Source organism: Bradyrhizobium daqingense, from assembly GCF_021044685.1.
Lineage (GTDB): Bacteria > Pseudomonadota > Alphaproteobacteria > Rhizobiales > Xanthobacteraceae > Bradyrhizobium > Bradyrhizobium daqingense.
This window is the reverse complement of sequence record NZ_CP088014.1, coordinates 1,079,176-1,307,929: the sequence shown is the minus strand read 5'-3', so window position 1 is coordinate 1,307,929 and position 228,754 is coordinate 1,079,176. Positions and strand designations below refer to the sequence as shown.

Genomic DNA, 228,754 nt, shown 5'->3' with positions numbered 1-228,754 from the left:
GCGACGGAGGCTCAGTATTGAGTTTGTAAAATCGAATAGCGACAGGATTTGGTGCGCCAAGAGCGGCGAGATACACTTTCAGAGCGAAGACCCCTTCGTAGGAACGGGCACCATAGGCTTCCACCACGATCGGTCGGTGTGCGTTTGCCTGTCCAGCGCGGACGACATCTTGCAAAGTGCTCCAGAAGCCGTTGGTTACCTTGATGTTGCGGTCGATCGCAGCGAGGAGCAGTGCCGGCGTCTGGATCGCAGATGTAGCCACCGCAAACCCAATAAATATTGCTGCTATCAACTGCGCGCGGTTGGTCACGGCTTTGGGATATCGAGATTGAACCCGGCGCGATACCTCACAACATAGGATACAGAAGGTGAGAGGTACCAGCAGCATCGCAGGGAAATCATACCGCATGTGGCGTGGGAAAACGCTTCTGTATAGGCCGCATTGCGCGGCATACATCGCGATGATGAAGACATAGCTTGCTATCGCCACTTGCGAGCCGGCTATCCACTCCCGGAAGCTTCGCCGAGATGTTAGCTGCAACAACTGCGCGAAAGCGATCGGCAAGAGCCACAACCACCAAGTGCGAACGAAGCCGTCAAGAATACCGATCGCCGCGAACTCTAGGATGAAGCTCAGCCCGACAGATTTTCCATAGTAGTCCGTTCCGGTGACTCTTGCGTTCGTCCATATCAATAATCCGAACATCGCCACGAAGAGGAGGCTGATGGCGATCAATCCGATCGCAAGCCAGGGTATGATGCGCTTCCTAGCTACGCCAAGGACGAGGACAAAGATCGTTCCGCCCAAGGCTAGCGGCAGAAACGTTTCTTTTAGTCCGGCGAGCACGACCGCCGAGATTGCAAGTAGAACGGCGCCAATGTTGCGCGCTAGCCGGCTCTCTGAGAACATCACGGCGTCAGCGCATAAGATCATGGCCCCTGTCATGGCCGAGCCTTCGATCTCAGAGGGGCCGAGCCGCGACCAGATGCCCGCCCATAACGGTAGCAGGGCGATCATGGCTGTTAGGGCACCGCCTAGCCAGCCTCCGACGAAGCGTGCAGCTACCCACCAGATTGAGAATAGGAAGAGAGCAAAACAGATCGTGTTGCGAAGATACCAAAGCCTGACATCGGACCCGAATAGCGACGTCTGTATAGCCTTCAGCAAATAGTACGCAGGACGATTCCGTGGAAGTATCTGCTGGGGGTCGAACAGCGCTGTCCAGACATGACCGATAGGGCTGCCCTGCGAGATCAATTGCTCGAACGTCTCGTGGTCGTCGATCAGACCCCACTTCGCGGCGAATATCTGCCTTCCGGTAAGAAGGAATGAAAAAATCACCGATATCACCGCGATAAGCATGAGATTAGTCACGCGGCTTTGTGGGAATAGAAGCCGCTCGATCCATGCTCTTACCGGCGTATGAAATGGCTCAGCCGGCGCCCGTGCAATCTGATCCAACGCGAAAATCCGCCCCATCCACTCTACACCGGGTTGAGACGTTTCAAAAAACCCGCGCAGATAGGCGATTGCTGCCACATCTGATTAGCAACAACAAGAAACAAAATGCACGCATGCCTAGAAACTTTAGGCTAACTCGCGGACGCCTGTCTCGCAGGCTCTCTCAGAACTGGCCGCTCTGAGCAGCATCAAGCCGGCTTTCTCCCGATTGGTGAAAATGACCAACACGGCGTGGGCTCGGGCCGAGGAGGCAGTGTCCGACTATGCGTCGGACCGAGCCCGTCACCTCAGCAAGGGGTCAAGGAAATGAATATTCCGCCTCACAAAATCGGGACGCAAATGCATGCGGTCGGAAAACTTTGGCTCCCCCTCTCCAAAGAAGGGCGAGCAACCGTCGCCGAGACCGCAGATGTCACGGATCGGATCAAGGAGCGCCGCGCCGGTACGATCGCTCACGGCCCGTAGCCTCCCGTCGGCGACGTCGAGAGTCGAACGCAGCTCGGTCAGCGGGACAGGCTTATCAACATCGGCTCCAATTCGAAAACCCGTGAGGCTTCTAGTGATCATCGCGCCGGGATCAAAGCGAGGGTGGACGGTCATGCCGAGCACTAGATTGACTTTAGCTCCAAGGCCTTGGAGCTGCCGAATGTAATCTTCGAGGTTCGCATAGAACGCGTCGGCACCTTCCTTTGTGCCGAGCGAGATACGCTGTCCATTTCGGACGATTGCCATATCGTCGACGCCGTAGCCAGACCAGGCAGCGCCCAAGACCACCGTTTGAATCTTTTCTTGCCTCACGAGATCGAGCAACTGCTCCGGCAACCGCCGGCACCGAGCTTGTTTGTCTTGCTGGATGACCTCGGGTACAGGCGGGCATCGGGGACCGACCACGAAATACGTACTTGCGGTCAGCACGCCGTCGTCAGCTAATTGCTGCACGCGGGCACCAAAGTGGAACAGCAAACTGTCGCCGCTCAAGGCCACCTTCCGCTCACCGCGCCCGATATGGGTCACCAAAGTCCAATCCCGATCCAGCACCTTCATTCCGGCGGTCGGTTTGAAATCGCTGTCAAGCTTCGCCTTGCTAATCTTTCGTGCATCGACGCCGGGAAGGTGGGCGAACCGTTCAGGAAAACCGGCCTTGGCCCACACTATCAACCCGCAGGCGCCCGCCGCGGCCATCGAAGCGGCGACGATCTGCGTTCGGCGCTGGCGATCCGTCCCGAAGCGAATAGGGTACTCAACGAAACGGTACGTGGCCCAAGCTAGTATAAAGGCAACCGCCAGTAGCAGCGTCGCGAGTAGCGGAGTTGGCGGCTTACCCAGACGGATGATGTATGAATAGGAGAGCAATGGCCAGTGCCAGATATAGAGCGGATAACTTATGAGGCCGATAGAAATGGCGATTCGGTTGGAGAAGACCACGCGGTTCACCATCGCTTCGGGACCTGCCGAGATGATTGCGACAGTACCTGCGACAGGGAGCAACGCGAGCCAACCGGGAAACTGCATTGCCGGGCTGAACAGCAGCGCCGACACCAACAACGCGGCAAGCCCAGCGAACGAAATCCACGATCTTGTGTCAGGACGAAAGTTAATCTGATGCCAAGCCAAAGCCGCTCCTGCCGCCAATTCCCAGAAACGAGAGATCGGCAAGTAAAAGGCGGCGGAGATATTCGTAGCAGAGAGGAAGACGTTCGCCGCGAATGAGGCCAGGAGCAAAGCTCCGAGCAAGGCGGCGGTTTTTGCTTTCGCCTTGAAGGCGAACCAGAGGAGCACTGGCCAAAAAATGTAGAATTGCTCTTCGATGCCCAGGGACCAAAGATGCAAAAGCGGCTTCTGGGTTGCGGCCGTATCGAAATAGCCGCTCTCACTCCACAGCACGATGTTTGACAAAAAACCTGCGCCGAAGAAGACATGCTCGCCCAGCTGCGCGAGTTCGTCCGGTGTCAAAACAACAAGCCCATAAGTCAGCACCGCGGCAAGGCATACTGCGAGCGCCGGGAATATCCGTCGTATGCGCCTCCCGTAGAAAGCGCTGAATGAAAAACGATGCTCGCCTATCTCCCTGAACAGAATAGAAGAAATGAGAAAGCCCGAAATAACGAAGAAAACATCCACACCCACGAATCCGCCGCGGACCACGCTGGGGAACGCGTGATAAAGAATCACCGATAAGACGGCAAATGCGCGAAGGCCGTCAATGTCTGGCCGATATTTCATGGTGCGGAGAGAGAGAGAGAGAGAGGCTACAGGGACGGCCTCAACTCAACCTGTAGAGTTTGCTTACGTCAAGACGTGAGGGATCATCGTTAGCTGTCCAATGTTTCGTAGGCTTCCTCAAATCCAGGAATGTCCGGCCCTCTGCAATCCTGTAGCCTGTGGACCAGAGAGGGCGGTGGCGCCGAAAGTCCCAGTCGAACTTTTGATATGCCGAAGTTTCCATTTGGGTCGTCAGGCCAAACAGCGATCCATAAGGCGCTGGTACTTCAAGAATGATCAGCGCCATGGCGAACGCAATCGGAGCATTTTTCGGCTTGTGGATCGGGAGCTTATAGACACTTCAGGAAGAACTACGGCACGATGCACGGTGTATTTTCTGTTCAGCGGTCCATGACCGCCGCGCGCGGCCGCCCCGTTGTTGGCTCCATTGTTTACTGGTCGCTGCCGCGTGGGTGCACCTAGTTGTTTGCTTCCCGTTCGCGATCACTCAAGAACACTCTTGAACTAGCATCGTTACCAGCGTCTGATGCCTGATCGGTCATGCCGTCCCAGGAATGTCGATGGGCACCGAGCTCGTTGTTCGCAAATCATCTTTACCAGCGGCTCGAAGGATGTCTCGAGCTGCCCAATACGTTCGCATGTCCACTGAACGGCAACAATACTCAATTCAAAACCAAGCTGCGGCAATCGCAGCCTATGCCCACGCTCACAATCTGACGATCGTTCGAACATATCGAGACGAGGGAGAGAGTGGTCTTCTTATCAAGAATCGGGCTGGCCTCATTCAACTCCTCGACGACGTAAAGGCCGGCAATGCCGACTTTGGCCACGTGCTCGTCTATGATGTGAGCCGCTGGGGCCGTTTCCAGGATGCCGACGAAAGCGCGCATTACGAATTCGTCTGCAAGCAAGGTGGCATCAGGGTGACGTACTGTGCCGAGCAGTTTGACAACGACGGCAGTATGCTTGCCAGCATCGTCAAGAACATAAAACGCGTCATGGCCGCCGAGTACAGTCGAGAGCTATCTACGAAGGTCTACGCCGGCCAATGCCGCTTTGCTCGCCTCGGCTACAAGCCCTGTGGCAAGGTTGGTTATGGCTTAGTCCGAGAGCTCGTCGACGAGAAGGAAAATTCAAAGGGGATCCTGAAGAAGGGAGACCGCAAATATCTCAGCTCCGATCATGTCCGGGTGCGCCCTGGCGATCCGAAAGAAGTGGCTGTCGTCAGGTGGATATTCAGGCGTTTTCTGGAGGTAAAGAGCGAAACAGTTGTCGCGTGGGAGCTCAACAAGAAGGAAGCGCCAAGCCAATCCGGAAAGCAATGGACGCGGGTAATGGTCGGCGCGATCCTGCGAGACGAGACCTACATCGGGAACCTGATTTTCAACCGGCGTTCATACAAGCTGCGGCAAACCCACACGTACAATCCTCCCGAACAATGGATCAGGGCCGAGGGATGTCTTGAATCGATAGTCGACCGCGAAGTCTTCACGAGGGTCGCCAAGTTCATCAGTGAGCGCCGCGTTGATTTGACGGAGGAGGAGATGCTCGTTCGCCTCCAAAAAGTGTTGCTCAAAGAGGGAAAGCTGAGCATTGGCATCATAGATCGGACACCTGGCCTGCCAAGTGTGGCTACGTGTCAAACGCACTTCGGCAGCATGCGCAACCTTTACAGGCTCGTCGGCTACACCCCGAAGCGAAATTATGAGTTCTTGGATTCGCGTCCGCTTTGGTCAGAGCAAAAAACCGAGCTTGCTTCTCGCATCGCAGCCGCCATTCGCAGGTCTGGCGGGCGGACGAGCAGCGGCGGTTGGACGGATTCACTGCTGGTGAACGGCAACATCTGCGTTTCCGTCAGGGCGGCGCGATGGACTCCTAGAAAAGATCCTTCTCACTCTCCACATTGGACCATCCAGTGCGATGCGCATGTGCCTGCTGGATGGATCGCCGCGATCAGACTGTCTGAGCACAACAAGGATGTGCTCGACTACGTCTTGCTGGCGACCGACGGCAGCGTTAAGCGAACCATTCGCTTTTCTGAGAAAGCCCGGGAGAAGCGCGACATCAGCTGCTTCAAAACAGCCGATGGGCTGGTTCGAGCGATTACTCGGCGATTAGCCAAGCGAAACCGTGCTTCCCAAGCCATGCCGTCAGGGCCGAGCAGGCGATCGAAAACAATCCAGCCCAAAAGAAGGAGCGGCCTCGAACGGCGCTGATCGATCGGAGATACAGGAAAGCGCCCAGCAGCCTGCCGTAGTTCCTCCTGAAGTCTCCATTAAGCTTCGCAATCTTTGACAGCTCACCCGCATCTTCCGTTCGATCCGTCATTGGCACTGGTCCTCGTGGTTTGAGCCAGCGTCTTATGAACCACTGTTTTGCCCGACGGAGCAAGCAAAATTTCGGTAAAACAAAATTTTTTCGACTTAGTTTCCATTGACCTATCTGTTGTGATCTAGCTTAGACGGGGCCCAACCCCCAGCGGCTAGCCCTAAGGCCAGAGCTACCTCTAAGCTGCCGCGATGATCATGGAAGCGAATCGCCAAACCGGGGAATTCTCGCGTATGCGGGACGGGACAACCCACGGGGTGAAGAGTTAGAAGCGTCCAATGTCCGCAGCCCGCATTATCAGGCCGCCGTCAATGTCCGGCGGCGATCGCAAGCACTTCGCTCGCGAGATCCACAAGGCGGAGGTCAGCTTTGCCAACCTTTTGGAGCAAGCGGCTGCGGCTCACGCGGTCGCGGACGCCGCCCGCGCCAAGGCCTATGCCCTCGACTGCGCAGCGTGGAACACGGCCCTGTTCATCGGCGAACTCGATCACGCTTCCCCTACGATTGCCGCAGCGATCGCCGGCGGATTTTCTCTCCTCGAGGTACGCTGCGAACACTGCAAGCACACCGAGATGATCGACCTCGCACTAGTCGTGCAGCCGCGCGATCGGCAGGTCGCATTGATGCGGAACTTTCTCTATTGCAGCCCCTGCCAGCGCACCCTCGGCAGGAAGCGCCGCCCCAACCTTGTCTGCCTACGACCGACCGACGGTTTAAAACCCGTCGGCCCCTCGCGCCGCGCAAAGAGAGCTTCCTGATGTGCAATCTCTACAGCATCACCACGAGTCAGGCGGCGATTAGCGAGCTGTTCCGGATGGTCAATCGCTACGTCGGTAATCTTGCGCCGATGCCCGGCGTTTTCCCGGACTACGAAGCTCCCATTGTCCGCACTGGCGCCGGCGGTCGAGAGCTCGCTACCGCGCGCTGGGGCATGCCTTCGTCGTCGAAAGCCCTAATGGACGCTACCAAGAAGCGCGCCGAGAAGCTGCAAGCCAAGGGCAAAACGGTCGACTTCAAGGAGCTGCTCCGGATGGAGCCGGATTCTGGAACGACCAACATCCGCAATGTGACGTCAAAGCATTGGACGCGGTGGCTCGGTCCGGAGCACCGATGCGTGGTCCCGTTCAATAGCTTTAGCGAGTTCAACAAGGCTGAAGGTGGGGACATCTGGTTTGCGCTAAATGAGAGTCGGCCCCTTGTGTGCTTTGCTGGGCTTTGGACCAACTGGACGTCGGTCCGGAAGGTCAAGGAAGGTGAGACCACCAACGATTTGTTTGCGTTCCTAACGACGGAAGCCAACGCCGAAGTAGGTGCCATCCATCCGAAAGCGATGCCCGTGATTCTCACCGCACCAGAAGAGGTCGAAACCTGGATGACGGCACCTACCGCAGAGGCGCTGAAGTTACAGCGCCCACTTCCGGACGGAGCGCTGCGGATCGTCGCGCGCGGTGTGAAGGAAGATCCTGCGCCGATGGCGTGAACCTTCAGCGACCAGGCCGAGCGAGCGACCATGGGGCAAAGGGGGATCTTGCATCGCTTGTCCATCGGTCCGCTTGACATCGATGCGACGTTCGAACAAAACTAGAACAGAATCCACGCCGCGAAGGTCCGCTTGGCTAAACTGCCGCAATTGCCTGTCTACTATTATCTCGACCACTTCGCCGAAATGCTCGGTTTCGTGCAGCGGATGTACAAGCCCGTTCTCGGCCCCGATCATCACACGTTCATAGCGTGTTTCGAGCACCTCTCGAGAGATGCCCGATGTCTGTTGGTCCGGATGATCAACCGGCGTGGTGCAATATTCAATTGCTCCCTATTCAACTACCCTGAGATCGATGACGTCGAGCGAGCAATATTCGATCTGACAGCGGCCGGTCACGCCCGCGCGCTCTGTGAGGCCGACTATGCGGCCTTCGTATCCTGCCTGCCGAAGGACGTCCTCATCACCGGAGCGCAAGGTGCCGGTCGAGGAGACCTCCGCAAGTCATGGTCGAAGCCGAAGTTCATCGACTATTATCTAGAGAGCATCCCCTTTTCGATTGCCGCGCAGCACTGTGGCGCCCGTAATTTCATCGCGTTGGATGGGACGCGGCCGATCGAGTTCCTGCTCTACCTGTATTTCGGTAAGACCGAGGTCAACCTCAAGAATTTCGCGCTGCGCGACTTGGGAATCCTCCGTACAAACCGCGAGACCTCGTTCAGCGCACGCTTTACCGATGCCGAGGAAGCGCTTGCCTCGTTCCACTACAGCCAAGTTCTCGACAGCTTGGAAGAGGGATCAGAACTCGCCCATAGGCGGGCTGCCATCGACGTGCTCTCCGGGCCCGCCTGCACGACCCAGTACGCCGGCGATCTACGCAATCGAGCTGCGTATCAGACGGGACTTTTCTTTGAAAAGGCGGGCGAGAGCGATCTTGCCCGTCAGCTCTACCGGGCGGGGTCATCGCCCGACTGCAACGAGCGCCTGGCTCGCCTACTTTACAATACCGGGGATCGGATCGAAGCCGAGGAACTGCTGCAGCGGATGATCGATGATCCCGCCAGCGATGGAGAGCATCTATTCGCCACGGACTTCTACGCCCGCAAGTTCGGCGGGCGGCGAACAGGCCTCTATACCGAATTGCTGCGGTCCGGCCGCACGATCACCGTCGACGACACCCATCGCGGCAATCCTGAAGCCGGCGTCGCCGGCGTTCTGCGGCGCGAGGGCACCCAGGTTTTCTTCGCTGAGAATGTGCTGTGGCACACTCTGTTCGGCCTGCTTTTTTGGGACGAGCTCTTCGAGAACACCCGGATGCCTAGCGGGTTCGATTGGCTACCCCACTGCCTCAAGGATCGCAGTTTCCATCGACTTTTCGCCGCGACAATCGATGGGAAGCTGGCGTCCATCGCGTCCGGAACTTGCCTTCCGCTAATTCTCCGCACCGTCGCTGCCAAGTGGGGGCGTCCGAACGGAATCTTCAGCTGGGATCATGTGCAAGTTGAGGCGCTCCGCGCGCTGCTCGAAGGATCCAATCCGGCCGGCATGGCCAGCATCATCGGCAGCATGTGCGACGATTTCCGGGGGATGCGGGACGGGTTCCCCGACCTGATGTTGGTGCAGGGTGGGAAAGTATCGTTCATGGAGGTTAAGGCCGAGGGTGATGTGATCCGTCGTAATCAGCTGACCCGCCTCCGCCAGCTAGATTCGGCCGGTATCATGGCTGAGATCGGTCGGGTGGATTATCGTTTCGACCCCGAGCAGGATTACGTGGTGGTCGACATCGAGACGACCGGTTCCTGGTCGAATGGCGATCGCATCACCGAGATCGGTGCGGTGAAGGTACGCAATCACAGCGTCGTCGACGAATGGCATTCTCTCATCAATCCGCAGCGCTCCATACCGGCAAAGATCGTTCAGCTGACCGGCATCACGAACGAAATGGTTCGCGAGGCGCCTTTGTTCTCGGAAGTTGCGGATGCATTCATGGAGTTCATGGCAGACGGCATTTTCGTCGCTCACAACGTTAGCTTCGACTACGGTTTCATAGCCTACGAGTTCGAGCGGATTGGCCGGCGGTTCAGATTCCCGAAGCTCTGCACGTGCGCCGGAATGCGGCGGCGCTATCCGGGCCACAAGTCCTACGGACTTGGGAAACTTTGCGAGACCTACGGCATAGAACTCAAGAACCACCATCGAGCTCTATGCGATGCGCGAGCTTCGGCGCACCTGCTGAACTTAATAAACGAAAAGCGCGTTGGTGAAGCGCTGCCGAGTGCGGCCGCTGCTTAGGATCTTCAAGACCCCCTAAGAACTCTGGTGCTCAGCAGCTTTTCAGTTTCGGCGCCACGGCGGCGCTGTCCACGACCTCACCGTCCCGGCGAAGCGGCACGTAGGCCGCCTTTCGCCCTTCGGCATCTGTTACTTCAATGACTTGAGGCATCGTGTCGGGATATTCGCCGACATGCTCTCTCGTGTCGACATGGTTCCTTCAAAGCTCATGTCACTGCCGTTAATGCCGGGATCTTGAGGCCGTCGCTCTGGCGGCATTGGGGGCAGGTCCGGCTCTACTGAATTCCTAAGGCGGAGAACCCCAGCGGGGGATACCTTGATCGAGATGGCGGCGGAGATCGGCGACGGCCTCGCCGCGCCGCTTAAGTTCCTCGACGGCAACGACAACCTGATCTCGATCGAGAACGTCCAGAAGTGCGTTGATCGTGCTCACGCAGTCACGCTCTCCTGGTTCTACATAGTCCGCCAGAATGGTTTGGGCTCGCGCGACTGCTTCCAGTACCTGCTGCTCGGCGGTCATCGTCAACTACTCCACGCTACTCAATTCGCCGATTTAATTAGAACCTGAGCGCCTTGTTCCTAGCAAGCGGCGCGGGGAACAATGGTGATAGACGACAGCGGGCCCCCGAAGGGCCTTCATATTGATTGTGGGGTGTTTCATAAAAAGTGCGATTGTTCGCGAGTAAGTTGAACCCGCGGCCTTCCCGAAACTCCGCCAGCGAGGATCGAACATGCGCGCTAACCTGCCGAAAGTGGCTTTGGCTCTTGTGATGACATGCTGTGCTACGAGCGCATTTGCCTGGTGGGACGGCGGCCATATGCAGATTGCTTATGTGGCTTACAAGAAATTGGACGCGCCGGTGAAAGAAAAAGTCGATGCCCTCCTAAAATTGAACAAGGACTACGCCAAGTGGACCGCTAGCGCTCCCGACGAGCGTACCGCGAAACGCAACGCCTTTGTGCATGCGGCCACTTGGGCGGATGATATCAAGACGAAAGAATACAATTACACACGAGACAAGGTCGACGGCCCGGCCGCAGGGCAGAATATCGGCTACAGCGACCGCAATCAGCATGCGTATTGGCACTACAAGGACATAAACTACTCGCCGGATGGAACGCCGCTTCCAGCGCCTGACGCCATCGACCTCGTTACCCAGCTCAAGTTGATGATCGCTGCACTACCGCCAAGCTCCGGCGCGACAGACGACGTTCGCTCTTATGACTTGGTCTGGATCCTCCACCTCGTCGGGGACGCCCATCAACCACTCCATGGAATCGCGCGCTATACACGGCAGATCCCCAACGGTGATGCCGGCGGCAACACCGAACAGGTGATCCCCGCGAACGGAGACGTAATGGCGCTGCACGCATACTGGGATAGCCTGTTCTGCGGATATATCTCGGTAGCCGGAGCAGTGTTCGATGCGGACGAACGAGATGGCCTCGCAGGGGCCGCCGTGAGTGAAGCCATGGCGCAAATTTCAGACCCTCAGGCATGGATCGAAGAAAGCGCAGAATTGGCTAAGCAGTATGCCTACGCTGCTCCAGTAAGCCTGGGCGCCAATCCCGTACTACTCACCCGAGATTATGAAACCAACGCTCGCAACATTGCACGCAGCCAGGCGGCGCTCGCGGCCGCTCGATTGGCTCGTCTCTTGAACGATGCGCTGAAGTAATTGTGTTACTCGTGGGAATTGCTGCTTGAATTTCAGCGGATCACCGAATTCGCGCAATGCGACCTGAGCCTCGGACCTCATTGAATCGATTTGGCCGCATTCGCGTATGCGTTGTTATGGAAGAAGTCGGTCGTTGGCCGATACGTCTCCAGGGCTCGAACAGCTTCCCGTCTATGGCTCTAAACCGGGCGAACCAACTCAAGATAGCGGCAGAAAGCTTTGGCCAATTGCATCTGGCGAGGCGTTCGGCACTCAACCTCGAACAGCCGCGGACAAGCACCAAAATACAGATACACTTCGCCCGCGAAGTGGCCACGTTTATTCGGGTTTAACGACAACTTGCCCCAGCGACCGTTCGGTCTTCGCGCGCGCGGTCGACCACGCGCGCAACGCCACATAGAAGACTGGCGTGAGGAAGAGACCGAACACTGTAACGCCCAGCATGCCAGCCAGAACCGTGACACCGATCGCCTCCCGGACCTCGCTTCCGGCGCCGTGACCCAGCAGCAGTGGCACGCAACCTGCGATAAAGGCAACCGACGTCATCACGATTGGACGTAGCCGCAAGTGGCAGGCTTCGAGCGCAGCTTCGATGATGCCCTTGCCCTGGAGCTCCAGTTCGCGAGCGAACTCGACGATGAGGATGGCATTCTTGCAAGCCAACCCCATGAGCACGACCAGTCCCACCTGCACGAAGATGTTGTTGTCGCCCCCCGTGAGCCAGACGCCAAACATTGCCGAGAAAATACACATCGGCACGATGAGAATGACCGCCAAGGGCAGCGTCCAGCTTTCATAAAGCGAGGCGAGGACCAGGAAGACGAGGATTACGGCAAGGAGAAAGACAATGGGCGCCGCGCTGCTCTGGCTCACCTGCTGGTAGCTGAGATCCGTCCACTCCAGCTCGATGCCACGAGGCAAGACCCGCCTTGCGATCTCCGTTATCTTGGCAATGACCTCTGCCGACGAAAGCACTCTGGGATCGGAATCACCGATGACGTCTGCCGCCGGGAAGCCGTTGTAGCGGACCACCGGATCGGGGCCGTACGTTGGCACAACGGTCACCATCGAACTGATCGGCACCATCTCGCCGCGCGCGTTGCGCGTGCGCAGGTTGCCGATGTCGTCCGCTTGCTGGCGAAACGATGCGTCGGCCTGGGCCATGACCCTGTAGACCCGGCCGAACTTGTTGAAGTCGTTGATGTAGCTAGAGCCAAGATACACCTGCAACGTTTCGAACAGGTCGGATAACGCCACTCCTTGGGCCTTGGCTTTCACTCGGTCGACCTTGACCTCGAGTTGAGGAATGTTGGCTTGATAGGAGCTGACGGGATGGGTCATGCCCGGGGTGCGCGCGATCTCGGCCATGAACACGTTGAGGGCGTCTTGCAGGGCGCCATGGCCAAGGCCCCCTCGATCCTTGAGGTACAGGGAATAGCCCGATCCGTTGCCGAGCCCCTGGATGGGCGGCGGGAGCAGCGCGTACGAGAACCCGCCCTTGATGCCTGCGAACTTGGCGTTGAGCTCGGCGGTAATCTCCGCCGCGCTGCGCTTGCGTTCGCCGTACGGCTTCAGCAGGATATAGGCGGTCGTGATGTTCGGCGTATTCACGAACTGCAACGCATTGAAGCCAGCATAGGCGTTGACGAAGTCCACACCCTCGACGGTCCGGGCGATTTCGTCCATCTTTCGCGTAACCGCCTCCGTTCGGGCAAGAGACGCCCCCTCGGGCAGCTTTGCACCCGAGAACAGGTAGAGCTTGTCCTGGGCAGGTATAAAGCCGCCCGGCACCGACTGGAACAGCACGGCCGTGATCGCCAAGAGACCTGCATAGACTGCGAGCGCAACACCACGCCGGCCGAGTGACTTGCGCACCAGCCCTTGATAACCTCCAGCACTTATTTGAAAGAGGCGATTGAACGGGCGGAACAGCCAGCCGAATGCCGCCTCGATAACCCGCGCCAGCCGGTCCTTTGGAGCCCCATGCCGCTGCAGCAGCTTCGCCGCCAGGGCCGGCGACAGGGTCAGCGAGTTGACCGCAGAGATCACCGTAGAGATTGCAATCGTTACTGCGAACTGCTTGTAGAATTGACCGGTGACGCCCGAGAGGAACGCCATCGGCACGAACGCAGCGCAGAGCACCAGCGCAATGGCGATGATGGGACCTGAGACCTCACGCATGGCCTGGTGGGCGGCTTCATGCGGGCTAAGCCCCCGCGCGATATGGTGTTCGACGTTCTCGACCACGACGATTGCATCGTCAACGACAATGCCGATGGCCAGCACTAGACCGAACAAGGTCAGGGTGTTGATGGAGAATCCGAGCAGATACAGGAAGGCAAAGGTGCCGACAACGGACACCGGCACGGCAATCAGCGGTATAACCGACGCTCGCCAGGTCTGCAGGAAGAGGATGACAACGAGAATGACGAGGAATACCGCCTCCAGAAGCGTGTTCAGCACCGCACGAATTGACTCGCGCACGAAGACGGTCGGATCCCAGACCACCTTGTAGGTGATGCCCGGAGGGAAGCTTTCCGACAGCTTGCTCAACCTGCCGTAAACCGCATCGGCTACGCCGAGCGCGTTGGCGCCGGGCGACAGAAAGACGCCGGCGGTTGCTGCGGTCTTGTTGCCCTCAAAAACCCGCATCGTGTAGTCACCGGCTCCAAGTTCGAGCCGGGCGACGTCAGCAAGACGAACCACCTGGCCGTCTTCGCCGCTCTTGAGCACGATAGCGCCGAACTCTTCCTCAGTGGCAAGGCGGCCACGAACGTTTATAGAGACCAGGAAGTCCGTCGTCTTGGGAGATGGTTCGGCACCCAGCTGTCCAGCGGACACCTGCACATTCTGCTCGCGTATCGCCTTGAGCACGTCCGAGGCAGTCAGATTGCGTGACGACAGCTTGTTCGGATCGAGCCAGATGCGCATGGCATAGTCACCGGCGCCGTACAGCCCGACATGGCCTATGCCGTTCAGGCGCGATAGCTCGTCCTTGACGTTCAGGGTCAGGTAATTTCGCAGATAAAGTGTGTCATAACGGCCGTCGGACGAATACAGGCTCACGTACAGCAGCGGCGTGGGAGACTGCTTTTGCGTCGTCACACCATACTGACGCACTTGGTCCGGCAGCCGGCTGAGCGCTTGGCTCACCCGGTTTTGCACGCGAACGGCAGCGGTGTCGGGATCGACGCTGGGCAGGAACGTCACGACGATCTGCAGGCTGCCGTCGGAACCAGCGACCGACTTCATGTACATGATGCCTTCGACGCCGTTGATCGCTTCTTCGAGCGGCGTCGCAACGGACTCCGCCGTCTCCTTGGGATTGGCGCCCGGATAGGTTGCACGCACCACCACGCTGGGCGGAACGACTTCAGGATACTCACCGACTGGCAGCAGAGGAATCGAGATGACGCCTGCCAGGAAAATGACAATCGACAGGACAATTGCGAAGATCGGGCGTTCAATAAAGAACTTCGAGATGTTCATCGTCGCCTCCTTCAGTTTGCTGCGGCCAGCATTGGGACTTCGGCTGGCTTTACCGGAGTGCCGGAACTGTAGATTCTCTGCAATCCGCCGATGATGACCTTGTCGCCTGCCATCAAGCCCGACTCGATCAAGCGGAGCCCATCGCTCTTGCGGCCGGGTTGAACATCCCTTCGTTGTGCCGTGTTGTCCGAAGCAAGGACATAAACATACTTGCGATCCTGATCAGTGAGCACGGCCTTGTCGTCGATTAGGACTGCGTCACTTTCGTAACCTGAGGACACTTTCACGCGCGCGTACAAGCCGGGCGTGAATATGCGATCGGGGTTGCGCAGCTTCGCCCTCATGCGAATGCTTCCGGTCGCGGAATCGACTTGGTTGTCCTGAAAATCGACCATTCCGACGTGCGCAAATCCTTCATCGCCCGCCAGCGCCACACGTACGGCAAGCATATTGGCAGGGCTCCGGCGCAATTCCGCGCTGTAGCGAAGATAGCTCTGCTCGTCCGGATCGAAATCGACGTAGACCGGATCCTGTGAGACCATTGAGGTCAGCAAGCTCTGATCCGCTACTGCAAGATTGCCGACGGTCAGCATCGCGCGGCCGGCCCGACCGTCGATCGGCGCGCGTACCTGCGTGAAGTTGAGATTGAGCTCCGCAAGCTCGACTGCGGCTTCTGCATTGAGCACGTCAGCCTCACTCTGCGCGTAGGCTGCGTGGCGAGCGTCGGCCTCGTCCTGGGACACTGCACTCGACGGCAGGAGCCTCCGCGCACGTTCGTCGCGGCTCTTTGCCAGCAGCGCCGTTGCTCTGGCGCGCTGAAGCTGAGCCGTGGCGCTGTTCAGCGCCGCTTCGTACGGTCGCGGGTCGATGGTGAAGAGAACGTCGCCGCGGCGGACTTCATCTCCCTCCTTATAGGCGACATGCGTCACATATCCGCTGACTCGGGACCGAATCTCGACCGATCCGACAGCGCTGATGCGTCCGTTGAACTCGTCCCAGCGCTGCACGCGCTTGAGCAGCACCGTAGCAACGTCGACCTGAGCAGGAGGACTAAGGCTCATAGCCGCTGCCTCTCCATTGCCGGTCAGTTCTCCGGTTGCCGCTAGAAGCCCCAGCGGTGCACCAACCGTTGTGAGGATTGCTGCCGCTATCAGTAGTGTTCTGGTCTTCATCGGTGAATCCTCCTGGTTATCGCGCTTGTCACGGTCCTCGTGTGGGCAATTCGGCGTAGCTGGGATATCGCCATCACGACACGAATGCTCGTTAAGCGTCGTGAGAAGTTGTTGGGCGCTGTTGGCCGCTACTGGACGCTGAAAACTGTGTCCGCTTCTGGTTGCTGAAGGTGCGGTCGCCGGCCACCGGCGGTCCGCAACTGATGATGGCTACTTCGGCAGCGGCTTGCCCGCCTGCTCGTTGACGATGTACTCCGCGTACCAATCCGGCCAGTTCACGTCGTGCTCGCCGATCAGCTTCTCATGCTCGCCGTGGGCTGCTGCCGCCCGGCGAAGCGTCGCCGCGAGGTCGGATATCGACGCGAAAGTCGTGTCACCCTCGACCCGGCCGGGGAGACGGTTGGTGACTTCCTGCAGAACCCAGCCATTGCCATCCGGATCGCTGAATGACGCGAACGATTGATAGGTGCGGCGCTGCGGATCCGGGCCACTGATCCGGACGCTCCCGAACAGGTAGGGCTCATCGGTACCGGTGTGGACGTTGTCGCCGCCGTGGAAGACCTCGCTGACCTTAACTCCGCGCGCAAGCAGCTCCTTCCGGGCAGCCTCGATGTCAGACACGATCAGGTACAGGCCTTGGCTGGAACCCGGCTTCGCCGGCGTGACGTTCTTGCCGAAGATCACCGAGGCACCGGAGCCGGGCGGGGTGAACTGGATCACGTGGAAGTCGCTGCCGTTGGTGAACTCGGCGTCCAAACGCCAGCCAAGGCGGGCGTAGAATCCCTTGGCGCGCGCGACGTCCGAGACCGGGATAACGGCGAGTTCGAACTTCATGTCCGTCAAACGGACCTTGGCGGGATCAACTGCTACTGTCATGGTTCTCTCCTGGTGTGTCTGGTGAATACGGACGCCGCGATCACACCTGCGCGGCGACGTCGAGAATGGCCTGTGCGAAAGCGTTCGGCGCTTCCTGGGGAAGATTGTGGCCGATGCCGCCCGTGATGTGCCGGTGCTCGTACTTGCCGGTGAACTTCTTCGCGTAGACAGCGGGATCGGGATGCGGCGCGCCATTGGCGTCGCCCTCCATGGTGATGGTCGGCACTCCGATGGTCGGCGCCAGCGCGAGCTGCGCCTCGAGTTCGTCATAAGCCTCTTCGCCGTCGACCAATCCAAGCCGCCAGCGATAGTTGTGGATCACAATCGCGACGTGATCGGGATTGTCGAAGGCTTTCGCGCTTCGCTCGAAGGTGGCGTCGTCGAAATTCCATTTCGGCGATGCGAGCTTCCAAATCAGCTTCGCGAACTCAAGGCGATGCTTGTCGTAGCCGATGCGGCCGCGCTCGGTGGCGAAATAGAACTGATACCACCATTCCAACTCGGCTTTCGGCGGCAGCGGCAGTTTGCCGGCCTGCTGGTTGCCGATCAGATAGCCGCTGACGGACACCATCGCGCTAACACGCTCCGGCCAGAGCACAGCCATGATGTTGGCGGTGCGCGCGCCCCAGTCGAAGCCGGCCACGACTGCCTTCTCGATTTTCAGCGCATCCATCAGCGCAAGCATGTCCGCTGCGATTGCCGAAGGCTGGGCGTTGCGTACGCTCGCAGCGGAAAGAAAGCGGGTCGTTCCATAGCCGCGCAGATACGGTACGATGACGCGATACCCCTGGGTGGTCAGGAGCGGCACGACGTCGGCGAAGCTGTCGATGCCGTAAGGCCAACCGTGCAGCAGCAGGACCGCTGGCGCGCTTGCGGGTCCGCTCTCTGCGTATCCGACGTTCAGAAGGCCGGCATTGATCTGCTTCAGATTTCCCTGAGAGGCACTTATCGCCGGCGCAGGCATCGTCGCATCCGCAAGTGCGGCAAGGCTAAGATGCGCGGCCGCAGGACCGTTCAATCCAATGCCGGTCACGAGCGCAGCAGCGGCTCCGATGAACCCGCGGCGAGTTTGGTTGGCATCCTTGTGCATGGTGTTGCTCCCGTTGAGGCGTCGTCTCTCGAACGGCTCGGCCTCGTGGAAGCGATATGCATCGGATCGGGTTTGTTGGCTCGTTAAGCGTTGTTAGACGTTGTCTGCGGGGCTTCGCCGCAACGGACACTGCACGCCGGTCCAAGCACCCCGGGGGTTCGCCCGGCGGCCCGCACGCTCCGGTGTGCGCACCCAGTCAAGGCTGTGAAACGGAAGACTTTTTCGTCTCTTCCGCCTCCCGAACAGCGATTAACAACATCTAACGGGCCATCCGGCGGCATCTGCGCGATGGTCTGCGGACCACCCAGCAACGACGAAAGGAGCAATCCGAAATGATTCCGCTGCTCGCCGATGCGATCGAGGCCCATGGGGGCTTGGACCGCTGGAATTCTCACCAGACGCTCACCGCTACCATCGTCAGCGGGGGTGATCTTTGGGCCGTCAAGGGCGTCCCGCAGGATCCGGTCGCGCGGACGATGCAGGTCGAGCTGCATCGGCAATGGGCCTCCGTTGCGCCATTCGGAAAAGACCGGCATACCGAGTTCACATCCGATCGCATTGCCATTCTTGCAGCCGACGGCAGCGTGGTCGCCGAGCGGTCCAATCCCCGTGCCTCGTTTGCGCGGCACGACCTCCGGACGAGTTGGGATCCGCTGCACCGCGCATATTTCAATGGATATGCGCTCTGGACTTACCTCACCACACCGTTTCTGCTCGCCATGGATGGATTCAGTGTCGAGGAAATCGAGCCCTGGCGAGAGGGAGCGGAGACTTGGCGCGGCTTGAGGGCCACTTTTCCCGCGGCGATCGCCAGCCACAGCTCGGAGCAAGACTTCTATTTCGGCGAGGACATGATCATCCGCCGGCACGATTACCAGGTCGATATCGCCGGCAGCTTCCCGGCGGCGCAGTACGTATCCCACCACGTTAATGTGGACGGCATCTCGATTCCGGCCCAGCGCAGAGCTTATCTGCGCGCCGATGACCTGAAGCCGATGCTCGATACGCTGATGGTGTCGATCGATCTCTCCGACTTCCGCTTCGGCTGACGCTAGCGGCTACTTCGTGGCCTCGTCCAGCAGTTGGCGTGCAGCCTTCAGATCGGCCGTCTCGAACCCTTCCGTGAAGCGGGCGTAGGTCTCGGCCAGTCCGTCCAGCGGCTTCGCCCTGCGTTGCTTGCGTCGAAAGCGGGCCAGCGATATCTCCGTTCGCAGCCGCCACGATAGCGCGCCCTGCTCCTCGGCCAGCGCGATCGAGGCCATGAAGCTTGCTTCTGCCGCCTTCGCGTCACCGCCGCGCGCCTCCAGTTCACCGCGCAGGCGCAGAAGCTCCGGCGCGTCGAAAGCGTCGCCGGCCGGCTCGATGCGGGCGATCGCCTCGTGCAGGACGCGCAGCCCCTCCGCCAGGTGGCCCAGCTCTGCCAACCCCTGTGAAAGCTCGGAGATGAAGGCAGATGCATACAGTTCGTACCGATCCGCATGCAAACGCACCAGCACGTTCTGCAGCAATTCGATTCCTGCTTTGCGCTCACCGCGCGCAATCATCGCCTGGGCGCGGAAACCGGCGGATACGGCCTGATAAGGCGCCAGTGCGTGGCTCGCGGCATGAGTCGAAATACGCCCGGCCATCTGTTCGACTGAGGACCAATCCCCGATCCAACCATAGAGTGATGCAGACCAGCACAGAGCGATGCAATGCATCACCGCGTCCTGTGGTGCCGCCTTGATGATAGAGTGAACGCATTCGACGGCCCGATCGGGAAACCCAAGCAGCCATAACACGCGCGCGAGCGGCACCTGTGGCATTCTCGCGTAGGCAAAATGACCGGGTTGGGCACCGCGAAGCGCAGCTGCATCCAAGAGCCCTTCGTCGAGATGCAGTTGCGCAGTTCGCTGATCGCCGATCAGGTGATAGGAAACGCCGACCAGTGCTTTGGCCCCGACAAGACCGGCCTTGTCACCGATCTCGCGCGCAACACGTTCCGCCTCAAAAGCGGTGGGAAGCAGTTCGCAAAAATTGCCAGTGCGCCGATAGAACATATTCAAGCGCGCCAGCAGACGAAATTTGTTGGGACGGTCGCCCAGCGCCTCTGCAATTTCGAGGCCGCGGCGTAGCGCCAGTTCAGCCTGATCGCTGTTGCGCTCGGTAAACATGAAGGCGTGTCCGAGGGTTGCCTGAAGCTCCAGTTCCCACGCACTGCCGCGGGTCGACTCATCGAGCATCGAAAGCGCGCGGCTTGACCATAGGCGCCCTTCGTCCAGCAGGTTGAGCTCGACGAACAACCTGGCGCAGGCACCGGCCAGCGGGACGCGCAGTCCAGCACCGTCATCATTGGCGAACGCCCATTTCAGCGCCGCACGCGCGTCGGAAAACAGCACCGTCCGAGCGCGCGAACGCGATGCCTGGTCGCCCTGGCCTGCATCTGCGGCCGTCGTTTCCAGCGCGTGCTGGACGTAGCGGGCGTGCCGGCCGGCGATACTCGTCGCTTCACCGTTGTCGGCGAGCTTCTGCGTCGCATAAGCCCTGGTAGTGTCAAGAAGCCGATAGCGCGTCACGGCGCCGTCAGGACGCACCGAAATCAGCGACTTGGCAACGAGCTGCTCCAACGACTCCACAATGCGCTCGGCCGGATCGCCCGCCTCGCCCGCGACCATGGTCGCGCCTTGCAACGTGAAGGGAGCGGCGAAGATAGCAAGGCGACGCAGGACGATCCGCTCGCTCTCGCTGATCAGACCATAGCTCCAGTCGAGCGTGGCGCCGAGTGTTTGATGGCGCGGAGGCGCCGTCCGTCGGCCGCGCCACTCCAGCTTCAACCGGCCGTCGAGCAGGGTCACCAACTCGCGCAATCCATGCGTGCCGACCCGCACGGCGGCGAGTTCGATCGCCAGCGCTATGCCATCGAGCTTGCTGCATATTTCGGCGAGAACTTCAGCGTCTTCGTCAACAATTTCCGCGCGATGGCCCGCCGCGGCAGCCCGCTCCATGAACAAGCGCGCAGCCGGATAAGCCAGCATCTCGCTTGCGTTCAGCCCCGCACCCTGCGGGGGCCCCTCGAGCGGACCGAGCTCGAAAATCTGCTCGCCTTCCACAAGCAGCGACTCGCGGCTGGTAACGAGGATGCTGACCCCGGGCGCCTGCTGGTGGATACGCTCTGCCACCCCGGCAATGGCCTCGACGACATGCTCGCAACTGTCGAGCACCAGCAGTTGGCGGCGGTTGCGCAAGTAGCTGACGATGCTGTCCGTCGGGTCAGAATGCTGCACCACGAGTCCAAGAGCCCATGCGATCGTGCCGGCGACAAGCCCGGCATCCTTCACCATGCTGAAGTCGAGAAAGCGAACTTGGCCGTCGAATTGCGCCGAGAGCTCGTGGGCCAGCGCGATCGCAACGGTGGTCTTTCCGATTCCACCAGGGCCCCTGAGCGTGATGAAGCGTTCGGTCAGTAAACGCTCCGCCACTTCCCGCACAACATCGTCCCGTCCGACCATCCGCTCTAGGCGGTGAGGCAGGATTGGCGCAAGCGTTGTCTCCGGGGCGCTCAGCGCCTGCGCAGCAAGCGAAACCGCCGGGGGCGCGTCTGCGATGCGATGCACCGGTGCGACGAAGCAATAACCACGGCTCGGTATATTCGTGATATAGCGCGCGCCCTCCTTGCCGTCACCGAGCGCCTTGCGAAGCTCGGCGATATGCACTCGCAAACTGATCTCTTCGACGGCAAGGCCCGGCCACGCGTGGGCCAACAGCTCGTTCTTCGATACGACGTCGCCAGCGCGGCTGACCAACAGCCGCAGGATATCCAGTGCCCGACTGCCCAGCTTGACTGGCTGCCCATCCCTTTCAAGCAGCCGGGTCTTGTCGTGAAGGGAGAACGGTCCGAAAGAGACCGTGTCTGCCTGCTGCGGTGCCCACAAGGGACTTGCGCCAGAACCGCTCGTTGTTTCAAGCCCGGTCACATGCGCTCACCTTGTCGATGGCTCCAGCAGCGTAATCAGCTCGCCGAATATCTTCGAGATGTTGCCGCGATTGATCTCGTCGATGATCAACACGCGTCGCTGGAGGGCGGGAACTTGGTGGCCTTTCTGGCTGACTGCCTCAAGGATCGGCGGCAGGATGTTGGTGTAGCCGTTGACCAGGTACTTCTCGATGCGGCTCTCGGGAACCTTATCGAACACCTCGCCTTTACGCACATCCTCCAATGTGATCCGCCCCGCAGCCAGTAGGCCCGAAAGCTCGTCAATGACTTCCCATGGGAAGGGCAGGCTTGCGCCGTTTGGTTTCACCAGCCACAGGATCTCGTCCGTACACCGTGAAACAACATAGCCGGTGCCGAACCGCATTCCAGGCGTCAGCCGCGATCTGGGAGCAAGCATCGATCTGCACAACGTCTTCAGCACGCCGTCGGCGACGTGGTATTTGATTGACCCTCCCTCCCCAGCCTCCGCCCGGAGCCCCTCAACAAAGTCTTCATAGCTGAAACTTTGATGGAAGGTGACGAACTGAATGCTTCCCGCCTGCACAAGATCATCGAATCGCGCCTTGAGCGCCTCACGATCTCCCCTGTTCTCGTGAGCAAAGCTCGCGTCGAGCACCTGCAGCGCACGGTCAACCGTCTTGTAGGTCTTTCCCGTTCCGGGCGGGCCATACAAGATGAGGTTTAGCGGTAGCGTAGAGGTGGCGGGAAGGCCAACCGGCGCTTCGGCGGCGGTCTCAAAGGTGGCCTGCTCATCCGCCTCTGGCTCGGTCGGAGCCCAGGCCTGCTTGAGGTCGTGTTGATAAAAGTCGATCTCTTCCGTGCGACCTTCCTGAAGCTGATGCCGGAGGCGCAGTAATGCCTCGTCCTGTTCGACCTTTGACATGCGCTTGAGCTGGTCGCGCCCAATGTTTCCGACCGTCGATAGAATACGACGGATGTCGCCCGCGCCTGAGATCCGCTCGAAATGGTCGGGGAACAGCAGAAATGGTAGAATGTGCTTGAGCTGGCGGTATCCTTCATCCGGCACCTCATCTAGCCATGTCGCATATCCGATGGGATCGGAGACAAGGGCACGGCGCGCATCCGTATCCCGCGCCTTGAACGCCCGCGTCGAGTTGATGAAGAAGCGCAGCTCGCGCCAGCGATGAGCCAGGAAGCCGGGGCCGCCCGATCCCAGTCCGCTTAGAAGGAAACGGTCAAGCATCGGATGATCTTGGGGCAACTCGTCGCCCGACCAGCTCCAGGCCTCCCTGACTGCAGCCTGCTTAGCAGCCGGCCCTATGTTGCTGGGGAATAGGTTCATTACCCAAAGCATCTCGGCCGCAAGCTTTGAGACGAGCGGCGAAGCCTTGGCGAGCTGGCGCTTCAGCTTCTCCTGAAACTTCCCCGCCCCCATGTCCGGCTGGTTGTTGAAGCGCTCGTCGAGCTCTGCGACCAACGAGGCGGTCCAGACAGGCGCCGTAGCGAGAATGGACCCATCATCGACCAGGCACCGGTCGCGCCACTCGGCAGCTGCGGCCAGCGTTCGGTCGGAATTTTGATGACGCGGATTGTATCGTGACAAAACAGCCCCTCCAAGCGGCAACCTCACCGACTCTTGTGCGGCCCCGGCATAACATTATCCTCTCACCGGGAGCGCGGCCATGGGTCAGGATTCTTCGATCGATCATCTCCAGATAGCCGAGGGGGCTTGAAGAGGGCTTGCATTTGCGGAGTACGCGGGCGCGCTTCGGTGAATTTGAGCTGGATCGCGGTCCCACCTAAAGCTTATCAGTGCGGGAGCCTCGTTCGCTCGTTGCGGATCAGCCTCAGCTCAGAAAACCGGAGCCGGTAAACCTCACAACTGAAGGTCTAGTTGCGCGGGAATCGCGTAAACCACGCTCATGTACGACTTGCCTAACTTCCGAGGAAAGTGCGCCCGGAAGAGAGCCCAGGATTTAGGGTGCTCGGTTTCGATCGGTTGAGCGAGAGGGATTCAAACCAACCGCGCGGCCAAGCCTTTGATTTTCTGAGAAATGCCGTACTAGACCGATTTTGCCGGTTCAAAGATTCGGAGAAAATTCGGTTCTCCGGATGCATTCAGACCCTTTTCGGAGGACCATCGGGAGTTCTCTGTGCGCGGGAATGCAGGAAAACGGCCGAGTTTCTGCCCTCTCTGCGGCTCCGAGTACGAGATCATTCTTGCCGGGTGGCGGAGAGAGTGGGATTCGAACCCACGGTACGGTTTCCCGCACACACGCTTTCCAAGCGTGCGCCTTAAGCCACTCGGCCATCTCTCCGGAGCGCCCTCTCTTGAAGGGGCGCCGATGATTTTGCAAGAGACCGCGGGGAAATCGGGTGAATTTTCCGCAAACTATTGTATTTACGAGGAAAAATCTGGTGACGGACGAGCCTCTGAGGGCCGGTCGGCTGAACCTGCGGCCGGTTTGGGGCGACGATTCACGTGAGACTGCCAAAGATGCCAGGCGAGGCCGAGAGGATACGATGATCATCCGTCAGACGATCACTGCGCTGAGCCTGATCCCGGCCCTTTGTGTTGCGTTCGCGACGCCAGCCCCGGCCCAGGTCTGCACGCGGCAGGGCGTCGACGTCAGCTGCGACGACGGCCGGCGGGGAGTGCTGTCGGGCAATGCCATCCTCTGGCCGGACGGCACGCACTCGAGCTCGGCGCCGCATCAGAGCGTGATCATCGGCAACAAGAGCTCGGTGCATATCGGGCCCGGCGTGTTCGTCGGCCAGGGCAAGGGCGTGGTGCCGCTGGATGATCCCAACGCGCCGAACAAGCGGCAGTGCGCGATTTTGGACGGCGTGTCGTATTGCTATTGAGCTACCGCGCTTCGCGGTCACCGATCATCGTCATGCCCGGGCTTGTCCCGGGCATCCACGCACTTGAGGTCCGAGGATTGAGCCGTGGGTGGGCGGGACAAGCCCGGCCATGACGCAGGACCTCAGATCAACCGCACGCCTGATATCGCGGACCTCAGCCAGCGCAGGGCCTGCGGCGGCTGGGTTGCGAGCGGAGCGACCGCGGCCTTCTCGGTGCGGCACTTCTCCAGCTCGGCGACGAAGTCGGCCGACCATTGCTGGATGGTGTGGCCGCGCAGCTTCTTCATCATGGCGTCCCAGCGCATCTTGCGCTCGGTGAGCGGCATCGCTGCCGCGACCGCGATCGCGCGCGTCATGCCGTCGATGTCGTGCGGATTGACCAGCAAGGCGGTGTCGAGCTCGTTGGCCGCGCCCGCGAACTTCGACAGCACCAGCACGCCGGGATCGGCCGGGTTTTGGGCCGCGACATATTCCTTGGCGACGAGGTTCATGCCGTCGTGCAGCGGCGTCACCACGCCGATCTGCGCGGTGCGATAGAGGCCCGCGAGCACGGCCTGGCTGAAGCCCTTGTTGAGATAGCGGATCGGCGTCCAGTCCACCTCGCCGTGACGACCGTTGACGTCGGTGACGAGGCGCGCGACCTCGTTCTGGAGATTGCCATAGGCTTCGATGGCGCCGCGCGAGGGGTTCGCGATCTGAAGCAGCGAGATGCTGCGCGCGAATTGCGGCTGCTCGGTCCACAGCCGGTCGAACGCGCTGATGCGGTTGACGAGTCCCTTGGAATAGTCGAGGCGGTCGACGCCAATCGCGAGGCGCTCGCCATTGAGGCTGCGCCGCAGCCGCGACACGTCGGGATGCGATGCTGATTTCGCGGCATAGGCTGCGAATTTTTCCGCGTCGATGCCGATGGGGAAGACTTCGCAGCGGGTGCGGCCGTGCTGCGACAGCACGACGCCGTCCTCGACCGCAAGGCCGAGCTCGCCGCCGGCATAGCCGAGGAAGTTCTGGCAGTCCTCATGGGTCTGGAAGCCGAGCAGATCATAGGCCAGCATCGCCGTGATCAGCTCGCGATGATTGGGCACGCCTTGCATCACCGCGGCGACGGGCCACGGCGTGTGCAGGAAGAAACCGATGGGATCATCGACACCGAGCTCGCGCAGCTCCGCGCCGAGCGCGAGGAAATGATAATCCTGCACCCAGAACGCGGTCTTGGTTTTTCGAAAGCGCATCAAGGCGCGCGCCATGAAGGCGTTGACCTCGCGATAGCTGACATAATCTTCGCGCGAGACGCGGATCAGATCGCTGCGCGAATGCAGCGCCGGCCACAGCGCCGAATTGGCGAAGCCTTCGTAATAGCCGCCGTAATGCGCCGCCGGCAGGTCCAGCGTCGCGATTGCGCCGGTCCCCAACGCTTCGATTTCGGCGAACGGTTCCTTCTGATGACCATCACGCACGCGGCCCGAGGAACCCACCCAGATTGCTCCTGAATGTTCCACCACCGGCAACAAGGCTGCCGCAAGGCCGCCCGTCATGGGTTCATTTGGCTTGCCGCGGGCAACGCGATTTGAAACGACGACTAAGTTCACAGGTCGTCCCCTCCTGTTTCATTCCACCCGTTTAACTGCCGTTCATCAATATGGTTCCGGTCATCGTTTCAACCAATTGAAACCAAAATCAGGCACGCGCGTTGGAACTGGTTTCCCTCGCGGAACCCGCTCATTTCACTGCAAAGTCAGTTGTTCGGCGCCGTGATGCGCGATGGGGCGCCGCAATGCGCGATGACATCGCGCGGGCTATTATGTCTGAGACGTGGCGCCGCCTTCGTTTCAACTCGGATCGAGCAGCCGCGCAAGGAACGCACGCACATCGCTCGGCGCGTCGAAATGGCCGTTCACGCCCATCGCGCGGCGGCCGACCGAGAAGGCGAGCCCGTTCATGTCGGGCATGATCGCGAACACGGTCTCATCCGTGACGTCGTCGCCAATGAAGATCGGACGGCGCCCTTTGAATGGCTCGTGCGTCATCAGCTCACGTACCCCGGTCGCCTTGGTGAAGCCGGAATTCTTGATCTCGCAAACGAACTTCCCGGGCAGGACCTCGATCGGCGCATTGGGCAGCTCTGCCCGGATGAACGACACGGCTTCATAGATCGCCTTCTCCGCATGCGGCGCGAGGCGGTAGTGCAGCGCCAGCGAATAGCCCTTGTCCTCCAGCAGAATGCCGGGGCTGAGCTTGGCGATCGCGGCGAGCCGCCGCTTCAGCTCCTTGTCCAGCGGCGGCGCGTGCACGGCATCGGCCTCATTGTCCACCGACAGCCGCATCTCGGCGCCGTGGCCGGCGACCGCGCGGAACACGTCGGGCGCGAAGATCAGATCGATGTCGTTGAGCGAGCGGCCGCTGACCAGCGCCAGCGCGCCGGAGGTGCGCTCGGTCAGATGCCTCAGTGTTTCCGACAGCCCCGGCGGTACCCACACCTCGCGCGGCGTCGGCATCAGGTCGAGCAGCGTGCCGTCGATGTCGAGCAGGATGGCGGTCTCATCGAGATGCGGCACCAGCGCATGCGGCACCGGCACCGCGTCAGGAGCCTCGTCGTCCAGCATCGTGCGCTTCTCGTCCAGGGCCATTTCCGCAAGTTCCGATTTCATCAGTCTACTCCATGAAGGCAAGCGGCCGCGCGATTTCTTCGAGCGATTTGCGCTCGGCCGCGACGGCGTAGCGCCACGCCACGATCGCCGCCGCGATCATCAAGATCGACCCCAGCAGATAGCCTGCGAATACGCTGGTGCGCGATCCCGTGTCGATCAGTGCGCCGAACAGCGCCGGCCCGATCACGCCGCCGATGCCGGTGCCGACTGCATAGAACACCGCGATCGCCAGCGCGCGCACCTCCAGGGGAAAGGTCTCGCTCACGGTGAGATAGGCCGCGCTCGCGGCGGGCGAGGCGAAGAAGAAGATCACCATCCAGGCGATGGTCTGCCCCTGCGCGCTGAGCGCGCCGATCGAGAACAGATAGCCGGACAGCGCCAGCAGCAAGCCCGACACGCCATAGGTGAACATGATCATGGTGCGGCGGCCGAGCGTATCGAACAGGCGGCCGAGCAGCAGCGGCCCGAGGAAATTGCCGGCGGCGAAGGGCAGCAGATACCAGCCGACGTGATCGGAGCGGATGCCGTAGAAATCGGTCAAGACCAGCGCGAAGGTGAAGAAGATGGCATTGTAGAAGAACGCCTGGGCGCTCATCAGCACGAGGCCGACCAGCGCGCGCTGGCGATAGGCCGAGAACAATGTGTGGACGACCTCGGGGATCGGCGTGTGATCGCGCATCCTGAGGCGAATCTTCGGAAAGCGCCCCTCGCCCGGGTCCTGGCCATGTCCGACCACTGAGCGCTCGATCTCGTCGACGATGGCGTGGGCCTCGTCGGGACGACCATGGATCATCAGCCAGCGTGGACTTTCCGGTATCCACATCCGCATCAGGAGCACGAAGAGGCCGAGCATCGCGCCGATCAGATAGGCGAGGCGCCAGCCGAGATCGGGACCGATCGTTGCAGGATCGAGCAGCACGATGGCCGCCACTGCGCCCATCGCGGCGCCGATCCAGAAGCTGCCGTTGATGACGAGATCGGTCCAGCCGCGATAGCGCGCGGGCACCAGCTCCTGGATGGTGGAGTTGATCGCGGTGTATTCGCCGCCGATGCCGGCGCCGGTGAGGAAACGAAACAGCGCGTAGCTGGCGACGTCCCATGACAGCGCCGTCGCAGCCGTCGCCGACAAATAAAGTGCAAGCGTGATGAAGAACAGTTTTTTGCGACCGATGCGGTCGGTGAGCCAGCCGAAGCCGAGCGCACCCAGCACCGCGCCGGCAAGATAAGCGGAATTGGCGATGCCGAGATCGAGATTGGAGAAATGCAGCGACGTGCTCTGCTTCAATGCGCCCGAGAGCGCGCCGGCCAGCGTCACCTCGAGCCCGTCCAGGATCCAGGTGATGCCGAGCGCGAGCACGACACGGGTATGAAAGCCGCTCCATGGCAGGGCGTCGAGGCGCGAGGGAATGCTGGTCTCGACGATGCGATCAGCCGCCACGGCCGCAATCGCAGATCCATGATTCAGCGCTCGGCTTTGCTGCAATTCCATCGCGTTGTTGCGTCTGATCAATGGAAGCGGCCCCGCTGCACATGACGTGGACGGGGTCGATCCGATCAAGGGGGTGCGGCATTCCGCCTGCCACCTGCGACAACGTTTGCGATGTGCCGCGGTTCCCAAGGGAACAGCCGTCGTGAACGTCCGTTTCCGACGGAGCTGCAAGGAGTTGACGCATGGCTCAGGTCAGAAAGAGGACACAATCGCGAAAGAGGCACGCGTGAAGCGATGCGCCGTGAGACGAGCACGTTCGCAAGCGAGCCAATGAAACCTTGGACACCTCCGAACTCCGCTGTCGTCCGGACGAGCGCAGCGAAGATCTGGGATCCATAATCACAAGGCGTGGTTTGGCGAAGACTTGGAGGTACCGCCGTCTGTCCCAACTCCGCCCTGGGAGTATGGGTCCCGGATCGGCGCGCGCTTATGGCGCGCTTGTCCGGGACGACAGCGGAGTGTGAGGTGACGGCGCCGCGCTTAATGCGTAGCGCTTTACGCCGCCCTGATATTCGCCATGAAGCGGTCGAGCTCGGCGCGCAGGCGGGTGCTTTCGCTCGACAGCGTCTTGGCCGAATGCAGCACCTCCTCCGAGGCCGAGCCGGTCTCGGCGGCGCCGCGGTTGACCTCGCCGATGTCGGTGGCGGCCGTCTGGGTGCCCTGCGCGACCGTCTGGACACTGCGCGCGATCTCCTGCGTCGCCGCGCCCTGCTGCTCCACGGCGCTGGCGATCGAGGTCGAGATCGACGAGATCTGGCCGATGGTCGCGCCGATCTCCTTGATCGCGGCGACCGATTCGGCCGTGGCGCCCTGCATGCCCGTGATGTGCGAGGAGATTTCGTCCGTCGCCTTCGCGGTCTGGCTCGCCAGCGACTTCACCTCGCTTGCGACCACGGCGAAGCCACGGCCGGCTTCACCGGCGCGAGCCGCCTCGATGGTGGCGTTGAGCGCCAGGAGATTGGTCTGCTCGGCGATCGCCGTGATCAGCTTGACCACCTCGCCGATCTGCTGGGCGGCATGCGACAGCTTGCCGATACGGCCGTCGGTCTCCCTCGCCTGCACCACGGCATTTTCGGCAATGCGGCTGGAATCACGGACCTGGCGGCCGATCTCCTCGACCGAAGCCGAGAGCTCCTCGGTCGCGGTTGCGACCGACTGCATGTTGGAGGAGGCCTGCTCGGAGACGCCGGCGACCTGGCTCGACAGGCTCTGCGTGGTCTCGGCGGTGCGGGTCAGCGTGGATGCCGCCGATTCCAGCTGCACGGCGGAGGCCGAGACGTTGGAGACGATGGCGCCGACCGCGCTCTCGAAATCGTCGGCAAAGCGAATCAGCTCGGCGCGGCGGCTGGCCGCCTGCTCCCGGTTCTGGACTTCGCTGGCGGCGGCATCGCGCTCGGCCTTGGCGACGGCCTGAACCTTGAACTCCTCGACCGCACCGGCCATCTCGCCGATCTCGTCCTTGCGGCCCAAACCGGGCAGCACGACGTCGAAATTGCCCGAGGCCAGCTCCCGCATCGCCTTGCACATCGCGATCATCGGACGCGAGATGCCGTTGCCGAGCATCCAGGCCAGCACGGCACCGATGGCAAGGCCACCCAGCGCGAGCATCAGCATCAATTGCTCGGTCTCCACGATCGTCGCATTGGCGCCCGCCTCAATGCGCTGCTGGTCAGCAGTCAGGTCCGAGCGCAGCTCGGCCGAGAGCTTGAGGATGGTCGCCGCCGTCTTGGTCATCTCGCCGTTCGACTTGACGATGACCTTCACGTTCTCGGTCAGCTTGGCGAAGGAGGTGCGGTACTGCTTCAGCAGATTGCCGATCTCGGTGACGCGGTCGGTGATCTTCTGGTCGTTGGCATAGATCGAGACCAGCAAGGTCTCCAGGAATTTGATGCGGGCGATGACGCCGTCGGCGGTCTTCGGCTCCGGCTTGGCGACGAAGGCGCTGACCGAGGTGGAGACCGCGAGATATTGCGAGGTGACGTCCTTGGCCGTGGTCTGGACCGATGCGAGCCCGGCCAGCGCGGCACTATCTGCGAGATCGTCGAACTTGAAGCGGATCTTGTTGCCGACGCTGTTGAGCTCGTCGGCCGCGATCTTGTTGTTCTCGCGCGTCAGGGTGATGATCTCGCCGAATACTTTCGTGAAGCGCTGGAATTCGGCCTCGAGCTTGCCGACCTGCTCGCGGCGGGCGGCACCGGTCGTGGCGGCCATCGACTTGCCGATCGCGCTCCTCAGATTCTCTTCCGCTGCCTTGGCCGCGGTCTCGTCGTCGGCCGCGCCCGTCAACGTATAGGCCCGTGCCAATCCTTGATAGGCAACCAGTTCGCGATCGACCGTCCGCGCGAGGTCCGCTTCGGAAACGCTGGTCCGATAGGATGCCACGGCGCCTGCGATCCGCTCGAAGCCGAAAAAGGCAAACGCCATGCTGACGGCGAGGATGGCGAGCACCGCCACGAAGCCGAGGATGATTTTTGCGCGAAAGCGCAGATTGAGCAGACTGGACTTGCTCGACTTCGACTTGACCGACATTCCCCCACCCCATTCCATTCGCGGAAAACCAGGCGCAGCCCGGAAGCAGCCCGCTTCCCGGCTCTGCGGCACGTTACGGGGCAAAGGATAAGCTGTGGTAAATTTGTGGCACCGCGACTGGCGCTAGAGCGAGACGATGAAATCGTTAAGGCGCGTTTACTCGCAATGTTGCAAATGAGGTGGCGCCCCTCGCTCCGCCGTCGTCCCGAACAAGCGGAGTGTGGAGCGATAGCCGCACGCTTAACGCGCAGCGCCTTACGCCGCCCTGATATTCGCCATGAAGCGGTCGAGCTCGGCGCGCAGGCGGGTGCTTTCGCTCGACAGCGTCTTGGCCGAATGCAGCACCTCCTCCGAGGCCGAGCCGGTCTCGGCGGCGCCGCGGTTGACCTCGCCGATGTCGGTGGCGGCCGTCTGGGTGCCCTGCGCGACCGTCTGGACGCTGCGCGCGATCTCCTGCGTCGCCGCGCCCTGCTGCTCCACCGCGCTCGCGATCGAGGTCGAGATCGACGAGATTTGGCCGATGGTCGCGCCGATCTCCTTGATCGCGGCGACCGATTCGGCCGTGGCGCCCTGCATGCCCGTGATGTGCGAGGAGATCTCGTCCGTCGCCTTCGCGGTCTGGCTCGCCAGCGACTTCACCTCGCTTGCGACCACGGCGAAACCGCGGCCGGCCTCACCGGCGCGAGCCGCCTCGATGGTGGCGTTGAGCGCCAGGAGATTGGTCTGCTCGGCGATCGCCGTGATCAGCTTGACCACCTCGCCGATCTGCTGGGCGGCATGCGACAGCTTGCCGATACGGCCGTCGGTCTCCCTCGCCTGCACCACGGCATTTTCGGCAATGCGGCTGGAATCACGGACCTGGCGGCCGATCTCCTCGACCGAAGCCGAGAGCTCCTCGGTCGCGGTTGCGACCGACTGCATGTTGGAGGAGGCCTGCTCGGAGACGCCGGCGACCTGGCTCGACAGGCTCTGCGTGGTCTCGGCGGTGCGGGTCAGCGTGGATGCCGCCGATTCCAGCTGCACGGCGGAGGCCGAGACGTTGGAGACGATGGCGCCGACCGCGCTCTCGAAATCGTCGGCAAAGCGAATCAGCTCGGCGCGGCGGCTGGCCGCCTGCTCCCGGTTCTGGACTTCGCTGGCGGCGGCATCGCGCTCGGCCTTGGCCACGGCCTGAACCTTGAACTCCTCGACCGCGCCGGCCATCTCACCGATCTCGTCCTTGCGTCCCAAACCCGGCAGCACCACGTCGAAATTGCCCGAGGCCAACTCCCGCATCGCCTTGCACATCGCGATCATCGGACGCGACATACCGGTCCCGAGCAGGAAGGCGAGAACCGCACCAAGCAACGTGCCGCCGACGGCGAGGATCAGCACCAGTTGCTCGGTCTGCCCGATGGTCGTCTCCGATTCCGCATCCAGCCGCTGCTGTTCGGCGACGAGGTCCGCCTTCATGGCGCTGGCGCCCTGCAGGATCGCGCCGGCCGAGCCGCTCATTTCGGTCACGAGGTCATCGATCATCTTGGCGTTGGCGATCAGCTTCTCCAGCGCTTCGCGATAGGCGCCAAGCAGCGCTTTGGCGTCCTTCAGCCCGGCGACGATCTTGTCGTCCATGGAATAGACCGAGCCCAGCGAGTTCTCGACGAATTTCAGCCGGGCGACCGCGCTGCTGGCTGTCGCCTGATCGGAATTGAGGATGAAATTGCTCGCCGCGGAGCTTGCGGTCTGGAACTGGGCATTGACCTGCTTGGTCCCGAACTCGATCGCCTGCGCTTCGGAGTCGGACGCGTTGTTGCCGATGTCGTCGAGCTTGTATTTCAGGAGATTGGCGTTGCGCTGGAGCTGGTTCTGGACCAGCAGCGCGCTGTCGCGCTTGGCTTGCAGGATCTTGGCGAAGGTCGCGGAGAACTTGGAAAACTCCTTGCCGAGCTTGTCGAGGGCCTCCCGCCGGGCCGGCTTGTTGGCGCTCTTGACAGCCTGATCGATCGCATTCTTCAGGCTGGCCTCTGCCTCCAGCGCCGCCTTGGCGTCGTCCTCCTTGCCGGTCACGACGAAATAGCGGGCCGCGGCGCGATAGGCGATCAGCTCGCGGTCGATGGTGCGGGCAAGGTCGGCCTCGGACACACTGCTGCGGTAGGATTCGACCCCGGCCGCCACCCGCTCGAAGCCCAGATAAGAGAAGGCCATGCTGCCGGCGGAGATCACCAGCACGGCGGCGAAGCCCAGAATGACCTTGGCCCGGAACCTGAGAGTCGGAAACAGTGTACGCTTCGACGGCGACCCGATACGCCCGGACATTCCAACCCCCATTTTCATTCAGCCGAGATCCGGAGGCGCCCCGCCTCCCGATCCGGATGCGCAAAACTAAGGCAGAATCGATAAGGGGCGGTAAATTTGGCAGCTCATCTGCCGGATGCCCTCGGCCAAAGGCCGATCGGGATGGCGCTTTGGCATCCCCGGTGCTCTGATCGCACAGACCCAGTCGGACCGCCCGCAAATCAAGCGGGGGCCGGTCTGGATCGATGACTTTTCCATGACCCCGGCGACCAAAATCCCAGTTGCAAAGTTCCGGGTCGGTGGTCTCTAATTAGAAGCAATCAAAATCAATCCGGGAGGACTTCACGTGTCTACAGTCAAACTGACGGTCAACGGCAAGGCCGTTGCTGTCGACGTCGAGGATCGCACGCTGCTGGTCCAGCTGCTGCGCGATCACCTCAACCTCACCGGGACCCATGTCGGCTGCGACACCAGCCAGTGCGGAGCCTGCGTCGTCCACATGGACGGCCGTGCCGTGAAATCCTGCACCATGCTGGCGGGTGAGGCCGACGGCACCAGCGTCACCACGATCGAAGGCATCGCCAAGGGCGACGAGCTGCACCCGATGCAGGCCGCCTTCCGCGACAATCACGGCCTGCAATGCGGCTATTGCACGCCGGGCATGATCATGTCGGCGATCGACATCGTGCAGCGTCATGGCGGCCAGCTTGACGAGACCACCGTCCGCCACGAGCTCGAAGGCAATATCTGCCGCTGCACCGGCTACCACAACATCGTCAAGGCGGTGCTGGATGCGGCCGGTCGCATGAAGGTCGCGCAGGCGGCCGAGTAAAGCGGCCGTCGCAAACAAAAAACCACCGCGGCTTTCGATGGAAAGCGCGGATCAACGAAATTCCGGTCGGGAGGACCAGACATGGGTGTTGAAGGCATCGGCGCACGCGTCGTGCGCAAGGAAGACAAGCGTTTCATTACCGGCAAGGGCCGCTACGTCGACGACATCAAATTGCAGGGCATGACCCATGCCTATTTCATCCGCAGCCCGCACGCGCACGCGAAGGTGAGGAAGATCGACTCGTCCGCCGCGCTGAACATGCCGGGCGTGGTCGCGGTGCTCACCGGCCAGCAACTCGTCGACGACAAGGTCGGCAACCTCATCTGCGGCTGGGCCATCACCTCCAAGGACGGCAGCCCAATGAAGATGGGCGCATGGCCGGCGATGGCGCCGGAGACGGTGCGCTTCGTCGGTCAGGCCGTCGCGGTGGTGATCGCCGACAGCAAGAATCTGGCGCGCGACGCGGCAGAGGCCGTCGTCATCGACTACGAGGAGCTGCCGGCCGTGGCCGACATGCAGGCCGCCATCAAACCAGGCGCGCCGCAGCTGCACCCGGAAGCCCCCGGCAATCAGGTCTATGACTGGGTGATCGGCGACGAGGCCGCGACCGATGCAGCCTTCGCCAAGGCCGCCAATGTCGTCAAGCTCGACGTCACCAACAACCGCCTTGCCCCCAACGCGATGGAGCCGCGCGCGGCGATCGCCGATTACGATGCGGCGGAAGAGCATTTCACGCTCTACACGACCTCGCAGAACCCGCACGTCGCCCGCCTCGTGCTGTCGGCGTTCTACAACATCGCCCCCGAGCACAAGCTGCGCGTGATCGCGCCCGATGTCGGCGGCGGCTTCGGCTCCAAGATCTTCATCTATCCCGAAGAGATGGTGGCGTTGTGGGCTTCGAAGAAGGTCGGCCGCCCCGTGAAATGGACCAGCGACCGCACTGAGGCCTTCCTCACCGACGCGCATGGCCGCGACCATGTGACTCACGCGGAGATGGCGTTCGACGCCAACAACAAGATCACCGGTTTCAAGGTGAAGACCTACGCCAATTTCGGCGCCTACATGTCGCTGTTCTCGTCCTCGGTGCCGACTTATCTCTACGCGACGCTGCTGTCGGGCCAGTACAACATCCCGGCGATCCATGCCGAGGTGATCGGGGTCTACACCAACACCACGCCGGTGGACGCCTATCGCGGCGCCGGCCGCCCGGAGGCGAGCTACCTGATCGAACGTCTGATGGAGACGGCGGCGCGGCAGTTGAAGGTCGATCCGGCCGAGCTGCGCCGGACCAACTTCATCACCCAGTTCCCGCACCAGACGCCGGTGATCATGGCCTATGACACCGGCGACTTCAACGCCTCGCTCGATGCCGCGATGAAGGCGATCGACTATGCCGGCTTTGCCGCGCGCAAGGCCCAGGCGAAGTCGCAAGGCAAGCTGCGCGGCATCGGCGTGTCCTGCTACATCGAGGCCTGCGGCATCGCGCCGTCCAAGGCGGTCGGCAGCTTGGGTGCCGGCGTCGGCCTGTGGGAATCGGCGGAGGTGCGCGTCAACCCGGTCGGCACCATCGAGATTCTGACGGGATCGCATAGCCACGGTCAGGGCCACGAGACCACCTTCTGTCAGCTCGTTGCCGACCGCCTCGGCGTTCCCATCAGCCAGGTCTCGATCGTCCATGGCGACACCGACAAGGTGCAGTTCGGCATGGGCACTTACGGTTCGCGCTCGGCCGCCGTCGGTCTCACTGCGATCCTGAAGGCCATGGAGAAGATGGAATCCAAGGCCAAGAAGATCGCGGCGCATGCGCTCGAGGCGTCGGAGGCCGACATCGTCATCGAGAACGGCGAGTTCAAGGTGACGGGCACCGACAAGGCGATCGCCTTCCCGATGGTCGCGCTCGCAGCCTACACCGCGCACAACCTGCCTGACGGGATGGAGCCGGGCCTGAAGGAAAGCGCCTTCTACGACCCGACCAACTTCACCTTCCCGGCCGGCGCCTATATCTGCGAGCTCGAGGTCGATCCCGGCACGGGCAAGACCAGCTTCGTCAACTTCGTCGCGGCCGACGATTTCGGCCGGCTGATCAACCCGATGATCGTCGAGGGCCAGGTCCATGGCGGCCTTGTCCAAGGCATCGGGCAGGCGCTGCTCGAACACGCGATCTACGATGCCAATGGCCAGCCGATCACGGCTTCGTTCATGGATTACGCCATGCCGCGCGCCGACGACGTGCCGTCGTTCAATCTCTCCCACACCACCACGCTGTGCCCAGGCAATCCGCTGGGCATCAAGGGGTGCGGCGAGGCCGGCGCGATCGGCGCGTCGGCAGCCGTGATCAACGCGATCACAGATGCGATCGGCAAGAACAATCTGGAAATGCCCGCAACCCCCGACAGGGTGTGGCGCACCATCCACGCGGCTTGAGAGGGAGCACCAAGATGTACCAGACCACTTATCATCGCGCCTCCTCGGTCGACGAAGCCGTCAGCCTGTTCGGCAAGAGCAGCGAAGCCAAGTTCCTTGCCGGCGGCCAGACGCTGCTGCCGGTGATGAAGCAGCGCCTCGCAAGTCCCTCCGACGTCATCGATCTCGGCAAGATCAAGGAGCTGCAGGGCGTCGAACTCTCGGGCGACACGCTGACCATCAAGGCCGCGACGACCTATTACGACATCATGACGAATGCCGACGTGAAGAAGGCGATCCCCGCGATCGCCTATCTCACCTCGGTGCTCGGCGATCCCGCGGTGCGCTATCGCGGCACGATCGGCGGTTCGATCGCCAACAACGATCCCGCGGCGGATTTCCCCGCCGCGCTGCTCGCGCTCGGCGCCACCGTGAAGACCAACAAGCGGTCGATTGCGGCTGAGGACTTCTTCCAGGGCCTGTTCACGACAGCGCTCGAAGACGGCGAGATCATCACCGCCGTGTCGTTCCCCGTGCCGGCGAAGGCGGGCTATGAGAAGATGCGGCACCCGGCCTCGCGCTTCGCGCTGACCGGCGTGTTCGTCGCGCAGACCAAGTCGGGCGAGGTTCGGGTGGCCGCCACCGGCGCCTCGCAGAGCGGCGTGATGCGCGTCCCCGCAATCGAAGCCGCGCTGAAGGCGAACTGGTCGCCGTCCGCGATCGACAGCGTCAGTGTTTCGGCGAACGGATTGCTGGCCGATATCCACGGCACGGCGGAATATCGTGCCAACCTCGTCAAGGTCATGGCGCAGCGCGCGGTAGCTGCCGCGAGCTGATAGCGCCTCGACACAAATTTTCCGCGGCGCGCACTTCGGTGCGCGCCGTTTTATTTTGCCCGTGCGGCATGAAAACCGCTTGCCTCGCCGGCGTGAAGGCGAGAAAAGTTAATCAGCCAATTAACTCGCCCGAAGAGGCGTGTCCGAGGCACTCGCCGACCCATCGACGATCCGCCCGCGACCCGAGGAAACAACAACGTGCTCGATAAATCAGCCCCCACCTCCTCCGTCCGTACCTCCGGCCCGCTGTCGGGCTTTCGCATCGTCGAATTCGCCGGCATCGGACCCGGTCCGTTCGCCTGCATGATGCTGGCCGACATGGGCGCCGACGTCGTCACGCTCGATCGCGTCGGCGCGAAGAAGAGCATGAAGTCGGTGGCGGGACGTGGCCGCAAGGTGATCGAGCTCGACCTCAAGGACAAGGCAGCGATTGCAGAGGTACTCGACCTGCTCGCCAGCGCCGATGCACTGGTCGAAGGCTTCCGTCCCGGCGTGATGGAGCGCCTCGGGCTAGGACCCGACGTCGTGCTCGCGCGCAACCCAAAACTGGTCTATGGCCGCATGACCGGCTGGGGCCAGGAAGGCCCGCTCGCCAACGCCGCCGGGCACGACATCAACTACATCTCCATCACCGGCGCGCTGGCCGCGATCGGCACCGAGGAGACGCCGGTGCCGCCGCTCAACCTGGTCGGCGATTTCGGCGGTGGTGCACTCTATCTCGTCGTCGGCGTGCTCGCCGCGCTTCTGGAAGCGCAAAAGTCCGGCAAGGGCCAGGTGGTCGACGCCGCGATGTGCGACGGCGCGGCCTCGCTGATGTCGTTCTTCTTCGACATGACGACGCTCGGCCGCTGGATCGAAGGCCGCAACCAGAACTTCCTCGACGGCGGCGCGCATTTCTACGGCGTCTATGAATGCGCCTGCGGGCACTTCGTGTCGATCGGCTCGATCGAGCCGCAATTCTACGCGCTGCTGCGCGAGCATGCGGGCCTGACCGACGCCGATTTCGACGCGCAGATGAATCCCAGAGCCTGGCCCGCGCTGAAGGAGAAGCTCAAGACCGTGTTCAAGAGCAAGACCCGCGAGGACTGGTGCAAGATCATGGAAGGCACCGACATCTGCTTCGCGCCTGTCCTGACCATGTCGGAGGCAACGCAGCATCCGCACATGGTCGCCCGCAACGTCTTCATCGAGCGTCACGGCGTGAAGCAGCCTGCGCCTGCGCCGCGCTTCTCACGCACGCCCTCGGCGGCGCGCGAGCCGGAAGCGGCGAAGATCGGGGCGGTGACGAAGGCCTGGGCGGGGCGTTAATATCACCCTTCCGCGTCAACGCCGTCGTCGCCTACGTGCTTTCCTCGGCTGGCGCTCAAGGAAATCAAGCCGGCTGAAATCGAGGGAACTACGCCATTCGCGCGGCGGGCGCGATCTGCGATGATTGAAGCCGGCTTGCGGAGATTCGACCATGGCCCTCCAGCTTCGACCGAACTGCGAATATTGCGACCGTGACCTGCCGCCGCATGCGACGGAGGCGCGGATCTGCTCCTATGAATGCACGTTCTGCAGCGACTGCGTCGAGACGAAGCTCTTCAACGTCTGTCCGAACTGCGGCGGCGGTTTTGCGCCGCGCCCGATCCGCCCCGCGCAGGAATGGCGGCCGGGCGTCTGCACGGCCAGGCAGGCGCCGTCGGACAAGCGGGTGCATCTAAAGTACGGCCTGGACGACGTCGCGGCGCATTGCGCGAGGGTCAAGGACGTGCCGCCGGAGCAGCGGTAGATCGCTGGCTGCGCTCGCGCAGCGACATGCCCCCACCCCGGCGCGACGCTCCAGCCTAACTGAAGAAATGCCCGCCTGAAGCCAGCGAATAGGCCTGCCATTGATGATCGAGCACGATCGTCTCGTGGCTGCCATTGCTCTGGCTGATGTCGATCACGAGGTCGTTGCCGCCGCCGCGATGGGCGGTGACGTCGTCCGAAGCCTTGACGAGGTCGACCAGCGCCACCATCGACTTCACCACCGCACCGGAGCCGGCGCCTTCGCCAGTATCCAGCACGGTCGCGGGGCGCGACCCCGATGAGGCAAAGGTGCCGGCCTCGTAGTCGTAGAACACCAGCGCATCGCCCTTGCCGAAATTGAGGTCGAACACCGTGTCGGTGCCGCGCTGGCCGGCCGTCTGGTCGGTGCCGTTGAAGCGGAACTGATCCGCGCCGGTGCCGGCGTAGAGCAGATCATTGCCGCCGCCGCCATTGAGCACGTCGGAATGCAGGCCACCAATTAGGATGTCGTTGCCGCCCTTGCCGTCGAGGAAGCTGCCGACCGGGCTGAACAGCTTAGCGACCAGCAGGTTGTTGCCGTCATTGCCTTCGACCAGATTGTCGGCGACGGCCGTGATCTTGGTGCCGCCATTGCCGTCGGAGGACAGCTGGAAGTTCAGCCCCGAGGCATAGGCATGCGAGTCGAGCTGCAGCGTGATCGGGCCGGACTTGCCGCCGGTGATGGTGAGGACGTTATCGGCCGACAGCGTCGCCTGCTTGGCCTTGCCGATGCCGGCGAGATCGATGGTGTCACCGACGTCGAAGCCTTCGATGGTGTTGTCGAGATGGCCATGGTCCAGCGCCGCCTTGTCGATCTTCAGCGTCTGCGCGCCGTCCTCGAAGGTAATCGCCCCGGTGCCGGCGGCACCGCGTGCCGCGAGCTCCAGCGTGCCGGCATGCAGCGTCGTGCCGCCGGTGTAACCGTTGGTCTGGCTGAGCACCGTCGTGCCGGTGCCGGCCTGGTCGAATGCGCCGCTGCCGGCGATGGTGGCATCGAACACGAAGACGTCGGAGTGGGCGGAGGCGAAGATGCCGTTGTTGGTGATGGCGCCCGTGAGCGAGCCACCGTCGGCGATCGCGAGCCGGGCTCCTGCATCGATGGTGACGCCAGCGGCGAAGCTTTCGGCATGTGTGACGCTCCAATGGCCACCCTGCACGTTGAGCCGCTCGAAATTCACCATGTCCGCCAGCGTGCCGACGCCGCTTCCGAGCAGGTTGAACGTGTCGGTGCCGTCACCGCCGTCGATGACGGCAGTGAAGATCGCGCCGGTGTAGTCGTTCACCGTGTCTTCGCCGCCGCCGAGCGCGACGCTGCCGTCGATGATGCCCTTGTTGGTGAGCGTGTCGGCATAGGTGTCGGTGATCGAGATCGCCTCGCCGTTGCCACCGCGGATCGTGCCTTCGTTATGGATCATCGTCGGCGCAAAGGCGTTGCCAAGATTGGAATCGTCGACCGTGATCGCCCGCTCGACGCTCTCGATCGTGCCGTAATTGATGATGCTGCCGCCGCCGATCGTGAGCGCCTCGGCGAGGATGCCGTCGCTGTGGCCCGTCGTGGTGATTGCGCCGTAATTGGTCAGCGCGATCAAGCCGTCGACGTCGATGCCGTCGCCGTCGCTGATGCCGTCGGCATGTCCGGTGATGAGACCGGAATTGAGGATCGTCGTGCTGGTCGTGCTCGCGGTGTCCATGTTGATGCCGGAGCCGGCACCGCCGATGACGCTGCCGCCGGCATCGTTGCTGATCGTGATCGGCTGATCGCCGGTAATGCCGTGGCGCGTGCCCTCGATGGTGCCGCCGGCATGATTGTGGACGACGCCGCCGGCATTGCCCTGGAAATCGATGCCGTCATTGCTGTCGCCGGCCACGCCGCCGCCGAAGATCGTCCCGAAATTGTCGATCACCATGTTGACGCCGCCGCGGATCGCATCCGCGTCGGCCGTCTTGATCAGGCCTGTCGCCTGGTTGGTGAGGTGGATGGTGCCGCTGGCCGAGACCAGGTCGGTGAAATCGATCGCCTGACCGTTGCTGGCGCCCGTTCCCGTCGACTGGATGGTGCCGGCGTTGTCGACGGTGACCGAATAGGTCGCGGACGCGGTCAGCGTCGAGGCCGTGATGCGGACCGCATCGCCCTGCGACTGGATGACGCCGTGCTGACCGTTGGTCAGCGTGAACGAATTGATGTTCGTGAGATTGGAGGTGTTGAGGTTGATCGCGCGGCTCGCCGAGGCGGTGGCGTCGATCAGCCCGTCATTGCTGATGGTGATGGTGCCGGCGCCCGGACGGATCGCGTCGTTGCCGGAGGCGCCGATCACCGCGCCGATGTGGTTGGTGATGGTGATCACGGCGTTCGCGGAGACGATCGCGGCGAAATCGAGCGCCTGCCCGCTGGTACCGGCGACGATCTTGCCGTTCGCGTCCACAGTGCCGGACACGATCATTCCGGAATTGTCGACCGTGATAGTGCCGCCGGAGAGCGCCGTGTTGATGCGGAAGGCGTCGTCGCCCGTGATCAGCCTAGCCCCGGCCGTGTTGGTGAGGACGAGATTGCCCGTCGTGAACGAGCCCTTGGTGTCAATGCCGCGGCTTGTCGCCGTGATGGTCCCCGCATTGAGGAGCGTCACGGTCTCTCCGGCCAAGCCCCCGGTCCAGCTGATGTCGGTGGTGGAGGACAGCGTGCCGCCCGCCTCGATGAACCCGATATCGCTGTTGCCGACGGTTTTTGCGGTCGTGACTGTGGAGCCGCCTGCCACGGTGAACGAAGCCATGATCCCTCCCTGACGTGCCCTAATCGTCGACGCCGGCCGGCGCCCCGAAATGCTTGTGGGACGAGAGCGGTATCGGGAGGAGATGACGGTGGGATGACGCGCTGGATCGCACCGGGTGCACCGGCGCTGATGGAAGGCAAGCGGCATCCGAGGGTCTCGCCTCCCGCATCCCGCTTCGCTTGGCGGAGGTTACAGGCGGAAGGGCGGAAGTCGGCCTAGCTGCACGCCCAGTCGAACTTCATGTCCCTGAAGTCGAGCTGCGCGTTCCCGCCGCCGAAATTGTAGCCGCCGAAATATTCCTCGAACTCGATATAGAACGGGCTCATCTCCGGCTCGACCTGCATCGGCCGCATGGTGCCACCGAGATGGTTGGGAGCATGGTCCTTGGCCCAGTCGTGCAGGCGGTAATTGTCGCCGTTCACCACCCCGCCGACGAAATAATAGTACGACTGATAGCCGGTCGGCGGGTTCTTGCGGGTGTGCTCGTCCTGCGGGCCCTTGCCGGCATTGGGATCATTCGCGCGGGGCGTCATGCCGATCGCGCGGGTCTCGCTGAGATCGGCGCGCGGCGGCCCGGCGAACATCTTCCTGGCATAAGGCGCGGCGGCCTCGTAGAACGCGCTGGCGCCGCCGACGTCGAGCCAGCGCGGCCGCTCGGCCGTCGCAAGCGCCAGCGGCGCCGGCGGCATCGCGAATGGGCCCTTATATTCGGCCTTGGTCAGCAGCAGCGCCGCATATTCGTAGTCGAGAATATCGGTCATCCGCGACAGCCGCGGATGCGCGGGCCTCGCCATCACGGCCTCGCGGACCTCAGGGTCGTCGGGCGCGCCGCCGTCATTGTGATCGGGCGCGGTGGCAAAGAACGACACCGCGACGATGTCAGGGCCATGCACGCGGTAATCCTCCGGCAGAAGAAGCGTGAAGCCATGCATCAGCGGATAGCCGCTGACCGGATCGAGCGGCCACTCTTCGCTCTTAATGCCCGGCGGCAGCCCATAGACCCAGCCCTGGTCGCGCGCCCGGTCGACCGGACGATCCAGCATCTGCAGATCATAAGCACGCGAAGGCAAGGCAAACGCCACGGGGGGTCTCCATCGGGACTGGCCTCGCCGGTGAGGCGAGGATTGGTCGCGGGGAGACGGGATGTGGTTCGGATAGGGACGCGGGAGATGATGCCCTTCGCCCGGTGTTTTGCCCGACGTGTCAAACGACACGAGTGCTCACGCGGCGCCTGCGTAAGTCATTGATCCCACAGCACCCGTCTACTGTGCATGGGGTTGTTTTCGCACCTTTTGTTTTGACTACCCTCGCCGCCTCGCCGCAGCGGCGTCCACGACATTGTCCACCTCCTCGCGCCAGCTCAAGATCTCCATCGCGAGCACGGGGTGATTGAAGCCCTTGAGCTGGAGATCGTCGAGGGAGCGCGCTTCCACCCATGGCTCGACCATGCCGTAGACGCGGCGGCTGACCACAACCTGGCCGGCCTTGGCTTCGCCGCAGAGGCGCGAGGCGAGGTTGGTGACGCTGCCGATCGCGGCATATTCCAGCCGCTGCTCGAAGCCGACCTGGCCGAGCGTGGCATAGCCGAGCGCGATGCCGATGCCGAACCCCAAGCTATGCCCGCGATTGCGCCAGCGCTCGGTCAGGGGGCCGATGGTGTCGCGCATCTCCATTGCCATCTTCACGGCGCGCTTGGTGTGGTCCTCGAACTGGATCGGCGCGTTGAACAGGATCATCACGCCGTCGCCGGCATATTTGTCGAGCGTGCCCTCGTATTTGAAGATCAGCTTGCCGAGCGCGGCGTGATACTCGCGCAGCACGTTCATCGCCTCTTCGGGCTCGGTCGCTTCCGTGAAGGCGGTGAAGCCGCGCAGATCGCAGAACACCACGGTGACCTCGCGGCGCTGACTGGTGAGCAGCCCCTCGGGACTGTCGGAGGAGGCGATCAGCTGCGCCACCTGCGGCGCCAGGAAGCGCTCGAGCTTGCGGATGCGCTCGATCTCGCCGAGCTGGGTCCTGACCCGCTCCTCCAGCGACTTGTTCCAGTCCTTGAGCTGCTCGGTCTGCTGCTTGAGCTTGTCGGCCTGGGCGCGCACCGTCTCGTTCGCCGCCGCCAGTTCGCGGCCCTTGTGGTCGACCTCGGTGAACAGGCGCGCATTGCGCATCGCCAGCACCGCCTGGTTGGCGAAGGTGCGCATCAGGCCGATGATGCTGGGCGCAAACGCGCCGCTGGCCTGTCGCAGCACCACCAGCGAGCCGAGCGTGCCCTGCTGGTCGATCAGCGGCACCACCAGCACCGAATGGAAGCCGGCATTGATCGCGACGTCGCGCAGCGGCTGCTCGGCGGCCTTGTCGAGATCGGCCAGCGCGATCGGCGCGCCGCTCGCCGCGGCATCGCTCAGGATGTTCGCGCCTTCGGCGATGGTGACGTGCGCCCCCTCGGCCGATTTGTCGATGCCATTGGCCTCGACCAGATTGAAGCAGTGCCGCTGCGCGTCATGATCGTAGATCAGCACCGCATCGGCATGGGTGATCTCGATGGCGCGGGAAGCGATCGTCGGCAGCACGGCGTTGAGATCGAGCGAGGAGGCGACCGCGCGGCCGACCTCTTCCAGCACCTTGAGCTCGTGGATCGACTGCGCGAGATCGCGGGTGCGCTCCTCGACCTTGGTCTCCAGGTTCGAATAGGTCTCCTGGATCTGGTCGGCCATGCGGTTGAACTGGCCGGCGAGGTCTTCCAGCTCGTCCGAGGTGTGCACGTCGATGCGGTGGCTGAAATCGCCCTCGCCGAGCTTGTGCGCGCCGTCGCGCAGCGCCGTAATCGGGATGATCATGCGGCGGGCGAGCAGCGTGCCGGCGAGGATCGCGACCATCAGGCCCATGCCGATGAGTAGCGCGATGCGCACCAGCTGGTCGCGGATCGGCATCAGGGCCTGCGTGGTCGGCTGCTCGAACAGCACGCTCCAGCCGAGCTTCGGCACCGTGCTCGCCGCGCTCATCACCGAATGGCCGTTGAAGTCGGTGCCCGAGGTGTCGGGCTCGCCGCCGGGGGCGATCAAGGCCGCGACCTGCGGCAGCTTCGACAGGTCCTTGCCGACCTCGGGCCCTCTCGAGGACGTCGCCAGCACGCGGCCGCGCGGATCGACGACATAGGCAAAGGCCGCCTTGCCGACCTGGGCGTCGGACAGGAGCTCGGAGAGAAAGCCGAGATCGATCTCGGCGACGGTGACGCCGGCGTTGAAACCGGAATGCGCCACCGAGATCGACATGTACGGGGTCTGGTCGGCGAACCAGGCCGGCGCATAGCTGACGCCGCGCGCGACCGCGTCGGTGAAGCGCATGTCGCGGGAGAGGTCGGAATTGCTGCCGGTCGTGGTCGACTGGCGCGAGACGCGCAGCACTTCACGGCCGTCGCCGTTGAGCTGGAACAGCTGGTTGACGACCGAGACCTGGTGCAGCAGCGAGGCGTAGTCGGCGCGGCGCTTCTCGAGCGTGTCCTGGCTTGCCCGCGTCACCCAGCTGATCTGGCGCTCGAGCTCCGAGATCGACTGCTCGATGCGACGGGCGGCGCCTTGCGCCCTGTCCTCGAGCCCATCGGTCAGCTGCGTCCGGGTGGCGCGGTAGGAGATCCAGGTCTCCATCGCGCCGTTGACAGCGAGCACGAACACGACGAGGCCGACTAGGGAGACGACGTATTTGGCGAACAGGCCCCCGCGCAGAGATCGTGTCTTGTCGTTCGCTCCGGCCATCCCGATCCTCTCGCGCCGACACTGCCGCCGCGCGCTACGGGCCGTACGGCCCTTCCGAGCCCTTCTACCACAGTTTGGGCCCGGGGATTGTCAAGGACCGGCCGGGCCCGCCGTCGTGGTTACCCGCCGCGGGCACCGGGGCGGTCAAAAAAGCAGCAGGTGGGAAAGAGGCTGAAGCACGCAGCCTCGTCCGTTCGGACGATGTCACAATAGACATGGAGTCCACCGCGTTGCCTCGCCGATCACCGATTGAAAAGCTGCCGCAGCACGTCGTTCATTGGCTGACTGTCCTGCTGCGCCACCGATGCGTCGTCCTGAGCCGGGGGCGCCGGAGAGGCCTGCGGGGCCGGCGTGGATGGCGTTGCCGGCAGGCTGCGGCTGCGGCCCGTACCAGTGCCAGGGTTGGCGCCTGCCCCCGTGCCGCTGGAAAGGCCCTGCTGGATCAGATTGCCGAGGGCCTCGCCCAGGGGGCCACCGAGCAAATTGTTCTGTCCCGGCTGAGGGCCTTGCGGATTGGCGTTGCCCGTGCCGGGTGCGGTGGCGCCGCCGAGACCGAGGTTGCCCAGGATATTGCCGAGGCCAGCACCGTCAGGGCCGAACAGGCCCTTGCCCATCTCGCGGAGCTTGGCATAGGCGGCGTCCGGATTGTCCAGCATGCCGGCCATATCAGGATAGATGCGCGGCTGCGACCAGGTGCCCTGGATCATTACTGGAATGCCGAAGCCGACCGGATCGGAGGTGCGGCCCTGGCCTTCGGTCGTCATCACGAGCTTCGGCTCGACGCGAAAGCCCATCATCTTGGTGTCGAGCGCGATGGTGCCGGCGCCGGTGACCCGCACTAGCGGCCCGATCAGGTTGAGATCGGTCGTCACCGCCTGGCCCTTGTCGATACGGAAGGACGCCGAGAGCTGCGACAGGTCCGTGCTCTGCTCCTGGCTCGGGTTCTGGTTTTCCTGCCAGCCGGACAGCGTGCTCGTGGTCAGCGAGCGGATCATCTGCGCGACGTTGATGCCGCGGATTGCGCCGTCCTGGAAATTGACGAAGGCCGTGCCCTGCATGTTCGCCATCAACGCGCGCTGGCTGGCGCCGGCGCTGCGCAGAGCGAGCTTGGCCTGCAGCCTGCCGTCGATGCGATCGAATTCGGCAAGGCCTTGAAGCAGCGGCAGCGCGCGCACGCCGACGAGGTCGGAATGCATGGCAAAGCTCGGTGCGCCGGTGGTCGCGTCGAGGATCACCTCGCCAGAGACCTGGCCGCCATAGGCGCCGAGATTGGCGGTGCCCGCCTTCAGCACGCCGCCGGCGAGCTTGGCGTCGAGCGCGAGCGGCGCGATGCGCGCATCGCCGATCACGGCCTCGTTCGCGGAGATCCGCACCTGCGCATCGACATAATTGAGCCCGGAGACGTCGATCGGCGCATTGCTCCAGGGCTGCCCGGGGGCGTTCTGTGGCGATTTCGCCAGCGGAATCGCGAGCCGCTGGAAGTCGAGATCGACCTTGACCAGAGGCTTGCTCGCGATGTCGACCGACGCCCAGCCGTTGAACGTCCCGTCGCCGAGCCTGCCGTTCACGCCGTTGATCATCACGACGTCGCCGTTCATCCGCATCTCGGCATGACCCGCCAGCTGGGACTTCAGCACGCTGGGCATGTCGATGCCGAAATCGACCGGGATCGTCGGCCGATCCCCCGACGCTGGCGTGGTCGCCTTGATGTCGAACTTGGTCGGGTGCTCACCGACGCGCGCGGTGCCGGTGATGTTCACCTTGCGGTCGCGGCTGACGACGGCATCGGCATTGATGGCGCTGATGCGGCCCTCGATGCGGTCGCGCACGCGCGCAAATGCGACCTCGCCGTCGATGATCTTGATCTGGTCGATGATCGCACCACCCGTGTCGATCGCGCGCGGCCTCGCTGCGGTGCCGGCATTCGGCAGGCGCTCACGCAGCAACGGCTGGTAGAGGACGGGATGGGTGACGACGAGCTCGCTGATCTCAGGACGGCCCGACCATACGCTGGAGAGCGACATGTCGGCCTGCACGCTGTCGACCGTCAGGCGCGTGATGCCGCTGCGATCCTTCGGGTCTTGCAGCGTGAGGTCGTTCAGGGTGACGTTCAGCGTCGGCCACAGGCCGATCTTCGTGGTGCCATCAATCGACAGGCGATAGCCCGTCGCGCTCTCGACCCGCGCGGCAATGGTCGAGGTCAGGAAGCCGGAGGGGATCCCGATCACCAGCAGGATTGCGATCACGACGATGACGACGGCCAGTGCCGCGCCGACGAACCTCAGTGCTCTCATCTCGACTTCCCAGCGGCGGACAATGGGCTGCAACCCGGCAGATTGCCCGTCCTTTACTCGTGAGTTTATCCCGGGACGGGAAGCGGCTCCAAGCGCGCAAAAATAGTCTTGGGGTGCTGCAAAGTTATGTGACTTATGACACACTTCCCCGACGCGGTTTTACGCGATCCTGATGTTGATGGTTCCAAGCGATTTGCCAAGGACGTTCACGACCAAATTGACGAGGACATTGAAATGAGCAAGCAGGCCGAATTTGCGGTCATCCTGAAGATGAACGCGATGTTCGCGGATCTCGGCGCGGACGAGCTCCAGCGATTGTCCAGCCTTTGTCACACCCAGCATCTGGCCAGTGGCGAGGTGCTATTCCAGAAGGGCGATCCCGGCAACGCGCTGTTCGGCGTGCGGCGGGGCCAGGTCCGCATCGAGACCGGCGCCTCCGACGGCAGCCGGCTGACGCTGAACTTCATGGGCTCGGGCGACCTGTTCGGCGAGGTCGCGGTGCTGGACGGCCAGAGCCGCACGGCGGATGCGACGGCGGGCGAGACCAGCGAGCTGTTCGTGCTGCGGCGCGAGGATTTCCTCGGCTTCCTCGAGCGCGAGCCGAAGGTCGCGATCAAGATCATTGCGCTGCTGTGCCAGCGCATCCGCTGGCAGAGCGAGCGCATGGAGGAGTCCATGCTGCAACCGCTGCCTGTACGTCTGGCCCGGCGGCTCTGCGCGCTCGCCGCCGATTTCGGCTCCGAGGTGCACATCTCGCAGGAGCAGCTCGGCGTTTTCGTCGGCGCCGCCCGCGAAAGCGTCAACCGCCAGCTTCAGGCCTGGCGCAAGGAGGCGATTTTGGATCTCCAGCGCGGCCGCATCCTGCTGCGCAACATGACCAAGCTGACGGCGATCGCACGGAACGAGTAGTACTGCAGCTAGGCCGCCGCTTCCGGCACATAGTGCAAAATAAGCAGCTCGGATCGCGGACAAGGAGCGACCGCATATGATCGTCCACCGTCGTCGCTGAATTCGACAAGCACCGTCTTGCCATCGAGTTCTTCGACAACCGTGCCTACGTTTCCGCGTGCCAGCCGGTGGTCTGGAACGTTCGCGAGCAATGCGACGACGTCCAGAGCCACTGGTGCTCGATCGTTGCTGTTTACGACGCTCATCATAGTACCCAACAGGTAACGAATGTCGGCCGGTCATCGCCGATCCGAATGATCCATGCGCCAGTGACTACCCCAGCTATCTGTCGCAATCTGGGACGCATCGCCCGAGACTGCCGCTTCGAGTAGGGCATCTCGAAACCATAGGGCGTCGCCACGCTCAAGATTGAGCGCGTCGCGAAAAACCTTGCTTTGTGCCGGCCGTGTGGGTGCGAGGCGATGGTGGCGTGCTCGCCATTCGGAATACGCATCGTCGTCGCAGCTTGATCTTGATCCTACTCCGCCGCGGGGCGTGAGACGCTCGCCGGTGCCGCTTCCGCCGGAGCCTGATGACCGTCAATCTCAGCGTCCTCGCTGTGCACGATCAGCCGCTTGGCGAAGCGCCAGATCAGGGCGCCGAAATCGTCCATCACCATGAACATCGCGGGCACGAACACCAGCGACAGGATGGTCGAGAAGATCAGGCCGCCGATCACCGCGAGCGCCATCGGCGAGCGGAACTCGCCGCCGGCGCCCACTGCGAGCGCGCTCGGGATCATGCCCGCGGCCATCGCGATCGTGGTCATCACGATCGGGCGGGCGCGTTTCATGCCGGCATCGATCATGGCCTCCTCGCGAGGCTTGCCGGCCTTGATGGCCTCGATGGCGAACTCCACCAGCATGATCGCATTCTTGGTGACGATGCCCATCAGCATCAGGATGCCGATCCACACCGGCGTCGTGAGCTGTTTGCCGGTGAGGAGGAGGGCCGCGATCGCGCCGCCGATCGAGAGCGGCAGCGAGAACAGGATGGTGATCGGCTGCAGGAAGGTGCCGAACAGCAGCACCAGCACGGCATAGACCATCATCAGGCCGGCGGTGATCGCGGTCGCAAAGCCGTCGGACAGCTCGTTGAGGCTTTCGGCGTCGCCCGAGGGTGAGACCTTTACGCCCTTCGGCCGGCTCTTCATCACCGGCAGGTCGTTGATTTTCTTGGTGGCGTCGCCGAGCGCGGCAGAGCCGACGAGATCGGCGGCGACGGTCGCTTGCCGTTCACGATCGTAGCGGTTGATGCTGGTCGGGCCCTGATCGAGCTTGACGTCGGCGATGACCGAGAGCGGCACGCCGCCCTTCTCGCCGCGCTCGCCCAGCGGCACGCGGAGCTGCTCGAGCGTCTTGAGATTGCCGCGCGCGGCATCCTCGAGCTGCACGCGGATCGGCACCAGGCGATCGCCGACGTCGAACTTGGCGAGCGCGGGGCCGACGTCGCCGATGGTGGCGACGCGGATGGTCTGCGACAGGCTTTCGGTCGAGACCCCGAGCCGTGCGGCGAGATCGGCGCGCGGTTCGACGCGCAGCTCGGGCCGCTCCAGCGTGGTTTCCGAGATCACGTTCGAGATGGTCGGAATCCGCTTCATCTGCGTCGCGAGCTCGCTCGCGAAATTGTTGACGATGTTGGCATCGACGCCGGTCACGACCAGCGAGATGGCGCGCAGGCCGTTCTCGTCGAGGAACCAGAAGCGGATGTCGGGAACGTTCTCCAATTCCTGGCTGATCGAGGATTCGAGCTCGCGCTGGGTGATGTCGCGATCGTCCTTGGGCGTGTAGTTGATGATCAGAGACGCGCGCCGGACTTCCTGGGTGCCCGGCGGCACGCGCCCACCGTCGACGAAGATGCTCTTCACCTCGGGCCGCTTGCGCAGGCGCGCGACGATGTCCTCGGTGACCTTTTCGGTGTAGGCGAGCTGAGTGCCCGGCGGCAGCTCGAGAGCGAGCAGCGAGCGGGCACTGTCCTGCGCCGGTAGGAAGCCCTGCGGCAGCAGCGTGATGCTCCAGATCGAGGCGGCGAAGACGCCGAGGCCGACCAGCACCGTGATGAAGTAGTGTTTCACCGACCAGGCCACGATCCCGTGGTAGGCTCGCAGCACGCGGCCTGGTGGCGGCTCTTCGTGTTGGCCGTGTTTGAGGAAGTACGCCGCCAGCACCGGCGTGACGAATCGCGCCGCGAGCAGCGAGAAGAACACCTGCACCGAAACGGTGATGCCGAACTGCTTGAAGAATTGCCCGGCGATGCCCGACATGAAGCTCGCGGGCGCGAAGATCGCGATGATGGTCAGCGAAATCGCGATCACGGCGAGGCCGATCTCATCAGCGGCTTCGAGTGCGGCGCGATAGGGCGATTTGCCCATGTTCATGTGCCGTACGATGTTCTCGATCTCGACGATGGCGTCGTCGACCAGAATGCCGGTCGACAGCGTGATGGCGAGGAAGCTGACGAGGTTCAGCGAGAAGCCGAGCAGGTCCATCGCCCAGAATGCCGGGAAGATCGACAGCGGCAGCGAGACCGCGGCGATGATCGTGGCGCGCAGGTCGCGCAGGAACAATAGCACGATGACGACGGCGAGGATGGCGCCCTCGAACAGGGTCGAGATCGCCGCGTGGTAATTGCCGTTGGTGTATTCGACCGAGGTGTCGATCACCTTCAGGTCGACGTCGGGATAGGCGGCCTTGAGCGCGTCGATGCGCTTCTGCACGGCCTCAGCCACCTTCACGTCGCTGGCGCCCTTGGAGCGCTTGATGCCGAGCGCGACGATGGGCTCGCCGTTGAAGCGGGCGAAGGTGCGGCGGTCGGCGATGGTGTCGGTGACGGTGCCGAGGTCGTCAAGCCGGACCTCGCCGCCGCCGAACAGCGGGATCATCGTGCCGGCGAGGTCGCCGAGCGTCTTGGCACCCGCGAGCGTGCGGATCGCCTGGTCGTTCTTGCCGATCTCGGCCCGGCCACCGGCGACGTCGACATTGGTGCCGCGCAGGCTCTGGCTGACATTGACCGCGGTCAGGCCCATTGCCTGCAACCGGTCCGGGTCGAGCGAGACCAGGATCTCGCGCTCGACACCGCCGATACGCTCGACCTGTGCGACGCCGCGGACGCCTTGCAGCGCGCGCTTGACCACGTCGTCGACGAAATAAGAGAGCTGCTCCGGCGTCTTGCCGGGCGAGATCGCGGCGTAGGTGACGATCGGCAGGCCGATCACGTCGACGCGCTGGATCAGCGGCTCGGTGACGTTCTGCGGCAAATTGGAGCGCACGCGCGTTACCGCGTCCTTGACGTCGTTGAGCGCGCGGTCGGTGTTGGTCTCGAGCGCGAACTGGATCGTGGTGACCGACACGCCGTCGGTGATCGAGGAGGTGATGTGGCGCACGCCCTCGACGCCGGAGACGGCGTCTTCGACCGTCTTGGTGACCTGCGATTCAAGTTCGGCAGGCGCCGCACCGAATTGCGAGACCACGACCGAGATGACGGGAATGTCGGCCGACGGCAGCCGCGTCACCGCGAGCTTGGTGAAGGAGACCCAGCCGAGAATCAGGAGGATGATCGAGAAGACGACCGACGGCAGCGGATTGCGAATCGACCATGCCGAGATATTGAGAGCCATCAGCGTACCCGCGTGCGATCGAGTTCATCGGCGAACATGGTTTTGATATGGTCGCCGTCATGGAGCGAAGAGCCCGCGTCGGCGACGACGATTTCGCCGACCTCGAGCCCTTCCAGGATTTCCGTGGCCGTGTCGGACGACAGCCCGACCCGCACCTTGCGCGTCTCGACGACGTTGCCCTTGACGACCTGCACGGTGAGATGGTCGATCGCGGTCTTGGGAATCGAGACGCCGCAGCTGCGCTTGGCGTCGATCGAGGCCCGGGCAAATACGCCGACCTTCAGCGAGGGATTGTTGGTGACGCTGATGCGAACGCGCCCGAGCTGGGTCGTGCGATCGATTTCGGGAGCAACCAGCCGGACCCGTCCGATCAAATCGGGTGCATCGTCGCGGCTGATGCGTACGGTCGCGCCGGGATTGAGCTTGGTCATGTGCACCGCCGGGACCTGGGCATCGAGCTCGATCTCGTTGTTGACGGCGATGCGAAACATCGGGCCGGCCTGAGGCGAAGCCGGAGCTCCGACGATGGTGCGGACCTCCGTGATGAGGCCCGGCGCGGGCGCCTTCAACGAAATCGGGCCTTGCGGGCCGGGTCGCTGCGGCTGGCCCGGAATCTGCGGCGGCGGGGTCAGACGCGCCAGCTCCTGGTTGTCGGTCACGACCGTGCCCTCGGTGACGAGGAGATCCGTAACTCTGGATCCTTCCTGGTCGGCAACCACGACCGCCTCGCGACGCGGCACGAAGAATCCGGTCACGCGCACGAGGTCGGAGAAGCAGGCATTGGTCGACTTCGTCACGATGACGAGCGCCTCGCCCGGCGTCTCCTTCGGTTCGGGGCGACGCCGATGCTCGAACAGATAATAGCCGATGCCGACCGCAACGACGAACACCACGGTTCCGGCAGGCTTGAGATATTCGGTGAGTTTCATCGCCGGATCATCCTGGCCTGGCTCACGGCCATCCGCGCGAGGCCCATCGAGAGCGTTTCCCTGAAATAAAGCGGCGCCCCGCACGGCTGCGGGACGCGCGTTTGAAGCGAGATTTTACACCACATCACGACTCGTCACTGCAAAGGATCGCGTCGTGCTCACTTCGATGCGGTGGTCTTGTTTTCCATGTTGACGACCTGCACGCGGCGATTGACCTCCGCCAGCGGCTGGCTGGGGTTCTTCAGCTTGCTCTTGCCATAGCCGACGGTGACGAGATCGGTGGCCGAGATGCTGTACTTCTCGACGAGGTAGCGCTTGATCGAATCCGCGCGACGCTCCGACAGGTCTTGGTTGTAGGCTTCGCCGCCGGCGGCGTCGGTGTGACCCGCGACCACGAAGGTCGAACCCTTCAGGTCGGGGCTGGTCAACGCGCGGCCGAGCGCCTGCACGGAGGGCATCGACTTCGCGCTGATATTGGCGGAGTTGTAGTCGAACGTGATCTCGAGATCGATGTTCGGCTTGTCCTTGGCGGCCAAGGCGATCTCCTCGCGCTCGGTCGACGACAGCGAGCGCGTCGAGCGGCCACGGACGGACTGGATCAGCTTGGTCTCGGTCGCGCTCGGCGCGGGATCGGCCGGCGGCGCGATCGAAAGGCCGCGAGTCAGAGGCTTCTTCGCCGGCGGGGCGAGCGCGCGAAGGATCTCATCCTCGGTGACGTTCTTGCTATTGCTTTCGTCGCCCGCGAAGGCGGGCGAGGCCGGCAGCGACAGAGCGGCGCCGATGGTGATGATGGACAGGATCGCGGTCAGTCCCCTTGCAGCCAATCTCATAGCCAGTCCCCTCCTGCGTAGCCAGATCGCGTGTTTCCAAATTCCTGCAAGCGGCTCTCGAACCGCGCCGCCTGTAGCATCCGCCCATTAGTCTTCCGTGGGCAGCTTAAGGTTCGAAAGCTCCAATTGCCTCAGCCCGCAAAATATCAACGGACTCCGTAACTTGCGAATTCCTGAACGATGTTCGGGTCCATCGCCTTGGCATTGGCAATGTCCAGCGCCCCTTCCTGGGCGGAACCGTTGCGCTGCTTGGCGAGGCCGCGTCCGTAGAGCGAGGAGGTCAGGCGCGGATTGATCTTCAGGGCCGCGTCGAAATCAGCGATGGCGTTCTTGACCGCGCCCGATTTCAGATTGACCAGCCCCCGGCTGTCCAGCGCGTCGACGAAGTTCGGCCGCAGCCGCAGCGCCTCGTTGCAATCTTTCAGCGCAGCCTGGAGATCGCCGACCACGGTGCGGGTCCAGCACCGGTTGTTCAGCGCCTCGACGTCCTTCGAGTTGATCCGGAGCGTATCGTCGAAATCCTTGATCGCGAGGTTGTAGGCGCCCTTGCTGGCATAGACCTGTCCACGCCGGTATAGCGCGTTCACGTCGTCAGGATTGGCGGCGATCTTGGCCGTCAGGCCCTTGATCGTGGGGTCGTCGGCCAGCACGGCCGCGCTCGGCCCGCTGTCCGCGCTCGGCGCCGGAGCGGGATCAACCGGCTTCACGGGCGGCGGCGGAGGCGGCAGGGCAGCCTCGACCTGCGGCTTCGGCGAAGGGGCTGGCACGGGCGCCGGCGGAGGTGCAGGCGCCGCAACCGTGTCGGCCGGCTTCGGCGGCGGAGGCGGTGTCGGCGGCGCGGGGGGAGCCGGCGACGGATTGTTGGCGACAACGGCCGGCGGCGCGGGCGGCGGCGGATTTGACGGGCGCGATCCGCCGACCCCCGGAATGAACGAGAAATCTTCGGCCAATGAGGAGGATATCCACGGCACCTGCTCGCCGCGCGAGGCACGGGTCACGCCCATCTTGGTACGGTTCAGCGTCTCCTCGGCCATCAGGTCGGGGACGCGGATTTCCTTCAAGAGCTCCTGGACGAACAGGCTGCGATCTCCGCCAGCGTCCGAGACCACCGAGGCAAGCGCCGCCGAATACATCACCAGCGTGCCGTTCGGCGCGATGACCGGCGTCAGGCCGGCCGAGAAGCTGCGGAACCGGCGCTCGAACGGGTTGCGCCTGGAGGCATCGATCAACGCGATCTTGACGCCGGCACCGCGGGTGTTGAGCTCGCCGAGCACGGTCTCCAGGCTGAAACCGTCGCGGCGCACGTCGGATTCGGTCCAGATCTGCGCATCGACCGGCAGCATGTAGCTTTGACGGGCCGACTGGATGCCGAAACCGCTGAAGAATACCAGCGCCACCGAGCCCGGCTTGATCTTGCTGTAGAGCTTGTCGAAGGCCCGGCGCATGGCGTCGCCGGTCAGATTTTCGCCGATCTCAACCGAAAAGCCGTCGCGCTTGAGCTCGTCGGCGACGGCGCGCGCATCGTTGATCGGTTCCTTCAGCGGGGCGTCCGCATCCGGATATTTGGCGTTGCCGATGACCAATGCAAAGCGCTCGCCGGCCGCACGCGATGGGGCAGTCGGGACGAGCGAGATGAGCAAGAGCAGCAGAAAAAGGAAGCGAATTTTCATAATCAGCGCGGTCCAGCCAAAAAGGCGCCGTTCCAGCTTGCGCCGCGGCGACCTTAACTTACGCTCCAGTCATTATCAAACCGGGGATGGGGGGCGTCAACCGCTTGGAGATTCGACTTTATTGCGACGATCGACCGCAAGGCAGGGGCACGTTGCGAAGGGAATGAAGAAGCTGTCATGGTCGCACTCAATGGATCCGGCTCGATCCTGTCGGCGGGATGTTGGGGCAGCCAGGGCGCGGAAGATGTGATTGGTCTCACATTGCAGGAGCGCGGTCTTCGCAACCTCAAGTGTTTGATCTTTGCGGCGGACAATGGCTTGGTGCGACGGTTCATCCCCGAAGGTCCATTCAAAAGAAGAAACAAAGAGCAGAATCATGGGAAACGCCTACGAGATCTACGCACTGCGCTATGCGACGATGTCGCCCCGCACACCCCACATGAACTTCCTCGTGCCCGATCCGCATGACAGCGCGGCGCAGGATCTCGATTATTTCGTCTGGCTGATCCGAGGGCACGGCCGCGACATCCTGGTCGATACCGGCTTCAACGCCGAGGAGGCGAGCGCGCGAGCCCGCAAGCTGACGCTCAATCCGGTCGATGCGCTGGAGCGTTTCGGCGTCGCCGCGTCCGCGATCCGCGACGTCATCGTGACGCATCTGCATTACGACCATGCCGGCAATCTCGACCGCTTCCCGCAGGCGCGCTTCCATCTTCAGGAGCGGGAAATGGCTTATGCGACGGGGCGCTGCATGTGCAACGGCCTGCTCCGCCATCCGTTCTCGGTCGAGCACGTCACGCTGATGGTGCGCCATGTCTATGGCGAGCGCGTCACCTTCTATTCCGGCGACGGCGAGGTCGCCCCCGGCGTGACCGTGCATCGCGTCGGCGGCCATTCCGACGGCTTGCAGGTGGTCAGGGTGGAGACTGCGCGGGGGCCGGTCGTGCTGGCCTCCGATGCCGCGCATTACTACGCCAATCTCCAGCGCAAGAGCCCCTTCCCGATCGTCTACAATGTCGGCGACATGGCGCAGGGCTGGGAGACGATCGAGCGCCTCGCCGGTCACCCCGATAGATTCATTCCCGGGCATGATCCGATGGTGACGGAGATCTATCCGCGCGCCAGCGACAAGGTCGATGCCTGGGCGCTGCATTTGCCGCCGTCGCGGTCGTTTGCGGAATGATGCGATAGGGTCATTCCGGGTTCGCGCTACGCGCGCCCCGGAATGACCAAAGCGTTAATACGCCTGCTTGGCGTCGGCCTCTTCGCTGGTCTGGATCAGGTCGAGGCTCTGCTCGATCTTGCCGAGCAGAGCTGCGAGCTGCTTGCGCTCCTGCGCCGAAAGGCAGGCGAGAATCTCGTCTTCCCGCCGCAGCAATTGCGGAAACAGCTCCTCGTAGAGCGCGCGACCCTTCTTCGTCAGCTGCAGGCGGAATTCGCGGCGATCGGTTTCGTTCTCGACCCGCTCGATCAGCTCCCCGTTGAGCAGCGCGGTCACTGCGCGGCTGATGGTCGATTTGTGCGTGCGGGTGCATTGCGAGATGAATTGCGCGCTGCAGGCATCGTTGCGGAAGCCGAGCGTAGCAATCACGCGCCATGCGGGAATGTCGAGGCCGTGGCGCTCCTGATACTCGACCGACAGCGCGGCGCTGACTTCCGCCGCCAGCCGGTTGAGACGGAATGGAACAAATTTGAAAAGGTCGAGCCGCGCCTTCGGCCGTGGCGAAGCCTCGTCAGCATTCCGTGTCTTCAGCGCGATGTCGCTGGATGTCCTTGCCAAGGCTTACGCTCCGAATTCCAGTTGACGGCCGGCCGGCTCCGGTCCAAAATAGTTGCACGTGAGACTATCTAGCAGATCGGTCCGTTCCTGACCAGAGCCGAGGTTCGTATATGGCCCAGGCCAAATCCCAGTTCGGCTATCGCCGCCACCCCGATCAGGATCGTCCGGGCCAGAACCCGGCCGCGCATCCGGTCGTGGTCGTCGGCGCAGGCCCGGTTGGGCTGTCGCTGGCGATCGACCTTGCCCAGCGCGGCCAGCGCGTCGTGCTTCTGGACGATGCCGACCGCATCGGCGAAGGCTCGCGCGCGATCTGCTTCTCGAAGCGGTCGCTGGAATATTGGGACCGGCTCGGCGTCGGCGACCGCATGGTCGAGAAAGGCGTGGTGTGGAGCATCGGCCGCATCTTCCACGGCGAACAGCAGCTCTACCAGTTCAACCTGTTGCCGGAAGACGGCCACAAGCGACCGGCCTTCATCAACCTCCAGCAATATTACGCCGAAGCCTATCTGGTCGATCGCATCCAGGATCTGCCTGCGATCGATCTGCGCTGGCGCAACAAGGTGACGGCGCTGGAGCAGCGCAATGATGCCGTTGCGCTGACGATCGAAACACCCGAGGGCGCCTATCGCTTGCACGCGCAATATGTCATCGCCTGCGACGGCGCGCGGTCCTCGCTGCGGCAGATGGTGGGCGCGGAATTTGCCGGGCAGGTGTTCGAGGACCAGTTCCTGATCGCCGACGTCAAGATGACCGCGGAATTCCCGACCGAGCGCTGGTTCTGGTTCGATCCGCCGTTCCATGCGGGTCGCTCGGCGCTTTTGCACCGACAGCCCGACGATGTCTGGCGCATCGATCTCCAGCTCAACCGCTATGCCGACCCCGTCGTCGAGAAGAAGCCGGAGAACGTGCGGCCGCGGATCGCGCGCATGCTCGGCCACGACAAGTTCGAGTTCGAGTGGATCTCGCTTTACAAATTCCAGTGCCGGCGGATGGATCGCTTCATCCATGGCCGCGTCGTCTTCGCAGGCGATTCCGCGCATCAGGTCTCGCCCTTCGGCGCGCGCGGGGCCAATTCCGGGCTCGAGGACGCCGAAAACCTGTCCTGGAAGCTCGACCGCGTGCTGCGCGGCACCTCGCCTGCGAGCCTGCTCGATAGCTATCACATTGAGCGCAGTGCAGCTGCCGACGAGAACATCCGCGAATCCACTCGCTCGACCGACTTCATGGCGCCGAACTCGCATCAGGAGGCGCGGCTGCGCAAGGCGGTGCTGTCGCTTGCCAAGGAGACCGAGTTCGGCAAGCGCATGGTCAATGGCGGCCGGCTGTCGGTGCCGTGCAGCTATGACTCGCCGCTGTCGTCGCTCGATGCGGAGACGTGGCGCGGCGGACCGTCGCCCGGCTGTTCGATGCTCGACGCGCCCGTGGCAACGCGCGCCGGCGAGCAGATCTATCTGACGGATGCGTTCCGCAAGGGCGGAACGGACTTCACCCTGCTGTCGTTCAGTCATGGCGCGCCGATCGATGCGCCCGATGGCGTCCAGGGCATCCGCATTGGTGGCGAGGGCGAACTTGCCGATCCCTCGGGCCTGGTCGCAAAGCGCTACGGCGCCGAGCCGGGTGCCGCCTATCTGCTGAGGCCCGACGGTTATGTCGCGGCGCGCTTCCGCCATCCGACGCGTTCGACGATCGCGGCGGCGCTGGCGCGGGCCGAAGGCTTGTATTGAGGTCTGGCATGCCGCTCTCCACCAGCTCGAACTTCTCGCGCCCTGACGACGCCTTCCGCGCCATCGTCGAGGCCCATCGCGGCCTCACCGAGGAGCAGAGTGCCGATTTCGACGCAGCGCTGGTGCTGATCCTCGCCAATCATATCGGCGACATCGACGTGCTGCGCGAGGCGATCGGGCTCGCCAAGCGCCGCATGGTCGACGGCCAGCAGCAGCAACAGCAACAACAATAGCCCTGTGACTCAAAGGACGAATTGATGGCGAAGAACTTCGCATCCACCGGCGATCTCTCCGAGAAGAAGATCACCTTCTCCGAGATCGGCACCGATCTCTATGCCTTCACCGCCGAGGGCGATCCGAACACGGCCGTGATCGTCGGCGACGATGGCTGCCTCGTGTTCGACGCGCAGGCGACGCCCGCGATGGCGACCAAGGTGATCGAGCGCGTGCGCACCGTCACCGACAAGCCGATCAAATATGTCGTGTTGTCGCATTATCACGCCGTGCGCGTGCTTGGCGCCTCCGCCTACAGGGCGCAGGGCATCGTCGCCTCGCAGGAAACCTATCGCTTGATCGAGGAGCGCGGCAAACAGGATTGGGATTCCGAATACGGCCGCTTCCCGCGCCTGTTCCAGGACGCGCAGAGCATCCCCGGCCTGACCTGGCCGACGCTGACCTTTGAAGGCGAGATGTCGATCTATCTGGGAAAACGCGAGGTGCGGTTGATGCAGCTCGGCGCCGGCCACACCTCCGGTGACATCGTCGCCTGGGTCCCGGACGCGGAGGTGATGTTCTCCGGTGATCTCATCGAATATCACTCGGCCTGCTATTGCGGCGATGCGCATTTGCGCGAATGGCCGATGACGCTGAACGAGATCCGCAACTTCAATCCGAAGGCGATCGCACCGGGCCGCGGCGATGCGCTCAAGGGCACCGCGACGGTGCGCGAAGCCATCGCGATGACGCGTGATTTCGTTACCTCGCTCTATGGCGCCGCGGAAATCTCGGTCGCCAAGGGGCGCACGCTGAAGGAATCCATGGCCGCGACCCGCGAGGTCATGGACCCGAAATTCCACAGCTTCGCCATCTACGAGCACTGCCTGCCGTTCAACGTGTCGCGCGCCTATGACGAAGCGTCGGGGATCGACGATCCCGTGATCTGGACCGACAAGCGCGACCAGGAAATGTGGGCCGCCTTGCAAGGAGGAGGATAGTCATGAACATCAACACCTCGCCTGATCAGATCGTTCGCAGTTCCGCGCAGGTGACACCGGGCTACATGTCCGGCTTCGGCAACAGTTTCGAGACCGAGGCGCTGCCCGGCGCGCTGCCGATCGGGCGCAATTCGCCGCAGCGTTGTGCCTACGGCCTCTATGCCGAGCAGCTCTCCGGCTCGCCCTTCACAGCGCCGCGCGGCACCAACGAACGCTCCTGGCTTTACCGCATCCGCCCCTCGGTGAAGCATTCCGGCCGCTTCGAGAAGGTCGATGCCGGCCTGTGGCGCTCGGCACCGTGTCATGAATATGACCTGCCGATCGCGCAGCTGCGCTGGGATCCGACGCCGCTCCCGAAGGACGAGGTCACCTTCGTCCAGGGCGTGCAGACCATGACGACCGCCGGCGACGTCAACACGCAGGCCGGCATGGCCGCGCATGTCTACCTCATCACCAAGTCGATGGTGGACCAGCATTTCTACAATGCCGACGGCGAGCTGATGTTCGTGCTGCAGCAGGGAAGCTTGCGCCTCGCCACCGAGTTCGGCCGCATCGATGCCGAGCCCGGCGAGATCGTGGTGATCCCGCGCGGCGTCAAGTTCCGCGTCGAGATCCCGAACGGGCCGGCGCGCGGCTATCTCTGCGAGAATTACGGCGGCGCCTTCACCCTGCCGGAGCGCGGGCCGATCGGCGCCAATTGCCTCGCCAATGCGCGCGACTTCCTGACGCCGGTCGCGAACTACGAGGACAAGGACACGCCGACCGAGCTCTACGTGAAGTGGGGTGGCTCGCTGTTCAAGACGCAGCTCGCCCATTCGCCGATCGACGTCGTCGCATGGCACGGCAATTACGCGCCGTACAAATACGATCTGCGCACCTTCTCTCCCGTCGGGGCGATCGGCTTCGACCACCCCGATCCCTCGATCTTCACGGTGCTGACCTCGCCGTCCGAGACCGCGGGCACAGCGAATATCGACTTCGTCATTTTCCCCGAGCGCTGGATGGTCGCCGACAACACCTTCCGTCCGCCCTGGTATCACATGAACATCATGAGCGAGTTCATGGGCCTGATCTACGGAGTCTATGACGCCAAGCCGCAAGGCTTCGTCCCCGGCGGCATCTCCTTGCACAATTGCATGCTGCCGCACGGACCCGATCGCGACGCGTTCGAGCATGCGAGCCATGGCGAATTGAAGCCGGTGAAGCTGACCGGCACCATGGCCTTCATGTTCGAGACGCGCTACCCGCAACGCGTCACCGCGCATGCGGCGAATGCCGCGACGCTGCAGGACGATTACGCCGATTGCTGGAAGGGGCTGGAGAAGCGGTTCGATCCGAGCCGGCCGTAAGTCACTATTGCTCGTCATCGCCGGGCTTGACCCGCGATCCATCCTTCTCGAGATGATGGATGCCCGGGTCGAGCCCGGGCATGACGAATTTTTGATTGGAGAATCCGCGTGCCCCACCCCAACGACCCCAGCCTCCGCTCCTTCATCGAGGTCGATCCCGCCTCCGATTTCCCGATCCAGAACCTGCCTTATGGCGTGTTCTCGACCGCGGATGGGCGCGCTCCGCGTCTCGGCGTCGCGATTGGCGACTACGTGCTCGACCTTTGGGAGATCGAGCAAGATGGCCTGATCAGTGCCGGCGATCCCGGCACCTTTGCTGGAGGGCTGAACGCCCTGATGCATCTGGGTCCAAAGGTCTGGTCCAAAACCCGCGCGCGCATCAGCGAACTCTTGCGACACGACAATCCGGAGCTTCGCGACAATCAACAGTTGCGTTCGCGCGCGCTCGTCCCGATGCGCGATGCCAGATTGCACCTGCCGTTCACTGTCTCCGGCTATACCGACTTCTATTCGTCGAAGGAGCACGCCACCAATGTCGGCGTGATGTTCCGCGGCAAGGACAACGCGCTGCAGCCGAATTGGCTGCACATGCCGATCGCCTATAACGGCCGCGCCTCCACCGTCGTGGTCTCCGGCACCAAGGTGAAACGGCCGCGCGGCCAGCTGAAGCCGCCGAACGTGGAGCTGCCGAGCTTTGCACCGTGCAAGCGGCTCGACTTCGAGCTGGAGATGGGTGTCGTGATCGGCCAGCCTTCGCCGATGGGCGGCATGCTGAGCGAGCAACAGGCCGAGGAGATGATCTTCGGCTTCGTGCTGCTCAACGACTGGAGCGCGCGCGACATCCAGCAATGGGAATATGTGCCGCTCGGGCCGTTCCTTGCGAAAGCGTTCGCGACCTCGATCAGCCCCTGGGTGGTGACGCGCGAGGCGCTGGAGCCGTTCCGGCTGAAAGGGCCTGAGCAGGAGCCGGCGCCGCTCGATTATCTCAGGCAGACGAAGCCACAGAACTACGACATCGCGCTCGACGTCTCCTTGCGCGCCGCGGGCACAAATGCGCCGGCGAGCATCAGCCGCACCAATTTCAAATACATGTACTGGTCCTCGGTGCAGCAGCTGATGCACCACGCCTCCTCAGGCTGCGCCATGAATGTCGGCGACCTCCTGGGCAGCGGCACCATCTCGGGGCCCGAGAAGGAGCAGCGCGGCAGTCTTCTGGAGATCAGCTGGAACGGCACCGAGCCGGTCGAGCTGCCCGGTGGCGCCAAGCGCTCGTTCCTCGATGACGGCGACAGCCTCGTCATGCGCGGCTGGTGCCAGGGCAACGGCTATCGCGTGGGGTTTGGTGAGGTCGAGGGCACGATCTTGGCGGCGGAGTAGAGCTTGACACACGCAGACCGATCTTCACGATCGCGCGGCCGCTGACGCGCCGCGCTTCGGCCCGATCGCTTCGAAGCCGGCCTTCTGCTCGTCGCTCAGATCGGCCTGGAAATCGTCGAGCGCATCGCTGATGCCGCCGACTGCCTGCAGCATCGCCTCCAGCCGTGTCTTCACGGAAGCAAGGCGGGCCTGCGGTGTCTCCGCCGTCTTCGCGGGACAGGCGCTCAGCGTCTCCAAGGTACGCAGCGTGGTGTCCTGGAGCACGTCGAGACGGGCGCGGGCGACCTCGTCGAGCTTGAGCGTGGAGGCGATGTCGGCGGGCCATTGCTGCTGCACGAGCTGCTCGTATTGGCGCTGCGCCTTTTCGTCGTAACGAGGATCATAGTCCGGCGCGCAGGCAGCGGCGGCCGCCTGCATGTCCTTCTGCGCATCCTTGCGCTGGACCGCGGCAAGCGCGGCGCGACGCTCATTGGCGAGCGCATCGAGCCTGGCCTTCTGGTCATCGGTGAGGAGACCGACGAATTTCGCAAGCGGCGCCGCGACCGCGTCCGTTGCCTTGATCATGGCCTCGAGCCGCTCGCGCATCAGGCCGAGACGCTCGGAAGCGGTGGCCGGAGCCTGCTCCGGACAGGCTGCGCGGATGGTATCGCGCGCAGCACTCCAAGCCGATGCGAGCTCGTCGAGCGCGGTGCGCTGCAATTCGTTCGGCTGCACGGTGCCGGCGATGCGTTCGACGGGCAAGCCGCCGGTGTCGCTGGCGTCGCAGAGAGCCTCGGCAGACGGGATTTTCCGCGCGCGCCGGCCTTGCGGGGCGGTGTAAGCGGCAAGCTCGGTGGCGGCGTAAGGCGCGAAGATCGCGGCATAGATGTCGCCATAGCCATACAGCGAGAAGCTGGTGGTATCGCCCAAGATGACTGCGGTTGTGAGATCGTCATGCGCGAACGGCCAGAACACCGGGCCGACCCAGCCATAGCTGCCGTCGGGATGGCGCCACCAGCCCTGCGGACGCCTTCCGCCCTGCCAGCCCGATAGCGCAGCCTGCGCCGTGAGCGCGGCACGCATGACATAAGGGTTGGCCGGCTGGCCGCGCTCGGCACCGCGAGGATCCTGCGACCTCAGCGCTGCGGAGCGGTAGCGACTTCCGCGCACCGCCATGCGGGAATGACGCAAGCGCGCCATGCCGAGCACGTGACCAACGGCAAAACGCGCGACCCCGACGGGGCCGCCGCGGATTCCGAACTGAGCTTCGGCTTTATTCGGCAGCAGCATTGCCACAAACAGGAGGGCAGCGCCGGTCAGCGCCAGTCCCATGCGTCCCGACACCAAAGCTGACCTGAACACCTCGGCTCCTCCCAGCGCCAAGCGCGCACTGCGCCGCATCATGACGACGCGCTCAGGAACCGAATGTTCCATGGCGACACAGGGCAAAGCGTCGCGGGCGATGTTGCCTCGCTGCTTTCGGTCCTCACTGCGCCTTTTGCGGCACGACGAAGGTCTGGCCGGGATAGATCAAATTGGGGTTCTGGATCTTGCCGCGGTTGGCGTTGAAGATCACGGCGTAGCGGGCGCCGTCGCCATAGGCGAGCCGGCTGAGCGCCCACAGGCTGTCGCCGCGGGAGATCACACGGCTGCCACCGGCTTCCGCGGGTGCACCGCTGAGCGCCTCCGCCGGCGAGGCCGATGCAAGGGTCGTGTGGGCCGGTGTCCGCGCCATGGACCTCGGCTTTGGCGCGCCGGTCAATCTGGGCCGAGCCGCAGGGTTGTCGGGTACCGAGGCCAGGCGCGGCGACGCCGAGGGCAAGGACGCTACGACATCCGACTTGTCGCCGGGCGTCTCTGCCTGTTTCGCTTCCTGACGCACGGCCGGTGCCGGGCGTGCCGGCGGCGGTGCGACCTCGGCGATGGTCACAGGCATGGAGCGGCTGGATTGCGTGACCGTCCCGTCGGCCGACCTCGCCCGCAGGGTCAGCTCATAGGAGCCGGCCGGAAGCTGCGGCGGGGTCATCACGAACTGACCGGATGCATCGGCCACGACCGAGTCGAGCGGCTTGCCGTCGCGCAGCAACTCGACCTTCGAACCCGGGGCGGCCCGCCCGGCGATCACCGCCGCCTCGCCATGATCGTCGATGCGCGCGACGTCGAAACGGGGGCCGGCATCGGCCACAGGCGGCGCTGGCTTGACCGGCGCGATATCGGCCAGCGCCGCGACCTGCTTCTGCGTCTCGGCCAGCGCGTCGGCCTTCGGCTGGGGCGCAGGTGACGGCGACGCGGCTGGTGACGGCGGCGCGTTAGAAACAAGCTTCTGCTGTTCCGGTTTGGGTTCCGACCTGGTTTCGACCTTCGCTTCCGCTTTGGGCTCGGCCTTGGCTTCGGCCTTGGCCTCCGGCTTGGCCGCGATGGCGACCTCAGTCTTCGCCCCCGACGGCAGCAGGCGGCGCAGCTCGGTGGGGCCGATCACCAGCACGGTGCCGATCACCGCGAGCAGACAGAGTGCAATGAAGGCCTTGGACGCGGTCATCATCGGAAGAACCTTAATCAGAACCTTGGGTCGCAAATCAGCCGGATGCGCAAATTGCGCCGATTTGGCTGCGGCAGCAAGACGATCGTTGGACTGATACGGCCGGACAAGCCCCCCAAGAATATCGCCGTGAAAGGCCTCGCCGGACCGGCAGATCCGCCGGTGACGCCAGGGAACAACCCTCTGATTTCGCTCCGATTCATATTCTCCTAACCTTCGCTGGTAACGGCGTCTTGTCGGTTTTGCTGCATCTTGCGTCCAACGGGAGGGCTGGGATGGGCACATCGATACGATGGACCGCGCGGATGCGCGCGTTGCTACGCCGCTGGCGCGGTGCGCCGCTGACATGGCTGATCGTCGGCGGCTTTGTGCTGATGGCCGCGACCGCCATCGCCACCGCGCTCACCGTCGACCGCTTCCGGCAGAATGCGATCGAGAGCGGCCGCGACAGTCTGGAAAACTCCGTCCGGCTGCTGGCCCGGCATTTCGACCGCGAGTTCGAGGACTTTGCGGTGCTGCAGAAGAGCATCATCGCCGAGCTCGAAAGCCATGGCATCGAATCCGCCGAAATCTTCCGCAGCGAGATGGGCACGCTCGCCATGCACGAGGTGCTGCGCGCAAAGGCCAGCGGCTGGTCCGACGTCGCCGGCGCCAACGTGTTCGATTCGAACGGCATCCTGATCAATTCGTCACGGCGCTGGCCGGTCGCCGACGTTTCGATCGCCGACCGTGGCTATTTCAATCGCCTCAAGAACGATCCGGCCGCGCAGGAAGAGATCGAGGTGGTCCAGGGCCGGTTCGGCAACGGACCGGCCATCGTGTTCGCGCGGCGCGTCTCCGGCCCGCATGGTGAATTCCTTGGAATTGTCTCGCGCGCGATCGCACCGGGGCAGCTCGAATCCTTCTTCGCCTCGACCGGGCTCGGCGAGGAATCCTCGATCGCGATGCACCACCAGAACGGTCAGCTGCTCGCGCGCGTTCCGCATGTCGAGGCGATGATCGGGCAGAACTACCGCAAGGGCACGCCGGAGCAGAGGGCGGTGTTCGAGCGCACCTTCGTCACGACGCAGCTCGCAAGCCCGATCGACGGCAAGGACCGCATCGTCGCCTCGCGCCTCCTCACCGGCGAGCCGCTGGTGATCGTCGCGACCAAATCACTCGATGCGACGCTGGCCACATGGCGCACCCAGACCAAATTCTTCGTCACCGTTGCCGTGCTGTCGATCGGCCTGCTGGTGCTCACGCTCTATCTGATCTTCCGTCAGATGACGCATCGGCTGTCGCTGGAGAAGCAGCGGCTCGATACTGCGATGAACACCATGACGCAGGGCCTCCTGATGTTCGATCAGGACGAGCGGATGATCGTCTGCAACCGGCGCTACATCGAGATGTACGCCCTGTCGAGCGAAGTGGTGAAGCCCGGCGCCTATTTCCGCGACGTGATCCAGCACCGTCATGATACCGGCTCTTTCCACGGCGACGTCGAATCCTATTGCGACGGCATCCTGAGCAAAGTCGGGCGCACCCAGAGCACAATCGTCGAGACGACCGACGGCCGCCTGATCGAGATCAAGAGCCAGCCGAGCGCTGCCGGCGGCTGGCTCGCGACCCATGACGACGTCACCGAGCGCATTCGCGCCGACGAGCGCATCGCGCACATGGCGCATTACGACGCACTGACCGACCTGCCCAACCGCGTGCTGATGCGCGGCCATCTGGAGCGGCGCGTCGCCGAGCTCGGCCAGGGCAAGCCGTTCGCGATCCTCTATATCGACGTCGACGAGTTCAAGGGCGTCAACGATTCGCTCGGACACGAGGTCGGCGACGAGCTGTTGCGCCAGGTCGCGAATCGCCTGCGCGCCTGCGTCAGTGGCAACGACATGGTCGCGCGGCTCGGCGGCGACGAATTCGCCGTCATCAAGGCTGGCACCAACGATCCGGCCGAGCTGACGGCGCTGGCGGAAACCATTCTTGCGGCGCTGCGCATGCCCGTGAATTGCAAGGGCCAGGAAATCCCGACCGATGCCAGCATCGGCATCGCGATCGCGCCCGACCATGGCGACAATATCGACGATCTGCTTAAACGCGCCGATCTGGCGATGTATGCCGCGAAATCGGAAGGACGCCGCACCTTCCGCATCTTCTCACCCGAATACGACGCCAAGGCGCGGCAGCGGCGGCAGCTCGAGCTCGACTTGCGCCAAGCGCTTGCGCGCTGCGAGTTCGAGGTGCACTACCAGCCGCTGGTCGACCTCGCGGCCAACGTCGTGACCGGCTGCGAGGCACTGCTGCGCTGGCGCCACCCCGAGCGCGGCATGGTCTCGCCCGCGGATTTCATCCCTATCGCCGAAGACATCGGCCTGATCGGCGAGATCGGTGAGTGGGTGCTGAAGCAGGCCTGCCTGGAAGCCGCGAGCTGGCCCGGCCAGATCCACATCGCGGTAAATGTGTCGCCGGTGCAATTCCGCTCACGGACGCTGGCGCTCAAGGTCGCCGCCGCGCTCGCGGAGTCCGGCCTTGCGCCGGGGCGGCTCGAGCTCGAGATCACCGAGACCGTGCTGATCCGCGACGACGAGGAGGCGCTGACGATCCTCCAGCAGCTGCGCGAGCTCGGCGTGCGCATCGCGCTCGACGATTTCGGCACCGGCTATTCCTCGCTGAGCTATCTGCACCGCTTCCCGTTCGACAAGATCAAGATCGACCGCAGCTTCATCAACGACATCGGTCGGTCCGAAGATTCCTCGCCGATCGTGCAGGCCGTGGTGCACATGGCCGCCGCCCGCCGCATGGCGACGACCGCCGAAGGCGTCGAGACCGAGGCCCAGCGCGCGGTGCTGCGTCAGCTCGGATGCAGCCAGATGCAGGGCTGGTTGTTCAGCCCGGCCGTGCCGGCTGCGAAATTGAAGCAGCTCCTGTCGGCGCAAGCGGCGGCTTAGCGGGCCCGCCAACCCCTTTGTCATGGAACGTCTCCCCTCGCCCGCCGTGCGTTCGCGAAAACGCGCGCCGGCTTGGCGCAGGATCAGGCAAAACATGGCTGCTTCAGGCAATACGCCACGTCCTGCAACCCATAGAACGCACCCCGGTCCGTAGAAACACGGACCACTGATCTGAAGTTCGACACGATCAGGAGAGTCCCAATGACCGGGAACACCGCTTCCATGCGCGATCCCTCGCAGCAGGGCTTACCATCCGCACCTCACGCACAGCCGGAGGACAGCGCGCACTCCGACCGGCCCGTTGCCGGCGCGGAGATGGCGCGCGTGCTCAGGACCGAGCCGTTTCGCATGGCGCTGGACGCCACGGGTGCCGGCATCGCGCATTGGAAGCACGATCCGCTGCACGACGTGGTCGAGCCCATGAGCCACCACGTGATCATGGCCTATAACGGCGTGATGCAGCGCATGGAGCGGCGTTCGGGACGATCGGTTGCGATCGGCACGTTTCGTCCCGGCGTGCTGATCATCATTCCGGAAGGTTCGAGCTCCAGATGGGACATTCCGAAACCGGTCGACGTGGTTCAGCTCTATCTTCCCGATGCGACGCTCAAGCGCGTTGCCGACGAGGCCGGAACCGCACCGGCCGACCTGCTCGAACGAACGGCGCACCCCGACCCCATCACGTCGCGACTGCTGCTGAGCGCGGCGGACGCGATCGAAGGTCATGGCGCGCTGGACGATCTGTTCCGGCATCAGCTGACGGATCTTCTGGCCACGCGCATTCTGGCCGCCCATACGGGCACGCCGGCAGCGTTCATGCCGACAACGGGCGGGCTGGCACCGAAGATCCTGCTCCGCGCGATCGAACGCCTCCGCTCGGACAGCGATGCCGACGTCTCGCTCGACGCGCTGGCGTCAGACGCGGGTCTGTCGCGCTTTCACTTCTGCCGCGCCTTCAAGGAAAGCACCGGCCTGTCCCCGCATTCCTGGCTGCGCCAGCACCGGCTCGAACAGGCCATGAAGATGCTGCGCGACAGCGACGACACGGTCGTCTCGATTGCGGCAACTCTCGGCTATTCTTCGCAGACCGCCTTCGCTGCGGCATTCCGCAAATTGACTGGCGAGACGCCGAGCGACTGGCGCAGGCGCCACAGGCGATAACGACGATCGTTCGAAGCGCAAGCTAAGTCCTTCGTCGGCGGGACGCGTTCATGACGCGCGCCCCCGCACCATGACGATCATGCCGACCGGCTCGACGTCCGACGGGACATCGCCGATCATTGCCCCTCGTCAACATCATTTTCCGCAGCGAACGTCGGAGCGCAATGCACGCGGGGCCGGCGCTTCTGCGCGACCGGCGAGAGCCCGCGCGATTGGCGCAAGCGCCAGCGTTAACAGCAATCGCGCTGCAGTCACGGCAATCGCTCTGGCGCAGCGGCAGATGCGATCGACTAGACCATCATCATGCCCAGACCAATCGAGGGAGACCGAAGATGAGCTGGAAAGAGATGCGCCGGAAAGAGACGAATTGGAAGAACTTCATCGGCCGGCGGGTGATCGCGTCGCGTCGCCGGGGCCTTGCGACCGCAACCTTGTACGGACTCTCGCTGGCCGTTCGCTTCACGTCCGCAACGGGCGAGGAGGTGGAGATTCCGGCACATGCCATGCACCCGACCTACCCGCTGGTGTCGATCATGAATCGGAATGGCTCCGGCCTTCCCTATCCGGACTGGGGCTCGCGGACTCAATCGGTCGTCTTCCGTCAAGGCTGGCCATCGAGCTCGCCGCTGTCGCGCTGCATCGCGCCTTAGGGCCGACGACCGACTTCACTTCGTGCCGTCGCCGACGCTGCCCTGAGCGGGGCTGCGACGGCTCCCGTATGGATTTTCGAAACGCAGAGATCAAGGAGTAAACTCATGCGACTAGTCATCATCGGCGCCGGCTTCGCCGGCATGTATGCCGCCCTTTCCGCAGCGCGCCTGCGCGAGATTCAGGGCGTCACGCCAGACCAGCTCGAGATCGCGCTGGTTGCCCCCGAGCCGACGCTCGTGGTTCGCCCGCGGCTCTATGAACCGAAGCCAGAGACCTTGACGGCGCCCTTGCTCGACGTGCTCGAGGCCATCGACGTCACCTATGTGCAAGGCATCGCCGAGGCGGTCGACACCAAATCCAGCATGGTGAAGATCGCGACAGCGAAGGGCACGAAGAAGACGCTCTCTTACGACCGCCTCGTCGTGACCACCGGCAGCCGGCTGTTCCGTCCGAACATTCCGGGCCTTGCCGAGCACGGCTTCAGCGTCGATTCACTCGAGGACGCGATCACGCTCGACAAGCACCTGCATGGCCTCGCCAGGCGGCCGGCCACGAACGGGCGCGACACCGTCGTCGTCGCCGGCGGCGGCTTCACCGGCATCGAGGCGGCCACGGAAATGCCGGCGCGGCTTCGCGATATCCTCGGCGCAAGCGCCAGCACCCGCGTCATCATCGTTGATCGCAACAAGGAGATCGCGCCCGACATGGGCGCAGGCCCGCGCCCTGTCATCGAGGACGCTCTTCGCAAGCTCGGTGTGGAAACCCGCCTCGGCGCCGGCGTCGCCTCGCTCGACGAGGCCGGCGTCACCCTGTCCAGCGGCGAACACATCGAGACCGAAACCGTGATCTGGGCGGCGGGCATTCGTGCGGCGCCCTTGACGGCGCAAATTCCCGGCGAGCGCGACAATTTCGGTCGATTACTGGTCGACCGCTGTCTGCAGGTGTCCAGCGTTCAGGACGTCTTCGCGGCCGGCGATGCGGCACGGGCCGCCTGCGACGACGACGGCAATTACGCGCTGATGTCGTGCCAGCACGCCACGCGGATGGGCGCCTTCGCCGGCAACAATGCCGCGGCCGAGCTGCTTGGTCTTGCGACCAGGCCTTACCACCAGAAAGGCTACGTCACCTGCCTCGACCTCGGCGGTGCCGGCGCGCTGTTCACGCGCGGCTGGGAACGCGAGGTGACGATGGTCGGCGACGTCGCCAAGAGGACCAAGCAGGAGATCAACACCGTCTGGATCTATCCGCCGAAGGCGGAGCGCGCCGCCGCCCTCGCCTCGGCCGATCCGGAGCGCGCGACTGACGTGACCGGCTTCCTCTAGCCCCCACACGAACGGGCCGCGCTTCATCGCCGAGGCGAGGCCCGCGGCACGGTCGCTTTCCTGTGCTCGACCGCGGCGGACCAGATCACGGGGACCGCGATCTCGGTCGATGGCGGGTGGACCGCGCAATGACCGGGAGCGTGAACATGGACATCACTGAATCATAGCCATTGCAGGAGGGTGTCGTGGTGCATCTGAACAAGAAGGCGATCGGCCTGTCGCTGTGCCTCGCCTCCGTCGCGGTCGTGGCCGCGGGATTTACCTATGCCCGGTCCGGCGAGACGTCGACCGACAACGCCTATATCCGCGGCGACGTGACCTCGCTCGCACCGAAGGTCGCGGGCTACGTCACCGCCGTGGAGGTCCAGGACAACCAGACCGTCAACGCGGGTGACGTCCTGTTCCGGATCGACGATCGGGACCACCGCGCGCGGCTCGCGCAGGCCGCCGCCAATGTCGAAGCGGCACGAGCCCGGCTGACCAATGTCGATGCGGAGATCCAGCTCCAGCATGCTCTGATCCGCCAGGCCGAAGCTCAGGCGCTTGCGAGCGCGGCCGAGAAGAATCTGGCCCGCAAGGCGTCGGACCGGCGCCGCGAGCTGATCCGCACCAATGCCGTCAGCCAGGCCCAGGTCGATGAGAGCGACGCGGCGCTGTCGAAAGCCGAGGCAGCGGTCTCCGCGGCGGATGCAACGATCGAGGCGCAGCGGCAGCGCATCGCCGTCCTCGCCAGCCAGCGCGAAGCCGCCGTCGCTGCGGTGGCGCAGGCACGGGCCGCCCGCGAGCTCGCCCAGATCGATCTCGACGACACTGTCGGCCGCCTGGTTGCGCCGGGTGCTTCCCTGCTCGACATCGTTCCGGTCAGGGACGTCTGGGTCGTCGCGAATTTCAAGGAGACCCAGATCGAGCAAATCCGTCCGGGTCAGCGGGTACGCATCGTCGTCGACGGTTACAGGCACACGGCGCTCGACGGCGTCGTGGACAGCTTTGCGCCGGGCAGCGGATCCGCCTTCAGCATGCTCCCGTCGGACAATGCGACCGGCAACTTCGTCCGCGTCGTTCAACGCGTCCCGGTGAAGATCCGCTTCATCAACAATGAGCTGCCCGGCCGCCTGGTTCCCGGCCTGTCGGCGCGCGTCGACGTCGATCAGGGAAGCGGCTCATGACGGCGATCGTCACCGCGGCATCGCGCCCCGAACGGCCTGCAGCGGGAGCCCTGTTCGTCGCGGGCATCGTGCTGGCCACGCTGACGGAGGCGATCGCGAGCACGGTTCTGTCGCTCGGGCGCGGCTACATCATCGGCGACGTCCATGTCACGCCCGACGAGTTCGCCTGGCTCGACGTCGGATACATGGCCTTGAAGCTGATCGGATTCACGACGGCGCCCTCGGTTGTGCACCGTGTCGATCCTCGCCGCCTGATCATCGGCTCGACCCTGGTGATGGGCACCGCATGCGGATTGACGATCGTGACTGAGCGGCTGGATCTGCTGATCGCGCTCCGGATGATTCAGGGTCTCGCCGGCGGTATCCTGCTCGTCACGGGTCAGGCAACGATCTTCGATGCCTATCCGCGATCCCGGCAACCGATCCTTCAGGCCTTGTTCGCGATGGGATCGGTCGTCGCTCCCGCGACGATCGCACCGGCCCTGCAAGGCTGGCTGATCGACAGCCGGTCCTGGACCTGGATCTTCTTCAGCGTCGTTCCGCTGGCGCTCGCGGCTGCCGGCCTGCTGCTGATCGCCGACGGCCCGAAGCCGGTCGTGCGCCAGCGCCGTCCGCTCGACTGGATCGGCATCGGGCTGATCTCGGCCGCGCTCTTCTGCTTCGCGTACGTCCTCAACCAGGGCAGCCGATGGGACTGGTTCGAGGAGCGCTGCATCCTCTGGCTTACGGTGTTCGGGGCGACCGCGCTGCTGACGTTTCTCGGCAGGCAAGTTCTATCCGGCGGCAAAGGCTTGCTCGATTTCTCGTTGTTCCAGTGTGAGGATTTTTGCTTCGCCTTCGTCGTCAGCTTCGTTGCGGGCGCCGCATTGTTCGGCAGCGCGTTCCTGATCCCGTCCTTTGCCGTCTCGGTTCTGGCGTTCAGGCCGACCGACGCCGGCCTGCTCCTGCTGCCGAGCGGCGCGTTCTTCATCGCCACGCTGCTGGTGGCCGCCTTCCTGATGCAGGTCCGTCGCGTCCCTCCCGTCGCCACGGTCCCCTTCGGCATCCTGATGATCACGATCGCAATGTGGATGCTGTCGGGCTCGACCAGCGAAAGCGGTGCGCATGACATGATGGCAGCAATCCTGCTGCGCGGCCTCGGCCTCGGTTTCCTGTTCCTGTCGATCACCCTGATCGCCTTCGGCAACCTCAGCGAATGTAATCGCGCCTTCGGCATCGGCCTGTTCAACACGAGCAGGCAGCTCGGCGGCCTCATCGGCGTCGCCGGCCTCGAGACCCTGATCGAGCACCACACTGCCGGCAATCTGACGGTGCTCGGCGCCAACCTGACCGCCGGCGTTCCCGCGATCAGCGAACGGCTGACCTCGACGGCCGCGATGCTCAGCGCGAGGGGAATGGACGCACTGGCCGGCCGCGCCGCCACGAGCCTGCTGGACGGCGTCCTCATCCGCCAGTCAAGGGTGATCGCCTTCGACACCGCGTTCAATGCCGTTGCCCTGCTCTTCGTGTTCGCCGTGCCCGTGCTGGTCGCCGTCAAGCTCGGCCTGCACCGATACGCTCAAGCACGCGCTACGCAGTCACACCAGGTCGGCGCGCCAGAGATCGCCGATCTCGTCGCGTGCTCAGGCGCAGGCCTTGGCAGCAATCGCTCTACAGCGACGGCAATCGCTCTGGCGCAGCGGCAAACCCGATCCGGTAGATCATCACCATGCCCGAACAGCGAAGGTCGAGCACTCGTCTCGGCCGCCCCGGAGCCCGTCACCAGTCTCTGAACACCCCACCGGCACGACGAACAGAGGAGCATCGAAGATGAGTCAAGCGATCCGAAATACCCAGGAGAAGACGAACATGAATTTGCACAAACCCACACATGTGAGCAGGCCACGCCCCGAAGAGCTGGTCCCGTCGCGCTATGCGCTGAAGATCGGCGAGATCGACGTCATGGTGATCAGTGACGGCGTGCTGACGCTGCCGGGTGCGATGCTGGCCCACAACGCCGATCCGGCCGTCCGCGCGGCCTGGCTGAAGGACATGTTCCTGCCGCCGGATGCGTTCGACTGGGCGCTGAACGTGGTTGTGGTGCGGAGCGGCAGCCAGACCATCCTCGTCGATGCGGGATTGGGGTCCGATCCGGACCTGCATCTGCCGCGGGCCGGGCAGTTGAGCAAGCGACTTGAGGCCGCCGGCATTGATCTCGGGGCGGTGACCGATGTGGTGCTGACCCACATGCATATGGATCACATTGGCGGGCTGCTCGTCGACGAGGTGAAGGAAGGGCTGCGTCCCGATTTGCGGATCCACGTCGCTGCCGCTGAGGTCAAGTTCTGGGAGGACCCCGATTTTACCCACGTCTCGATGCCGCCGGGATTTCCGGACGCGCTGCGGGCGACCGCGAAGCGGTTCGCCAAAGAATACCACAATCAGCTGCGCACCTTCGAGGACGAGCACGAGGTGGCGCCGGGCGTGATGGTCACCCGCACCGGCGGCCATACCCCCGGGCACAGCATCGTCCGCCTGGCATCGGGCGGCGACCGGCTGACATTCGCCGGCGATGCCGTATTCACGGTCGGCTTCGATCACCCCGACTGGCACAACGGGTTCGAGCATGATCCCGAAGAGGCCGCGCGCGTTCGCGTCCGTCTGCTGCGCGAGCTGGCCGCGAACCGCGAATTGCTGGTGGCCACCCACATGCCATTCCCTTCGATTGGACATGTCGCGGTGGACGGCAATTCGTTCCGTTGGATCCCGGCGTTCTGGGACTACTGACGGCTGGGCGGGTCCGCCTCGCATGAGAGCGTGATCCGATCGCAACCTGAAGCGCGATGAGGTTCATCCCGATCTCATCGCGCTTTCCGGCGCCGCAACAATTCACATCAAACGTTTTGCGGCGCGCACTTCGGCGATCTCGGCGTCGGGATGGCTGACGATGGTGGCGAACATGATGCCGCTGATGATGAGCGACCAGGCGGTGTTCCAATAGATCCAAAACACGTGCCAGCCTCCGTTTCGATTCCATTCGCCGTGGGTTCGGATAACGGCACGGCGACGCTGCCGTTCCCGCCGCGAATACAGCGCTACTTTTGTTTGGTCGGTGGCGAGGCGTGATCGGTTTGACCGGTGTGGCGCTTTGCCACGACGTCCGCGTCGTTCTCACCCTCACGCGGGCGCGGCGGCGGCTTTGGCTGGCCTTTCTGACCGCCATGCTTGCCGCCCATGTCGGGCTTGCCTTCGAGGTCGTTTTCACGGGGCATGATGCTTCAATGCACTGGCGCGGCATTGGTTCGCATTTGCGCGTGAGACATCTTCGCCTGTGAACGAGGTCATAGGATCGCCGCGGTTTGCGGTGCACGATCACCGGCAGGGACATCTCGATTTCGGCCGGCGGACGGGGCCCGATGCGGAGACGACTGATCGCCTGGACCATCCTGACCTGCGGGCTGCTTGCAGTGGCGGTATGGACTGTGCTTGGCCCGCCCAACCATCCGACGGGCCCGCATCTGCCCTCCCGCAGCGTAACGGCGGCGCGCTAGCCATTCGCGCGCGACCGATACAATTTAGGCATCGATCAATTCCATCTGGAATTTGGTGCAGTGGCGCGCCTCCCGCTATCCTCGACGGCAAAACGATGATGCCGCACCGGCTTCGAGGAGGAGACCATGTCGACACCGATTCGACGTACCGCATCACGCGCTGCGATCGCCACCGCCCTCACACTTCTTGCCCTCATTCCTGGAGTCCGCGCCGGCATGGCCGAAACCTTCGCTTATGTCGGCAACGCCGACAGCAACGACATCAGCGTGTTCAAGATGGCCGAAAGCGGCGAGATGACACCGGTGCAGACCGCTGCCTTCACCGGCGTGGAAAAGCCCGGCTCCTCGACGCCGCTCGCGATCACCCCCGACAAGCGCGTGCTGATCGCCGGAATCCGCTCGCAGCCATACCTCGCCGTCAGTTTTGCGATCGATCCCAAAACCGGCCGGCTCGGCCATGTCGGCAACGGTCCGCTCGCCGACAGCATGGCCAATATCGCGGTCGATCGCAGCGGCAAGTTCCTGTTCAGCGCGTCCTATGGCGGCAACAAGGTCGCGCTGAATCCGCTTCAGGCGAATGGCGTCGCCGCCGAGCCGAAGCAGGTGATCCCGACCGGGCTGAACGCGCATGCGTTCCTGCCTGCGCCTGATAACCGCTTCGTGTTCGCGACCAATCTCGGCTCCGACCAGGTGCTGAGCTTTGCGTTCGATTCAACGGCGGGCACGCTGACGCCGAACGATCCGCCGGCGGTCAAGGTGCCGGAGAAATCGGGACCGCGGCACTTCGTGTTTCACCCGAGCGGCAAGTTCGTCTATCTCGTCCATGAGCTGAACGGCGATGTCGCGGCGTTCAGCTATGAGGCCAAGAGCGGCGCCTGGACCGAGATGCAGCGCACCAGCGCGCTGCCGGAGGGTTTTGGTGGCAAACCCTGGGCCGCCGACATCCACCTCACCCCAGACGGCCGCTTCCTCTATGCCTCGGAACGCACCACGAACACGCTCGCCGCCTACAGGATCGATGCAGGCAGCGGCAAGCTGACCACGATCGGCAGCGTGCCGACCGAGAAGCAGCCGCGCGGCTTCAACATCGATCCCTCGGGGCGCTACCTCGCCGCGGTCGGCGAGCTCTCCGACGGCATGACGGTCTACGCGATTGATCAGAGCAGCGGCGCGCTCACCAAGCTGAAATCCTATCCCACCGGCAAGAAGCCGAACTGGGTCGAATTCCTGAGCCTGCCGTGAAGGGCGTCGATCGGCCTACGTAGTGATCCGCAATTTCAAATGGCGGACCTTGGCGCCATATCATCCGCCATGGACCGTCAGATCGTCTTCAAGTGCCCACGGACCGGCATGAACGTGCAGCATCGGCTTGACGATGAGCCGGGCGAGCGCACGCATGTGTCCGTGCCCTGTCCGGCCTGTACCGGACTGCACCTGCTCGATCGTTCCACAGGCAAGCCGCTCGGCGATCGCCGGAACTGACCGCCGGCGAGTATCTGCCGTCGCTTTTTGGCAGCAGCGAACCTGATCTCTAATCCCGCGACTAATCAAGGACTTGCCGCGGCGGCCACGCCAACGCGGCATCCTACCATGAGGCAACAGCGCCGTGGTCCGGCACGTTGCCATCTGCTATCGATTGAAGGGCTTGAACCCCCTGTGGAATTTTCGATGCGTCATTTTCCCCGTGCCGTCGCCCGAAGCCTGTTTCCCGCAGTCATCGCCGGAGTGTTCGCGCTCGGCCCAAATCCGGCCGGCGCCGCCGAGGACGATGCTCCCAAGGGGCCGGCAGTCACGGTGCTGAAGGTCGCGAAATCCTGCTTCTCCGACATCGTCGAGGCGACCGGCTCGATCATCGCACGCGAGGAAAGCTCGGTGCGGCCCGAACGTCCCGGCCTGAAGGTGACGGAGGTGCTGGCAGAAGCCGGCCAGACCACCACCGCCGGCCAGGTGCTGGCCCGGCTGGCGCTGCCGGAAGGCGGCACGCTTCAGGTCACCGCGCCGGTGGCGGGCGTGATCGCCACCTCGACCGCGCAGATCGGCAATTTCGCATCGGCGAAGGGCGAGGCCCTGTTCACGATCGTGGCGCGCAGCGAATACGACCTGGTCGGCCTGGTCGCGACCACCGATATGCGCAAGCTCGCGGTCAACCAGCAGGCGACCGTGCGCATCGCCGGCTCCGGCGACATTGACGGCAAGATCCGCCGCATCGGACCGACCGTCGAGCAGAACATCCAGCAAGGCATGGTCTATATCGGCATCTCCTCGCAGAAGCGCCTGTTGCTCAACGCGAGCGGGCGCGCGCTGATCAAGTCCGGGCAGAGCTGCAACGTCGCGGTGCCGCTGACCGCTGTGCAATATTCCTCGGCCGGCACGGTGGTGCAGGTGATCCGCCGCAATCGCGTCGAGACCAAGCGCGTCGAGGTCGGACTGATGTCGGGCGGCAATATCGAGATTCGCGACGGCCTCAACGAGGGCGACGTCGTCGTGGCGCGCGCGGGCGCGCTGCTGCGCGAGGGCGATCCGGTACGCCCGGTGATGGCAAGCGCGGAAGCTGCGAAGTAGCAGTCACCATCGTCATTGCGAGCGAAGCGAAGCAATCCAGATTCTTTCCGCGGAGCGATTCTGGATTGCTTCGTCGCGAGAGCTCCTCGCAATGACGTTGCAGGCGCAGCGCGCCCCAAAAAATGGCCCCGGCTCAGCGTCGCATCATTGCATGATGCGACGCGTCCGGGGCACGAGACTTCGCAGTACGTCGCAAGACCTAAGAAAAACTAGCCGCCGGCTTCGCCGAAGCGGACGTCCTCGAGCAATGACGAGGAGATGGTCGGGACCTGATCGCCCTCGCTGGCACGGGAGATGGCGAGGCGGGTCTTGTTGAAGACGCTCTCGGCGCTGCCCTGCGCATTGAGGTTGTTGAGGAACTCGCTGACCAGCACGCTGTGCTCGCCCTTGCCGTCGTCGACGACCTTGCCGGGCGAGGCCGAGGAGAGGATCAGCGCATTGTCGGGCGCGCTGATCGGCGCGAGGCCGTGGCTGTAGGAGCGGAAGCGGCGTTCGAAGGGATTGCGGCGGGAGGCGTCAACCACGACGAGCTTGGCCTTGGCGCCCTGCTCCTTCATCATGTCGAGCACACCGTCGATGGAGACGCCCTGGCGGCGGACGTCGCTTTCCTTCCAGATCACGGCATCGACCGGCAGCATGTAGCTCTCGCGGCCGGCCTGCACGCCGTAGCCGCCAAAGAACAGCATGACGACGGTGTCGTGCTTGATGCGGGACTTTAGGCGGTTGACGGCGCGGACCATGTCGTCCTTGGTCGCGTCTTCCACCATGTCGACATCAAAGCCGTTCTTGCGCAGGGACGAGGACAGCGCGCGGGCGTCGTTGATCGACTGCGTCAGCGGCGCGTTGGCGTCGGGGTAATGTCCATTGCCGATGACCAGCGCCAGGCGCGAGGTCTGGCCGATCGAGCCGGTGATCTGGTCGGTCGAGACGGCCTTGGCCGCATCGATCGCGCGCATGTTGAGAGCAGCATGGGCGCCGATCACCAGCGAGACCGTGCCGATGAGGGCCGCGGCCAGCGCGATCGTGCGTCTGGAAAGGTCGAGCTGCCTTACATTCATCTCGGTTCGTTTCCTGTGCCAAAGACCAGCCAAGCGCGCGCACACTGTTTGAGTAGCGCGATAGCGTCTTTAGGTTTGAGGGATTGGCCGGGGAAGTGCCCCCGAATTGCGCGCAATTTGCGGCGCCGCACCAAACAAACCTTTAACCGCATATAGGTGCCCCGGCAATAGATTGCTCAAAATTTGAGCTAAGCCACTGAAGATATTAATTAATTCTCCGAGGCGGATTCCCCCATTTTTTCATTCCCCGTGGCCTTCCGGAGACCGATCATGCAGCCTCTTTGCCGCCTTTTTCCGTGACAGCGATCACATTTGTATTTCCTGCGAATCCGGGTAGCTTTTTCAAAGACTTGCAGGGGGTGGCGTGTGGCTGTCGGCGCGCTGGCCGGCCCTTGGCCAAGCCACCAGAGAAACGACCCGCCAAAGTCCCTGCGACCAGGTATTTCATGAGCTTTCAATATTTCGCCGGCGCCGCCTGCCGGGCGCTGACGGCGCGGAAGGACGGCCCCTCGCTTTACGACGTGTGCGATCCCGTCTTGTCGGGCCCTGTCGGCGGCGATCCGCATCTGGCCAAATTCTATAAGACCGCGCTCGGCAACCCCGCGCTGCGGGTGCTGCTGCGGCGGGCCGGGCTGCCCGAGCTCCGGGACGAAGCCAAGCTGATGGCGCTGCGCCAGGCGCTCGTCCGCGCGCGGGACGAGGCGGAGCCCGACTGGGCAGCCGTCGGCCAGCCCGTGGCCGACCTCGTTGACAGCATCGTGCTCGACCATCCGAGGCCGCCGCCGGCCATGTTCGTCGGCGCGGCGCCGGACCAATCGCGGATCGACCGCGTGATCCGCGACTGTGCTCAGCATCTGCTCGGCTCGTACCGCCGCAACGGTTTTCTGCCCACCTACGCCGCCTTCAACCTGATCGGCGATCCTGATTTCCGCGGACGCGAGCTGATCATGGCGCTCACGGGCCTGAACGCCCGCGGCTACAAGAACTCCTCGCTGCTGTTCAATCTCGCCCGCGTCTTCATCGCCCGCTCGAAGGCCGCCGCAGTGGTCAATCCGCCCTGGCGAGGGATCGCCGAGCCGATGTGGGAGCCGGTGCAGATCCGCCACCGCTCGGCCTATTACGACGCGTTCTTCATCGAGGCGTTGCTGAGTTATGTCGAGACCGGGCTCGCCTCGTCCGCCGACAAGACCGCGGCGGAGCGCGCGATCGCCGACATGGTGGATTTCTGCGTCAATATCAGCCGCGAGGAGGTGGAGGGCTTGGGTGGCGCGCGGTTCAATGTCGTCACCGCGCTGGCGCCGGCGCCACATCCGCGCTTCTCCCGCTTCTTCGCCCAGATCAAGCAGGATCTCGGCTTCGGCATCTACGTGCCCGATTGCGACACCACGGCCTGCTCGATCTCCGCGGCGACGCAGGCCGGCTGCACCGATGCGATCATCGACCAGCCGCTGTTGGATTTCTACGCCGGCTACCAGGTGCAGGCCGGCGTCAACGCGCCGCGCGTGACCGTGCCGCTCAACGACAATATCGACTACGAGGGCGGGGTCGCGACCTGGATCGACAATCTCGCGGGCGAGCGACCCTACGGCAACGATCTCGATCCGACGCTCAATCTGGACATTCTCGAGGTCAGCTTCCGCAATCTGGCGCGCTGGAAAGTTCTGGAGACACCGGCGCGGCTCGCCACCGTGCATCGCATCATCGGCTTCCAGAAGCGCCTGGCGGCCAGCGGCGCCTTCGCCAATCCGCGCTCGCACATCTACTATCTGCCGGAGCTCTACAGCGCCTATTTCGGCCGCTGCTATGCCGCCTTCCTGTCGTTGCCGCTGGCGGCGCAGGCCGCGATCGACCCCGCCGGCGATTTCGACTTCATCCGCCACCGCGTGCTGTCCTACGTCAAGGGCGAGCTGATGGCCGCCGAGATGAACGTGTTCGACGCGGCCCTGGCGCTGATCGCGCTCGGCCATCTCGGCGCCGACCCGCGCGCCTTCGCACCCGCGCTGAACGTGATCGTCGCGAGCCTCGGTGAAGGCGGCCGTCGCGGTCCGTTCCGTGCCTATGAATGGAACAAGATGAAGACGCCGACGCGGATCCTGGTGGGCGGGCCCGAGGTGACGTCGGCGTTCGTTCTGATGGGCCTCGCAATAGCGAGGCGGCGAATGGTGAATGGCGAGTAGCGAATGATCGCGTCCCTATTCGCCATTCAGCACTCGCTATTCGCCCCCGAGATGACGGGAAGTTGAAAGCCTAACCGTTAGGCATATGCTGGCCGGGCAGACAAAAGCCGACCACAATTGCGACGTCTATCGAGATTTTCTTCACACACGGACCGGCATGTTGCGAAAAATCCTGATTGCGCTGTCCCTGCTCGGCTTGTCGTTGCCCTCGCTAGCCGAGGCCGCCGAGATCACCGGCACGGCGAAGGTGCGCGCCGGCGACGCCGTGGTGATCGGGAACGCGCGGATCCGGCTCGGCGGCATCGACGCGCCCGCGGTCGACCAGCTCTGCCTCAACACCAAGTCCGAGCGCTGGACCTGCGGCGTCGCCGCGCGCGACGAGCTCGCCAAATATGCCGAAGGCAAGAACTGGGTCTGCCACACGAGGTCGATCGACCGGCGCGGCCGCACCGTGGCGCGGTGCGAGGTCGGCGGCGAGGACATCCAGAAATGGCTGGTGCGCAACGGCTGGGCGCTGGCCTATACCCGCATCTCCAAGGACTACGAGCCCGACGAGGCGGCCGCGCGCGAGGCAAAAGCCGGGATGTGGCAGGGTGCGTTCATCGCGCCCTGGGACTGGCGCGTGCGCAACAAGAAGACCACCATCCTGGGCGCCACCAAACCGCCGGACGGAGCTCATGCCGTGCTGCTCGCCTCGGCCTCCGGACCGGTCGCGCCCTCGCCCGACTGCACCATCAAGGGCAACGTCAACACGTCAGGCGAATGCATCTATCACCAGCCGACCAGCCGCTGGTACACTCAGATCAAGATGAAGATCAGCAAGGGCACCCGCTGGTTCTGCTCGGTCGAAGAAGCAGAAGCCGCCGGTTGCCGCGAGACGAAGCGATAGCCCACTCCAGACCTGCGTTTTGTGCGCTTTTCTTGCGTGCTCGCGGCGCGTAAAACGGGATGCAGCAACCCATCAGCCTGTCCACCAGCAACAAGGACCAACAGCAATGACCGTTCGCGCGGGCCGGGAATTTCTGGCCATCCCCGGGCCCACCACGATGCCCGACGAGGTGCTGCGGGCAATGCACCGTCCGGCAATCGACATCTACTCCAAGCAGATGACCGATTTGACCGAGAGCCTGCTCAGCGACATCTCGAAGCTGTTTGCGACCAAGGGCAAGTCCTACATCTACATCGCCAACGGGCACGGCGCCTGGGAAGCGGCGCTCAGCAACGTGCTGTCGCGCGGCGACAAGGTACTCGTGCTGGAGAGCGGGCGCTTTGCGATCGGCTGGGGCAACGCCGCAGCGCTGATGGGCGCCGAGGTCGAGGTGCTCAAGGGCGACTGGCGCCGCGCGGTGCGGCCGCACGAGGTCGAGGAGCGCCTGCGCCGCGACAAGGAGCACACGATCAAGGCGGTCGTCGTGGTCCAGGTCGACACCGCCTCCGGCGTGCAGAACGACATCGAGGCGATCGGCAAGGCGATCAAAGCGGCCGGCCATCCCGCGCTGTACATGGTCGACACCGTGGCATCGCTCGGCTGCATGCCGTTCGAGATGGACAAATGGGGCATCGACGTCGCGATGTCCGGCTCGCAAAAGGGTCTGATGACGCCGCCCGGTCTCGGCTTCGTCGCCGCCAATGCGCGTGCGCTCGAAGTGCACAAGACCGCCAACATGGCGACTCCCTATTGGAGCTGGAGCGAGCGCGAGGGCACCGAGCATTATCGCAAATATGCCGGCACCGCGCCGGTGCATCTGTTGTTCGCGCTGCGCCAGGCCATCGACCTCCTGCACGAGGAAGGGCTGGAGAATGCCTTCCGCCGCCACAGCCTGCTCGGCGAAGCTGCGCGCCGCGCGGTGTCAGCTTGGTCGGAAGGCCAGGTGCTGGGCTTCAACGTCGCCGAAGCCAGCGAGCGCTCCAATACCGTGACCACGGTCACCATGAGCAACGGCCACGACCCGGCCGTGCTGCAGCGCTATTGCAAGGAGAAGTGCGGCGTCGTGCTCGGCACCGGCATCGGCGACCTCTCGGGCCAAGCTTTCCGCATCGCCCATATGGGCCACGTCAATGCGCCGATGCTGCTCGGCACGCTCGGCGTGATCGAGATCGGTCTCAACGCGCTGAAGATCCCGCATGGCAAGGGCGGGCTGGAGGCAGCCGTCGCATATCTCGGTGAAGAGGTGGCGGTGTAAGGCGCAAGCCGCAAGCGACGCTGTCATCCCGGAAGAGCAGCTCTGGCAACGCAGCGTTGTCAGCGCGGAGCGTTGATCCGGCACCCGCGGCCACAAGACGTGTTCGGGGCGCGGCAGCGCTGGCATTTCGTGGAATCGGGACGATATAAGGTGGACGTGCCTTCTCTTCCCGTTCCTACGGGAGCGAGAGAAGGACCGCCGCGCGAACACGATACGACGAGGACCGCGAGTGACAAAAGCCAAGACGCCTTCCCAGCCCCCCGTCGCCCCGCGCCGGCCGCATTCCTTCACGCGGCACGGCATCACAGTGACCGACGATTATGCCTGGCTGAAGGACGACAAATGGCAGGAGGTGCTGCGCGATCCCGGAGTGCTCGATCCCGACATCCGCAAATATCTCGATGAGGAGAACGTCTACACCGAGAGCCTGCTCGGCCACACTGCCAGCCTGCAGAAGACGCTGGTGCGGGAGATGCGCGGGCGGATCAAGGAGGACGATTCCAGCGTGCCGTCGCCGGACGGTCCCTTCGCCTATTTCCGCAGGTTTCGCGATGGCGGGCAGCACGAGCTGTTCGGCCGCATGCCGCGCGACGGCGGCGAGGGCCAGATCGTGCTCGATGGCGACGCACTCGCCAAGAACCACAAATATTTCAAGTTCGGCGGCAGCCGGCACTCGCACGATCACAAGCTGCAGGCCTGGAGCGCCGACACCAAAGGCTCCGAATATTTCTCGATCCGCGTACGCGACTGGGCGAGCGGCAAGGATTTGGACGACGTCGTCGAGGAGACCGACGGCGGCATCGTCTGGGCCGCGGACTGCAAGAGCTTCTTCTATGTGAAGCTCGACGACAATCACCGCCCGATGCAGGTGTGGCGACACAAGCTCGGCACCAAGCAGGCGGACGACACGCTGGTCTACGAGGAGCAGGATGCCGGCTGGTTCACCCATCTGCACGAGAGCACCAGCGGCCGCTTCTGCGTGATCGCCGGCGGCGACCACGAAACCTCCGAGCAGCGGCTGATCGATCTCGCCAACCCCGAGGCGCCGCCGCGCCTGGTCGCGGCGCGCGAGGAAGGCGTGCAATATTCGCTGGCCGACCGCGGCGACGAGCTCTTCATCCTCACCAATGCCGACGACGCCATCGACTTCAAGATCGTCACCGCGCCGCTTGCCGCACCCGCGCGCAAGAACTGGCGCGATTTGATCCCGTATCGGCCGGGCATCTACATCATTGATCTTGATCTCTATGCCGGCCATCTGGTGCGGCTGGAGCGCGCCAATGCGCTGCCGTCGATCGTGATCCGCGATCTCGCCTCGAACGAGGAGCACGCCATCGCCTTCGACGAAGCCGCCTATTCGCTGGATACGATGGGCTCCTACGAATTCGAGACGACCACCCTGCGCTTTGCGTATTCCTCGATGACGACACCGTCGGAAGTCTACGACTACGACATGGTCAAGCGCACGCGCACCTTGCGCAAGCGCCAGGAAATTCCGTCGGGCCACGACGCGGCCGACTATGTCACGACGCGGATCATGGCGAAGGCCCATGACGGCGCCGAAGTGCCGGTGTCGATCCTTCATCGCCGCGGGCTGAAGCTCGACGGCTCTGCGCCGCTGCTGCTCTACGGCTACGGCTCCTACGGCATGGCGATGCCGGCCTCGTTCAACGCCAACCGCCTGTCGCTGGTCGATCGCGGCTTCGTCTATGCCATCGCCCATATCCGCGGCGGCGCCGACAAGGGCTGGGGCTGGTATCTCGACGGCAAGCGCGAGAAGAAGACGAACTCGTTCGACGATTTCTCAGCCAGCGCCCGCGCGTTGATCGCTGCAAAGTACACCAGCCCGAAGCGCATCATCGGCCATGGCGGCTCGGCCGGCGGCATGCTGATGGGCGCGGTCGCCAATCGCGCCGGCGAACTGTTCACCGGCATCGTCGCCGAGGTGCCGTTCGTCGACGTGCTCAACACCATGCTCGACGACACGCTGCCGCTGACGCCGCCGGAATGGCCGGAATGGGGCAACCCGATCGAAAGCGAGAAGGATTTCCGCACCATCCTGTCCTATTCGCCCTACGACAACGTCGCGGCAAAGGACTATCCGGCGATCCTTGCGATGGGCGGGCTTACTGATCCCCGGGTCACTTACTGGGAACCCGCCAAATGGATCGCGCGCCTCCGCGCCACCATGAGCGGGGGCGGCCCGGTTCTCCTGCGCACCAACATGGGCGCCGGCCATGGCGGCGCCTCGGGGCGGTTCGACCGGCTGGATGAAGTCGCGATCGTCTACGCGTTCGCGCTGTGGGCGGCGGGGATGGCGGAGGCGGGGGTGTAGCGACAGCAGCAAACGCGTAGGGTGGGCAAAGCAAAGCGTGCCCACGATCTCATGCCGTTTCGAACAGAGGGTGGGCACGGCGCAAATGCGCCTTTGCCCACCCTACGGCGTCCTGACTCGCGGCGACGACCTCACACCGCCCCATGCGCCTCGACGTAGAGCGCATAGACCGAGTGGCTGCTCGCCATAAACAGGCGATTGTTCTTCGGGCCGCCGAAGCAGAGATTGGCGCAACGCTCCGGCAGCTTGATGAAGGCGAGCGGCTTGCCGTCCGCGTTGAACACCATCACGCCATCGAGGTCTTCGGATTTGGCCTTGAGCTGAAACACCTTGCGGCCGCCGACATCGCTCGGCTCGGATTGCAGCGCGCCGTTGGAGCCCCAGCCGCACCAGAGATTGCCGTCGCGATCGACACGGAAACCGTCGAGCGAGCCCTGGTCGGCGGCGTCGATCAGCTTGGTCTTGCCACTGAGCGAACCGTCGTCGCCGACATTGTAGCTCCAGATGCTGCGGTTCGGCGTACCCTTCCATTCCACGACATAGAGCTTCTTCTCGTCCGGCGAGAAGGCGAGACCATTGGGATTGACGAGGTCGGTGAGGACGGCGGTGATCTTGCCGTCCTTGGCGATACGATAGACATTGGTGGTGGCCTGCTCGGCTTTCTCCTTCTTGCCCTCCCACTCGCCATTGATGCCGAACAACGGATCGGTGAACCAGATGCTGTCGTCGGACTTCACCACGATGTCGTTCGGCGCGTTCAGCCGCTTGCCCTCGAACTTGTCGGCGAGCACGGTGATCTTGCCGTCCTTCTCGGTACGGGTGATGCGGCGCGTCACCGAATGCTCGCAGGTAACGAGACGGCCCTGCCGGTCGCGCGCATTGCCGTTGGCGTAATTCGCGTTGGCGCGGAACACGCTGGTCTGCCCGGTCTTCTCGTCGAACTTCATGATCCGGTTGTTGGGAATGTCGGAGAAGAGCAGATAGCCGCCTTCCGGAAAATAGGCCGGGCCTTCGGCCCAGCGCATGCCGGTCGCAACCTGCTCGACCGTCGAGGAATACAGTCGGTACTTCGTGAAGCCGGGATCGAGGATCTGGACGGCGGGATCGGGATAGCGCTGGTTCGGCGTGAACGGGAACGACTGCGCGCCGACGGCGCGGGCGAGAAGCGTCGATGTCACTACGGTGCCAGCGCCGGCCATGAGGTTGCGTCGCGTGAGATTCATTGAAGTCCTCCCTGCTTGATAAAAGGCCGGCGCTTTGCTGCGCCGGCTCGTGTCTTGACGTGACTGGTCTCTGCTTAGCGGCCGTTCTTCTTCCGCCACTCCGCAAAATCGGTCAGCGTCTGCGGATCGGTGGCTGGATAGAGACCGAAAATGCCGCGGCCCTTGCCGACCTCTTCTGTCACGAAGTCCTCGAACGCGGTCATCTCGAACGTCTCGTTCGCGATCTCATCCGCCAGATGCGCGGGGATCACGATGACGCCGTCGGCATCGCCGAGAATGACGTCGCCGGGAAACACCGGCGCATCGCCGCAGCCGATCGGGACGTTGATCTCGATCGCCTGGTGCAACGTGAGATTCGTCGGAGCTGAAGGGCGGTGGTGGTAAGCGGGGATGCCGAGCTTGGCGATCTCGGCGGAATCGCGAAAGCCGCCGTCGGTGACGACGCCGGCAACGCCGCGCTTCATCAGCCGCGTCACCAGGATCGCACCGGCCGAGGCCGCGCGCGCGTCCTTGCGGCTGTCCATCACCAGCACCGCGCCCAGCGGGCAGTCCTCGACCGCCTTGCGCTGCGGATGGGAGCGGTCCTTGAAGACCTCGATGGTGTTGAGGTCCTCGCGCGCCGGCATGTAGCGCAGCGTAAAGGCCTCGCCGACCATGGTCGGCTGGTCCGGTCCGACGGGATGCACGTCCTGGATCATCTGGATGCGCAGGCCGCGCTTGAACAAGGCGGTGGCGACGGTGGCGGTGGAGACGGATTTGAGCTTGTTGCGGGTGGCTTCGGAAAGTTTGGTCATGCGTTTTCTCTCTCGTTCGTCATTCCGGGGCGGCGAAGCCGAACCCGGAATCTCGAGGTTCCGGGTTCGATGCTTCGCATCGCCCCGGAACGACAGTCAGTAAATCGAAGGCTCGCCGATCGGCGCGCCGAAATCGGTCTCGAGGAAGTCGAAGTCACATCCGTCATTGGCCTGCTTGATGTGCTTGGTGAACATCCAGCCATAGCCGCGCTCGAAGCGGCGCTCGGGCTGCTTCCAGGCGGCGCGGCGTTTTTCCAACTCTGCTTCGGGGACATCGAGATTGATGGTACGCGCAGCAACATCGAGCGTGATGCGGTCGCCGTTCTGCACCAGCGCCAGCGGACCGCCGATATAGGATTCGGGCGAGACGTGCAGGATGCAGGCGCCATAGCTGGTGCCGCTCATGCGCGCATCCGAGATGCGCACCATGTCGCGCACGCCCTGCTTCACGAGCTTGGTCGGGATCGGCAGCATGCCCCATTCCGGCATGCCCGGTCCTCCTTGCGGCCCTGCATTGCGCAGGATCAGGATGTGGTCCTCGGTGACGTCGAGGTTGGGATCGTCGACCGCCTTCTTCATCGACGGATAATCATCGAACACCAGCGCAGGACCGGTGTGCTTGAGGAAGCGCGGCGCGCAGGCGGAGGGCTTGATGACGCAGCCGTCGGGCGCGAGATTGCCCTTGAGCACGGCGAGCGCCCCTTCCTTGTAGATGGGATTGTCGACGGAACGGATCACATCGGCATTGTGCACCTCGGCGCCGTCGATGTTCTCAGCCACCGTCTTGCCGGTGACAGTGACGCAGTCGAGATGCAGATGTTGCTTGATTTGGCCCATCAGCGCCGGCAGGCCGCCGGCATAGAAGAAATCCTCCATCAGATAGGCATCGCCGCTGGGGCGGACGTTGGCGATCACGGGTACCTTGCGGCTCGCGATCTCGAAATCGTCGAGACCGATGTCCTGGCCGGCGCGGCGGGCCTGCGCGATCAAATGGATGATCGCGTTGGTCGAGCAGCCCATCGCCATCGCGACCGCAATGGCGTTCTCGAAAGCCTTCCGGGTCTGGATCATCTTCGGCGTCAGATCCTCCCACACCATCTCGACGATGCGGCGGCCGCATTCGGAAGCCATCCGGATGTGGTTGGCGTCTGCGGCCGGTATCGAGGACGCGCCCGGCAGCGTCATGCCGATCGCTTCGGCGATCGCTGTCATGGTGGAGGCGGTGCCCATGGTCATGCATGTGCCGTAGCTGCGGGCAATGCCGGCCTCGATGTCGAGCCAGTCCTTGTCGGAAATTTTCCCGGCGCGGCGTTCGTCCCAGTATTTCCAGCCGTCCGAGCCCGAGCCGAGCGTCTTGCCCTTCCAATTGCCGCGCAGCATCGGGCCGGCTGGCAAATAGATCGCCGGAATGTTCATCGAGGTCGCGCCGAGCAGCAGCGCGGGCGTGGTCTTGTCGCAGCCGCCCATCAGCACCACGCCGTCGACGGGGTGGCTGCGCAGGAGCTCCTCGGCGTCCATCGCCAGCAGGTTGCGGTAGAGCATGGTGGTCGGCTTGAGCAGGGATTCCGACAGCGACAGCGCCGGCAGCTCGATCGGCAGGCCGCCGGCCATCAGGATGCCGCGCTTGACGTCATCGACCCGCGACTTGAAGTGCATGTGGCAGGGCTGTGCATCCGACCAGGTGTTGAGGATCGCGATAACAGGGCGATCCTTCCACTCTTCCGGCGCGTAGCCCATCTGCATGGTGCGCGAGCGGTGGCCGAACGAGCGCAGATCGTCGGGCGCGAACCAGCGCGCGCTGCGGAGCTGGTCGGGCGTTTTCTTCTTATTGGTCATGATTGGGTGCCCCATTTCTGGACGGTGTTCCGCTCGATCGCGCGGAAGATCAGGTTCTCGACAAAGAGCCCGATGATGATCACGGTCAAGAGGCCTGCGAACACGGCGGGTATGTCGAGCAGATTGCGGTTCTCGAAGATGAACCAGCCGAGCCCACCCTGGCCCGAGGACACGCCGAACACGAGCTCGGCCGCAATCAGCGTGCGCCAGGCGAAGGCCCACCCGATCTTGAGACCGGTGAGGATCGAGCCGAAGGCCGCGGGGATCAGGATCTTTGCGACGTAGGGCAGCCCGCGCAGGCCGTAATTGCGGCCGACCATGCGCAGCGTGTTGGACACGCTCTTGAAGCCCGAATGGGTGTTGAGCGCGACCGGCCACAGAACCGAATGGATCAGCACGAAGACCAGGCTGCCATTGCCGAGGCCGAACCAGATCAAGGCAAGCGGCAGCAGCGCGATCGCCGGCAACGGGTTGAACATCGCCGTCACCGTCTCCAGGAAGTCCGTGCCGATGCGGGTGGAGATCGCGAGCACGGTGAAGATCGCGGCCAGGATGATGCCAGCCGAATAGCCCATGAACAATACTTTCAGCGACGTCCACGCGCGCATCGGGATCGTGCCGTCCTTGACGCGCTCGAACAGCGTCGCGAAGGTGTCGTGCAGTGTCGGAAACAGCAGGGGATTGTCGAGGACGACGCCGTAGACCTCCCAAACCGCCGCGAGGAACAGGATGATGACTGCCTTGCGGACGAAGCCGTCGTTCCACAGCAGCTCGGCAACGCTCAGCTTGCGCTCGACCTCGCCTGTGCCGGCAACAGCCAACGGCGCGTCACGCAGCAAGATTCTCGCTTCACCCATGGTGGCTCCTCAGTGCGCGGTCGCTTCGGAGGCGAACAGGAGATCGTGGATCTCCTTCTCGAGCCGTCCGGCGCTGCCGTCCTCGTTCGAGACTTTGTCGACGTCGATGACCTCGGCCTTGACCCGGCCGGGATGTGGCGACAGCAGCAGGATGCGGTTGCCGATGCGGATCGCTTCCGCGATCGAATGGGTCACGAACAGCACGGTGAATTTGGTCTCGCTCCAGAGCTGGAGCAGCTCGTCCTGGCAGGTCCGGCGCGTCAGCGCGTCGAGCGCCGCGAACGGCTCGTCCATCAGCAGGATGTCCGGCTCCATCGCCATGCCGCGCGCGATCGCGACGCGCTGCTTCATGCCGCCGGAGAGCGTGTGAGGATAGGCCTCGACCACGCGCGTGAGCCCGACCTTTTCGATATAGGCCCGCGCCTTGGCCTCGGCATCCTTGCGCGACAGCTTTCTCGCCGTGAGCAGCGGAAACATCACGTTGGCGAGCACACTCTTCCAGGGCAGGAGCTGATCGAACTCCTGGAAGATCATCATGCGGTCGGCGCCGGGACCGTGGATCTCGCGGCCGCCGATGCTCATGCGGCCTTCGCTCGGGCTCATGTAGCCGCCGACGGCCTTGAGCAGGGTCGACTTGCCGCAGCCGGATGGACCGAGCAGCACGAAGCGGTCCGACTTGTCGACGGTGAACGAGACCCTTTCCGTGGCGGTGACGACGGCGCTGGAGGTCTTGTAGCGCAGCGTCACCCCATTGACGTCGAGCAGCGCCATCAGTTGCCCTTAAGGTCATGCGCAACAGGGAGATAATAGTCCGTCCAGGCCTTGGGCTGATTCTTCAGCGTGCCGGTCTTGTAGAGATGGGCTGCGAATTTCATCGTGCCCTGCGGCTCGAGATTCCACTCCATCATGCCAGGCTCCTTGAGCAGGTCGAGCAGCTCTTCCACCGAGGACTTGTCGCCGGTGATCTCCTTGTAGATCTCGACCGCCTGCCTGGTGTCGCTGCGGATCAGGTCCTGCGCTTCCTTGGTGGCGTCGCGCACGGCCTGGATGATCTTTGGATTGGCGTCGGCGAACTTCGTCGTGGTGAAGAATTGCGCTTGGCTCAGCGGCCCGCCCATCACGTCCGGCGACGACAGCACGACATGCGCGCCGGGCACGTTCTTCAGCTCCAGGAAGGTGAAGGGCGGGATCGAGAAGTGGTTGTGCACCTCGTGCTTCGGGTTGGACAGCGCGGCATAGGCGTCGGGATGGCCGAGCTGCACCGTGTTGGCGTCGAGCTTCGACCATTGGTCGGCGCCAAAGGCCTCGGCGGCCGCGATCTGGAGCACGATCGCCTGGGTCGAGACCTTGACGGTCGGCACCGCGATCTTGTCGCTCGGGCCAAAATCCTTGATCGACTTGATGTTCGCGTCGCGGCTGATCAGCGTCATCGGCTGCGCCGAGGTGGCGACGATGCCCTTCACGCCGCCGCGGGTCCGATCCCACAGCAGGAGCAGGTTGCCGGTGCCGGTGTTGAGGATGTCGACGCCGCCGGCGAGCAGCGCGTCGGTCTGTGCCCCGCCGCCGGAGAAGGTGATCCATTTGGTGGTGACGCCGGCGACACCGAGGGAAGCGGCATACTTCTCGATCAGCTTCAGCTTCTCCATGATATGGCTCGGCATGTAGAAGATGCCGGGCTGGCGCGACAGCGCGATCTCGGATTTCTGCTGGGCGTGTGCGGCCGATGCCGCCAGAACGACGGCGGCAACCAGGGCGACGGCCGCAAGCCTGCTGCGAAGATGCGTGATCATTGTTGTGGGTTTCCTCCGGTCATCGTCGAGCTGCGTTGACGTTGCTGATGCACTAATATATTAGTGCATCAAAGGCAAGCCCGCGGGACCCGCCATGGAATCATCCCACCCCGCGCCGCGTGCGGCGCCACGACCAGCCACCCGGCTCGATCGCGGCCGCCAAGCCGCGCCTCAGGTGTTCGAGCGGCTGCGCAATGCGATCATCGCCCTGGAACTGCCGCCCGGAGCTCCGCTGTCACGCGCCGAGCTCGCCGGCCAATTCGGCGTCAGCTCCACGCCGGTGCGCGATGCGTTGATGCGGCTGGAGGAAGAAGGTCTGGTCGACGTGTTTCCGCAGCATGCGACCGTGGTCAGCCGGATCGACGTCGATCGGGCGCAACAGGCGCATTTCCTGCGCCAGGCGCTGGAGCTGGAGATCGTCCGCCTGCTCGCAACAGATCACGACGCGTTCCTGATCGTTCGCCTGGATCAGGTCATTGCCTTGCAACAGCAATTCGCCAAGGCCGGGAATTTCGAAGCCTTCATGGCCGGCGACAACGATTTTCACGCCCAGCTCTACACGGCCGCCGGCAAGCAGGACCTGTGGGCGCTGGTGCGCAGCCGCAGCGGACACAGCGATCGTTTGCGCCGGCTCCACCTGCCCTCGCCCGGTAAGGCCCAGAACATCGTCCGCCACCACAAGCTGATCACGCGCGCGATCGAGGCCAAAGATCCCGACGCTGCGCAGCAGCACCTGCGCGAGCATCTGTCAGGTACCCTCAGTGAGCTCGACAAGATCCGGAGCCTTCACCCCGAATATCTGACCGATTGAGCGGGAACCCAGGATGGTTCGCCCTATGCACGTGAGCATGCATAGGGTACCGACGACAGTCGGCTAGCTCGACGGAACGGGTGCTCGCGAGGTGCTTGCGACGCGGAGAGAATTCGCGCAACAATTTCACATTTGTTGCTTTGATTTGCGGTCGCTGGGACACTCCCATGCGAACCCGGAGATTTCAGACGTGGCCAACATCCTGATCGTGGATGACGACCCGGCCGTGCAGACCACGATCCGGCTGCTCCTTGAGAGGGCTGGTCATCACGTCATCGTCGCCGGCGATGGCCGCAAGGGACTTGCGCTGTTCGAGGCCGGCCAGTTCGACTTGCTGTTTCTCGACATCTTCATGCCCGGCATGGACGGGCTCGAGACGATGCGCCACATCCGGGTGCTGGCTCCGGCCATCCCCATCATCGTCATTTCCGGCCGCTCGATCACGCCGAACGCCTATGCGGAACCGGACTTCCTGAAGATGGCGACCAAGCTCGGCGCAGTGGCAAGCCTGCAAAAACCGTTTCGTCCCGGCGCTTTGCTCGCCGCGGTCGATGGCTGCCTGAAGGCGGCGTGGCCGGAGGCAGCCGATGTCAGCACCGGCAGCCGATGACAAGGATATCCCTTCCGTCTCGAGCCAGGGCAGGCGGGGTGTCCATTTGCGCGATGCGAATTTTCACATGACGCTCGCAACGCGGCTTGCCATCGCGATGATCCTGCTCGTGGCGGTGACGGTGGCCGCAGTCGGATGGTTGGGCTACCGCAACACTACCCAGGCCGTCATTCCGCGCGTCCTGGAACGGGTCGAGGCACAGACTCGCCTGCTGGCGACCAATCTCGAAGCCTATGTTGCCGGAGCACGCGGCGATCTGCTCGGCTATCGCTCGGCGGCAGCCATCAACGGGCTGATCCGCGCTCGTATCGGTGGCGGTATCGACCCCTCCGACGGCGTTTCCGAGCAAACCTGGCGCGAGCGAATCGCGGCGCGGCTCGCCGCGGAGATCGACGCCAAGCCGAGCTACGGGCAGTTTCGAATCATCGGTATCGACGACGACCAGCGTGAGCTGGTCCGCGTCGATCGCTCCGGCCCGAACGGAAAGGTGCGGATCGTCGCCAATGACGAATTGGAGCGCAAGAGCGAGCGAGCCTACTTTCAGGAGACGATCCGACTGCCGCCTGGCGAGGTCTATGTGTCCGCCATTGATCTCGCCACCCGCCAGGGCGGGACGGCGGAGCCTCACGTTCCGACGTTGCGTGTCGCCACGCCCCTGTTCACGCCGGATGGCAGGCCGTTCGGCATCATCATCGCCAATGTCGACATGCGGCCGGCCCTCGACCGCGTCCGCACCACCTCGGGCGCAGGAGGAGAAATCTATGTCGTGAATTCGCGCGGCGACTATCTGGTTCATCCCGATCGCACGCGCGAGTTCGGCTCATTGCGTGGTCACCGCACCGACTGGCGCCATGACTTTCCATTTTTCGCAGATCGGGCCGGCTCGCTGGACGGAGCCACGCATCTCACGACCGACCAATCCGGCCGGCCGAGCGGCACGGCGATCGCACCGGCGCTGCTGGTCGGCAAGGAATGGATCGCGATCATCGCGACGGTGCCTCCGCTGGTGTTCGGCCGCGTGCCGGCCGCGATCCAGACGACATCCTTGCTGGTCGGCGTACTGGCCGTGCTCGCGGCAGCCGCGCTTGCGGTGCTGCTGGCGCGCTCGTTGACACGACCGATCGGACGTCTGACCCGGGCGGTCGAGGCCATCGGCAGCGGGCGGGCGGCGGACATCCCCATCGATGCCAGCGGCGAGACGGGGGTGCTGGCGCGGGCCTTTGCCCAGATGGTCGAGGAGACCCGGGCGAAGACGGCCGCGCTCGAACGCGAAGTCGAGGAGCATCGCCGGACCGAGGTCGCGCGGAGCCACCACGCGGCGCGCGAGCGCTTGTTCAGCGCCGCGGTCGAATCGTCCGATGATGCGATCGTGATGCAAACGCTCGATGCCATCATCACGGGCTGGAATCCCGCAGCCGAACGCCTCTATGGCTATTCGGCCGACGAGGCGATCGGGAAGTCCACCGCGATCATTGTCCCGCCTGATCGCCGCGAGCAGGGCAAGGACTATCGGCCGCGGATCGCCCGCGGCGAGCCGATCGAGCGTTTCGAGACGGTGCGCCTGCGCAAGGACGGCACGGCGGTCGAGATCTCCCTGAGCCTGTCGCCGATCAAGGGGCCGTCGGGCGAGATCGTCGGTGCCTCTGGAACCGCGCGCAGCCTGACCGAGGCGCGGCGGGCGGAGCGGGCGCTCCAGCAGCAGCTCGAGGAGCGGCGGCAGATCTTCGAGACCTCACAGGACCTGATCATGGTGATGGATGCGCGAGGTCATGTCGCGCAGATCAGCCCGAGCAGCCAGACCATTCTCGGCTACAGCCCGGAAGAGATGATCGGCCGTAGCGGCGCCGATTTCATCCATCCCGACCATCTGGAGCAGTCCCGCGAGGACATGCGCTCGCTGCGGCGCGGCGACCGCCCCAAGCTCGCCGACACACGCTGCCTCCACAAGAACGGGCACGCGGTCTGGCTGTCCTGGCTCGGCAACTGGTCGGAGCCGGCCAAGCGCTTCTTCTTCGTCGGGCGCGACATGACGGAGGCGCGGCTCGCGCAGGAATCGCTGCGCGAAAGCGAGCGGCTCGCGCGCAACATCGTCGAGACCTCGCTCGACGCCTTCGTCCAGACCGACCAGACCGGCAGCATCCTGAACTGGAATTCGCAAGCCGAACAGCTCTTCGGCTGGCGCCGCGACGAGGTGCTCGGCAAGAGCACGATCGACCTGATCGTCGCCGAGAGCGAACGCGAGAGGGTGAGGGCCGGCCTGAAGCGTTTCCTCGAAAACGAGGATGACAGGACCCTGAATCGCCGCCGCGAGCTGATGTGCTGTCGCCGCGACGGCAAGGAGTTCAGGGCCGAGCTGAGCGTCACCGCGCTGAAGCGCCGCGAAGGCCTGCTGTTCAACGTCTTCTACCGCGATCTCACCGACAAGATGGCGGCCGAGGAGCGCATCCGCCATGCCGAGAAGATGGAGGCGGTCGGCCAGCTCACCGGCGGCGTGGCACACGATTTCAACAACATCCTCACCGTCATCACCGGAACGATCGAGATCCTTGCGGAGGCGGTCGAGAAGGAGCCGCAGCTTGCGGCCATCACCAAGATGATCGACGAGGCCGCCGGGCGCGGTGCCGAGCTGACCCAGCATTTGCTCGCCTTTGCGCGCAAGCAGCCGCTCCAGCCGCGCGAGATCGACATCAACTCGCTGATCGTCGACACCGCGAAACTGCTGCGACCGACGCTGGGCGAGCAGATCCAGATCGAATCCGTGTTCGAGGACGAGAACTGCGTCGCGATCGTCGATCCCAACCAGCTCACCACCGCGATGCTCAACCTCGCGCTCAACGCCCGCGACGCCATGCCCGGCGGCGGCAAGCTGATCGTGGAGACGGGCGGCGCCTATCTCGACGAGGTCTATGCCAGCGTCAACGACGTCCGGCCCGGGCATTACGTGCTGATCGCCGTGAGCGACACCGGCACCGGAATTCCGGCGACCATGCTGCCCAGGGTGTTCGACCCCTTCTTCACCTCGAAGGGACCCGGCAAGGGCACCGGCCTCGGGCTTTCGATGGTCTACGGCTTCATCAAGCAGTCCGCGGGGCACATCAAGATCTACAGCGAAGAGGGCCACGGCACCACGATCAAGATGTACCTGCCGCCGGGCAAGACGCCGACGGCGGTCGGCGAGGGCGTGACCGCGGCGACGATCGAGGGCGGACGCGAGACCATCCTGGTGGTCGAGGACGACCGGCTGGTGCGTGACTACGTGCTGGCTCAGTTGCATTCGCTGGGATACGTCACCTTGCAGGCTGCGAACGCCGCGGAGGCGCTCGCAATCGTCGCTGCCGACAAGCCGTTCGACCTCCTGTTCACCGACGTCATCATGCCCGGCAAGATGAACGGACGTCAGCTCGCCGACGAACTGATGAAGACGCGCCCCGATCTCAAGGTCGTCTACACGTCAGGCTATACCGAGAATGCGATCATCCATCACGGCCGGCTGGATTCGGGCGTTCTGCTGCTGGCCAAGCCCTATCGCAAATCGGATCTGGCGCGGATCATCCGGAGGGCGCTGCAAGCCTGAAACGCCGTAGCTCGGATGACCGCAGCGAGATCCGAGACTTTGCGCCGGCGTTCCCGGGTGTCGCTGCGCTCACCCGGGCTACAAGAAGCTTCTACGACGCGCGCTGGGCCGCGGTCATCACGATGCGGATCAGGTCGGCGGCATTGCGCGCGCCGAGCTTCTTCATGATGTTGGCGCGGTGGTCCTCGATGGTGCGCGGGCTGATGCCGAGCGTGCGGCCGGCTTCCTTGTTGGACGCACCGGAGGCAAACTGCTCGAGCACCTCGCGCTCCCTGCGCGTCAACGGCTCGCGACCCGGGAAGTGCAGCGAGCCGAACTTCGGCGACGCATTCTCCGCCTGCCTGCGTGCATAGGCACCGATCGCCTCGTCGAGCCGGCCGACGATCTCGCTGCCGCGGAACGGCTTCTCGATGAAGTCGAGCGCCCCGCTCTTGATGGCGCCCACCGCCATCGCGATATCGCCCTGCCCGGAGATCATGAAGATCGGCGCCGGATAGTCCTCGCCATGCAATTCCTTGAGAATGTCGAGACCGGACTTTCCGGGAATGTGAACGTCGAGCAGGATCGCGGCCGGCGTGCGGTTTCGCGCGACGGAGAGCAGCGCTGCACCGTCCGCAAAACAGATCACTTCATAGCCCGCCGCCTTCAACACCATCGACAGGGTGTCGCGAACGGCGGGGTCATCGTCGACGACGAAGATTTCACCACGAGAGGTTTGCTCGGCCATGTGCCACATCCAGTTGGCATTACGGACTCGCGTCCGCACCAATCGTTATGGCGCTCGGCGCGGATTCGGCCCACCCGTATTTGTACGGGACATGGACTTACCGCACAAGTAGCGGCAGCGCGCCTAATTGCGGGGGACGGAGAATATCCATGCTAAATTTCGCCGATACGCCGCCTCTGGTCGCAGTGCCCGCAGTCGAGAGCCGCGAGTTGATCGCGCCGACCTTCGCTTGCTGATCGCAGAGACCAGCATGCGCCGGATCGCCGCAGCCATGGACCAAGAACACGCCGGCGATCCCGAAAGTTCCTCGGACGTCGTCATACTCGACGACGTCACGCCCCGTTATGCCACCGCAAGCGCGGCGCTCGCGATCGACACGGCCGGCGGCCACCCTCGATCGCATGGCAGCTCCGCGCCTCAGGCGCGATGCCGCTCCACGATCGCATCGGTGGCGACCCCACCCCAGGTGTGAATCGCCGGCAAGCCCATCGCGGTCTTGCCGAGATTGGCGAGGCTGATGCGCAGGGCCGCGAGGTCCAGCGGCTTCGGCAGGCTCTGGAGCTCGATCCCGACCGAGCGGGCGAAGCTACGGGCGGCGCTGCGGCGCTTGCCGTCCATGCCGCTGATGACGATCACCGCGCCGGCGAATTTCACCTTCGCCATCTCGTGCAACACGTCGACGCCGTCGCCATCCTCCAGCACGAGATCGAGCGTCACGCAGTCGAAGCGCGCGGCACGAAGCTTCTCGATCGCCTCCGCCACCGACGGCGCGACGGTGACTTCGTGGCCGGCCTGCTTGGCGGCGACCGTGATCAGGCTGCGCTGCGTGGCGTCGTCATCGACCACCAGGAGCTGAAGCGCACGCCGCTCGGCGACGTCGGGCAGGTTTGACGGGATTGGAGAGAGCGAGCTTCTGGACATTGCTGTATCCTGAGATTGAGACCAGCAATGGTTGCACGGTTCGCGCTTAAGCGGCGTAAAGCCGCTACGGCAAATTCGTTCGGATGTTTCAGCAATATTAAAGCAACGTGGCCGCAACCATTTCGATCAGGCGGCCTCGTCGCGGCCGCCGGCAGCGCCGCGCTTCTTCCGGTTCTTGCCGCGCAGGAACTGGATGTCCATCTCGGCGCCGTTGACGCGCACCAGCTCGCAGCGCCGATAGGCAAGGCCCGTGGACGACAGCAGCAGGAAGAACTCCTTCAAGTTCAGTCCCTGGATCGAGCCTTCCACCGTGAGGATGGCGTCGGTGTCGGAGATCGCGTTGAGCTTGCAGTCACGACGCCAGGTACCGTCGATGGCCATGATGCAGACGTCATAGCCGCGACTGAACGTCACCCGTTCTGCGCCCTTGCCATCCTCGGCCATCGCTAGCGTCCTGCCATGACCGCCATGCGCGGCGCCGCGCCGGCGAGAGCCGGCTTGGCGGCCGCGGCGCGCGGGTCGTTCGGCTTGTAGAGACCGCGCCGCTCCGGAATCGGCCTGAATGTGTCGGTCAGTCCGACCACGGTTTCGGCCGCGCCGAGCACCAGGAAGCCATCGGGCTCGATCTGGCGCGCGAGACGGTTGAAGATGTTGATCTTGGTGTCCTGGTCGAAATAGATCAGCACGTTGCGGCAGAAGATGACGTCGAACGTGCCGAGCTGGGCGAAATCGTGCAGCAGGTTGAGCTGCCGGTGCTGAATCATCGCCCGCAATTCGGGATTGATCTGCCAGGTCTCGCCGGTCTGCTTGAAATATTTGACCAGCATCTGGATCGGCAGGCCGCGCTGCACTTCGAACTGGCTGTAGATACCGGCCTTGGCTTTTTCCAGCACCTCCTGCGACAGGTCGGTCGCGATGATCTCGATGCGCCAGCCGGTCAGAGCCGCGCCCATCTCCTTCAGGCACATCGCCAGCGAATAGGGCTCCTGCCCGGTCGAACCCGCCGCGCACCAGATGCGCACGCTGCGGCGAGCGGCGCGCGCCTTGATGATCTCGGGCATGATGGTGTCGCGGAAATGATCGAAGGGGACCTTGTCGCGGAAGAAGAAGGTCTCGTTGGTGGTCATGGCTTCGACCACGTCGGTGATCAGCGTGCGCGAACCGCCTTGCAGCTTCTGCACGAGCTCTCCGATGCCGGAGAGCCCGGTCTTGCGGGCGAGCGGCAGCAGGCGGCTTTCGATCAGATATTGCTTGTCTGCGGACAGGTCGAGCCCGGAATTGTCCTTCAGGAACTTACGCAGATAGTCATACTCGGTCGGCGTCACGGATGGCCTCTTCGAAGCTGTACTGGAACACTCTGGCCAAAGCACTTCGGCCAGACACACTCAGACCATGGCTTGTCCGACCGGGATCAAACCAACCTCAGCGAATTTGTCGGCGATGATGTCCTTGTCGAAGGGCTTCATGATGTACTCGTTGGCGCCGCCGCTGAGCGCCTGGGCGATATGAGCCACGTTGTTCTCGGTGGTGCAGAACACCACCTTGGGCTGGTCGCCGCCAGGCAGGCGGCGCATGTGGCCCATGAACTCGAAGCCGTCCATCACCGGCATGTTCCAGTCGAGCAGCACCGCATCGGGCAGCTTGCGCTGGCAGATTTCAAGTGCCTTCGAGCCGTCCTCGGCCTCGGTGACCTCGAATTCGAGGCCTTCCAGGATGCGGCGTGCGATCTTGCGCACGACGCTGGAATCATCGACCACCAAACAGGTCTTCATCTTGGTTCTCCGGCTTTAAATGTCTTTCGTGAAAGTTCAGGCAGCCATTTGCACTTCGGTCTTGAGCTCGAGGACGCGATCGACGTCGAGGACGACCATGAGCTGGCCGTCGAGGCGATGGACACCACCGGCGAGCTTGGCCATGCGGGGGTCGAGGTTGACGGGGTTCTCCTCCTTGCCGTCCTCGGACAGGCGCAGGACTTCACCGATCTGGTCGATCAAGAGGCCGTAGGATTCACCGCGCAGGTCGACGCCGACCGCCATCGGCACCTTGCCGTCCTCGGCCTTGGGCAGTCCGAGGCGTGCGCGCATGTCGACCACGGTGACGATGCGGCCGCGCAGATTGAGCACGCCCGCGATCTCGCGCGAGGACAGCGGCACGCGGGTGACGCGCTCGGGCATGAACACGTCCTGGACGCGGGAGATCGGCAGGCCGAACAGCTGGCCGCCGATCATCGCGGTGACGTATTCGACCATGGCGCCTTCGCCGGACTGGATCTTCTTGCTCATATGCGTATCTCCTGATCCCGCTCTTTCCGGATCATGCTTAGGCCGCCGCGCGGCTCAGCTCGGAGGCGCCGGCGGCGCCCGCGGTCTGCTCCTTCAGCGCCGCGATCAGACCGGGACGGTCGAACTTGGCGACGTAGTCGTGGAAGCCCGCCTGACGGCCGCGCTCGATCGCCGCCGGCGACACCAGGGCAGAGAGGCCGATGATCGGCATCGAGCCAAGATTGTTGTCGGAGCGGATCACCTCCGCGAACTCGAACCCGTTCATGTCGGGCATCTCGATGTCGGTCAGCACCACGTCGAAGCTCTGGGCGCGCAGCGCAGCCAGGCCCTCCTGCGCGGTCGGCGCGGTGCGGACGCGGTAGCCGGCGGCCTTGAGGACGGGGGCCAGCATGTTGCGGAAGAACGCGCTGTCGTCGACCAGGAGCACCGACTGCGAATGCAGCGACGGCTTCATCTCCTTGCGGGTGAACCAGTCCGAGAACGCCATCGGCAGGAAGTGGCCGACGTCGATCACCTCGGTGGCCTGGCCCTTGATCACGGCCGAGCCCAGAATGCCGGAGGACGAGCCGCCGACCTCGATGTTGAGCCGCTCCTCGACGATGTCGATGATCTCGTCGACGACGAGGCCCATGGAGCGGCCGTCATCGGCGAACACCAGGATCGGCTGGGCGCCTTGGCTCGCAATGGTGACGCCCTCCATGGCGACCAGCGGCATCAGCTGCTCGCGGTACTGCACCATGTAGCGGCCGTTGGAGAACTCGATCTTGTCGGCGGGCAGCTCCTCGAGGCGCGTGACCAGCCCGAGCGGGACCGCCTTGGGCTGCGACGAGCCGGCGCGGAACACCAAGAGCGAGGTGGTCTGCTCGCCCGCGCCGATGTGATGCGCCCCGTTCTCGTCGCCCATGTCATGGGCGGAGGAGCCGGCGGCGCCGAGCGCCTTGGCAATGCCGTTGGGATCGATGATCATGATGACCGCGCCATCGCCCAGGATGGTGTTGCCGGAGAACATGTCGATGTGGCGCAGCTTGGTCGACATCGGCTTGACCACGATCTCTTCGGTGTGGAACACGCCGTCGACGACGATGCCGAAGGTCTGGCTGCCGACCTGGGTCACCACGATGAAGCCGTTCTCGGGATCGGAGGCCGCGCCGTCGTCGATCTTGAGCAGCTTCTTCAGGTGGATCAGCGGCAGCAGCTTGTTGCGCAGGCGCAGCACCGCGGTGTCCTTGATGCGCTCGATGCGGTGCTCGGAGTTGGCGCGGGCCCGCACCAGCTCGACCACCGAGAGCTGCGGAATCGCGAAGCGATCGCCGGCAGCTTCGACGATCAGCACCGAGACGATGGCGAGCGTCAGCGGGATCTTGATGGTGACCGAAGAGCCCTCGCCGGCCACGGACTTGATGTCGATGGTGCCGCCGATCTGGTCGATATTGGTGCGGACCACGTCCATGCCGACGCCGCGCCCCGACACCGAGGTGATGGCGGCCGCCGTGGAGAAGCCGGGCGCGAAGATGAACTTGTGGATCTGGGCTTCGCTCATCTTCTCGAGCTCAGCCTCGGTGACGAGGCCTGACGAGAGCGCCTTGGCCTTGATCTTCTCGGTGTTGAGGCCGCGGCCGTTGTCGGCGATGCAGATGATGATGTGGCCGCCCTCGTGATAGGCGGACAGGCGGATGGTGCCCTGCTCGCCCTTGCCGCTGGCGAGGCGCTCGGCGGGGGTCTCCAGGCCATGATCGGCGGAGTTGCGCACCATGTGGGTGAGCGGGTCCTTGATCAAATCGAGCACCTGGCGGTCGAGCTCGGTGTCGGCGCCGTGCATCTCCAGCTCGATCTGCTTGCCGAGTTCGCTCGAGAGATCGCGGACGATGCGGGGCAGCTTCTGCCAGGCATTGCCGATCGGCTGCATGCGCGTCTTCATGACGCCCTCCTGCAGCTCGGCGGTGACGTTGGACAGGCGCTGCAAGGGCACCTTGAACTCGGTGTCCTCGTTGCGGCGGGAGATCTCCAGCAGCTGGTTGCGGGTCAGCACCAGCTCGGAGACCATGGTCATCAGGTGCTCCAGCGTGTCCACGTTGACGCGGATCGACTGGTTGGCAATGCTGGCACCTTCGTTCGCCATCTCGTCGGCCATCGACTTCTTCGGCGCGGCCTTCTCCCTGGCGGCAGGCTTTGCGGCGTCCTTGGCAGCGTCCTTGGCGGCCGGGGCCTCAGCGGCCGGCTCGGCCTTGACTTCGGCCTTGGCGACGGCGGCGGGGGCCGGCGCTTCGATCGCGGTCTCGCGGAAGGCGCGCTCGAGCTCGTCGAGCGAGACCTCGCCCGGACGCAAGGGCCGCTCCAGCGTCTGCTCGATCAGCGTGCCCGCCGTCATCTCTTTTGCGGGTGCGGATGCAGCGGCAGCTGGTGCTTCCGGCGCCAGCGGCGGAGCTTCAGTGACGGGAGCCGCGGCACTTCCAGCGGCCATTGCCGCCATGCCCTGCTCGACCATCGCTTCCAGCTTGTCGATGAGGTCGCGGTCGTTGCCCTCGGGCTCGGCTTCGGTGGCTTCGAGGCCGGCGAGGATCTCCTTGATGCGGTCGATCGAGGACAGGATCACCGTCACCGCCTGCCCGGTCACCGGCATGCCGTCACGGAATTTGCCCATCAGCGTCTCGCCGGCATGCGCCAGCGCTTCAAGCCTGGGCAGGCCGAGGAAGCCGCAGGTGCCCTTGATGGTGTGGACGAGGCGGAAGATGTTGTCCAGGATCTTGGCGTTGTTCGGCTCCTGCTCGAACTTCACCAGCTGATTGTCGACAGTGTCCAGGCTCTCGCTGGTCTCCGTCAAAAACTCCCGCAACAGATCATCCATGAGCTACGCCTTACTGAAATCGACTTCGACGCCCGAGCCTGGCTCGGAATCGACGGAAGCCCTCATCCTGGATCGTTAGACATCCCCTTTCACGGTCGCGTTAATTTCAGCCTCCGTGCTAATACGGATATTGAAGAGAAGTTTGCCATTCGGCTGCATGCAAGGGCGCTTTTCGGCAAGACCGGCGCTGCGACACGATGCGGGGGAGGCCTGAGGTGAACGCACCGACGAGAACGCAATGCCGCGCGAGAAAGTCCTTCATGTGAAGGACGATAGGCACGGCCTGCGCGAAGCAGACCAGAGCCGGCCGCAATCGCGAACGACACCGCGACTTTCATTTCGTGCGGCGCCGAGTTCGAGAAAGTTCGTGTTTTCGGTAAACGAACGGTTACCCGTGGTCCGCTGCGATCCGCGCCGCGCTAACCCAGCCGCGCGGGCAAGCTCATCCCGGCATTGGGACGATGCTCCGCCAAGCAATCGTTGATGGCGGCGAGCAGTGCATGCGGCGTGAAGGGCTTGCGCAGGCAGCGCGCGGCACCGAGCTCCAGCGCCATCCTTAGGAAATCAGGTGCGGGCGAATTCAGGTTCGCGAAGGCGTAACCGGACATCGCGATCAGCGGAATGGCGGGCGCCCGGTCGTGGAAGATCCGGATCGATTCGAACCCGCGCATATGCGGCATGAAGACATCGATGATCATCAGATCGAACGGCTCGTGTTTGAGAGCCCGCAATCCGGCTTCACCTCCCTGCGCGATCGTCACCCGAAAATTGTTGCGCTGGAGATAGATCTCGATGGCCATGCACACCATCGGGTCGTCGTCGACAACGAGAATATGGCGCACACCCTCCCCTTCCGTTTGAGCCTCCTGTTTCGGCAATTCAATCATCGATCCGTTGGGCACACCTTTCTCCTTTGGTTTCGATCGACAAATGGATGGTCGCCAATATCAGTGGGGCCGCCGGGAAAACGGAGCCGATGGACGCGGCACACGCGGCGCCATGGTTGAGCAATGCTCGACCGCTGAAAGCATTCGTCCAATGTACGAACATGCGCGGGTCGTCCGATAACACGGATGCAACGCTTCCGGCCCATGAAGCCCCCTACCGCTTTTTCCTGCGCGCCTTTGCAGGACCGGTTGCCCAGACCCAAGAGCGAAACAGCGGCGATTCTTATTTCCGCCGCAAGTGCCGCAGCCTGTCTGCCCTCTAACAGCTATATGGGCACGACACAACCTTTAAAGTATAATCCCATAACCGCGCAACTTAATGACGAGCGTGGATGGGACGCCCGACGGCGCCGGATCGATCGGGCATGGCGGCCACAGCCCGCTATTGCTGCAATTGCTCAATGTCTCATGTGGTCTGCGTTCCCCGCTAGAAGGGCCAGAAACGTCAGGAAGCCTGTCTTGAGCTCAGGCGGGCGCCGTACAGACTGTCTGCTTCGTAAGGTGGATCGATGTCGGTCGATCTCATCTGGTCGACGGAAGGTGATCGAGATCGCAAATGCTGGCCGCGGAGGACGTGAAGCATGCCGCCCCGCACGGCATGCGAACGTGCACATGTCGCAGCATGGAGAACATCCAACGCGCCGCGCTCGGACATATTGTCCCAATTGCCAATATATCCCGACGGGAACATGATGGAATTTGCTCGCAGGGAGCGCTTTCAACGCCGCGCCGTACAGGAGACGGGAGTCAGCTTTGGAAACGATGGTGCGTCCAGCCAACGGTTTCCTCTCCGCGCTGTCGCCAGACGACTATGACCTGATCCGCCCGTATCTGCGCACGGTCGATCTGCCCCACGACGCGGTGCTGGTCGAGGCCGGCGAGACGCTCAAACTCGCCTATTTTCTTCACCGCGGCGTCATCTCGCTGGTGGTGAAGCTCGCCAAGGGCGAGCATGTGCAGGTCGCGATGATCGGCCGCGACAGCCTGCTCGGGACGCTCTCGACCATGGGTGACGCCTGCGCGCTGAACACGGCCGTCGTGCTGGTTCCCGGAAAAGCCTCCGTGATGGAGCTCGATCGGCTGCGCAGTGCGGCCGACCAGAGCAGCAGCTTGCGGAGCTTGCTCACGCGCCATGGCCTGGCGGTCTACGCGCAAGTCCAGCAGACCGCGGGCTGCAATGCCGCCCATCCGGTCGAGTCCCGCCTGTCGCGCTGCCTGCTGCACACCCATGACCTGTCGGGCGAGTCCCGCCTGCTGCTGACCCAGGAGGCCATGGCGCAGATGATCGGGGCGCGGCGCAACAGCGTGTCGCTGGTCGCCAACACCTTGCAGCAGGCCAATTTCATCCATTACAGCCGCGGGCACATCCAGCTCATGAACCTGGACGGCCTGCGCCAGACCGCGTGCGAGTGCTACGCCACCGTGAAGGCGCAATACGACCGGCTGCTCGGCCCGCGCTGAGCCGCAGGCGTGGTAAACTTGCGGCTAACGCCCACCCGCAAACACGAACCGTCCTGCTTGCGGAACTGAAATTCGAATGACCTAGACACGACCTGCCTCGCGCCGATATCGGCCCGCGCGGCAACGAACCGTGATCGGGGCAGGCTAGCCATGTTTGAAGTGACCCTCGCGCCGGCGCAGAAGGTGCTCGATTGCGCCCCGCTGCGCGACCCGAACGCCTACGCGGCGCTGGTACGCGAGATCGGCGAGGACGGAGCCTGCGAGGTGCGCGCCGTGTTCTGGAGCGAGACCAGCGCGCGCCTGCAATTGTTCCGCACGCTTTCGCGCGAGCAGCACCACGCCAGGATCGCGCGCGAGGCGCATTCGCTGAAGAGCGCGGCCGGCACGTTCGGCTATACCAGGCTGGCGGGGCTGGCGCTGCGGCTGGAGAAGTCCGCGGAGACGCTTCACGACGCCGAACTCCGCGATCTCCTGGACCAGATGGATGCCGCCTACGCCACGGCGCGCGCGCAGGAGCCGGAAGGATAGATCCTTGCTCGGCGCGTTTTCGTCACGCGAACCGGCATCCTCGAAAGCGCTCCAACCACCCGCGCGGGTATACCCGCCGTACTTCTACGGCTTGGGATATTCACAGATGGCTAATCATAGGTGGCGATAGTCGCGGGAAACCAGGAGGGTTTTCATGTTCACCTATGAGACTGCGGACCAGAAGGAAGTCCGTCGCTTCCGCATCGCTCAGTTCAACGGCCGGATGGCGACGGTGAAGTCTGGCGAGTCGACGGTGACCGGCTTCGTGCGCTCGGTGCTGGAGCAGGAATCGTGCATCCCTCCCCGCTGGACCATCACGATCATCCCTAACGCGCCGAAGGACGAGCCCAAGCCGCTGCGCCCCGCATCACGCGCGCGTCCCTTCGCCGAGGACTATTTCTGAGTCCATCGGCTTTCGCCCGGGCCGGCCGGGCTCAATGCAATCATCCATCTCAGTCGATCGAATGCAGCAGCGCCGCGCGAACGAGATCCGCGGTGTTCCGCGCACCGAGCTTGCGCATCGCCTCGGCGCGGTGGCTTTCGAACGTGCGCGGACTGATCTGCATCCGCAGCGCGCCCTGCTTGTTCGAATAGCCTTCACTGATCAGCCTCAGCACCTCGCGCTCGCGCTTGGTGAGCCGCTTCTGACCGGACAGGCCAAGCAGTTCGGCGCTGGGCACGCGCTGCGGCACGCGGGCGGCACGCGCCTCAGTGTCGTCGGCCTCGGATGGGACCGGCAGGCTGCTGCCCTTGTGAGGCCCGGCAAGCTGCTTGACGAGGCCGCAGACGCGCTCGGTCTGCGCCAACGCATTCTCCACCACGCGCTGCAAATAAGCGCGATCGCCGGTGACGGGCGCGAACTGATCGCTGTGATGCTTGATCTCGCCCATGTAGAGCAGGAGCGCCGTCAGAGGACCGTTGAGCTCGCGGGCAATGGCGGCGGCCATTTCGTCGGCAGCCTTGGCGCGGGCGGCATTCAGGCGGACGAAATCGAGCTCTTCGACCGGAGCAGTGCTGCTTTCGTACCATTCCGACGGCCGCGAATCGGTGGCCGTATCATTCTGTGACGCCATGTCACTCGTTTACCGAGCCAGGCCCGGTCTGTAGTTAACTTTTTGCTCCGTAAGACTACGGTGATTTCGGCAGTTTTACGCTAAAAGGACGGCACGGGCACAATTTGTGCTTGCGCGAAGCTGGCGCCGGCCCCGCAAGAGTTGAGATGTCCGCGCAAATCCCGAATGGACGGACAGTAAATTCCTTAACGGCCGCCGGCGTCCACCGCCGCCCCCCGGATTTTACGGATTAATTAACGGCGACTTGCTTCTCTAAGGGAGTTGAGAGCGCGCAAATGCCTCCACGCATGGGCCTCCTTGGCCTGCGGGAAACGCTGCAGAAGATTGCGTGCCATGGACGAGATCGATCGGCTGTCGGAATTCCTGCAGAGGCTGACGCCGCTGTCGCGCAGCTGTCTGCTCAGTGAATTGGAGCGGCTCGAGCTGTGCGGCATCGACATGCCGGGCTCGGCCGACGTCCAGTCCCGCCTGCGCGCCGAATTTCGCAAGGACGGATCGAGCCAGGCCCGCGCCACCAGCCCGTCGCGCTATTTCTTCGCACCGCTCGAGCTGCTCCTGATCGACGGCGCGCCCGAGCATGCCAATATGGGACGGATCTCGCGCAACACCCTCACCCCGATCTGGGAGTGGATCTGCCGCGACCTGCTGCCGACTATGGCGCGCGACTACGTCAAGGCGATCAACGACCAGGTCGCCGCCAACAACCCGAAGGAAGTGCAGAAGATCGCGGCGGCCTTCCAGGTCAAGGTCATCAAGGTCCTCGAGAACACCCTCGCCTCGCCGGAGAGCGCCGAGATCGCGCGCGGCAAGCTCGCGCAATACACGGCATCGCGCAGCGCCTTCGACGACGTGAGGAAGATGCAGCAGGTGCTGCGCGCCGGCAACGCACTGCCCAAGTTCAACGAAAAACTGCCCGAGAAGATCGCCAAATTCGACGACGGCCAGGTCACCCAGATCACGACGCAACTCGATGCCTTCAAGAAAGCCCATCCCGAGGCGCTGCCTTTCGCGCTGGCTCTGGTGGCAAGGCGCCTGAAGACGCCTTGGCAACTGGTCCGCCTCGCCACCAAGGCCGCCGCGAGCAAGAGCGCCGCGGACGTCGCCGCCGCCCCCTATGCCTGCGTCGTTCCCATGGTGCTCGACCGGCTCGACGACAAGCGTCTGGCGCTCCGGGTCGCGCTCCGGCACAACCGCGTGCTGGTCGCGCGCGATCTGCTCGCCGAGATCTACGACACCGAATATGCGCTCAAGGTCCGCATCGACGGCATCGAGCAGTGCGAATGGGGCGCCCGCCTTCAGCAATTGATGGACGCGATCCAGGCGCTGGTGTCCGCCGAGGTCAGCCGCTTCCCCGCCAATGTCGGTCACATTCTCGGATCGCGCCGGCTGCGCAGCCACGATACGCTCGGCGGCAAGCTGACCCAGCTCGCCTGGAAGGGACGCGACGCGATGCAGGACGGCGCAGCGGCGTTTCGCAAATTGATCGGGCAGACCTGATGATCGCGCAGCCTCTCTTGCGCGACGCGTTTGGCTTCAATGCGCGCGCGGCAGACACAGGAAGCGATCGAGAAATCGCCCCGACAGCACGAATCTGAACCACCAATACATCACTCGCCGCGTCGTCATCGCTGCAATCCTCGACAGCCCCACCACCGGCTGTGTCGAGCCATAGCGCAGGCGCAGCAACGCACATGTGATGTGCTTCACATTCGTGTCGTCAGGCACGGACGCAGTGTCGCAGAACTGTCGCGAGCGAAAGAGACATATGCGCGCGCCCTGAATGAGCGCTTTTGCTCTCACATCGTGCGGCCAAGAGGCCGTCGGCACCGCGCAACACCAAAAAAGCCGCCGGAAATTAATCCTCAACCGGCCTTGTCATTGCAGCGAAGTGACATGCAATCGCATCGCTCGATGCATGATGCTGCAAGCCCGCGCACGCGTCGATCCCGCGCACGAAATTACGCATGCGCCGGCTGTCGTTGCGCGTGCGGTGTCCGAGTATGCAAATTCTTTTCGAAGAATCTTCCGAAAAATTAGCTCGAATTGCAGAGCTTAACGTTACTCAAATAATTCAACAACGATGTGAAGCTCTCCTTATTTGAACCCACGCTCCGCGTTTAAGAAACCGTCACGGAACGGGAGTGGTGTTGATGAACGATGGGATTGTTGAACTCGTCGGACGAAGGCCTGTGACCTTCGGACGACGAAAGGTGACGCCGCGCGCCTGCGTGGCGGACAGCAAGCGTCACTTGCGCGCTTTTCTCAGCGAGGTGCTCGAGGATCTTGGCTTCGTCACCAGCGAATGCGCCAGCGCGGACGAGCTGCAGAGCGTGCTCGCCACCGAATTGCCGGACCTGATCCTGCTCGGCGTCGCCACCGACGGCATCGAGCCGAGCAGATTCCTGGAGATATTGGTGCGCGAGGGCTTTGCCGGGAAAGTTCTCGCGGTCGGCGCCCGTGAATCGATCATCGTCAGGGCGGTGCGGCAGGTCGGCGAGGAATATGGCCTTGCGATGCTGCCGCCGCTGACCACGCCCTTTGCCGCGGAGACGCTGCGCGAGCGTGTCGCGATGCTGCTGCCGGAAGAGCCGGCGCCGAGCCCGGCGGTGCATGTCGGCGAGGCCCTGCATGCCGGCTGGCTGGAGCTCTGGTACCAGCCGAAGATCGACGCGCGCACGCTGGTCCGCAGCGGCGCCGAGGCGCTGGTGCGGATGCGCCATCCGACCTGGGGCGTGGTGCCGCCGGCCTATTTCATTCCCGAGGAGCACGATCCGCATCTGCGTGACCTCTCGGAATTCGTGATCGATCGCGCCATGCAGGACTGGCACTATCTGCTGGAGCAGCAGACCCCGGTCGATCTCTCCATCAACCTGCCGGCGTCCTATCTGAAGGAGCCGCAGGCGGTGCGCGATCTCTGCCGCCGCGTGCCGACGCATCCGGCCTTCGGTGGGCTGACGGTCGAGATCGACAGCGAGGAGGCGATCGGCGAGCTCGATCTCCTGACCGAGGTCGCGCGCGAAGTCGGCCTGCACAATATCGGCCTGTCGATCGACAATCTCGGCGCCAACTGGCCGTCGCTGATGGGTCTGGACAAGATTCCCTTCGTCAAGCTGAAGGCGGACCGGCAGTTCGTCACCGGCAGCGGCGGTGACCGGCTGAAACGCACGGTGTGCCGCCACATCGTCGAATTGGCGCAAGGATACGGCGCGCGCGCGGTCGCTCAGGGCGTCGAAAGCCGCGCCGACCTCGTCGCCGCAAACGAACTCGGCTTCGACCTCGTGCAAGGCTTCCTGTTCGGCAAGCCGATGCCGCTGAAGAAGTTCGCACGGAGCACGCTGACGCGGACCGTGATGGGGAGCGCGTGAGGGGCGGCCTCACGCGAACCGTCGCGCGACGACGACGAGCGTGGTCGCCGCGATCACCTTCGGGGGAAAGCTGGTGCTCCTAGCGACAGACCCAGGCGCCGTTCACCAGCACCCGGGCGCAGGTCGGCGCCGCTACGGCCGCTCCTGCGGCTGCTGCACCGACGGCCGCTCCACCGACGACGGCACGGCGCGTCGTCCGGCGCGCGACGCCAGCGACGCTCGCTGGGGTCGCCGGTCGCCCGACGCGAGCCTCTGCGCTCTGAATCGACCATGAAAGACCATCCTCTGGCGACCACTGCACCGAGCTCGTCGCTGCGCAGAGAATAACGGCGCCGGCCAACCAAAGATGAGTTCCGTGTCGCATGACGTCCTCCTTCGCTCCAGTTTGTGAACAAGCCATTTCGCGTTTCGGATCTTGCCCGCGCCCGTTAGAGGTGGCGAGAGCGGGTCGACGATTAATGTTCACGACGCCACTCCCCAGCTACACTGATGTCGAGAGTTCAATCGGCTATGGACACTCCGCATGATGGGCTGACTTCTGTCGGTCGAGCGACGATGTCGGTCACCGCCCCATCCGTAAAGAAAGCAGAAGCTACCGGCCAAGCCGGTATTGTACCGTCGCCGCGAAATAGGCGCGCGATGTGCAAAGGAGATAACTGTCTTCGTCTAATGGCACACGGCGCGCTGGAACAGACGTTGATCTAGATCAACACGGGTGGCCCGAAATGCCTGGTCAGGAATTGCGCTGCATCGAGCTCACGCAAATCGGCGCGCGAAGAAGACACAGGCGACCACGAGCGCGGTCGCCGCGATCATGCTCCAGGCGACGGGCTCGTGCAGCAGGAAGCCGGCGAGCGCCAGACCGAAGAACGGCTGGAGCTGCTGCAGCTGGCCGACACGCGCGATGCCGCCGATCGCAAGCCCGCGATACCAGAAGATGAATCCGACGAACATGCTGAAGACGGAGACGTAGGCGAGCCCGATCCAGGCGGGCGCGCCGATGCCGCTCCAGGTCGGCGGCCAGCTCCAGGCCGCGACCGGCACCATCAGCGGCAGCGCGAGCAGCAGCGCCCAGGAGATCACCTGCCAGCCGCCGAGCCGGCGCGACAGCGCGGCACCCTCGGCATAGCCCAGCCCGCACAGAACGATTGCGGCCACCATCAACAGGTCCCCGGCGAGCGAAGCCGCGCCGCCGTCCGACAGGGCGAAGCCCGCCACGGTGGCGCTGCCGAGCACGGCGAACAACCAGAACAAGGGCTTCGGCCGCTCGCCGCCGCGCAGCACGGCAAAGATCGCGGTCGACAGCGGCAACAGGCCGATGAAGACGATCGAACGGGCCGAGGTGATGTGCTGGAGCGCCAGCGCGGTCAGCAAGGGGAAGCCGACCACGACGCCGAGCGAGACGATGGTAAGCGAGGCGAGATCGCCGCGTTGCGGCCGCGCTTGCCGGAGCAGGCCCAGCACGGCGACGCCTATCAGCGCCGCGATCACCGCGCGCGCGGACGTCAGGAACAGCGCCGAGAAGCCGCCGACCGCCACACGCGTCGCCGGGAGCGAGCCGCTGAAGATGATGACGCCGAGGAGCCCGTTGCCCCAACCGCTGGCCGCAGATTGCATATCCGTCCTGTCCTTCGGGCGGCGATCCTCGTCCGTCAGCGATGGCGAGGCCAGCGACAATCCAGTACAATCCGACAAAACTGTACGGGTATGGAAGGCAATACAGCTTGGACGGCGGGACACCAACGAAGGGGCGGAGCGGAACGCGGACCCTTGATGTGATGAGCGCGATCCGCGCCAAGGTCGCCGAACGCGCGCTCAATGCCGGCGACCGCCTGCCGTCGATCCGCAGCCTTGCGGCGACGATGAAGGTTTCGCCGTCCACCATCGTCGAAGCCTATGACCGCCTCGCCGCGGAAGGGCTGATCCGCGCCCGCCGCGGCTCGGGCTTCTACGTTGCGCCGTCGATCATGCCGCCGCTTGCGCTGGCCGAGGTCGAGCCGCGCCGCGACCGGGCGGTCGATCCGTTCTGGGTCTCGCGTCAGTCGCTCGATGCGGATGCGGTCGTGCCGAAGCCCGGCTGCGGCTGGCTGCCTCCGGAATGGATGCCGGAAGCGGCGCTGCGACGCGCCGCCCGCGCGCTGTCCCGCACCGACGCCAGCGTGCTCACCAATTACGGCAGCACGCGCGGCGCCATGGCGCTCCGCCGGCTGCTGCTCGCGCGCCTCGCCGAAGATGCGATCGAGGCATCGACCGACCAGCTCATGCTGACGGGCTCCGGCACGCAGGCGACCGATCTGATCTGCCGCTTCCTGCTGCGTCCCGGCGACACCGTGCTGGTCGACGATCCCTGCTACTTCAACTTCCGTGCGCTGCTGCGGGCGCATCAAGCCAGAATCGTCAGCGTCCCCTACACCCCGACGGGACCGGACGTGACGCGCTTCGAGCAGATCCTCCGCAGCGAGCGGCCGCGGCTCTACATCACCAATTCGGCCCTGCACAACCCGAGCGGCGCGACGCTGTCGCTGCAGACTGCGCACCGGCTGCTGACCGCGGCCGCCGCGCACGACCTCACCATCATCGAGGACGACATTTTCGGCGACTTCGAGCCGGAGCGCTCACCGCGCCTTGCGGCGCTGGATGGGCTCAATCGCGTGATCCGCACCGGCAGCTTCTCCAAGACGCTGTCGGCCTCGGTGCGCTGCGGCTACATCGCCGGGCGTGCCGATTGGATCGAGCATCTCGTCGACCTCCAGGTCGCCTCCAATTTCGGCGGGCCGAGCCCGGTCGCGACCGAGATCATCGCCAAGGTGCTGGCCGGCGGCAGCTATCGCAAGCACATGGACGAGCTCCGCCAGAAGCTCACGCGCACGCGCCGCGACGTCGCGCGAAAGCTTCAGGCGCTGCGGATCGAACCCTGGCTGATGCCGCGCGGTGGCTTCTTCCTCTGGTGCCGCCTCGCGGGCGGTCTGGATGCCACCGCCGTCGCGCGTGCTGCACTCGAAGAGGACGTGGTGCTGGCGCCGGGCAACGTCTTCAGCGTAGCGCAGACGGCGCCGGATCTCATGCGGTTCAACGTGGCGCATATGAACGATGCGCGCGTGTGGGACGTGCTGCGGCGGGCGCTGAAAGCGAGTGCCTAATACAACGGCTCCTCATAGACTGGCTCGCCGTCGAGCAGCAGGCGCTTGATGGCGGCGCGGCCGGAGGGCAACACCGCAGCGACGATGCGCAGCTTCTGCTGGTTGCGGGCGTCCTCGAGCTTCTTGCCCTCACCCTCGGGCACGAAATAGCTTTCGAGTCCGTATTTGATCGGCAGCTTGTCGCAGAACCGGCGCCGATCTTCGCCGCAGGACCCGCCGTAACTACCGACGCGGCCGCGGATCAGCACTTGGGGCGCGGTGACGGCGACGGGCTCGGCGTGCACGGAGACCGCCTCGTAAAGGCCTTTGGCATTGGGCGCGAGCTTAACGAAGACATCGGGATGGCGCGCGTCGGCGGGCTTGCCGGCGAGTGCGCCGGCCGGCACTTGCGAGATGTCGTAGCTGAGCACGACGTAATCGCCGCGCAGCAGATCGCGCGGGTCGACCGGCTGCGTCTGCAGGGTCACCTCGGTGCCTTCGCGCAGGATCTGCATGCGATCGGCGACCATCAGCACCAGCAGCGCGCATTGAACCAAGACGGCGACAGCGAACAGCACGGCTTTCGGAATACGCTGCCAGAGCCTTGTGACGGATGTGACAAGCTCGATCATCGCGCGGCCCTCGGCAGCATGCGGTTGAGTGCGGTTGCAAAGGCAACGGCGACGAGGCCGGCCGCGGCGAGAAAGACCGAGCGGTGCAGCAGCGAGCCTTTCACCGCCCAGGTGATGCCCGTGACCACGCCGGCAATGCCGAGCCAGCCGGCAAGGATGCGCGGGCGCACGTCATCGAGCATGCCCGAGACGACGAGGCACAGCATGGCGCAGAGCAGCGCGGCATAGGCGAGCCAGGGCTCGCCGGCTTCGGCAGCCGGCCAGAGCGGCGCGGCGAGCAGCACCAGCCCGATCGCGCTGGCCGCCAGGACTTCACCGGCGCGCCTGGTGATCGCTGCGGATGCGAGCGCCAGCACCACGCCCGCGACCCCGCACAGGATCGCCCAGATCGGCTGAGCGGGCACCGTCTTGGTGCGGATGCGGAGGATGTCGTCGGCGGTGGTCACCTCGAGGCAGGCAACGGCGGCCAGCGCAAACGCGCCATAGACCGACAGCACGTTGCCGAGAACGAGCGCGCGCGGCGACCGCGTGGCGGCGATCGCCAGCCCGGCACCGAACACCAGGGCCGCTCCGTTCGCGAGCAGAAAGGACTGCTGGGCACCATCGAACTCGAAGCGCAGCGAGGTCGCGATCCACCACGGCAGCAGCGCGGTCGCGACGAGATGCGCCGCGACGCGCGAATTCCACACGAAGGCCGTCGCGGCGGCGATCAGCCAGACCGCCACGAACGGCAGATGCAGCGCATCCGGCGTGTCGGTCGTCCGCATGCAAGTCCAGATCGAGGCAGCCACGAGCCCGACCGCGAGCGCGCCGCGCGAGCCGGTCAGCAGCGCGCCGGCAAAGGCGCCGATCGACCACAGCAGCATGCCGCCGGCAAAATCCTCGCCGAGATGATACATCTGGCCGACCAGCGCGATGCCCGCGCCGAAAACAATGGCGCCGATGCTGGCGCAGAGATCGGCGAGCACGGTGCGGCCCCTCGCGGCGAACCACGCGCCGAGGCCGCCGGAGACGATCATGCCGGCGAGCAGGATCGCAAACCGCAGCAGCCGCGCGATCTCGGTCCAATGCGCCGCGACGAAGGCGAGGAAGGCTGCCGCGATCAAGAGGCCGCCGACGATGGCGACGACGACGGCGATGTTGATGCCGGCGGGAAGCGGCGGCAACGCATTGCGGATGGACGCGGCAGAAGCCGGCGCGATCACGCCATCGGCCTCCCATCGCGCAAGATCGGCTTCGAGGCGCTGGCGGTAGGTCTTGTCAAACATCGTCCTGGAATCACCTGGCACCCGCCGGATGGCGGGACCTTGCTAGGTCGGATCGTGCGGGACGTGGGTTCAAGAGGGCGGCTCGAGGCCGTTTTGCGGGGCTTGGACAACATGAAAGTCGAAAACAACCCCATGCACAGTAGACGATGCCAGCAATATCAATGGCTTACGCAGGCGCCTCAACGAGCATGCGTCGGGCACCATCCGAGCGGGCCAGGTCGGGTGATGCGGCGTCTGGATCGGCCCCCGGAAGCGTCCGGCAATGCGGCGACTTCGCCATGAATGGAGCGGCCGCATCGCCATCATGTCAGCGTGCAGCCGGCGCTATTGCGCCGGCGAGGGAATGCGCCGCAGGACATCATCATAGGGTGCGAGGTCGAGATACGCCGTCACCTCCGCCGCCTTGCCGTCCTGCATGCGCATGATCCACGCATAGCTGTTCGCGTAAGGCTTGCCGTCGCGCGCCACGCCGCTGCCCTCCCAATGCGCGATGACATGGTCGCCATCGGCAAAGATCCTCACGCTTGTCGGACGCACCGGCGTCGACAATCGGCTCGCGAACGGGCGCACCGCGCGATCCACGAACACATCACGCCCTCGGAATTCGCCGGCGCTTGAGCCCGATCCCTTGATGCGCCAGACCGCGTCGTCGTGCAGCAGGTCGTTGAAGAAGCTGGTTCCTCCCGCCGCCCACCGATCGAATGCATCGGTGACGATCCGCTTGTTGTCGTCCTGCACGGAATTGGCCTGTCCGCAGGGCGCCGCCGTGGTCAGGGTGGAGGCCGTGACGATGACCGCGTAGACGCACGCTGCAAGTGCGCGGTTGAGCATGGTTGCCATTGGTGTCTCCCTTTCTGGTGCAAAATGTCGTCTGCCCCGAAGTGATGCACGCGCGGGTCGGCCAGACATCGCCGACTTGTTGTTCAGGATTTATCCGCGCCGGGCGACTGTGGCGCCGCCGAAGATGAGCTGCTCGACCATCGGCCGGCGCAGGAAACGGCCGGGAAAGATCGGCTCCGGCGCGGTCGCCTGGTCGAGGCGCGCCATCTGCTCAGGCGATAGCGAAATCCCGACGGCGCCGAAATTGTCTTCGGCCTGCTGCAGCGTGCGGGCCCCGATCACCGGTGCGCCGACCGCAGGATTTGCCAGCGTCCAGGCGATGGCCACCTGCGAGGGCGTCGCACCGAGCTCGGCGGCGACGGCGCGCACCATCTCCGCCGCGTCCAGCGACCGCTCGTTGAGCAGGCCTGACGACGCGATGATCGAGGCGCGCGTCGTTCCGACGCCGCGCTCCTGTGAATCCCTGAGATCGGCCCGGGTGTACTTGCCGGTGAGCACGCCGCCGCCGAGCGGCGACCAGGGCAGCACGCCGAGGCCGAGGGCGGCTGCCAGCGGAATAAGCTCGTGCTCGACGGTGCGCTCGACCAGATTATATTCGATCTGCAGGGCGACGAAGGGCGACCAGCCGCGCAGCTCAGCAAGAGTCTGCAGCTGTGAAATGCGCCAGGCAGGCGTGTTGCAGATGCCGACATACAAAACCTTCCCGCTGCGCACGAGATCGTCCAGGCCGCGCATCACTTCATGCGGCTGCGTCGTCGCATCCCAGCCGTGGAGGTACAGCAGCTCGATACGGTCGGTGGCGAGCTGCCGCAGGCTCTGCTCCACCGAACGCATCATGTTGAGCCGGTGGTTGCCGCCCGAATTGGGATTGCCGGGATCGCGCGCCATGGTGAACTTGGTCGCGAGCACGAGACGATCGCGCTTGTCGCGGGCGAACTGGCCGACCAGGCGCTCGGACGCGCCGTTGGTGTAGTTCACGGCGGTGTCGATGAAATTGCCGCCGCGGTCGACATAGAGGTCGAAGATCCGCCGGGCCTCATCGGGGTCGGCGCCCCATCCCCATTCGGTCCCGAAGGTCATCGTGCCCAGGGCGAGCGGGGATATGCGCAAACCGGAGCGGCCAAGCAGGCGGTATTGATCAAGTGCGGTCATCAGAGCCTCCATCCGATAGCCGGGAGATAGCCCTGCGCGGCACGTGAGATAAGTTGGCCAATGATGACCGGGGTGGTAAGCTATACTAACCAATGGCCACCGATCTCAATCTCGTCGCCGTTTTCATCGCCGTCGCGGATGCCAAGAGCTTCCGCCGCGCCGCCGACCGGCTGGGGGTGACCCGGTCCGCCGTGAGCCAGGCTATCCGGCGCATGGAGGACCAACTGGGCGTGGCCGTCGTCCAGCGCACGACGCGCAGCGTCAGCCTCACCGAAGCCGGCCTGCGCCTGCATGAGCGCGTGGCGCCGGCGGTCGCCGAAGTCGAACAGGCGATCAACGGCGCCCGCGACCGCGACGCGCAGCCGACCGGGCAGCTGCGCCTGGCCGTGTCGTCGATCGCCGAGCGATTCATCCGCGGCCCGCTGCTGGCCGAGTTCACGCAAGCGAATCCCGGCGTGCAGGTCGACGTCAGCGTGACCGACGAGGAATTCGACATCGTGGCCGAGGGCTACGACGCCGGCGTCCGGCTCGGCGAGGTGATCGAGCAGGACATGATCGCCGTGCCTGTTTCAGGCGATCAGCGCCAGCTCGTCGTCGCCGCGCCGTCCTATCTGCAGCGCTTCGGCACCCCGTCTCACCCGCGCGAGCTTCCACAGCATTGCTGCATCGGCTGGCGGCCCGCGCCGCACGTCGCGCCTTACCGCTGGGAATTTGCCGAGGACGGGCGCGAGTTCGACGTCGCGGTGGAGCCACGGATCACGACCAACGACATGTGGGTGATGGTGCGCACCGCCTGTGCCGGCGGCGGCCTGACGTTTGGCATGGAGGAGACGTTCCGCCCCTATATCGAGCGAGGCGAGCTGGTGCCGGTGCTGGAGGACTATTGTCCGTTCTTCCGCGGGTTCTTCCTCTACTTCCCCGACCGGCGCAATCTTCCGCCGAAGCTGCGGGCGTTGATTGATCATGTGCGGTATCGGTCTGGCGGAAAGAGTTAGCGGCTGGAGCAGTGTCTGCCCGACGCTCTGCCGGGGACGCATCCCTGCAGCAACAATCGCTGTTTCCTGCATCCATCTCTGGCCCCGAACGGCCGAACATGTTTTGTTGCCGCCATGCCTGAGCCAACCCGAGACCAAGTCGAGCAACTGACGCGCGCGTTCGGACGTTTCACGCGGCGGTTCAAGGTGGCCGAGGCGGTGGCTGCGGCCGACAATGCGCTCAACGCGCTCGACGCCCAGACCCTGATGTTCATCGCCGAACATCCCGGTTGCGGCATGGGCGATGTCGCGCGCTATCTCAATGTCGCCATGACGACGATGTCCTCTGCCGTCGATCGGCTGGTGAAGAGAGACCTGGTCGAGCGTCGCCGGCCCGAGGACAATCGCCGCGCGGTGGCCCTGAGCGCCAACGACAGGGGGCGCCAGGTGGTCGAGGAGCAGATCGAGGGTTACCGGCAGGCGTGCCGGACCATGCTCCGGGCGCTGGACACGTCCGAACAGGATGAACTGATCCGCCTGACCGAAAAGATTGCCGACAACGAAACTTGAATAGTACGAAGTTCGTATTATCTTGTGATGGCTGCCGGAGCTTGAGCTTGGCCCAGAGATGGAGGCATCGATGGCTATCGTCGTCAACGGAATCGCACATCCTCCTCCCGACGACCCCAGAATGTCCCTGCTCGACCTGCTCCGGGAGCGCCTCGGCCTGACCGGGACGAAGCTCGGCTGCAACCAGGGCGGCTGCGGCGCGTGCACCGTCATCATCGACGGCGTGCGGGTGCTGTCGTGCCTGACACTGGCCGTCCAGGCCGATGGCCGCGAGGTGCGCACCATCGAAGGCCTCGCCCCTCAAGACGGCGAGTTGCATCCGCTGCAGCATGCCTTCATCGAACATGACGGCTTCCAGTGCGGCTATTGCACGCCGGGCCAGATCTGCTCGGCGATCGCCATGATCGAGGAATTGCGTCGCGGCGATCCCAGCTATGTCACGGCCGACCTCGCCGAAGGCCCGACAGGCGCACGGCGCCACGAGATCCGCGAGCGCATGAGCGGCAATCTGTGCCGCTGCGGCGCGCACAACGGGATCATCGATGCCATCGAGACGCTGATGGACGGAGAAGCGGCATGAGACCCTTCGCCTATCAGCGCGTCGCCGACCAGGATGCGGCGCTGGCTGCCGCGGCCTCAGGAGGCGCCCGCTACCTCGGTGGCGGCACCAATCTCGTCGATCTGATGCGACAGAACATCGAGGCGCCGCAGGCGCTGGTCGATGTCTCGCGCCTGCCGGCCGAAATCATCGAGCTGCCTGATGGCGGCCTCAGGATCGGCGCGGCGGTGCGCAACAGCGCGCTGGCGGCGCACCCAACTGTGCGTGCGCGCTATCCGATGCTGTCGCGCGCGCTGCTGGCCGGCGCCTCCGCGCAGATCCGCAACATGGCGACGGTCGGCGGCAACATCCTTCAGCGCACGCGGTGCGCCTATTTCTACGACGCGGCGGGCTCGCGCTGTAACAAGCGCGAGCAGCATGCCGGCTGCGACGCCATCGGCGGCTTCAACCGCTATCACGCGATCCTCGGCGCATCGCCGCATTGTATCGCGACCCATCCATCGGACATGTGCGTCGCCCTTGCGGCGCTCGATGCGACGGTTCATCTCGCCGGCAACGGAGGCGCGCGCAGCGTGCCTCTGACCGACTTCCATCGCCTGCCGGGCGAGACGCCTGAGATCGAGACGGTGCTGCATCCGGGCGAACTGATCACCGCGATCGAACTCACGCCAGGCCCGGCGGCCGCGCGCTCGACCTATCGCAAGGTGCGCGATCGTTCGAGCTATGCATTCGCGCTGATATCGGTCGCCGCCGGTGTCGATGTCGTCGACGGCAAGATCCGGGATATCAGGATCGCGCTCGGCGGCGTGGCCGCCAAGCCATGGCGCGCGCGGCAGGCCGAGAAGATGCTGCTGGGTGAGGCGCCGACGCCGGATCGCTTTCGTGCAGCGGCCGATGCCGAACTGGCGGCGGCCAGCACGTTTGACGGCAATGCCTTCAAGGTCGAACTCGCGAAGCGGACCATCGTGGCCGTGCTCGCTCAACTGACCGGAGCGGACGCATGAGCAAGCTGCAGAATGCGATCGTCGGCGGCGTCCGCGCCGCGATGGGTTACGTTCCCGGCAGCTGGTTGCCGGGCGGCACGCCGGATCCGCTGATCGACAAGCGCGTCAACCTCGGGACGCAGCAGTCGCGCGTCGACGGCCCCGACAAGGTGAAGGGCGCCGCGCGCTTCGCGGCCGAGGTTCCCATGGAAGGGCTGCTCTACGCGGCTTTCGTCCACTCCACGATTGCGCGCGGGCGCATTGCCGAACTCGACATCGCTGCCGCCGAGGCGGCGGACGGCGTCGCGCTGGTGATGACCCACCGCAACGCCCCGAAAATGGCGCTGCCGCCGCCGATCGGCCTGACCAATCTGAAGGCGGCCGGCAACAACATCCTGCCGGTGATGCAGGACGCAGAGATCCGCTGGAACGGCCAGACGGTGGCCGTCGTGCTCGCCGAGACGCAGGAGCAGGCGAACTTCGCCGCGTCGCTGGTCCTCGTCCGCTATGAGGTGGTCGCTGCGCGGACGGACTTCGAGGCCGGCAAGGCAAATGCCCGCACGCCGGATTCGCTTATGATTGAGCGTAACCGGCTGAAGAAGGGCGATGCGGATACCGCATTCAAGACGGCGGCCACTGTCGTCGACGCGGTCTATCGCACGCCCTGGCACAGTCACAGCCCCATGGAACCCCATGCCGCAACCATCCGTTGGGACGGTGACCGGCTGATCGTGCACGACGCCACGCAGATGTTGAACGGCACGGCCGGTTCGCTGGCGAAGGTGTTCGACATCAAGGAGACGCAGGTCTTCGTCAGTTCGCCTTTCGTCGGCGGCGGCTTTGGCGGCAAGGCCCTATGGGATCATCAGATCCTCGGCGCCGCGGCGGCGAAACTCGCGCAGCGGCCGGTCCGGCTGGTGCTGTCGCGGGCCAGCATGCAGCGTCTTGTCGGCGGCCGTTCGCAGACCGAGCAGCGCGTGGCGCTCGCGGCCGACCGCGACGGCAGTCTGCTGGCGCTTCTTCATCACGGCTATTCGGTCAAGCCCGCGCACAGCGTCACCGACGAGGCGTTCACGCTGACCAGCCGCTCGCTCTATGCGGCACGAAGCTTCGACGTCGTGCAGCACGCCATCGACCTCGATTTGCTCGCCAACACTTTCATGCGCGCGCCGGGCGAGGCGCCAGGGACTTTCGCGGTCGAGAGTGCGATGGACGAGCTGGCGCATGAACTGCAGATCGACCCGATCGAGCTGCGGCGCCGCAATATCGGTCACTCCGATCCGGTCAGCGGCGCGCCGCATTCGCAGAGCGACCTGATGCTGGCCTACGACCTCGGCGCCAAACGCTTCGGCTGGGAGCGGCGTCCGTCCACGCCGCGTTCGCGCAAGGAAGGCGAGTGGCTGGTCGGCATGGGATGCGCGTCCGGCTCGTTCCCCTACGTGCGGATGCCGGGCATGTCCGCCCGCATCACGATCGATGGCGATGGTCGCGCGACCGTGGCGAGTGCCGCGCACGAAATGGGCATGGGCACGGCAACCGTGCAGCGGCAGCACGCCGCCGATCGTCTCGGACTTCCGCTCGACAGCGTCACCGTTCGGATCGGCGATACGAGCTTGCCGTTCGGCAGCTTTGCCGGCGGTTCGTCGCAAACGGCGTCGCTTGGCGCAGCGATCAATGCGGCGAGCACGAAGCTTGCCGGCGAACTGCTGCGCCTGGCCGGCAACGACACGCCGCTGGCGGGCCTGCGGGCGAACGAGATCGAGTTCGCCGATGCAGGCTTGCGCAAGATCGGCGATCCGTCGCGGCATGAAAGCTTCGCGTCGATCCTGAAGCGTGCCGCGCGCAGCGACATCAGCGTCGTCGGCGAAAGCTCGGCGCCCCTGGAGGTGCTGAAATTCTCGATGCACAGCCGGTCCGCGATCTTCTGCGAATTGCGCGTCAGCGAGGTGACGGGGGAGGTGCGCGTCGACCGTCTCGTCGGCTCGTTCGATTGCGGCCGCATCCTCAATCCGAAGACGGCGGCCAGCCAGTTTCGCGGCGGCATGATCATGGGAATAGGCATGGCGCTGACGGAAGAGACCCTGCTCGATGAGCGCAGCGGGCGGATCATCAGTGCGTCCATTGCCGACTATCACATCCCGGCCCATCTCGACGTGCCCGACATCGACGTGCTGTGGACCGATATTCCCGATCCCCGCACCCCGATGGGCGCGCGCGGCATCGGCGAGATCGGCATCGCTGGCGTCGCTGCGGCGATCGCGAACGCCGCGTTCAACGCCACCGGCAGGCGCATCCGCGATCTGCCGCTGACACCGGACAAGCTGCTTTAGGCTTGAGCCGCGCAGGAGCTTTCGGGACCACCGGGAAGCGCCATGCCGTTCGGATCGAAGGACTCGCTGTTTTCGGCTGTTTTCGATTTTGATGGCGGAGAGGGAGGGATTCGAACCCCCGATAGGCTTGCACCTATGCCGCATTTCGAGTGCGGTGCATTCAACCACTCTGCCACCTCTCCTGAAGGCGCCATATAGGAGCAGCGGCCCCTGTGGTTGGGGGCGTTAATAGGCGAGGATGGCGGGCCAGACAAGGCGCGAAAGGGGAAAATCCGCTGCCTCTTTCGCCCCCTTCCCCTCGCCTGGAGGAACTCTCATGGAGCATCTCACCGTTTCGGCCAATGGCGCCGATTTCCACCTGGTCCGCACTGGTCGCGGCAAACCGCTGCTTTTGCTGCATGGTTGGCCGGAATTCTGGCTGACCTGGGAGCCGGTGATGGCGCGGCTGGCCGACCGCTTCACGCTTGTAGCGCCCGATTTGCGCGGCTTCGGCGACAGCGACAAGCCCGATGGGCCCTTTGGTCCGGACGGCCATGCCGCGGACATGCTGGCGCTGATGGACCGGCTCGGCATCGACCGATTCGGCGTGGTCGGCCACGACGTCGGCGGCGCCGTGATGCAGCCTCTGGCCCGGCTGGCGCCCGGGCGGCTCACTGGGCTGTTCTTCTTCGATTTCGTCTATCCCGGGATCGGCGCGCGGATGGCCGCACCCGACAGGCTCAACCACATCTGGTACCAGTCCTTCCACCAGATGGAGATGGCGCCTGCGCTGGTCGGTGCCAGCCGCGAGAGCTGTCGGCTCTATATCGGCCATTTCCTGAAAAGCTGGGCACACCGGAAGAACGCCTTCGATGATGTGCTCGACGCCTTCGCCGACAATTTCCTGAAAGAGGGCAATCTCGCCGGCGGCTTTGCGCATTATCGCGCCTCGCATGCCGGGCGCGTCGCGATGATGAAGGGTGAGGCGCCGCGTCTGCCGCCGATCGGCGTGCCGACCTGCGTGCGCTGGGCCGAGCACGACCCGCTGTTTCCCTATGCGTGGACCGATCGGCTGTCCGAGAGCTTCAGCGCGCTCGATCTCAAGATGTTTCCCGGCGTCGGCCACTTCCCGCATCGGGAAGACCCGGATCGCGCGGCCGCGGAGATCGCGGCGTTCTTCGAGCGGATCGGCTGGAGCTGAGGAATGGGGTGGGACCGCCAGACGCGGTAAACACTGGCGGTCCCGATGCCGCTCATTGAAATGCTGACCGTGAAGGGCGGCTTCGCCGGCCAGGTGAGGCGACGATTCGACCCTAGCGTGCGGCGGGCGCGCCGCAACGCAATCCGGTCCTTAACCTAACCGGTCAAGGTTACTGCGCTCGCGCTCTATTTGCTGTCCTTGCCCTTTTTCTTGCCGTTCTCCGTGGAATCCCGGTTTTTTCCATTGCCTCCATTGCCGCTTTCCTTGCGGCGGTTGGTGAAGCGGGCATTGCCGAGGCCGGTGCCGATGGTGAGCACACCCCAGCGGTCGACGTCCTGCATGAATGGCACCTCCGAGAGGCCCTGCACCACGCCGTCATTGTGCATCAGGATCGCGGTATCGTGCTCGCCGATCTGCGGGATCCCCTCGAGCAGGCTCGCCGGCAGGTTGAACTTGCTGCTTTCCCAATTGCCGGGGAGATTCTGCGCGCCCTTCTCGATCGATCCGTCCGGATTGATCACGCCGGGGCAGGCGATACCGATGAACGGCGCGAGCTTGTAGCCTTCGTTCTCGGCTTCGGTGATCAATGCCTTCAGCATCTTGGTCAGCCGCTTCACCGCGCCTTCGCGCGTCGGCTCGTCATCGGCATGACGCCACAGCTCGGAGTGCACGACCTTGGCCTTCGACAGGTCCTTGGCCTTCTTCCAGCTGGTTTCCACCAGGCCGCAGCGGATGTTGGTGCCGCCGATGTCGACGGCGAGGATGCTGTCATGGGCCTCGAAGATCCAGGACGGCGCCAGGTGCAGCGCGCCGATCAGGCCGGCCTCGTCGGGGTGGTGACGGATCGGCAGCAGGTCGATCTTGAAGTCCTCGGATTTGAGGATGATCTCGGCGCGGGCGATCACGAGCTCGCCGAGTCGGGAATCGCGAAAGCCGCCGCCGACCACGATGCGCTCGGTCTTGGCCCAGGCCTTGGTCTTGAGAAAACGGCGCGTGACATAGACGAGCTCCTGGGAGAAATCCTCGATCGCGCTGTGCACCACGGCCGAGGCCTCGACGTCGTCGCCGACCAGGATCGCGTCCAGCGTCTTCTTGTTGATCTCCTCGGTCGGCACCTTGCCGAACGGGTCCTCCCCGGTCTTGCGCAGCGGCTTGCGCCAGCGCTCGAGCACCTCCCGGAACGCGCCCTTGCTGGCGCGGTCGCCGAGGAAGCCGTCCTCGTCCTTGATCTCGATGTTGAAACTGTCGATGTCCACCGAGGGGAGCCGCTCGGCGCCGTGATGGGCGATGCCCGTGGTCGTCTTGACCAGTTCGTCCGTTGCCATGAGAGCCCTGCCCACTTAGCTGTTCCGGCCTGGACAACTGCGGGGGAACCCGTTTGTTGCAATGCCAGTCGAGATTCCGCTGCGCGCTTTCAACGCGGTCAAATCCTTCGAATCCAGGCCTTTTTCGGCGGTTTTCCTTGACTTGGCGCGATCGGCGGCTATAAGTCCCACAGCCGGCGCGGGGCGTTTCTCGCGCCGCTTGTATTTGCGTGGGTTTTCAAAAGGATAACTCCCACCCGCACAAAACGCACATGAACCCGTAGCGACTGACAAAAAGCCGACCCGGACGATGCTCGTCCCGAGGCCGGGATTGAACACGGAGAAAAAAACGATGTTCGCAGTCATCAAAACCGGCGGCAAGCAATACCGCGTCGTGCCGGATGATGTTCTCGAAGTAGGCAAGATCGAAGGCGAAGTCGGCTCGATCGTGCAGTTGAATGAAGTGCTCGTGGTCGGCGGCGACACGCCGGTGCTGGGCGTCCCGACGGTCGCAGGCGCGTCCGTTGCGGTCGAGGTGCTCGACCACAAGCGCGGACCGAAGGTCATCGCGTTCAAGAAGCGCCGCCGCAAGAACTCGCGCCGCAAGCGCGGCTATCGCGACGAGATCACGGTGTTGCGCATCAGCGAGATCCTGACCGACGGCGCCAAGCCCACCAAGGGCCCGCGTCCGAAGAAGGAAGAAAAGGTGGCGAAGGAGCCGGCAGCGGAAGCCGCCGAATAAATAGATTTGATCACGCCAATTCACGAATTGATGCGTGAGAAATCGTGAAATGATTCCGTCAAGGAATTGATCTAGACATACGCAGGATTTCGGAGACGAGCCATGGCTCACAAAAAAGCAGGCGGTTCATCGCGCAACGGTCGCGATTCCAAGGGCAAGCGCCTCGGCATCAAGGCGTTCGGCGGTGAGATCGTCACGCCCGGCAACATCATTGCGCGTCAACGCGGCACCACCTGGCACCCCGGCCTTAATGTCGGCATGGGCACGGACCACACGTTGTTCGCCAAGATTGAGGGTCGTGTTGCGTTCCAAGCCAAAGCCAACGGCCGCACCTTTGTATCGGTGCTCCCGATCGCAGAGGCTGCTGAATAGACGGTGGATCAAATTGGAGTCCGCCGGTCCCGACTGAACCGGCGGAGTCCAAGAGATCGAGAGATCGAAGGCTCCAAGGGGAGGCGGGAAACCGGCCTCCCCTTTTCTTTTGACTTGCTCACTTTGACTTAGTGACTTTGCAGGAGCCGGACATGTTGCAGGATTTCTCGAGCGCGACCTTGGCCGAGGCGAGACCCAGCGTCGTCGCCACCGAGCGGCTGACCTTGCGGCGACCGACACTCGCCGACGTCAGGACCATCGCCCGGCTCGCCAACGACCGCCGCGTCGCGGAAAACACCCGCCGCCTCCCCCATCCCTATTCGCAGGACGACGCGGTCGAATTCATCCGCGCCACCGCCGCGCTCGGCAGCGAGACCGTGTTCCTCATCGAGCACGACACCGGGCCGGTCGGCATGGTCGGCATCGACTGCTCCTCGCCCGACAATGCCGAGCTCGGCTACTGGCTCGGCGTCGAGCATTGGGGCCAGGGCTTCGCCACCGAGGCCGCGCGGGGCGCGATCGACTTCTTCTTCGAGGAGTTCGAGGACGATCATCTCTATGCCGGCGCGCGCGTCACCAACCCGGCCTCGCGCAAGGTGCTGGAGAAGTGCGGCTTCCAGTGGAGCGGCGTGCAGCTGCACCGGTTCCTGGCGCTGGGGTCGTCCACGCCGGTCGATTGCTTCCGCCTGTCACGCGGCGTGTGGGCGTCGCTGAAGAGCTGGAGCAGTGCGCGGCGGGTGAGGTAGGGCGCGCGCCACATACACAGCTGTCGTCCCGGGGCGCGACGAAGTCGCGAGACCGGGACGACGGCAACACCTACGCCGGCGGATTCACGTCCGTGGTCTCGCGCCCCAGATCGCGCTCACGCAGATAGATATAGAAACCGGCGCCAATGATGATCGCCGCGCCGACGAGCGTTGCGATCGACGGCACGTCGCCGAACACGACGAAGCCGAAGATCACGGCCCAGACGATCATCGAATATTGATAGGGCACAACGACGCTGGCCGGGGCCAGCTTGAGCGAGCGGTTGACGCAGAACAGCGCGGTGACGGACACGCATCCGGCCAGCGCGAAGATTGCGAGGCTGCCAGGGGTCGGTGGCACCCAGTGGAAGGCCGACAGCACCGCCCCCAGCGAGAACGTGCCGACGAATTGCGAGGAGGCCATCACGATGTCGGGCGTCTTGCGCAGGCTACGCGTGATCAGCATCAGCGTTGCGAAGGAGAGACTGCCGCCTAGCGCGATCAACGCCGGCAGGCTGACCGTCTGCGCGGAGGGACGCAGTGCGATCAGGACGCCGCAGAAGCCGATCAGGATCGCGGTCCAGCGCCGCCAGCCGACCTTCTCCCCTAAGAAGATCGCGGACATCGCGGTGACGAAGATCGGACCCGCGAGATAATAGGTGATGACGTCGGCAAGCGGCAGATACACCGTGGCGAGGAAGAACGCGGCGACCTCCAGCGTCGACAGCACGACGCGGATGAACTGCAGGCGCGGCCGCTCCAGCTCCAGGAACAGGTGACGCTGCCGCCAGATCAGCGGCGCCAGCAGCAGCAGCGCCGCGCAGGCCCGCAGGAACAGGAGCTGTCCCACCGAATACGTGCCGACCAGGAACTTACCCATGGCGTCGCCGAACGAGAACATGAAGATCGACAACACCATCAAGGCAATGCCGGCCAGCCGCGCCGATCGGTCGTCATAGGCGGAAAGAGATTTGAACAGGGGCATTGCTGTCGTTCTGGAAGCCGTCATTGCGAGGAGCTCTTGCGACGAAGCAATCCAGGCTGGTCCAGCGGAGGCAGACTGGATTGCTTCGCTTCGCTCGCAATGACGAGCGACGAGAGAGCATCAGGAATCGGCAGATTGAGTCGCTTGCGATATTTTAATGACGTGAGCACCCGGGACAAGCCCACTTCCGCCGAATTGAACGCATTGTCGCACTGCGCGTGGCGCGATACGGATCATTCCTCCAATCCGTTCCGATGGTGCAGCGCATGACCGATTTCGATCCCTCCCAGCATCGCATGATCCCCACGCAACGCTGGTTTGAGGATTTCGTCGTCGGCGAGCGTTTCGTGCTGCCGAGCCGCACCCAGACCTCAGCATTGTTCGCCGCATTCCAGGCCGCGAGCGGTGACACCCATCCGGTGCATTATGACGTGGAATATTGCCGCGCCCGCGGCATGCCGCATCTGCTCGCTCACGGCTTCCAGACCTTGATCCACACCGCGCCGGGCGCCGGCCTGTTTCCGTTCATGGTCGAGGACTCCCTGGTCGGCTTCCTCGAGCAATCGAGCCGCTTCCTCAAGCCCGTCTTTGCCGACGACACGATCTATCCGGCGCTGGAGGTCACCGAGCTCGTGCCGGGGCGCACGACCGGCGTGGTGACGCTGCGCAGCACCGTGTTCAACCAGCGCAAGGAGCTGGTGCTGGAGGGCACGCAGAAATTCCTGATCCGAAGGCGACCGGCGGGTTAAGCACGGCCCAAAATCGCGCAAATTCCGCCGATTCACGGATAAGTGCGGGTTGCCGCGCGGGACCGGCTGGCCTACCTATGGCCCATGAAATTCCTCGACGAAGCAAAGGTCTATATCCGCTCCGGTGACGGCGGGAACGGCTGCGTGGCGTTCCGCCGCGAGAAGTTCATCGAATTCGGCGGCCCCTCCGGCGGCAATGGCGGGCGCGGCGGCAATGTCATCCTCGAGGTCGCCGACGGCCTCAACACGCTGATCGACTACCGCTACCAGCAGCATTTCAAGGCCCAGAAGGGCGAGAACGGCATGGGCTCGGACCGCCACGGCGCCAACGGCAAGAACATCGTGCTGAAGGTTCCCGTGGGGACGCAGATCTTCGACGAGGATCGCGAGACGCTGATCCACGACTTCACCAAGGTCGGCGAGAAGTTCGTGCTGGCCGAAGGCGGCAATGGCGGCTTCGGCAACGCGCATTTCAAATCCTCGACCAACCGCGCGCCCCGCAACGCCAATCCCGGCCAGCCCGGCGAAGAGCGCTGGATCTGGCTGCGGCTGAAGCTCATTGCGGACGCCGGTCTCGTCGGCATGCCCAATGCCGGCAAGTCGACCTTCCTCTCCAAGGTCAGCGCGGCCAAGCCGAAGATCGCCGATTATCCCTTCACCACGCTGCATCCGCAGCTCGGCGTCGTGAATGCCGACGGCCGCGAATTCGTGCTGGCCGACATCCCCGGCCTGATCGAGGGCGCGCATGAAGGCACCGGCCTCGGCGACCGCTTCCTCGGCCATGTCGAACGCTGCCGCGTGCTGCTGCATTTGATCGACGCAACCTGCGAGCACGCCGGCAAGGCCTACAAGACGGTGCGGACCGAGCTCGACGCCTATGGCGGGCAGCTCACCGACAAGATCGAGATCGTCGCGCTCAACAAGATCGACGCGGTCGAGCCGGACGAGCTGAAGAAGCAGAAGGACCGTCTGAAGCGCGCCGCCAAGAAGACGCCGCTGCTGCTCTCGGGCGTCACCGGCCAGGGCGTCAAGGAAGCCCTGCGCGCGCTTGCGGAGGTGATCGGCGAGAGCCCGGTGTCGGCCAAGGCGAAGAGTGCGGCCGAAGCGGAGCCGTGGTCGGCGTAAGCTCTCTCCACCGTCGTCTCCGCGAACGCGGGGACCCATACCGCGTGATCTATCGGCTGCGATCAGTCGAGGTACCGAACGACGGTCCTCGCCAAACCACTCCCTGTGGTTATGGTTCCCTGCGTTCGCAGGGACGACAGCGGAGTGCGTGGTTGCGGGCACGCGCATCACTGGCAGGTTGCCATCGCGACCACGATAGCGCAGCATCCAACAACCAAGAAACTGCAGGAACGATGCATGGCGCGCGCGAAGAACGTTCTCTGGGTCATGTGCGACCAGCTTCGCTATGACTATCTCGGCTGCACCGGCCATCCCACGCTGAAGACGCCAAACATCGACGCCATGGCGAGGCGTGGCGTGCTCTTCACCAAGGCTTACGTGCAATCGCCGATCTGCGGCCCATCGCGGATGTCGTTCTACACCGGGCGCTACATGCGCTCGCATGGTTCGCACTGGAACGGCTGGCCGCTGCGCGTCGGCGAGCCTACGCTCGGCGATCACCTCAAGAAGATCGGCGTGCGCAACGTGCTGGTCGGCAAGACCCACATGGCGCCCGACCTCGAAGGCATGAAGGCGCTCGGCATTCCCCCGGAATCGGTGATCGGCGTGCATGTCGCCGAATGCGGCTTCGAGCCTTACGAGCGCGACGACGGGCTGCATCCGACGGGCCGGCCGCGGCCGAAATACGACGACTATCTGCGCAGTCAAGGTTTCGAAGCCACCAATCCCTGGGAGCATTGGGCCAATTCAGGCGCAGCCGACGACGGCTCGTTGCAGAATGGCTGGCTGCTGGTGCATGCCGACAAGACCGCGCGCGTGCCGGACGAGCATTCCGAAACGCCTTACATGACGCGGCGTGCGATGGATTTCATCAGCGAGGCCGAGATCGAGGGACGGCCGTGGTGCCTGCATCTGTCCTACATCAAGCCGCATTGGCCCTATATCGCGCCCGAGCCCTACGCCAGCATGTACTCGACATCAGACATGATCCCGGTGATCCGCGCCGACCGCGAGCGGCAGAACCCGCATCCGGTGTTCGGCGCCTATATGGACATGCGCTACTCCCGCAACATGGCCCGCGATGATGCGCGGGAGAAAGTGATCCCGACCTATATGGGCCTGATCACCCAGATCGACGACCAGATGGGCGTGCTGATGAAATTTCTGGAGGGACGCGGCCTGCTGGACACCACGATGATCGTGTTCACCTCCGATCATGGCGATTATCTCGGCGATCACTGGATGGGCGAGAAGGACCTGTTCCACGAACAGTCCGCGAAGATTCCGTTGATCATCATCGATCCCGTGAAGGAGGCCGACGCCACGCGCGGCACGCGTAGCGACGCGCTGGTCGAGGCGATTGATCTCGCGCCAACCTTCGTCGATTATTTCGGCGGCAAGGTGCCCGGCCACATCCTCGAAGGACGCTCGCTGCTGCCGCTGCTGCGCGGCCCGACGCCGCCGGACTGGCGCAAGGTGGCGTTCTCCGAATACGACTACGCCATGCAGGACGTGCGGCTGAAGCTGAACCAGCCGATCGAACGCTGCCGCCTGTTCATGGTGTTCGACGGCCGGTGGAAATACATCCACGCTTCCGGCTTCCGCCCGATGCTGTACGATCTCGAAAGCGATCCCGAAGAGTTCTTCGATCGCGGCGACGATCCTGAATGCGCGGCGATCATCGCGCGGTTGCAGGCCGAGCTGTTCGACTGGGCGCTGCATCCGAACGACCACATCACGACGCCGCGCGAGAAGATCGCGAACTATGCGGACAACCAGCTGCAGGTGAAGGGCGGGATTTTGATCGGCATCTGGGATGAGAAAGAGCTCGCGGCGATCAAGGACGGCATCGCACAGCGCGCGAAGATGTGACTGTCGATCCTCATGGTGAGGAGCCGCGAAGCGCCGTCTCGAACCATGCAGCCCCAGCTGTGACAGCCGGGCCTTCCATCTTCGAGACGCGCGCAAGAGCGCGCTCCTCAGGATGAGGAGAAGAAGCCAGCGCGCAGCTCTCGCCTCGTCATGCCCGGGCTTGACCCGGGCATCCACGTCTCACCTCAATCGCGGAAGTATGTGGATGGCCGGGTCAAGCCCGGCCATGACGGTGGAGTTTGAAGCGCAGACAGATTCAATTCGTGATCTTGTAGCCCGTCGCCTTCACGATCGGCTGCCATAGCGCGATGTTCGCGGCGAGCTCCTTGGTCAATCCGTCCGGCGTCGAGCCGACCGGAATGAGTCCGATCGCGGTGAGCTTCTCCTTCACGTCGGGCTTGGCGAGCGCAGCGCTCGCGGCGGCACCGAGCTTGCCGGCGAAGTCGGGCGGGCTGCCGGCGGGGAGCCACATGCCGTACCAGGCATCCGCGACGAGATCGATGCCGCTCTCCTTCAGTGTTGGAACGTCGGGCGCGAACGGCGAACGTTCTGCACTCGAGACCGCGATGATCTTCACGCCCTTGGCGCGCTGCTGCGGCAGCGCGTCCGCCAATGTCGTGATACCGAACGAGATGTGGCCGCCGACGAGATCGTTGAGAATCGGCGCGCTGCCGCGATAGGGCACGCGGGTCAGGGGGATGCCGAGATCCTTTTCGAGCTTGGAGCCCATGAAGTGCGGAATGGTGCCGTTGCTCGGCACACCGAACGAAGTCTTGTCCGGGTGCGCTTTGAGCCACGTCACGAAGCTCTTGAAATCGGTGGCATCGACCGCCGGGTTGATCACCAGCGCGAATTCGAACCGCGCCAGCAGCGAGACCGGCATGAAATCCTTGGCGGCGTCGAAGCTCGGTGTGGTCTCCACGATCGGCAGCAGGTACATGGTCGGCCCCGTCGTCACCAGCACCATGCTGCCGTCGGGGCTTGCGCCTTTCACCGCCTTGATGCCGATCAGGCCGTCGCCGCCGGTGCGGTTCTCGACCACCACGGTCCGTTGCAGCATCGGTGCCATCTCCTGCGCGAGCAGCCGGCACAGCGTGTCGCCGCCGGCTCCCGCTGCGAACGGGAAGATGACTTTGGTCAGCCCGGCCTGGGCCTGCGCCCCACCCGCTTGCGCCAAGAGCGGCAGCCCAAGACATCCGGCCATGAATTTGCGGCGATTCATTCGTTTCCTCTTGCGGCCCGTTATCGTTGACCGCCATTAGAGCCAGGCGGACGCCCGGCACAAGGCCGACATGCGCCGTTTACCATGCCGGCTGCCTTGCGCCGGTCACCGTCCTGCTGCAAAAGCAGGGCTCGTCGGCGCCGCCTGTCGCTCCGCCGTTTCCAATGCAGAGCAATCGATCAGACGCGCCATGGCCAGCCCTGAACTCAGTCAATTCCGCCGCATCGTCGTCAAGGTCGGCTCCGCGCTGCTGGTGGATTCCGACCGGGGCGAGGTGCGCGCATCCTGGCTGGCGGCGCTTGCCGACGACATGGCTAAACTGCATCGCGAGGGTCGCGACGTGCTCGTGGTCTCCTCCGGCTCGATCGCGCTCGGCCGCAGCCGCCTCAAACTTCCGCGCGGCCCGCTGAAGCTCGAGGAGAGCCAGGCCGCGGCCGCGGTCGGCCAGATCGCGCTGGCGCGGATCTGGTCGGAGGTGCTCGGCGCGCACGGCATCGGCGCCGGCCAGATCCTGGTGACGCTGCAGGACACCGAGGAGCGCCGCCGCTATCTCAATGCGCGCTCCACCATCGGCAAGCTGCTGGAGTGGCGCGCCATTCCCGTCATCAACGAGAACGACACGGTCGCCACCAACGAGATCCGCTACGGCGACAACGACCGCCTCGCCGCGCGCGTCGCCACCATGGCGAGCGCCGACCTTCTCGTGCTGCTGTCCGACATCGACGGCCTCTACGACGCCCCGCCCAAGAACAACCCGAACGCCAAGCTCATCCCGGTGGTCGAAAGCATCTCCTCGGAGATCGAGGCGGTGGCTGGAGACGCCGAGTCCGAGCTGTCGCGCGGCGGCATGCGCACCAAGGTCGAGGCCGCGAAGATCGCGACGACCGGCGGCACGCATATGCTGATCGCCTCCGGCAAGATCGAGCATCCCTTGCAGGCGATCGCCGACGGCGGCCGCTGCACCTGGTTCCTGACGCCGGCCAATCCCATTACCTCGCGCAAGCGCTGGATCGCGGGCACGCTGGAGCCGAAGGGCACGCTGACCATCGATGCCGGCGCGGTGACGGCGCTGCGCGCCGGCGCCAGCCTGCTGCCGGCCGGCGTGGTCAAGGTCGAGGGCCAGTTCGCCCGCGGTGATGCCGTGATCGTGCGCGGCCCCGACACCAGCGAGATCGGCCGCGGCCTGATCGCCTATGACGCCGAGGTCGCCGAGCGGATCAAGGGCCGCTCCTCGCCGGACGTGATGGCGATCCTCGGCATCAGCGGCAGGTCGGAGATGATCCACCGGGATGACCTGGTCGTGGGCGGGTAAGCCGCCGCCTACGTCATTCCGGGGCGGTGCGCTAGCACCGAACCCGGAATCTCGAGATTCCGGGTCTGGTCCTTCGGACCATCCCGGAATGACGGCGCAGGCGGCGCGTGGATGCCCCCTCATGACGTTGGACTGGGCTCACTGACCCAGCCGGCCCGCCGCCGGGGGACCTGCCATACCCTCCCCGCCCTTCGCAGATGCGGGATTTCCGTGCTAGGACACCACCTTAGCAGAAGGTTTGACCCCATGGCCGCCCCCCTCAAAGCCGTTGATGGCAATGCCGATCTTCAGGCGCTGATGTCCGATCTCGCTACCAAAGCCCGCGCGGCCGCGCGCGTGCTGGCGCTGGCGCCGCCGGAGCAGAAGAACCGGGCACTGGAAGCCATGGAACGGGCAATCCGCAGCAATGCTGCGGCGATCCTCGCCGCCAATGCCGAGGACGTTGCTGAGGCCCGCGCGTCCGGCAATGCCACCTCCTCCTTCATCGACCGCCTGACGCTGACCGAGGGGCGGGTCGAAGGCATGGCCGAGGGCATCGGTATCGTGCGCGGCATCGCCGATCCGGTCGGCATCGTCACCGAGAGCTGGCAGCGGCCGAACGGCATGACCATCGAGCGCGTGCGCGTGCCGCTCGGCGTCGTCGGCGTGATCTTCGAGAGCCGGCCCAACGTCGCCGCCGATGCCGGCGTGCTGTGCCTGAAGTCGGGCAATGCCGTGATCCTGCGCGGCGGCTCGGACAGCTTCCGCTCCTGCCGCGCCATCCATGAATGCCTGGCGCAGGGCCTGCGCGAAGCGGGGCTGCCGGAAGCCGCGATCACGCTGGTGCCGACGCGCGATCGCGCCGCCGTCGGCATGATGCTGTCGGGATTGAACGGCGCCATCGACGTGATCGTGCCGCGCGGGGGAAAAAGCCTCGTCGCGCGGGTCGAGCAGGAAGCGCGCGTGCCTGTGTTCGCCCATCTCGAAGGCGTCAACCACGTCTATATCGACGGCAGCGCCGACCTCGCGATGGCGAAGTCGATCGTGCTCAATGCCAAGATGCGCCGTACTGGCGTCTGCGGTGCAGCCGAAACGCTGCTGGTCGATCGCGCCGCGGCTGCGTCGAACCTGAAGCCGCTGGTGGAGATGCTACTGGATGCCGGCTGCGAGGTGCGCGGCGACGATTCCGTGCAGAAGACCGACGCACGCGTCAAGCCTGCCAGCGAAGAGGATTGGGACACCGAATATCTCGACGCGATCATCGCGGCGAAGGTGGTGGATGGCGTCGACGGCGCGATCGCGCACATCCAGAGCCATGGCTCGCATCACACCGACGCGATCGTGAGTGCGGACGAGCGTGCGGCGAATAAATTCCTGAGCGAGGTCGATTCCGCGATCGTGCTGCACAACGCCTCGACGCAGTTCGCCGACGGCGGCGAATTCGGCTTCGGTGCCGAGATCGGCATCGCCACCGGCCGCTTCCATGCCCGGGGCCCGGTCGGCGCCGAGCAGCTGACGAGCTTCAAATATCGCGTTCGCGGCACCGGGCAGACGCGGCCGTAAGTGTGACGTCGCGGGGCCGGCATTGAGCAACAATTTCGTCGTGCCGCGCTTCGTGGCGCAAGCAGTTCCGCCTCATTCCGCGGGCATGCGCATCGGCCTGCTCGGCGGTTCCTTCAACCCGCCGCATCAGGCCCATCGTGCCATCAGCCAGTTCGCGCTGAAGCGGTTGCAGCTCGATCGCATCTGGTGGCTGGTGACACCGGGCAACCCGCTCAAGGAGAACGGCGCGCTGCACGAACTCGGCGCGCGCATGCAGGCGGCGCGCGAGGTCGCCAGCGATCCCAGGATCGAGGTGAGCTGTCTCGAATCCGTCATTCGTACCCGCTATACTATCGACACGATCAACATCCTGCGCCGCCGCTTCTCCGGCTTGCGCTTTGTCTGGATCATGGGCGCCGACAATCTCGCTCAATTCCACCGTTGGCAGGACTGGCGGCGTATCGCCGCCCAAGTGCCGATGGCAGTGATCGATCGCCCGCCGCAGAGTTTTCGCGCCCTCGCCTCTCCCGCCGGACACGCGCTATCGCGCTACCGCCTGCCCGAGGAAAAAGCGGCACTGCTTGCGGACCGGCCGGCGCCGGCCTGGGTCTTTTTGACCGGATTGAAGCTGAATCTCTCCTCAACGGGCCTGCGGAACCCGGATGGGAGCTGGAAAGGTACGAAGTGAGACGGAGTGTTCCGGCGGCGTGGGGGTGTCGGGCTCTCTGGCATATTGAAACCCTTAACCCCACATGATGTAGTGTAACCAGTGAGCGCCGGATTCGGCGGTCGCGATACAGGAAAGGAATGGTCCCTGACCACATCTGTATTGTCCAAGTCAGCCTCGACGAAGTCCGTTTTACCCAAGGTTGCAAAGCCGGCGCGTAAAACATCGACCAAAGCTGCGGCCTTGGAGGCGCAACCCGACGCCGACAAGACGCTGAGCCTGATCCTCTCCCGCCTCGAGGACATGAAGGCGGAAGAGACGGTCACCATCGACCTTCGCGGCAAATCGGCGTACTCCGACTACATGATCGTCACCACCGGCCGAGTGAACCGGCATGTCGGCGCGATCGCGGAAAACGTCACCAAGAGCCTCAAGGAAAACGGTATCAAGAACATCCATGTCGAGGGCTTGCCCAATTGCGACTGGGTGCTGATCGATTCCGGCGACGTGATCGTGCACGTGTTCAGACCCGAGGTCCGTGAGTTCTACAACCTCGAGCGGTTGTACACGCAGGGCCCAGGGGCGGCGAAGGCGATCTAGGCTCGAAGGCGATTTAGGTTCTTGCCGATTTCGAATCGGCTGACGCGCATGCTAGCGTCGTGCGCGCGCCTGATGCGCGCGACCTCGAACACGACGCTGAAATCATCATGCGTGTTGCTGTCATTGCCGTGGGCCGGTTGAAGCAGGGTCCCGAACGGGAGCTTGCCGACCGCTATTTCGAGCGGTTCTGCGAAGCCGGCGGCAAGCTTGGCTTTCGCGGACTCACCGTTCATGAACTTCCGGAAAGCCGCGCGCGCGACGCCGCGACGCGGATGAGCGAAGAGGCCGCGGCGATCTCAGCCCAAATTCCTGACAAGGCGATCCTGGTGGCGCTGGACGAGCGCGGCCAGAATCTCGAGTCCACCGTATTCGCACGGCATCTCGGCCGCTGGCGCGACGAGGGTGCCGCACATACTATCTTCGTGATCGGAGGGGCGGACGGACTTTCGCCCGAATTGCGCCGTAAGGCCAAGCTCGCGATCGCGTTCGGCTCTGCGACCTGGCCGCACCAAATGGTCCGCGTCATGCTTCTGGAACAGCTTTATCGGGCCGCCACCATTCTGGCCGGCCACCCCTATCACCGCGCGTGATGCGCGCCACAACGAGCACCTTTGCCGACACGATGCGAGCGCCGCTCCTCAACCTGTTGCTGATCACGAGCTTCGCCGGCGCAAGTCTCGCGCAAGCTCAGACCGGGACGCCGCCGCAGACCGTGGCGGTCTCGCCCGACGCGATCAAGCAGCGCGAGCAGGAGCTCGAGGCCGCGCGCGCCAGGCAGAAGAGCGCCGAGGAAGCGCAGGCCAAGCTGAAATCCGAGATCACCGCGCTCGGCCAGGACCGCACCCAGCTCAACCAGCAGCTGATCGATACCGCCGCCAATGTGCGCAGCGTCGAGACCAAGATCGACGAGACCGAAGCGCGGCTGCGGACTCTCAACGGCCGCGAGCAGGAGATGCGCGCCTCGCTGGATTCGCGCCGCGCCGACATCGTAGAGGTGCTGGCGGCCCTGCAGCGTGCCGGACGGCGGACGCCGCCCGCGCTGCTGGTGCGGCCCGAGGACGCGCTGCAATCGCTCCGCACGGCGATGCTGCTCGGCGCCGTCGTGCCGGAGTTGCGCGGCCGTGCCGAAAAGATCGCAGGCGAGCTCGGCGAGCTCGTGGCGCTGCGCAAGACCATCGCCACCGAGCGCGACCAGCTCGCCACCGACCGCGACAGGGTCCGCAGCGACCAGAGCCGGCTCACGGCTTTGGTCGACGAGCGGCAGCGCCAGCAGGCCGCGCGGGAAAAGGATCTCGACGCCGAGAATTCGCGCGCGATCGCACTCTCACGGCAGGTCGGCGACCTCCAGGGGCTGATCACCAAGATGGAGCAGGACCTGCAGAGCGCGGCCAAGGCCGCCGAGAAGGCGGCCGAGGCTGCAAGGCAGGCCGAAGCGAAGGCCGCCGCCAATGCTAAATCCGGCCCCGCCGCTTTCAAGGACAAGTCCCGGACCACGCCGGCGATCGCCTTCGCCTCGGCCAAGGGGCTGCTGCCTCTTCCGGTTAACGGTAACAAGATCAGGGACTTTGGTGGTTCCGACGGGGTCGGCGGGGTCCAGAAGGGCATTTCGCTGGCCACCAAGCCCGGCTCCCAGGTCACGACGCCGTGTGACGGCTGGGTGGTCTATTCCGGTCCCTTCCGCAGCTATGGACAACTCTTGATCCTCAACGCCGGGGGCGGGTATCATGTCCTGATCGCCGGGATGGAGCGCATTTCGGTCAACATCGGACAGTTTGTGCTCACGGGGGAGCCGGTCGCGACCATGGGGTCGACCTCTCAAGTCGCCTCCATTCTCGCCACGAACGCGAGTCAACCTGTGCTGTATGTCGAGTTCCGTAAAGACGGCACTCCAATCGATCCAGGCCCATGGTGGGCCGCAAATGAAGGCGAGAAGGTTCGCGGATGATGCGCAAGACTTCAGTAATCCTCCTCAGCGCGGCCACCGGCGCAGCGCTGACGCTGTTCGTGACCCAGCCGCGCGCCGTGTTCATGGGCTCCAGCGCGCGGGCCGCCACCGCGGACACCTATCGCCAGCTCAATCTTTTCGGCGACGTCTTCGAGCGCGTGCGCTCCGACTATGTCGAGAAGCCCGATGACACCAAGCTGATCGAATCCGCCATCAGCGGCATGCTCACCGGACTCGATCCGCATTCGAGCTACATGGACGCCAAGAGCTTCCGCGACATGCAGGTGCAGACCCGCGGCGAGTTCGGCGGCCTCGGCATCGAGGTCACGATGGAAGACGGCCTGATCAAGGTGGTCTCGCCGATCGACGACACGCCGGCCTCGCGCGCCGGCATCATGGCCAACGACATCATCACCAATCTCGACGACGAGGCGGTGCAGGGCCTGACCCTGAACCAGGCGGTCGAGAAGATGCGCGGCCCGGTCAACACCAAGATCAAGCTCAAGATCATCCGCAAGGGCCAGGACAATCCGCTCGACGTCACGCTGGTGCGCGACAACATCCGCGTTCGCTCGGTGCGCGCGCGCGTCGAGCAGGACGACATCGGCTATATCCGCATCACCACCTTCAACGAGCAGACCACCGAAGGCCTGAAGCGCGAGGTCGGCAACCTCTCGAACCAGATCGGCGACAAGCTCAAGGGCTACATCATCGACCTGCGCAACAATCCGGGCGGCCTGCTCGAGGAAGCCGTCACCGTTTCCGACGCGTTCCTGGAGAAGGGCGAGATCGTCTCGACCCGCGGCCGCAACGCCGAGGAGACCCAGCGCCGCACCGCGCACTCGGGCGACCTCACCAAGGGCAAGCCGGTCATCGTGCTGGTCAATGGCGGCTCGGCCTCGGCCTCCGAGATCGTCGCCGGCGCGCTGCAGGACCACAAGCGCGCGACCATCGTCGGCACGCGCTCGTTCGGCAAGGGCTCGGTGCAGACCATCATCCCGCTCGGCTCCGGCAACGGCGCGCTGCGGCTGACCACGGCGCGCTATTACACGCCGTCGGGCAAGTCGATCCAGGCCAAGGGCATCGTGCCCGACATCGAAGTGCTGCAGGACGTGCCGGACGAGCTGAAGTCCCGCACCGACACCAAGGGCGAGGCGTCGCTGCGCGGCCATCTCAAGAACGACGGCGACGAGAAGACCGGCTCGCAGTCCTACGTCCCGCCGGACGCCAAGGACGACAAGGCGCTCAAGCTCGCCGGCGACCTGCTCCATGGCATCAAGAACAGCGCCTCCGCCGCACCGACGCCGGGCGGCGACAACAAGGCCACGACCGACAAGCCCAAAGCTGCGAACTAAGGGCGGCGCGTTCATCCGAACTGACGAAAGGGCGGCTCTGGGAGCCGCCCTTTTGCTTGGAACTGCTGATGCCCCCGGCCTATCCCGGCCTGCCGCCGCTTGACCCCGGCGTGGTATCGTCATCGCGAGTGATTCGGGATCTCGCATGACTGAAACGGCCGATGATCTGAGCGCCCCGCTCGGACAGGACAAGCCGCGCCGGAAACGCCGGCTGCGGCTGCCGTTCACGGCCATGCAGCTGCTCGCTGTCCTGCTCGGCCTGTTCCTGGTCACCTTTGCCGGCTTCGCCATCTTCAACAAGGATCCACTCGGCGGCGAGCCGATGACGCGGATTGCGATCAATGCGACGGACAAGGCGGCGGACCAGAAGCCCGCCGCCGCAGGCCAAGGCTCGGACACCAAGCCAGAGGGCAAGCACGAGACCAAGGACGCGCCGAAGCAGGCGGGCGAGCCAAAGACCGTCACCATGATCGACGGCTCCACCGGCGCGCGCCACGACGTGGTGATCGGCGGCGACGCCGCCGACAAGGGCGATGCCGCCGCCTCCGCGCCGCCCGTCATGGCCGGGATCGACCAGAAGCTGCTGGAGAAATCGCGCTACGGCATGATCCCGGTGGTCGCCGGCGACTTGAAGCCGTTCAACGTGTATGCGGCCGACGCGGACCGCGCCAAGGCTGCCAAGTCGCCGGTGGTCGCCATCGTGATTGGCGGGCTCGGCGTCGGCGCCGCCAAGACCAATGATGCGATCATGAAGCTGCCGCCGGCGGTGACGCTGGCCTTCACGCCCTACGGCTCCGACCCCGGCAAGCTCGCCGAGCGCGCCCGCGCCCAGCGTCATGAGATCTTCCTGCAGATCCCGATGGAGCCCTACGACTTCCCCGACAACGATCCCGGGCCGCAGACGCTGCTGACCTCGCTCAGCGCGGACCAGAACATGGACCGCCTGTACTGGCATCTCAGCCGGATGCAGGGCTATGCCGGCCTGGCCAATTTCATGGGCGCCCGCTTCATCGCGACGGAGCCGGCGATGCAGCCGATCATCCGCGAGGCGGCCAAGCGCGGGCTCGGCTTCTTCGACGACGGCTCCTCGCCCCGCAGCATCGCGTCCCTGGCCGCGGCCAACCAGGCGATGCCGTTCGGCAAGGGCGACATCGCGATCGACGTGGTGCCGACCCCGACCGAAATCGACCGTGCCCTGAACAAGCTGGAATCGACGGCGCGCGAGCGCGGCATCGCCATCGGCACCGCCTCGGCGCTGCCGGTCTCGATCGAGCGCATCAGCGCCTGGACCAAGACCTTGGCCGACCGGGGTGTCCTTTTGGTGCCATTGACAACCGCGATGCTGAAATCAAAATCCAGCTAAATCAACGAATTGGTCCGGCGTGGGTCCCCGCGGGGGCGCATCCGCCGACCGACAACGGCATGCAAGGGGTCTGGCGGAATGGCGCGTTACGAGGATCTGCCCTACCGGACCTGCGTCGGTGTGATGCTGATCAACAAGGACGGACTGGTGTTCATCGGCCGCCGCGCCGGCGGCATCGAGCATGTCGACGATACCCATGTCTGGCAGATGCCGCAGGGCGGCGTCGATCCCGGCGAGGACACCTGGGAAGCCGCAAAGCGCGAGCTCTATGAGGAAACCAGCGTGCGCTCGGTCGAACGGCTCGGCGAGGTCCCGGACTGGCTCACTTACGACATTCCCCGCACGGTCGCCGGACGTGCCTGGAAGGGCCGCTATCGCGGCCAGCGCCAGAAATGGTACGCGGTGCGCTTCACCGGCAAGGACGGCGAGATCAATGTCGAGAAGCCGGGCGGCGGCGGCCACAAGGCCGAATTCATCAGCTGGCGCTGGGAGCCGATGAAGAACCTCCCGGGATTGATCATCCCGTTCAAGCGCCCGGTCTATGAGCGCGTGGTGCAGGAATTTTCCGCGCTGGCGGAGGGATAGTCTCTATTGTCGTCCCGGGGCGATGCGGAAGCATCGAACCCGGGACCTCGAGATTCCGGGTTCGATGCTTCGCATCGCCCCGGAATGACGACGAGGGACATTTTGCAAGTGACGAGTGAAAAACCCTATCGCCCCAATGTGGGCATCGCCCTGTTCAATGCCGACGGCCGCGTGCTGATCGGCCACCGCTTCAAGGGCGACGGTCCCGAGATCATCCTGCCGGGCCTCGACTGGCAGATGCCGCAAGGCGGCGTCGACGAGGGCGAGAACCTGCGCGATGCGGCGATGCGCGAGCTCTGGGAAGAGACCAGCGTCGTCAGCGCCGCGTACCTCGGCGAGACCGATTGGTTCACCTATGAATTCCCTCCCTATGACGGACCGCAAACCCATCGCCTCGCGAAATTCCGCGGGCAGCGGCAAAAATGGTTCGCGCTGCGCTTCACCGGCAAGGAGGACGAAATCGATCCGCTGACGCCGCGCAATGGCCAGCCGGCCGAGTTCGACGCCTGGCGCTGGGAGCACCTCGACCGCATCGCCGACCTCGTCGTGCCGTTCCGACGCGAGGTTTATCGGGCCGTAGCGCGAGAGTTTGCAACCTTCGCAAACTGAGGTGCGAAAACAACCCCATGCACAGTAGCGATGTATTTGATACATCGAGCTATTTTTCGACGACCGGGCGAGATCGGCGAAAGGCCGACTGGCACGGCAGCACCTTAGTTGATCGGTCCCACCGTGAACGGGCCGACCGCGATGACGCGGCAATCGCCGTCGCGCTTGGCGCAGTCGGCGAGCGCGGTGCTGACGGCGGTCTGCTCGTCGGCGGCCTTCAGGCCGAGGCCGGGCCGGCCTGCGGTGCCGACCGCGACGGCATTCCAGCCCGTGGCGTCACCAAGCTTGCGCATGACCTCGGCGCGCGCATCCGCCGCGATCGAGGAGTTGGCGGCGGCATTGAAGAAGCCGGTGATCCTGAACAGGGTCGGGATCGGCACGACGAAATTGTCGTCGACCGCGACGACGAGGCAAGCGATGCCGGCGATGGCGCCGCAGGATTCCAGGGAGCGCCGTGCCGCGTCGTCCGCGGATGCGGCGCCCATCACCATGAAATATTGGCCGCCCGGCCCCAGCGCGACCGAGCGCGATTTCGCTGCCGGCACGAAGATGTTCTCGAGCCTGACTTTCTGGGGATCGCGCACCATCGGAAAGTCCTTCGACGCGAACGGCCGCTCGGTCATGGCATCGCGTCGCACGAAAGGCTGCGGCGGCATCGGCGGCTTGCCGTGCGCGTAGACGACGGTGTTGCCGACTGCGTAGAGCTCGCAGCGCCGCGGCGATTGCGCGGCATCGGCCCGCTTCTGGCACTGCTCGATCGCCATGCTGCGCGCGGCGTCCTCGCTCGGCTGGTTCAGCGCCGAGCCGGTGAAGCCGCCGACATTGAGGGCGAAGGCCTTGTAGTCGCCGGAGGTGGCATAATCATCGGCGAGGAAGTTGCGCACGCGCTCGTTGATGAAGGGCACGCTGTCTGCCGAGAATTTGCTCGCCATCGGCGCGACGGATGGTGACGGTGCCGGCATCGGCGCCATCGCAGCGCCGGCATTCGCCGGAGCCATCGGCGTCATCGGCGCCTTCGCCATTTGCGTCGGCATCGCACTCGGAGTTGCGGCCGGTGTCGCCACGACGGTCGCGGTCTGCTTCAGCTTGGTATTGTAGAGAAAGCCGGTGACGCCGATCGCGACGATCGACACGACGGCGACCACCAGCGGCCACATCCACACCGGCGCAGCGGCGAGCTTTGCGCCGGCCTTCTTCGGCTGCGGCTTGGCATAGCTGCCGTCCTCGCGCCGCATCGCCACCATGTAGGCGTGCACGGGGGTCGGGATGTTCTTCACCTCCTGCGCGCCGATGTCGGCGAACTGCACCGACAGCTTGTTGGCGACCTGCTCGTGCACGGCGCGCGAGACGCAAATGCCGCCGACCTCGGCGAGCCCTTCCAGCCGTGCCGCGATGTTGACGCCGTCGCCCAGGAGATCGCCGTCGCGCTCGACGACGTCGCCGATGGTGATGCCGATGCGAAACGACATCTGCCGGCTCGGCGGATAGGCCATGTTGCGGGTTCGCAAGCTTTCCTGGATGTCGATCGCGCAGCGCACCGCATCGACCGCGCTCGGAAATTCAGCGAGCACGGCATCGCCCGCGGTGTTGAAGATGCGCCCGCCGGCCTTGGCGATGAAATCGTCGACGACCTCGCGATAGGAAGCCAGACGCCGCAGCGTCTCCTCCTCGTCTTCCGCGACCAGTCTCGAATAGCCGGCAATATCGGCTGCGAAAATCGCTGCGATCTTGCGTTTCATCTGCGCCCGCCCCGGAACAAATTCGCAAGGCAGAATGCCGTCATCGCAAGCGCGGTGCAACAAAGTTTCAGCGCCCGCCACTTTCGTGACGAGCGCTGAATTCATTCGGAAGGGTCGAGCTTGAGCCCCGGAGCGATGCCCCGGGGCTTAGTGCATAGCCGTGGCGTTGAGCTGATGCTGGATGCTCTTGAAGTGGTCGAGCCGCTCGATGGCCTGATCGAGCTCGGAGCCTTCGTGCTCCTTCAGATTCTCTTCCATCTCCGCGATCGTCTCGGCGAACTGCGCACGATCGAGCTCGGCCAGCGACGTCGCGACATCGGCGAGCACGGTCAGGCCGGTTTCGGAGACCTCGGCAAGACCGCCGAGCACGATGATCTTCTCGTGGCGGCCGCCGGTGGTGATGGTGAGAATGCCGGGGCGGATCGCAGCCACGACCGGCGCATGTCCCGCCAGCACACCGAAGTCACCCTCGACGCCGGGGATGTCGACCTGATCAACCTCACCCGAGAAGGCGAGCTTTTCCGGAGAGACGAGATCGAAATGGAAGGTGGCCATGGTGTTTCCGTTCTCTTCACTTGTCACCCGCGGGCTCGACCCGCGGGTCCATCCATCGAAAGACTCTCATTTTCGATGGATTGCCGGGTCAAGCCCGGCAATGACGAGCAGTGTTTACGCCGCTTCAGCGGCGAGCTTCTTGCCCTTCTCGACGGCTTCTTCGATGGTGCCGACCATGTAGAAGGCGGCTTCCGGCAGGTGGTCGTACTTGCCTTCCACCAGGCCCTTGAAGCCCTTGATGGTGTCGGCGAGGTCGACGAACTTGCCCGGCGAACCCGTGAAGATTTCGGCGACGTGGAACGGCTGCGACATGAAGCGCTCGACCTTGCGGGCGCGGGCCACGGTCAGCTTGTCCTCTTCCGAAAGCTCGTCCATGCCGAGAATGGCGATGATGTCCTGGAGCGCCTTGTAGCGCTGCAGCACCTGCTGGACCTGACGGGCGACCGCGTAGTGCTCCTCGCCGACGACCAGCGGGGAGAGCATGCGCGAGGTCGAGTCGAGCGGGTCCACCGCCGGGTAGATGCCCTTTTCGGCGATCGAGCGCGACAGCGTGGTGGTCGCGTCAAGATGCGCGAACGAGGTCGCCGGCGCCGGGTCGGTCAAGTCGTCGGCGGGAACGTAGATCGCCTGCACCGAGGTGATCGAGCCCTTCTGCGTGGTGGTGATGCGCTCCTGCAGCGCGCCCATGTCGGTGGCGAGCGTCGGCTGATAACCCACCGCCGAAGGGATACGACCCAAGAGCGCGGACACTTCCGAGCCGGCCTGGGTGAAGCGGAAGATGTTGTCGACGAAGAACAGCACATCCTGGCCCTTGTCGCGGAAGTCTTCCGCGATGGTCAGACCCGTGAGCGCAACGCGGGCGCGGGCGCCCGGCGGTTCGTTCATCTGACCGAACACCAGCGCGCACTTTGACTTGACGCTCGGATCCGGATTGTGCGGATCGGCGTTGACCTTGGACTCGATGAACTCGTGATAGAGGTCGTTGCCCTCGCGGGTCCGCTCGCCGACGCCGGCGAACACGGAGTAACCGCCGTGCGCCTTCGCGACGTTGTTGATCAGCTCCTGAATCAGCACGGTCTTGCCGACACCGGCGCCGCCGAACAGGCCGATCTTGCCGCCCTTGGCATAGGGCGCCAAGAGGTCGACGACCTTGATGCCGGTGACGAGAATTTCGGCTTCGGTGGACTGGTCGGTGTAGGTCGGCGCTTCCTGGTGGATCGCGCGCAGGCCTTCGGTCTTGACCGGGCCTGCTTCGTCGATCGGCTCGCCGATGACGTTGATGATGCGGCCAAGCGTGCCTTCACCGACGGGAACGCGGATCGGAGCGCCGGTGTCGGTCACTTCCTGGCCGCGGACCAGACCCTCGGTGGTGTCCATCGCGATGGTGCGGACCGTGGACTCGCCGAGATGCTGGGCGACTTCGAGCACCAGGCGGTTGCCGCCGTTCTTGGTCTCGAGCGAATTGAGAATGGCCGGGAGGTGGCCTTCGAACTGCACGTCGACGACGGCGCCGATGACCTGGGTGACGCGACCGACCTGGGCTGCCATTGAATGTCTCCTTCGATCCGAACTTCTAGACCTCGGTCAATCTGACCGGGATGTTGCGTGTGATGGGTACTGAAGCGCCTTGGTCAGACGGCCTCGGCACCCGAGATGATTTCGATCAGTTCCTTGGTGATCTGCGCCTGACGCGTGCGGTTGTAGACCAGCGTCTGCTTGCGGATCATTTCACCGGCGTTGCGCGTCGCGTTGTCCATCGCGCTCATCTGCGCGCCGTAGAACGAGGCGTTGTTCTCGAGCAGCGCGCGGAAAATCTGGACCGCGAGGTTGCGCGGCAGAAGACGCGTGAGAATCTCGTCCTCCTCCGGCTCGTATTCGTAAGTCGTCGTGTTGGCGGCACCGCCCTCTTCGACGACCAGCGGGATGACCTGCTGGGCAGTCGGGATCTGCGCGATCACCGATTTGAAGCGCGCAAAGAACAGCGTGCAGACGTCGAACTCGCCGTTGTCGAACCGCGCCAGAACCTTCTTGGCGATCTCCTCGGCGTTGACGAAGCCGAGCTGGCGAACGCTGCGCAGGTCCATGTGCTCGACGATCTGCTTGTCGAACTGGCGGCGGAGTTGCTCGTAGCCCTTGCGGCCAACGCAGAAGAACTTCACCTCCTTGCCCTGCGCGATCAGCGCCAGGGCGCGTTCGCGCGCCAAGCGCACGATCGAGGAGTTGAAGGCGCCGGACAGGCCGCGCTCGCCGGTGCAGACCAGCAGCAGATGCACCTGATCCCGGCCGGTGCCGGCCAGCAGCACCGGCGCGCCGGGCGATCCGACGGCTGCGCTGGCAATGTTGGAGATCACCGCGGTCATCTTGTCGGCGTAGGGACGCGCCGCTTCCGCAGCGGTCTGCGCGCGGCGCAGCTTGGAGGCCGCGACCATCTGCATGGCCTTGGTGATCTTTTGCGTCGCCTTGGTGGAGGCGATGCGGACGCGCATGTCTTTAAGTGACGCCATTCTTCGTCCCCGACGGTTCGATCCCTCGGATCTAGCCGCTAGCCTATCTCAGTCGTCATGCCCGGGCTCGTCCCGGGCATCCACGTCTTCGTCTCCACGCAGAGCAGGTGGACGGCCGGGCGGAGCCCGGCCATCACGGCGTTCTTACGCGAAGCCCTTCGCGAAGCCTTCGACCACCGACTTCAGCTTGGCAGCGGTGTCGTCGGAGAGGTCGCGGCTGTCGCGGATCGAGTTGAGGATGTCGACGTGCTTGCCGCGCAGCAGCGAGAGCAGGCCGTCCTCGAACGCGCGCACCTTGTTGAGCGGGAGCGGATCGAGATAGCCGTTGGTGCCGGCCCAGATCACGCAGACCTGCTCTTCCATCTTCAGCGGCGAGAACTGCGGCTGCTTCAGGAGTTCAGTGAGGCGCGAGCCGCGGTTGAGCAGGCGCTGGGTCGAGGCGTCGAGGTCGGAGCCGAACTGCGCGAACGCCGCCATTTCGCGGTACTGCGCGAGCTCGCCCTTGATCTTGCCGGCGACCTTCTTGGTGGCCTTGGTCTGCGCGGACGAGCCGACGCGCGACACCGACAGACCGACGTTCACGGCCGGACGGATGCCCTGGAAGAACAGGTCGGTTTCCAGGAATATCTGGCCGTCGGTGATCGAGATGACGTTGGTCGGGATGTAGGCCGACACGTCGTTGGCCTGGGTTTCGATGACCGGCAGAGCCGTCAGCGAGCCCGAGCCCATGTCCTTGTTCAGCTTCGCCGCGCGCTCGAGCAGGCGGGAGTGCAGATAGAACACGTCGCCGGGATAGGCTTCGCGGCCCGGCGGGCGGCGCAGCAGCAGCGACATCTGACGGTAGGCGACGGCCTGCTTGGACAGATCGTCATAGATGATGACCGCGTGCATGCCGTTGTCGCGGAAGTACTCGCCCATGGTGCAGCCGGTGAAGGGCGCGATGTACTGCATCGGCGCCGGATCCGAGGCGGTGGCGGCGACGACGATCGAGTATTCGAGCGCGCCCTGCTCTTCCAGCACCTTCACGAACTGGGCGACGGTGGAACGCTTCTGGCCGACTGCGACGTAGACGCAGTACAGCTTGATGTTCTCGTCCGGCTGCGCGTTGAGCGGCTTCTGGTTCAGGATGGTGTCGAGCGCGATCGCGGTCTTGCCGGTCTGACGGTCGCCGATGATCAGCTCGCGCTGGCCGCGGCCGATCGGGATCAGGGCGTCGATCGCCTTGAGGCCGGTCGCCATCGGCTCGTTCACCGACTTGCGCGGAATGATGCCGGGCGCCTTGACGTCGACGCGCATGCGCTTCTCGGCCTGGATCGGACCCTTGCCGTCGATCGGGTTGCCGAGCGCGTCGACGACGCGGCCGAGCAGGCCCTTGCCGACCGGCGCGTCCACGATGGCGCGGGTGCGCTTGACAGTCTGGCCTTCCTTGATCTCGCGGTCGGCACCGAAGATGACGACGCCGACGTTGTCGGTTTCGAGGTTCAGCGCCATACCGCGGGTGCCGTTCTCGAACTCGACCATTTCACCGGCCTGGACGTTGTCCAGACCGTAGACGCGGGCGATACCGTCGCCGACGGACAGCACCTGTCCGACTTCGGAGACTTCAGCTTCCTGGCCGAAATTCTTGATCTGGTCCTTGAGGATCGCGGAAATTTCCGCGGCGCGGATGTCCATCAGCCTGCCTCTTTCATCGCGTGCTTGATCGAATTGAGTTTGGTGCGAAGCGAACCATCCACCATGCGGCTGCCCAGCTTGACGACGAGGCCACCGATGATCGAGGGATCGACTTTCACGTTCAGCGCGACGTCCTTGCCGGTCACCGACTTCAGGGCAACCTTGAGGGCGTCGAGATTCTTGTCGGAGAGCGCTTCCGCCACCGTGACGTCGGCCGTCGTCTCGCCTTTGAACTTGGCGACGAGGATGCGGTAGTCGCGGATGATGTCGGCCACCGCAAACAGGCGGCGATTGGCGGTCAGCACCTTCAGGAAGTTGGCGGAGATGCCGGCGATGCCCGCCTTATCCAGCACGGCCGTCAGGGCCTTGGACTGGGCGTCGGCGGCGAACACCGGGCTGCGGACGAGGCGCTTGAGATCGGCGCTTTCGCTCAGCAAGGCGTTGAATTTATCCAGATCAGCTTTGACCTCGTCGACCACTTTCTGGTCGCGAGCCAGCTCGAACAAAGCCGTTGCATAACGGCCGGACACACCGGAAACGGACGTATCTTCTGCAGCCACAGACGCGCTCTTTTTGCTGTCAAACTCGCAAGGGAAAAACCGTCGCCACGAAGCGGCGCCTAGCGATCCAAGCCCTTGGAATTCAAGCGGGACTTCGATTTCCGGCCAGCACGGGAGGTGCCGGGCTCGTTAAAATCGCGGCTTTGCTAACATAGCAGGTGCGCAGGTGCAACATGACGCCAAATTAAAGGCCTCGGGTTCTGTCGCCAGTTCGTCGCACTTCAAGATGCCAGAATGAGGGACCTGCCACGTCACGGAATTGCTCCGACCTTTGATCAGCACCGCGCTGTTTCGTTCCTGCCTCCAGCGCATAGCCGCCATGAACACGGATCGCTGAGGCGTGAATCCGCCGCTGCCAGTTCCTCCCGCCGAATACTTACTCAATTCTAAACAGCGGCCGCCAAGACTTCGCTTTACAATAATCGTAGGTATTCGTGAGGTTAATAAATCGTTAAAGCCGAAGATTTCGAACTTAGCGCTGAATATCGGCCGGCGGTAACAAGATATTTCAAGGCGACATAAGCGGATTTTACTGCCCAATTCACGCCTCATTAGGAATCGAAACGCGGTCCCGCTCACAAACTGATGGGGGCTCCACTTGCCACACATGTGGCAATACTAGCTTAGGGACTGATAAATGCTGTCTTTGAAGACGCTGGGCTCTGTGACCCGGCCGCGCACGGCGATTGCTTTCGTCGCCGCAACTCTCCTTATCGGTGGAACTGCCACCGAGGCTTCCGCCAAATCCAGGCATCACCGTCACCACCATCATCACCGCCACCACGCCCAGGCCGACACCAACGCGACCGCCGATTGGCGTAACGCCAATGCGTCGATGACGCCGACCGCAGGCACCGGCCGCAGCTTCTCAGGGGTCGCCTCCTTCTATGGCAACGAATCCGGCAGCAAGACTGCCTCGGGCCAGCGCTTCAACCAGAACGCCATGACCGCCGCGCACCGCTCGTTGCCGTTCGGCACCAAGCTGCGCGTCACCCATGGCGGCCAAAGCGTCGTCGTCACCATCAATGACCGCGGCCCGTTCATTCGCGGCCGTGTGCTCGACCTCTCCACGGGTGCCGCCCGCGCCATCGGCCTCACCAGCCGCGGCGTCGGCCGCGTCACCGCGGAAGTCATCTAAGGCGCTCTTCCAGCGCCTTCCTTCGCGCAGTTTTCATCAGTTTGATGCGCGCATGAAGCAAGCCCGCGGTCTTGGGGGACCGCGGGCTTTTTTGTTGCAGCGCCTGTCCCGGCTCTGCAGTGGCACGAGAGGGAGGATAGGCACCGCTCTCCCGGCGTCATTGCGAGGAGCGTAGCGACGACGCAATCCAGACTGCTTCATCGGAGGGATTCTTGATTGCTTCGCTTCGCTCGCAATGACGTGGAGAGAGCAGTCGGACCCTCTACAAGAAGCTCTGCGGATCGACGTCGACTTCCAGCTTCAGATTGCCCGTGGTCTTCGGGCACGCCGCGAGCCAGTTGCGTAAGTATTCCGACAGATCGAAGCCGCGCGCCGATTTGACCAGGATGCGGAAGCGGTAGCGGCCCTTGATCACCGCGAGCGGCGCCTCTGCCGGGCCGAGCACCACCACGCGCTCGTCGCGCGGCGCGAGCGCAACAAGCTTGCGGCCGAAACCTTCCGCGGTCGGGCGATCGCCGGCGGAGATGATCAGGCTCCCGAGCCGGCCGAACGGCGGATAGAGCGTCTTCTCGCGCAGATCGATCTCGCTGTCGTAGAAAGCCTCCCGGTCGCAGGCGATCAGCGCCTTCATCACGGGATGGTCGGGCTGGTGGGTCTGGAGGTAGCCGACGCCGCGGCCCTGCTCGCGGCCGGCGCGGCCGATCACCTGGTTGAGCAATTGCCAGGTGCGTTCAGCCGCGCGCGGATCGCCGTTGCTGAGGCCGAGATCCGCATCGACCACGCCGACCAGATTGAGCCGCGGAAAATTGTGGCCCTTGGCGACGAGCTGCGTGCCGATGATGATGTCGACCCGGCCCTCCGCGATCTCGGCAAGCTCGCTTCGCATCGTCTCGATCGAGGTGATGAGATCGCTCGACAGCACCATGGTGCGCGCATCCGGGAATAGCGCCGCCGCCTCCTCCTGCAGGCGTTCGACGCCGGGCCCGACCGCGACCAGCGATTCCTCCGCCGAGCAGTGCGGGCAGAGATGCGGGCGCGGCATCGAGAAGCCGCAATGATGACAGACGAGGCGCTGGCGAAAGCGATGATCGACCAGCCAGGCATCGCAGATGGTGCAGGCAAAGCGATGGCCGCAGGCGCGGCACAGCGTCAGCGGCGCATAGCCGCGGCGATTGAGGAACAACAGCGCCTGCTCGCGCCGCTCGATCGCAGTCTTGATCTCGCCCGCAAGCCGCGGCGAGATGAAGCGGCCGCGCGCGGGCGGCTCGCGGCGCAGATCGATGGCCTCGATATGCGGCATGTGCTGGCCGCCGAACCGCGAGGGCAGCGCAATGCGCTGATAGCGGTTCTTGCGCGCATTGACCTCGGACTCGACCGAGGGCGTGGCCGAGGCCAGCACGATCGGAATCTTGGCGATATGCGCGCGCACCACCGCCATGTCGCGGGCGTGATAATGCACGCCCTCGTCCTGCTTGTAGGCCTGATCGTGTTCCTCGTCGACCACGATGAGGCCGAGATTGGCGTAAGGCAGAAACAACGCCGAGCGCGCGCCGACCACGACCGGCGCGCTGCCTGCGGAGATGGCCGCCCAATTGCGCGCGCGGGTGCGCGGCGTCAGCTCCGAATGCCACTCGATCGGCCGCACGCCGAAACGTTGCGCGAAGCGGTCGAGAAACTGGCCGGTGAGCGCAATCTCCGGCATCAGGATCAGCGATTGCTTGCCGCGACGGATGGTTTCCGCAACGGCCTCGAAATAGACCTCGGTCTTGCCCGAGCCGGTGACGCCGTCAAGCAGCGCGACGTGGAAGGTGCCGTTGGCCGCGAGCGCGCGCATCGCATCGACGCCGGCACGTTGCAGCGGCGAAAAATCCGGGCGGCCGAACTCCGGATCGGGGGCGGGCGGCGGCGCCGGCGGCGGCATCGGCTCGACCGTGAGGGTGCCCTCGTCGACGAGACCGTCGATCACGCCGGCGGAGACGCCGGCCTCCTTGGCGGCCTCGGACTTGCCGTGCAGCAGCCGGTCCGACAGCACGGCGATCACGCGCTGACGCGCCGGCGTCAGGCGCTTGGGGGGATCCCCGACCAGGCGCACGCCGGGGCGCACCCGCTCGGGGCCGAGATTCTCGCCCATGCGCAGGCACATGCGCAGCACCATGCCGCGCGGGCTCAGCGTGTAATTGGCGACCCAGTCGACCACCGAACGCAGCTCGGGCTTGAGGGGCGGGACATCGAGCTTCTCGCTGACCTCCTTGAGGCGATTGTGCAGGCGCGGATCGGGGTTGGCATTTTCGCCCCAGACCACGGCCAGCACCTCGCGGGGGCCGAGCGGCACACCGACGAGATCGCCGGCCTTCAGCTCCATGCCGCGCGGCACCTTGTAGGAATAGGTCTGGTCGAGCGCGACCGGCACCAGCACGTCGACCATGCGGGTCGCGTTGGCGGAAGGGGTCGTGCTGCGCGACGAATGATCCATCAACAGTCTTTTGAAGGGAGAATCGGAACCTGCCATGTCAAGGCTAGCGCCCCGGGGCAGCCTTAGCGAACAGTAAACGGGTGTGATGCGATATACTGAGCGGAATCAATCCGTCCAGAGCGCATGAGCAAAGCCGCCGCACCTCACATCGAGCTCGCCAGCGCCGATCCCTCGATCGCGCAGGAGATGGCGCGCTGGCTGTCGCATCTCGGCGCCGAGCGGCGGTTGTCGCCGAAGACGCTGGAGGCCTATGGCCGCGACCTGCGGCAATGCCTGGATTTCCTTTGCAGCCATTGGGGCGAGCGCGTGACACTGGCACGGTTCGCGGCGCTGGAGGCGACCGACGTGCGCGCCTTCATGGCGATGCGCAGGGCCGACGACATTGCCGGCCGCAGCCTGATGCGCGCGCTGGCGGGCCTGCGCTCCTTCGGCCGCTTTCTGGAGCGCGAAGGCAAGGGGAAGGTCGGCGCGCTCTCCGCGATCCGCGCGCCCAAGGTTGCCAAGTCGTTGCCGAAACCGTTGCCGATGGCCTCAGCCAAACGCCTTGCCGATGCCGACGAGCGCGCCGGCGAGGAACGCGAGACCTGGATCCTGGCCCGCGATGCCGCGGTGATGGCGCTCTTGTATGGCTCGGGCCTGCGTATCTCCGAAGCGCTCGGCTTGAAGCGCCGCGAGGTGCCGCGGCCCGGCGAAGGCGACGTGCTGATCGTGACAGGCAAGGGCAACAAGACGCGCATGGTGCCGGTGCTGCAGAACGTGCTGGAGCTGGTGCAGGAGTACGTTGCGATGTGCCCGTATCCGCTGCCGGCCGAAGGACCGATCTTCGTCGGCGTGCGCGGGGGACCCCTGAGCCCGCGCATCATCCAGCTCGCGATGGAGCGGCTGCGCGGCGCGCTCGGCCTCCCCGACAGCGCGACGCCGCACGCGCTTCGGCATTCCTTCGCCACGCATCTGCTCTCGCGCGGCGGCGACTTGCGCGCGATCCAGGAATTGCTCGGCCATTCCTCGCTGTCGACCACGCAGATCTATACCGGCATCGATTCTGAGCGGTTGCTGGAGGTTTATGCCAGCGCGCATCCGCGGCGATAGCAGCTCAGTCGGAGAGATACTCGATATCGTAGACATAGTTCGAGCCGCGTCCGACCTCGACGCGGACCCTCGACCTGCCTTTCTGCAGGCGCTCATAGAGCGGCTCTGTAGTCTTGACCGTTTCGTTTGCGATGCGGACGAGATAATCCGCCTTGCGGCTGCCACTTGACCTCCAGGCACGCTCGACAAGGCCTTCGATCACGATTCGGGGCGTCAAGTGATCGAGAAACAGCATCCGTCCCGCGTACCATGCAACGCCGCACCCGAGCACCGCGATCAGAATTGTCGAGCCGAGCGCTTTCGCCTTGTCCCGCCAAGAGCCGTAAAGCGGAAGTTGCCACAGCGGCGCCCCCGCCGTCATCAGGCCCATGACGACCATAAATATATGAAGGTCATTGACTGCGATGATCGAACTCTTGTCATAAAGCGGCAACAGAACGATATAGGTCAGGCCGAGCGCGAAGACGATCTTGCCGACGTACGGAAAGGCCGCGGTGTTGCGGGCCTTCAGCAGTGCAAACGCACAGACCAGGACGGAAGGCCAGACGCAGGCTGCAATGAATTCCGCTGTTGTCATGTAACAGAATTAGAGCAGCCCGAGCGGGAAACCCTTAATTGCATTTGCCAGGGTGCTTGGCACTTGCGCCTGCCGCGCGGTTCGGTCAATCGTTGGTAAACAGTCAGGAGAGATTTATGGGCGCACATGAAAGCATGGAGCATGCCGAGCACGCCGAACACGCGTCCGGCTCGAACAAGAAGATCGCGCTCCTGATTGCCGTTCTGGCGCTGTTCCTTGCGATCTCGGAGACGCTCGGCAAGGGGGCGCAGACCGAATCGATCAGCAAGAACGTCGAGGCCGCCAATCTCTGGGCGTTCTTCCAGGCCAAGAGCATTCGCCGCACCGTGGTGCTGACCGCGGCCGAGCAGGGCAAGCTGACGCTGGGCGGCACGAGCGACGACGCCATGAAGGCGGCGGTGCAGAAGCAGGTCGACGACTGGACCAAGACCGCGCAGCGCTACCGCTCCGAGCCGGAGACCGGCGAAGGCACCGAGCAGCTCGCGGACAAGGCCAAGCACGCCGAGCACGCGCGCGACGAAGCAACCGCGAAATACCATCATTTCGAGCTGGCCTCGGCCGCATTCCAGATCGGCATCGTGCTGGCATCGGCCACCATCATCACTGGCATGCTCGCATTGGCCTATGTCAGCGGCGTGCTGACGATCGCCGGCCTGATCATGACCGCGCTCGGCCTGTGGTGGCCGCATCTGCTGCATTTGCATTGAGGGTGATGCGGCCCGGAGCATCGACATCAAATCCGTCATCCTGAGGTGCGAGGGCCGCTGAAGAAGCGGCGACCTCACGGTGACGGTGATGGATTCGTAGCCCGCATGAGCGAAGCGATATGCGGGGAACCGCGCGCAGAGACCCGGATGTCGCTACGCTCATCCGGGCTACGAGACCGAGCTCACCGCGCCTCGTGCACGCTCTTCCTGAAGCGCTGGATCAGACGCAGCGTACGTGACGACCAGCCCTCGCCGTTGCCGGCGATCAGCTCGCGGATGCGGCGCTTGATGGGATCGACCAACGCGGCGGCCTTGGCGCGCACCTTCAGCACCAGATCATAGAGCCGCTCGAACCAATGCATCTCCAGCAGCTTGGCCCGCGTCACGTCGAACACGAAGGCGGTGACGCCGACGCCGATCAGTTTCGCGAACACGATGGTGAAGACGGCGCTGGTCCAGTATTCGTGCGCGAGCAGCCAGAGGCCGACCAGCTTGAGCGGAAACAGCGGGATGACCGGCGCCGCGAACACGAGCAGCGTCATGGCCGGCGACAGCGAATCGACGCGCTCCGTCAGCCATTGCTTGAAGCGCGCCAGCGGGATGGCTGCGACGACCTTGGCAACGATCGGCTCGAGATGGTCCCACAGCCAGGCTTCGATCAGGAAGACGATCGCCAGCAGGACCCAGAGCGGTTGAAGAAGGCGGCGCAGCATTTGTTTCCCGCCGGTTCCGGTGCTGGGTGCGTGGTTACATATGGATGGCCCGCTTGCCCACCGCAAGCGCGGCTTCCTTGACAGCCTCCGAGCGGGTCGGATGGGCGTGGCAGGTGCGCGCGAGATCTTCCGCACTGCCGCCAAATTCCATGAGAACGCAGGCTTCATGGATCATTTCGCCGGCTTCGCGGCCGATGATGTGCACGCCCAGCACGCGATCGGTTTTCGCATCCGCGAGAATCTTCACGAAGCCGTCGGTGGTCTGGTTGACCTTGGAACGGCCATTGGCGGTGAACGGAAACTTTCCGACCGTATAGGCAACGCCTGCCTGCTTGAGTTCCTCCTCGGTCTTGCCGACGGAGGAGACCTCAGGCGTGGTATACACGACGCCCGGAATGACATCGTAATTCACGTGGCCGGCTTGGCCTGCGATGATCTCAGCGACCGCAACGCCTTCATCCTCGGCCTTGTGCGCAAGCATCGGGCCCGCGACGACGTCGCCGATGGCATAGACGCCCTTCAGGCTGGTGGCGAAATGCGGATCGATCTGCACGCGACCACGCGCATCGAGCGCAACGCCAGCTTCCTTCAGACCAAGCCCGTCGGTGTAGGGCACGCGGCCGATGCAGACGAGAACGACGTCGGCTTCCAGCGTCTCGGCAGTACCGCCGGCGGCGGGCTCGACCATCGCCTTCAGCGCCTTGCCGGAAGTATCGACGCCCGTAACCTTGGCCCCGAGCTTGAACGCAAAGCCCTGCTTTTCGAGGATGCGCTGGAATTGCTTGGCGATCTCGCCGTCCATGCCGGGCAGGATGCGGTCGAGGAATTCGACCACGACGACTTCGGCGCCGAGGCGCTTCCACACCGAGCCGAGCTCGAGACCGATCACGCCGGCGCCGACGATCAGCAGCTTGCCGGGCACCTTGTCCAGCGACAGCGCGCCGGTCGACGAGACGATGCGCTTCTCGTCGATCTCGATGCCCTTGAGGCGCGCGATATCCGAGCCGGTGGCGATGACGATGTTCTTGGTCTCGATCGTCTGAGACTTGCCGTCGGCGGACACTTCGACCTTGCCGGTGCCCAAGATCTTGCCGGTGCCCTTGAGCACGTCGATCTTGTTCTTCTTCATCAGGAACTCGACGCCCTTGACGTTGCCGTCGATACCCTGCTGCTTGAAGTTCATCATCGCCGGCAATTCGAGCTTCGGCGCCGAGACGCTGACGCCCATCTTGGCGAAGGAGTGCCCGGCTTCCTCGAACATTTCGGAGGCGTGCAGCAGCGCCTTCGAGGGCATGCAGCCGACATTGAGGCAGGTGCCGCCGAGGGTTGCGTTCTTTTCGACCACGGCGACTTTCATGCCGAGCTGGGCTGCGCGCACCGCGCAGACGTAACCGCCCGGTCCGGTGCCGATGACGACGAGATCGTAGGTAGCCATGAGAGAAAGTCCCGTGAGTTTAACGTGATGAGGATGTGTCGGCGACCGCCGGCGCGTCAGCGTCCGCCGGACACATCGAGAGTGGCTGCGGTGATGTAGGACGCCTCGTCCGACATCAGCCAGAGGATGGCATTGGCGATTTCATCGGCGGTGCCGACGCGCTTCATCGGCACCATATGGGCGAGACGGTGATGCCGGTCGGGCTCGCCGCCCGAGGCGTGAATTTCCGTATCGATCAAGCCCGGGCGAATGCCCGCGACGCGAATGCCTTCGTTTGCAACCTCATAGCCGAGGCCGGTGGTGAAGGAATCGATGGCGCCCTTGGAGGCGGCATAATCGACGTAGGTGTTGGGGGCACCTAACTTGGCCGCAACCGACGACAGATTGACGATGACGCCGCCCTTGCCGCCGTGCTTGGTCGACATGCGTTTGACGGCCTCGCGCGCGCAGAGGATGGAGCCGGTGACGTTGACCGCCAGCACGCGCTGGATGCGCTCGGCCGACATCTCGTCCACGCGCACGCCGCTGGTGCCGACGATGCCGCCATTGTTGACGAGCGCGCCGAGGGTGCCGAACTTGTCGGCCTCCTTGAACAGGTCGATGATGTCGCGCTCTTCGGCGACATCGCATTTCACCGCGACGGCCTTGCCGTTGCTCGCCTCGATCTGCGCGACGACCTCGTGGGCCGCCTTCTTGTTGCTGGCATAGCCGACCACGACACGATAGCCGCGCGCGGCCGCTGCAAGCGCCGTCGCCCGCCCGATGCCGCGGCTGCCGCCGGTGATGACAACGACCTTATCCGTCACGCGCGCCTCCATGGTTCGACACGCGCCGCCGCGCATGGCGACGGCGCTCGCAATGCAGCAGGGATCAGAGATCGAGCACGAGGCGCGCCGGATCTTCCAGGCTCTCCTTGACGCGAACCAGGAAGGTGACGGCTTCCTTGCCGTCGATGACGCGGTGATCATAGGACAGCGCCAGATACATCATCGGGCGGACCTCGATCTTGCCGCCGACGACCATCGGCCGCTCCTGGATCTTGTGCATGCCGAGGATGCCGGACTGCGGCGCGTTCAGGATTGGGGTCGACATCAGCGAGCCGTAGATGCCGCCATTGGTGATGGTGAAGGTGCCGCCCTGCATCTCGTCGATCTTGAGCTGGCCGTCACGGGCGCGGCGGCCGAAATCGGCGATGCCCTTCTCGATGTCGGAGATCGACTTGTGGTCGCAGTCGCGGACGACAGGCACAACCAGGCCCTTGTCCGTGCCGACGGCGACGCCGATGTGGTAATAGTTCTTGTAGATCAGATCGCTGCCGTCGATCTCGGCGTTGACCGCCGGAATGTCCTTCAGCGCCTGCACGACGGCCTTGGTGAAGAAGCCCATGAAGCCGAGCTTGGCGCCATGCTTTTTCTCGAATGCGTCCTTGTAGTGCGCCCGCAGCGCCATGACGTTGGTCATGTCGACCTCGTTGAAGGTCGTAAGCATGGCCGCGGTGTTCTGCACGTCCTTGAGACGGCGGGCGATGGTCTGGCGCAGGCGGGTCATCTTGACGCGCTCTTCGCGGGCGGCGTCATCGGCCGGCGACGGCGCACGCACCTGCACGGCAGCGGCGGGCTGGTTGACCGGCGTCGGCGCCGAGGCCGCGCGCTCGATCGCAGCCAACATGTCGCCCTTGGTGACGCGGCCGTCCTTGCCCGAGCCCGGAACGGTGGAAGCATCGACGCCGCTCTCGGCGGAGAGCTTTCGCACTGACGGAGCAAGGGGCGCGTCAGCGGGCGGCGCCTTCGCAGCGGCCGGGGCCGGCGCGGGAGCCGCAGCTTGTGCCGGAGCAGCGGCGGGCTTGGCGGGCGCCGCGGCGGGCTTGGCCGCGCCGGCACCGTCGGTGATCTGGCCGAGCAGCGCACCGACCGCAACGGTGGCGCCATCGGCGGCAATGATCTCGCTCAGCGTGCCCGCGGAGGGCGCGGGGACCTCGATCGTGACCTTGTCGGTCTCGAGCTCCACCAAGGGCTCGTCGACGGCGACGGGATCGCCGGCCTTCTTGAACCAGCGGCCGATGGTGGCCTCGGTGACGGATTCGCCGAGCGTCGGCACACGAATTTCAGTCATGGTCTTTGTCCTTAGGGATCGCCGGTGCGGTCATGAATTCATACGTCATTGCCCGCCTGGTGCGCACTTGCGCACGGGGGCGGGCAATCCAGTACTCCGTGACCTTCGTGATAAAAACGAAGCCGCGGAGTACTGGATGCCCCGCCTTCGCGGGGCATGACAGCGTCAAAAAGTTCAGCTCAGTGCTTCGTCCAGGAACGCCTTCAACTGCGCCTGATGCTTGGACATCAGACCCGTGGCGGTCGCGGCGGAAGCTGCGCGGCCGACATAGCGCGGACGCCGGCTCGCGCCGTTCACCTGGTTCAGCACCCATTCCAGATAGGGCTCGATGAAGTGCCAGGCGCCCATGTTGCGGGGCTCTTCCTGGCACCACACCACTTCGGCCTTCTTGAAGCGCGACAGCTCGGCCACCAGCGCCTTCAGCGGCACCGGATAGAGCTGCTCGACGCGCATCAGATAGATGTCGTCGATGCCGCGCTTCTCGCGCTCCTCGTAGAGGTCGTAATAGACCTTGCCGGAGCACAGCACGATGCGGCGCACCTTCTCGTCGGGGACGAGCTTGATCGCCTCGTTCGGCAGCATCTGGGCGTCATCATAGAGGATGCGGTGGAAGGTCGTGCCCTTGGCGAGTTCGTCGAGGCGCGACACCGCCCGCTTGTGACGCAGCAGCGACTTCGGCGTCATCACGATCAGCGGCTTGCGGATCTCGCGATGCAGCTGCCGGCGCAGCACGTGGAAGTAGTTCGCCGGCGTGGTCGGATAGACCACCTGCATGTTGTCTTCCGCGCACATCTGCAGGTAACGCTCTAGGCGCGCCGAGGAGTGCTCCGGTCCCTGGCCCTCATAGCCGTGCGGCAGGAGGCAGACGAGACCGGACATGCGCAGCCATTTGCGCTCGCCCGAGGAGATGAACTGGTCGAACACGACCTGCGCGCCGTTGGCGAAGTCGCCGAACTGGGCTTCCCACAGCGTCAGCGTGTTCGGCTCGGCGAGCGAATAGCCGTATTCGAAGCCGAGCACGGCCTCTTCCGACAGCAGCGAGTTGATGACCTCGTAATGGCCCTGCTCGTGACCGAGATGGTTGAACGGCGTGTAGCGGCTCTCGTCCTCCTGGTCGATCAGGACCGAATGGCGCTGCGAGAAGGTGCCGCGCTCCGAATCCTGTCCGGACAGGCGGACATGGTGGTTTTCGTTGAGTAGCGTGCAGAACGCCAGCGCCTCGCCGGTCGCCCAGTCGATGCCGTTGCCGCTCTCGATCGCCTTCGAGCGGTTCTCCAGGAAGCGCTGGATGGTACGGTGGACGCGGAAGCCATCCGGCACCTTGGTGATCTTGCGGCCGATGTCCTTGAGGATGGGCAGGTCGACGCCGGTGACGCCGCGGCGCGCGTCCTCTTCCTGGTCAGCGATCTTGAAGCCGGACCATTTGCCGTCGAGCCAGTCGGCCTTGTTCGGCTTGTAGGAGGTGCCGGCCTCGAACTCGGCATCGAGCCGCGCGCGCCAGTCGGCCTTCAGCTTGTCGACCTCACCCTCGGTGACCACGCCTTCAGCGATCAGGCGCTTGGAGTAGAGAGTGAGGGTCGAGGGATGGGCCGCGATCCGCTTGTACATCACGGGCTGGGTGAACGCGGGCTCGTCGCCCTCATTGTGGCCGTAGCGGCGATAACACCACATGTCGATGACGACCGGCTTGTGGAACTTCTGCCGGAACTCGATCGCGACCTTGGCGGCGAACACGACGGCTTCCGGATCGTCGCCGTTCACGTGGAAGATCGGCGCGTCGATCATCTTCGCGACGTCCGACGGGTACGGCGACGAACGCGAATAACGCGGATAGGTGGTGAAGCCGATCTGGTTGTTGACGATGAAGTGCACGGAGCCGCCGGTGCGGTAGCCCTTCAGGTCCGACAGGCCGAAGCATTCCGCGACCACGCCCTGACCAGCGAACGCGGCGTCGCCATGCATCAGCAGCGGCATGACGGAGATCCGCATGTCCGGGGGATCACCGTGCTGGTCCTGCTTGGCGCGCACCTTGCCGAGCACCACGGGATCGACGATCTCAAGATGCGAGGGGTTCGCGGTCAGCGACAGATGGATGCGGTTGCCGTCGAACTCGCGGTCCGAAGAGGCGCCGAGGTGATATTTGACGTCGCCGGAGCCTTCGACCGCGTCGGGATTGGCCGAGCCGCCCTTGAACTCGTGGAACAGTGCGCGGTGCGCCTTGCCCATCACCTGCGTGAGAACGTTGAGGCGGCCGCGATGCGGCATGCCCAGCACGATTTCCTTCACGCCGAGATTGCCGCCGCGCTTGATGATCTGCTCGAGCGCGGGGATCAGCGCTTCACCGCCGTCGAGGCCGAAGCGCTTAGTGCCGGTGAACTTGGTGTCGCAGAATTTTTCGAAGCCTTCGGCCTCGACCAGCTTCATCAGGATGGCGCGACGGCCTTCGCGGGTGAACGAGATCTCCTTATCGGGTCCTTCGATGCGCTCCTGGATCCAGGCCTTCTGCGCGGCGTTGCTGATATGCATGAACTCGACGCCGAGCGTCTGGCAGTAGGTGCGCTCGCAGATCGCGGTGATCTCGCGCAGCGTGCCGTATTCGAGGCCGAGCACGTGATCGAGGAAGATCTTGCGCTCGAAATCGGCCTCAACGAAGCCGTAGGTGCGCGGATCGAGCTCTTCGCGGTTGCGCTGGGCTTCGATGCCGAGCGGATCGAGCTTGGCGTGGAAGTGGCCGCGCATGCGGTAGGAGCGGATCAGCATCAGGGCGCGGACGGAGTCGCGCGTCGCCTGCAGCAAATCGGCGGAGGAGAGCCCCGCCCCCTTGGCCTGCGCCTTGGCGGCGATCTTACCGCCGACCGCCTTCTCGACCTCGGCCCAATTGCCGTCGAGGGCGGAGGTGAGGTCATCCTGCGGGGTCAGCGGCCAGTTGTCGCGCTCCCAGGACGGGCCCTCGGCATTCTTCCGGACGTCACCGGGCTGGTCGTTCAGGCTCTTGAAGAACTCTTGCCACTCGGCGTCGACCGAGGACGGGTCCTTCTCGTAGCGGGCGTAGATTTCGTCGATGTAGGTGGCGTTGGTGCCCTGCAAAAAGGAGGAGAGGGCAAAGGCTGCGTTCGCGTCTTGGCGAGACATACTTGAGTTCCTGGCGATTTCGGTTCGCGCATAACAAACGGCGCTGGCGTCGGGCTCCCCGGCAGAGGCCCGACGCGATTGGCACCATTTACCCTATTTGCTCCGAAACTTCGCCCGGAAAAGCACGAAGAAGTGAATTAGCTCTTCAACTTTTCGGCAAGCGTATGGCCGAGGCGTGCCGGCGACGGAGACACCGTGATTCCAGCCGATTTCATCGCCTCGGTCTTGGAACCGGCATCACCCTTGCCGCCCGAGATGATCGCGCCGGCATGGCCCATGCGGCGGCCGGGAGGTGCGGTGACACCGGCGATGAAGCCGACCATCGGCTTCTTGCGGCCACGCTTGGCCTCGTCCTTGAGGAACTGGGCGGCATCCTCCTCGGCGGAACCGCCGATCTCGCCGATCATGATGATGGATTCGGTCTTGGGGTCGGCCAGCAGCATTTCGAGGACGTCGATGAACTCGGTTCCCTTGACCGGGTCGCCGCCGATGCCGACCGCGGTGGTCTGGCCAAGGCCCTCCTGGGAGGTCTGGAACACGGCTTCATAGGTGAGCGTGCCGGAGCGGGAGACGATGCCGACCGAGCCGGTCTTGAAGATGTTGGCGGGCATGATGCCGATCTTGCATTCGCCGGCGGTCATGACACCCGGGCAGTTCGGCCCGATCAGGCGCGACTTGGAGCCGAGCAGCGAGCGCTTGACGCGCACCATGTCGACGACGGGAATGCCCTCGGTGATGCAGACGATCAGCGGGACCTCGGCGTCGATGGCTTCGCAGATCGCGTCCGCCGCGCCCGGCGGCGGCACGTAGATCACCGACGCGTCGGCGCCGGTCTTTTCACGCGCCTCGCGCACGGTGTCGAACACCGGCAGGCCCAGATGGGTCGAGCCCCCTTTGCCTGGCGAGGTGCCGCCGACCATCTTGGTGCCGTAGGCAATCGCGGCCTCCGAGTGGAAGGTGCCGTTCTTGCCGGTGAAGCCCTGGCAGATGACCTTGGTGTTCTTGTCGATCAGGATGGACATGAGATCTGCTTTCGCGAACTAACGAGTGAGAGGTCAGTGGATGCGGCGGTAGACGCCGGTGAGCACGTCGGCCCAGCCTTCCGCGTCCGGCGAGAACTGGATCTTCAACGAGTAGGAATTGTCGTCGATGATCTCGTAGACGTGGCGCGCATTGCCGCGGAGCGAGCCGCGCACCAGCGTCAGGGTCTTGCCGACCCAGCCGCCGGAGGCGGGCGAGGGCGGCGTGTAGCCGAGCGAATCGTACCAGAACAATTTGTAGGTCCGGTCGTCGCGGTCGAAGCTGAAGATGCCGTGGGTGGCGAAGACCTGCTTGCCGTCGCGCATCTGGACGCTGTCCTGGATCAGGTAGAACCCGTTCAGGTCCATGCGCGCGACGGTGCGCGAAGTCGCCGGCCCGCCCGCCGTCCAGCGCGACGGGAAGACCACCTCTTCGCCATCCCATTCGCCGGCGAACGCGGAAAGACGCGCGTGCTCGGGGAGCGGAGATGATGCGGCGAGATGGTCCTGGGCCATGGCCTTAGCCTCCCTTGACGGCCTTCACGATCTTCTGCGCGGCGTCGTCGAGATTGTCGGCAGGCACCACGTTCAGTCCGGATTCGCGGATGATCTTCTTGCCAAGCTCGACATTGGTGCCTTCGAGGCGGACCACCAGGGGCACGCTGAGGCCGACTTCACGAACCGCAGCCGTGACGCCTTCGGCGATCACGTCGCACTTCATGATGCCGCCGAAGATGTTGACCAGGATGCCCTTCACGTTGGGATCAGCAGTGATGATCTTGAACGCGGCCGCGACCTTTTCCTTGCTGGCGCTGCCGCCGACGTCGAGGAAGTTCGCCGGCGCCATGCCGTAGAGCTTGATGATGTCCATCGTCGCCATGGCAAGACCGGCGCCGTTGACCATGCAGCCGATGTTGCCGTCGAGCGTGACGTAGTTGAGGTCGTACTTGGACGCCTCGATTTCCTTGGCGTCTTCCTCGGTCTCGTCGCGCAGCGCGAGCACCTCGGGATGGCGGAAAAGCGCGTTGTCGTCGAACGACACTTTGGCGTCGAGCACGCGGAGCTGGCCCTGCTTGGTCACGACCAGGGGGTTGATCTCCAGCATCGACATGTCCTTGGCGATGAACGCCGCATAGAGCTGCGCGGTGAGCTTTTCCGCCTGCTTGGCGAGATCACCGGAGAGCTTCAGCGCGTTCGCAACGGTGCGGCCGTGATGGCCCATGATGCCGGTGGCGGGATCGACCGAGAAGGTGACGATCTTCTCGGGCGTGTTGTGTGCGACGTCCTCGATGTTGACGCCGCCTTCGGTCGAGACGACGAAGGAAACACGCGAAGTCTCGCGATCGACCAGGATCGAGAGGTAGAACTCCTTGTCGATGTCGGAGCCGTCTTCGATGTAGAGGCGGTTGACCTGCTTGCCGGCAGGGCCGGTCTGGATCGTCACCAGCGTCGCGCCGAGCATCTGCTTGGCGAACTCGGAGACCTCTGCGGCCGACTTGGCGATGCGGACGCCGCCTTTGTCGCCGGCCGAGGCTTCCTTGAACTTGCCCTTACCGCGACCGCCGGCGTGGATCTGGCTCTTCACCACATAGACCGGACCGGGCAGCTGCTTGGCCGCGGCTTCCGCGTCGGCGGGTTTGAGGACCGGCACACCCTTGGAGATCGGCACGCCGAACTCACCCAGCAGCGCTTTGGCCTGATATTCATGGATATTCATATGGTCGCTCCCTGAACCCGCGGGCGGTGACCTCAAGGGCCCACCTCAGTCTTGTGGCTGGCATACCATATACCACAGGAACTGCAACACGGTTTCTTTGATTTCGAGATCTCTGGACTGTCGAACCCGGGGCCCGCCCGGTCAATGGGCGCCGGAAGTGAAACCGCCGAAGACCGTTTTTCGGTCTCCGGCGGGGCGTTGCTGGCGGTTAGCGACCGAGAAGATCGGGTGCGATCTTCTTGCAGGCATCAACCAGACCCTGCACGGCACCGACCGACTTATCGAAGGCCTCGCGGTCCTTGCCGGCGAGCTCGATCTCGACGACGCGCTCGACGCCCTTAGCACCGATCACGACCGGCACGCCGACATACATGTCCTTCACGCTGTATTCGCCGTTGAGATAGGCGGCGCAAGGCAGCACGCGCTTCTTGTCCTTCAGATAGCTCTCGGCCATGGCGATCGCGGACGCCGCCGGCGCGTAGAACGCCGAGCCGGTCTTGAGCAGGTTCACGATCTCGGCGCCGCCGTTGCGGGTGCGGTCGACGATCTCATCGAGGCGGGCCTGCGAGGTCCAGCCCATCTTGACGAGGTCGGGCAGCGGAATGCCGGCGACGGTGGAGTACTTCACCAGCGGCACCATGGTGTCGCCGTGACCACCGAGCACGAAGGCGGTGACGTCCTCGACCGAGACGTTGAATTCGTCGGCCAGGAAATAGCGGAAGCGCGCCGAATCCAGCACGCCGGCCATGCCGACGACCTTCTTGTGCGGCAGGCCCGAGGCCTTCTGCAGCGCCCAGACCATCGCATCGAGCGGGTTGGTGATGCAGATGACGAAGGCGTCGGGCGCGTATTTCTTGATGCCGGCACCGACCTGCTCCATGACCTTGAGGTTGATGGAGAGAAGGTCGTCGCGGCTCATGCCCGGCTTGCGCGGCACGCCGGCGGTGACGATGCAGACCTTGGCGTTGTCGAGCGCCTCATAGGAGTTCGCGCCGGTATAGTGCGCGTCAAAACCGTCGACCGGCGAGGACTGCGCGATGTCGAGCGCCTTGCCCTGCGGCACGCCCTCGGCGATGTCGAACATCACGACGTCGCCCAGTTCTTTCAGGCCGATGAGGTGAGCCAGCGTTCCGCCGATCTGGCCGGAGCCAATCAAAGCAATCTTGTCGCGCGCCATGTGAACCTGTCCTTTAGACACGTAAGGAGGGAAAACTGAGAGGGTGGTTATCCCTTTCGCCCCCCCCGTTCAAGTCGGTGGATGCCCAATTGTCGGGCTTGGCGCGATAGCAGCCATATCTTGTCTGTCATTCCGGAATGCGCACAGGTCCGGAATCCATAACCACCATCGGGAGTATGGATTCCGGGCTCGCGCTGCGCGCGCCCCGGAATGACAGCGCTGGCATAGGACTTAAGTCTCGACCAGGCCCTTGGTAGAGCCGCTGGCGGTGGAATCCTTGCGGCCGTGAGCCAGCGCCAGATAGGATTTGGAGCTCATTTCGATCAGACGCGAGGCGGTCCGCTTGAACTCCATCGCCTCATTGCCGTCGTGGGCGAGGTAGAGCGAGATCGGGTTGGCATCGGCCGAGGCCATCAGCTTCACCGCATTGTCATAGAGCGTGTCGATCAGCGTGATGAAACGCTTGGCGGCGTTGCGTTGGGAGGAGTCCATCACTGGAATATGGTCGACCAGGATGGTGTGATAATCCTGCGCGAGCCTGAGGTAGTCGGATGCCCCGAGCGGCTTCTCGCAGAGATCGGCGAACGAAAAGCGCGCAACGCCATGGGCCGAGCACGGCACGTGCAGGATGCGGCCCTTGATCGAAATATCGCGCGACTTGCATTTCGCGCTGCCCGACATTTTCGACCAGGCGCGGTCGAGCGCCGCATCGGCGTCGCTGTCCGCCGGCGTCAGCCACATCGGCACGCCCTGAAGCTTCTCCAGCCGGAAGTCGGTGCGCGCATCGAGCCGCGCGACGTCCATGTGATCGGTGATCTGCTTGATGAAGGGCAGGAACAGCGAGCGGTTCAGGCCGCCCTTGTAGAGATCCTCCGGCGCGACGTTTGAGGTCGCGACCACGACGGTGCCGAGCTCGAACAATTTCGCGAACAGACGTCCCAGGATCATCGCGTCCGCGATGTCGGTGACGTGGAATTCGTCGAAGCACAGCAGCCAGCTCTCCTCGAAGATCGCAGTCGCGGTCAGCGCGATGACGTCGCCATCGGCGATCTCGCCGCGCGCGATGCTCTGGCGATAGTCGTAGATGCGCTCATGCGCCTCGGCCATGAACTCGTGGAAATGCGCGCGGAGCTTGTGCTCGACCGAGGAGTGCTGGAAGAACAGATCCATCAGCATGGTCTTGCCGCGCCCGACCTCGCCGTGGATGTAGAGCCCGCGCGGCGCCTCGTCCTTGTCGCTGCTGAACAGGCGGCTGAGCAGACCCTGCTTGCGCTGCGGCTTGTAGTCCGCGAGCCGCTGGTCGAGCGCCGCATAGGCCTCGGCGACCTCGGCCTGTGCAGCGTCGGGCTCGATCGCGCCGTCGGCAATCTGGGCCTGATAGGCCTCGCTGAATGGGGAACTGGGGGTCGAGAGCATGGCCCTTTACCGCCAGAGACCGGGGGAAATTGCAACTGCGTATTGGCGCAACGGCTCATGCGCCTGTTTCTTCGACTCACAGATCCGTTGCAGGCCAACCCGACCATAATGACCCGGTCGCCCTTTTCATCGGCTCCCATCTTGTCATCCAGCCAGGTAGAATATACCTAGCAAGGAACCAAGGAGCCTCGATATGGCGCTGAGCATCAAGGACCCCGAAACGGAGCAATTGGCGCGAAGTCTCGCGCGATTGACCGGCGAGAACATCACGACTGCCACCAAGCGCGCCATCGAGGAGCGATTGCGCCGGCTCGGCGGTCAAACTCGCAAGGACGCGCTGCTCGAAGACATGGCGGAGATCAGGCGGCGCTGGAGTGAGATGCGAGTCTTGGACGATCGCACGCCCGAGGAAATTCTCGGATACGACGAGCACGGATTGCCGCGCTGATGGTGATCGACACATCGGCGATCGTGGCCATCGCACTCAACGAAAACGATGCAGCCGATATCGAGCGGCTGATCGCGGACGATCCGATCCGCCTGATCTCTGCGGCAACAGTGCTTGAAGCAACGATGGTGATCGAGACGCGGCTGGGTGATGCAGGCGGGCGTGAGTTCGACCTCTGGCTCGTGAAGATCGGCGCCGAGGTCGTGGCGGTCGATACCGTGCAAGCCGATGCAGCGCGACGCGCCTGGCGACGCTACGGCAAAGGACACCACGCCGCATCGCTCAACCACGGTGACTGCTTTTCCTACGCGCTCGCGATCACGAGCAACGAACCACTGCTGTTCAAAGGCGAAGACTTCGCGAAGACCGACGTCCGCCGGGCAGGCGCGACGCCGCAGGGATGACGCGTTACTCACACAGCTCGTAGGCGTCCTCGACCACATACGGTCCGCCGCCCGTCGATGCGCGCGAGGAGAACAGCACGAACCGCTCCGCCATGAACGCCTTGCTCGGGAAGTAGCCGCGCAGCGAGAGATAGTCGGCGACGTCGCGGTCGGTGGCATCGTGCAGCCGCGCCAGCGTGACGTGCGGGATGAACTTGCGCCCCTCGGGATCGAGGCCGATCCGCTGCATCATGCGTTCGAGCTCGGCCTGCAATTCCATCAGCGGCTTGCTCGGTGCGATCGTGGCGACGACCGCGCGCGGCTTGCGGCCGCCGAAACTCGTGAGCCCCTGCACCTTCACCTCGAACGGCTTGCGGTCGACGCGAAACAGCATCGAGGCGATCTCGTTGGCGGAGACGCCGTCGATGTCGCCGATGAAGCGCAGGGTGACGTGATAATTTTCGGGATCGATCCAGCGGGCGCCGGGAAGGCCACCCCTCAAGTTGGAAAGCGACTGGCCGATCTCGGCCGGAATTTCCAGACCCGTGAACAAACGCGGCATCGTTTCGCACTCCCGATGCTTGGCTACGACCCCTGAGCAGGATCATATCCAAATTAGAGCCGGCGACGAATCACCGGTACCCTAATTCCTATCGCAGTTGTGTGACTCTGCGAAGCTTAGGCACCCTCACCCCGGAAAATCCCTGGGAATACCGGTGAACGCTGCCTGCGTTTCAACGCCGTTGCCCAGCGATCGTGCCAAGGAATGCCTCCACCGTGGGCATGATGTTGCTGACGATGATGTCGACACCGGCCGCGGTCGGATGAATGCCGTCAGCCTGGTTGAGCTTGGCATCGGCGGCGACGCCCTCCAGGAAGAACGGATAAAGCGGCACGTCGAATGTCTTCGCCAGATCCGGATAAATCGAATTGAAGCGCGCGGCGTATTCGGCGCCGTAATTCGGCGGCGCCAGCATGCCGCACAGCATCACCGCGATCTTGCGCGCCTTGAGCCGCTGGATGATGTCGGTGAGCGCGGCGCGCGCCACATCGGGATCGAGGCCGCGCAGCGCGTCATTGGCACCGAGCTCGACGATGACGCCCTCGGTTCCCTCCGGCACGGACCAGTCGAGCCGGTCGCGGCCGCCGGAGGTGGTGTCGCCGGACACCCCGGCATTGATCATGTCGACCGCTATGCCTTTGGCCTGCAACGCTTTTTGAAGCTTTTGGGGGAATGCCTCACGGGCCGGCAGGCCGAGGCCGGCACTCAAGGAATCGCCGAGAACGACGAGCTTGACCGGCTTCGCCGCCTCCGCCCAGGCGGGGTGCGCAAGCGTCATCAAAGCGAGCATCAACACGGCTATGTGCATGAACAATCCGTAACGCCTCTCGACCGCGCCAGCGGAGTTGCCATATGACCGGACCATGGACACTCGCATCGAAACCTCTTCGCTCGCCGCAGACATCGCGGACACCATCGCCATCTCCAACGTCAATCTCTCGTTGGGCACGGGTGCGGCACGCGTTCACATCCTCAAGGACATCAGCCTGCGCGTCGGCCGGAGCGAGACGATCGGCCTGATCGGCCCGTCAGGCTCAGGCAAATCCACGCTGCTGATGGTGATGGCAGGATTGGAACGTCCTGATAGCGGAGAGGTAGTGGTCTCCGGCACGCCTTTCAATGCTCTCGACGAGGACGCGCTGGCCCGCTTCCGCGGTCGCCAGGTCGGCATCGTCTTCCAATCCTTCCATCTGATTCCGACCATGACGGCGCTGGAGAACGTCGCCGTGCCGCTCGAGCTCGCCGGCAATCCGGATGCCGCAAAGCGCGCGGCGCAGGAACTGCAATCGGTCGGGCTCGGCGATCGCCTGCATCACTACCCGACGCAGCTGTCCGGCGGCGAGCAGCAGCGCGTCGCGCTCGCGCGCGCGCTGGCACCCGATCCCGCCATCCTCGTCGCCGACGAGCCGACCGGCAATCTTGACGAGGCCACGGGAAAGCAGATCGTCGACCTCCTGTTCAGCAAGCATGCCGAGCGCGGCATGACCTTGGTGCTGGTGACGCACGATTCCTCGCTGGCGCATCGCTGCGATCGTGTCATCCGCCTGCGCTCCGGGCGCATCGACACCCAGTCCGCGCCCGCATGAGCACGTCAGCCGAACCGTTCGAAAAGCCCAACGGCGTCGCGCTGTCGCTGCGCTACGCGCTGCGCGAATTGCGCGGGGGCCTGCGCGGCTTCTACGTCTTCATCGCCTGCATCGCGCTCGGCGTGATGGCGATCGCCGGCGTCGGCTCGGTGTCGGCGAGCCTCTCCGACGGCCTCGCGCGCGAAGGCCGCACCCTGCTCGGTGGCGACGTCTCCTTCGTGCTGTTCCAGCGCGAGGCCAAGCCCGACGAGGTCGCCTTCCTGCGTTCGCGCGGCACCGTGTCGACCGCCGCGACCTTGCGCGGCATGGCGCGCTCGGCCGAAGGCAAGCTGGCGCTGGTCGAGATGAAGGCGGTCGACGACACCTATCCGATGCTCGGCCAATTGAAGCTTGCGCCGCAGCTGGTGATGTCCGACCTGCTCGCGGAGCGCGACGGCGCCTTCGGGGCCGCCGCCGATCCGACGCTGCTGACGCGGCTGTCGCTGAAGATCGGCGACCGCGTCAGCATCGGCTCGGCGACCTTCCAGATCCGTTCGACGGTCGAAGCCGAACCGGACAAGCTCGCCGGCGGCATCGGCTTCGGACCGCGCCTCCTGATCAGCGAGGCGGGCCTGCGCGCCACCGATCTGATCCAGCCCGGCAGCCTGGTGCGCTGGGTCTACCGGGTCAAGCTGCCTGACGGCGCCAACAGAGAGCGCGCCACCGAGAGCTTCATCGCGGACGCGCGCAATGCCGCGCCGCAGGCCGGCTGGGAGGTCCGCAGCCGCTCCAACGCCTCGCCGCAGCTCGAGCGCAACATCAACCGCTTCACCCAGTTCCTGACGCTGGTCGGCCTCGCCGCGCTGCTGGTCGGCGGCGTCGGTGTCGCCAATGCCGTGAAGAGCCATATCGACCGCAAGCTCGAGGTGATCGCGGCGTTCAAGGCCGTCGGCGCCACCGGCCGCGACGTGTTCGGCATCTATCTCGCGCAGGTCCTCCTGCTCGCCGCCATCGGCTCGGCGATCGGCCTCGCGCTCGGCGCCGCCATGCCCTTCGCCATCGTCGGCCTCTTTGGCAAGCTTCTGCCGCTCCCGGTGGTGCCGGCCGTGCATGCCGAGGAGCTCGCGCTCTCCTTCGTCTACGGCCTGCTCACCGCGCTCGCCTTCGGCCTGTGGCCGCTCGGCCGCGTCCATGACGTGCCGGTGGCCGCGCTGTTCCGCGACACCGTCAGCTCCGAATGGCACCGGCCGCGCGCGGGCTATCTCGTCTTCATGGCCATCGTGATCGTCCTCCTCATCGCGGTCGTGGTCGGGCTCTCGTTCGACAAGCGCATCGCCGCGGTGTTCGTGGCCTCCTCGATCGTCGTGTTCGCCCTGCTCCGCGGCATTGCCGCCCTGCTGATGGCGATCGCGCGGCGGCTGCCGCGCTCGCAGCTGCCAATGCTGCGGCTGGCGATCGCCAACATTCACCGGCCCGGCGCGCTGACGCCCTCGGTCGTGTTGTCGCTCGGGCTTGGGCTCGCCGTGCTCGTCACCATCACCCAGATCGACGGCAATCTGCGCCGGCAATTCCTTGCAGCCCTACCCGATCAGGCGCCATCGTTCTTCTTCATCGACATCCCGAGCACGCAGGCCGAGCAGTTCGACGGCTATCTGCGCCAGATCGCCCCCGGCGCCAAGATCGAGGACGTGCCGATGCTGCGCGGCCGCATTGTCGGCGCGCGGGGGTTGCGCGCCGAGGAGCTCAAGCCCTCCACCGATTCCGAATGGGTGCTGCAAAGCGACCGCGGGCTAACCTATACCAGCGAGCTGCCGAAAGGCTCCAAGGTGGTCGAGGGCGAATGGTGGAACGCCGACTATTCCGGCCCGCCGCTGGTCTCGATGGAGAAGAAGATCGCCGACGGTCTCGGCCTCAAGCTCGGCGACGAGATCGTGGTCAACGTGCTCGGCCGCGACATCCCGGCTCGAATCGGCAATCTCCGCACCATCGACTGGCAGGGGCTCGGCATCAATTTCGTCCTGGTGTTCTCGCCGAACGCATTCAAGGGCGCGCCGCATACCCATATCGCGACGCTGACCGAAGCGGGCGGCCATGCCGCGGGCGACGGCAGCATCATCAAGCAGGTCGCCGACGCCTATCCCATGGTGACCAGCGTGCGCGTGCGCGAGGTGATGGAGACGGTCGGCTCTGTCGTGACCAATCTGGCGCTCGCGATCCGCGGCGCCAGCGCCGTGACCCTGATCTCGGCGATCCTGGTGCTGGGCGGGGCGCTCGCCGCCGGTCATCGCCACCGGGTCTATGACGCCGTGATCCTGAAGACGCTGGGCGCGACGCGGCTGCGGCTGCTTGGCGCCTATGCGCTCGAATACCTCCTGATCGGACTCGCCACCGCATTGTTCGGCGTGATCGCCGGCAGCGTGGCGGCCTGGATGATCGTGACGCGGCTGATGACGCTGAGCTTCGTCTGGCAGGCCGGCAGCGCGGCCGGCGTGGTCGCGGCCGCGCTTGTCGTCACCGTCGGGCTCGGGCTCGCCGGCACGCTGCTGGCGTTGAACAAAAAGCCCGCGACGGTGTTGCGGAATTTGTGACAAAATGTAGCGGGTGGGCACGGAATCGCACGATTCTCGCGATTAACCACCACTGCCCGTCAGCTTCCCGTCAGGATTCGCCGCCGAGGGCGACATTCAGCCGCGCGTGGAAGGTTGCAGCGAATGTGTTAGTTTCCCACATATCGAGTGGGTTCGGAGCCCCGATTGTGAGCCAAAATTTAGTCGGCTGGCATCGGCATCCGAGATAGATTTGACGAACCGGCGGCATGGCGACCCTCGTGCCGGACCGGGCCAACCAACGGGAATTCGACCATGTCGGACCTAGACCGTAACTACGCTTCTCCTTTCGGCAGGGCCGCCGGGCGCGTTGACGCCGCGACGGTCGATGCCGGCCTGCGCGCATATATGCTGCGCATCTACAACTACATGAGCATCGGCCTCGCCATCACCGGCTTGGCTGCGCTCGGCGTCTACATGGCGGCCGTGACTGACGTTCCGACGGCAGAATCCGTCCGCGTCGGCAAGTTGTTCCTGACGCCGTTCGGCTACGCGATGTTCGTGAGCCCCCTCAAGTGGCTGTTCATGCTGGCGCCGCTGGCGATGGTGTTCGTGATCTCGGCGGGCATCAACCGTCTCGCCCCCTCGACCGCACAGATCCTGTTCTGGGTGTTCGCGGCATTGATGGGCATCTCGCTGTCGTCGATCTTCCTGGTGTTCACACACACCTCGATCGTGCGGGTGTTCTTCATCACCGCGGCGACCTTCGGTGCGCTCAGCCTCTACGGCTACACCACCAAGCGTGACCTGACCGGTATGGGCTCGTTCCTGTTCATGGGCCTGATCGGCATCGTCCTCGCGAGCCTGGTGAACCTGTTCCTGGCCAGCTCGCTGCTGCAGTTCATCGTGTCGGTGGTCGGCGTGCTGGTGTTCTCGGGCCTCACCGCCTGGGATACCCAGCGGCTGAAGAACGACTACATCTACGGCTACGCCTCGTCCGGCGGCGACATCGCTGAGCGTGCGGCCATCACAGGCGCATTGTCGCTGTACCTGAACTTCATCAACCTGTTCACGCTGCTCCTGCAGCTCCTCGGCCAGCGCGAGTAAGCACGAAACCAGAGTGAACGACGTCAACCCCGGCCGAGAGGCCGGGGTTTTTGTTTCATAACTCCCGTCACGCCGGGGCTTGTCCCGGGCATCCACGAACTTGGCATCCAGATCAAGGAACGTGGATGGCCGGGACAAGCCCGGCCAGGACGTATGCGGAAACCGCGTTGCTCATCGCGCCGCCACTGCTATCTTCCCGCCATGTCCGCACCCGAAATCAGGCCCGCGACCGAGGCCGACCTTCCCGCCATCACCGCCATCTACCAGCAGGCCGTCCGCGAGGGCACGGCGACCTTCGAGCTGGAGCCGCCTGATCTTGCCGAGATGACCCGCCGCTATCGCGCGCTGATCGACGGCGGCTATCCCTATTTCGTCGCCATGCTCGACGGCCGCGTGGCCGGCTATGCCTATGCCGGCGCCTACCGGCCGAGGCCGGCCTATCGCTTCACGGTGGAGAACTCGATCTATCTCGATCCCTCCTTCCACCGCCGCGGTGTCGGCTCGCTGCTCTTGGAGCGGCTGATCGTCGAATGTGAGGCGCGCGGCTTCCGCCAGATGATCGCTGTGATCGGTGATTCCGCCAATGCCGGCTCCATCGGCGTCCACACCAAGGGCGGCTTCAAGATGATCGGCACGCATCCCAATGTCGGCCTGAAATTCGGCCGCTGGCTCGACACGGTGATGATGCAGCGCGAGCTCGGCGAGGGCGCGACCACGGTGCCGGCGAAGTAGGGCGCCGCAATTCTCGTAGCCCGGCTGAGCGAAGCGATACCCGGGAACGGTGCTAGACGATTCCCGGTGTCGCTTCGCTCATCCGGGCTCCAAGACAGTCGTCACACCACCGCCAGCTTCCGGTCGATCACCAGCAGCACGCGCTCGAGCTCATGGCCGCGGCGCAGGATCAGACCCGTCGCCGAGATCACGCTGTACATGCCCTGCTTGCGCGCAAGCCGCGGGTCCTTCTCGATGCGATAGATCGGCACCTCGGAGGCGCGGCGATAGACCGAGAACACGGCGCGGTCCTTCAGGAAGTCGATGGCGTAGTCGCGCCACTCGCCGTCCGCGACCATGCGGCCGTAGAGATTGAGAATACGATGCAGCTCGAGCCGGTTGAACGTCACCCGGTTCGGCTGCGCCGTCGCAGCGGCGGGGCGAGCCGCCGCGCGCTGCTCGCTCGGATCGGCATCCTCCGACATCAGGCTCATGGGAAGCGCCTCCTCATCGCACCACAATGACCCGCGTCCCAAGAAACCGTCCCGGAACCCTGGGGGATCATGACAATTGCATGATTGCGCCAACCGTTACGGGCCGCAAGGGGCTCCTTATTCAACCTATCGAATCGGCTGCGAATCCGGGCACACGCAGGAGTGGAACTCTGTCGCGACGAACCGTCACGGGATCGTTAGAACGAATCATAGTGTCGCCGCTTTTCCGCCAAGCGCCCGCCGCCCTGCGTTGCGATAAGACTCACGTGCGTTGACCCGGTCCTTTCGGTTCCGGATTCCTCAGCCCCCAGCCCCCCGGGGTCGAACAGGATCGGGTCTGTACGCACGGCAAGGAGGGCCAACGCAAGTTGGTCCTTTTTTGTTTGTGCCGGAATGTTTCTGCCGACGCGCCGTCCGTCTCATCCGCGTGACGACTCTCTCCCCTCATCCTGAGGGCCGCGCATTTGCGTGGCGTCTCGAAGGATCAAGGCCGAGCTGCAGCAGCGGGGGCCTTCCATGGTTCGAGACGCGCGCAAGGGCGCGCTCCTCACCATGAGGGTCGAGAGCTGAGCCTTTGGAAAATTCTGAAAATCAGTGCAACGACGTGTACGCCGCGCCCAGCATCGGACCCGGTCTCTCCCGGCTGCCGTCCTGGATATAGACCACCGCGCCGTCGACGCCGTCGCGCGTGAGGTTCTCGATCGGCACCGTCCAGCTTTCCGGACGGCCGGTCCAGTCGCCGACCTTGAGCACGTTGCGCACCACGTTGTGGTAGGTGACCTGCTGTCCGCGATTTTCGCCGCGGGTGATCGCAATCGGCACCGACTTGGCGATCGAGCAGATCCAGACCTCGCCATGCGAGACCGTGGGCTCCTTGCTTGCGGCGACCGAGACGTTGATCTGCTTGCCCGAGAGCGACATCGTCACCGGCACGCTCATCACGCCCGGGCCCTTGTCGGTCTTGCCGATCGCATTCTCGATGCCGGTACGATCGCTGCCGATGACATGGGTGGAGCCGTTGACCACGACCTGCGGGGTGTAGACCTCGCGGTCGCCGCGCATGCGCGAATAGGCACGCTGCCGTGCAGAGAAGCGCGAATCCGCCAGCGTGTCCTTCCAGCCCAGATAGTCCCAATAGTCGATCGGCATGCTCAGCGCGATGATCGACGGGTCCTTGGAGAGATCCCCGATAATCTGGTCCGCGGGCGGGCAGGAGGAGCAGCCCTGCGACGTAAATAGTTCGACGACGGCGCGGGGTTCAGCCTCGGCGGGGCGGATGACGGCGACGATGGCACAGATGCCCAGAGCTCCCGACCAGAGCGCACCGGACCAACGCGAAACCAGATGAGAAGCCGTCATTGCTGTCATGTCGAACGTCACACACCGTCACTCGTCGAGGAAGATTCTATCGCCTGATGGTCACCGTAGTCTTACGGGCACGACACGTTCATCCGTCCAATGCGAAGTTTTCCGCCGGGCGGGCCCATCCGAAACGTGCCGCAAACGCGCGAAGGCGGCCTTGTGATAGGCCGCCTTCGTTCAGGCTTCTACTCACTTCGCAGTGAGCCATCGTTCACAAATCCGCGCTTAGGCCGCAAGCTTGCGCAGCACGTAGTGCAGAATACCGCCGTTACGGTAGTAGTCGAGCTCGTCCAGCGTATCGATGCGGCAAAGCAGCGAAACGCGCTGCAGCGAACCGTCGCCGGAGACGATCTCCGCGGTCAGCTTCTGGCGCGGCTTGAGGTCGCCGACGAGGCCGCGCAGCGTGACCTTCTCGTCGCCCTTCAGGCCCAGCGACTGCCAGGAGGTGCCTTCCTCGAAGGTCAGCGGCAGCACGCCCATTCCGACCAGGTTGGAGCGATGGATGCGCTCGAAGCTCTGGCAGATCACGGCGCGGACGCCGAGCAGACGCGTACCCTTCGCGGCCCAGTCGCGCGAGGAGCCGTTGCCGTATTCGGCGCCGGCGAACACCACCAGCGGCACCTTCTCTTCCTGGTACTTCATGGCGGCGTCGTAGATCGACATCTGCTCGCCATCGGGCCAGTGCTTGGTGAGGCCGCCTTCAGGAATGTTGCCGTCGGCGCCCTTCAGCATGAAGTTCTTGATGCGGATGTTGGCGAAGGTGCCGCGCATCATCACTTCGTGGTTGCCGCGGCGCGTGCCGTACTGGTTGAAGTCGGCGGGGCGCACCTGGTGTTCGCTGAGATATTTGCCCGCGGGCGAAGTCAGCTTGATCGAGCCGGCCGGCGAGATGTGGTCGGTAGTGATCTTGTCGCCGAACATGGCGAGGATGCGCGCCTCGACGATGTCGGTGACCGGCTCCGGCTCCTTCTTCATGCCGTCGAAATAGGGCGGGTTCTGCACGTAGGTCGACGACATGTTCCAGCGATAGGTCTCGCTCTCGACCGTCTTGATCTTGCGCCAGTTGGTGTCGCCCTTGAACACGTCGGCATACTTCTTCTTGAAGATCGACGCGGTCACGAACTTCTTCATGAAGGCGTTGATCTCCTTGGTCGTCGGCCAGATGTCCTTGAGGTACACCGGCTTGCCGTCCTTGCCCTCGCCGAGCGGCTCGACGGCGAGGTTCTTGGTGACGCTGCCCGCGAGCGCATGGGCGACGACCAGCGGCGGCGAGGCCAGATAGTTCGCCTGCACGTCCGGCGAGACGCGGCCTTCGAAGTTGCGGTTACCGGAGAGCACGGCGGCCGCGACGATGCCGTTATCGTTGATCGACTTCGAGATCTCCTCGGGCAGCGGACCGGAATTGCCGATGCAGGTGGTGCAGCCGAAACCGACCAGGTTGAAGCCGACCTTGTCGAGATCCTTCTGCAGACCGGAGTCGGCGAGATAGCCGGCGACGACCTGGCTGCCCGGGGCGAGCGAGGTCTTCACCCACGGTTTTGCTTTCAGGCCTTTCGCGGCGGCGTTACGGGCCAGCAGGCCTGCGCCGATCAACACGCTCGGATTCGACGTGTTGGTGCAGGAGGTGATGGCGGCGATCACGACGTCGCCATGGCCGATCTCGAAGTCCTTGCCCTCGACGGCAAAGCGCTTGTTGGGCTCCTCGGCCTTCTTGTACTCGCTGCCGAGCGCAAGCGAGAAGCCTTCGGCGACCGACGGCAGCGCGATGCGCCCCTCGGGACGCTTCGGACCGGCCATCGACGGCACGACGTCGGCGAGATCGAGCGTCAGCGTCTCTGTGAACACCGGATCGGGCGACTTGGCGGTGCGGAACAGCCCCTGTGCCTTGGCATAGGCCTCCACCAGCGCAACGCGCGGCGCCGCGCGCCCCGACGTCTTGAGGTAATCGATCGCGGCGGCGTCGACCGGGAAGAAGCCGCAGGTCGCGCCGTATTCGGGGGCCATGTTGGCGATCGTCGCCTTGTCGGCGACCGAGAGGTTGTCGAGGCCCGGGCCGAAGAACTCGACGAACTTGCCGACCACGCCGAGCTTGCGTAGCATCTGCGTCACGGTAAGCACGAGATCGGTCGCGGTCACGCCTTCTTTCATCGCGCCCTTCAGCTTGAAGCCGACGACGTTGGGCAGCAGCATCGACAGTGGCTGGCCGAGCATGCAGGCTTCCGCCTCGATGCCACCAACGCCCCAGCCGAGCACGGCCAGACCATTGACCATGGTGGTGTGGGAGTCGGTACCGACCAGCGAGTCGGGATAGGCGACCTCGAAGGTGCCGGTCTTCTTGCCGACCGTCATCTTCTCCTTCTTGGTCCAGACCGTCTGCGAGAGATATTCGAGATTGACCTGATGGCAGATGCCGGTGCCGGGCGGCACCACCGAGAAGTTCGAGAACGCCTTCTGGCCCCATTTCAGGAACTCGTAGCGCTCCTGGTTCTGCTTGTATTCCTCGGTGACGTTTTTGGCGAAGGCCTTGTTGTCGCCGAAGAAGTTCACGATCACGGAATGGTCGATGACGAGGTCGACCGGCACCAGCGGATTGATCTTCTCGGCATCGCCGCCGAGCTTCTGCATTGCGTTGCGCATCGCGGCGAGGTCGACCACCGCGGGCACGCCAGTGAAGTCCTGCATCAGCACGCGCGCCGGGCGGAACGCGATCTCATGCTCGAGCGACTTCTTGCGCAGCCATTTCGACACCGCGACGATGTCTTCCTTCTTGACCGAGCGGCCGTCCTCGTTGCGCAGCAAATTCTCGAGCAGGACCTTCATCGAATAGGGAAGTTTGGAAATTCCCTTCAGACCATTCTTCTCGGCCGTGGGCAGGCTGTAATAGACATAGGTCTTGGCGCCGACCTTGAGAGTCTTTTTGCATTTGAAGCTGTCGAGCGAGGTCATGTAGGAATCCCAATTGTTAGTTATACCCGGCAGGGTATTTTAACACCGTCAGCGTATCAGGCTGGGCCGCTTGCAAGGGCAGGTTGAGTTGCTGCATCAAGTAGTTCCGGGCTTATAGAAGCTTTCTAACCGCGCCGCCACAGCCACAATCGTGCCGCAGCAATTCCCGAGCCAAAAATTCCCATGCGCTACCCCAAGTTTTCCTGAGGCCTGGACGTGAGCGGGTTGAAACAAGGCGAGTTGCAGCTTCACGGCCGCGGACTCCGCTGCGTGCGGGGCGGCCGCGAGGTGTTCGCCAGGCTCGACTTCGCGGCCGCCTCGGGCGAGGCCGTGGCGGTCGTAGGCCGCAACGGATCAGGCAAGACGTCGCTGCTGCGGCTGATCGCGGGCCTGCTCGTTCCGGCCGGCGGGACGATCGCGCTGGAGGGGGGCGAGAGCGAGCTGACCTTGGCGGAGCAATGCCATTATCTCGGCCATCGTGACGCCCTGAAGCCGGCACTGAGCGTTCAGGAAAACCTGGCATTCTGGGCCGATTTCCTGGGTGGCGAACGCCTTGATGCCGTCGAGAGCCTCGCCACGGTCGGGCTCGACCACGCCGCTTATCTGCCCGCGGGCTTCCTGTCCGCGGGACAGCGCCGCCGCCTCTCGTTGGCCCGGCTGCTGACCGTTCGCCGCCCGGTCTGGCTGCTGGACGAGCCGACCAATGCGCTCGACGTCGCGGGCCAGGAGATGTTCGGCGGCCTGATGCGGGAGCATCTCACCCGCGGCGGCCTGATCATCGCCGCGACCCACGCCCCGCTGGGGATCGAGGCGCGCGAGCTGCGGATCGGGGGGGTGGCGTGATTTCGAGGCACCCTCAGCTTTTTTCAGGCGGCGAGCCTGTACGCGGTGCTCCATGACCGCCCTCTCCGCCCTCATCCGCCGGGATATCAAGATCGCGCTTCGCGTCGGCGGCGGGGCGCTGATCGGGGTGCTGTTCTTCCTCACCGTGGTGGTGCTGATGCCGTTCGCGGTCGGGCCGGATCTGGCGCTGCTGTCGCGGCTGGGGCCGGCCATCCTCTGGCTCGGAGCCCTGCTGGCCAGCCTGCTGACCCTGGACCGCTTGTTCATGGCCGACCACGAGGACGGCTCGCTGGACCTGATCACGATGAGCCGGACGCCGCTGGAACTCGCCTGCGCCGCCAAGGCGCTGGCGCATTGGATCGCCGCCGGCCTGCCGCTGATTGTCGCAACCCCCGTGCTCGGCCTCCTGCTCAATCTCGACATGGTCGCGACCGGCGCGGTCGCGCTGACGCTGCTGGCGGGCACGCCGGCGCTGACCTTCACCGGCATGATCGGCGCGGCGCTGGCAGTGACCCTGCATCGCGGCGGGCTGCTGATGGCGGTGCTGGTGCTGCCGCTGTCGATTCCGGTGCTGATTTTCGGCGTCGCAGCCTCGCAGGCCGTGATCGTCGGCCCCATGACGTTCGGTGCGCCGTTCTCGATCCTGTGCGCGCTGTCGCTGGTCAGCCTCGTGATCGGCCCATTCGCGGCCGCAGCCAGCCTGCGGCACGGTCTCGATTGAGATAGGCAGGCCGACCTTGACCCGGATCAACTTTCGCTGCGCGCTTTCGTGCTGATTGCCTGAGCGCTCCCAGGTGATTATCAGGGTACCATGTCGCTGATCGACCTTGCCAACCCCACGCGGTTCCTTGCGCTGACGGCGCGGGCGCTGCCGTGGCTTGCGGCCGCGACCGTCATCCTGCTCGCGATCGGCCTGTACCAGGCCGCGCTGGCGCCCGACGACTATCAGCAGGGCGCGACCGTCAAGATCATGTTCGTCCATGTGCCCAATGCCTGGCTCGCGATGTTCGTGTGGGGCGTGATGAGCATTGCCTCCCTGGGCACGCTGGTATGGCGGCATCCGCTCGCCGACGTCGCGGCGAAAGCAGCAGCTCCGATCGGCGCCGCCTTCACCTTCCTCGCGCTGCTGACGGGCTCGCTGTGGGGCCGGCCGATGTGGGGCACCTATTGGGAATGGGATGCGCGCCTGACCTCGGTGCTGATCCTGTTCCTGATGTATCTCGGCCTGATGGCGCTGTGGCGCGCGGTCGACGATCCCTCCCGCGCGGCGCGCGCCGCCGCCGTGCTGACCCTGGTCGGCGCGATCAATTTGCCCATCATCAAGTTCTCCGTCGACTGGTGGAACACGCTGCACCAGCCGGCATCGGTGATGCGCATGGGCGGCTCGGCGCTGGACAAGTCGTTCCTGATTCCGCTGCTGGTGATGGCGATCGCCTTCACCCTGCTGTTCGTCACGCTGCATCTGGCGGCGATGCGCAACGAGATCCTGCGCCGCCGCGTCCGCTCCCTGCAGATGATGCAGGCGAGCCGCATCGCGTTTTCGAGCGAAGCCGGTTCGCGTTCAGAAAATGCCTCGAACGAAGTCGGGGCCGTCTGACCATGTCGCTCGGTCCCTATGCCTCCTTCATCGTGACGTCCTATGCCGCGGCTGCCGTCGTGATCGCGATCCTGATCGGCTGGGTCGTGCTGGACCATCGCAGCCTGACGGCGCGCCTGCGCGAGTTCGACCGCAGCGGCGTCACGCGCCGCTCGGGCCGCAGCGCGGTGGACTCATGAGCGATCAATCGACCTCGGCGTCGCCGCAGCGCCGCACCTTCCTGATGGCGGTGCCGCTGATCGCCTTCGTTGGCCTTGCGCTGCTGTTCTGGTTCAGGCTCGGCAGCGGCGATCCTTCGCGGATTCCGTCCGCGCTGATCGGGCGGCCGGCCCCGCAAACGCTGCTGCCGCCGCTCGAGGGATTGCAGGCCGACAATGCGCCGGTGCCGGGGCTCGATCCCGCCGCGTTCAAGGGCAAGGTCAGCCTCGTCAACGTCTGGGCGTCCTGGTGCGTGCCGTGTCACGACGAGGCCCCGCTCCTGACCGAGCTGGCCAAGGACAAGCGCTTCCAGCTCGTCGGCATTAACTACAAGGACGCCTCCGACAACGCGCGGCGCTTCCTCGGGCGCTATGGCAACCCGTTCAGCCATGTCGGCGTCGACGCCAACGGCCGCGCCTCGATCGAATGGGGCGTCTACGGCGTGCCGGAGAGCTTCGTCGTCGGGCGCGAGGGCACCATCGTCTACAAGCTGGTCGGGCCGGTCACGCCCGACAATCTGCGCACCGTGTTGCTGCCGCAACTGGAGAAGGCGTTGAAGGCGGGGAGCTAAAGTCCGTCATTGCGAGGAGCTCTTGCGACGAAGCAATCCAGAGTCCCTCCGCAGAGGCATTCTGGATTGCTTCGCTTCGCTCGCAATGACGAGCTGAGAGACCGACTACCCCTTGCTCACATCTCCCGCCTCGGCCTCGCTCGCCTCCAGCGACGCCGGCTCGAGATGATAGCGCTTGATCAGCGGCATCTGGATCATGCCGAAGATGGCGGTCAGCGGCAGCACGCCGAAGACCTTGAAGTTCACCCAGAAATCGGTGCTCTGGGTGCGCCAGATGATCTCGTTCAAGACGGCCATGCCGGCGAAGAACAGCGCCCAGCGCAGCGTGAGGATGCGCCAGCCATGCGGCGTCAGGTTGAACACCTGGTCGAACATCACGGCGATGAAGGAGCGGCCGAACAAGAGGCCGCCGCCGAGGATGACGGCGAACAGGCCGTAGATGATGGTCGGCTTGACCTTGATGAAGGTCTCGTCGTGCAGCACCAGGGTCAACGTGCCGAACACCAGCACGATCACGCCCGTCACGATCGCCATGACCGGGATGTGGCGCGTCACCATGTAGGAGGCCGCCATCGCGACCGCGATCGCCACCATGAAGGCGCCGGTGGCGGCGAACAGGTTGAACTTCGCGTTCACGAAGAAGAACACGAGCAGCGGACCGAGCTCGGTCGCGAGCTTGAACAGCGGATGCGGCTGGGTCTTGTCCATTCTCTCTTCCGTCTCTCCCATCCTACGAGACGACCGCTCCGCGGTCTCCTCAGGATGAGGATATCATGTGTGGCACGACCTCATCCTGAGGGGCCGCGCAAGCGGCGTCTCGAAGGATGACGCTATTCTATTCCGGCGATGGCACGGGCGAAGTCGCGCGCGGTGAAGGGCGCGAGATCGTCGACGCCTTCGCCCACGCCGACGAAATGCACCGGCAGTTTGAATTTCTCCGCGAGCGCCACCAAGATGCCGCCGCGCGCGGTGCCGTCGAGCTTGGTCATCACGAGGCCGGTGACCCCGGCGGTGCGATGGAAGGCCTCGACCTGCGACAGCGCATTCTGGCCGACGGTGGCATCCAGCACCAGCAGCACCGCATGCGGCGCGGTGGCATCCACCTTGCGGATGACGCGCACGACCTTTTCGAGCTCGTTCATCAGCTCGGCCTTGTTCTGAAGCCGGCCGGCGGTGTCGATCAGCAGCACGTCGGTGTTCTGCTCCTTCGCCGCGGTGAGCGCGTTGAAGGCGAGGCTCGCCGAATCCGATCCTTGCGCCCCCGCGATGACGGGCGTCTTCGTGCGCTCGCCCCAGACCTTGAGCTGCTCGATGGCTGCGGCGCGAAACGTGTCGCCGGCGGCGAGCATCACCTTGCGGCCTTCGGATGCGAATTTTTGCGAGAGCTTGCCGATGGTGGTGGTCTTGCCGGAGCCGTTGACGCCGACCACGAGGATGACGAACGGCTTCTTGGCGGTGTCGATCACGAGCGGCTTCGCCACCGGCGCCAGCACCTTCTCGACCTCGGTCGCGACCACGTCCTTGACCTCGTCCGCCGAGATCGCCTTGTCGTAGCGCCCCGTGCCGACGGCGTCCGCGATCCGCACGGCGACGGAGGTGCCGAGATCGGCGCGCAGCAGCACATCCTCGATGTCGTCGAGCATGGCGCGATCGAGCTTGCGCTTGGTGACGAGGTCGGCGACCGCGGTGCCAAGCGAGGACGAGGTGCGCTTCAGCCCGTTGGACAGGCGGCGCCACCAGCTCAGCTTGGGGGTCTCGGAGGTATCGTTCATAGCGGGGGTGTGTTAGCCGTTCCGGCGATTAAACGAAAGTCTTGCAATTGCTCAATGTTCCCGAATTGACCGCCGAGGAAATTTTGTCGCGCGTGCTCCATCGCGACGGCTTGATGCTGGTCATCAACAAGCCGGCCGGCCTGCCGGTGCATCGCGGACCCAAGGGCGGCCCCAATCTGGAGGACTCCTTCGACGCGCTCCGCTTCGGCCTGCCGCGGCCGCCGGTGCTGGCCCACCGGCTGGACAAGGACACCTCCGGCTGCCTCGTGCTCGGCCGCCACCGCAAGGCGACCGCCTCGCTCGGTCTCCTGTTCAAGCACGGCAAGATCGGCAAGACCTACTGGACCGTGGTCGAGGGCGGGCCTGCCGAAAACGAAGGCACCATCGACATGCCGCTCGGCCGGCTCAATGCCGAGCGCGGCTGGTGGCAAAAGCCGGACCCGGAGGGGCAAAAGGCGATCACCAATTGGAAGGTGATGGGCCGGGGCGAAGGCCTGACTTGGCTCGCCATGGAACCGGTCACCGGCCGGACCCACCAATTGCGGGTGCATTCGGCCGCGACGGGCTGGCCGATCTTCGGCGATAACATTTACGGCAACGGGCCGCGCTTCGGCGAACCGAAGCTGCATCTGCATTCTCGCGAGATCGTGGTGCCGATCTCCCGGAACAAGGAGCCGATCCGCGTCGTCGCGCCGGCCCCGCCGCATATGCACGAGAAGCTCAGGGCCTGCGGCTGGAACGGGGAGTGAGCGATCCTCATGGTGAGGAGGCCGCATAGCGGCCGTCTCGAACCATGAAGGCCCCGCTGCTGCAGACGGGCCGCTATCCTTCGAGACGCCGCTACGCGGCTCCTCAGGATGAGGATCATTGCACCATGGTTTACCAAACCTTCAGCGCTCGCCTCTAATGATAGCGGTTGCTTAGAACAAGCTTCCGTAATCGCTCAGGACGAGCAACGCGTCATGTCTCCGGCCCAGCTATCGATCATCGACGAGGTCGAATCCGCGTTACGGATGGGCTCGCCGGAAAAAGGCCTGGAAACCGCGCGGCGCGTCACCGAGCTGTTCCTGTCCTCCGCCGGCAGCTTCGACGACGAGCAGATCGCGCTGTTCGACGACGTGCTCGATCGCCTGATCGGCACCATCGAGCTGCGTGCAATCGCCGACATCGGCGCCCGCGTCGCGCTCGCCGAGATCAGCGCCCAGCTCGCGCCGATCGCGCAGGCGCCGCCCTCCGTGATCCGCCGCCTCGCCAGCAACGATGAGATCCGCATCGCCGGTCCGGTGCTGCAGGAATCCGCGCGGCTCGACGACAGCGAGCTGGTGCAGATCGCATCATCCAAGGGCGAGCCGCATCTGCTCGCGATCGCCGGGCGCTGGTGGCTGAAGGAGATCGTCACCGACGCGCTGCTGGCCCGCCGCTATCCGAGCGTCAGCCGGCGGCTTGCGGCCAATCCCGGCGCGCGCGTCTCCGGCAAGGGATTTGCCGCCATCGTCGGACAGGCCGAGAGCGATCCGGAGCTCGCAGTCAGCGTCGGCATTCGCGTCGATCTGCCTTCGGAGCTGCGCCGCCGATTGCTGCGTTCGGCGACGGACGCCGTGCGCACCCGCCTGTTGTCACGCGCCCCGCCGCATCTGTTCGAGGAAATCCAGAGCGCGATCGCCGCCGCCACCGTTGGCGTCGAGCGCGAGATGTCCGCCGTGCGCGATTTCGAAGGCGCCAAGCGCGCCATTGCCGGCCTCAAGGCCACCGGCCAGCTCAACGAGGCGACGTTGCTCGGTTTCGCAACACAGCGCCGCTATGAAGAGACCACCGCGGCTTTGGCGGCGTTGTCCGGGTCGACCGTCGAGGTCATTCGCCCGCTGATGCAGAGCCTGCGGGAGGATGGCCTGCTGGTACCTTGCAAGGCCGCGCAGCTCAGCTGGGAGACGACGGCCGCCGTGCTCGAAAGCCGCTTTGCCAGTGGCGCGATGAAGCCGGCGGATCTCGCGCGGGCGCAGGGGCACTACGCAAGAATGACGGCGGAGAATGCAAAGCGGACGCTACGGTTCTGGCAGGTAAGGGCGTCGTAGCCCATTTTGGAGCGGAGCTGCTGGCGCTGTGGGATGACAGCTGATTACGTGGTCAGCCGCTCGCCATCACTTCCTGCGATCCTCGCCGGCACCACGCTGCCCACACGCTCGCCCGCGATCGCCACTGGCAGATAATGCTCAGTGCGGCCCTGCCCCTCGCTTTCGATCAGCACCTGCCGCGTCGCACCGATTTCGGCTTGCAGGCGCTGCCGCAACGCCGCTTCACCGGCCGCGCGCAGCCGTCGCGCACGATCCTTGATCGCGCCGCCCGCAACCTGCGGCATCTTTGCAGCCGGCGTGCCCGGGCGCGGAGAGTAAGGGAAGACATGCAGGAAGGTGAGGCCGCATTCTTCGACGAGATCGAGCGAGCGCGAGAACATCTCCTCGGTCTCGGTCGGAAAACCCGCGATGATGTCGGCGCCGAAGACGACGTCCGGACGCAGCCGGCGGACCTGATCGCAGAACGCAACCGCATCGCGCCGCGAATGCCGCCGTTTCATGCGCTTCAGGATCATGTCGTCGCCGGATTGCAGCGACACATGCAGGTGCGGCATCAGCCGTGCATCGCCGGCGATCGCATCAAGCAAATCGTCGTCCGCTTCGATCGAATCGATCGAGGAGATGCGCAGGCGCTTCAGCTCCGGCACGTGCCGCAGGATCTGCTTGGTCAACATGCCGAGCTTCGGCGCGCCCGGCAGATCAGAGCCATAGCTGGTGAGATCGACGCCGGTCAGCACGATCTCGGCATGGCCCCCCGCGGCCAGTGTCCGCACCTGCTCAACCACCGCGCCCATCGGCACCGAGCGTGAATTGCCGCGGCCATAGGGGATGATGCAGAAGGTGCAGCGATGATCGCAGCCGTTCTGCACCTGGACGAACACGCGCGGCAGACCGGCCGCAAAGCCATCGATCAGATGCGGCGCCATCTCCGTCACGGCCATGATGTCGCTGACGGCGACCTTCTCGCTGGCGCCGAGATCGAAGGCGCTCCGGGCATCGCGCCAGGCTTCGCCGCGCATCTTGTCGTCATTGCCGACGACGCGATCGACCTCGGCCATGTCGGCGAACATGGCGCTTTGCGTCTGCGCCGCGCAGCCGGTGACGACGATGCGCGCGTCCGGCCGCTCGCGCTTCAATTTGCGGATCGACTGGCGCGCCTGCGCCACCGCCTCGTTGGTGACGGCGCAGCTGTTGATGACGATGGTGTCGGAGAGGCCCGCGCCCTCCGCCTCACGGCGGATCACCTCCGCCTCGAAGGCATTGAGGCGGCAGCCGAAGGTGACGATTTCGACAGGCATCACCCGGCCTGCGCGAACAGCGCCGGATCGAACTTGCCCTCATATTCGAAGGTCGCGGTGCCCGTCATCAGCACGTGATCGTCGCGCTCGCGCCATTCGATGCCGAGCTTGCCGCCGGGCAGCGTGATCTCGACCTTGCGCTCGGTACGCTTCAGCCGCGCCGCAGCGACCGCCGTGGCACAGGCCGCCGAGCCGCACGCCTGGGTCAGGCCTGCGCCACGCTCCCAGGTGCGGATGGTAATGTGGTCGCGATCGACGATACGGGCGAGCGTAATGTTGGCGCGCTCGGGGAAGATCGGATGATTTTCCAAGAGCGGACCAAAGCGCCCGAGATCATAGGCGTTGACGTCGTCGACCCAGAACACCGCGTGCGGATTGCCCATGCTCACCACGGAGGGCGAATGCAGGATCGGATTGTCGATCGGCCCGATCTGCAACTCGATGTAGCGGGTGTCGCGAAACTCTTCCGCCAGCGGAATGTCCTGCCAGCCGAATTTCGGCGCAGCCATGTCGACGGTGTAGAGATCCGGCGCCGGGCCCTGCCAGGCATTGAGCAGGCCGGCTGCCGTCTCGAACGTTGCATTGGTCTGGCCGCTCTTCTCGAAAATGCGGCGCACGACGCAGCGCATGCCGTTGCCGCAGGCGCCGGCTTCGGAGCCGTCATTGTTGTAGATGCGGATGAAGGCTTCGGTGCCGTCGAGCCGCGGCTTCTGCAGCACCATGAGCTGGTCATAAGCCACGCCGCCGTTCGCGGACGCCACCGCGCGGGCATCGTCCGGCGTCACGCGGCCTGCGGAATCGCGCATGTCGACAACGACGATCTCGTTGCCGATGCCGTTCATCTTGGCAAATGCGTGGTTGGCCAGCGCGCTCATGAAAATTCCCGAATTTCGCCTGCCTTATATGGCGATCCTTGCCGGCTTGGCCAGTGATTTGCCGCCCGAGCCGGGACATCGGCCAAGGTGCCTGCCATGACGCATCTGTCATGGGACGAATTCGGCGCTCGCGTGTTAGAACGGCGCCCTTAGCGCGAACCGGGGCGCGCGACCGGGCGCATAACGGAATTTCGGCCTTGGTGGGCAAGGTCTTCCAGGGTCTTGGGGAGAACAGAATGATCAGGTTTCGTCGTCTCGCCTTGGCCGCGCTGATCCCGGCAGCGGCCATATCGCTGGGTCTGTCCGCCGCCCGGGCCCAAACTCCGAGCCCGGCGCCCGCCGCGTCGGCCAGCCCCTCGCCGGCTTCGCCGGCCCCTGCCGCGAGCGCTTCGCCTGCACCGGTGGCAACGCCCGCGCCGGCCGCCAGCGCCTCGCCCGCCCCTGCGGCAACACCCTCCCCCGCAGCCAGCGCTTCACCCAGCCCGGCTCCGCCGCCCGCCGCGGCCACCACCCCCGCCCCGGTGCAGACCGCCGATCCCTTCGGCCTCGAGACCACGCTCGAGTCCAGGAAGGTCGTGATGGTCAAGGGCACTGCCAATTGGGACTCGGCCTTCGACACCCTGGTCGACGCCTTCAAGGCGCTGAACACGCTGCTGGACAAGCAGGGCATCAAGGCCGCCGGCAATTCGATGATCGTCTACACCTCGACCGACGACACCGGCTTTACCTTCCTCGCCGAGATCCCGGTCGACCAGGACCCCAAGAACCTCACCAAGGACATGAGCATCGGCAAGTCGCCGGAGGGCAAGGCGCTGAAGTTCGTCCATCGCGGTTCCTACGACAACATGGACAACACCTACGAGGCGATCACCAATCACCTCGACGACAAGAGACTGGAAGCCAAGGACACCTTCATCGAGGAGTACCTCACCGATCCGCTCAAGACGGCCGAGGATAAGCTCGTGATCAATGTTTTCGTGCCGCTGAAGTGAGAATGATGAAAAAGCCTGCCGTACTCGCCGCCGTTTTCGCCACCACCCTGCTGGCCATGCCCGCACTCGCCGACGATTTTCCCTCCGCGATCTCGGTGAGCGGCGAAGCCACGATTTCCGCGGCTCCTGATCTCGCACAGATCGATGCCGCGTCGCCAACGATGCCAAGACCGCGAAGGAAGCCTCCGACGCCAACAATGCCGCGATGGGCAAAGTGCTGCTGGCGCTGAAGGGCGCCGGCATCGCCGAGAAGGATTACCAGACCTCGCGGCTGTCGCTGCAGCCGCAATACGGTCAGAACAAATCCACCGGCGCATCCCCGGTGGTCGGCTTCCGCGCCTCCAACCGCGTCACCGTGAAGATCCGCGACGTGACCAAAATCGCGGGCATCATCGACACGCTGGTCGGCGCCGGCGCCAACGACGTCGGCAATATTTCCTTCGAAGTGACGCAGGCCTCGAAGCTGCTCGATGACGCGCGCGAGCAGGCGATCGCCGATGCGCGGCGCAAGGCGGAGGTCTATGCCAAGGCCACCGGCGTGACGCTGGGTGCGCCGCTCAGCGTGTCCGAGGGCGGTGGCCCCGTGCCGCTGTTCAAGGGGCGCATGGCATCGCCGATGGCCGCAGCGCCGCAGGCCGCCGTCGCTCCGGGTGAAGAGACGCTGTCGGTGACGGTGAATGTGAGCTGGGCGATCAAGCCCAAGGAGCAATAGGTCTCGTGTCCCGGACGCGCTGCAGCGTGAAACGCTGCTGCGCAGAGCCGGGATCCAGAAGCTGCACGGTACATCGCTGCGAGATGGGCCTCGGCTGTGCAGCGCACCGTCGAAGAGACGCTGCGTCCGGGGCACGCGCGGAGTGAGCTAAATCTCCACCACCTGCCCCGGCTGCATCGCCACGAACCGCTCCTGCGGAATCTTCGCGGCGTCGAGCGCTTCGACCAGCGCCTTCGCCGGCGCGTCGATCGCCTCGTCCGTCAGCTGGAACGTGCCGTGGTGATGGCCGAGCGCAGCTTCCGCACCGCAATCGGCCAGCGCCTTTACGGCATCTTCGGGATTCATGTGTTGGTCGCGCATGAACCAGCGCGGCTCGTAGGCACCGATCGGGAGGATCGCGAGCCGTAGCTTGCCATGCTTCTCGGCGACGCGGCGGAAATGCCGGCCGTCGCCATAACCGGAATCGCAGACGACGTAGATTTTCCCGGCCGGCGTCTCCAAGACGAAGCTCGCCCACAGCGCCTTGTTGCGGTCGAACAGGCCGCGGGCGGTCCAGTGCCGCGTCGGCACCAGATGCACGGCGATGCCGCCGCCGAGCTCGACGCGGTCGTGCCAGTCGAACGCCTCCACCTTGATCGTGGAATCCCAGCTGCGCATCGTGACGTCGTTGCCGAGCGGGGTGACGACGCGCGGGGCAAAATTCTTGGTGAGCCGCGACAGCGTCGCGATGTCGAGGTGATCGTAATGGCCGTGCGAGACCAGCACGACGTCGATCTTCGGCAACTTCTCGAAGGCGATGCCGGGATCGTTGTGCCGTTTCGGCCCGGCCCAGGCGACCGGCGAGACCCGCTCCGACCAAACGGGATCGACCAGGATGTTGAGGCCGCCGGTCTGGATCAGCCAACTGGCGTGGCCGACGAAGGAGAGCCGCACCTTGTCGCCATCGACACGCGCCGGCGGGGTGTCGGCATGGGGACTGGGCGCCCAATCCGGCCATGCAGCGCGCTGCCGCTTGCCGCCGAACTGCCACCGCAGCACTTCTCGCAGCGATTTCGGCGGCGAGCCGTCCGGATCGAAGAAATTCAGGCCGTCGAAATGGTCGGAAACCGGGCCGTCATAGGTTTTCATGCGGGATATCCAAAGGGAGGACACGCCGACCAGGGCGCCGGCCCCGGCAAGCAATCCGAACAGGCGGCGGCGGGTGATGGGCACGGTTTCAGCGATGGTAACGGAGGCAGGTCATGACCTCTCATATGGGTGGAACCCTCAAAAAAGGAACCGGCAGGCAAAACGGTCCTGTTTTCAAAATCTTGCCCTGACAACGGCGCCCTTGCACCCTAACTTTCCTTGACTTTTGGGCGTGAGCGGCGTTTAACCCCGCCACTTCATCGGAAAGGCTTTCTTTTCGACCCGCCGACCGGCCTGCGAGGCTGGAGGTCAACGCCCGACAGCGCTGTGCGCCCTCGGGCGCAAAGGTGTTTGGAAGATCGCTTTCTGGCGAGCAGGACAAGGACAACGGCATTGTTCGACAATCTGTCGGAACGGCTTGGTGGCATTCTCGATCGTCTGACGGGGCGCGGTGCGCTGACCGAAAAGGACGTCGACGCCGCGATGCGCGAGGTGCGCCGCGCGCTGCTGGAGGCCGACGTCGCGCTGGAAGTGGTGCGCAGCTTCACCGAGCGCGTCCGCGAGCAGGCGATCGGCGCCACCGTCGTCAAGTCGGTCACACCAGGCCAGATGGTGGTCAAGATCGTCCATGACGAGCTGATCAACACGCTGGGCGCCGAAGGCCAGACCATCGACGTCAATTCGGTGCCGCCGGTGCCGATCATGATGGTCGGCCTGCAGGGCTCGGGTAAGACCACCACCACCGCGAAGCTCGCCCGCCGCCTGGTCCAGCGCGACAAGCGCAAGGTGCTGATGGCCTCGCTCGACGTCTACCGTCCGGCGGCGATGGAGCAGTTGGCCGTGCTCGGCCGCGATCTCGACATCCCCACTTTGCCAATCGTCGCGGGCCAGCAGCCGCCGCAAATTGCAAAACGCGCGCTGGAAGCCGGCAAGCTCGGCGGCTACGACATCGTGCTGCTCGACACCGCCGGCCGCACCACGCTCGACGAAGAGATGATGGCGGAGGCCGCCGCGATCAAAGCCGCGGCCAACCCGCACGAAGTGCTTCTGGTCGCCGACAGCCTCACCGGCCAGGACGCCGTGAACCTCGCGCGCTCGTTCGACCAGCGCGTCGGCCTCACCGGCATCGTGCTGACCCGCGTTGACGGCGACGGCCGCGGCGGCGCCGCGCTGTCGATGCGCGCCGTCACCGGCAAGCCGATCAAGCTGATCGGCACCGGCGAAAAGACCGATGCGCTGGAGGATTTCCATCCCGACCGTATTGCGGGCCGCATCCTCGGCATGGGCGACGTGGTCTCGCTGGTCGAACGCGCCGCCGCCAATATCGACGCCGAGAAGGCCGCGCGCACCGCCGAGCGCATGCGCAAGGGCCAGTTCGACCTCAACGACATGCGCGAGCAGCTGTTGCAGATGTCCAGCATGGGCGGCATCAGCGGCCTGATGGGCATGATGCCCGGCATCTCCAAGATGAAGAACCAGATCGCTGCGGCCGGCATCGACGACAAGATCCTGAAGCGTCAGGTCGCGATCATCGATTCCATGACGCGCGACGAGCGCCGTCATCCGGACCTGTTGAAAGCCAGCCGCAAGAAGCGCATCGCCGCAGGCTCCGGCCAGAGCGTCGAGCACGTCAACAAGCTCCTGAAGATGCATCGGAACATGGCCGACGTGATGAAGGCGATGGGCTCGGGCAAACGCGGCCCGCTCGCCGGCATCGCACAGGCCATGGGCTTCGGCGGCGGCATGAAGATGCCCTCGCCGGAAGAGATGAAGGCGATGCAGGAGAAGATGCAAAGCGGCGGCGGACAAGGCTTGCCGAACCTGCCGAAGGATTTGCCGCCCGGCCTTCGCACCGGCCTGCCGAACCTTCCCGGACTGACCGGGATGAGCGGCAAGCCGACGCTGCCGGGCCTCGGCGGTTTCCCCGGCAAGAAGAAATGAGGAATTCGTCACGAGAGACCGCACGGTCTCGCGCGGCGCGAGAATACCAATCAACCGAATAAAACGTACTTTGAAGGAGAACTAGATGTCCGTCGTCATCCGCCTCGCCCGCGCAGGCACCAAGAAGCGTCCCGTCTATCACGTCGTCGTCGCCGATTCGCGTTTTCCCCGCGATGGCCGCTTCATCGAGCGTCTCGGCTATTTCAACCCGTTGCTGCCGAAGGACAACGAGACCCGCCTCAAGCTCGACATGGAGAAGGTGAAGGCCTGGCTTGCCAAGGGTGCGCAGCCGTCGGATCGCGTATCGCGTTTCCTCGACGCCGCCGGCGTCAAGAAGCGTGAAGCGCGCAACAACCCCGAGAAGGCCGTGCCGCGCAAGGAGCGCAAGGCGCAGGCCGAAGCCGCCGCGAAGTCGTAAGGTCGGGCCATGTCGGCGCTGGTCTGCGTCGCGCGGATCGGCGCCGCGCATGGGGTGCGCGGTGCGGTCAAATTGTGGACCTTCACCGAAGATCCCTTTGCCGTCAGGCGCTACGGTCCGCTGCTCGCCAAGGACGGCAAGCGCCAGTTCGAGTTGGCTACGGCACGCGAGGCGAAGGATCATCTGGTCGCGACGTTCAAGGGCGTCACGACCCGCGATGAGGCCGAGCGGCTCAACGGCATCGAGCTCTACGTCCCGCGCGAAAAACTGCCCGCGACCGACGCGGACGAATATTACCACACCGATTTGATCGGGCTCGCCGCCGTCACCGCCGACGGCGACGCGCTCGGCCGCGTGCTCGCGATCCATAATTTCGGCGCCGGCGACATCATCGAGATCGCGCCCCTCAGGGGCGCAACGATGCTGTTGCCGTTCTCCAACGCGGTGGTGCCGGAGGTCGACATTGCCGGCGGCCGCGTGGTGATCGCGCTGCCGCAAGAGGTGGAGGGGGAGGACGACTCCTCCGCGAGTCGTCCCCGCGAAGGCGGGGACCCATAACCACAGGCTGAAATTTTTCGCTAAGCTGATCGCTCCAGCCGTCGCAAAACGAAGTGCGGTGGCTATGGGTCCCCGCCTTCGCCGGGACGACGATGGAAACTATGACCCACCCCTTCCCCTGGCGCGCGACGGTGCTGACGCTCTTTCCGGAGATGTTTCCGGGGCCGCTCGGCGCGAGCCTTGCGGGCCGGGCCCTCGCCGCCGGGATCTGGGAGATCGAGGCCCGCGACATCAGGGCCTCCGCCACCGATCGCCACCGCAGCGTCGACGACACCCCCGCTGGCGGCGGGCCGGGCATGGTGTTGCGGGCAGACGTGCTGGCGGCGGCCATCGACGCCGCTGACATAGGCCCGGATCGCCCCCGCCTGCTGATGAGCCCGCGCGGTCGGCCATTGACCCAGGCCCGCGTCCTGGAGCTCGCCCAGGGCCCGGGCCCCCTGATCGTCTGCGGCCGGTTCGAGGGCGTGGACCAGCGGGTGATCGACGGACGAGGCCTGGAGGAGGTCTCGATCGGCGATTACGTGCTCTCAGGCGGCGAAATCGCAGCTTTAGCCCTGATCGACGCTTGCGTCCGCCTGCTGCCGGGGGTGATGGGCAAGGAGGCCTCGAGAACCGAGGAGAGCTTCTCGGACGGCCTGCTCGAATACCCCCAATACACCCGCCCGCAGCTGTTCGAGGGGGCTCCGATCCCGGAGATCCTGACCTCCGGCGACCATGCCAAGGTCGCATCCTGGCGGCGCGCGCAATCCGAGGCCCTGACGGCAGCGCGGCGGCCCGATTTGTGGGCGCAAGTCCCGGCCAAGCCGCCGAATCGGGCCGGCCGCCAAAAAACGCCAAAAAACAAGACAGACGGGTGACAAACGCTCCGGCTTGCCTTATAGGAGCGGCCAAATCCGCAATGGCTGGATAGACGAATTTTGCGCAGCCCCCGTTTGAAAAGGCTGGGCGCGCCGATGGAGATTTACCCATGAACCTGATCAAGCAGCTCGAGCAAGAGCAATTCGAAAAGCTGTCCGCCGGCAAGGACATCCCGGAATTCGGTCCCGGCGACACCGTGATCGTCAACGTGAAGGTCGTCGAAGGCGACCGCACCCGTGTGCAGGCCTATGAAGGCGTCTGCATCGGCCGTTCCGGCGGTGGTCTCAACGAGAGCTTCACTGTCCGCAAGATCTCCTACGGCGAAGGCGTGGAGCGCGTGTTCCCGGTGATGTCGCCGATGATCGATTCGATCAAGGTCGTCCGTCGCGGCAAGGTGCGTCGCGCCAAGCTCTATTACCTCCGCAACCTTCGCGGCAAGTCGGCCCGCATCGTCGAGAAGCAGGACCGCCAGGCCGCCGTCGGCGAGTAAGCTTTGCCACCAGGCAAGTCTTCCGAAAGCGCGGGGCTCGGCTCCGCGCTTTTTTGTTGCGTCAGCCGTGCGCGTCAAAGCACTCGCGCTTCCAATTCGGCCTGCTATATATTCTTGGAATGTTTCCAGATCTGACCAGCTTCGCCCCCGTCCAGCGCATCGTCATCGATGATCGCTCGCGGCTGCCTGGCCGGTTCTTCGGACGCTTCGCGACCTCGGCAACGTCAGAGCTTATTCGCGCAGCCTGACAGGCTGCGCTGACGATTTTGTTGCCTGCGCGCTGCCCGCGCACATCCGCTTACACAACATTCTTTCGGAGCTGACGCTCATGTCCAAGCCGACCACATTGTACGACAAGATCTGGAACGACCATCTGGTGCACGAAGCCGAGGACGGCACCTGCCTGCTCTACATCGACCGCCATCTGGTGCACGAGGTGACCTCGCCGCAGGCATTCGAAGGCCTGCGCGCGACAGGCCGCAAGGTGCATGCGCCCGAGAAGACGCTGGCCGTCGTCGACCACAACGTGCCGACCACCGACCGCACCAAGCCGAACCCGGATCCGGAGAGCATCGAGCAGATCAAGGCGCTGGCCGAGAACGCCAAGGAGTTCGGCATCGAATATTACAACGAGTTCGACAAGCGCCAGGGCATCGTCCACGTCATCGGCCCCGAGCAGGGCTTTACGCTGCCCGGCACCACCATCGTCTGCGGTGACAGCCACACCTCGACGCATGGCGCGTTCGGCGCGCTCGCGCACGGCATCGGCACGAGCGAGGTCGAGCACGTGCTGGCGACGCAGACGCTGATCCAGAAGAAGGCCAAGAACATGCGCGTCACCGTCGACGGCACCTTGCCGGAGGGCGTGACGGGGAAGGACATCATCCTCGCCATCATCGGCGAGATCGGCACCGCCGGCGGCACCGGCTATGTGCTGGAATATGCCGGCGATGCGATCCGCGCGCTCTCGATGGAAGGCCGCATGACGGTCTGCAACATGTCGATCGAAGGCGGCGCCCGCGCCGGCCTGGTTGCACCCGATCAGAAGGCCTACGACTTCCTGCGCGACCGGCCGAAAGCGCCGAAGGGCGCGGCCTGGGACGCGGCGATGCGCTATTGGGAGAAGCTGCGCTCCGACGAGGGCGCTCATTTCGACCACGAGCTGCGCCTCGACGCCGCCAAGCTGCCGCCGATCGTGACCTGGGGTACCAGCCCCGAGGACGTCATCTCGGTAACAGGCATGGTGCCCGACCCCGACAAGATCGCGGACGAGGCCAAGCGCATCTCCAAGCATCGCGCCCTGAAGTACATGGGCCTGACCGCGGGGACGAAGATCACCGACATCAAGCTCGACCGCGTCTTCATCGGCTCCTGCACCAACGGCCGCATCGAGGATTTGCGCGCCGCCGCCAAGATCGCGGAAGGCAAACAGGTTGCAGGCACCGTCAACGCCATGGTCGTGCCGGGCTCCGGCATCGTGAAGGAGCAGGCCGAGGCCGAGGGTCTGGACAAGATCTTCATCAAGGCCGGCTTCGAATGGCGCGAGCCGGGCTGCTCGATGTGCCTCGCCATGAACCCGGACAAGCTGAAGCCGGAAGAGCGCTGCGCCTCGACCTCCAACCGCAATTTCGAGGGCCGCCAGGGCTTCAAGGGCCGCACCCATCTGGTGTCGCCGGCGATGGCGGCGGCCGCGGCGATCGCGGGCCACTTCGTCGACGTCAGGGACTGGCGTTAAGCCCATCCCGGCAATTGTAGCGATCGCGGCAAACCGCCCTTAATCCGCGCCGCCTCATTCTCGTCCTCGCGAAGGTTTCGCGAGGACGCTGCTCATGGCCAACAAGCCGGAATATGTCGATCTGATCAGCGAGGCCACGCGCCAGCACCGGCGCGTAGCGCCGCTGCGCGTCGTCGCCAAGCCGGAGGTCGAGGAGACCTCGAGGCTCAGTCACTGGCCGCCGGCGATGTTCAAGCAATGGAAGCTCGACAATCTGATGCGGTGGAGATCCGCATCGTGGAAGCTGAAGGATTAGCTTGAGCATCGGTGTCATTCCGGGGCGCCCGAAGGGCGAACCCGGAATGACGGATTTGATCTCAGCCGTAGCTCACATCACCAATAGTACCGGTGCGGATAATGCCAGCGCGGCCAGTGGCAGACGCGGCGCGGGCCGTAATAGGTGAAGATGATCCGGCAGCGGCGCGGATAGTGGTAGTAGGGATAGTAGCCGCCGACATAGTAGCGCCGGTGGAAGTGACGATAGCCGAAATGGGGGCGATGGTGGCCCCAGTGACGGTGGTAGCCGCCATATCCGCCGTGGCGAAAGCCGCCATGGTGATAGCCGCCGACATGCCGGAAGGCCGGTGCGGCGCGGAAGCCGCCGATATGGCGGCCGTGAAATCCACCGCCGCGGAAACCTCCGATATGTCCTCCGCGGAAGCCGCCGCCATGGAAGCCGCCACCGCGGAAACCTCCGCCGCGGAAGCCGCCTCCATGTCCATGCCCGCCGTAGCGAACCTGCGTGACGAGGTCGTCGGCCGCCGCCTTGGTCGCGGGCGAGGTCGCCGGATTGATCAAGGTGAGTGCTTCAGCGCGGCGCGCGGTGCCGGCCGACAGCATCAATGTCGCGGCGGCCGCGAGCCCGAGCAAGCGCATCGGGCTTGCTCGAAGTCCCAATATTCTCAGCATGAAATCCTCTCTGAAGTCGGACAGCGAAAGTTGCGAGGCGACGTCTCGGCCGCGCCATCGCTGTTCAATTACGGTCGCTCCCACGATCAAACTGAGGAGAGCCACGTGAACGCGCCATGAATGAACGATGCTGCGCTCCGCGATGCGACGCAGTGCCGCGACAAGCGGCGTCTCATCAGAAGGGGCCGTAGCCGAACACGAAGGGAGCCGGGACGCCGTACGGATAGGGACGGTAGTAGACCGGCCGCGCGTAGTAGCGTGGATCACGACGAATGGCAGGTCGCGCGATGACATGAGTTCGCGCCGTTCGTCGCGCATCGAAAACCGCGATCCCTGCCGAGGCCTCCGGCACCGTGACCCTTTGCGCAGCGAAAGCGCGGGGCAGACCAGCGGCCAGCGTGGCGGCGATGGCCAATGCAACCCATCGTATCACCATAAGGAGGCGGCGGTGCTGCCTCGTTAGCGATGGCATTGAGCCGGGCATCAGCCGCGGCGCCAGTAGCAGCTCACGCGCGGCACGATCACAGTGCCGCTCGGACGGAATTCCTGCACGTAGGTGGCGTTGCACACGCGCACGGCGTCAGGACCGGGATTGTAGCGCGGGTAGACGCCGTCCGGGCTATAATAGGGTGTGACGCGCAGACGCCGCTTACGCGAGGGCGGGACCTCGTCCGGCGAGGCGGCCTGGGCAAGGCGGATCGCGGGGCCAGCGGGCTGAGTTTGGGCGTGAGTTTGGGCTTGGGCGCCAACACACGGCGAAAACAACCCCATGCACAGTAGCGTCAGCGCTGTTTTTACTCGCATTTTTCCGCCCACCTGAAACGTCCCGTTCGAGCTCCCACGCTCCCCGTTTTGGCGGCGCGCGTCAACCTCGCCGCCCTTATAAAGCGGGATGCATCGGCAAGGAACCCGCGCTAAGAGAGCCTGATGTGGACTGAATTGAAAGCGCCCTCGCTGGCCGAAATGGAAGCGACGGCGCACGACATTTTTGAGCGCCTGCCGGCGGAGTTCCGCAAGCTGTGCGAGGGCGTCATCATCCGCGTCGACGACTTCCCGACCGAGGACGTCCTGGACGAGATGCAATGCGAGAGCGAGTTCGACCTGCTCGGCCTGTTCCAGGGCGTTGGCTTGCCGCAGCAGAGCCTTGGCGACGTGGCGCGGCTGCCGAACATGGTCTGGCTCTATCGCCGGCCGATCCTGGATTATTGGGCCGAGCACGACGAGACCCTCGGCCACATCGTCCGCCACGTCCTGATCCACGAGATCGGCCACCATTTTGGTCTTTCGGACGACGATATGGCCGCGATAGAGGCGCAGGCAGACTAGACCTGCCGAATTCGGCCTAGGATTTCCGCCCCGATCGCGATAAACACCGGTTCCCCTAGACCCATCCGGGAAAGCGCAACCATGGACAAGTTCACCACGCTGGAAGGCGTTGCGGCGCCGCTGAAGATCATCAATGTCGACACCGACATGATCATTCCGAAGCAGTACCTCAAGACCATCAAGCGCACCGGCCTTGGCAAAGGGCTCTTCTCGGAGCAGCGCTACAAGGACGACGGCAGCGAGAACCCCGATTTCGTCCTCAATCAGCCCGCCTATCGCAACGCGAAGGTGCTGGTGGCCGGCGACAATTTCGGCTGCGGCTCGAGCCGCGAGCATGCGCCGTGGGCGCTGCTGGACTTCGGCATCCGCTGCGTGATCTCGACCTCGTTCGGCGACATTTTTTACAACAACTGCTTCAAGAACGGCATCCTGCCGATCCGCGTCTCGCAGGAAGACCTCGACAAGCTGTTCGACGATGCCGAGCGCGGCGCCAATGCGACGCTGACGATCGACCTGCCGAACCAGGAGATCCGCGGCCCCGACGGCGGCAAGGTCAAGTTCGAGATCGACCCGTTCCGCAAGCACTGCCTGATCAACGGCCTCGACGACATCGGCCTCACCATGGAAAAGAAGGCCTCGATCGACACTTACGAGGACAAGCTCAAGCGCGAACGCGCCTGGGCCTGATCGCAAATGTGAGTTAGAGCCCCGGTGCCGTCAGCGCCGGGGCTTTTTGTTTGTCCTGATGATCCCTTAGACTTCTCGCATGCTGCCCGAGATCGTCACCTTTTGGCATGGCCCGATGGACGCCCTGCGCCAGACCTGCCTGCGCTCGCAGCGGGCTGCCGGCCACAAGGTCACTGTCTACAGCTTCGACACCATTCCCGGCCTTCCCGCAGGCATCGCAAACGCGGATGCCGAGGCGATCCTGCCGCATGCGTTCTCGGAACGCTTGCGCCCGCCGCAGCCCGACGGCAGCTGGCGCGACTGGACCACGCTGCAGTTCAGCGATTTCTTCCGCATGAAGCTGATGGCAAAGAATCTCGGCCTCTGGCTCGACGCCGACGTGCTGCTGCTCAAGCCCGTTGAGATCGATCCGGCGAAGCCATATTTCGCCTGGGAGCGGTCGCGCCAACTCGGCAATTCCGTGATTTATCTGCCGCCCGAGCACGGCATCGTCGCCGCATTCGAAGAGCTGATGGAACAGGAGGAGCTGACGCCGAACTGGCTGTCCATGCGCCACCGCATCACCTTCATGATGCGCCGCCTGCGCGGCGGCTCGAACCGCCTCTCCGACATCCGCGTTGCGATCTACGGCCCAGCGGCTCTGACCGCACTCGCTCGGCGTACCGGGGAGCTGCGATGCGCGCTGCCGAAGCAATCGTTCTACGCAGTGCATGCCGAGCCAAAGCTGTTCTTCGACCCCTCGAATTATCTCGGCCTCGTCACCAACCCCGAGATCATCGGCCTGCACATCTCTCCCAAGGGCCGCGGCGGCGAAAAGCCGATTCCGGGCAGCCTGTATGCGTGGGCGGCGGAGCGGTTTTCATAACACCTCTCTCGTGTCCCGGACGCGGTGCGGCGCGTAGTGCCGCTCCGCAGAGCCGGGACCCAGCAGCACTGCGAGATGGGTCCCGGCTCTGCGCAGCAGCGTTTCACGCTGCAGCGCGTCCGGGACACGAGAGCCATTTCCTTGACGCATTCTCAATTTGATCCAGCGCAACGCGCGCCTGCATCATTGTGCCTAATCTGGCTTCAATTCCACGATCCCAACGGAGCCTCGCATGAGCACCGCAAGCAGGCCTTATCCCATCGTTCAGGACCTCATCGAGTCCTTTGCCGGCTGGCTGAAGCATCGCCGCGAGATGAACGAGCTACGGCAGCTCGATCGCGCCGATTTCGACCGGATCGCCGGCGATCTCAGGATCGCGCCTGACGATCTCGAAGAGCTGGTCCGCCACGGCAAGCACGCCGCCGACGAGCTGCCGAAGCTGATGGAGCAGCTCGGCATCAGCGCCGAAGGCCTCGGCCGCGCGCAACCGCTGCTGCTGCGCGACATGGAGCGGGTCTGCTCGCTTTGCAATCACAAGGGCCAGTGCGACCGCGAGCTCGCCGCCGGCACCGCCGCGGAGAACTATCACGGCTATTGCGCGAATGCGTCCACGCTGGAGTCGCTCGATCGCGCCGATGTCGTGCCGCACTGAGTCGCGGCCGCACCGACGAATGAGATTCTCGACCGGAACGGGGCCGTCTGCCTTGCGCACGCCGATGCGGGCGCAAGCCTCGCGCCGGACGTTGTAACGGACTATGCTGGATCGGTATGGTGTCGCGTATGCTGGCCCGAACGATACTGCATGACCCATTCCGCCAAGTCCGGGACGAGGAAGCGACGGTGGCCTTACGGGCTGGCCCTTGTCGTGCTCGTCTATCTGGCCCTCGCATACGTTCTGTTGCCCACCCTGTGGATTCACCACGAACACGAAGCAGGACTGGCTTCGTTGCCGATGCTCACCAGGACGTCGGACGATATCCCTGGTGATCCCCTGAACGTTGGGCTTGTCGGCGATGGCGCAGATGTCGTCCGCGCCATGAATGCCGCCGGATGGTTTGCGGCCGACGCCGTGACCCTGCGATCGAGCATCGAGATCGTCGGGAGCGTGGTCCTGGATCGACCGTATCGCAACGCGCCCGTCAGTCCGCTCTACTATCTCGGAAAGAAGGAGCAATACGCGTTCGAGAAGCCTGCAGGAAAAAGTGCAGATCGGCGGAATCACGTTCGGTTCTGGAAGGCCCTCGAAAAGGCTGATGACGGTCGACCAGTCTGGCTCGGTTCGGCAACTTTCGACCGAGGCGTTGGGCTGAGCCATGATACGGGACAGGTCACCCATCACATCGCGGCCAACATCGATGCCGAGCGGGATCTCTTGATGGCCGACTTGCGAGCGGCCCGCATCGTCAGCAAGTTCTTTCAGATCTCCGGCATAGGCCCGACCCTGTTCGGCCGAAATGGTGGCGGCGACCCCTACTATACGGATGGCGAGATCCACGTCGCCGTCCTGGTGCCGGGAGCGGCGAACGGGCCTGCCGATCCGCCGACCGTTCCACCGCCCTCCTTCATCGCTTTCAAGGATGCCATATGGCACGGCATCGCTCGCCAAGCCGAAACGAAACCCTAGAGCGCGACGAGATCAGGATGAACCGTCATCGTGCTGCTACGAGGCCGGGCCTCACTTGCCTGCGACGAAGTAAAAATCCTGCCGGCCGGAGATCGAGCCGTAGCTGAACGGCTTCTGCCTGCGGCCGGTCGCTTCCATGACGTCGTCGCGCACGAAGTCGAACAGCCTGCGGACCTCGAGGCCCGGCGTCGGGACATTCTTGACGAAGGCGGCCGCGAACGGGCTGTTGCTCCCCTCGCCATCGAGCGCGGTCTCACCATCCTTGGCGGCGTAGACCACGAGCGTCCCGGCCTCCGGCTCGACAGGGGCCAGACCTCGCGACACCGAACGCGACGCCACGGTCATCGTGCGCTTCATCTGGGCCGCGAACGGATTGTCACGGCAGGCATCGAGAATGACGAGGCGCAATTTTTTCGCGCGCTCCGCCGCATTGAGAACCTGATCGACCGGCACGGCTTCAAACGCGATCTCGCGATCCGCGGCGATCCTGGCGTCCGTCGGGATGAGATAATTGACGCCGCCGACCTCCATGCCGTGCCCGGCATAATAGACGACGGCCCAATCTGCCGTTTCCGCACGTGCAGCGAACTCGCGCAAGGCATTCACCAAAGCGTCCTTGCGAAGATCGGTCAGCAGCGTGACTGCTTCGAACCCGGTGAGCTTCAGCACGTCGGCGACGAGGCTCGCGTCGCGCACGGGGTTCGGAAGTGCGGCGACGTTTTCATAAGCCGAATTGCCGATGACGAGGGCGATACGGCGATCACCGATCGCAGCCCCCGGCGCCACGACGGCCGGAGGAACGCTGGGTTTCTCGACCAATATCGTTGTCGGCCGCGGCGCAGGCAGGACGGCAAGCCGCTCGCGTGCCTTGTCCAAAGCCCATTTCGTGGCACTCCGAGCCAGCCCGAGCGTCGCGTTGAAATCGGCTCTTGCCCTGGCGAAATCTCCGCGCTTCTCGTAGGCCAGACCGCGATTGACATAGGCATTCGCGTAGGTCGGATCCACGCGTATCGCTTCCGTGTAGTCCGCGATGGCACGGTCCGAGTCGCCCTTGTTTCCGTATGCGTTGCCGCGATTGAAATAGGCGTTCGCATTCGTCGGCTGCAGGTGGACCGTCTCGGTGTAATCGGCAATGGCGCGACCCGTGTCGCCCTTGTTGCTGTAGGCGTTGCCCCGGTTGTAATGCGCATTCGCATGGGCGGGATCGAGCCGGATCGTCGCGCTGTAATCCGCAATGGCGCGGTCCGTATCGCCCCTGGCGCTGTAGGCGTTGCCGCGGTTGTAGTACGCGTTCGCGTCCCTGGGATCTCGCCGTATCGCCTCAGAGGCCGCGGCAATGGCCGCGTTCGCCTCGCCCTGGGTGCGATCGGTGGCGGTTGCCGGGGCAGCGAGAACAAGAAGTGCGAGGCAATAGAATAATTTGCGAAGCATCAGGAGACCCACTCGCCGTATCGGGACTGAAGGCAATATTTAAACGGCGTAAATCTACTGAAGCAATCGGCTTGGAGGTGTGACCCCGATCACAGCGAATTAGACGCTGAAGTGCGCGACCGGACCTCGCGGACGCGGTGCCGTTTACCGAACGTTAGAGTCTTCCCAGACACAACCAAAAGCTGTGATTACTTCAGAAGGCGACCGGATCGCCAGAAAGCTCGCGCGGTTCATCGGAGGAAGCGACATGCGTCATACGAATTTTCTTCTCGGAATTATTGCAGCGTCAATCATGACGTTTTCTCCAGCAAGTCTTCTGGCAGACGAACGGCGTGAGGAACCGCTCCGAATTCAAGTCAATGTCAGCCTGTTTCTTCCTGGTCCGACTGGCGACACCGACGAGGCTCTGAAGCTCAGAGAGCGTGCGCGCCGATCGATTTACGAGCTGGCAGCGGGCGAGTGCGCGATCGTGGATCAGGTCCTCACGAAGAACTGCCGGCTTGAGTCCGTCAGCGTGAACGTCAATACCAACCGTCAATCGGGTGGACAGAACGAAGGTTACGCTGCGACGGGCAACTTCACATTGCGCGCGACCCTGAAATAGCTCAGTTCATGGCCGCCAAGGTCGCGTCGCGACGGACCTCGTAGACGTAGCTCTGGAGCTTTTCCGGCACGCTTGGGCGGTTCGGGCGGTCCACGAGCACGCAGGCAGCATAGTCCGCGGGCACCGCGCGATCGGTCGCGGCGACGCGGCCGATCGCCTTGGATGTGAACCATCGGCAAAGTCGGCGCGTGAACGGCCGCATCCAGGAATCCCCGTCGGCCACGACGACGCCGATCAGCATCGAGCCGGGCGAGCTACCCTTCCAGAATTGAACGCAGAATGCTCCATTCCGAAGAAGGAGGAATCGGCCTGGCCATCCGAAGTCGGACGACGAGATCGTCACGCAGGTGTCCGTCACCACGTCGCGATCGTCGAAATCGACGTATTTCGCGGGAAGCCTTTTTGCCCACCGGGTTCTGAGATAGCCGGCGCCCAGCCCTCCGTGCCGTCCGGGCTCCGGCGGCTCCGCAGGATTGATCGAGAACGGAAAGGTGCTCATGGCACCTTCTTTTCCGACCAGGAAGAAGCCCCGCGCGTCTGAAAACCAGCTTGGCGCCGGCCTGTCGTCAACGAGCTTGCCGTTGATCTTGGCCGTCATGCGGGACGATTGCAGATCGAGGAGCGTCACTACGTTCGGCCCGTATTTCTTTTCCATCTCCGCCTCGAAAGCGTTGTAACCGGCGGTCTGGAGCGACACGGTCGTGGTGATCGCGTGCATCTGGTGCAGCTCTGATCGCGGGGCCCGCAGATCAAAGATGAGCTCGCTCGCGGCGATCGCCACTAGCACGACGACGATCACGATCGGCCATTGCAGGCGTAGTTGCATTTCCAAGGCTTCCGAACAGCGGGGGGCAGGCCATGTGCACGGTAGACGCGAGACATTTCCACAACCGGAAGAAAGCGGATCAATTTGCAACTAAGGCGAGGCATTGAATGGAGCCAGCCTGGACTGAACCAAAGCGGTAAGTTAGCTGGCAATCTATGAACTTCGCCGCACGATCAGACCAAGGATCCATTCAAACTAAGGATCCAACATCGAAAGAACCGCGCGCGCGAGATCAACAGTCCGCTCCACCAAGCGGTCCGCGCCGGCTGCTTCCAGTTCCTCCCGGCTGCCATATCCCCAGAGCGCGCCGAGGCCGCGCATCCCGACCGCATGAGCACCAACGATGTCATGGCGGCGATCGCCGACCATGAGGCTGTGCGAGGGTGAGATACCGTGATTGGACAGGATATGGGCGAGCAGCTCCGGCTTGTGGTCCAGTTCACCGCCCGGGATCGAACCGTAGATGCCGTCGAAATACGCTGCGAGGTTCAAGTTCTCCAGGATTCGGCGGGCAAAGATTTCGCGCTTCGACGTGGCGAGATAAATCCGCAAGCCGGCGCGACGTATCGCCTCGATCGCGCCGCTGATTCCGGGATAGAGCTCGCTGCCGAGCAGACCGGTTTCGCCGTAGTGCCGACGATAGGCAATGGCGGCTTCATCGATCCGATCGTCGCCATACGCCGCCAGCAATATTCGCAAGATGTCTTCAAGCGGCGGCCCGATCACGATGTCGGGCGCGTGGCCGGGATCGTGCCCGAGCACGCGCAATGCCGCCGCGCAGCTGGCGACAATGCCGGGCTTGGAATCGACCAGCGTTCCGTCGAGATCGAGCAGGACGGAACGCGCTGGGCCCACCCCTCAGCCCTTCCCCATCGCCGCGATTGCGTCCGCGATTGCGATCGTGCGCCGGGCCATGTCGGCATGCAAGCGCTCGACCATGGCGCCGTCGAGACGGATCGCGCCGCGCGAGACGTTTTCCGGCAGCTCGAACGCCGCGATGATCTTTCGCGCGCGCGCGACCTCTTCCTCCGGCGGGGTGAAGATCGCGTTGCAGGCATCGATCTGCGAGGGATGGATCAGCGTCTTGCCGTCGAAGCCGAGGTCGCGGCCTTGCGCGCATTCGGTGGCGAAGCCGTCGGAATTGGCGATGTCGCTGTAGGGGCCGTCGAGGATCTCCAGGCCATAGGCGCGGGTCGCCAGGATGCAATGGGTGATCATCGGGATCATCGCGGCGCGGCCCGGCAGCATCCGGATGCGCGTCTCGCGCGAAATGTCGTTCGGGCCGAACACGAAACCCGAGAGACGCCGCGACGGATCGAGGCCGGCGGCGGCCAGCTCCTCCGCATGCAGCACGGCGCGCGCGGTCTCGATCATGGCCCAGACCTTGACGGTCGGCGCGGCGCCGAGTTCGGCCAGCTTGCGACCGATGGCGTCGAGATCTTCGACGCTTGAAACTTTTGGAACCAGGATGCCGTCGGGCGAGGCTTTGGCGGCCATGGCGACGTCATCGGCCCACCAGGCTGTGTCGAGACCGTTGGTCCGGATCAAAATCTCGCGCTTGCCAAAGCCCTTGGCCGCGATCGCCGCGGCGATGCCGTCGCGCGCCACCGCCTTGGCATCGGGCGCGACGGAATCCTCGAGATCGAGGATCAGGCCGTCGGCGGCGAGATTGCGCGCCTTTTCCAGCGCGCGGGGGTTGGAGCCGGGCATGAACAGATGGCTGCGGCGCGGGCGGGTCATGCTGCGTTCCTTCCTCGTCTTTCCGGCCTCAGCCGATAGCATCTGGCCTGCCTATTCGAAAGGCTTGTTCGCGCCTGCGGTCTATGATTAGGCATAGGTATGATGACATTCCCGAAGCATTTGCTGGAAGGCTACAAGGCCTTCGCAACTCAGCGGCTGCCGACCGAGCAGACCCGCTATCGCGAGCTGTCGGTGAAGGGGCAGGCCCCGGAAGTGATGGTGATCGGCTGCTGCGACAGCCGCGTCTCGCCCGAGGTGATCTTCGATGTCGGCCCGGGCGAATTGTTCGTCGTCCGCAACATCGCCAATCTGGTGCCGGTGTATCAGCCCGACGGCAACGCGCACGGCGTCTCGGCGGCGCTGGAATATGCGGTGACGGTGCTGAAGGTGAAGCACATCGTCATCCTCGGCCACGCCCAATGCGGCGGCATCCGCGCCTTCGTCGACAAGATCGAGCCGCTCACGCCCGGCGACTTCATCGGCCGCTGGATGCAGATGTTCATCAAGCCGGGCGAGGTGGTCGAGCAGCGCGAGCACGAGACCATGGCGCAGTTCGTCGAGCGCATCGAGAAGGCGGCGGTGTTCCGCAGCCTGGAAAACCTGATGACGTTCCCGTTCGTGCGCAAGGCGGTCGAGAGCGGCCACATGCAGACCCACGGCGCCTATTTCGGCGTCGCGGAGGGATCGCTGTTCGTGCTGGACAAGACGACGAAGGAGTTCAAGAGGGCGAATGGCGAATAGCGAATGGCGAGTTGCGAATGGAGGGCTCCATTCGCCATTCGCTACTCCCTACTCGCCGTTTCACGCCGCCTTCTTCTTCGCGCTGATCAGCTTGCGGTTGATCAAGACTTCCGCGATCTGGATCGCATTGAGCGCGGCGCCCTTGCGGAGGTTGTCGGACACGCACCACAGCGCGAGGCCGTTCTCCACTGTCGCGTCCTCGCGGATGCGGCTGATGTAAGTCGCGTCCTCGCCGGCCGCTTCGTAGGGCGTGGCGTAGCCGCCGGGCTCCTGCTTGTCGATGACGAGGCAGCCGGGCGCCTTGCGCAGGATCTCGCGGGCTTCGTCCGCGCTGATCGGGTTCTCGAACTCGATGTTGACCGCTTCGGAGTGACCGACGAAGACAGGCACGCGCACGCAGGTGGCGGTGAGCTTGATCTTGGGATCGAGTATCTTCTTGGTCTCCGCCATCATCTTCCACTCTTCCTTGGTGAAGCCGTCTTCCATGAAGACGTCGATGTGGGGGATGACGTTGAAGGCGATGCGCTTGGGGAATTTCTTCGCGACCAGCTCGTCATTGGTGTAGACGGCCTTGGTTTGCGAGAACAATTCGTCCATCGCGTCTTTGCCGGCGCCCGACACCGATTGATAGGTCGAGACCACGACGCGCTTGATCGTCGCTTTGTCGTGCAGCGGCTTGAGCGCGACGACGAGCTGCGCGGTCGAGCAGTTCGGGTTGGCGATGATGTTCTTCTTCTTGAAGCCTTCGGTCGCGCCTGCGTTCACTTCAGGCACGATCAGCGGCACGTCCGGATCCATGCGCCAGGCGGACGAGTTGTCGATCACGACGGCGCCGGCGGCGCCGATCTTCGGCGACCATTCCTTCGACACCTCACCGCCCGCCGACATCAGGCAGATGTCGACGTCGGAGAAGTCGTAATGCTCGAGCGCCTTGCACTTCAGGGTACGGTCGCCATAGGAGACCTCGACGCCGACGCTGCGGCGCGAGGCCAGGGCCACGACCTCGTCCGCGGGGAATTTGCGCTCATCCAGGATGTTGAGCATTTCCCGTCCGACATTGCCGGTCGCGCCGACGACTGCGACTTTGTAACCCATCGTTCACTCTCCGATGAAAAAGCCCGTTCCCGAAGCTGACGCTTAAACGGGAAGAGCAGCGCTTCTATGCGAGAACCGGCCTCAAGACAACGTCAAGACCATGCCTGAAGGCCGTGGATGCAGTCGCCCGAGGCCAGCACGGCCGCAAGCCCTACCCAGATCCAGCTGACGCTCTTGGCCGTCGCCGACGAGGTCGTCGGCACGCTCGCGCGTCTGGTTGCCTATGTGGGGGCGCTTGCGCTGTTTGCCATCCTCGCCCTTGCTGCGCTGGGCCAGCTGCCCGAGCTGCGCGGCGATGAGCCCGCGGACAAGCCGGGCTGGAGCATTGCTGATCGCTCGCACCCGGCCTTCGCCGTCAGTCGGACCGATTCATCAGAGAAAACAGCCTCTTACACCATCCTCCGGCATCCCGAAGGCGGCCGCAGGGACGTGCTGCGCTGGATCGGCGATGCAAGCAAGCCTCTGGCCGAGCTCGATATCTACCGGCAAGGCGGCGAATTCGATCTGGCCCGCCCCGCCACCGCGGATCTCGCCGCTCAGATGGGATTGGACGCGGCCATGGCGCTGGAGCAGGCTGGCCTGATCGACACCAAATTCGGCGCCGTTGCCCTGTTCCGGCCGGTCGGCGCGGCGGAGGGGATGCGCACCTGCCTCGGCTACCTCAAGCGCTACGAGGAGCCGGCGCTGCAGATCTCCGGCTTCTCCTGCCAGGGCGACACGCTGCCTGCCCGGCGCGCGGCGATCGCCTGCACGCTGAACCGCCTGAAGCTGCTGGCCTCGGGCAACGAGCCAAAGTTGGCGGAATTGTTCGCCCATGCCGAGCTGAAGCGCCGCGGTTGCGATTCTCAGGGATCGTCGGACTGGCTGCTGGGCGCCGCCAACGCGCAATTGCGAGGAGCGCTTTAAGCGGCGTGCGGCCCAAGTGGCTGGTATTGATGCAACTTTTGCCGGCACGCACGATTATTCCCCCCTGGTGTGACCCAATTGACCTAGTTGCATCCGCCTTGGCCGGGCTAGTATGGGGTGAAATCGACTGGCGGCCTGCCGCCTGAAGGGGACGTGATGAGCTTGAAATTCTCTGCGGCGAACACCTTGGCGACCTGGCTTGCGGCGGGCGCCGTCATTGCCATCGCGTTTGCGTCGCCCGCTTCCGCCGAAACCCGGACCAAGCAGCGCTATGACGAGCGCGGCCGACCCTATTACGGCCCGACCGGCCCCAACGCGGTCTATCAGCAGGGCCGCACCCGCATCTATGTGAGCAAGCGCTCCTGGCTGGACGGCGGCACCGAGGTCAACCCCGGCGACCGCAAATTCACCGACTACGCCTTCCCGCCGGCCGTCGGCTATCCGACCTTCGCCCGCGAGAACCTCAACCGTCCGATCGACCGCCAGCCGCTCTCGCCGCCGCAGGACGTCGGCGGCTATCCGCAGAACTTCCCGCTGTATTGAGCGGGCGTATCTCTCGAATCAAAATGGCCGGGCTCGCGCCCGGCCATTTCGTTTTTGAAGGTGCTTTGGACACTCCGCCTCTCCACCGTCATTGCGAGCGCAGCGAAGCAATCCAGAATCTCTCCGCGGAAAGATTCTGGATTGCTTCGTCGCTGCGCTCCTCGCAATGACGGTGAAGCTAGATCTCAGCGCCAAACGCCGAATCGTAACGTCTGCAAAAATCCTCGATCGCTTCGGAGCGGAAATCGCCGAGGCGCTCGAAGATCAGCTCATCCGGCCAATTCCACCAGGCGATGCGGCGCAGGCTCGCTGCAACGGCATCATCGAAGCGTTTGCGGATGGGACGGGCGGGAACGCCGCCGACGATGGTGTAGGGCGCGACATCGCGGCTGACGACCGCGCCTGCTGCAATCACCGCGCCGTCGCCGACATTTGCGCCCGGCAGCAGGATGGCGGCATGGCCGATCCAGACGTCGTTGCCGACGATGACGCGGTCGCCGCGCCTACCTGCGAAGAAGTCGCGGTCGCGCGTCGCGCCCGCCTCGTAATATTCGGGGACATAGGTGAAGCGGTGCTGCGAGGGACGGCCCATCGGATGGTTCGGCGCGCCGATCCGCACCGAATTGGCGATCGCCGTGAACTTGCCGATCACTGCGTCGGCGACGTCGCAATTCTCGCCGAGATAGGAGTAATCGCCGAGCGAGGCATATTCGATGCGCGTGTTGGCGAGCACCTCGCAGCGGCGCCCGATCTGCGCCTCCCGCAGGCGCACCGTCTCATGGATGATGGTGTCCGCGATCTTGGGGCGGGGTGCGTCCATGAGAGAGCTCCGAAAGGAGGTGCTGTAGGGTGGGCAAAGGCGCACTTGCGCCGCGCCCACCATCTTTCGTCAATCGCGCTGGACGTGGTGGGCACGCTCGCGCTTTGCCCACCCTACGATTGCGGCGCTTGCCGCCTACGCGTGCAGTTTCTGCAATTCCTTCAGGATCGCTTCGCCCATCTGCGTGGTCGAGACGGCGGTGGTGCCTTCCGACTTGATGTCGGCGGTGCGCAGGCCGCTGGCGAGTACGGCGGCGATCGCGGCATCGACCTTGTCGGCGAGATCGCCCATGTCGAAGGAGTAGCGCAGCGCCATGCCGAAGGACGAGATCATCGCGATGGGATTGGCGAGGCCCTTGCCGGCGATGTCAGGCGCCGAGCCGTGCACGGGTTCGTACAGCGCCTTGCGCTTCTTGCTCTTCACATCCACCTCGCCAAGCGAGGCGGAAGGCAGCATGCCGAGCGAGCCGGTTAGCATCGCCGCGATGTCGGACAGCATGTCGCCGAACAGATTGTCGGTGACGATGACATCGAACTGCTTCGGCCATTTCACCAGCATCATGCCGCCGGAATCGGCGAGCTGATGCTCGAGCGTGACGTCGAGATACTCGCGCTTGTGGACCTGGGTCATGACCTCGTTCCAGAGCACGCCCGACTTCATGACGTTGCGCTTCTCCATCGACGTCACCTTGTTCTTGCGCTTCCTGGCAAGCTCGAAGGCGACGCGGCCGATGCGCTCGATTTCATAGGTGTCGTAGACCTGGGTATCGATGGCCCGCTTCTGGCCGTTGCCGAGATCGGTGATGGTCTTGGGCTCGCCGAAATAGACGCCGCCGGTGAGCTCGCGCACGATGACGATGTCGAGGCCCTCGATGGCGTCGCGCTTCAGGCTGGAGGCATCCGCCAGCGCCGGATAGCAGACGGCCGGACGGAGGTTGGCGAACAGAGCGAGATCCTTGCGCAGGCGGAGCAGGCCGGCCTCGGGGCGCACCTCGTAAGGCACGGCATCCCACTTCGGGCCGCCGACGGCGCCGAAGATCACGGCGTCGGCATCCTTGGCCTTGGCCATGTCGCCCTCGGAGATCGACACCTTGTGCGCGTCATAGGCGGAGCCGCCGACGAGGCCGGTGTCGGTCTCGAACCTGGCGATCCCGGCCGAATTGAGCCAGTCGATCAGCCGCTTCACCTCGCCCATCACCTCGGGGCCGATACCGTCACCGGGGAGCAGCAGCAGTTTGTGGGTCGCCATGGTCGTGTCCTCAGTTTATCTCGTCATTGCCGGGCTTGACCCGGCAATCCAGCTTTCTTGAAAGGATGGGTGCCCGGGTCAAGCCAAGTAAACCCCTTGGCATGACGAGCGGGCATGAATTTCGGCCGGAGTGCTAGAGCGGCGTTGCGCGCTTGGCAAGACACCATTGCCGGGGAGCCGGCTGTGCAAAGCGGATAGGGCCTGCCACACTCGCGCCGCCGGAGTACCCTTTGCACGCCCCTGACCAGTCCCCGTCCATCGCCCATCCCGCGCGGCTGATCCTGACCCTGTCGCTGGCGGCGACGGTCGGGCTCGGCATCGGCCGCTTTGCCTATGCGCTGGTGCTGCCGGACATGCGGGAGGACCTCGGCTGGTCCTACTCGGCAGCCGGTTTCATGAACACCATCAATGCCGTCGGCTACCTCGTGGGCGCGCTGGTGGCGTCGCGGCTGATCCAGCGCATCGGCTGGGCGGCGGCGATCCGCCTGGGAACACTGGCCTGCGTCGCCGCGCTCGCGACCTGCGCGCTGACGGGCAATTTCGTCGCGCTGAGCCTGGCGCGCCTCGTGCTGGGCCTGGGCGCGGCGGCCGGCTTCGTCGCCGGCGGCGCGCTGGCCGCCACCATTGCGCAGTCGCGCCCCGAGCGGGCGAATTTCCTGCTGAGCCTGTTCTATGCCGGACCGGGCATCGGCATTTTGTCCTCCGGGCTGATCGCCCCGTTCACGCTGCAATATTTCGGCCCGGGCTCGTGGTGGATCGTCTGGTGGGCGCTGACGCTATTGTCCGTCGCGATGACGATCCCGCTGTTCCTGATCCGGATCGAGAGCAGCACCCGCTTCTCCGAAGGCAGCCACGCCTCGTTCGCGCTCCTGCCGGTGCTGATCTATCTCGCCGGCTACTTCCTGTTCGGCGCCGGCTACATCGCCTACATGACCTTCATGATCGCCTATGTGCGCGACGGCGGCGGCGGGGCCGCGGCACAGGCGGCGTTCTGGAGCCTGATCGGGCTGAGCGCCTTCGTTACGCCCTGGGCCTGGCGCCGCGTGCTGGCGCTGGATCGCGGCGGGCTCGCCACCGCCATCATCCTCGGCACCAACGCGCTGGGCGCCGCCTTGCCGATGTTCGGACATTCGCCGGCTTTGCTCGCGGTCTCCGCGGTGGTGTTCGGCGTTGCCTTCTTCGCCGTGGTCGGCTCGACGACCGCCTTCGTCCGCTTCAACTATCCGCCCAAGGTGTGGCCGACCGCGATCGCGGCGATGACGATCTCGTTCGGCGTCGGCCAGACGCTCGGCCCGATCGTGGTCGGCGCGATCACCGATGCGCTGGGGAGCCTGAGCTACGCGCTGAACGTCTCGGCGGCGCTGCTGGCGCTCGGGGCAGTCGCGGCGCTGTGCCAGAGGAAGGTGGGGCCAGCCAAGGAACCGGTGTCGTAGGGTGGGCAAAAGCGCGTAGCGCCGTGCCCACCACCTATATCTCCATCGCACGAAATGCGTGGGCACCCTTCGCTTTGCCCACCCTACGGCAGCGGGAGCTAGCTCCCACTGAACGAATTGTATCCCTGGTCTTCCCAATAGCCGCCTTTGTAGTCGTTGGTGACTTCCATCGAGACGACGTATTTCGGGTTCTTGAAGCCGAGCTTCGTCGGCACGCGGATCTTCATCGGGAAGCCGTAGGCGCGCGGCAAAATCTCGTTCGCGTATTTGAACGTCATCTGGGTCTGCGGATGCAGCGCGCTGCGCATGTCCAGAGGCGAATTGTAGCCGTCCTTGTCGGCGCACTGGAACCAGACGTATTTGGCGCGCGTGTCGGCGCCGATCAGCTTGAGGAAATCGCGCATGGGCGTGCCGGTCCAACTGCCGATCGCGCTCCAGCCCTCGACGCAGATGTGACGCGTGATCTGCGTGACCTGCGGCAATTGATAGAGCTCGTCCAGCGTCCATGACTTCTTGTTGTCGACGAGGCCGCGCACCTCGAGCTTCCAGTCTTTACCGTCGATGTCCGGTGCGTCGTCCAGATCATAATAGGCGTTGAACGGGAACGGTTTTGTGATCGCGCTTTCGGGGAAGGTCGGCGCCAGCGCGTCGGGATTGAACATCCAGGCCTGCACCGCGTCGTTGAACTTCGACACTTTCGCCAGCATGGTCTCTGCTGAGGACGAGTCGATCACGTCGCACCCCGTGAGCAGCGTCAGCGCCCCCAGGCTGGCGCCGCCCGCGATGAAGCGGCGGCGGGTGACGTCGGGCATCGCCTTGAGGGAGTCCTTGATCAGGAGCCGCTTATCGACGCCGGGGATCAGGAATGAACGCTTGGCCATGTTCGCCTCACATATCTATTCTAAGCATGATCTTGTCGGAAAACCGCTTCACACTTTTCCGGATCATGCTCTAGCGACCGATGATCATCGCGCGCAGGCTCTTCGGCACGAGCAGCGCGAGCAGGACGTGGATGACGAGGAAGGCGCAGATCGCGGCCATGCAGAAGAAGTGCACGTACCGCGCGGCCGGATAATCGCCGAACAGCATCACGAGATAATAGAGCTGCACCGGCTTCCAGATGGCAAGGCCGGACAGCACGATCAGCACGCCGACCACGATGATGCCGGCATAGAGCAGGCGCTGCACGTAATTGTAGACCGTGAGATCGTCATGGCCGAGCTTGAAGGTCAGTGCGGCCCTGACGTCGTGAAGCACGCCGGACGCCGTGATCGGCAGCAGCTTCTTGCGGAAACGTCCGGTGGCGAGACCGGTGACGAGATAGGCGAGGCCATTGATCATCAACAGCCACATCGCGGCAAAATGCCAGAGCAGGCCGCCGCCGAGCCAGCCGCCGAGGGTGTACTCGCGCGGGAAGGTGAAGCCGAACAGCGGCGACGCGTTGTAGATCTGCCAGCCCGACAGGATCATCAGGATCATGGCAAGCGCGTTGACCCAGTGCATGATCCGCACCCAAGCCGGCTGGATCACTTTGGCCGGGGTGGCTCCGACCTGCTCGTCCGTGACTGTGAGGCTCGCCATGATGGTTCCGTCCTGAAGGTCGTGTGACAGCAATTATACGCCGGTCCTGCGGCTTTCGTTACGCCTGTCCTGCATCGAATTTATACCGGCCAGCCATGCCGGTCACAAAAAAGCGAGCCGGGCGCCCCCGGCTCGCTGTCTCGAGGCATCCTGTTCGGGGATGAAACAGGACCGCGCGGTGTTACGTCGCGGGCATCAGCACGGTGTCGACCACATGGATGACGCCGTTGGACTGATTGACGTTGGAGATCGTCACCATCGACGTGCCGCCCTTGGCATCGACGATCCAGACCTTGCCGTCCTGCTTCTTCACCGTCAGCTCCTCGCCCTCGGCGGTCTTCAGCTTCTTGCCGTCGGTGAGATCGGTGGCCGCGAGCTTGCCGGGCACCACGTGATAGGTGAGGATCTTGGTCAGCGTCGCCTTGTTCTCGGGCTTGACGAGGTTGTCGACGGTGCCGGCTGGCAGCTTGCCGAAGGCGGCGTTGGTCGGCGCGAACACCGTGAACGGGCCCTTGCCTTCCAGCGTCGGCACCAGGCCCGCCGCCTTCACCGCAGCCACCAGCGTGGTGTGGTCCTTCGAATTGACCGCGTTCTGGACGATGTTCTTTGACGGGAACATCGCCGCGCCGCCGACCATGACGGTCTTCTCCTCGGCGCTGACAGGCGCGACGACGGTCGCGGTGATGGCGAGGGCGCTGAAGGCGGCGGCAGCGAGATAGGCAATGCGCTTCGACATGGAGAGTCTCCCGATTGAATTGAGACCGGCAATCGCCGGCGTTGAGTTGCGGCAACAACGGCGTCTGCGACAGTGAGGTGATGCAGCTGTGCCGTCGTTGGTCCGAACTACGGGAGGGTTCGCGAGGCGGTTTCGGAGAAAAATTCTTTGTGATGCTTGAAACTATGGGGCGGGATGTTCGTGTGAAGGCTCAGCCGTCATTGCGAGGAGCCCTTGCGACGAAGCAATCCAGACTGTCTCTGCGGACGCATTCCTGGATTGCTTCGCGGAGCATGTCATCGGGCCGCGCTTCGCGCGGACCCGGTGGCTCGCAATGACGAGTTCGCGGCTCTCCCGCGCCTCAATCCCTGTTGTTCGGCGTTTGAATGAAACCGCGATTATGCGTCGGGCTGATTAGCACCTCGTTGATGCAGACGCGCGCCGGCATGCTGGCGATGAAGGCGATGGTGCGACCGAGATCGTCGGACTGCAGCATCTTCGCCTGCTCGTCCTCGCTCGGCACCACCGGGCGCAGCTTCAGGATCGGCGTCGCGACCTCACCCGGCATCAGGCAGCAGGCGCGCAGGCCGTTGACGCATTCGTCCATGTTGAAGGAATGGGTCAGCGCCAGCACCGCGTGCTTGGTCGTGGTGTAGGCCGGGCCCGGCATCTTCGAGACGTGGCGGCCGGCCCAGGACGAGACGTTGATGATCGCGCCGTCCTGCTGCTTGCGCATGGTCGGCAGCACCGCGCGCATGCAATAGAGCACGCCGTTGAGATTGACCTGAACCAGCTGATCCCAGCCTTCGAGTTCCATGTCCTTCCAGCTGCGCTTGGGGACATTGATGCCGGCATTGTTCACCAACAGATCGATCCGGCCGTGTGTGGCGACGATCTGATCGGCCGCCTTCTGGGCTTCGGTGGCGTTGGATACATCCAGCGCGATCGCCTCGGCCGCCCCGCCCGCCTTGGTGATCTTCGCGACGACGGCATCGAGGGCCTCTTTGCGCCGGCCCGAGACCACCACCGTCCAGCCATCGGCCGCCAGTGCCTCGGCGCCGGCCTCCCCGATCCCGCTGCCGCCGCCCGTGACCCAGGCTACGCGTTTCCCGGTTTTTGTCATGCAAACTGTCTCCGTTGCTTGTGCGGGGCGGTTTTTGCTAATCCAGCCCTCGGTTTTGACCGGCCTCTGCCGGCGAGGAATGTTGCATGAACCAAGCTGCCGACGCCAACCTGTTTTCCCGCCTGTTCGACGGCCTTTCCGATCCCAAGCGCCTCGCGATCGAGACGCATGACGGCGCGCATATCAGCTATGGCGATCTGATCGCGCGGGCCGGGCAGATGGCCAATGTGCTGGTCGCACGCGGCGTGAAGCCCGGCGACCGCGTCGCCGTGCAAGTGGAGAAATCGGTCGCCAACATCGTGCTGTATCTCGGCACGGTACGGGCCGGCGCAGTCTACCTGCCGCTCAACACCGCCTATACGCTGAACGAGCTCGACTATTTCATCGGCGATGCCGAGCCGTCGCTGGTGGTCTGCGATCCCTCCAAGGCGGAAGGCCTCGCGGCGATCGCGGCCAAGGTGAAGGCCAAGGTCGAGACGCTCGGACCCGACGGCAAGGGCTCGCTGACGGACGCCGCCGACAAGGCGAGCCGCGAGTTCACGACGGTGTCGCGCGCAAACGACGATCTTGCGGCGATCCTCTACACGTCAGGCACCACGGGGCGCTCCAAGGGCGCGATGCTGACGCACGACAATCTCGCGTCGAACTCGCTCAGCCTCGTCGACTACTGGCGCTTCACCGACAAGGACGTCTTGATCCACGCGCTGCCGATCTACCACACGCACGGCCTGTTCGTTGCGACCAACGTGACGCTGTTCGCGCGCGCCTCGATGATCTTCCTGCCGAAGCTCGATCCGGACTTGATCATCAAGCTGATGGCGCGCGCCACCGTTCTGATGGGCGTGCCGACTTTCTACACGCGCCTCCTGCAAAATCCGGCGCTGTCGCACGAGACGACCAAGCACATGCGCCTGTTCATCTCGGGCTCGGCGCCGCTGCTGGCCGAGACCCATCGCGAATGGTCGGCCCGCACCGGGCACGCCGTGCTCGAGCGCTATGGCATGACCGAAACGAACATGAACACCTCGAACCCCTATGACGGCGAGCGCGTGCCCGGCGCGGTGGGCTTCCCGCTGCCCGGCGTCTCGGTGCGCGTCACCGATCCTGAGACGGGCAAGGAGCTGCCGCGCGAAGAAATCGGCATGATCGAGGTGAAGGGCCCGAACGTCTTCAAGGGCTATTGGCGCATGCCGGAGAAGACCAAGTCCGAATTCCGGCCCGACGGCTTCTTCATCACAGGCGATCTCGGCAAGATCGACGGCAAGGGCTACGTCCACATTCTCGGCCGCGGCAAGGACCTCGTCATCTCCGGCGGCTTCAACGTGTATCCCAAGGAAATCGAGAGCGAGATCGACGCGATGCCCGGCGTGGTCGAGTCCGCCGTCATCGGCGTGCCTCATGCCGATTTCGGCGAGGGCGTCACGGCGGTGCTGGTGCGCCAGCCCGGCGCGAGCATCGATGAAGCGACTATCCTGAAGGGACTGGACGGGCGCCTCGCCAAGTTCAAGATGCCCAAGCGCGTCTTCGTCGTCGACGAGCTGCCGCGGAATACCATGGGCAAGGTGCAGAAGAACATCCTGCGCGAGACCTACAAGGATATTTATGCGAAGAAGTGAGGTGGGACACCGCTCTCTCGTCTCGTCATCGCGAGGAGCTCGACGAAGCAATCCAGAGTGCCGCCGCGGAAAGATTCCTGGATTGCTTCGCTGCGCTCGCAATGACGGAGGTTGCGGCGACTACATCCCGCCCACCAGGCTCAGCACGAACCGGCTGCCGACGATGAACAGATAGACCCCGAACGCGACTTCCAGCGTGCGCTTCGACATCGCATGCGCGGCTTTCACGCCGAGCGGTGCCGTGACGAGGCTCATCGGCATCACGAGCACGGCACCGATCAGCGAGACGTAGCCGAGCGCGAACGGAACTTGCAGCGCCGCAATGGCGGGATAATTCGCCGCCGCCGGCCACCCCGCGTAGATGTAGCCGAGCGCGCCGGGGATCGAGATCAGCACCGCGAGCGCCGACGAGGTCGCGACCGCCTGGTGGATCGGCCGGCCGTAGAACGTCATCAGCAGGTTCGAGAACAAGCCGCCGCCGATGCCCATCAGGGTCGAGAGAATGCCGACGCAGAAGCCGTAGGCGCGCATCAAGGGACCCTTCGGCAGATCCTCGCCGAACCTCCAGCCTTCGCGCGCGAAGATCAGGCGGGCGGCGGCCGAATAGGCGACCGCGACGAACACGATCTTGAACAGCCGCTCGGGCGCGTAGCGCGCGATCACGCTGCCGGCGACGACGCCGATCATGATCGGCAGCCACCACGCCCGCAGGATCGTCATGTCGACGGCGCCGCGCTTGTAGTGCGCCTGGAATGAGCGGATCGAGGTCGGAATGATCACCGCGAGCGAGGTGCCGACGCACAGCGGCATGCGCACCTCCAACGGCACGCCTGCAATGCGGAAGCACTCGTAGAAGACAGGCACGAGGATCGCGCCGCCGCCGATGCCGAATACGCCGGCGAGGAATCCGGAGAGCGCGCCTGTTGCGATCAGCAACAGCGCCAGCTCGACGATTTCCTTGATATCAAGACCTGCGATCACCCCTGACCTGCCCCGGCGACTGGCTGCAACCTCTCCGAGCCGTCGCTTGCGGAACGTTGCTCGGTGAGCATTAGGCGATCTGATTCCCGCGGTCGACATGTCGTGCCTCCCGGCTGGGGTGGGATGCAGAGTGCGCATATCCAATTCGGAGCAGGTGGGATCGGATCGGGACGCGGGTTGCGTGCGTGGGTCTCATCGGCGCCTCGTCTGGGTCGCGCTCGACCGTTTGACGGCATGGTCCGTTTAGATGCGTTCCAATAGCAATTTCAACGCATCGCGCTCACTTCTCAAATAATGAACTTTTATTCTGTTCTTTCTTGGTGGATCCACGCCCTGGTATACCAAGCCGCTGATTGGCCTTGGTTCATCAAGGCTCTAGAGCTGAACCCCGGTTCGATTTATGGCCATTTGGTGATTGCGCGGGGGAAATCGACTCCGTAAATAGAGCCGACCTTTCCGATCCCCGCGCGCCCCCTTACGGGCCGCCATACAACATCAAAGCCCATGACCGCACGGATCGAACGACCCCTCTCGCCACACATGCAAGTGTACCGCTGGACGCTGACGATGGCGCTGTCCATCGTCCATCGCGCCACCGGTATTGCCCTCTATGTCGGAACCCTGCTGCTGGTCTGGTGGCTGGTTGCCGCGGCCTCCGGGCCGGCCGCTTACGCGCACGTCCAGGCCTTCTCCAGCAGCATCATCGGCCGGCTGATCGTGTTCGGCTACACCTGGGCCTTGATGCACCATATGCTCAGCGGCATCCGGCATTTCGTCTGGGATCTCGGCTACGGCTTCAAGGCCAATGAGCGCGAAGCGCTGACCTGGGGCGCCCTGATCGGCGGCATCGTGCTGACGGTGCTGATCTGGATCATCGCCTATGCGAACGGAGGCGGCCGATGAGCGCGCCCGATACGCCGAAGCGCAGCATGCGCACCCCGCTCGGCCGCGTCCGCAATCTCGGCGCCGCGCATTCCGGCACGTCCGATTTCTGGCGCCAGCGCATCACCGGCGTCGCCATGACGCTGCTGATGATCCCGGCGCTGGTGATCATCATCATGCTGGTCGGCCGCAACCAGGTCTACGCTGCGCAGACCCTGAGCTCGATTCCCGTCGCGGTGATCCTGCTGCTCTTCATCTTCGCCTGCGTGTGGCACATGAAGATCGGCATGCAGGTGGTGATCGAGGACTACGTCCATAACGAGAAGCTGAAGCTCACGGCGATCATGCTCAACAACTTCTTCTCGGCCGCGGTGGCGCTCGCCTCGACCTACGCGATCCTGAAACTGTCCTCCGGAGTGTAACCCATGGCCAACACAACGAATGGCTCGGGCAACAGCGCTCCCGCCACCAACGGCAAGGCCTATCCGATCGAAGACCACACCTACGACGTCGTCGTCGTCGGTGCCGGCGGCGCCGGCCTGCGCGCCGTGGTCGGCTGCGGCGAAGCGGGCCTGCGCACCGCCTGCATCACCAAGGTGTTTCCGACCCGCTCGCACACGGTCGCGGCGCAGGGCGGCATCTCCGCCTCGCTCGGCAACATGCACAAGGACGACTGGCGCTGGCACATGTACGACACCGTGAAGGGGTCGGACTGGCTCGGCGACCAGGACGCGATCGAATACATGGTGCGCAACGCGCCCGACGCGGTCTACGAGCTCGAGCATTGGGGCGTGCCGTTCTCGCGCACCGAGGACGGCAAGATCTACCAGCGTCCGTTCGGCGGCATGACCACCGAGTTCGGCAAGGCCCAGGCGCAGCGCACCTGCGCCGCCGCCGACCGCACCGGCCACGCCATGCTGCACACGATGTACGGCCAGTCGCTGCGCCACGCGGCCGAATTCTTCATCGAGTTCTTCGCCATCGACCTGATCATGGACGACCAGGGCACCTGCCGCGGTGTCATCGCGCTCAAGCTCGACGACGGCACGCTGCACCGCTTCCGCGCCCAGACCACGATTCTGGCGACCGGCGGCTACGGCCGCGCCTATGCTTCTTGCACCTCGGCGCACACTTGCACCGGCGACGGCGGCGGCATGGTGCTGCGCGCCGGTCTGCCGATGCAGGATATGGAGTTCGTGCAGTTCCACCCGACCGGCATCTACGGATCGGGCTGCCTCGTCACCGAGGGCGCGCGCGGCGAAGGCGGCTATCTCGTCAACTCCGAGGGCGAGCGTTTCATGGAGCGCTACGCGCCGTCGGCAAAGGATCTCGCCTCGCGCGACGTCGTCTCGCGCGCGATGACCATCGAGATCCGCGAAGGCCGCGGCGTCGGCAAGAAGAAGGACCACATCTTCCTGCATCTCGACCATCTCGATCCCGCGGTGCTCGCCGAGCGGCTGCCCGGTATCTCCGAATCCGCGAAGATCTTCGCCAATGTCGACGTGACGCGCGAGCCGATCCCGATCGTGCCGACCGTGCACTACAACATGGGCGGCATCCCCACCAACTATCACGGCGAAGTGCTGACCAAGAGGGACGGCGACGACAACGCCATCATCCCCGGCCTGATGGCGATCGGCGAAGCCGCCTGCGTCTCCGTGCACGGCGCCAACCGCCTCGGCTCCAACTCGCTGATCGACCTCGTGGTGTTCGGCCGCGCCGCGGCGCTCCGCCTCGCCGAGAAGCTCACACCCAATGCCAAGCAGCCCGAGCTGCCGTCGAACTCGGCTGAGCTCGCGCTCGGCCGCCTCGACCATTACCGCTACGCCTCCGGCGGCACGCCGACGGCGAAGCTGCGCGAAGGCATGCAGAATGTGATGCAGACCAATTGCGCGGTGTTCCGCACCGGCGAAGTGCTCAGCGAAGGCCAGAACCTGATCGCGAAGGTCCACAGCGGCATCACCGACATCGCGGTGTCCGACCGCTCGCTGGTGTGGAATTCGGATCTCGTCGAGACGCTCGAATTCGACAATCTGATCTCGCAGGCGGTGGTGACGATGAACTCGGCCGCCAACCGCACCGAGAGCCGCGGCGCACATGCCCGCGAGGACTTCTCCGAGCGCGACGACAAGAACTGGATGAAGCACACGCTGACCTGGCTGGACGATGCCGGCAAGGTCAAGATCGAGTATCGCCCGGTTCACAACTACACCATGACCAACGACGTGCAGTACATCCCGCCGAAGGCGCGTGTGTATTGATTGCTGCTTGTCATTGCCGGGCTCAACCCGGCAATCCATCCCTTAAAGATGGATGCGCGGGGCAAGCTCGCGCATGACGAAAGAAACCAGAGGCAGGACTTATGGTTGAATTCGCACTTCCGAAGAACTCCAAAATCACCGGCGGCAAGACCTGGCCGAAGCCCGCGGGCGCAACCGAGCTCCGTGAGTTCAAGGTCTATCGCTGGAACCCGGACGACGGCAAGAATCCGAGCGTCGACACCTATTACGTCGACACCAATGATTGCGGTCCGATGGTGCTGGACGGCCTGATCTGGATCAAGAACCACATCGACCCGTCGCTGACCTTCCGCCGCTCCTGCCGCGAAGGTGTCTGCGGCTCCTGCGCGATGAACATCGACGGCCAGAACACGCTGGCCTGCACCCGCTCGATGCACGACGTGAAGGATGGCGCGGTCAAGATCAACCCGCTGCCGCACCAGCCTGTCGTGAAGGATCTCGTTCCCGACCTCACCAATTTCTACGCGCAGTACGCTTCGGTCGAGCCGTGGCTGAAGACGACCTCGCCGACGCCGCAGAAGGAATGGCGCCAGAGCCACGAGGACCGCGAGAAGCTCGACGGCCTCTACGAGTGCATCCTGTGCGCCTGCTGCTCGACCTCCTGCCCGAGCTATTGGTGGAACAGCGAGCGCTATCTCGGCCCCGCGGCCCTGCTCCAGGCCAACCGCTGGGTGTCCGATTCGCGCGACGAGGCGACCGGCGAACGGCTGGACAATCTCGAGGATCCGTTCCGCCTCTATCGCTGCCACACCATCATGAACTGCGCCAAGGCCTGTCCGAAGGGCCTCAACCCCGCGGAAGCCATCGCCGAGCTCAAGCTCAAGATGGTCGAGCGGCAGATCTAGAGAGCGTTATGCTGCGATCCCCGGCCTGAACGGCCAGGCATTCTGCGGGCGCGGCCCGCCGCAGCGGAATTCGTCC

General features: G+C 64.4%; 201 protein-coding genes, 2 tRNA genes and 2 pseudogenes (1 of these 205 cut by a window edge). 107 read left to right on the top strand and 98 right to left on the bottom strand.

Features of this window, described 5'->3' with window-relative positions; genetic code table 11:
* Together LPJ38_RS05985 and LPJ38_RS05980 are read right to left on the bottom strand one after the other, a co-directional pair.
* On the bottom strand, positions 1 to 1,540 hold the 5' portion of the coding sequence (locus LPJ38_RS05985; protein ID WP_145642768.1) for a hypothetical protein. The gene continues 161 nt to the left of window position 1, outside the view; the window shows 1,540 of its 1,701 coding nt (coding positions 1-1,540); its start codon is at positions 1,538 to 1,540; the stop codon falls past the left edge of the window.
* Between the two features lie 204 nt (positions 1,541 to 1,744).
* Positions 1,745 to 3,685: an acyltransferase family protein gene (locus LPJ38_RS05980; protein ID WP_145642766.1), complete on the bottom strand. Its 1,941-nt coding sequence runs from the start codon at positions 3,683 to 3,685 to the stop codon at positions 1,745 to 1,747.
* A gap of 560 nt (positions 3,686 to 4,245) precedes the next feature.
* On the opposite strand from LPJ38_RS05980, the gene LPJ38_RS05975 reads away from it, so the two are divergent.
* The 6 genes from LPJ38_RS05975 (at position 4,246) to LPJ38_RS05950 (ending at position 11,464) form a co-directional block, all read left to right on the top strand.
* Positions 4,246 to 5,901: a recombinase family protein gene (locus LPJ38_RS05975; RefSeq protein WP_145642764.1), complete on the top strand. Its 1,656-nt coding sequence runs from the start codon at positions 4,246 to 4,248 to the stop codon at positions 5,899 to 5,901.
* 390 nt (positions 5,902 to 6,291) lie between these two features.
* Positions 6,292 to 6,771 carry a hypothetical protein gene (locus LPJ38_RS05970; RefSeq protein WP_145642762.1) on the top strand — a complete coding sequence of 160 codons (480 nt, stop codon included), beginning with the start codon at positions 6,292 to 6,294 and terminating at the stop codon, positions 6,769 to 6,771.
* Positions 6,771 to 7,493 carry an SOS response-associated peptidase gene (locus tag LPJ38_RS05965; protein ID WP_145642760.1) on the top strand — a complete coding sequence of 241 codons (723 nt, stop codon included), beginning with the start codon at positions 6,771 to 6,773 and terminating at the stop codon, positions 7,491 to 7,493. Before LPJ38_RS05970 ends, LPJ38_RS05965 begins: the two co-directional genes overlap by 1 nt.
* Before the next feature lie 132 nt (positions 7,494 to 7,625).
* Positions 7,626 to 9,785, top strand: coding sequence for an exonuclease domain-containing protein (locus tag LPJ38_RS05960; RefSeq protein WP_145642758.1), 2,160 nt, complete (start codon positions 7,626 to 7,628; stop codon positions 9,783 to 9,785).
* Between the two features lie 316 nt (positions 9,786 to 10,101).
* Positions 10,102 to 10,353 carry a hypothetical protein gene (locus LPJ38_RS05955; protein ID WP_145642756.1) on the top strand — a complete coding sequence of 84 codons (252 nt, stop codon included), beginning with the start codon at positions 10,102 to 10,104 and terminating at the stop codon, positions 10,351 to 10,353.
* Between the two features lie 163 nt (positions 10,354 to 10,516).
* Positions 10,517 to 11,464, top strand: a complete 948-nt coding sequence (locus LPJ38_RS05950) for a S1/P1 nuclease (protein ID WP_208750660.1) — start codon at positions 10,517 to 10,519, stop codon at positions 11,462 to 11,464.
* A 318-nt stretch (positions 11,465 to 11,782) separates the two neighbouring features.
* Here LPJ38_RS05950 and LPJ38_RS05945 read toward each other — a convergent pair whose 3' ends face one another.
* The 4 genes from LPJ38_RS05945 to LPJ38_RS05930 form a co-directional block, all read right to left on the bottom strand.
* Positions 11,783 to 14,953 carry an efflux RND transporter permease subunit gene (locus tag LPJ38_RS05945; RefSeq protein WP_145642754.1) on the bottom strand — a complete coding sequence of 1,057 codons (3,171 nt, stop codon included), beginning with the start codon at positions 14,951 to 14,953 and terminating at the stop codon, positions 11,783 to 11,785.
* Positions 14,954 to 14,964: 11 nt separating this feature from the next.
* Positions 14,965 to 16,125, bottom strand: coding sequence for an efflux RND transporter periplasmic adaptor subunit (locus LPJ38_RS05940; RefSeq protein WP_145642753.1), 1,161 nt, complete (start codon positions 16,123 to 16,125; stop codon positions 14,965 to 14,967).
* 210 nt (positions 16,126 to 16,335) lie between these two features.
* Positions 16,336 to 16,959, bottom strand: a complete 624-nt coding sequence (locus LPJ38_RS05935; protein WP_404438191.1) for a VOC family protein — start codon at positions 16,957 to 16,959, stop codon at positions 16,336 to 16,338.
* A gap of 82 nt (positions 16,960 to 17,041) precedes the next feature.
* Positions 17,042 to 18,091, bottom strand: a complete 1,050-nt coding sequence (locus LPJ38_RS05930) for an alpha/beta fold hydrolase (protein ID WP_145642749.1) — start codon at positions 18,089 to 18,091, stop codon at positions 17,042 to 17,044.
* Positions 18,092 to 18,423: 332 nt separating this feature from the next.
* On the opposite strand from LPJ38_RS05930, the gene LPJ38_RS05925 reads away from it, so the two are divergent.
* Entirely contained in the window at positions 18,424 to 19,140 is a 717-nt protein-coding gene (locus tag LPJ38_RS05925; RefSeq protein ID WP_145642747.1) for a hypothetical protein, read from the top strand.
* Positions 19,141 to 19,149: 9 nt separating this feature from the next.
* Here the strand turns inward: LPJ38_RS05925 and LPJ38_RS05920 are convergent, their stop codons facing one another.
* The 3 genes from LPJ38_RS05920 to LPJ38_RS05910 all read right to left on the bottom strand — a co-directional run bounded on the left by LPJ38_RS05920 (position 19,150) and on the right by LPJ38_RS05910 (position 24,343).
* Positions 19,150 to 22,044 (bottom strand): ATP-binding protein, encoded by a 2,895-nt coding sequence (locus tag LPJ38_RS05920; RefSeq protein ID WP_145642745.1) that lies wholly within the window; start codon positions 22,042 to 22,044, stop codon positions 19,150 to 19,152.
* 6 nt (positions 22,045 to 22,050) lie between these two features.
* A complete protein-coding gene (locus tag LPJ38_RS05915; RefSeq protein ID WP_145642743.1) occupies positions 22,051 to 23,502 on the bottom strand; it encodes a 5-methylcytosine-specific restriction endonuclease subunit McrB in 1,452 nt (483 codons plus the stop codon).
* A gap of 751 nt (positions 23,503 to 24,253) precedes the next feature.
* Positions 24,254 to 24,343: transfer RNA gene (locus LPJ38_RS05910), tRNA-Ser, on the bottom strand.
* Between the two features lie 205 nt (positions 24,344 to 24,548).
* Between LPJ38_RS05910 and LPJ38_RS05905 the strand changes: the two genes are divergently transcribed.
* On the top strand, positions 24,549 to 24,890 hold the full coding sequence (locus LPJ38_RS05905; RefSeq protein WP_145642741.1) for a hypothetical protein: 342 nt from the start codon (positions 24,549 to 24,551) through the stop codon (positions 24,888 to 24,890).
* Positions 24,891 to 25,012: 122 nt separating this feature from the next.
* On the opposite strand, the gene LPJ38_RS05900 is transcribed toward LPJ38_RS05905, so the two are convergent.
* From LPJ38_RS05900 to LPJ38_RS05880, 5 genes are all read right to left on the bottom strand, one after another.
* Entirely contained in the window at positions 25,013 to 26,476 is a 1,464-nt protein-coding gene (locus tag LPJ38_RS05900) for a trehalose-6-phosphate synthase (protein ID WP_145642739.1), read from the bottom strand.
* Between the two features lie 240 nt (positions 26,477 to 26,716).
* Positions 26,717 to 27,535: a trehalose-phosphatase gene (gene otsB / locus LPJ38_RS05895; RefSeq protein ID WP_145642737.1), complete on the bottom strand. Its 819-nt coding sequence runs from the start codon at positions 27,533 to 27,535 to the stop codon at positions 26,717 to 26,719.
* A gap of 4 nt (positions 27,536 to 27,539) precedes the next feature.
* Positions 27,540 to 29,024 carry an MFS transporter gene (locus LPJ38_RS05890; protein WP_167520803.1) on the bottom strand — a complete coding sequence of 495 codons (1,485 nt, stop codon included), beginning with the start codon at positions 29,022 to 29,024 and terminating at the stop codon, positions 27,540 to 27,542.
* A gap of 495 nt (positions 29,025 to 29,519) precedes the next feature.
* Positions 29,520 to 31,553 (bottom strand): methyl-accepting chemotaxis protein, encoded by a 2,034-nt coding sequence (locus LPJ38_RS05885; protein WP_231088582.1) that lies wholly within the window; start codon positions 31,551 to 31,553, stop codon positions 29,520 to 29,522.
* 255 nt (positions 31,554 to 31,808) lie between these two features.
* Positions 31,809 to 33,848, bottom strand: coding sequence for a methyl-accepting chemotaxis protein (locus tag LPJ38_RS05880; RefSeq protein ID WP_231088581.1), 2,040 nt, complete (start codon positions 33,846 to 33,848; stop codon positions 31,809 to 31,811).
* A 325-nt stretch (positions 33,849 to 34,173) separates the two neighbouring features.
* On the opposite strand from LPJ38_RS05880, the gene LPJ38_RS05875 reads away from it, so the two are divergent.
* The 5 genes from LPJ38_RS05875 to LPJ38_RS05855 all read left to right on the top strand — a co-directional run bounded on the left by LPJ38_RS05875 (position 34,174) and on the right by LPJ38_RS05855 (position 39,669).
* On the top strand, positions 34,174 to 34,659 hold the full coding sequence (locus tag LPJ38_RS05875) for a (2Fe-2S)-binding protein (protein ID WP_167520767.1): 486 nt from the start codon (positions 34,174 to 34,176) through the stop codon (positions 34,657 to 34,659).
* Between the two features lie 81 nt (positions 34,660 to 34,740).
* The gene (locus tag LPJ38_RS05870) at positions 34,741 to 37,083 is read left to right on the top strand and encodes a xanthine dehydrogenase family protein molybdopterin-binding subunit (protein ID WP_145641994.1); all 2,343 of its coding nucleotides are present in this window, start codon (positions 34,741 to 34,743) and stop codon (positions 37,081 to 37,083) included.
* A gap of 14 nt (positions 37,084 to 37,097) precedes the next feature.
* On the top strand, positions 37,098 to 37,898 hold the full coding sequence (locus LPJ38_RS05865) for an FAD binding domain-containing protein (RefSeq protein ID WP_145641996.1): 801 nt from the start codon (positions 37,098 to 37,100) through the stop codon (positions 37,896 to 37,898).
* 198 nt (positions 37,899 to 38,096) lie between these two features.
* A complete protein-coding gene (locus LPJ38_RS05860) occupies positions 38,097 to 39,206 on the top strand; it encodes a CaiB/BaiF CoA transferase family protein (protein WP_145641998.1) in 1,110 nt (369 codons plus the stop codon).
* A gap of 151 nt (positions 39,207 to 39,357) precedes the next feature.
* Positions 39,358 to 39,669 (top strand): DUF1272 domain-containing protein, encoded by a 312-nt coding sequence (locus LPJ38_RS05855; protein ID WP_145642000.1) that lies wholly within the window; start codon positions 39,358 to 39,360, stop codon positions 39,667 to 39,669.
* Positions 39,670 to 39,724: 55 nt separating this feature from the next.
* Here the strand turns inward: LPJ38_RS05855 and LPJ38_RS05850 are convergent, their stop codons facing one another.
* From LPJ38_RS05850 to LPJ38_RS05835, 4 genes are all read right to left on the bottom strand, one after another.
* Positions 39,725 to 42,475, bottom strand: a complete 2,751-nt coding sequence (locus LPJ38_RS05850; protein WP_158644806.1) for a beta strand repeat-containing protein — start codon at positions 42,473 to 42,475, stop codon at positions 39,725 to 39,727.
* A gap of 215 nt (positions 42,476 to 42,690) precedes the next feature.
* Entirely contained in the window at positions 42,691 to 43,557 is an 867-nt protein-coding gene (locus tag LPJ38_RS05845; protein ID WP_145642004.1) for a hypothetical protein, read from the bottom strand.
* A 219-nt stretch (positions 43,558 to 43,776) separates the two neighbouring features.
* Entirely contained in the window at positions 43,777 to 46,224 is a 2,448-nt protein-coding gene (locus LPJ38_RS05840; RefSeq protein WP_145642006.1) for an adenylate/guanylate cyclase domain-containing protein, read from the bottom strand.
* A gap of 242 nt (positions 46,225 to 46,466) precedes the next feature.
* Positions 46,467 to 48,518 (bottom strand): AsmA family protein, encoded by a 2,052-nt coding sequence (locus LPJ38_RS05835; protein WP_145642008.1) that lies wholly within the window; start codon positions 48,516 to 48,518, stop codon positions 46,467 to 46,469.
* Positions 48,519 to 48,752: 234 nt separating this feature from the next.
* Between LPJ38_RS05835 and LPJ38_RS05830 the strand changes: the two genes are divergently transcribed.
* A complete protein-coding gene (locus LPJ38_RS05830) occupies positions 48,753 to 49,427 on the top strand; it encodes a Crp/Fnr family transcriptional regulator (protein ID WP_145642011.1) in 675 nt (224 codons plus the stop codon).
* An 8-nt stretch (positions 49,428 to 49,435) separates the two neighbouring features.
* On the opposite strand, the gene LPJ38_RS05825 is transcribed toward LPJ38_RS05830, so the two are convergent.
* The 6 genes from LPJ38_RS05825 to LPJ38_RS05800 form a co-directional block, all read right to left on the bottom strand.
* Complete coding sequence (locus tag LPJ38_RS05825; protein ID WP_208750631.1) at positions 49,436 to 49,639, bottom strand: DUF4926 domain-containing protein; 204 nt, start codon at positions 49,637 to 49,639, stop codon at positions 49,436 to 49,438.
* A 305-nt stretch (positions 49,640 to 49,944) separates the two neighbouring features.
* The gene (locus LPJ38_RS05820) at positions 49,945 to 53,082 is read right to left on the bottom strand and encodes an efflux RND transporter permease subunit (protein ID WP_145642015.1); all 3,138 of its coding nucleotides are present in this window, start codon (positions 53,080 to 53,082) and stop codon (positions 49,945 to 49,947) included.
* Positions 53,082 to 54,011, bottom strand: a complete 930-nt coding sequence (locus tag LPJ38_RS05815; protein ID WP_145642017.1) for an RND family efflux transporter — start codon at positions 54,009 to 54,011, stop codon at positions 53,082 to 53,084. Before LPJ38_RS05815 ends, LPJ38_RS05820 begins: the two co-directional genes overlap by 1 nt.
* Positions 54,012 to 54,169: 158 nt before the next feature.
* The gene (locus tag LPJ38_RS05810) at positions 54,170 to 54,841 is read right to left on the bottom strand and encodes an OmpA family protein (protein WP_145642019.1); all 672 of its coding nucleotides are present in this window, start codon (positions 54,839 to 54,841) and stop codon (positions 54,170 to 54,172) included.
* A gap of 146 nt (positions 54,842 to 54,987) precedes the next feature.
* A complete protein-coding gene (locus LPJ38_RS05805; RefSeq protein ID WP_145642021.1) occupies positions 54,988 to 56,511 on the bottom strand; it encodes a caspase family protein in 1,524 nt (507 codons plus the stop codon).
* A gap of 96 nt (positions 56,512 to 56,607) precedes the next feature.
* Positions 56,608 to 56,889 carry a hypothetical protein gene (locus tag LPJ38_RS05800; protein WP_167520768.1) on the bottom strand — a complete coding sequence of 94 codons (282 nt, stop codon included), beginning with the start codon at positions 56,887 to 56,889 and terminating at the stop codon, positions 56,608 to 56,610.
* Between LPJ38_RS05800 and LPJ38_RS05795 the strand changes: the two genes are divergently transcribed.
* Complete coding sequence (locus LPJ38_RS05795; protein ID WP_167520769.1) at positions 56,888 to 57,694, top strand: N-acyl homoserine lactonase family protein; 807 nt, start codon at positions 56,888 to 56,890, stop codon at positions 57,692 to 57,694. The two genes, LPJ38_RS05800 and LPJ38_RS05795, sit on opposite strands and share 2 nt — an antisense overlap.
* Before the next feature lie 54 nt (positions 57,695 to 57,748).
* On the opposite strand, the gene LPJ38_RS05790 is transcribed toward LPJ38_RS05795, so the two are convergent.
* The gene (locus tag LPJ38_RS05790) at positions 57,749 to 58,291 is read right to left on the bottom strand and encodes a MarR family winged helix-turn-helix transcriptional regulator (protein ID WP_145642026.1); all 543 of its coding nucleotides are present in this window, start codon (positions 58,289 to 58,291) and stop codon (positions 57,749 to 57,751) included.
* Positions 58,292 to 58,401: 110 nt separating this feature from the next.
* Between LPJ38_RS05790 and LPJ38_RS05785 the strand changes: the two genes are divergently transcribed.
* The 5 genes from LPJ38_RS05785 (at position 58,402) to fahA (ending at position 63,955) form a co-directional block, all read left to right on the top strand.
* A complete protein-coding gene (locus LPJ38_RS05785) occupies positions 58,402 to 60,015 on the top strand; it encodes an FAD-dependent oxidoreductase (RefSeq protein ID WP_145642028.1) in 1,614 nt (537 codons plus the stop codon).
* Positions 60,016 to 60,023: 8 nt separating this feature from the next.
* Positions 60,024 to 60,248 (top strand): DUF2783 domain-containing protein, encoded by a 225-nt coding sequence (locus LPJ38_RS05780; protein WP_145642030.1) that lies wholly within the window; start codon positions 60,024 to 60,026, stop codon positions 60,246 to 60,248.
* Positions 60,249 to 60,272: 24 nt separating this feature from the next.
* A complete protein-coding gene (locus LPJ38_RS05775; RefSeq protein ID WP_145642032.1) occupies positions 60,273 to 61,229 on the top strand; it encodes an MBL fold metallo-hydrolase in 957 nt (318 codons plus the stop codon).
* A 2-nt stretch (positions 61,230 to 61,231) separates the two neighbouring features.
* Positions 61,232 to 62,578, top strand: coding sequence for a homogentisate 1,2-dioxygenase (hmgA, locus tag LPJ38_RS05770; protein WP_167520770.1), 1,347 nt, complete (start codon positions 61,232 to 61,234; stop codon positions 62,576 to 62,578).
* A gap of 108 nt (positions 62,579 to 62,686) precedes the next feature.
* Positions 62,687 to 63,955, top strand: a complete 1,269-nt coding sequence (fahA, locus tag LPJ38_RS05765; protein WP_145642036.1) for a fumarylacetoacetase — start codon at positions 62,687 to 62,689, stop codon at positions 63,953 to 63,955.
* 24 nt (positions 63,956 to 63,979) lie between these two features.
* On the opposite strand, the gene LPJ38_RS05760 is transcribed toward fahA, so the two are convergent.
* Entirely contained in the window at positions 63,980 to 65,266 is a 1,287-nt protein-coding gene (locus LPJ38_RS05760) for a Spy/CpxP family protein refolding chaperone (protein ID WP_231088713.1), read from the bottom strand.
* A 154-nt stretch (positions 65,267 to 65,420) separates the two neighbouring features.
* Positions 65,421 to 66,476 (bottom strand): LysM peptidoglycan-binding domain-containing protein, encoded by a 1,056-nt coding sequence (locus LPJ38_RS05755; protein ID WP_145642038.1) that lies wholly within the window; start codon positions 66,474 to 66,476, stop codon positions 65,421 to 65,423.
* A 272-nt stretch (positions 66,477 to 66,748) separates the two neighbouring features.
* Here LPJ38_RS05755 and LPJ38_RS05750 point away from each other — a divergent pair, with 272 nt between their 5' ends.
* From LPJ38_RS05750 to LPJ38_RS05715, 8 genes and pseudogenes are all read left to right on the top strand, one after another.
* Complete coding sequence (locus LPJ38_RS05750) at positions 66,749 to 69,409, top strand: bifunctional diguanylate cyclase/phosphodiesterase (protein WP_145642040.1); 2,661 nt, start codon at positions 66,749 to 66,751, stop codon at positions 69,407 to 69,409.
* Between the two features lie 201 nt (positions 69,410 to 69,610).
* The gene (locus tag LPJ38_RS05745) at positions 69,611 to 70,570 is read left to right on the top strand and encodes a helix-turn-helix transcriptional regulator (protein ID WP_145642042.1); all 960 of its coding nucleotides are present in this window, start codon (positions 69,611 to 69,613) and stop codon (positions 70,568 to 70,570) included.
* A 332-nt stretch (positions 70,571 to 70,902) separates the two neighbouring features.
* Positions 70,903 to 71,220: a hypothetical protein gene (locus tag LPJ38_RS05740; RefSeq protein ID WP_231088580.1), complete on the top strand. Its 318-nt coding sequence runs from the start codon at positions 70,903 to 70,905 to the stop codon at positions 71,218 to 71,220.
* A gap of 105 nt (positions 71,221 to 71,325) precedes the next feature.
* A complete protein-coding gene (locus tag LPJ38_RS05735) occupies positions 71,326 to 72,543 on the top strand; it encodes an NAD(P)/FAD-dependent oxidoreductase (protein ID WP_145642044.1) in 1,218 nt (405 codons plus the stop codon).
* A 45-nt stretch (positions 72,544 to 72,588) separates the two neighbouring features.
* Positions 72,589 to 72,675 (top strand): annotated as a pseudogene (locus tag LPJ38_RS05730) (3-hydroxybutyrate dehydrogenase); the annotation flags it as partial.
* Positions 72,676 to 72,728: 53 nt separating this feature from the next.
* Positions 72,729 to 73,709: an HlyD family secretion protein gene (locus LPJ38_RS05725; protein WP_145642046.1), complete on the top strand. Its 981-nt coding sequence runs from the start codon at positions 72,729 to 72,731 to the stop codon at positions 73,707 to 73,709.
* A complete protein-coding gene (locus tag LPJ38_RS05720; RefSeq protein ID WP_145642048.1) occupies positions 73,706 to 75,481 on the top strand; it encodes an MFS transporter in 1,776 nt (591 codons plus the stop codon). Before LPJ38_RS05725 ends, LPJ38_RS05720 begins: the two co-directional genes overlap by 4 nt.
* A gap of 37 nt (positions 75,482 to 75,518) precedes the next feature.
* Positions 75,519 to 76,475 carry an MBL fold metallo-hydrolase gene (locus tag LPJ38_RS05715; RefSeq protein ID WP_145642050.1) on the top strand — a complete coding sequence of 319 codons (957 nt, stop codon included), beginning with the start codon at positions 75,519 to 75,521 and terminating at the stop codon, positions 76,473 to 76,475.
* A gap of 102 nt (positions 76,476 to 76,577) precedes the next feature.
* Here the strand turns inward: LPJ38_RS05715 and LPJ38_RS37910 are convergent, their stop codons facing one another.
* Positions 76,578 to 76,700 carry a hypothetical protein gene (locus LPJ38_RS37910; protein ID WP_008565198.1) on the bottom strand — a complete coding sequence of 41 codons (123 nt, stop codon included), beginning with the start codon at positions 76,698 to 76,700 and terminating at the stop codon, positions 76,578 to 76,580.
* An 83-nt stretch (positions 76,701 to 76,783) separates the two neighbouring features.
* Entirely contained in the window at positions 76,784 to 76,960 is a 177-nt protein-coding gene (locus LPJ38_RS05710; RefSeq protein WP_158644807.1) for a hypothetical protein, read from the bottom strand.
* Between the two features lie 405 nt (positions 76,961 to 77,365).
* Here LPJ38_RS05710 and LPJ38_RS05705 point away from each other — a divergent pair, with 405 nt between their 5' ends.
* The 3 genes from LPJ38_RS05705 (at position 77,366) to LPJ38_RS05695 (ending at position 79,801) form a co-directional block, all read left to right on the top strand.
* Entirely contained in the window at positions 77,366 to 78,481 is a 1,116-nt protein-coding gene (locus LPJ38_RS05705; RefSeq protein WP_145642052.1) for a lactonase family protein, read from the top strand.
* A gap of 69 nt (positions 78,482 to 78,550) precedes the next feature.
* A complete protein-coding gene (locus tag LPJ38_RS05700; protein WP_167520771.1) occupies positions 78,551 to 78,721 on the top strand; it encodes a hypothetical protein in 171 nt (56 codons plus the stop codon).
* 186 nt (positions 78,722 to 78,907) lie between these two features.
* The gene (locus LPJ38_RS05695) at positions 78,908 to 79,801 is read left to right on the top strand and encodes an efflux RND transporter periplasmic adaptor subunit (RefSeq protein ID WP_167520772.1); all 894 of its coding nucleotides are present in this window, start codon (positions 78,908 to 78,910) and stop codon (positions 79,799 to 79,801) included.
* A 209-nt stretch (positions 79,802 to 80,010) separates the two neighbouring features.
* Here the strand turns inward: LPJ38_RS05695 and LPJ38_RS05690 are convergent, their stop codons facing one another.
* Positions 80,011 to 80,859, bottom strand: coding sequence for a caspase family protein (locus tag LPJ38_RS05690; protein WP_145642057.1), 849 nt, complete (start codon positions 80,857 to 80,859; stop codon positions 80,011 to 80,013).
* 446 nt (positions 80,860 to 81,305) lie between these two features.
* Here LPJ38_RS05690 and LPJ38_RS05685 point away from each other — a divergent pair, with 446 nt between their 5' ends.
* The 4 genes from LPJ38_RS05685 to LPJ38_RS05670 all read left to right on the top strand — a co-directional run bounded on the left by LPJ38_RS05685 (position 81,306) and on the right by LPJ38_RS05670 (position 87,554).
* Positions 81,306 to 83,036, top strand: a complete 1,731-nt coding sequence (locus LPJ38_RS05685; RefSeq protein ID WP_167520773.1) for a hypothetical protein — start codon at positions 81,306 to 81,308, stop codon at positions 83,034 to 83,036.
* Between the two features lie 157 nt (positions 83,037 to 83,193).
* A complete protein-coding gene (locus LPJ38_RS05680; RefSeq protein WP_145642061.1) occupies positions 83,194 to 83,925 on the top strand; it encodes a thermonuclease family protein in 732 nt (243 codons plus the stop codon).
* Between the two features lie 106 nt (positions 83,926 to 84,031).
* A complete protein-coding gene (locus tag LPJ38_RS05675) occupies positions 84,032 to 85,219 on the top strand; it encodes a pyridoxal-phosphate-dependent aminotransferase family protein (RefSeq protein WP_145642063.1) in 1,188 nt (395 codons plus the stop codon).
* Between the two features lie 229 nt (positions 85,220 to 85,448).
* Positions 85,449 to 87,554, top strand: coding sequence for a S9 family peptidase (locus tag LPJ38_RS05670; RefSeq protein ID WP_145642065.1), 2,106 nt, complete (start codon positions 85,449 to 85,451; stop codon positions 87,552 to 87,554).
* A gap of 131 nt (positions 87,555 to 87,685) precedes the next feature.
* On the opposite strand, the gene LPJ38_RS05665 is transcribed toward LPJ38_RS05670, so the two are convergent.
* The 6 genes from LPJ38_RS05665 to LPJ38_RS05640 all read right to left on the bottom strand — a co-directional run bounded on the left by LPJ38_RS05665 (position 87,686) and on the right by LPJ38_RS05640 (position 94,054).
* A complete protein-coding gene (locus LPJ38_RS05665; RefSeq protein ID WP_145642067.1) occupies positions 87,686 to 88,777 on the bottom strand; it encodes an SMP-30/gluconolactonase/LRE family protein in 1,092 nt (363 codons plus the stop codon).
* Between the two features lie 74 nt (positions 88,778 to 88,851).
* Positions 88,852 to 89,571 carry a ribonuclease activity regulator RraA gene (locus LPJ38_RS05660; RefSeq protein WP_145642069.1) on the bottom strand — a complete coding sequence of 240 codons (720 nt, stop codon included), beginning with the start codon at positions 89,569 to 89,571 and terminating at the stop codon, positions 88,852 to 88,854.
* 96 nt (positions 89,572 to 89,667) lie between these two features.
* Positions 89,668 to 91,407, bottom strand: a complete 1,740-nt coding sequence (gene araD, locus LPJ38_RS05655) for an L-arabinonate dehydratase (RefSeq protein ID WP_145642071.1) — start codon at positions 91,405 to 91,407, stop codon at positions 89,668 to 89,670.
* On the bottom strand, positions 91,404 to 92,264 hold the full coding sequence (locus LPJ38_RS05650) for an ABC transporter permease (RefSeq protein ID WP_145642073.1): 861 nt from the start codon (positions 92,262 to 92,264) through the stop codon (positions 91,404 to 91,406). Before LPJ38_RS05650 ends, araD begins: the two co-directional genes overlap by 4 nt.
* Before the next feature lie 9 nt (positions 92,265 to 92,273).
* The gene (locus LPJ38_RS05645; RefSeq protein WP_145642075.1) at positions 92,274 to 93,035 is read right to left on the bottom strand and encodes an ABC transporter ATP-binding protein; all 762 of its coding nucleotides are present in this window, start codon (positions 93,033 to 93,035) and stop codon (positions 92,274 to 92,276) included.
* On the bottom strand, positions 93,035 to 94,054 hold the full coding sequence (locus LPJ38_RS05640; protein WP_145642078.1) for an ABC transporter substrate-binding protein: 1,020 nt from the start codon (positions 94,052 to 94,054) through the stop codon (positions 93,035 to 93,037). The genes LPJ38_RS05645 and LPJ38_RS05640 overlap by 1 nt, the downstream gene beginning before the upstream one ends.
* Before the next feature lie 94 nt (positions 94,055 to 94,148).
* Here LPJ38_RS05640 and LPJ38_RS05635 point away from each other — a divergent pair, with 94 nt between their 5' ends.
* The 3 genes from LPJ38_RS05635 to LPJ38_RS05625 all read left to right on the top strand — a co-directional run bounded on the left by LPJ38_RS05635 (position 94,149) and on the right by LPJ38_RS05625 (position 99,049).
* Positions 94,149 to 94,865 carry a GntR family transcriptional regulator gene (locus LPJ38_RS05635; RefSeq protein WP_145642080.1) on the top strand — a complete coding sequence of 239 codons (717 nt, stop codon included), beginning with the start codon at positions 94,149 to 94,151 and terminating at the stop codon, positions 94,863 to 94,865.
* A 190-nt stretch (positions 94,866 to 95,055) separates the two neighbouring features.
* Positions 95,056 to 95,475: a response regulator gene (locus tag LPJ38_RS05630; RefSeq protein WP_145642082.1), complete on the top strand. Its 420-nt coding sequence runs from the start codon at positions 95,056 to 95,058 to the stop codon at positions 95,473 to 95,475.
* Complete coding sequence (locus LPJ38_RS05625) at positions 95,453 to 99,049, top strand: PAS domain S-box protein (protein ID WP_145642084.1); 3,597 nt, start codon at positions 95,453 to 95,455, stop codon at positions 99,047 to 99,049. Before LPJ38_RS05630 ends, LPJ38_RS05625 begins: the two co-directional genes overlap by 23 nt.
* 91 nt (positions 99,050 to 99,140) lie before the next feature.
* Here LPJ38_RS05625 and LPJ38_RS05620 read toward each other — a convergent pair whose 3' ends face one another.
* The 8 genes from LPJ38_RS05620 to LPJ38_RS05580 form a co-directional block, all read right to left on the bottom strand.
* Positions 99,141 to 99,776 (bottom strand): response regulator transcription factor, encoded by a 636-nt coding sequence (locus tag LPJ38_RS05620; RefSeq protein ID WP_145642086.1) that lies wholly within the window; start codon positions 99,774 to 99,776, stop codon positions 99,141 to 99,143.
* Positions 99,777 to 100,193: 417 nt separating this feature from the next.
* Positions 100,194 to 100,697, bottom strand: a complete 504-nt coding sequence (locus tag LPJ38_RS05610; protein ID WP_145642089.1) for a response regulator — start codon at positions 100,695 to 100,697, stop codon at positions 100,194 to 100,196.
* 126 nt (positions 100,698 to 100,823) lie between these two features.
* Complete coding sequence (locus LPJ38_RS05605; RefSeq protein WP_008565131.1) at positions 100,824 to 101,141, bottom strand: hypothetical protein; 318 nt, start codon at positions 101,139 to 101,141, stop codon at positions 100,824 to 100,826.
* Positions 101,142 to 101,143: 2 nt separating this feature from the next.
* Positions 101,144 to 102,022 carry a CheR family methyltransferase gene (locus LPJ38_RS05600; protein WP_145642091.1) on the bottom strand — a complete coding sequence of 293 codons (879 nt, stop codon included), beginning with the start codon at positions 102,020 to 102,022 and terminating at the stop codon, positions 101,144 to 101,146.
* 60 nt (positions 102,023 to 102,082) lie between these two features.
* The gene (locus LPJ38_RS05595; protein WP_027577509.1) at positions 102,083 to 102,469 is read right to left on the bottom strand and encodes a response regulator; all 387 of its coding nucleotides are present in this window, start codon (positions 102,467 to 102,469) and stop codon (positions 102,083 to 102,085) included.
* Positions 102,470 to 102,505: 36 nt separating this feature from the next.
* Positions 102,506 to 102,979, bottom strand: coding sequence for a chemotaxis protein CheW (locus LPJ38_RS05590; protein ID WP_145642093.1), 474 nt, complete (start codon positions 102,977 to 102,979; stop codon positions 102,506 to 102,508).
* A 37-nt stretch (positions 102,980 to 103,016) separates the two neighbouring features.
* Positions 103,017 to 105,824 carry a hybrid sensor histidine kinase/response regulator gene (locus LPJ38_RS05585; protein WP_231088579.1) on the bottom strand — a complete coding sequence of 936 codons (2,808 nt, stop codon included), beginning with the start codon at positions 105,822 to 105,824 and terminating at the stop codon, positions 103,017 to 103,019.
* Between the two features lie 419 nt (positions 105,825 to 106,243).
* Positions 106,244 to 106,726, bottom strand: a complete 483-nt coding sequence (locus LPJ38_RS05580; RefSeq protein WP_145630177.1) for a response regulator — start codon at positions 106,724 to 106,726, stop codon at positions 106,244 to 106,246.
* A gap of 32 nt (positions 106,727 to 106,758) precedes the next feature.
* On the opposite strand from LPJ38_RS05580, the gene LPJ38_RS05575 reads away from it, so the two are divergent.
* From LPJ38_RS05575 to LPJ38_RS05560, 4 genes are all read left to right on the top strand, one after another.
* Positions 106,759 to 107,034, top strand: coding sequence for a hypothetical protein (locus tag LPJ38_RS05575; protein ID WP_145630178.1), 276 nt, complete (start codon positions 106,759 to 106,761; stop codon positions 107,032 to 107,034).
* Positions 107,035 to 107,533: 499 nt separating this feature from the next.
* Entirely contained in the window at positions 107,534 to 108,232 is a 699-nt protein-coding gene (locus LPJ38_RS05570) for a Crp/Fnr family transcriptional regulator (protein ID WP_208750506.1), read from the top strand.
* A 150-nt stretch (positions 108,233 to 108,382) separates the two neighbouring features.
* Positions 108,383 to 108,760 (top strand): Hpt domain-containing protein, encoded by a 378-nt coding sequence (locus tag LPJ38_RS05565; protein WP_145630180.1) that lies wholly within the window; start codon positions 108,383 to 108,385, stop codon positions 108,758 to 108,760.
* Between the two features lie 154 nt (positions 108,761 to 108,914).
* Positions 108,915 to 109,163, top strand: a complete 249-nt coding sequence (locus LPJ38_RS05560; protein ID WP_145630181.1) for a hypothetical protein — start codon at positions 108,915 to 108,917, stop codon at positions 109,161 to 109,163.
* Between the two features lie 49 nt (positions 109,164 to 109,212).
* On the opposite strand, the gene LPJ38_RS05555 is transcribed toward LPJ38_RS05560, so the two are convergent.
* Positions 109,213 to 109,833 carry a helix-turn-helix domain-containing protein gene (locus tag LPJ38_RS05555; RefSeq protein WP_145630182.1) on the bottom strand — a complete coding sequence of 207 codons (621 nt, stop codon included), beginning with the start codon at positions 109,831 to 109,833 and terminating at the stop codon, positions 109,213 to 109,215.
* Between the two features lie 333 nt (positions 109,834 to 110,166).
* On the opposite strand from LPJ38_RS05555, the gene LPJ38_RS05550 reads away from it, so the two are divergent.
* On the top strand, positions 110,167 to 111,330 hold the full coding sequence (locus tag LPJ38_RS05550) for a hypothetical protein (protein WP_145630183.1): 1,164 nt from the start codon (positions 110,167 to 110,169) through the stop codon (positions 111,328 to 111,330).
* 36 nt (positions 111,331 to 111,366) lie between these two features.
* Here LPJ38_RS05550 and LPJ38_RS05545 read toward each other — a convergent pair whose 3' ends face one another.
* Entirely contained in the window at positions 111,367 to 111,558 is a 192-nt protein-coding gene (locus tag LPJ38_RS05545) for a hypothetical protein (RefSeq protein WP_145630184.1), read from the bottom strand.
* 425 nt (positions 111,559 to 111,983) lie between these two features.
* Here LPJ38_RS05545 and LPJ38_RS05540 point away from each other — a divergent pair, with 425 nt between their 5' ends.
* Positions 111,984 to 113,198 (top strand): EAL domain-containing response regulator, encoded by a 1,215-nt coding sequence (locus LPJ38_RS05540; RefSeq protein WP_145630185.1) that lies wholly within the window; start codon positions 111,984 to 111,986, stop codon positions 113,196 to 113,198.
* A gap of 756 nt (positions 113,199 to 113,954) precedes the next feature.
* Here LPJ38_RS05540 and LPJ38_RS05535 read toward each other — a convergent pair.
* Positions 113,955 to 114,815 (bottom strand): DMT family transporter, encoded by an 861-nt coding sequence (locus LPJ38_RS05535; protein WP_145630187.1) that lies wholly within the window; start codon positions 114,813 to 114,815, stop codon positions 113,955 to 113,957.
* A 161-nt stretch (positions 114,816 to 114,976) separates the two neighbouring features.
* On the opposite strand from LPJ38_RS05535, the gene LPJ38_RS05530 reads away from it, so the two are divergent.
* Complete coding sequence (locus LPJ38_RS05530) at positions 114,977 to 116,338, top strand: aminotransferase-like domain-containing protein (protein ID WP_231088578.1); 1,362 nt, start codon at positions 114,977 to 114,979, stop codon at positions 116,336 to 116,338.
* Here LPJ38_RS05530 and LPJ38_RS05525 read toward each other — a convergent pair.
* The 4 genes from LPJ38_RS05525 to LPJ38_RS05510 form a co-directional block, all read right to left on the bottom strand.
* Complete coding sequence (locus LPJ38_RS05525; RefSeq protein ID WP_145630189.1) at positions 116,335 to 116,949, bottom strand: GDYXXLXY domain-containing protein; 615 nt, start codon at positions 116,947 to 116,949, stop codon at positions 116,335 to 116,337. The genes LPJ38_RS05530 and LPJ38_RS05525 overlap by 4 nt on opposite strands.
* Positions 116,946 to 118,217, bottom strand: a complete 1,272-nt coding sequence (locus LPJ38_RS05520) for a DUF2157 domain-containing protein (protein WP_145630190.1) — start codon at positions 118,215 to 118,217, stop codon at positions 116,946 to 116,948. The genes LPJ38_RS05525 and LPJ38_RS05520 overlap by 4 nt, the downstream gene beginning before the upstream one ends.
* Before the next feature lie 324 nt (positions 118,218 to 118,541).
* Complete coding sequence (locus tag LPJ38_RS05515; protein ID WP_145630191.1) at positions 118,542 to 119,057, bottom strand: nuclear transport factor 2 family protein; 516 nt, start codon at positions 119,055 to 119,057, stop codon at positions 118,542 to 118,544.
* Positions 119,058 to 119,147: 90 nt separating this feature from the next.
* Entirely contained in the window at positions 119,148 to 120,209 is a 1,062-nt protein-coding gene (locus tag LPJ38_RS05510) for an aldo/keto reductase (protein ID WP_145630192.1), read from the bottom strand.
* A gap of 92 nt (positions 120,210 to 120,301) precedes the next feature.
* On the opposite strand from LPJ38_RS05510, the gene LPJ38_RS05505 reads away from it, so the two are divergent.
* The 5 genes from LPJ38_RS05505 (at position 120,302) to LPJ38_RS05485 (ending at position 125,625) form a co-directional block, all read left to right on the top strand.
* The gene (locus LPJ38_RS05505; protein ID WP_145630193.1) at positions 120,302 to 121,204 is read left to right on the top strand and encodes a LysR family transcriptional regulator; all 903 of its coding nucleotides are present in this window, start codon (positions 120,302 to 120,304) and stop codon (positions 121,202 to 121,204) included.
* 186 nt (positions 121,205 to 121,390) lie between these two features.
* Positions 121,391 to 121,753, top strand: coding sequence for a MarR family winged helix-turn-helix transcriptional regulator (locus LPJ38_RS05500; protein WP_231088577.1), 363 nt, complete (start codon positions 121,391 to 121,393; stop codon positions 121,751 to 121,753).
* Positions 121,754 to 121,823: 70 nt separating this feature from the next.
* Complete coding sequence (locus LPJ38_RS05495) at positions 121,824 to 122,333, top strand: (2Fe-2S)-binding protein (protein ID WP_145630195.1); 510 nt, start codon at positions 121,824 to 121,826, stop codon at positions 122,331 to 122,333.
* Positions 122,330 to 123,316: an FAD binding domain-containing protein gene (locus LPJ38_RS05490; protein ID WP_145630196.1), complete on the top strand. Its 987-nt coding sequence runs from the start codon at positions 122,330 to 122,332 to the stop codon at positions 123,314 to 123,316. Before LPJ38_RS05495 ends, LPJ38_RS05490 begins: the two co-directional genes overlap by 4 nt.
* 41 nt (positions 123,317 to 123,357) lie before the next feature.
* A complete protein-coding gene (locus LPJ38_RS05485; protein WP_208750516.1) occupies positions 123,358 to 125,625 on the top strand; it encodes a xanthine dehydrogenase family protein molybdopterin-binding subunit in 2,268 nt (755 codons plus the stop codon).
* Between the two features lie 92 nt (positions 125,626 to 125,717).
* Here the strand turns inward: LPJ38_RS05485 and LPJ38_RS05480 are convergent.
* Positions 125,718 to 125,807 (bottom strand) — tRNA-Ser (locus LPJ38_RS05480).
* 134 nt (positions 125,808 to 125,941) lie between these two features.
* On the opposite strand from LPJ38_RS05480, the gene LPJ38_RS05475 reads away from it, so the two are divergent.
* A complete protein-coding gene (locus tag LPJ38_RS05475) occupies positions 125,942 to 126,805 on the top strand; it encodes an alpha/beta fold hydrolase (RefSeq protein WP_145630198.1) in 864 nt (287 codons plus the stop codon).
* Between the two features lie 185 nt (positions 126,806 to 126,990).
* Here the strand turns inward: LPJ38_RS05475 and LPJ38_RS05470 are convergent, their stop codons facing one another.
* A complete protein-coding gene (locus LPJ38_RS05470) occupies positions 126,991 to 128,130 on the bottom strand; it encodes an ROK family protein (protein ID WP_145630199.1) in 1,140 nt (379 codons plus the stop codon).
* 331 nt (positions 128,131 to 128,461) lie between these two features.
* On the opposite strand from LPJ38_RS05470, the gene rplU reads away from it, so the two are divergent.
* The 3 genes from rplU to LPJ38_RS05455 all read left to right on the top strand — a co-directional run bounded on the left by rplU (position 128,462) and on the right by LPJ38_RS05455 (position 129,969).
* Positions 128,462 to 128,851 carry a 50S ribosomal protein L21 gene (gene rplU / locus LPJ38_RS05465; RefSeq protein WP_145630200.1) on the top strand — a complete coding sequence of 130 codons (390 nt, stop codon included), beginning with the start codon at positions 128,462 to 128,464 and terminating at the stop codon, positions 128,849 to 128,851.
* Positions 128,852 to 128,953: 102 nt separating this feature from the next.
* Entirely contained in the window at positions 128,954 to 129,223 is a 270-nt protein-coding gene (gene rpmA, locus LPJ38_RS05460) for a 50S ribosomal protein L27 (RefSeq protein WP_008538809.1), read from the top strand.
* Positions 129,224 to 129,375: 152 nt separating this feature from the next.
* Positions 129,376 to 129,969 carry a GNAT family N-acetyltransferase gene (locus LPJ38_RS05455; protein WP_167520322.1) on the top strand — a complete coding sequence of 198 codons (594 nt, stop codon included), beginning with the start codon at positions 129,376 to 129,378 and terminating at the stop codon, positions 129,967 to 129,969.
* Positions 129,970 to 130,039: 70 nt separating this feature from the next.
* Here LPJ38_RS05455 and LPJ38_RS05450 read toward each other — a convergent pair whose 3' ends face one another.
* Positions 130,040 to 130,954 carry a DMT family transporter gene (locus LPJ38_RS05450; RefSeq protein WP_061850320.1) on the bottom strand — a complete coding sequence of 305 codons (915 nt, stop codon included), beginning with the start codon at positions 130,952 to 130,954 and terminating at the stop codon, positions 130,040 to 130,042.
* 266 nt (positions 130,955 to 131,220) lie between these two features.
* On the opposite strand from LPJ38_RS05450, the gene LPJ38_RS05445 reads away from it, so the two are divergent.
* The 3 genes from LPJ38_RS05445 (at position 131,221) to LPJ38_RS05435 (ending at position 134,700) form a co-directional block, all read left to right on the top strand.
* Positions 131,221 to 131,703 (top strand): MaoC family dehydratase, encoded by a 483-nt coding sequence (locus LPJ38_RS05445; protein ID WP_145630202.1) that lies wholly within the window; start codon positions 131,221 to 131,223, stop codon positions 131,701 to 131,703.
* Positions 131,704 to 131,787: 84 nt separating this feature from the next.
* A complete protein-coding gene (obgE, locus tag LPJ38_RS05440; RefSeq protein ID WP_145630203.1) occupies positions 131,788 to 132,828 on the top strand; it encodes a GTPase ObgE in 1,041 nt (346 codons plus the stop codon).
* Between the two features lie 237 nt (positions 132,829 to 133,065).
* A complete protein-coding gene (locus LPJ38_RS05435; protein ID WP_145630204.1) occupies positions 133,066 to 134,700 on the top strand; it encodes an alkaline phosphatase family protein in 1,635 nt (544 codons plus the stop codon).
* Positions 134,701 to 134,956: 256 nt separating this feature from the next.
* Here LPJ38_RS05435 and LPJ38_RS05430 read toward each other — a convergent pair whose 3' ends face one another.
* Entirely contained in the window at positions 134,957 to 135,922 is a 966-nt protein-coding gene (locus LPJ38_RS05430) for a Bug family tripartite tricarboxylate transporter substrate binding protein (protein WP_145630206.1), read from the bottom strand.
* 190 nt (positions 135,923 to 136,112) lie between these two features.
* On the opposite strand from LPJ38_RS05430, the gene proB reads away from it, so the two are divergent.
* The 10 genes from proB (at position 136,113) to LPJ38_RS05380 (ending at position 145,879) form a co-directional block, all read left to right on the top strand.
* Positions 136,113 to 137,234 (top strand): glutamate 5-kinase, encoded by a 1,122-nt coding sequence (gene proB, locus LPJ38_RS05425; protein WP_145630207.1) that lies wholly within the window; start codon positions 136,113 to 136,115, stop codon positions 137,232 to 137,234.
* Positions 137,235 to 137,480: 246 nt separating this feature from the next.
* A complete protein-coding gene (locus tag LPJ38_RS05420) occupies positions 137,481 to 138,776 on the top strand; it encodes a glutamate-5-semialdehyde dehydrogenase (protein ID WP_145630208.1) in 1,296 nt (431 codons plus the stop codon).
* A 22-nt stretch (positions 138,777 to 138,798) separates the two neighbouring features.
* The gene (locus LPJ38_RS05415; RefSeq protein WP_167520323.1) at positions 138,799 to 139,443 is read left to right on the top strand and encodes a nicotinate-nucleotide adenylyltransferase; all 645 of its coding nucleotides are present in this window, start codon (positions 138,799 to 138,801) and stop codon (positions 139,441 to 139,443) included.
* A 222-nt stretch (positions 139,444 to 139,665) separates the two neighbouring features.
* Positions 139,666 to 140,022 (top strand): ribosome silencing factor, encoded by a 357-nt coding sequence (gene rsfS / locus LPJ38_RS05410; RefSeq protein WP_008538851.1) that lies wholly within the window; start codon positions 139,666 to 139,668, stop codon positions 140,020 to 140,022.
* Positions 140,023 to 140,129: 107 nt separating this feature from the next.
* Positions 140,130 to 140,612 carry a 23S rRNA (pseudouridine(1915)-N(3))-methyltransferase RlmH gene (gene rlmH / locus LPJ38_RS05405; RefSeq protein WP_145630209.1) on the top strand — a complete coding sequence of 161 codons (483 nt, stop codon included), beginning with the start codon at positions 140,130 to 140,132 and terminating at the stop codon, positions 140,610 to 140,612.
* Between the two features lie 32 nt (positions 140,613 to 140,644).
* Positions 140,645 to 141,967 (top strand): murein hydrolase activator EnvC family protein, encoded by a 1,323-nt coding sequence (locus tag LPJ38_RS05400; RefSeq protein WP_145630210.1) that lies wholly within the window; start codon positions 140,645 to 140,647, stop codon positions 141,965 to 141,967.
* Complete coding sequence (locus LPJ38_RS05395; RefSeq protein ID WP_060734503.1) at positions 141,964 to 143,322, top strand: S41 family peptidase; 1,359 nt, start codon at positions 141,964 to 141,966, stop codon at positions 143,320 to 143,322. Before LPJ38_RS05400 ends, LPJ38_RS05395 begins: the two co-directional genes overlap by 4 nt.
* Positions 143,323 to 143,467: 145 nt before the next feature.
* Entirely contained in the window at positions 143,468 to 144,685 is a 1,218-nt protein-coding gene (locus LPJ38_RS05390) for a divergent polysaccharide deacetylase family protein (RefSeq protein WP_145630211.1), read from the top strand.
* Positions 144,686 to 144,763: 78 nt separating this feature from the next.
* Positions 144,764 to 145,270, top strand: a complete 507-nt coding sequence (locus LPJ38_RS05385) for an RNA pyrophosphohydrolase (RefSeq protein WP_145630212.1) — start codon at positions 144,764 to 144,766, stop codon at positions 145,268 to 145,270.
* Between the two features lie 108 nt (positions 145,271 to 145,378).
* A complete protein-coding gene (locus LPJ38_RS05380) occupies positions 145,379 to 145,879 on the top strand; it encodes an RNA pyrophosphohydrolase (RefSeq protein WP_167520324.1) in 501 nt (166 codons plus the stop codon).
* Between the two features lie 104 nt (positions 145,880 to 145,983).
* Here LPJ38_RS05380 and LPJ38_RS05375 read toward each other — a convergent pair whose 3' ends face one another.
* The 6 genes from LPJ38_RS05375 to LPJ38_RS05350 all read right to left on the bottom strand — a co-directional run bounded on the left by LPJ38_RS05375 (position 145,984) and on the right by LPJ38_RS05350 (position 152,911).
* Positions 145,984 to 147,618: an adenylate/guanylate cyclase domain-containing protein gene (locus tag LPJ38_RS05375; RefSeq protein WP_145630214.1), complete on the bottom strand. Its 1,635-nt coding sequence runs from the start codon at positions 147,616 to 147,618 to the stop codon at positions 145,984 to 145,986.
* 147 nt (positions 147,619 to 147,765) lie between these two features.
* Positions 147,766 to 148,173 (bottom strand): F0F1 ATP synthase subunit epsilon, encoded by a 408-nt coding sequence (locus LPJ38_RS05370; protein WP_145630215.1) that lies wholly within the window; start codon positions 148,171 to 148,173, stop codon positions 147,766 to 147,768.
* Positions 148,174 to 148,287: 114 nt separating this feature from the next.
* Entirely contained in the window at positions 148,288 to 149,721 is a 1,434-nt protein-coding gene (gene atpD / locus LPJ38_RS05365) for a F0F1 ATP synthase subunit beta (protein WP_145630216.1), read from the bottom strand.
* An 83-nt stretch (positions 149,722 to 149,804) separates the two neighbouring features.
* Entirely contained in the window at positions 149,805 to 150,677 is an 873-nt protein-coding gene (locus tag LPJ38_RS05360; protein WP_145630217.1) for a F0F1 ATP synthase subunit gamma, read from the bottom strand.
* 144 nt (positions 150,678 to 150,821) lie between these two features.
* Entirely contained in the window at positions 150,822 to 152,351 is a 1,530-nt protein-coding gene (atpA, locus tag LPJ38_RS05355; RefSeq protein WP_145630218.1) for a F0F1 ATP synthase subunit alpha, read from the bottom strand.
* Positions 152,351 to 152,911 carry a F0F1 ATP synthase subunit delta gene (locus tag LPJ38_RS05350; RefSeq protein ID WP_145630219.1) on the bottom strand — a complete coding sequence of 187 codons (561 nt, stop codon included), beginning with the start codon at positions 152,909 to 152,911 and terminating at the stop codon, positions 152,351 to 152,353. The genes atpA and LPJ38_RS05350 overlap by 1 nt, the downstream gene beginning before the upstream one ends.
* 637 nt (positions 152,912 to 153,548) lie before the next feature.
* Here LPJ38_RS05350 and LPJ38_RS05345 point away from each other — a divergent pair.
* The gene (locus LPJ38_RS05345; protein ID WP_145630220.1) at positions 153,549 to 154,049 is read left to right on the top strand and encodes a septal ring lytic transglycosylase RlpA family protein; all 501 of its coding nucleotides are present in this window, start codon (positions 153,549 to 153,551) and stop codon (positions 154,047 to 154,049) included.
* 262 nt (positions 154,050 to 154,311) lie between these two features.
* Here LPJ38_RS05345 and LPJ38_RS05340 read toward each other — a convergent pair whose 3' ends face one another.
* Entirely contained in the window at positions 154,312 to 156,522 is a 2,211-nt protein-coding gene (locus LPJ38_RS05340; protein WP_145630221.1) for a primosomal protein N', read from the bottom strand.
* A gap of 123 nt (positions 156,523 to 156,645) precedes the next feature.
* On the opposite strand from LPJ38_RS05340, the gene LPJ38_RS05335 reads away from it, so the two are divergent.
* Entirely contained in the window at positions 156,646 to 157,611 is a 966-nt protein-coding gene (locus tag LPJ38_RS05335) for a tyrosine recombinase XerC (RefSeq protein ID WP_145630222.1), read from the top strand.
* A gap of 4 nt (positions 157,612 to 157,615) precedes the next feature.
* Here LPJ38_RS05335 and LPJ38_RS05330 read toward each other — a convergent pair whose 3' ends face one another.
* A complete protein-coding gene (locus tag LPJ38_RS05330) occupies positions 157,616 to 158,188 on the bottom strand; it encodes a hypothetical protein (RefSeq protein ID WP_145630223.1) in 573 nt (190 codons plus the stop codon).
* Between the two features lie 116 nt (positions 158,189 to 158,304).
* Between LPJ38_RS05330 and LPJ38_RS05325 the strand changes: the two genes are divergently transcribed.
* Positions 158,305 to 158,895 carry a DUF4337 domain-containing protein gene (locus LPJ38_RS05325; protein WP_145630224.1) on the top strand — a complete coding sequence of 197 codons (591 nt, stop codon included), beginning with the start codon at positions 158,305 to 158,307 and terminating at the stop codon, positions 158,893 to 158,895.
* Positions 158,896 to 159,077: 182 nt separating this feature from the next.
* Here LPJ38_RS05325 and LPJ38_RS05320 read toward each other — a convergent pair whose 3' ends face one another.
* From LPJ38_RS05320 to zapE, 10 genes are all read right to left on the bottom strand, one after another.
* Positions 159,078 to 159,608, bottom strand: a complete 531-nt coding sequence (locus LPJ38_RS05320; protein ID WP_145630225.1) for a hypothetical protein — start codon at positions 159,606 to 159,608, stop codon at positions 159,078 to 159,080.
* A gap of 34 nt (positions 159,609 to 159,642) precedes the next feature.
* Complete coding sequence (gene lpdA, locus LPJ38_RS05315; RefSeq protein ID WP_145630226.1) at positions 159,643 to 161,043, bottom strand: dihydrolipoyl dehydrogenase; 1,401 nt, start codon at positions 161,041 to 161,043, stop codon at positions 159,643 to 159,645.
* Positions 161,044 to 161,099: 56 nt separating this feature from the next.
* Positions 161,100 to 161,861 (bottom strand): SDR family oxidoreductase, encoded by a 762-nt coding sequence (locus tag LPJ38_RS05310; RefSeq protein WP_145630227.1) that lies wholly within the window; start codon positions 161,859 to 161,861, stop codon positions 161,100 to 161,102.
* A 52-nt stretch (positions 161,862 to 161,913) separates the two neighbouring features.
* Positions 161,914 to 163,155 (bottom strand): 2-oxoglutarate dehydrogenase complex dihydrolipoyllysine-residue succinyltransferase, encoded by a 1,242-nt coding sequence (gene odhB / locus LPJ38_RS05305; protein ID WP_145630228.1) that lies wholly within the window; start codon positions 163,153 to 163,155, stop codon positions 161,914 to 161,916.
* Between the two features lie 174 nt (positions 163,156 to 163,329).
* Positions 163,330 to 166,287 (bottom strand): 2-oxoglutarate dehydrogenase E1 component, encoded by a 2,958-nt coding sequence (locus LPJ38_RS05300; protein WP_145630229.1) that lies wholly within the window; start codon positions 166,285 to 166,287, stop codon positions 163,330 to 163,332.
* 137 nt (positions 166,288 to 166,424) lie between these two features.
* Entirely contained in the window at positions 166,425 to 167,309 is an 885-nt protein-coding gene (sucD, locus tag LPJ38_RS05295) for a succinate--CoA ligase subunit alpha (protein ID WP_145630230.1), read from the bottom strand.
* A 33-nt stretch (positions 167,310 to 167,342) separates the two neighbouring features.
* A complete protein-coding gene (locus tag LPJ38_RS05290; RefSeq protein ID WP_145630231.1) occupies positions 167,343 to 167,822 on the bottom strand; it encodes a DUF1579 family protein in 480 nt (159 codons plus the stop codon).
* A 4-nt stretch (positions 167,823 to 167,826) separates the two neighbouring features.
* A complete protein-coding gene (gene sucC / locus LPJ38_RS05285) occupies positions 167,827 to 169,023 on the bottom strand; it encodes an ADP-forming succinate--CoA ligase subunit beta (protein ID WP_145630232.1) in 1,197 nt (398 codons plus the stop codon).
* Positions 169,024 to 169,231: 208 nt separating this feature from the next.
* Positions 169,232 to 170,200 carry a malate dehydrogenase gene (mdh, locus tag LPJ38_RS05280; protein WP_025032846.1) on the bottom strand — a complete coding sequence of 323 codons (969 nt, stop codon included), beginning with the start codon at positions 170,198 to 170,200 and terminating at the stop codon, positions 169,232 to 169,234.
* Positions 170,201 to 170,431: 231 nt separating this feature from the next.
* Positions 170,432 to 171,616, bottom strand: coding sequence for a cell division protein ZapE (gene zapE / locus LPJ38_RS05275; RefSeq protein WP_145630233.1), 1,185 nt, complete (start codon positions 171,614 to 171,616; stop codon positions 170,432 to 170,434).
* Between the two features lie 193 nt (positions 171,617 to 171,809).
* On the opposite strand from zapE, the gene LPJ38_RS05270 reads away from it, so the two are divergent.
* Both LPJ38_RS05270 and LPJ38_RS05265 read left to right on the top strand, forming a co-directional pair.
* Positions 171,810 to 172,064, top strand: a complete 255-nt coding sequence (locus LPJ38_RS05270) for a type II toxin-antitoxin system VapB family antitoxin (protein ID WP_145630234.1) — start codon at positions 171,810 to 171,812, stop codon at positions 172,062 to 172,064.
* Complete coding sequence (locus LPJ38_RS05265) at positions 172,064 to 172,468, top strand: type II toxin-antitoxin system VapC family toxin (RefSeq protein ID WP_145630235.1); 405 nt, start codon at positions 172,064 to 172,066, stop codon at positions 172,466 to 172,468. The genes LPJ38_RS05270 and LPJ38_RS05265 overlap by 1 nt, the downstream gene beginning before the upstream one ends.
* A 4-nt stretch (positions 172,469 to 172,472) precedes the next feature.
* Here the strand turns inward: LPJ38_RS05265 and thpR are convergent, their stop codons facing one another.
* Both thpR and LPJ38_RS05255 read right to left on the bottom strand, forming a co-directional pair.
* The gene (gene thpR / locus LPJ38_RS05260; RefSeq protein ID WP_145630236.1) at positions 172,473 to 173,009 is read right to left on the bottom strand and encodes an RNA 2',3'-cyclic phosphodiesterase; all 537 of its coding nucleotides are present in this window, start codon (positions 173,007 to 173,009) and stop codon (positions 172,473 to 172,475) included.
* A 172-nt stretch (positions 173,010 to 173,181) separates the two neighbouring features.
* Positions 173,182 to 173,817, bottom strand: a complete 636-nt coding sequence (locus tag LPJ38_RS05255; protein ID WP_167520326.1) for an arylesterase — start codon at positions 173,815 to 173,817, stop codon at positions 173,182 to 173,184.
* Between the two features lie 55 nt (positions 173,818 to 173,872).
* Here LPJ38_RS05255 and LPJ38_RS05250 point away from each other — a divergent pair, with 55 nt between their 5' ends.
* From LPJ38_RS05250 to LPJ38_RS05235, 4 genes are all read left to right on the top strand, one after another.
* Positions 173,873 to 174,595, top strand: coding sequence for an ABC transporter ATP-binding protein (locus tag LPJ38_RS05250; protein WP_145630238.1), 723 nt, complete (start codon positions 173,873 to 173,875; stop codon positions 174,593 to 174,595).
* Positions 174,592 to 177,162 carry an ABC transporter permease gene (locus LPJ38_RS05245; protein WP_145630239.1) on the top strand — a complete coding sequence of 857 codons (2,571 nt, stop codon included), beginning with the start codon at positions 174,592 to 174,594 and terminating at the stop codon, positions 177,160 to 177,162. Before LPJ38_RS05250 ends, LPJ38_RS05245 begins: the two co-directional genes overlap by 4 nt.
* A 273-nt stretch (positions 177,163 to 177,435) precedes the next feature.
* Positions 177,436 to 178,227: a Bax inhibitor-1/YccA family protein gene (locus LPJ38_RS05240; protein WP_145630240.1), complete on the top strand. Its 792-nt coding sequence runs from the start codon at positions 177,436 to 177,438 to the stop codon at positions 178,225 to 178,227.
* A 201-nt stretch (positions 178,228 to 178,428) separates the two neighbouring features.
* Complete coding sequence (locus LPJ38_RS05235) at positions 178,429 to 178,959, top strand: GNAT family N-acetyltransferase (RefSeq protein ID WP_145630241.1); 531 nt, start codon at positions 178,429 to 178,431, stop codon at positions 178,957 to 178,959.
* Between the two features lie 101 nt (positions 178,960 to 179,060).
* Here LPJ38_RS05235 and LPJ38_RS05230 read toward each other — a convergent pair whose 3' ends face one another.
* From LPJ38_RS05230 to acnA, 3 genes are all read right to left on the bottom strand, one after another.
* A complete protein-coding gene (locus LPJ38_RS05230) occupies positions 179,061 to 179,432 on the bottom strand; it encodes a DUF2794 domain-containing protein (protein ID WP_145630242.1) in 372 nt (123 codons plus the stop codon).
* A 591-nt stretch (positions 179,433 to 180,023) separates the two neighbouring features.
* Positions 180,024 to 180,800, bottom strand: a complete 777-nt coding sequence (locus LPJ38_RS05225) for a DUF1223 domain-containing protein (protein WP_145630243.1) — start codon at positions 180,798 to 180,800, stop codon at positions 180,024 to 180,026.
* Between the two features lie 219 nt (positions 180,801 to 181,019).
* Entirely contained in the window at positions 181,020 to 183,740 is a 2,721-nt protein-coding gene (gene acnA / locus LPJ38_RS05220) for an aconitate hydratase AcnA (RefSeq protein ID WP_145630244.1), read from the bottom strand.
* A 240-nt stretch (positions 183,741 to 183,980) separates the two neighbouring features.
* Between acnA and ccmA the strand changes: the two genes are divergently transcribed.
* The 5 genes from ccmA (at position 183,981) to LPJ38_RS05195 (ending at position 186,949) form a co-directional block, all read left to right on the top strand.
* A complete protein-coding gene (ccmA, locus tag LPJ38_RS05215; RefSeq protein WP_145630607.1) occupies positions 183,981 to 184,583 on the top strand; it encodes a heme ABC exporter ATP-binding protein CcmA in 603 nt (200 codons plus the stop codon).
* Between the two features lie 52 nt (positions 184,584 to 184,635).
* Positions 184,636 to 185,304: a heme exporter protein CcmB gene (gene ccmB, locus LPJ38_RS05210; RefSeq protein WP_145630245.1), complete on the top strand. Its 669-nt coding sequence runs from the start codon at positions 184,636 to 184,638 to the stop codon at positions 185,302 to 185,304.
* 90 nt (positions 185,305 to 185,394) lie between these two features.
* A complete protein-coding gene (locus tag LPJ38_RS05205; RefSeq protein WP_145630246.1) occupies positions 185,395 to 186,180 on the top strand; it encodes a heme ABC transporter permease in 786 nt (261 codons plus the stop codon).
* Positions 186,177 to 186,359, top strand: a complete 183-nt coding sequence (gene ccmD, locus LPJ38_RS05200; protein ID WP_145630608.1) for a heme exporter protein CcmD — start codon at positions 186,177 to 186,179, stop codon at positions 186,357 to 186,359. The genes LPJ38_RS05205 and ccmD overlap by 4 nt, the downstream gene beginning before the upstream one ends.
* Complete coding sequence (locus tag LPJ38_RS05195; RefSeq protein WP_145630247.1) at positions 186,356 to 186,949, top strand: DsbE family thiol:disulfide interchange protein; 594 nt, start codon at positions 186,356 to 186,358, stop codon at positions 186,947 to 186,949. The genes ccmD and LPJ38_RS05195 overlap by 4 nt, the downstream gene beginning before the upstream one ends.
* 105 nt (positions 186,950 to 187,054) lie before the next feature.
* Here the strand turns inward: LPJ38_RS05195 and LPJ38_RS05190 are convergent, their stop codons facing one another.
* Entirely contained in the window at positions 187,055 to 187,657 is a 603-nt protein-coding gene (locus LPJ38_RS05190) for a septation protein A (protein ID WP_145630248.1), read from the bottom strand.
* A 122-nt stretch (positions 187,658 to 187,779) separates the two neighbouring features.
* Positions 187,780 to 188,721: a signal recognition particle-docking protein FtsY gene (ftsY, locus tag LPJ38_RS05185; RefSeq protein ID WP_145630249.1), complete on the bottom strand. Its 942-nt coding sequence runs from the start codon at positions 188,719 to 188,721 to the stop codon at positions 187,780 to 187,782.
* A 47-nt stretch (positions 188,722 to 188,768) separates the two neighbouring features.
* Between ftsY and LPJ38_RS05180 the strand changes: the two genes are divergently transcribed.
* Both LPJ38_RS05180 and LPJ38_RS05175 read left to right on the top strand, forming a co-directional pair.
* Positions 188,769 to 189,470, top strand: coding sequence for an RluA family pseudouridine synthase (locus LPJ38_RS05180; RefSeq protein WP_167520359.1), 702 nt, complete (start codon positions 188,769 to 188,771; stop codon positions 189,468 to 189,470).
* Between the two features lie 213 nt (positions 189,471 to 189,683).
* Entirely contained in the window at positions 189,684 to 190,793 is a 1,110-nt protein-coding gene (locus LPJ38_RS05175) for a DUF2336 domain-containing protein (protein ID WP_145630250.1), read from the top strand.
* Between the two features lie 44 nt (positions 190,794 to 190,837).
* On the opposite strand, the gene mtaB is transcribed toward LPJ38_RS05175, so the two are convergent.
* Positions 190,838 to 192,091 (bottom strand): tRNA (N(6)-L-threonylcarbamoyladenosine(37)-C(2))-methylthiotransferase MtaB, encoded by a 1,254-nt coding sequence (gene mtaB / locus LPJ38_RS05170; RefSeq protein ID WP_145630251.1) that lies wholly within the window; start codon positions 192,089 to 192,091, stop codon positions 190,838 to 190,840.
* Complete coding sequence (dapF, locus tag LPJ38_RS05165; RefSeq protein WP_145630252.1) at positions 192,091 to 192,966, bottom strand: diaminopimelate epimerase; 876 nt, start codon at positions 192,964 to 192,966, stop codon at positions 192,091 to 192,093. Before dapF ends, mtaB begins: the two co-directional genes overlap by 1 nt.
* A gap of 236 nt (positions 192,967 to 193,202) precedes the next feature.
* On the opposite strand from dapF, the gene LPJ38_RS05160 reads away from it, so the two are divergent.
* Both LPJ38_RS05160 and LPJ38_RS05155 read left to right on the top strand, forming a co-directional pair.
* The gene (locus LPJ38_RS05160; protein WP_145630253.1) at positions 193,203 to 193,958 is read left to right on the top strand and encodes a GyrI-like domain-containing protein; all 756 of its coding nucleotides are present in this window, start codon (positions 193,203 to 193,205) and stop codon (positions 193,956 to 193,958) included.
* Positions 193,959 to 193,963: 5 nt separating this feature from the next.
* Positions 193,964 to 194,670, top strand: a pseudogene (locus LPJ38_RS05155) (SIMPL domain-containing protein).
* Positions 194,671 to 194,817: 147 nt separating this feature from the next.
* Here the strand turns inward: LPJ38_RS05155 and LPJ38_RS05150 are convergent.
* A complete protein-coding gene (locus LPJ38_RS05150) occupies positions 194,818 to 195,882 on the bottom strand; it encodes an MBL fold metallo-hydrolase (protein ID WP_167520328.1) in 1,065 nt (354 codons plus the stop codon).
* Positions 195,883 to 196,191: 309 nt separating this feature from the next.
* Here LPJ38_RS05150 and ffh point away from each other — a divergent pair, with 309 nt between their 5' ends.
* From ffh to LPJ38_RS05115, 7 genes are all read left to right on the top strand, one after another.
* Positions 196,192 to 197,739: a signal recognition particle protein gene (gene ffh, locus LPJ38_RS05145; RefSeq protein WP_145630254.1), complete on the top strand. Its 1,548-nt coding sequence runs from the start codon at positions 196,192 to 196,194 to the stop codon at positions 197,737 to 197,739.
* A gap of 85 nt (positions 197,740 to 197,824) precedes the next feature.
* Complete coding sequence (rpsP, locus tag LPJ38_RS05140) at positions 197,825 to 198,157, top strand: 30S ribosomal protein S16 (protein WP_145630255.1); 333 nt, start codon at positions 197,825 to 197,827, stop codon at positions 198,155 to 198,157.
* 9 nt (positions 198,158 to 198,166) lie between these two features.
* Positions 198,167 to 198,715: a ribosome maturation factor RimM gene (gene rimM, locus LPJ38_RS05135; RefSeq protein ID WP_145630256.1), complete on the top strand. Its 549-nt coding sequence runs from the start codon at positions 198,167 to 198,169 to the stop codon at positions 198,713 to 198,715.
* A gap of 101 nt (positions 198,716 to 198,816) precedes the next feature.
* Positions 198,817 to 199,572, top strand: coding sequence for a tRNA (guanosine(37)-N1)-methyltransferase TrmD (gene trmD / locus LPJ38_RS05130; protein WP_145630257.1), 756 nt, complete (start codon positions 198,817 to 198,819; stop codon positions 199,570 to 199,572).
* 110 nt (positions 199,573 to 199,682) lie between these two features.
* Positions 199,683 to 200,063 carry a 50S ribosomal protein L19 gene (gene rplS / locus LPJ38_RS05125; protein ID WP_008539050.1) on the top strand — a complete coding sequence of 127 codons (381 nt, stop codon included), beginning with the start codon at positions 199,683 to 199,685 and terminating at the stop codon, positions 200,061 to 200,063.
* Positions 200,064 to 200,391: 328 nt separating this feature from the next.
* On the top strand, positions 200,392 to 201,798 hold the full coding sequence (gene leuC / locus LPJ38_RS05120) for a 3-isopropylmalate dehydratase large subunit (protein WP_145630258.1): 1,407 nt from the start codon (positions 200,392 to 200,394) through the stop codon (positions 201,796 to 201,798).
* Positions 201,799 to 201,892: 94 nt separating this feature from the next.
* Positions 201,893 to 202,093: a hypothetical protein gene (locus tag LPJ38_RS05115; protein ID WP_145630259.1), complete on the top strand. Its 201-nt coding sequence runs from the start codon at positions 201,893 to 201,895 to the stop codon at positions 202,091 to 202,093.
* Between the two features lie 77 nt (positions 202,094 to 202,170).
* Here LPJ38_RS05115 and LPJ38_RS05110 read toward each other — a convergent pair whose 3' ends face one another.
* The 3 genes from LPJ38_RS05110 to LPJ38_RS05100 form a co-directional block, all read right to left on the bottom strand.
* Entirely contained in the window at positions 202,171 to 202,746 is a 576-nt protein-coding gene (locus LPJ38_RS05110; protein ID WP_145630260.1) for a hypothetical protein, read from the bottom strand.
* Between the two features lie 175 nt (positions 202,747 to 202,921).
* Positions 202,922 to 203,179 (bottom strand): hypothetical protein, encoded by a 258-nt coding sequence (locus LPJ38_RS05105; RefSeq protein WP_167520360.1) that lies wholly within the window; start codon positions 203,177 to 203,179, stop codon positions 202,922 to 202,924.
* A gap of 50 nt (positions 203,180 to 203,229) precedes the next feature.
* Positions 203,230 to 203,517, bottom strand: coding sequence for a hypothetical protein (locus LPJ38_RS05100; protein WP_167520361.1), 288 nt, complete (start codon positions 203,515 to 203,517; stop codon positions 203,230 to 203,232).
* A gap of 156 nt (positions 203,518 to 203,673) precedes the next feature.
* On the opposite strand from LPJ38_RS05100, the gene LPJ38_RS05095 reads away from it, so the two are divergent.
* From LPJ38_RS05095 to LPJ38_RS05075, 5 genes are all read left to right on the top strand, one after another.
* Complete coding sequence (locus tag LPJ38_RS05095) at positions 203,674 to 204,072, top strand: metallopeptidase family protein (protein WP_145630263.1); 399 nt, start codon at positions 203,674 to 203,676, stop codon at positions 204,070 to 204,072.
* Between the two features lie 81 nt (positions 204,073 to 204,153).
* Positions 204,154 to 204,759, top strand: coding sequence for a 3-isopropylmalate dehydratase small subunit (leuD, locus tag LPJ38_RS05090; protein ID WP_008539074.1), 606 nt, complete (start codon positions 204,154 to 204,156; stop codon positions 204,757 to 204,759).
* A gap of 79 nt (positions 204,760 to 204,838) precedes the next feature.
* Positions 204,839 to 205,624 (top strand): hypothetical protein, encoded by a 786-nt coding sequence (locus LPJ38_RS05085; protein WP_145630264.1) that lies wholly within the window; start codon positions 204,839 to 204,841, stop codon positions 205,622 to 205,624.
* 232 nt (positions 205,625 to 205,856) lie between these two features.
* Positions 205,857 to 206,276, top strand: coding sequence for a hypothetical protein (locus LPJ38_RS05080; protein ID WP_145630265.1), 420 nt, complete (start codon positions 205,857 to 205,859; stop codon positions 206,274 to 206,276).
* A gap of 150 nt (positions 206,277 to 206,426) precedes the next feature.
* Positions 206,427 to 207,248 carry an LssY C-terminal domain-containing protein gene (locus LPJ38_RS05075; protein ID WP_145630266.1) on the top strand — a complete coding sequence of 274 codons (822 nt, stop codon included), beginning with the start codon at positions 206,427 to 206,429 and terminating at the stop codon, positions 207,246 to 207,248.
* A 51-nt stretch (positions 207,249 to 207,299) separates the two neighbouring features.
* Here the strand turns inward: LPJ38_RS05075 and LPJ38_RS05070 are convergent, their stop codons facing one another.
* Positions 207,300 to 208,679 carry a caspase family protein gene (locus tag LPJ38_RS05070; protein WP_145630267.1) on the bottom strand — a complete coding sequence of 460 codons (1,380 nt, stop codon included), beginning with the start codon at positions 208,677 to 208,679 and terminating at the stop codon, positions 207,300 to 207,302.
* Between the two features lie 247 nt (positions 208,680 to 208,926).
* Between LPJ38_RS05070 and LPJ38_RS05065 the strand changes: the two genes are divergently transcribed.
* Positions 208,927 to 209,283 (top strand): hypothetical protein, encoded by a 357-nt coding sequence (locus LPJ38_RS05065; RefSeq protein ID WP_231088575.1) that lies wholly within the window; start codon positions 208,927 to 208,929, stop codon positions 209,281 to 209,283.
* A 1-nt stretch (position 209,284) separates the two neighbouring features.
* On the opposite strand, the gene LPJ38_RS05060 is transcribed toward LPJ38_RS05065, so the two are convergent.
* From LPJ38_RS05060 to LPJ38_RS05050, 3 genes are all read right to left on the bottom strand, one after another.
* The gene (locus LPJ38_RS05060) at positions 209,285 to 210,199 is read right to left on the bottom strand and encodes a hypothetical protein (protein WP_145630268.1); all 915 of its coding nucleotides are present in this window, start codon (positions 210,197 to 210,199) and stop codon (positions 209,285 to 209,287) included.
* Positions 210,200 to 210,304: 105 nt separating this feature from the next.
* On the bottom strand, positions 210,305 to 210,964 hold the full coding sequence (locus LPJ38_RS05055; RefSeq protein WP_145630269.1) for an HAD hydrolase-like protein: 660 nt from the start codon (positions 210,962 to 210,964) through the stop codon (positions 210,305 to 210,307).
* 3 nt (positions 210,965 to 210,967) lie between these two features.
* Entirely contained in the window at positions 210,968 to 211,849 is an 882-nt protein-coding gene (locus LPJ38_RS05050) for an HpcH/HpaI aldolase/citrate lyase family protein (protein ID WP_145630270.1), read from the bottom strand.
* 99 nt (positions 211,850 to 211,948) lie between these two features.
* Between LPJ38_RS05050 and LPJ38_RS05045 the strand changes: the two genes are divergently transcribed.
* Positions 211,949 to 212,590 (top strand): carbonic anhydrase, encoded by a 642-nt coding sequence (locus LPJ38_RS05045; RefSeq protein WP_145630271.1) that lies wholly within the window; start codon positions 211,949 to 211,951, stop codon positions 212,588 to 212,590.
* Positions 212,591 to 212,650: 60 nt separating this feature from the next.
* Here LPJ38_RS05045 and LPJ38_RS05040 read toward each other — a convergent pair whose 3' ends face one another.
* Positions 212,651 to 213,685, bottom strand: coding sequence for an aspartate-semialdehyde dehydrogenase (locus LPJ38_RS05040; protein ID WP_145630272.1), 1,035 nt, complete (start codon positions 213,683 to 213,685; stop codon positions 212,651 to 212,653).
* Positions 213,686 to 213,802: 117 nt separating this feature from the next.
* On the opposite strand from LPJ38_RS05040, the gene LPJ38_RS05035 reads away from it, so the two are divergent.
* Both LPJ38_RS05035 and LPJ38_RS05030 read left to right on the top strand, forming a co-directional pair.
* Positions 213,803 to 214,591, top strand: coding sequence for a hypothetical protein (locus LPJ38_RS05035; protein WP_145630273.1), 789 nt, complete (start codon positions 213,803 to 213,805; stop codon positions 214,589 to 214,591).
* A 156-nt stretch (positions 214,592 to 214,747) separates the two neighbouring features.
* Positions 214,748 to 215,134, top strand: a complete 387-nt coding sequence (locus tag LPJ38_RS05030; RefSeq protein WP_145630274.1) for a hypothetical protein — start codon at positions 214,748 to 214,750, stop codon at positions 215,132 to 215,134.
* A gap of 178 nt (positions 215,135 to 215,312) precedes the next feature.
* Here LPJ38_RS05030 and LPJ38_RS05025 read toward each other — a convergent pair whose 3' ends face one another.
* The gene (locus LPJ38_RS05025; protein ID WP_145630275.1) at positions 215,313 to 215,954 is read right to left on the bottom strand and encodes an LbetaH domain-containing protein; all 642 of its coding nucleotides are present in this window, start codon (positions 215,952 to 215,954) and stop codon (positions 215,313 to 215,315) included.
* Positions 215,955 to 216,089: 135 nt separating this feature from the next.
* Positions 216,090 to 217,202, bottom strand: coding sequence for a 3-isopropylmalate dehydrogenase (gene leuB, locus LPJ38_RS05020; protein WP_145630276.1), 1,113 nt, complete (start codon positions 217,200 to 217,202; stop codon positions 216,090 to 216,092).
* Positions 217,203 to 217,432: 230 nt separating this feature from the next.
* Between leuB and LPJ38_RS05015 the strand changes: the two genes are divergently transcribed.
* Positions 217,433 to 218,635 carry a YbfB/YjiJ family MFS transporter gene (locus LPJ38_RS05015; protein ID WP_145630277.1) on the top strand — a complete coding sequence of 401 codons (1,203 nt, stop codon included), beginning with the start codon at positions 217,433 to 217,435 and terminating at the stop codon, positions 218,633 to 218,635.
* Positions 218,636 to 218,733: 98 nt separating this feature from the next.
* Here LPJ38_RS05015 and LPJ38_RS05010 read toward each other — a convergent pair whose 3' ends face one another.
* From LPJ38_RS05010 to LPJ38_RS04995, 4 genes are all read right to left on the bottom strand, one after another.
* Positions 218,734 to 219,516 carry a molybdopterin-binding protein gene (locus LPJ38_RS05010; protein ID WP_145630278.1) on the bottom strand — a complete coding sequence of 261 codons (783 nt, stop codon included), beginning with the start codon at positions 219,514 to 219,516 and terminating at the stop codon, positions 218,734 to 218,736.
* A 70-nt stretch (positions 219,517 to 219,586) separates the two neighbouring features.
* Positions 219,587 to 220,216 (bottom strand): cytochrome b/b6 domain-containing protein, encoded by a 630-nt coding sequence (locus tag LPJ38_RS05005; RefSeq protein WP_145630279.1) that lies wholly within the window; start codon positions 220,214 to 220,216, stop codon positions 219,587 to 219,589.
* A 181-nt stretch (positions 220,217 to 220,397) separates the two neighbouring features.
* Entirely contained in the window at positions 220,398 to 220,952 is a 555-nt protein-coding gene (locus LPJ38_RS05000; protein ID WP_060734475.1) for a fasciclin domain-containing protein, read from the bottom strand.
* Between the two features lie 340 nt (positions 220,953 to 221,292).
* Positions 221,293 to 222,054: an SDR family oxidoreductase gene (locus LPJ38_RS04995; protein ID WP_145630280.1), complete on the bottom strand. Its 762-nt coding sequence runs from the start codon at positions 222,052 to 222,054 to the stop codon at positions 221,293 to 221,295.
* An 86-nt stretch (positions 222,055 to 222,140) separates the two neighbouring features.
* Between LPJ38_RS04995 and LPJ38_RS04990 the strand changes: the two genes are divergently transcribed.
* Positions 222,141 to 223,670 carry a malonate--CoA ligase gene (locus LPJ38_RS04990; protein ID WP_145630281.1) on the top strand — a complete coding sequence of 510 codons (1,530 nt, stop codon included), beginning with the start codon at positions 222,141 to 222,143 and terminating at the stop codon, positions 223,668 to 223,670.
* Positions 223,671 to 223,790: 120 nt separating this feature from the next.
* Here LPJ38_RS04990 and LPJ38_RS04985 read toward each other — a convergent pair whose 3' ends face one another.
* Positions 223,791 to 224,651, bottom strand: a complete 861-nt coding sequence (locus tag LPJ38_RS04985) for a sulfite exporter TauE/SafE family protein (RefSeq protein ID WP_145630282.1) — start codon at positions 224,649 to 224,651, stop codon at positions 223,791 to 223,793.
* Positions 224,652 to 225,155: 504 nt separating this feature from the next.
* On the opposite strand from LPJ38_RS04985, the gene sdhC reads away from it, so the two are divergent.
* The 4 genes from sdhC to LPJ38_RS04965 all read left to right on the top strand — a co-directional run bounded on the left by sdhC (position 225,156) and on the right by LPJ38_RS04965 (position 228,678).
* Positions 225,156 to 225,554 carry a succinate dehydrogenase, cytochrome b556 subunit gene (sdhC, locus tag LPJ38_RS04980; protein WP_145630283.1) on the top strand — a complete coding sequence of 133 codons (399 nt, stop codon included), beginning with the start codon at positions 225,156 to 225,158 and terminating at the stop codon, positions 225,552 to 225,554.
* On the top strand, positions 225,551 to 225,955 hold the full coding sequence (gene sdhD, locus LPJ38_RS04975; RefSeq protein WP_145630284.1) for a succinate dehydrogenase, hydrophobic membrane anchor protein: 405 nt from the start codon (positions 225,551 to 225,553) through the stop codon (positions 225,953 to 225,955). The genes sdhC and sdhD overlap by 4 nt, the downstream gene beginning before the upstream one ends.
* A 3-nt stretch (positions 225,956 to 225,958) precedes the next feature.
* Positions 225,959 to 227,794 carry a succinate dehydrogenase flavoprotein subunit gene (gene sdhA, locus LPJ38_RS04970; protein ID WP_145630285.1) on the top strand — a complete coding sequence of 612 codons (1,836 nt, stop codon included), beginning with the start codon at positions 225,959 to 225,961 and terminating at the stop codon, positions 227,792 to 227,794.
* Between the two features lie 101 nt (positions 227,795 to 227,895).
* The gene (locus LPJ38_RS04965) at positions 227,896 to 228,678 is read left to right on the top strand and encodes a succinate dehydrogenase iron-sulfur subunit (protein ID WP_100236830.1); all 783 of its coding nucleotides are present in this window, start codon (positions 227,896 to 227,898) and stop codon (positions 228,676 to 228,678) included.
* Positions 228,679 to 228,754 lie beyond the last annotated feature (76 nt).

What these genes read in the sequence shown, in the direction of transcription:
- LPJ38_RS05980 (WP_145642766.1), bottom strand. Translation starts at nt 3,685, where the DNA reads ATGAAATATCGGCCAGACATTGACGGCCTTCGCGCATTTGCCGTCTTA.
- LPJ38_RS05975 (WP_145642764.1), top strand. Translation starts at nt 4,246, where the DNA reads ATGGGCACCGAGCTCGTTGTTCGCAAATCATCTTTACCAGCGGCTCGA.
- LPJ38_RS05970 (WP_145642762.1), top strand. Translation starts at nt 6,292, where the DNA reads ATGTCCGCAGCCCGCATTATCAGGCCGCCGTCAATGTCCGGCGGCGAT.
- LPJ38_RS05965 (WP_145642760.1), top strand. Translation starts at nt 6,771, where the DNA reads ATGTGCAATCTCTACAGCATCACCACGAGTCAGGCGGCGATTAGCGAG.
- LPJ38_RS05950 (WP_208750660.1), top strand. Translation starts at nt 10,517, where the DNA reads ATGCGCGCTAACCTGCCGAAAGTGGCTTTGGCTCTTGTGATGACATGC.
- LPJ38_RS05945 (WP_145642754.1), bottom strand. Translation starts at nt 14,953, where the DNA reads ATGAACATCTCGAAGTTCTTTATTGAACGCCCGATCTTCGCAATTGTC.
- LPJ38_RS05940 (WP_145642753.1), bottom strand. Translation starts at nt 16,125, where the DNA reads ATGAAGACCAGAACACTACTGATAGCGGCAGCAATCCTCACAACGGTT.
- LPJ38_RS05935 (WP_404438191.1), bottom strand. Translation starts at nt 16,959, where the DNA reads ATGAAGTTCGAACTCGCCGTTATCCCGGTCTCGGACGTCGCGCGCGCC.
- LPJ38_RS05930 (WP_145642749.1), bottom strand. Translation starts at nt 18,091, where the DNA reads ATGCACAAGGATGCCAACCAAACTCGCCGCGGGTTCATCGGAGCCGCT.
- LPJ38_RS05925 (WP_145642747.1), top strand. Translation starts at nt 18,424, where the DNA reads ATGATTCCGCTGCTCGCCGATGCGATCGAGGCCCATGGGGGCTTGGAC.
- LPJ38_RS05905 (WP_145642741.1), top strand. Translation starts at nt 24,549, where the DNA reads ATGATCATCCGTCAGACGATCACTGCGCTGAGCCTGATCCCGGCCCTT.
- otsB (WP_145642737.1), bottom strand. Translation starts at nt 27,535, where the DNA reads ATGAAATCGGAACTTGCGGAAATGGCCCTGGACGAGAAGCGCACGATG.
- LPJ38_RS05890 (WP_167520803.1), bottom strand. Translation starts at nt 29,024, where the DNA reads ATGGAATTGCAGCAAAGCCGAGCGCTGAATCATGGATCTGCGATTGCG.
- LPJ38_RS05885 (WP_231088582.1), bottom strand. Translation starts at nt 31,553, where the DNA reads ATGTCGGTCAAGTCGAAGTCGAGCAAGTCCAGTCTGCTCAATCTGCGC.
- LPJ38_RS05880 (WP_231088581.1), bottom strand. Translation starts at nt 33,848, where the DNA reads ATGTCCGGGCGTATCGGGTCGCCGTCGAAGCGTACACTGTTTCCGACT.
- LPJ38_RS05870 (WP_145641994.1), top strand. Translation starts at nt 34,741, where the DNA reads ATGGGTGTTGAAGGCATCGGCGCACGCGTCGTGCGCAAGGAAGACAAG.
- LPJ38_RS05865 (WP_145641996.1), top strand. Translation starts at nt 37,098, where the DNA reads ATGTACCAGACCACTTATCATCGCGCCTCCTCGGTCGACGAAGCCGTC.
- LPJ38_RS05855 (WP_145642000.1), top strand. Translation starts at nt 39,358, where the DNA reads ATGGCCCTCCAGCTTCGACCGAACTGCGAATATTGCGACCGTGACCTG.
- LPJ38_RS05850 (WP_158644806.1), bottom strand. Translation starts at nt 42,475, where the DNA reads ATGGCTTCGTTCACCGTGGCAGGCGGCTCCACAGTCACGACCGCAAAA.
- LPJ38_RS05840 (WP_145642006.1), bottom strand. Translation starts at nt 46,224, where the DNA reads ATGGCCGGAGCGAACGACAAGACACGATCTCTGCGCGGGGGCCTGTTC.
- LPJ38_RS05835 (WP_145642008.1), bottom strand. Translation starts at nt 48,518, where the DNA reads ATGAGAGCACTGAGGTTCGTCGGCGCGGCACTGGCCGTCGTCATCGTC.
- LPJ38_RS05830 (WP_145642011.1), top strand. Translation starts at nt 48,753, where the DNA reads ATGAGCAAGCAGGCCGAATTTGCGGTCATCCTGAAGATGAACGCGATG.
- LPJ38_RS05820 (WP_145642015.1), bottom strand. Translation starts at nt 53,082, where the DNA reads ATGGCTCTCAATATCTCGGCATGGTCGATTCGCAATCCGCTGCCGTCG.
- LPJ38_RS05815 (WP_145642017.1), bottom strand. Translation starts at nt 54,011, where the DNA reads ATGAAACTCACCGAATATCTCAAGCCTGCCGGAACCGTGGTGTTCGTC.
- LPJ38_RS05810 (WP_145642019.1), bottom strand. Translation starts at nt 54,841, where the DNA reads ATGAGATTGGCTGCAAGGGGACTGACCGCGATCCTGTCCATCATCACC.
- LPJ38_RS05805 (WP_145642021.1), bottom strand. Translation starts at nt 56,511, where the DNA reads ATGAAAATTCGCTTCCTTTTTCTGCTGCTCTTGCTCATCTCGCTCGTC.
- LPJ38_RS05795 (WP_167520769.1), top strand. Translation starts at nt 56,888, where the DNA reads ATGGGAAACGCCTACGAGATCTACGCACTGCGCTATGCGACGATGTCG.
- LPJ38_RS05800 (WP_167520768.1), bottom strand. Translation starts at nt 56,889, where the DNA reads ATGATTCTGCTCTTTGTTTCTTCTTTTGAATGGACCTTCGGGGATGAA.
- LPJ38_RS05785 (WP_145642028.1), top strand. Translation starts at nt 58,402, where the DNA reads ATGGCCCAGGCCAAATCCCAGTTCGGCTATCGCCGCCACCCCGATCAG.
- LPJ38_RS05780 (WP_145642030.1), top strand. Translation starts at nt 60,024, where the DNA reads ATGCCGCTCTCCACCAGCTCGAACTTCTCGCGCCCTGACGACGCCTTC.
- LPJ38_RS05775 (WP_145642032.1), top strand. Translation starts at nt 60,273, where the DNA reads ATGGCGAAGAACTTCGCATCCACCGGCGATCTCTCCGAGAAGAAGATC.
- hmgA (WP_167520770.1), top strand. Translation starts at nt 61,232, where the DNA reads ATGAACATCAACACCTCGCCTGATCAGATCGTTCGCAGTTCCGCGCAG.
- LPJ38_RS05760 (WP_231088713.1), bottom strand. Translation starts at nt 65,266, where the DNA reads ATGGGACTGGCGCTGACCGGCGCTGCCCTCCTGTTTGTGGCAATGCTG.
- LPJ38_RS05755 (WP_145642038.1), bottom strand. Translation starts at nt 66,476, where the DNA reads ATGATGACCGCGTCCAAGGCCTTCATTGCACTCTGTCTGCTCGCGGTG.
- LPJ38_RS05750 (WP_145642040.1), top strand. Translation starts at nt 66,749, where the DNA reads ATGGGCACATCGATACGATGGACCGCGCGGATGCGCGCGTTGCTACGC.
- LPJ38_RS05745 (WP_145642042.1), top strand. Translation starts at nt 69,611, where the DNA reads ATGACCGGGAACACCGCTTCCATGCGCGATCCCTCGCAGCAGGGCTTA.
- LPJ38_RS05740 (WP_231088580.1), top strand. Translation starts at nt 70,903, where the DNA reads ATGAGCTGGAAAGAGATGCGCCGGAAAGAGACGAATTGGAAGAACTTC.
- LPJ38_RS05735 (WP_145642044.1), top strand. Translation starts at nt 71,326, where the DNA reads ATGCGACTAGTCATCATCGGCGCCGGCTTCGCCGGCATGTATGCCGCC.
- LPJ38_RS05720 (WP_145642048.1), top strand. Translation starts at nt 73,706, where the DNA reads ATGACGGCGATCGTCACCGCGGCATCGCGCCCCGAACGGCCTGCAGCG.
- LPJ38_RS05715 (WP_145642050.1), top strand. Translation starts at nt 75,519, where the DNA reads ATGAGTCAAGCGATCCGAAATACCCAGGAGAAGACGAACATGAATTTG.
- LPJ38_RS05710 (WP_158644807.1), bottom strand. Translation starts at nt 76,960, where the DNA reads ATGCCCCGTGAAAACGACCTCGAAGGCAAGCCCGACATGGGCGGCAAG.
- LPJ38_RS05705 (WP_145642052.1), top strand. Translation starts at nt 77,366, where the DNA reads ATGTCGACACCGATTCGACGTACCGCATCACGCGCTGCGATCGCCACC.
- LPJ38_RS05700 (WP_167520771.1), top strand. Translation starts at nt 78,551, where the DNA reads ATGGACCGTCAGATCGTCTTCAAGTGCCCACGGACCGGCATGAACGTG.
- LPJ38_RS05695 (WP_167520772.1), top strand. Translation starts at nt 78,908, where the DNA reads ATGCGTCATTTTCCCCGTGCCGTCGCCCGAAGCCTGTTTCCCGCAGTC.
- LPJ38_RS05690 (WP_145642057.1), bottom strand. Translation starts at nt 80,859, where the DNA reads ATGAATGTAAGGCAGCTCGACCTTTCCAGACGCACGATCGCGCTGGCC.
- LPJ38_RS05685 (WP_167520773.1), top strand. Translation starts at nt 81,306, where the DNA reads ATGAGCTTTCAATATTTCGCCGGCGCCGCCTGCCGGGCGCTGACGGCG.
- LPJ38_RS05680 (WP_145642061.1), top strand. Translation starts at nt 83,194, where the DNA reads ATGTTGCGAAAAATCCTGATTGCGCTGTCCCTGCTCGGCTTGTCGTTG.
- LPJ38_RS05675 (WP_145642063.1), top strand. Translation starts at nt 84,032, where the DNA reads ATGACCGTTCGCGCGGGCCGGGAATTTCTGGCCATCCCCGGGCCCACC.
- LPJ38_RS05665 (WP_145642067.1), bottom strand. Translation starts at nt 88,777, where the DNA reads ATGAATCTCACGCGACGCAACCTCATGGCCGGCGCTGGCACCGTAGTG.
- LPJ38_RS05660 (WP_145642069.1), bottom strand. Translation starts at nt 89,571, where the DNA reads ATGACCAAACTTTCCGAAGCCACCCGCAACAAGCTCAAATCCGTCTCC.
- araD (WP_145642071.1), bottom strand. Translation starts at nt 91,407, where the DNA reads ATGACCAATAAGAAGAAAACGCCCGACCAGCTCCGCAGCGCGCGCTGG.
- LPJ38_RS05650 (WP_145642073.1), bottom strand. Translation starts at nt 92,264, where the DNA reads ATGGGTGAAGCGAGAATCTTGCTGCGTGACGCGCCGTTGGCTGTTGCC.
- LPJ38_RS05645 (WP_145642075.1), bottom strand. Translation starts at nt 93,035, where the DNA reads ATGGCGCTGCTCGACGTCAATGGGGTGACGCTGCGCTACAAGACCTCC.
- LPJ38_RS05640 (WP_145642078.1), bottom strand. Translation starts at nt 94,054, where the DNA reads ATGATCACGCATCTTCGCAGCAGGCTTGCGGCCGTCGCCCTGGTTGCC.
- LPJ38_RS05635 (WP_145642080.1), top strand. Translation starts at nt 94,149, where the DNA reads ATGGAATCATCCCACCCCGCGCCGCGTGCGGCGCCACGACCAGCCACC.
- LPJ38_RS05625 (WP_145642084.1), top strand. Translation starts at nt 95,453, where the DNA reads ATGTCAGCACCGGCAGCCGATGACAAGGATATCCCTTCCGTCTCGAGC.
- LPJ38_RS05620 (WP_145642086.1), bottom strand. Translation starts at nt 99,776, where the DNA reads ATGGCCGAGCAAACCTCTCGTGGTGAAATCTTCGTCGTCGACGATGAC.
- LPJ38_RS05610 (WP_145642089.1), bottom strand. Translation starts at nt 100,697, where the DNA reads ATGTCCAGAAGCTCGCTCTCTCCAATCCCGTCAAACCTGCCCGACGTC.
- LPJ38_RS05605 (WP_008565131.1), bottom strand. Translation starts at nt 101,141, where the DNA reads ATGGCCGAGGATGGCAAGGGCGCAGAACGGGTGACGTTCAGTCGCGGC.
- LPJ38_RS05595 (WP_027577509.1), bottom strand. Translation starts at nt 102,469, where the DNA reads ATGAAGACCTGTTTGGTGGTCGATGATTCCAGCGTCGTGCGCAAGATC.
- LPJ38_RS05590 (WP_145642093.1), bottom strand. Translation starts at nt 102,979, where the DNA reads ATGAGCAAGAAGATCCAGTCCGGCGAAGGCGCCATGGTCGAATACGTC.
- LPJ38_RS05585 (WP_231088579.1), bottom strand. Translation starts at nt 105,824, where the DNA reads ATGGATGATCTGTTGCGGGAGTTTTTGACGGAGACCAGCGAGAGCCTG.
- LPJ38_RS05575 (WP_145630178.1), top strand. Translation starts at nt 106,759, where the DNA reads ATGGTCGCCAATATCAGTGGGGCCGCCGGGAAAACGGAGCCGATGGAC.
- LPJ38_RS05570 (WP_208750506.1), top strand. Translation starts at nt 107,534, where the DNA reads ATGGTGCGTCCAGCCAACGGTTTCCTCTCCGCGCTGTCGCCAGACGAC.
- LPJ38_RS05565 (WP_145630180.1), top strand. Translation starts at nt 108,383, where the DNA reads ATGTTTGAAGTGACCCTCGCGCCGGCGCAGAAGGTGCTCGATTGCGCC.
- LPJ38_RS05560 (WP_145630181.1), top strand. Translation starts at nt 108,915, where the DNA reads ATGTTCACCTATGAGACTGCGGACCAGAAGGAAGTCCGTCGCTTCCGC.
- LPJ38_RS05555 (WP_145630182.1), bottom strand. Translation starts at nt 109,833, where the DNA reads ATGGCGTCACAGAATGATACGGCCACCGATTCGCGGCCGTCGGAATGG.
- LPJ38_RS05550 (WP_145630183.1), top strand. Translation starts at nt 110,167, where the DNA reads ATGGACGAGATCGATCGGCTGTCGGAATTCCTGCAGAGGCTGACGCCG.
- LPJ38_RS05540 (WP_145630185.1), top strand. Translation starts at nt 111,984, where the DNA reads ATGAACGATGGGATTGTTGAACTCGTCGGACGAAGGCCTGTGACCTTC.
- LPJ38_RS05535 (WP_145630187.1), bottom strand. Translation starts at nt 114,815, where the DNA reads ATGCAATCTGCGGCCAGCGGTTGGGGCAACGGGCTCCTCGGCGTCATC.
- LPJ38_RS05530 (WP_231088578.1), top strand. Translation starts at nt 114,977, where the DNA reads ATGAGCGCGATCCGCGCCAAGGTCGCCGAACGCGCGCTCAATGCCGGC.
- LPJ38_RS05525 (WP_145630189.1), bottom strand. Translation starts at nt 116,949, where the DNA reads ATGATCGAGCTTGTCACATCCGTCACAAGGCTCTGGCAGCGTATTCCG.
- LPJ38_RS05520 (WP_145630190.1), bottom strand. Translation starts at nt 118,217, where the DNA reads ATGTTTGACAAGACCTACCGCCAGCGCCTCGAAGCCGATCTTGCGCGA.
- LPJ38_RS05515 (WP_145630191.1), bottom strand. Translation starts at nt 119,057, where the DNA reads ATGGCAACCATGCTCAACCGCGCACTTGCAGCGTGCGTCTACGCGGTC.
- LPJ38_RS05510 (WP_145630192.1), bottom strand. Translation starts at nt 120,209, where the DNA reads ATGACCGCACTTGATCAATACCGCCTGCTTGGCCGCTCCGGTTTGCGC.
- LPJ38_RS05505 (WP_145630193.1), top strand. Translation starts at nt 120,302, where the DNA reads ATGGCCACCGATCTCAATCTCGTCGCCGTTTTCATCGCCGTCGCGGAT.
- LPJ38_RS05495 (WP_145630195.1), top strand. Translation starts at nt 121,824, where the DNA reads ATGGCTATCGTCGTCAACGGAATCGCACATCCTCCTCCCGACGACCCC.
- LPJ38_RS05490 (WP_145630196.1), top strand. Translation starts at nt 122,330, where the DNA reads ATGAGACCCTTCGCCTATCAGCGCGTCGCCGACCAGGATGCGGCGCTG.
- LPJ38_RS05485 (WP_208750516.1), top strand. Translation starts at nt 123,358, where the DNA reads ATGGGTTACGTTCCCGGCAGCTGGTTGCCGGGCGGCACGCCGGATCCG.
- LPJ38_RS05475 (WP_145630198.1), top strand. Translation starts at nt 125,942, where the DNA reads ATGGAGCATCTCACCGTTTCGGCCAATGGCGCCGATTTCCACCTGGTC.
- LPJ38_RS05470 (WP_145630199.1), bottom strand. Translation starts at nt 128,130, where the DNA reads ATGGCAACGGACGAACTGGTCAAGACGACCACGGGCATCGCCCATCAC.
- rplU (WP_145630200.1), top strand. Translation starts at nt 128,462, where the DNA reads ATGTTCGCAGTCATCAAAACCGGCGGCAAGCAATACCGCGTCGTGCCG.
- rpmA (WP_008538809.1), top strand. Translation starts at nt 128,954, where the DNA reads ATGGCTCACAAAAAAGCAGGCGGTTCATCGCGCAACGGTCGCGATTCC.
- LPJ38_RS05455 (WP_167520322.1), top strand. Translation starts at nt 129,376, where the DNA reads ATGTTGCAGGATTTCTCGAGCGCGACCTTGGCCGAGGCGAGACCCAGC.
- LPJ38_RS05450 (WP_061850320.1), bottom strand. Translation starts at nt 130,954, where the DNA reads ATGCCCCTGTTCAAATCTCTTTCCGCCTATGACGACCGATCGGCGCGG.
- LPJ38_RS05445 (WP_145630202.1), top strand. Translation starts at nt 131,221, where the DNA reads ATGACCGATTTCGATCCCTCCCAGCATCGCATGATCCCCACGCAACGC.
- obgE (WP_145630203.1), top strand. Translation starts at nt 131,788, where the DNA reads ATGAAATTCCTCGACGAAGCAAAGGTCTATATCCGCTCCGGTGACGGC.
- LPJ38_RS05435 (WP_145630204.1), top strand. Translation starts at nt 133,066, where the DNA reads ATGGCGCGCGCGAAGAACGTTCTCTGGGTCATGTGCGACCAGCTTCGC.
- LPJ38_RS05430 (WP_145630206.1), bottom strand. Translation starts at nt 135,922, where the DNA reads ATGAATCGCCGCAAATTCATGGCCGGATGTCTTGGGCTGCCGCTCTTG.
- proB (WP_145630207.1), top strand. Translation starts at nt 136,113, where the DNA reads ATGGCCAGCCCTGAACTCAGTCAATTCCGCCGCATCGTCGTCAAGGTC.
- LPJ38_RS05420 (WP_145630208.1), top strand. Translation starts at nt 137,481, where the DNA reads ATGGCCGCCCCCCTCAAAGCCGTTGATGGCAATGCCGATCTTCAGGCG.
- rlmH (WP_145630209.1), top strand. Translation starts at nt 140,130, where the DNA reads ATGCGTGTTGCTGTCATTGCCGTGGGCCGGTTGAAGCAGGGTCCCGAA.
- LPJ38_RS05400 (WP_145630210.1), top strand. Translation starts at nt 140,645, where the DNA reads ATGCGAGCGCCGCTCCTCAACCTGTTGCTGATCACGAGCTTCGCCGGC.
- LPJ38_RS05395 (WP_060734503.1), top strand. Translation starts at nt 141,964, where the DNA reads ATGATGCGCAAGACTTCAGTAATCCTCCTCAGCGCGGCCACCGGCGCA.
- LPJ38_RS05390 (WP_145630211.1), top strand. Translation starts at nt 143,468, where the DNA reads ATGACTGAAACGGCCGATGATCTGAGCGCCCCGCTCGGACAGGACAAG.
- LPJ38_RS05385 (WP_145630212.1), top strand. Translation starts at nt 144,764, where the DNA reads ATGGCGCGTTACGAGGATCTGCCCTACCGGACCTGCGTCGGTGTGATG.
- LPJ38_RS05375 (WP_145630214.1), bottom strand. Translation starts at nt 147,618, where the DNA reads ATGAAACGCAAGATCGCAGCGATTTTCGCAGCCGATATTGCCGGCTAT.
- LPJ38_RS05370 (WP_145630215.1), bottom strand. Translation starts at nt 148,173, where the DNA reads ATGGCCACCTTCCATTTCGATCTCGTCTCTCCGGAAAAGCTCGCCTTC.
- atpD (WP_145630216.1), bottom strand. Translation starts at nt 149,721, where the DNA reads ATGGCAGCCCAGGTCGGTCGCGTCACCCAGGTCATCGGCGCCGTCGTC.
- LPJ38_RS05360 (WP_145630217.1), bottom strand. Translation starts at nt 150,677, where the DNA reads ATGGCGTCACTTAAAGACATGCGCGTCCGCATCGCCTCCACCAAGGCG.
- atpA (WP_145630218.1), bottom strand. Translation starts at nt 152,351, where the DNA reads ATGGACATCCGCGCCGCGGAAATTTCCGCGATCCTCAAGGACCAGATC.
- LPJ38_RS05345 (WP_145630220.1), top strand. Translation starts at nt 153,549, where the DNA reads ATGCTGTCTTTGAAGACGCTGGGCTCTGTGACCCGGCCGCGCACGGCG.
- LPJ38_RS05340 (WP_145630221.1), bottom strand. Translation starts at nt 156,522, where the DNA reads ATGGATCATTCGTCGCGCAGCACGACCCCTTCCGCCAACGCGACCCGC.
- LPJ38_RS05335 (WP_145630222.1), top strand. Translation starts at nt 156,646, where the DNA reads ATGAGCAAAGCCGCCGCACCTCACATCGAGCTCGCCAGCGCCGATCCC.
- LPJ38_RS05330 (WP_145630223.1), bottom strand. Translation starts at nt 158,188, where the DNA reads ATGACAACAGCGGAATTCATTGCAGCCTGCGTCTGGCCTTCCGTCCTG.
- LPJ38_RS05325 (WP_145630224.1), top strand. Translation starts at nt 158,305, where the DNA reads ATGGGCGCACATGAAAGCATGGAGCATGCCGAGCACGCCGAACACGCG.
- LPJ38_RS05320 (WP_145630225.1), bottom strand. Translation starts at nt 159,608, where the DNA reads ATGCTGCGCCGCCTTCTTCAACCGCTCTGGGTCCTGCTGGCGATCGTC.
- lpdA (WP_145630226.1), bottom strand. Translation starts at nt 161,043, where the DNA reads ATGGCTACCTACGATCTCGTCGTCATCGGCACCGGACCGGGCGGTTAC.
- LPJ38_RS05310 (WP_145630227.1), bottom strand. Translation starts at nt 161,861, where the DNA reads ATGGAGGCGCGCGTGACGGATAAGGTCGTTGTCATCACCGGCGGCAGC.
- odhB (WP_145630228.1), bottom strand. Translation starts at nt 163,155, where the DNA reads ATGACTGAAATTCGTGTGCCGACGCTCGGCGAATCCGTCACCGAGGCC.
- LPJ38_RS05300 (WP_145630229.1), bottom strand. Translation starts at nt 166,287, where the DNA reads ATGTCTCGCCAAGACGCGAACGCAGCCTTTGCCCTCTCCTCCTTTTTG.
- sucD (WP_145630230.1), bottom strand. Translation starts at nt 167,309, where the DNA reads ATGTCCATCCTGATCGACAAGAACACCAAGGTCATCTGCCAGGGCTTC.
- LPJ38_RS05290 (WP_145630231.1), bottom strand. Translation starts at nt 167,822, where the DNA reads ATGGCCCAGGACCATCTCGCCGCATCATCTCCGCTCCCCGAGCACGCG.
- sucC (WP_145630232.1), bottom strand. Translation starts at nt 169,023, where the DNA reads ATGAATATCCATGAATATCAGGCCAAAGCGCTGCTGGGTGAGTTCGGC.
- mdh (WP_025032846.1), bottom strand. Translation starts at nt 170,200, where the DNA reads ATGGCGCGCGACAAGATTGCTTTGATTGGCTCCGGCCAGATCGGCGGA.
- zapE (WP_145630233.1), bottom strand. Translation starts at nt 171,616, where the DNA reads ATGCTCTCGACCCCCAGTTCCCCATTCAGCGAGGCCTATCAGGCCCAG.
- LPJ38_RS05270 (WP_145630234.1), top strand. Translation starts at nt 171,810, where the DNA reads ATGGCGCTGAGCATCAAGGACCCCGAAACGGAGCAATTGGCGCGAAGT.
- LPJ38_RS05265 (WP_145630235.1), top strand. Translation starts at nt 172,064, where the DNA reads ATGGTGATCGACACATCGGCGATCGTGGCCATCGCACTCAACGAAAAC.
- thpR (WP_145630236.1), bottom strand. Translation starts at nt 173,009, where the DNA reads ATGCCGCGTTTGTTCACGGGTCTGGAAATTCCGGCCGAGATCGGCCAG.
- LPJ38_RS05255 (WP_167520326.1), bottom strand. Translation starts at nt 173,817, where the DNA reads ATGCACATAGCCGTGTTGATGCTCGCTTTGATGACGCTTGCGCACCCC.
- LPJ38_RS05250 (WP_145630238.1), top strand. Translation starts at nt 173,873, where the DNA reads ATGGACACTCGCATCGAAACCTCTTCGCTCGCCGCAGACATCGCGGAC.
- LPJ38_RS05245 (WP_145630239.1), top strand. Translation starts at nt 174,592, where the DNA reads ATGAGCACGTCAGCCGAACCGTTCGAAAAGCCCAACGGCGTCGCGCTG.
- LPJ38_RS05240 (WP_145630240.1), top strand. Translation starts at nt 177,436, where the DNA reads ATGTCGGACCTAGACCGTAACTACGCTTCTCCTTTCGGCAGGGCCGCC.
- LPJ38_RS05235 (WP_145630241.1), top strand. Translation starts at nt 178,429, where the DNA reads ATGTCCGCACCCGAAATCAGGCCCGCGACCGAGGCCGACCTTCCCGCC.
- LPJ38_RS05230 (WP_145630242.1), bottom strand. Translation starts at nt 179,432, where the DNA reads ATGAGCCTGATGTCGGAGGATGCCGATCCGAGCGAGCAGCGCGCGGCG.
- LPJ38_RS05225 (WP_145630243.1), bottom strand. Translation starts at nt 180,800, where the DNA reads ATGACAGCAATGACGGCTTCTCATCTGGTTTCGCGTTGGTCCGGTGCG.
- acnA (WP_145630244.1), bottom strand. Translation starts at nt 183,740, where the DNA reads ATGACCTCGCTCGACAGCTTCAAATGCAAAAAGACTCTCAAGGTCGGC.
- ccmB (WP_145630245.1), top strand. Translation starts at nt 184,636, where the DNA reads ATGACCGCCCTCTCCGCCCTCATCCGCCGGGATATCAAGATCGCGCTT.
- LPJ38_RS05205 (WP_145630246.1), top strand. Translation starts at nt 185,395, where the DNA reads ATGTCGCTGATCGACCTTGCCAACCCCACGCGGTTCCTTGCGCTGACG.
- LPJ38_RS05195 (WP_145630247.1), top strand. Translation starts at nt 186,356, where the DNA reads ATGAGCGATCAATCGACCTCGGCGTCGCCGCAGCGCCGCACCTTCCTG.
- LPJ38_RS05190 (WP_145630248.1), bottom strand. Translation starts at nt 187,657, where the DNA reads ATGGACAAGACCCAGCCGCATCCGCTGTTCAAGCTCGCGACCGAGCTC.
- ftsY (WP_145630249.1), bottom strand. Translation starts at nt 188,721, where the DNA reads ATGAACGATACCTCCGAGACCCCCAAGCTGAGCTGGTGGCGCCGCCTG.
- LPJ38_RS05175 (WP_145630250.1), top strand. Translation starts at nt 189,684, where the DNA reads ATGTCTCCGGCCCAGCTATCGATCATCGACGAGGTCGAATCCGCGTTA.
- mtaB (WP_145630251.1), bottom strand. Translation starts at nt 192,091, where the DNA reads ATGCCTGTCGAAATCGTCACCTTCGGCTGCCGCCTCAATGCCTTCGAG.
- dapF (WP_145630252.1), bottom strand. Translation starts at nt 192,966, where the DNA reads ATGAGCGCGCTGGCCAACCACGCATTTGCCAAGATGAACGGCATCGGC.
- LPJ38_RS05160 (WP_145630253.1), top strand. Translation starts at nt 193,203, where the DNA reads ATGATCAGGTTTCGTCGTCTCGCCTTGGCCGCGCTGATCCCGGCAGCG.
- rpsP (WP_145630255.1), top strand. Translation starts at nt 197,825, where the DNA reads ATGTCCGTCGTCATCCGCCTCGCCCGCGCAGGCACCAAGAAGCGTCCC.
- rimM (WP_145630256.1), top strand. Translation starts at nt 198,167, where the DNA reads ATGTCGGCGCTGGTCTGCGTCGCGCGGATCGGCGCCGCGCATGGGGTG.
- trmD (WP_145630257.1), top strand. Translation starts at nt 198,817, where the DNA reads ATGACCCACCCCTTCCCCTGGCGCGCGACGGTGCTGACGCTCTTTCCG.
- rplS (WP_008539050.1), top strand. Translation starts at nt 199,683, where the DNA reads ATGAACCTGATCAAGCAGCTCGAGCAAGAGCAATTCGAAAAGCTGTCC.
- leuC (WP_145630258.1), top strand. Translation starts at nt 200,392, where the DNA reads ATGTCCAAGCCGACCACATTGTACGACAAGATCTGGAACGACCATCTG.
- LPJ38_RS05115 (WP_145630259.1), top strand. Translation starts at nt 201,893, where the DNA reads ATGGCCAACAAGCCGGAATATGTCGATCTGATCAGCGAGGCCACGCGC.
- LPJ38_RS05110 (WP_145630260.1), bottom strand. Translation starts at nt 202,746, where the DNA reads ATGCTGAGAATATTGGGACTTCGAGCAAGCCCGATGCGCTTGCTCGGG.
- LPJ38_RS05100 (WP_167520361.1), bottom strand. Translation starts at nt 203,517, where the DNA reads ATGGGGTTGTTTTCGCCGTGTGTTGGCGCCCAAGCCCAAACTCACGCC.
- LPJ38_RS05095 (WP_145630263.1), top strand. Translation starts at nt 203,674, where the DNA reads ATGTGGACTGAATTGAAAGCGCCCTCGCTGGCCGAAATGGAAGCGACG.
- leuD (WP_008539074.1), top strand. Translation starts at nt 204,154, where the DNA reads ATGGACAAGTTCACCACGCTGGAAGGCGTTGCGGCGCCGCTGAAGATC.
- LPJ38_RS05085 (WP_145630264.1), top strand. Translation starts at nt 204,839, where the DNA reads ATGCTGCCCGAGATCGTCACCTTTTGGCATGGCCCGATGGACGCCCTG.
- LPJ38_RS05080 (WP_145630265.1), top strand. Translation starts at nt 205,857, where the DNA reads ATGAGCACCGCAAGCAGGCCTTATCCCATCGTTCAGGACCTCATCGAG.
- LPJ38_RS05075 (WP_145630266.1), top strand. Translation starts at nt 206,427, where the DNA reads ATGACCCATTCCGCCAAGTCCGGGACGAGGAAGCGACGGTGGCCTTAC.
- LPJ38_RS05070 (WP_145630267.1), bottom strand. Translation starts at nt 208,679, where the DNA reads ATGCTTCGCAAATTATTCTATTGCCTCGCACTTCTTGTTCTCGCTGCC.
- LPJ38_RS05065 (WP_231088575.1), top strand. Translation starts at nt 208,927, where the DNA reads ATGCGTCATACGAATTTTCTTCTCGGAATTATTGCAGCGTCAATCATG.
- LPJ38_RS05050 (WP_145630270.1), bottom strand. Translation starts at nt 211,849, where the DNA reads ATGACCCGCCCGCGCCGCAGCCATCTGTTCATGCCCGGCTCCAACCCC.
- LPJ38_RS05045 (WP_145630271.1), top strand. Translation starts at nt 211,949, where the DNA reads ATGATGACATTCCCGAAGCATTTGCTGGAAGGCTACAAGGCCTTCGCA.
- LPJ38_RS05040 (WP_145630272.1), bottom strand. Translation starts at nt 213,685, where the DNA reads ATGGGTTACAAAGTCGCAGTCGTCGGCGCGACCGGCAATGTCGGACGG.
- LPJ38_RS05035 (WP_145630273.1), top strand. Translation starts at nt 213,803, where the DNA reads ATGCAGTCGCCCGAGGCCAGCACGGCCGCAAGCCCTACCCAGATCCAG.
- LPJ38_RS05030 (WP_145630274.1), top strand. Translation starts at nt 214,748, where the DNA reads ATGAGCTTGAAATTCTCTGCGGCGAACACCTTGGCGACCTGGCTTGCG.
- LPJ38_RS05025 (WP_145630275.1), bottom strand. Translation starts at nt 215,954, where the DNA reads ATGGACGCACCCCGCCCCAAGATCGCGGACACCATCATCCATGAGACG.
- leuB (WP_145630276.1), bottom strand. Translation starts at nt 217,202, where the DNA reads ATGGCGACCCACAAACTGCTGCTGCTCCCCGGTGACGGTATCGGCCCC.
- LPJ38_RS05010 (WP_145630278.1), bottom strand. Translation starts at nt 219,516, where the DNA reads ATGGCCAAGCGTTCATTCCTGATCCCCGGCGTCGATAAGCGGCTCCTG.
- LPJ38_RS05005 (WP_145630279.1), bottom strand. Translation starts at nt 220,216, where the DNA reads ATGGCGAGCCTCACAGTCACGGACGAGCAGGTCGGAGCCACCCCGGCC.
- LPJ38_RS05000 (WP_060734475.1), bottom strand. Translation starts at nt 220,952, where the DNA reads ATGTCGAAGCGCATTGCCTATCTCGCTGCCGCCGCCTTCAGCGCCCTC.
- LPJ38_RS04995 (WP_145630280.1), bottom strand. Translation starts at nt 222,054, where the DNA reads ATGACAAAAACCGGGAAACGCGTAGCCTGGGTCACGGGCGGCGGCAGC.
- LPJ38_RS04990 (WP_145630281.1), top strand. Translation starts at nt 222,141, where the DNA reads ATGAACCAAGCTGCCGACGCCAACCTGTTTTCCCGCCTGTTCGACGGC.
- sdhC (WP_145630283.1), top strand. Translation starts at nt 225,156, where the DNA reads ATGACCGCACGGATCGAACGACCCCTCTCGCCACACATGCAAGTGTAC.
- sdhD (WP_145630284.1), top strand. Translation starts at nt 225,551, where the DNA reads ATGAGCGCGCCCGATACGCCGAAGCGCAGCATGCGCACCCCGCTCGGC.
- sdhA (WP_145630285.1), top strand. Translation starts at nt 225,959, where the DNA reads ATGGCCAACACAACGAATGGCTCGGGCAACAGCGCTCCCGCCACCAAC.
- LPJ38_RS04965 (WP_100236830.1), top strand. Translation starts at nt 227,896, where the DNA reads ATGGTTGAATTCGCACTTCCGAAGAACTCCAAAATCACCGGCGGCAAG.